This window comes from Bacillus sp. NMCC46 (assembly GCF_002998465.1).
In the GTDB taxonomy this organism is placed as follows: Bacteria; Bacillota; Bacilli; order Bacillales; family Bacillaceae; genus Bacillus.
In genome coordinates this window covers 57,672-287,616 of the sequence record NZ_PVQZ01000004.1, presented here as the reverse complement: position 1 = coordinate 287,616, position 229,945 = coordinate 57,672, and the positions used below count along the sequence as shown (strand labels likewise).

247 protein-coding genes, 1 pseudogene and 1 riboswitch (2 of these 249 only partly in view) are annotated in these 229,945 nt (G+C 42.4%); of the genes and pseudogenes, 180 read left to right on the top strand and 68 right to left on the bottom strand.

Annotation, left to right across the window (positions count from 1 at the left end; all coding sequences use genetic code 11):
• From uxuA to C6Y01_RS13580, 5 genes are all read left to right on the top strand, one after another.
• On the top strand, positions 1–300 hold the final stretch of the coding sequence (gene uxuA, locus C6Y01_RS13600; RefSeq protein ID WP_034660463.1) for a mannonate dehydratase. Its footprint begins 765 nt before the window's first position; the window shows 300 of its 1,065 coding nt (coding positions 766–1,065); the start codon falls outside the window, past its left edge; its stop codon occupies positions 298–300.
• Positions 297–1,730, top strand: a complete 1,434-nt coding sequence (locus tag C6Y01_RS13595; protein ID WP_034660462.1) for a glycoside hydrolase family 1 protein — start codon at positions 297–299, stop codon at positions 1,728–1,730. The genes uxuA and C6Y01_RS13595 overlap by 4 nt, the downstream gene beginning before the upstream one ends.
• 12 nt (positions 1,731–1,742) lie before the next feature.
• The gene (locus C6Y01_RS13590; RefSeq protein ID WP_034660461.1) at positions 1,743–2,066 is read left to right on the top strand and encodes a PTS sugar transporter subunit IIB; all 324 of its coding nucleotides are present in this window, start codon (positions 1,743–1,745) and stop codon (positions 2,064–2,066) included.
• A 19-nt stretch (positions 2,067–2,085) separates the two neighbouring features.
• Positions 2,086–2,415 carry a PTS sugar transporter subunit IIA gene (locus C6Y01_RS13585; protein ID WP_034660460.1) on the top strand — a complete coding sequence of 110 codons (330 nt, stop codon included), beginning with the start codon at positions 2,086–2,088 and terminating at the stop codon, positions 2,413–2,415.
• A 65-nt stretch (positions 2,416–2,480) separates the two neighbouring features.
• Positions 2,481–3,341: a polysaccharide deacetylase family protein gene (locus C6Y01_RS13580; RefSeq protein WP_106036386.1), complete on the top strand. Its 861-nt coding sequence runs from the start codon at positions 2,481–2,483 to the stop codon at positions 3,339–3,341.
• 115 nt (positions 3,342–3,456) lie between these two features.
• Here the strand turns inward: C6Y01_RS13580 and fosM are convergent, their stop codons facing one another.
• From fosM to C6Y01_RS13560, 4 genes are read right to left on the bottom strand one after another with little or no spacing between them, the layout of a single operon-like run.
• Entirely contained in the window at positions 3,457–3,882 is a 426-nt protein-coding gene (gene fosM / locus C6Y01_RS13575) for a FosM family fosfomycin resistance protein (protein ID WP_034660458.1), read from the bottom strand.
• Positions 3,883–3,940: 58 nt separating this feature from the next.
• Positions 3,941–5,032 (bottom strand): bifunctional diaminohydroxyphosphoribosylaminopyrimidine deaminase/5-amino-6-(5-phosphoribosylamino)uracil reductase RibD, encoded by a 1,092-nt coding sequence (ribD, locus tag C6Y01_RS13570; RefSeq protein WP_106036387.1) that lies wholly within the window; start codon positions 5,030–5,032, stop codon positions 3,941–3,943.
• Positions 5,019–5,780, bottom strand: coding sequence for a GTP cyclohydrolase II (locus C6Y01_RS13565; protein WP_106036388.1), 762 nt, complete (start codon positions 5,778–5,780; stop codon positions 5,019–5,021). Before C6Y01_RS13565 ends, ribD begins: the two co-directional genes overlap by 14 nt.
• The gene (locus tag C6Y01_RS13560) at positions 5,758–6,651 is read right to left on the bottom strand and encodes a VOC family protein (protein WP_106036389.1); all 894 of its coding nucleotides are present in this window, start codon (positions 6,649–6,651) and stop codon (positions 5,758–5,760) included. Before C6Y01_RS13560 ends, C6Y01_RS13565 begins: the two co-directional genes overlap by 23 nt.
• A gap of 177 nt (positions 6,652–6,828) precedes the next feature.
• Here C6Y01_RS13560 and C6Y01_RS13555 point away from each other — a divergent pair, with 177 nt between their 5' ends.
• The 15 genes from C6Y01_RS13555 (at position 6,829) to cydC (ending at position 23,254) form a co-directional block, all read left to right on the top strand.
• Entirely contained in the window at positions 6,829–7,161 is a 333-nt protein-coding gene (locus C6Y01_RS13555; RefSeq protein WP_106036390.1) for a winged helix-turn-helix transcriptional regulator, read from the top strand.
• 370 nt (positions 7,162–7,531) lie between these two features.
• The gene (locus tag C6Y01_RS13550) at positions 7,532–7,990 is read left to right on the top strand and encodes an NEAT domain-containing protein (protein ID WP_034660453.1); all 459 of its coding nucleotides are present in this window, start codon (positions 7,532–7,534) and stop codon (positions 7,988–7,990) included.
• A 20-nt stretch (positions 7,991–8,010) separates the two neighbouring features.
• Positions 8,011–8,664: a heme uptake protein IsdC gene (gene isdC / locus C6Y01_RS13545; RefSeq protein WP_106036391.1), complete on the top strand. Its 654-nt coding sequence runs from the start codon at positions 8,011–8,013 to the stop codon at positions 8,662–8,664.
• Positions 8,665–8,682: 18 nt separating this feature from the next.
• A complete protein-coding gene (locus C6Y01_RS13540) occupies positions 8,683–10,446 on the top strand; it encodes an NEAT domain-containing protein (protein ID WP_106038321.1) in 1,764 nt (587 codons plus the stop codon).
• A 75-nt stretch (positions 10,447–10,521) separates the two neighbouring features.
• Positions 10,522–11,409 carry a heme ABC transporter substrate-binding protein IsdE gene (isdE, locus tag C6Y01_RS13535; protein ID WP_034660451.1) on the top strand — a complete coding sequence of 296 codons (888 nt, stop codon included), beginning with the start codon at positions 10,522–10,524 and terminating at the stop codon, positions 11,407–11,409.
• Between the two features lie 33 nt (positions 11,410–11,442).
• Entirely contained in the window at positions 11,443–12,429 is a 987-nt protein-coding gene (locus tag C6Y01_RS13530) for a FecCD family ABC transporter permease (protein ID WP_034660449.1), read from the top strand.
• Positions 12,416–13,186: an ABC transporter ATP-binding protein gene (locus C6Y01_RS13525; protein ID WP_095285624.1), complete on the top strand. Its 771-nt coding sequence runs from the start codon at positions 12,416–12,418 to the stop codon at positions 13,184–13,186. Before C6Y01_RS13530 ends, C6Y01_RS13525 begins: the two co-directional genes overlap by 14 nt.
• Positions 13,187–13,202: 16 nt before the next feature.
• Positions 13,203–13,955: a class B sortase gene (gene srtB, locus C6Y01_RS13520; RefSeq protein WP_066031545.1), complete on the top strand. Its 753-nt coding sequence runs from the start codon at positions 13,203–13,205 to the stop codon at positions 13,953–13,955.
• A gap of 18 nt (positions 13,956–13,973) precedes the next feature.
• The gene (locus C6Y01_RS13515) at positions 13,974–14,912 is read left to right on the top strand and encodes an ABC transporter substrate-binding protein (RefSeq protein WP_034660445.1); all 939 of its coding nucleotides are present in this window, start codon (positions 13,974–13,976) and stop codon (positions 14,910–14,912) included.
• Complete coding sequence (locus C6Y01_RS13510) at positions 14,909–15,922, top strand: FecCD family ABC transporter permease (RefSeq protein WP_106038320.1); 1,014 nt, start codon at positions 14,909–14,911, stop codon at positions 15,920–15,922. Before C6Y01_RS13515 ends, C6Y01_RS13510 begins: the two co-directional genes overlap by 4 nt.
• Before the next feature lies 1 nt (position 15,923).
• Positions 15,924–17,045 (top strand): heme oxygenase, encoded by a 1,122-nt coding sequence (gene isdG / locus C6Y01_RS19305; RefSeq protein WP_106038319.1) that lies wholly within the window; start codon positions 15,924–15,926, stop codon positions 17,043–17,045.
• 331 nt (positions 17,046–17,376) lie between these two features.
• Positions 17,377–18,792: a cytochrome ubiquinol oxidase subunit I gene (locus C6Y01_RS13500; protein ID WP_060597576.1), complete on the top strand. Its 1,416-nt coding sequence runs from the start codon at positions 17,377–17,379 to the stop codon at positions 18,790–18,792.
• Positions 18,779–19,795 carry a cytochrome d ubiquinol oxidase subunit II gene (gene cydB / locus C6Y01_RS13495; protein ID WP_012011719.1) on the top strand — a complete coding sequence of 339 codons (1,017 nt, stop codon included), beginning with the start codon at positions 18,779–18,781 and terminating at the stop codon, positions 19,793–19,795. The genes C6Y01_RS13500 and cydB overlap by 14 nt, the downstream gene beginning before the upstream one ends.
• Positions 19,795–21,531, top strand: a complete 1,737-nt coding sequence (gene cydD, locus C6Y01_RS13490; RefSeq protein WP_106038318.1) for a thiol reductant ABC exporter subunit CydD — start codon at positions 19,795–19,797, stop codon at positions 21,529–21,531. The genes cydB and cydD overlap by 1 nt, the downstream gene beginning before the upstream one ends.
• On the top strand, positions 21,521–23,254 hold the full coding sequence (gene cydC, locus C6Y01_RS13485; protein WP_106038317.1) for a thiol reductant ABC exporter subunit CydC: 1,734 nt from the start codon (positions 21,521–21,523) through the stop codon (positions 23,252–23,254). Before cydD ends, cydC begins: the two co-directional genes overlap by 11 nt.
• 57 nt (positions 23,255–23,311) lie before the next feature.
• Here the strand turns inward: cydC and C6Y01_RS13480 are convergent, their stop codons facing one another.
• Positions 23,312–24,349: a pectate lyase family protein gene (locus C6Y01_RS13480; RefSeq protein ID WP_034660738.1), complete on the bottom strand. Its 1,038-nt coding sequence runs from the start codon at positions 24,347–24,349 to the stop codon at positions 23,312–23,314.
• Positions 24,350–24,832: 483 nt separating this feature from the next.
• Between C6Y01_RS13480 and sigY the strand changes: the two genes are divergently transcribed.
• The 14 genes from sigY to C6Y01_RS13420 all read left to right on the top strand — a co-directional run bounded on the left by sigY (position 24,833) and on the right by C6Y01_RS13420 (position 36,109).
• Positions 24,833–25,366, top strand: a complete 534-nt coding sequence (gene sigY, locus C6Y01_RS13475; RefSeq protein WP_106038316.1) for an RNA polymerase sigma factor SigY — start codon at positions 24,833–24,835, stop codon at positions 25,364–25,366.
• Positions 25,363–25,674 carry a YxlC family protein gene (locus C6Y01_RS13470; RefSeq protein ID WP_034660438.1) on the top strand — a complete coding sequence of 104 codons (312 nt, stop codon included), beginning with the start codon at positions 25,363–25,365 and terminating at the stop codon, positions 25,672–25,674. Before sigY ends, C6Y01_RS13470 begins: the two co-directional genes overlap by 4 nt.
• Positions 25,671–25,883: a hypothetical protein gene (locus C6Y01_RS13465; RefSeq protein ID WP_060597571.1), complete on the top strand. Its 213-nt coding sequence runs from the start codon at positions 25,671–25,673 to the stop codon at positions 25,881–25,883. Before C6Y01_RS13470 ends, C6Y01_RS13465 begins: the two co-directional genes overlap by 4 nt.
• 314 nt (positions 25,884–26,197) lie before the next feature.
• Positions 26,198–27,568, top strand: coding sequence for an NADP-specific glutamate dehydrogenase (gene gdhA, locus C6Y01_RS13460; RefSeq protein ID WP_095285627.1), 1,371 nt, complete (start codon positions 26,198–26,200; stop codon positions 27,566–27,568).
• Between the two features lie 83 nt (positions 27,569–27,651).
• Complete coding sequence (locus C6Y01_RS19120) at positions 27,652–27,765, top strand: hypothetical protein (protein WP_008345567.1); 114 nt, start codon at positions 27,652–27,654, stop codon at positions 27,763–27,765.
• Between the two features lie 123 nt (positions 27,766–27,888).
• Positions 27,889–29,271 (top strand): copper amine oxidase, encoded by a 1,383-nt coding sequence (locus C6Y01_RS13455; RefSeq protein WP_106038315.1) that lies wholly within the window; start codon positions 27,889–27,891, stop codon positions 29,269–29,271.
• A 70-nt stretch (positions 29,272–29,341) separates the two neighbouring features.
• The gene (locus C6Y01_RS19115) at positions 29,342–29,623 is read left to right on the top strand and encodes a hypothetical protein (RefSeq protein ID WP_223249928.1); all 282 of its coding nucleotides are present in this window, start codon (positions 29,342–29,344) and stop codon (positions 29,621–29,623) included.
• Positions 29,583–29,942, top strand: a complete 360-nt coding sequence (locus tag C6Y01_RS19110; RefSeq protein ID WP_223249927.1) for a class F sortase — start codon at positions 29,583–29,585, stop codon at positions 29,940–29,942. Before C6Y01_RS19115 ends, C6Y01_RS19110 begins: the two co-directional genes overlap by 41 nt.
• 237 nt (positions 29,943–30,179) lie before the next feature.
• Positions 30,180–32,123, top strand: a complete 1,944-nt coding sequence (locus C6Y01_RS13445) for a BglG family transcription antiterminator (RefSeq protein ID WP_095285630.1) — start codon at positions 30,180–30,182, stop codon at positions 32,121–32,123.
• A gap of 122 nt (positions 32,124–32,245) precedes the next feature.
• A complete protein-coding gene (locus tag C6Y01_RS13440; protein WP_106038314.1) occupies positions 32,246–32,551 on the top strand; it encodes a PTS sugar transporter subunit IIB in 306 nt (101 codons plus the stop codon).
• A gap of 14 nt (positions 32,552–32,565) precedes the next feature.
• Positions 32,566–33,915, top strand: coding sequence for a PTS cellobiose transporter subunit IIC (gene celB / locus C6Y01_RS13435; RefSeq protein ID WP_060597567.1), 1,350 nt, complete (start codon positions 32,566–32,568; stop codon positions 33,913–33,915).
• A 26-nt stretch (positions 33,916–33,941) separates the two neighbouring features.
• On the top strand, positions 33,942–34,268 hold the full coding sequence (locus tag C6Y01_RS13430; RefSeq protein ID WP_034660431.1) for a PTS lactose/cellobiose transporter subunit IIA: 327 nt from the start codon (positions 33,942–33,944) through the stop codon (positions 34,266–34,268).
• Positions 34,265–35,593 carry a 6-phospho-beta-glucosidase gene (locus C6Y01_RS13425; RefSeq protein ID WP_106038313.1) on the top strand — a complete coding sequence of 443 codons (1,329 nt, stop codon included), beginning with the start codon at positions 34,265–34,267 and terminating at the stop codon, positions 35,591–35,593. The genes C6Y01_RS13430 and C6Y01_RS13425 overlap by 4 nt, the downstream gene beginning before the upstream one ends.
• Before the next feature lie 117 nt (positions 35,594–35,710).
• Complete coding sequence (locus C6Y01_RS13420; RefSeq protein WP_034660737.1) at positions 35,711–36,109, top strand: hypothetical protein; 399 nt, start codon at positions 35,711–35,713, stop codon at positions 36,107–36,109.
• Between the two features lie 314 nt (positions 36,110–36,423).
• Here the strand turns inward: C6Y01_RS13420 and C6Y01_RS13410 are convergent, their stop codons facing one another.
• Positions 36,424–37,515: a branched-chain amino acid aminotransferase gene (locus tag C6Y01_RS13410; protein WP_106038311.1), complete on the bottom strand. Its 1,092-nt coding sequence runs from the start codon at positions 37,513–37,515 to the stop codon at positions 36,424–36,426.
• A 368-nt stretch (positions 37,516–37,883) separates the two neighbouring features.
• On the opposite strand from C6Y01_RS13410, the gene C6Y01_RS13405 reads away from it, so the two are divergent.
• The 5 genes from C6Y01_RS13405 to ywaC all read left to right on the top strand — a co-directional run bounded on the left by C6Y01_RS13405 (position 37,884) and on the right by ywaC (position 44,128).
• Positions 37,884–39,311 carry a right-handed parallel beta-helix repeat-containing protein gene (locus C6Y01_RS13405; RefSeq protein ID WP_106038355.1) on the top strand — a complete coding sequence of 476 codons (1,428 nt, stop codon included), beginning with the start codon at positions 37,884–37,886 and terminating at the stop codon, positions 39,309–39,311.
• A gap of 116 nt (positions 39,312–39,427) precedes the next feature.
• Positions 39,428–39,537: riboswitch (SAM riboswitch) on the top strand.
• 169 nt (positions 39,538–39,706) lie between these two features.
• Positions 39,707–40,825, top strand: coding sequence for a sugar ABC transporter substrate-binding protein (locus C6Y01_RS13400; RefSeq protein ID WP_095285633.1), 1,119 nt, complete (start codon positions 39,707–39,709; stop codon positions 40,823–40,825).
• A 69-nt stretch (positions 40,826–40,894) separates the two neighbouring features.
• Entirely contained in the window at positions 40,895–42,391 is a 1,497-nt protein-coding gene (locus tag C6Y01_RS13395; RefSeq protein WP_095285634.1) for a sugar ABC transporter ATP-binding protein, read from the top strand.
• Complete coding sequence (locus tag C6Y01_RS13390; protein WP_034660426.1) at positions 42,388–43,401, top strand: ABC transporter permease; 1,014 nt, start codon at positions 42,388–42,390, stop codon at positions 43,399–43,401. Before C6Y01_RS13395 ends, C6Y01_RS13390 begins: the two co-directional genes overlap by 4 nt.
• A gap of 94 nt (positions 43,402–43,495) precedes the next feature.
• Entirely contained in the window at positions 43,496–44,128 is a 633-nt protein-coding gene (ywaC, locus tag C6Y01_RS13385; RefSeq protein WP_003215004.1) for a GTP pyrophosphokinase YwaC, read from the top strand.
• Positions 44,129–44,176: 48 nt separating this feature from the next.
• Here the strand turns inward: ywaC and C6Y01_RS18975 are convergent, their stop codons facing one another.
• Together C6Y01_RS18975 and C6Y01_RS13380 are read right to left on the bottom strand one after the other, a co-directional pair.
• Positions 44,177–44,317 carry a hypothetical protein gene (locus C6Y01_RS18975; RefSeq protein ID WP_162839379.1) on the bottom strand — a complete coding sequence of 47 codons (141 nt, stop codon included), beginning with the start codon at positions 44,315–44,317 and terminating at the stop codon, positions 44,177–44,179.
• Positions 44,318–44,336: 19 nt separating this feature from the next.
• Positions 44,337–45,422: a Rap family tetratricopeptide repeat protein gene (locus C6Y01_RS13380; protein WP_106038310.1), complete on the bottom strand. Its 1,086-nt coding sequence runs from the start codon at positions 45,420–45,422 to the stop codon at positions 44,337–44,339.
• 528 nt (positions 45,423–45,950) lie between these two features.
• Here C6Y01_RS13380 and C6Y01_RS13370 point away from each other — a divergent pair.
• The 3 genes from C6Y01_RS13370 (at position 45,951) to C6Y01_RS13360 (ending at position 48,154) form a co-directional block, all read left to right on the top strand.
• On the top strand, positions 45,951–46,715 hold the full coding sequence (locus C6Y01_RS13370; protein WP_034660424.1) for a transporter substrate-binding domain-containing protein: 765 nt from the start codon (positions 45,951–45,953) through the stop codon (positions 46,713–46,715).
• 69 nt (positions 46,716–46,784) lie between these two features.
• Positions 46,785–47,429, top strand: a complete 645-nt coding sequence (locus C6Y01_RS13365) for an amino acid ABC transporter permease (protein WP_003215015.1) — start codon at positions 46,785–46,787, stop codon at positions 47,427–47,429.
• Positions 47,426–48,154 carry an amino acid ABC transporter ATP-binding protein gene (locus tag C6Y01_RS13360; RefSeq protein ID WP_106038309.1) on the top strand — a complete coding sequence of 243 codons (729 nt, stop codon included), beginning with the start codon at positions 47,426–47,428 and terminating at the stop codon, positions 48,152–48,154. Before C6Y01_RS13365 ends, C6Y01_RS13360 begins: the two co-directional genes overlap by 4 nt.
• Positions 48,155–48,268: 114 nt before the next feature.
• On the opposite strand, the gene glxA is transcribed toward C6Y01_RS13360, so the two are convergent.
• Entirely contained in the window at positions 48,269–48,652 is a 384-nt protein-coding gene (gene glxA / locus C6Y01_RS13355) for a glyoxalase GlxA (RefSeq protein WP_106038308.1), read from the bottom strand.
• 118 nt (positions 48,653–48,770) lie between these two features.
• Between glxA and C6Y01_RS13350 the strand changes: the two genes are divergently transcribed.
• Positions 48,771–49,952 (top strand): class I SAM-dependent rRNA methyltransferase, encoded by a 1,182-nt coding sequence (locus C6Y01_RS13350; RefSeq protein WP_034660420.1) that lies wholly within the window; start codon positions 48,771–48,773, stop codon positions 49,950–49,952.
• Between the two features lie 35 nt (positions 49,953–49,987).
• Here the strand turns inward: C6Y01_RS13350 and C6Y01_RS13345 are convergent, their stop codons facing one another.
• Entirely contained in the window at positions 49,988–50,668 is a 681-nt protein-coding gene (locus tag C6Y01_RS13345; RefSeq protein WP_034660418.1) for a CidB/LrgB family autolysis modulator, read from the bottom strand.
• The gene (locus tag C6Y01_RS13340) at positions 50,662–51,045 is read right to left on the bottom strand and encodes a CidA/LrgA family holin-like protein (RefSeq protein WP_080869561.1); all 384 of its coding nucleotides are present in this window, start codon (positions 51,043–51,045) and stop codon (positions 50,662–50,664) included. Before C6Y01_RS13340 ends, C6Y01_RS13345 begins: the two co-directional genes overlap by 7 nt.
• Positions 51,046–51,210: 165 nt before the next feature.
• Here C6Y01_RS13340 and cidR point away from each other — a divergent pair, with 165 nt between their 5' ends.
• The 4 genes from cidR (at position 51,211) to C6Y01_RS13320 (ending at position 54,104) form a co-directional block, all read left to right on the top strand.
• Entirely contained in the window at positions 51,211–52,098 is an 888-nt protein-coding gene (gene cidR / locus C6Y01_RS13335; protein WP_106038307.1) for a cidABC operon transcriptional activator CidR, read from the top strand.
• A 17-nt stretch (positions 52,099–52,115) separates the two neighbouring features.
• Entirely contained in the window at positions 52,116–52,940 is an 825-nt protein-coding gene (thiM, locus tag C6Y01_RS13330; protein ID WP_034660417.1) for a hydroxyethylthiazole kinase, read from the top strand.
• A complete protein-coding gene (gene thiE, locus C6Y01_RS13325) occupies positions 52,927–53,595 on the top strand; it encodes a thiamine phosphate synthase (protein WP_106038306.1) in 669 nt (222 codons plus the stop codon). Before thiM ends, thiE begins: the two co-directional genes overlap by 14 nt.
• A 134-nt stretch (positions 53,596–53,729) precedes the next feature.
• On the top strand, positions 53,730–54,104 hold the full coding sequence (locus tag C6Y01_RS13320; RefSeq protein ID WP_066031559.1) for a nuclear transport factor 2 family protein: 375 nt from the start codon (positions 53,730–53,732) through the stop codon (positions 54,102–54,104).
• Positions 54,105–54,131: 27 nt separating this feature from the next.
• Here the strand turns inward: C6Y01_RS13320 and C6Y01_RS13315 are convergent, their stop codons facing one another.
• The 5 genes from C6Y01_RS13315 to C6Y01_RS13295 form a co-directional block, all read right to left on the bottom strand.
• Positions 54,132–55,673 carry a solute symporter family protein gene (locus tag C6Y01_RS13315; RefSeq protein ID WP_034660414.1) on the bottom strand — a complete coding sequence of 514 codons (1,542 nt, stop codon included), beginning with the start codon at positions 55,671–55,673 and terminating at the stop codon, positions 54,132–54,134.
• Positions 55,670–55,984, bottom strand: coding sequence for a DUF485 domain-containing protein (locus C6Y01_RS13310; protein WP_034660734.1), 315 nt, complete (start codon positions 55,982–55,984; stop codon positions 55,670–55,672). Before C6Y01_RS13310 ends, C6Y01_RS13315 begins: the two co-directional genes overlap by 4 nt.
• A gap of 107 nt (positions 55,985–56,091) precedes the next feature.
• On the bottom strand, positions 56,092–56,763 hold the full coding sequence (locus C6Y01_RS13305) for a glycosyltransferase family protein (RefSeq protein ID WP_034660733.1): 672 nt from the start codon (positions 56,761–56,763) through the stop codon (positions 56,092–56,094).
• On the bottom strand, positions 56,756–57,445 hold the full coding sequence (locus C6Y01_RS13300; RefSeq protein WP_034660413.1) for a class I SAM-dependent methyltransferase: 690 nt from the start codon (positions 57,443–57,445) through the stop codon (positions 56,756–56,758). The genes C6Y01_RS13305 and C6Y01_RS13300 overlap by 8 nt, the downstream gene beginning before the upstream one ends.
• Before the next feature lie 301 nt (positions 57,446–57,746).
• Positions 57,747–57,887, bottom strand: coding sequence for an anti-repressor SinI family protein (locus C6Y01_RS13295; RefSeq protein WP_008345506.1), 141 nt, complete (start codon positions 57,885–57,887; stop codon positions 57,747–57,749).
• A 456-nt stretch (positions 57,888–58,343) separates the two neighbouring features.
• Here C6Y01_RS13295 and C6Y01_RS13290 point away from each other — a divergent pair, with 456 nt between their 5' ends.
• Positions 58,344–58,727 carry a GtrA family protein gene (locus C6Y01_RS13290; RefSeq protein WP_012011676.1) on the top strand — a complete coding sequence of 128 codons (384 nt, stop codon included), beginning with the start codon at positions 58,344–58,346 and terminating at the stop codon, positions 58,725–58,727.
• A gap of 27 nt (positions 58,728–58,754) precedes the next feature.
• Positions 58,755–59,012, top strand: coding sequence for a hypothetical protein (locus C6Y01_RS13285; RefSeq protein ID WP_003215318.1), 258 nt, complete (start codon positions 58,755–58,757; stop codon positions 59,010–59,012).
• Between the two features lie 35 nt (positions 59,013–59,047).
• Here C6Y01_RS13285 and C6Y01_RS13280 read toward each other — a convergent pair whose 3' ends face one another.
• Complete coding sequence (locus tag C6Y01_RS13280; protein ID WP_034660412.1) at positions 59,048–59,893, bottom strand: AraC family transcriptional regulator; 846 nt, start codon at positions 59,891–59,893, stop codon at positions 59,048–59,050.
• Positions 59,894–60,074: 181 nt separating this feature from the next.
• Between C6Y01_RS13280 and C6Y01_RS13275 the strand changes: the two genes are divergently transcribed.
• The 8 genes from C6Y01_RS13275 (at position 60,075) to qoxD (ending at position 69,345) form a co-directional block, all read left to right on the top strand.
• Positions 60,075–61,253, top strand: coding sequence for a galactokinase (locus tag C6Y01_RS13275; protein WP_411266057.1), 1,179 nt, complete (start codon positions 60,075–60,077; stop codon positions 61,251–61,253).
• The gene (gene galE / locus C6Y01_RS13270; protein ID WP_106038304.1) at positions 61,253–62,245 is read left to right on the top strand and encodes a UDP-glucose 4-epimerase GalE; all 993 of its coding nucleotides are present in this window, start codon (positions 61,253–61,255) and stop codon (positions 62,243–62,245) included. Before C6Y01_RS13275 ends, galE begins: the two co-directional genes overlap by 1 nt.
• 35 nt (positions 62,246–62,280) lie before the next feature.
• Positions 62,281–63,801 (top strand): UDP-glucose--hexose-1-phosphate uridylyltransferase, encoded by a 1,521-nt coding sequence (gene galT, locus C6Y01_RS13265; RefSeq protein ID WP_095285641.1) that lies wholly within the window; start codon positions 62,281–62,283, stop codon positions 63,799–63,801.
• Between the two features lie 4 nt (positions 63,802–63,805).
• The gene (locus tag C6Y01_RS13260) at positions 63,806–64,888 is read left to right on the top strand and encodes a M24 family metallopeptidase (protein WP_106038303.1); all 1,083 of its coding nucleotides are present in this window, start codon (positions 63,806–63,808) and stop codon (positions 64,886–64,888) included.
• Between the two features lie 515 nt (positions 64,889–65,403).
• Positions 65,404–66,360: a cytochrome aa3 quinol oxidase subunit II gene (gene qoxA / locus C6Y01_RS13255; RefSeq protein WP_095285740.1), complete on the top strand. Its 957-nt coding sequence runs from the start codon at positions 65,404–65,406 to the stop codon at positions 66,358–66,360.
• 27 nt (positions 66,361–66,387) lie between these two features.
• Positions 66,388–68,346 carry a cytochrome aa3 quinol oxidase subunit I gene (qoxB, locus tag C6Y01_RS13250; RefSeq protein ID WP_034660406.1) on the top strand — a complete coding sequence of 653 codons (1,959 nt, stop codon included), beginning with the start codon at positions 66,388–66,390 and terminating at the stop codon, positions 68,344–68,346.
• Positions 68,346–68,963, top strand: coding sequence for a cytochrome aa3 quinol oxidase subunit III (gene qoxC, locus C6Y01_RS13245; protein WP_007497820.1), 618 nt, complete (start codon positions 68,346–68,348; stop codon positions 68,961–68,963). The genes qoxB and qoxC overlap by 1 nt, the downstream gene beginning before the upstream one ends.
• A gap of 1 nt (position 68,964) precedes the next feature.
• Complete coding sequence (qoxD, locus tag C6Y01_RS13240) at positions 68,965–69,345, top strand: cytochrome aa3 quinol oxidase subunit IV (protein WP_007497818.1); 381 nt, start codon at positions 68,965–68,967, stop codon at positions 69,343–69,345.
• Positions 69,346–69,423: 78 nt separating this feature from the next.
• Here the strand turns inward: qoxD and C6Y01_RS13235 are convergent, their stop codons facing one another.
• Entirely contained in the window at positions 69,424–69,690 is a 267-nt protein-coding gene (locus tag C6Y01_RS13235; protein ID WP_003215279.1) for a spore morphogenesis/germination protein YwcE, read from the bottom strand.
• 475 nt (positions 69,691–70,165) lie between these two features.
• Here C6Y01_RS13235 and C6Y01_RS13230 point away from each other — a divergent pair, with 475 nt between their 5' ends.
• From C6Y01_RS13230 to C6Y01_RS13220, 3 genes are all read left to right on the top strand, one after another.
• Entirely contained in the window at positions 70,166–71,377 is a 1,212-nt protein-coding gene (locus tag C6Y01_RS13230) for an FtsW/RodA/SpoVE family cell cycle protein (RefSeq protein WP_034660405.1), read from the top strand.
• Between the two features lie 110 nt (positions 71,378–71,487).
• A complete protein-coding gene (gene nfsA / locus C6Y01_RS13225) occupies positions 71,488–72,237 on the top strand; it encodes an oxygen-insensitive NADPH nitroreductase (protein ID WP_106038302.1) in 750 nt (249 codons plus the stop codon).
• A 54-nt stretch (positions 72,238–72,291) separates the two neighbouring features.
• Positions 72,292–73,296 (top strand): LLM class flavin-dependent oxidoreductase, encoded by a 1,005-nt coding sequence (locus C6Y01_RS13220; protein WP_034660403.1) that lies wholly within the window; start codon positions 72,292–72,294, stop codon positions 73,294–73,296.
• A gap of 310 nt (positions 73,297–73,606) precedes the next feature.
• Here the strand turns inward: C6Y01_RS13220 and C6Y01_RS13210 are convergent, their stop codons facing one another.
• On the bottom strand, positions 73,607–76,033 hold the full coding sequence (locus C6Y01_RS13210) for a S8 family peptidase (protein ID WP_106038301.1): 2,427 nt from the start codon (positions 76,031–76,033) through the stop codon (positions 73,607–73,609).
• Positions 76,034–76,533: 500 nt separating this feature from the next.
• Between C6Y01_RS13210 and C6Y01_RS13205 the strand changes: the two genes are divergently transcribed.
• The 6 genes from C6Y01_RS13205 (at position 76,534) to C6Y01_RS13180 (ending at position 81,826) form a co-directional block, all read left to right on the top strand.
• Complete coding sequence (locus C6Y01_RS13205) at positions 76,534–76,812, top strand: hypothetical protein (RefSeq protein ID WP_034660401.1); 279 nt, start codon at positions 76,534–76,536, stop codon at positions 76,810–76,812.
• Between the two features lie 52 nt (positions 76,813–76,864).
• Positions 76,865–77,698, top strand: a complete 834-nt coding sequence (locus tag C6Y01_RS13200) for a PRD domain-containing protein (RefSeq protein WP_034660400.1) — start codon at positions 76,865–76,867, stop codon at positions 77,696–77,698.
• 253 nt (positions 77,699–77,951) lie between these two features.
• A complete protein-coding gene (locus C6Y01_RS13195; RefSeq protein WP_106038300.1) occupies positions 77,952–79,340 on the top strand; it encodes a sucrose-specific PTS transporter subunit IIBC in 1,389 nt (462 codons plus the stop codon).
• A 19-nt stretch (positions 79,341–79,359) separates the two neighbouring features.
• Positions 79,360–80,817, top strand: coding sequence for a sucrose-6-phosphate hydrolase (locus C6Y01_RS13190; RefSeq protein ID WP_106038299.1), 1,458 nt, complete (start codon positions 79,360–79,362; stop codon positions 80,815–80,817).
• A 187-nt stretch (positions 80,818–81,004) separates the two neighbouring features.
• Positions 81,005–81,259 carry a hypothetical protein gene (locus tag C6Y01_RS13185; RefSeq protein WP_008359596.1) on the top strand — a complete coding sequence of 85 codons (255 nt, stop codon included), beginning with the start codon at positions 81,005–81,007 and terminating at the stop codon, positions 81,257–81,259.
• 75 nt (positions 81,260–81,334) lie between these two features.
• On the top strand, positions 81,335–81,826 hold the full coding sequence (locus tag C6Y01_RS13180; RefSeq protein ID WP_106038298.1) for a hypothetical protein: 492 nt from the start codon (positions 81,335–81,337) through the stop codon (positions 81,824–81,826).
• A gap of 53 nt (positions 81,827–81,879) precedes the next feature.
• Here C6Y01_RS13180 and C6Y01_RS13175 read toward each other — a convergent pair whose 3' ends face one another.
• Entirely contained in the window at positions 81,880–82,689 is an 810-nt protein-coding gene (locus C6Y01_RS13175; protein WP_034660396.1) for a bifunctional hydroxymethylpyrimidine kinase/phosphomethylpyrimidine kinase, read from the bottom strand.
• Between the two features lie 126 nt (positions 82,690–82,815).
• Positions 82,816–83,121 carry a YflT domain-containing protein gene (locus C6Y01_RS13170; protein ID WP_034660395.1) on the bottom strand — a complete coding sequence of 102 codons (306 nt, stop codon included), beginning with the start codon at positions 83,119–83,121 and terminating at the stop codon, positions 82,816–82,818.
• A 128-nt stretch (positions 83,122–83,249) separates the two neighbouring features.
• On the opposite strand from C6Y01_RS13170, the gene C6Y01_RS13165 reads away from it, so the two are divergent.
• Together C6Y01_RS13165 and C6Y01_RS13160 are read left to right on the top strand one after the other, a co-directional pair.
• On the top strand, positions 83,250–84,077 hold the full coding sequence (locus tag C6Y01_RS13165; RefSeq protein ID WP_106038297.1) for a glycosyltransferase family 2 protein: 828 nt from the start codon (positions 83,250–83,252) through the stop codon (positions 84,075–84,077).
• Positions 84,074–84,754 carry a uracil-DNA glycosylase gene (locus tag C6Y01_RS13160; protein ID WP_034660393.1) on the top strand — a complete coding sequence of 227 codons (681 nt, stop codon included), beginning with the start codon at positions 84,074–84,076 and terminating at the stop codon, positions 84,752–84,754. The genes C6Y01_RS13165 and C6Y01_RS13160 overlap by 4 nt, the downstream gene beginning before the upstream one ends.
• Before the next feature lie 33 nt (positions 84,755–84,787).
• Here the strand turns inward: C6Y01_RS13160 and C6Y01_RS13155 are convergent, their stop codons facing one another.
• Positions 84,788–86,146: an aldehyde dehydrogenase gene (locus tag C6Y01_RS13155; RefSeq protein WP_106038296.1), complete on the bottom strand. Its 1,359-nt coding sequence runs from the start codon at positions 86,144–86,146 to the stop codon at positions 84,788–84,790.
• Between the two features lie 170 nt (positions 86,147–86,316).
• On the opposite strand from C6Y01_RS13155, the gene C6Y01_RS13150 reads away from it, so the two are divergent.
• The 3 genes from C6Y01_RS13150 to C6Y01_RS13140 all read left to right on the top strand — a co-directional run bounded on the left by C6Y01_RS13150 (position 86,317) and on the right by C6Y01_RS13140 (position 88,432).
• Positions 86,317–86,649 carry a YwdI family protein gene (locus C6Y01_RS13150; protein ID WP_034660391.1) on the top strand — a complete coding sequence of 111 codons (333 nt, stop codon included), beginning with the start codon at positions 86,317–86,319 and terminating at the stop codon, positions 86,647–86,649.
• 33 nt (positions 86,650–86,682) lie between these two features.
• The gene (locus C6Y01_RS13145; RefSeq protein WP_034660390.1) at positions 86,683–87,990 is read left to right on the top strand and encodes a purine/pyrimidine permease; all 1,308 of its coding nucleotides are present in this window, start codon (positions 86,683–86,685) and stop codon (positions 87,988–87,990) included.
• A gap of 70 nt (positions 87,991–88,060) precedes the next feature.
• The gene (locus tag C6Y01_RS13140; protein ID WP_003215282.1) at positions 88,061–88,432 is read left to right on the top strand and encodes a DUF423 domain-containing protein; all 372 of its coding nucleotides are present in this window, start codon (positions 88,061–88,063) and stop codon (positions 88,430–88,432) included.
• Positions 88,433–88,473: 41 nt separating this feature from the next.
• On the opposite strand, the gene C6Y01_RS13135 is transcribed toward C6Y01_RS13140, so the two are convergent.
• From C6Y01_RS13135 to C6Y01_RS13125, 3 genes are all read right to left on the bottom strand, one after another.
• Positions 88,474–89,091, bottom strand: a complete 618-nt coding sequence (locus C6Y01_RS13135; protein ID WP_106038295.1) for a cupin domain-containing protein — start codon at positions 89,089–89,091, stop codon at positions 88,474–88,476.
• A gap of 130 nt (positions 89,092–89,221) precedes the next feature.
• Entirely contained in the window at positions 89,222–89,764 is a 543-nt protein-coding gene (gene gerQ, locus C6Y01_RS13130) for a spore coat protein GerQ (protein ID WP_034660388.1), read from the bottom strand.
• Between the two features lie 223 nt (positions 89,765–89,987).
• Positions 89,988–90,653 (bottom strand): YIP1 family protein, encoded by a 666-nt coding sequence (locus tag C6Y01_RS13125; RefSeq protein WP_223249932.1) that lies wholly within the window; start codon positions 90,651–90,653, stop codon positions 89,988–89,990.
• A gap of 184 nt (positions 90,654–90,837) precedes the next feature.
• Here C6Y01_RS13125 and C6Y01_RS13120 point away from each other — a divergent pair, with 184 nt between their 5' ends.
• From C6Y01_RS13120 to C6Y01_RS13065, 12 genes are all read left to right on the top strand, one after another.
• The gene (locus tag C6Y01_RS13120; protein WP_189318704.1) at positions 90,838–91,608 is read left to right on the top strand and encodes a glycosyltransferase family 2 protein; all 771 of its coding nucleotides are present in this window, start codon (positions 90,838–90,840) and stop codon (positions 91,606–91,608) included.
• A gap of 6 nt (positions 91,609–91,614) precedes the next feature.
• The gene (locus tag C6Y01_RS13115) at positions 91,615–93,027 is read left to right on the top strand and encodes a capsular polysaccharide export protein, LipB/KpsS family (protein ID WP_034660386.1); all 1,413 of its coding nucleotides are present in this window, start codon (positions 91,615–91,617) and stop codon (positions 93,025–93,027) included.
• A 21-nt stretch (positions 93,028–93,048) separates the two neighbouring features.
• Positions 93,049–94,227: a DegT/DnrJ/EryC1/StrS family aminotransferase gene (locus C6Y01_RS13110; RefSeq protein WP_034660385.1), complete on the top strand. Its 1,179-nt coding sequence runs from the start codon at positions 93,049–93,051 to the stop codon at positions 94,225–94,227.
• The gene (locus C6Y01_RS13105; protein WP_106038294.1) at positions 94,224–95,099 is read left to right on the top strand and encodes a GNAT family N-acetyltransferase; all 876 of its coding nucleotides are present in this window, start codon (positions 94,224–94,226) and stop codon (positions 95,097–95,099) included. Before C6Y01_RS13110 ends, C6Y01_RS13105 begins: the two co-directional genes overlap by 4 nt.
• A gap of 1 nt (position 95,100) precedes the next feature.
• The gene (locus tag C6Y01_RS13100; RefSeq protein WP_095285657.1) at positions 95,101–96,225 is read left to right on the top strand and encodes an N-acetylneuraminate synthase family protein; all 1,125 of its coding nucleotides are present in this window, start codon (positions 95,101–95,103) and stop codon (positions 96,223–96,225) included.
• Positions 96,215–96,955, top strand: coding sequence for a cytidylyltransferase domain-containing protein (locus C6Y01_RS13095; protein ID WP_106038293.1), 741 nt, complete (start codon positions 96,215–96,217; stop codon positions 96,953–96,955). The genes C6Y01_RS13100 and C6Y01_RS13095 overlap by 11 nt, the downstream gene beginning before the upstream one ends.
• Complete coding sequence (locus C6Y01_RS13090) at positions 96,952–97,980, top strand: PseG/SpsG family protein (RefSeq protein WP_106038292.1); 1,029 nt, start codon at positions 96,952–96,954, stop codon at positions 97,978–97,980. The genes C6Y01_RS13095 and C6Y01_RS13090 overlap by 4 nt, the downstream gene beginning before the upstream one ends.
• A 2-nt stretch (positions 97,981–97,982) precedes the next feature.
• Positions 97,983–98,723, top strand: coding sequence for a sugar phosphate nucleotidyltransferase (locus C6Y01_RS13085; protein ID WP_106038291.1), 741 nt, complete (start codon positions 97,983–97,985; stop codon positions 98,721–98,723).
• Positions 98,720–99,685 carry a dTDP-glucose 4,6-dehydratase gene (gene rfbB, locus C6Y01_RS13080; RefSeq protein WP_106038290.1) on the top strand — a complete coding sequence of 322 codons (966 nt, stop codon included), beginning with the start codon at positions 98,720–98,722 and terminating at the stop codon, positions 99,683–99,685. Before C6Y01_RS13085 ends, rfbB begins: the two co-directional genes overlap by 4 nt.
• Positions 99,686–99,688: 3 nt before the next feature.
• Entirely contained in the window at positions 99,689–100,543 is an 855-nt protein-coding gene (rfbD, locus tag C6Y01_RS13075) for a dTDP-4-dehydrorhamnose reductase (RefSeq protein ID WP_106038289.1), read from the top strand.
• Positions 100,536–100,991, top strand: a complete 456-nt coding sequence (locus tag C6Y01_RS13070) for a dTDP-4-dehydrorhamnose 3,5-epimerase family protein (RefSeq protein ID WP_024423802.1) — start codon at positions 100,536–100,538, stop codon at positions 100,989–100,991. The genes rfbD and C6Y01_RS13070 overlap by 8 nt, the downstream gene beginning before the upstream one ends.
• 103 nt (positions 100,992–101,094) lie before the next feature.
• Positions 101,095–101,886 carry an SDR family oxidoreductase gene (locus C6Y01_RS13065; RefSeq protein ID WP_317615139.1) on the top strand — a complete coding sequence of 264 codons (792 nt, stop codon included), beginning with the start codon at positions 101,095–101,097 and terminating at the stop codon, positions 101,884–101,886.
• Between the two features lie 14 nt (positions 101,887–101,900).
• Here C6Y01_RS13065 and C6Y01_RS13060 read toward each other — a convergent pair whose 3' ends face one another.
• The 6 genes from C6Y01_RS13060 to C6Y01_RS13035 form a co-directional block, all read right to left on the bottom strand.
• Entirely contained in the window at positions 101,901–103,094 is a 1,194-nt protein-coding gene (locus C6Y01_RS13060; protein WP_034660730.1) for an aminotransferase class I/II-fold pyridoxal phosphate-dependent enzyme, read from the bottom strand.
• A gap of 17 nt (positions 103,095–103,111) precedes the next feature.
• Positions 103,112–104,533: an alanine--anticapsin ligase gene (bacD, locus tag C6Y01_RS13055; protein WP_095285661.1), complete on the bottom strand. Its 1,422-nt coding sequence runs from the start codon at positions 104,531–104,533 to the stop codon at positions 103,112–103,114.
• Between the two features lie 15 nt (positions 104,534–104,548).
• Positions 104,549–105,310: an SDR family NAD(P)-dependent oxidoreductase gene (locus tag C6Y01_RS13050; protein WP_034660368.1), complete on the bottom strand. Its 762-nt coding sequence runs from the start codon at positions 105,308–105,310 to the stop codon at positions 104,549–104,551.
• The gene (gene bacB / locus C6Y01_RS13045; protein WP_060597522.1) at positions 105,307–106,014 is read right to left on the bottom strand and encodes a 3-((4R)-4-hydroxycyclohexa-1,5-dien-1-yl)-2-oxopropanoate isomerase; all 708 of its coding nucleotides are present in this window, start codon (positions 106,012–106,014) and stop codon (positions 105,307–105,309) included. Before bacB ends, C6Y01_RS13050 begins: the two co-directional genes overlap by 4 nt.
• Before the next feature lies 1 nt (position 106,015).
• On the bottom strand, positions 106,016–106,618 hold the full coding sequence (locus C6Y01_RS13040; RefSeq protein ID WP_034660365.1) for a type 2 periplasmic-binding domain-containing protein: 603 nt from the start codon (positions 106,616–106,618) through the stop codon (positions 106,016–106,018).
• A gap of 149 nt (positions 106,619–106,767) precedes the next feature.
• On the bottom strand, positions 106,768–108,000 hold the full coding sequence (locus C6Y01_RS13035) for an MFS transporter (protein WP_034660363.1): 1,233 nt from the start codon (positions 107,998–108,000) through the stop codon (positions 106,768–106,770).
• Positions 108,001–108,145: 145 nt separating this feature from the next.
• Between C6Y01_RS13035 and C6Y01_RS13030 the strand changes: the two genes are divergently transcribed.
• The 4 genes from C6Y01_RS13030 (at position 108,146) to C6Y01_RS13010 (ending at position 112,134) form a co-directional block, all read left to right on the top strand.
• The gene (locus C6Y01_RS13030; RefSeq protein WP_041816025.1) at positions 108,146–108,625 is read left to right on the top strand and encodes an Lrp/AsnC family transcriptional regulator; all 480 of its coding nucleotides are present in this window, start codon (positions 108,146–108,148) and stop codon (positions 108,623–108,625) included.
• A gap of 597 nt (positions 108,626–109,222) precedes the next feature.
• Positions 109,223–110,191, top strand: coding sequence for an alpha/beta hydrolase family protein (locus tag C6Y01_RS13020; RefSeq protein ID WP_106038287.1), 969 nt, complete (start codon positions 109,223–109,225; stop codon positions 110,189–110,191).
• A gap of 4 nt (positions 110,192–110,195) precedes the next feature.
• On the top strand, positions 110,196–111,563 hold the full coding sequence (locus tag C6Y01_RS13015; protein ID WP_106038286.1) for a sensor histidine kinase: 1,368 nt from the start codon (positions 110,196–110,198) through the stop codon (positions 111,561–111,563).
• A 13-nt stretch (positions 111,564–111,576) separates the two neighbouring features.
• Positions 111,577–112,134 (top strand): response regulator transcription factor, encoded by a 558-nt coding sequence (locus C6Y01_RS13010; protein WP_106038353.1) that lies wholly within the window; start codon positions 111,577–111,579, stop codon positions 112,132–112,134.
• Between the two features lie 189 nt (positions 112,135–112,323).
• Here the strand turns inward: C6Y01_RS13010 and C6Y01_RS13005 are convergent, their stop codons facing one another.
• Positions 112,324–112,614, bottom strand: coding sequence for a helix-turn-helix domain-containing protein (locus tag C6Y01_RS13005; protein ID WP_106038285.1), 291 nt, complete (start codon positions 112,612–112,614; stop codon positions 112,324–112,326).
• A 143-nt stretch (positions 112,615–112,757) separates the two neighbouring features.
• On the opposite strand from C6Y01_RS13005, the gene C6Y01_RS13000 reads away from it, so the two are divergent.
• From C6Y01_RS13000 to C6Y01_RS12975, 7 genes are all read left to right on the top strand, one after another.
• Positions 112,758–112,898, top strand: coding sequence for a helix-turn-helix transcriptional regulator (locus tag C6Y01_RS13000; protein ID WP_240667843.1), 141 nt, complete (start codon positions 112,758–112,760; stop codon positions 112,896–112,898).
• A 20-nt stretch (positions 112,899–112,918) separates the two neighbouring features.
• Positions 112,919–113,206 carry a hypothetical protein gene (locus tag C6Y01_RS12995; protein ID WP_106038284.1) on the top strand — a complete coding sequence of 96 codons (288 nt, stop codon included), beginning with the start codon at positions 112,919–112,921 and terminating at the stop codon, positions 113,204–113,206.
• A 358-nt stretch (positions 113,207–113,564) separates the two neighbouring features.
• Positions 113,565–113,705, top strand: a complete 141-nt coding sequence (locus C6Y01_RS18970; RefSeq protein ID WP_164847182.1) for a hypothetical protein — start codon at positions 113,565–113,567, stop codon at positions 113,703–113,705.
• 196 nt (positions 113,706–113,901) lie between these two features.
• Positions 113,902–114,210 (top strand): hypothetical protein, encoded by a 309-nt coding sequence (locus C6Y01_RS12990; RefSeq protein ID WP_106038283.1) that lies wholly within the window; start codon positions 113,902–113,904, stop codon positions 114,208–114,210.
• A 407-nt stretch (positions 114,211–114,617) separates the two neighbouring features.
• Positions 114,618–114,860, top strand: coding sequence for a hypothetical protein (locus tag C6Y01_RS12985; RefSeq protein WP_106038282.1), 243 nt, complete (start codon positions 114,618–114,620; stop codon positions 114,858–114,860).
• A 15-nt stretch (positions 114,861–114,875) separates the two neighbouring features.
• Complete coding sequence (locus C6Y01_RS18835) at positions 114,876–115,106, top strand: hypothetical protein (RefSeq protein ID WP_189318703.1); 231 nt, start codon at positions 114,876–114,878, stop codon at positions 115,104–115,106.
• A gap of 481 nt (positions 115,107–115,587) precedes the next feature.
• Entirely contained in the window at positions 115,588–116,253 is a 666-nt protein-coding gene (locus tag C6Y01_RS12975) for a restriction endonuclease (protein ID WP_127687226.1), read from the top strand.
• 88 nt (positions 116,254–116,341) lie between these two features.
• On the opposite strand, the pseudogene C6Y01_RS12970 reads toward C6Y01_RS12975, so the two are convergent.
• Together C6Y01_RS12970 and hemQ are read right to left on the bottom strand one after the other, a co-directional pair.
• A pseudogene (locus tag C6Y01_RS12970) lies at positions 116,342–116,515 on the bottom strand (MFS transporter); the annotation flags it as partial.
• Between the two features lie 69 nt (positions 116,516–116,584).
• Entirely contained in the window at positions 116,585–117,355 is a 771-nt protein-coding gene (gene hemQ, locus C6Y01_RS12965; RefSeq protein WP_106038279.1) for a hydrogen peroxide-dependent heme synthase, read from the bottom strand.
• Positions 117,356–117,595: 240 nt separating this feature from the next.
• On the opposite strand from hemQ, the gene pta reads away from it, so the two are divergent.
• The 8 genes from pta to C6Y01_RS12920 all read left to right on the top strand — a co-directional run bounded on the left by pta (position 117,596) and on the right by C6Y01_RS12920 (position 123,955).
• On the top strand, positions 117,596–118,567 hold the full coding sequence (gene pta / locus C6Y01_RS12960) for a phosphate acetyltransferase (protein WP_034660357.1): 972 nt from the start codon (positions 117,596–117,598) through the stop codon (positions 118,565–118,567).
• 186 nt (positions 118,568–118,753) lie between these two features.
• The gene (locus C6Y01_RS12955) at positions 118,754–119,155 is read left to right on the top strand and encodes a YwqH-like family protein (protein WP_095285664.1); all 402 of its coding nucleotides are present in this window, start codon (positions 118,754–118,756) and stop codon (positions 119,153–119,155) included.
• Between the two features lies 1 nt (position 119,156).
• The gene (locus C6Y01_RS12950; protein ID WP_095285665.1) at positions 119,157–119,435 is read left to right on the top strand and encodes a YwqI/YxiC family protein; all 279 of its coding nucleotides are present in this window, start codon (positions 119,157–119,159) and stop codon (positions 119,433–119,435) included.
• Positions 119,436–119,446: 11 nt separating this feature from the next.
• Positions 119,447–121,234 carry a T7SS effector LXG polymorphic toxin gene (locus tag C6Y01_RS12945; protein ID WP_095285666.1) on the top strand — a complete coding sequence of 596 codons (1,788 nt, stop codon included), beginning with the start codon at positions 119,447–119,449 and terminating at the stop codon, positions 121,232–121,234.
• A gap of 8 nt (positions 121,235–121,242) precedes the next feature.
• Complete coding sequence (locus tag C6Y01_RS12940) at positions 121,243–121,680, top strand: SMI1/KNR4 family protein (protein ID WP_095285667.1); 438 nt, start codon at positions 121,243–121,245, stop codon at positions 121,678–121,680.
• A 544-nt stretch (positions 121,681–122,224) separates the two neighbouring features.
• A complete protein-coding gene (locus C6Y01_RS12930; RefSeq protein ID WP_095285668.1) occupies positions 122,225–122,620 on the top strand; it encodes an SMI1/KNR4 family protein in 396 nt (131 codons plus the stop codon).
• Between the two features lie 236 nt (positions 122,621–122,856).
• Positions 122,857–123,702, top strand: coding sequence for an octanoyl-[GcvH]:protein N-octanoyltransferase (gene lipL, locus C6Y01_RS12925; protein ID WP_034660343.1), 846 nt, complete (start codon positions 122,857–122,859; stop codon positions 123,700–123,702).
• Between the two features lie 19 nt (positions 123,703–123,721).
• Positions 123,722–123,955, top strand: coding sequence for a DUF5970 family protein (locus C6Y01_RS12920; protein WP_034660341.1), 234 nt, complete (start codon positions 123,722–123,724; stop codon positions 123,953–123,955).
• A gap of 34 nt (positions 123,956–123,989) precedes the next feature.
• Here the strand turns inward: C6Y01_RS12920 and C6Y01_RS12915 are convergent, their stop codons facing one another.
• The gene (locus C6Y01_RS12915; protein WP_034660339.1) at positions 123,990–124,790 is read right to left on the bottom strand and encodes an RsfA family transcriptional regulator; all 801 of its coding nucleotides are present in this window, start codon (positions 124,788–124,790) and stop codon (positions 123,990–123,992) included.
• A 238-nt stretch (positions 124,791–125,028) separates the two neighbouring features.
• Here C6Y01_RS12915 and C6Y01_RS12910 point away from each other — a divergent pair, with 238 nt between their 5' ends.
• The 4 genes from C6Y01_RS12910 (at position 125,029) to C6Y01_RS12895 (ending at position 128,290) form a co-directional block, all read left to right on the top strand.
• Complete coding sequence (locus C6Y01_RS12910) at positions 125,029–125,250, top strand: YuzB family protein (protein ID WP_003215259.1); 222 nt, start codon at positions 125,029–125,031, stop codon at positions 125,248–125,250.
• Positions 125,251–125,420: 170 nt separating this feature from the next.
• A complete protein-coding gene (locus tag C6Y01_RS12905; protein ID WP_007497716.1) occupies positions 125,421–126,722 on the top strand; it encodes an HD domain-containing protein in 1,302 nt (433 codons plus the stop codon).
• Positions 126,723–126,752: 30 nt separating this feature from the next.
• Positions 126,753–127,253, top strand: a complete 501-nt coding sequence (locus C6Y01_RS12900; RefSeq protein WP_034660337.1) for a YwgA family protein — start codon at positions 126,753–126,755, stop codon at positions 127,251–127,253.
• Between the two features lie 224 nt (positions 127,254–127,477).
• Complete coding sequence (locus tag C6Y01_RS12895; protein ID WP_034660335.1) at positions 127,478–128,290, top strand: zinc-dependent metalloprotease; 813 nt, start codon at positions 127,478–127,480, stop codon at positions 128,288–128,290.
• A gap of 48 nt (positions 128,291–128,338) precedes the next feature.
• Here C6Y01_RS12895 and C6Y01_RS12890 read toward each other — a convergent pair whose 3' ends face one another.
• On the bottom strand, positions 128,339–128,524 hold the full coding sequence (locus C6Y01_RS12890; protein WP_012011601.1) for a 2-hydroxymuconate tautomerase: 186 nt from the start codon (positions 128,522–128,524) through the stop codon (positions 128,339–128,341).
• Positions 128,525–128,638: 114 nt separating this feature from the next.
• Here C6Y01_RS12890 and C6Y01_RS12885 point away from each other — a divergent pair, with 114 nt between their 5' ends.
• Together C6Y01_RS12885 and C6Y01_RS12880 are read left to right on the top strand one after the other, a co-directional pair.
• Entirely contained in the window at positions 128,639–129,295 is a 657-nt protein-coding gene (locus C6Y01_RS12885) for a site-2 protease family protein (RefSeq protein ID WP_223249931.1), read from the top strand.
• A gap of 12 nt (positions 129,296–129,307) precedes the next feature.
• Positions 129,308–129,826: a YwhD family protein gene (locus C6Y01_RS12880; RefSeq protein ID WP_034660332.1), complete on the top strand. Its 519-nt coding sequence runs from the start codon at positions 129,308–129,310 to the stop codon at positions 129,824–129,826.
• Positions 129,827–129,951: 125 nt separating this feature from the next.
• Here the strand turns inward: C6Y01_RS12880 and C6Y01_RS12875 are convergent, their stop codons facing one another.
• Positions 129,952–132,021: a transglycosylase domain-containing protein gene (locus tag C6Y01_RS12875; RefSeq protein ID WP_034660331.1), complete on the bottom strand. Its 2,070-nt coding sequence runs from the start codon at positions 132,019–132,021 to the stop codon at positions 129,952–129,954.
• Between the two features lie 224 nt (positions 132,022–132,245).
• Between C6Y01_RS12875 and speE the strand changes: the two genes are divergently transcribed.
• The 5 genes from speE to argS all read left to right on the top strand — a co-directional run bounded on the left by speE (position 132,246) and on the right by argS (position 136,652).
• Positions 132,246–133,076 (top strand): spermidine synthase, encoded by an 831-nt coding sequence (speE, locus tag C6Y01_RS12870; RefSeq protein WP_012011597.1) that lies wholly within the window; start codon positions 132,246–132,248, stop codon positions 133,074–133,076.
• A gap of 69 nt (positions 133,077–133,145) precedes the next feature.
• Positions 133,146–134,018 carry an agmatinase gene (gene speB, locus C6Y01_RS12865; RefSeq protein ID WP_088003052.1) on the top strand — a complete coding sequence of 291 codons (873 nt, stop codon included), beginning with the start codon at positions 133,146–133,148 and terminating at the stop codon, positions 134,016–134,018.
• A 69-nt stretch (positions 134,019–134,087) separates the two neighbouring features.
• Complete coding sequence (locus C6Y01_RS12860) at positions 134,088–134,435, top strand: hypothetical protein (protein ID WP_034660328.1); 348 nt, start codon at positions 134,088–134,090, stop codon at positions 134,433–134,435.
• 124 nt (positions 134,436–134,559) lie between these two features.
• Positions 134,560–134,982, top strand: coding sequence for a YwiB family protein (locus C6Y01_RS12855; protein WP_034660326.1), 423 nt, complete (start codon positions 134,560–134,562; stop codon positions 134,980–134,982).
• Entirely contained in the window at positions 134,979–136,652 is a 1,674-nt protein-coding gene (gene argS / locus C6Y01_RS12850; RefSeq protein WP_034660325.1) for an arginine--tRNA ligase, read from the top strand. Before C6Y01_RS12855 ends, argS begins: the two co-directional genes overlap by 4 nt.
• A gap of 293 nt (positions 136,653–136,945) precedes the next feature.
• Here argS and C6Y01_RS12845 read toward each other — a convergent pair whose 3' ends face one another.
• The gene (locus C6Y01_RS12845; protein WP_106038277.1) at positions 136,946–137,917 is read right to left on the bottom strand and encodes a S66 family peptidase; all 972 of its coding nucleotides are present in this window, start codon (positions 137,915–137,917) and stop codon (positions 136,946–136,948) included.
• A gap of 157 nt (positions 137,918–138,074) precedes the next feature.
• Here C6Y01_RS12845 and cls (C6Y01_RS12840) point away from each other — a divergent pair, with 157 nt between their 5' ends.
• The 3 genes from cls (C6Y01_RS12840) (at position 138,075) to C6Y01_RS12830 (ending at position 142,674) form a co-directional block, all read left to right on the top strand.
• Positions 138,075–139,577, top strand: coding sequence for a cardiolipin synthase (cls, locus tag C6Y01_RS12840; RefSeq protein WP_223249923.1), 1,503 nt, complete (start codon positions 138,075–138,077; stop codon positions 139,575–139,577).
• 105 nt (positions 139,578–139,682) lie between these two features.
• Positions 139,683–141,398 carry an ABC transporter ATP-binding protein gene (locus tag C6Y01_RS12835; protein WP_034660728.1) on the top strand — a complete coding sequence of 572 codons (1,716 nt, stop codon included), beginning with the start codon at positions 139,683–139,685 and terminating at the stop codon, positions 141,396–141,398.
• A gap of 277 nt (positions 141,399–141,675) precedes the next feature.
• Entirely contained in the window at positions 141,676–142,674 is a 999-nt protein-coding gene (locus C6Y01_RS12830) for a S66 family peptidase (protein ID WP_106038276.1), read from the top strand.
• Between the two features lie 29 nt (positions 142,675–142,703).
• Here the strand turns inward: C6Y01_RS12830 and C6Y01_RS12825 are convergent, their stop codons facing one another.
• The 3 genes from C6Y01_RS12825 to cls (C6Y01_RS12815) form a co-directional block, all read right to left on the bottom strand.
• Entirely contained in the window at positions 142,704–142,958 is a 255-nt protein-coding gene (locus tag C6Y01_RS12825) for a general stress protein (protein ID WP_095285673.1), read from the bottom strand.
• A gap of 73 nt (positions 142,959–143,031) precedes the next feature.
• Positions 143,032–143,994, bottom strand: a complete 963-nt coding sequence (gene uvsE / locus C6Y01_RS12820; protein ID WP_095285674.1) for a UV DNA damage repair endonuclease UvsE — start codon at positions 143,992–143,994, stop codon at positions 143,032–143,034.
• A 12-nt stretch (positions 143,995–144,006) separates the two neighbouring features.
• Entirely contained in the window at positions 144,007–145,203 is a 1,197-nt protein-coding gene (gene cls, locus C6Y01_RS12815; protein ID WP_034660318.1) for a cardiolipin synthase, read from the bottom strand.
• A gap of 143 nt (positions 145,204–145,346) precedes the next feature.
• On the opposite strand from cls (C6Y01_RS12815), the gene C6Y01_RS12810 reads away from it, so the two are divergent.
• The 8 genes from C6Y01_RS12810 (at position 145,347) to pyrG (ending at position 154,871) form a co-directional block, all read left to right on the top strand.
• Positions 145,347–147,458, top strand: a complete 2,112-nt coding sequence (locus C6Y01_RS12810) for a (Fe-S)-binding protein (RefSeq protein WP_034660316.1) — start codon at positions 145,347–145,349, stop codon at positions 147,456–147,458.
• 102 nt (positions 147,459–147,560) lie between these two features.
• Positions 147,561–148,736 (top strand): acetyl-CoA C-acetyltransferase, encoded by a 1,176-nt coding sequence (locus C6Y01_RS12805; protein WP_034660314.1) that lies wholly within the window; start codon positions 147,561–147,563, stop codon positions 148,734–148,736.
• 19 nt (positions 148,737–148,755) lie between these two features.
• On the top strand, positions 148,756–149,619 hold the full coding sequence (locus C6Y01_RS12800) for a 3-hydroxybutyryl-CoA dehydrogenase (RefSeq protein WP_034660312.1): 864 nt from the start codon (positions 148,756–148,758) through the stop codon (positions 149,617–149,619).
• An 11-nt stretch (positions 149,620–149,630) separates the two neighbouring features.
• Positions 149,631–150,743, top strand: a complete 1,113-nt coding sequence (locus C6Y01_RS12795; protein ID WP_034660311.1) for an acyl-CoA dehydrogenase family protein — start codon at positions 149,631–149,633, stop codon at positions 150,741–150,743.
• A gap of 16 nt (positions 150,744–150,759) precedes the next feature.
• The gene (locus C6Y01_RS12790) at positions 150,760–151,902 is read left to right on the top strand and encodes an acyl-CoA dehydrogenase (RefSeq protein ID WP_034660310.1); all 1,143 of its coding nucleotides are present in this window, start codon (positions 150,760–150,762) and stop codon (positions 151,900–151,902) included.
• Between the two features lie 145 nt (positions 151,903–152,047).
• Positions 152,048–152,245 (top strand): hypothetical protein, encoded by a 198-nt coding sequence (locus tag C6Y01_RS12785; RefSeq protein ID WP_034660309.1) that lies wholly within the window; start codon positions 152,048–152,050, stop codon positions 152,243–152,245.
• Positions 152,246–152,482: 237 nt separating this feature from the next.
• The gene (gene rpoE, locus C6Y01_RS12780) at positions 152,483–153,025 is read left to right on the top strand and encodes a DNA-directed RNA polymerase subunit delta (protein WP_034660308.1); all 543 of its coding nucleotides are present in this window, start codon (positions 152,483–152,485) and stop codon (positions 153,023–153,025) included.
• Between the two features lie 238 nt (positions 153,026–153,263).
• Positions 153,264–154,871, top strand: a complete 1,608-nt coding sequence (pyrG, locus tag C6Y01_RS12775) for a glutamine hydrolyzing CTP synthase (RefSeq protein ID WP_003215143.1) — start codon at positions 153,264–153,266, stop codon at positions 154,869–154,871.
• 40 nt (positions 154,872–154,911) lie between these two features.
• Here the strand turns inward: pyrG and C6Y01_RS12770 are convergent, their stop codons facing one another.
• Entirely contained in the window at positions 154,912–155,442 is a 531-nt protein-coding gene (locus C6Y01_RS12770) for a DUF2529 domain-containing protein (protein ID WP_106038275.1), read from the bottom strand.
• Positions 155,443–155,622: 180 nt separating this feature from the next.
• Between C6Y01_RS12770 and C6Y01_RS12765 the strand changes: the two genes are divergently transcribed.
• From C6Y01_RS12765 to C6Y01_RS12720, 10 genes are all read left to right on the top strand, one after another.
• Positions 155,623–155,997, top strand: a complete 375-nt coding sequence (locus C6Y01_RS12765) for a response regulator (RefSeq protein ID WP_003214681.1) — start codon at positions 155,623–155,625, stop codon at positions 155,995–155,997.
• Between the two features lie 178 nt (positions 155,998–156,175).
• Positions 156,176–157,033: a class II fructose-bisphosphate aldolase gene (locus C6Y01_RS12760; protein WP_034660304.1), complete on the top strand. Its 858-nt coding sequence runs from the start codon at positions 156,176–156,178 to the stop codon at positions 157,031–157,033.
• A gap of 112 nt (positions 157,034–157,145) precedes the next feature.
• Positions 157,146–157,784, top strand: a complete 639-nt coding sequence (gene fsa / locus C6Y01_RS12755; protein ID WP_034660303.1) for a fructose-6-phosphate aldolase — start codon at positions 157,146–157,148, stop codon at positions 157,782–157,784.
• Positions 157,785–158,031: 247 nt separating this feature from the next.
• The gene (locus tag C6Y01_RS12750) at positions 158,032–159,321 is read left to right on the top strand and encodes a UDP-N-acetylglucosamine 1-carboxyvinyltransferase (RefSeq protein ID WP_034660302.1); all 1,290 of its coding nucleotides are present in this window, start codon (positions 158,032–158,034) and stop codon (positions 159,319–159,321) included.
• 32 nt (positions 159,322–159,353) lie between these two features.
• Positions 159,354–160,319 carry a class II fructose-bisphosphatase gene (gene glpX, locus C6Y01_RS12745; protein ID WP_012011567.1) on the top strand — a complete coding sequence of 322 codons (966 nt, stop codon included), beginning with the start codon at positions 159,354–159,356 and terminating at the stop codon, positions 160,317–160,319.
• Positions 160,320–160,656: 337 nt separating this feature from the next.
• Positions 160,657–161,940 (top strand): transcription termination factor Rho, encoded by a 1,284-nt coding sequence (gene rho, locus C6Y01_RS12740; RefSeq protein WP_106038274.1) that lies wholly within the window; start codon positions 160,657–160,659, stop codon positions 161,938–161,940.
• A 130-nt stretch (positions 161,941–162,070) separates the two neighbouring features.
• The gene (gene rpmE / locus C6Y01_RS12735) at positions 162,071–162,271 is read left to right on the top strand and encodes a 50S ribosomal protein L31 (RefSeq protein ID WP_003215407.1); all 201 of its coding nucleotides are present in this window, start codon (positions 162,071–162,073) and stop codon (positions 162,269–162,271) included.
• 87 nt (positions 162,272–162,358) lie between these two features.
• Complete coding sequence (locus C6Y01_RS12730) at positions 162,359–162,961, top strand: thymidine kinase (RefSeq protein WP_003214626.1); 603 nt, start codon at positions 162,359–162,361, stop codon at positions 162,959–162,961.
• 279 nt (positions 162,962–163,240) lie between these two features.
• Positions 163,241–164,941, top strand: a complete 1,701-nt coding sequence (gene malS, locus C6Y01_RS12725) for an oxaloacetate-decarboxylating malate dehydrogenase (protein ID WP_106030613.1) — start codon at positions 163,241–163,243, stop codon at positions 164,939–164,941.
• A gap of 95 nt (positions 164,942–165,036) precedes the next feature.
• Entirely contained in the window at positions 165,037–165,993 is a 957-nt protein-coding gene (locus tag C6Y01_RS12720; RefSeq protein ID WP_034666496.1) for an AEC family transporter, read from the top strand.
• 34 nt (positions 165,994–166,027) lie between these two features.
• Here C6Y01_RS12720 and racA read toward each other — a convergent pair whose 3' ends face one another.
• A complete protein-coding gene (racA, locus tag C6Y01_RS12715; RefSeq protein WP_034660299.1) occupies positions 166,028–166,576 on the bottom strand; it encodes a chromosome-anchoring protein RacA in 549 nt (182 codons plus the stop codon).
• A gap of 210 nt (positions 166,577–166,786) precedes the next feature.
• On the opposite strand from racA, the gene prfA reads away from it, so the two are divergent.
• The 21 genes from prfA (at position 166,787) to C6Y01_RS12610 (ending at position 183,747) form a co-directional block, all read left to right on the top strand.
• Positions 166,787–167,854: a peptide chain release factor 1 gene (gene prfA, locus C6Y01_RS12710; protein ID WP_034660298.1), complete on the top strand. Its 1,068-nt coding sequence runs from the start codon at positions 166,787–166,789 to the stop codon at positions 167,852–167,854.
• The gene (gene prmC, locus C6Y01_RS12705; RefSeq protein WP_106038273.1) at positions 167,844–168,728 is read left to right on the top strand and encodes a peptide chain release factor N(5)-glutamine methyltransferase; all 885 of its coding nucleotides are present in this window, start codon (positions 167,844–167,846) and stop codon (positions 168,726–168,728) included. The genes prfA and prmC overlap by 11 nt, the downstream gene beginning before the upstream one ends.
• 142 nt (positions 168,729–168,870) lie before the next feature.
• Positions 168,871–169,350: a hypothetical protein gene (locus C6Y01_RS12700; RefSeq protein WP_034660296.1), complete on the top strand. Its 480-nt coding sequence runs from the start codon at positions 168,871–168,873 to the stop codon at positions 169,348–169,350.
• A gap of 118 nt (positions 169,351–169,468) precedes the next feature.
• A complete protein-coding gene (gene spoIIR / locus C6Y01_RS12695) occupies positions 169,469–170,125 on the top strand; it encodes a stage II sporulation protein R (RefSeq protein WP_034660295.1) in 657 nt (218 codons plus the stop codon).
• A 63-nt stretch (positions 170,126–170,188) separates the two neighbouring features.
• Complete coding sequence (locus C6Y01_RS12690; protein WP_034660294.1) at positions 170,189–170,632, top strand: GNAT family N-acetyltransferase; 444 nt, start codon at positions 170,189–170,191, stop codon at positions 170,630–170,632.
• 161 nt (positions 170,633–170,793) lie between these two features.
• Positions 170,794–171,846 carry an L-threonylcarbamoyladenylate synthase gene (locus C6Y01_RS12685; protein ID WP_080869558.1) on the top strand — a complete coding sequence of 351 codons (1,053 nt, stop codon included), beginning with the start codon at positions 170,794–170,796 and terminating at the stop codon, positions 171,844–171,846.
• Positions 171,847–171,906: 60 nt separating this feature from the next.
• The gene (locus tag C6Y01_RS12680; RefSeq protein WP_034660292.1) at positions 171,907–172,461 is read left to right on the top strand and encodes a manganese efflux pump MntP; all 555 of its coding nucleotides are present in this window, start codon (positions 171,907–171,909) and stop codon (positions 172,459–172,461) included.
• A gap of 63 nt (positions 172,462–172,524) precedes the next feature.
• The gene (locus tag C6Y01_RS12675; RefSeq protein ID WP_034660291.1) at positions 172,525–172,983 is read left to right on the top strand and encodes a low molecular weight protein arginine phosphatase; all 459 of its coding nucleotides are present in this window, start codon (positions 172,525–172,527) and stop codon (positions 172,981–172,983) included.
• 140 nt (positions 172,984–173,123) lie between these two features.
• Positions 173,124–173,573, top strand: a complete 450-nt coding sequence (gene rpiB / locus C6Y01_RS12670; RefSeq protein WP_003214714.1) for a ribose 5-phosphate isomerase B — start codon at positions 173,124–173,126, stop codon at positions 173,571–173,573.
• Positions 173,574–173,585: 12 nt separating this feature from the next.
• Positions 173,586–174,125 carry a TIGR01440 family protein gene (locus C6Y01_RS12665; protein ID WP_034660290.1) on the top strand — a complete coding sequence of 180 codons (540 nt, stop codon included), beginning with the start codon at positions 173,586–173,588 and terminating at the stop codon, positions 174,123–174,125.
• A gap of 184 nt (positions 174,126–174,309) precedes the next feature.
• Positions 174,310–175,557, top strand: a complete 1,248-nt coding sequence (gene glyA, locus C6Y01_RS12660; RefSeq protein ID WP_034660289.1) for a serine hydroxymethyltransferase — start codon at positions 174,310–174,312, stop codon at positions 175,555–175,557.
• A 147-nt stretch (positions 175,558–175,704) separates the two neighbouring features.
• Positions 175,705–176,334 carry a uracil phosphoribosyltransferase gene (upp, locus tag C6Y01_RS12655; protein ID WP_003214553.1) on the top strand — a complete coding sequence of 210 codons (630 nt, stop codon included), beginning with the start codon at positions 175,705–175,707 and terminating at the stop codon, positions 176,332–176,334.
• 496 nt (positions 176,335–176,830) lie between these two features.
• Positions 176,831–177,214: an ATP synthase subunit I gene (locus C6Y01_RS12650; RefSeq protein WP_024423731.1), complete on the top strand. Its 384-nt coding sequence runs from the start codon at positions 176,831–176,833 to the stop codon at positions 177,212–177,214.
• A 7-nt stretch (positions 177,215–177,221) separates the two neighbouring features.
• On the top strand, positions 177,222–177,956 hold the full coding sequence (gene atpB / locus C6Y01_RS12645; protein ID WP_003215198.1) for a F0F1 ATP synthase subunit A: 735 nt from the start codon (positions 177,222–177,224) through the stop codon (positions 177,954–177,956).
• A gap of 48 nt (positions 177,957–178,004) precedes the next feature.
• Positions 178,005–178,217, top strand: coding sequence for a F0F1 ATP synthase subunit C (gene atpE / locus C6Y01_RS12640; protein WP_003214968.1), 213 nt, complete (start codon positions 178,005–178,007; stop codon positions 178,215–178,217).
• 120 nt (positions 178,218–178,337) lie between these two features.
• Positions 178,338–178,859, top strand: a complete 522-nt coding sequence (gene atpF / locus C6Y01_RS12635; RefSeq protein ID WP_034660288.1) for a F0F1 ATP synthase subunit B — start codon at positions 178,338–178,340, stop codon at positions 178,857–178,859.
• Positions 178,856–179,401: a F0F1 ATP synthase subunit delta gene (locus C6Y01_RS12630; protein ID WP_034660287.1), complete on the top strand. Its 546-nt coding sequence runs from the start codon at positions 178,856–178,858 to the stop codon at positions 179,399–179,401. The genes atpF and C6Y01_RS12630 overlap by 4 nt, the downstream gene beginning before the upstream one ends.
• A gap of 16 nt (positions 179,402–179,417) precedes the next feature.
• Entirely contained in the window at positions 179,418–180,926 is a 1,509-nt protein-coding gene (atpA, locus tag C6Y01_RS12625; protein ID WP_034660286.1) for a F0F1 ATP synthase subunit alpha, read from the top strand.
• 88 nt (positions 180,927–181,014) lie between these two features.
• Positions 181,015–181,881 (top strand): F0F1 ATP synthase subunit gamma, encoded by an 867-nt coding sequence (locus C6Y01_RS12620; RefSeq protein WP_034660284.1) that lies wholly within the window; start codon positions 181,015–181,017, stop codon positions 181,879–181,881.
• A 24-nt stretch (positions 181,882–181,905) separates the two neighbouring features.
• The gene (gene atpD, locus C6Y01_RS12615; RefSeq protein WP_034660283.1) at positions 181,906–183,327 is read left to right on the top strand and encodes a F0F1 ATP synthase subunit beta; all 1,422 of its coding nucleotides are present in this window, start codon (positions 181,906–181,908) and stop codon (positions 183,325–183,327) included.
• Between the two features lie 24 nt (positions 183,328–183,351).
• The gene (locus tag C6Y01_RS12610) at positions 183,352–183,747 is read left to right on the top strand and encodes a F0F1 ATP synthase subunit epsilon (RefSeq protein WP_034660282.1); all 396 of its coding nucleotides are present in this window, start codon (positions 183,352–183,354) and stop codon (positions 183,745–183,747) included.
• A 41-nt stretch (positions 183,748–183,788) separates the two neighbouring features.
• On the opposite strand, the gene C6Y01_RS12605 is transcribed toward C6Y01_RS12610, so the two are convergent.
• Positions 183,789–184,295: a hypothetical protein gene (locus tag C6Y01_RS12605; RefSeq protein ID WP_411266056.1), complete on the bottom strand. Its 507-nt coding sequence runs from the start codon at positions 184,293–184,295 to the stop codon at positions 183,789–183,791.
• A 137-nt stretch (positions 184,296–184,432) separates the two neighbouring features.
• Here C6Y01_RS12605 and C6Y01_RS12600 point away from each other — a divergent pair, with 137 nt between their 5' ends.
• The 6 genes from C6Y01_RS12600 to C6Y01_RS12575 all read left to right on the top strand — a co-directional run bounded on the left by C6Y01_RS12600 (position 184,433) and on the right by C6Y01_RS12575 (position 189,925).
• Entirely contained in the window at positions 184,433–184,663 is a 231-nt protein-coding gene (locus tag C6Y01_RS12600) for a DUF1146 family protein (protein ID WP_034660280.1), read from the top strand.
• 128 nt (positions 184,664–184,791) lie between these two features.
• Positions 184,792–185,526, top strand: a complete 735-nt coding sequence (locus C6Y01_RS12595; RefSeq protein ID WP_034660279.1) for a YwmB family TATA-box binding protein — start codon at positions 184,792–184,794, stop codon at positions 185,524–185,526.
• 32 nt (positions 185,527–185,558) lie between these two features.
• Positions 185,559–186,866: a UDP-N-acetylglucosamine 1-carboxyvinyltransferase gene (gene murA, locus C6Y01_RS12590; protein ID WP_034660278.1), complete on the top strand. Its 1,308-nt coding sequence runs from the start codon at positions 185,559–185,561 to the stop codon at positions 186,864–186,866.
• Positions 186,867–187,120: 254 nt separating this feature from the next.
• The gene (gene spoIID, locus C6Y01_RS12585; RefSeq protein ID WP_034660277.1) at positions 187,121–188,146 is read left to right on the top strand and encodes a stage II sporulation protein D; all 1,026 of its coding nucleotides are present in this window, start codon (positions 187,121–187,123) and stop codon (positions 188,144–188,146) included.
• Between the two features lie 323 nt (positions 188,147–188,469).
• Positions 188,470–189,168 (top strand): VWA domain-containing protein, encoded by a 699-nt coding sequence (locus tag C6Y01_RS12580; RefSeq protein ID WP_080869567.1) that lies wholly within the window; start codon positions 188,470–188,472, stop codon positions 189,166–189,168.
• 82 nt (positions 189,169–189,250) lie between these two features.
• On the top strand, positions 189,251–189,925 hold the full coding sequence (locus C6Y01_RS12575; protein ID WP_034660275.1) for a VWA domain-containing protein: 675 nt from the start codon (positions 189,251–189,253) through the stop codon (positions 189,923–189,925).
• A gap of 52 nt (positions 189,926–189,977) precedes the next feature.
• Here the strand turns inward: C6Y01_RS12575 and C6Y01_RS12570 are convergent, their stop codons facing one another.
• The gene (locus C6Y01_RS12570; RefSeq protein WP_106038271.1) at positions 189,978–192,326 is read right to left on the bottom strand and encodes an FdhF/YdeP family oxidoreductase; all 2,349 of its coding nucleotides are present in this window, start codon (positions 192,324–192,326) and stop codon (positions 189,978–189,980) included.
• A gap of 82 nt (positions 192,327–192,408) precedes the next feature.
• Positions 192,409–193,674 carry an L-lactate MFS transporter gene (locus tag C6Y01_RS12565; RefSeq protein WP_034660272.1) on the bottom strand — a complete coding sequence of 422 codons (1,266 nt, stop codon included), beginning with the start codon at positions 193,672–193,674 and terminating at the stop codon, positions 192,409–192,411.
• 134 nt (positions 193,675–193,808) lie between these two features.
• Between C6Y01_RS12565 and fdhD the strand changes: the two genes are divergently transcribed.
• Both fdhD and moaA read left to right on the top strand, forming a co-directional pair.
• Positions 193,809–194,597 carry a formate dehydrogenase accessory sulfurtransferase FdhD gene (fdhD, locus tag C6Y01_RS12560; RefSeq protein ID WP_034660270.1) on the top strand — a complete coding sequence of 263 codons (789 nt, stop codon included), beginning with the start codon at positions 193,809–193,811 and terminating at the stop codon, positions 194,595–194,597.
• A gap of 10 nt (positions 194,598–194,607) precedes the next feature.
• Positions 194,608–195,615: a GTP 3',8-cyclase MoaA gene (gene moaA / locus C6Y01_RS12555; protein WP_034660268.1), complete on the top strand. Its 1,008-nt coding sequence runs from the start codon at positions 194,608–194,610 to the stop codon at positions 195,613–195,615.
• Between the two features lie 253 nt (positions 195,616–195,868).
• Here moaA and rpsN read toward each other — a convergent pair whose 3' ends face one another.
• The 4 genes from rpsN to C6Y01_RS12535 form a co-directional block, all read right to left on the bottom strand.
• Positions 195,869–196,138 (bottom strand): 30S ribosomal protein S14, encoded by a 270-nt coding sequence (gene rpsN / locus C6Y01_RS12550; protein ID WP_025093900.1) that lies wholly within the window; start codon positions 196,136–196,138, stop codon positions 195,869–195,871.
• 16 nt (positions 196,139–196,154) lie between these two features.
• Positions 196,155–197,351, bottom strand: coding sequence for a GTP-binding protein (locus tag C6Y01_RS12545; RefSeq protein WP_034660726.1), 1,197 nt, complete (start codon positions 197,349–197,351; stop codon positions 196,155–196,157).
• Between the two features lie 82 nt (positions 197,352–197,433).
• Entirely contained in the window at positions 197,434–197,583 is a 150-nt protein-coding gene (gene rpmG, locus C6Y01_RS12540; RefSeq protein ID WP_003214771.1) for a 50S ribosomal protein L33, read from the bottom strand.
• Positions 197,584–197,726: 143 nt separating this feature from the next.
• Positions 197,727–198,149 (bottom strand): DUF5362 family protein, encoded by a 423-nt coding sequence (locus tag C6Y01_RS12535; RefSeq protein ID WP_034660265.1) that lies wholly within the window; start codon positions 198,147–198,149, stop codon positions 197,727–197,729.
• A 527-nt stretch (positions 198,150–198,676) separates the two neighbouring features.
• Here C6Y01_RS12535 and C6Y01_RS12525 point away from each other — a divergent pair.
• Complete coding sequence (locus C6Y01_RS12525; RefSeq protein WP_034660263.1) at positions 198,677–199,081, top strand: hypothetical protein; 405 nt, start codon at positions 198,677–198,679, stop codon at positions 199,079–199,081.
• A gap of 45 nt (positions 199,082–199,126) precedes the next feature.
• Here C6Y01_RS12525 and C6Y01_RS12520 read toward each other — a convergent pair whose 3' ends face one another.
• Complete coding sequence (locus tag C6Y01_RS12520; RefSeq protein ID WP_034660262.1) at positions 199,127–199,636, bottom strand: thiol:disulfide interchange protein; 510 nt, start codon at positions 199,634–199,636, stop codon at positions 199,127–199,129.
• A gap of 97 nt (positions 199,637–199,733) precedes the next feature.
• On the opposite strand from C6Y01_RS12520, the gene C6Y01_RS12515 reads away from it, so the two are divergent.
• The 3 genes from C6Y01_RS12515 to C6Y01_RS12505 are packed head-to-tail and all read left to right on the top strand — an operon-like array spanning position 199,734 to position 202,619.
• Entirely contained in the window at positions 199,734–201,533 is a 1,800-nt protein-coding gene (locus C6Y01_RS12515) for an ABC transporter ATP-binding protein (RefSeq protein WP_034660260.1), read from the top strand.
• A 1-nt stretch (position 201,534) separates the two neighbouring features.
• Complete coding sequence (locus C6Y01_RS12510; RefSeq protein ID WP_034660259.1) at positions 201,535–202,092, top strand: MauE/DoxX family redox-associated membrane protein; 558 nt, start codon at positions 201,535–201,537, stop codon at positions 202,090–202,092.
• On the top strand, positions 202,089–202,619 hold the full coding sequence (locus C6Y01_RS12505; RefSeq protein ID WP_034660257.1) for a TlpA family protein disulfide reductase: 531 nt from the start codon (positions 202,089–202,091) through the stop codon (positions 202,617–202,619). The genes C6Y01_RS12510 and C6Y01_RS12505 overlap by 4 nt, the downstream gene beginning before the upstream one ends.
• Before the next feature lie 32 nt (positions 202,620–202,651).
• Here the strand turns inward: C6Y01_RS12505 and C6Y01_RS12500 are convergent, their stop codons facing one another.
• Positions 202,652–203,161 carry a GNAT family N-acetyltransferase gene (locus tag C6Y01_RS12500; protein ID WP_034660256.1) on the bottom strand — a complete coding sequence of 170 codons (510 nt, stop codon included), beginning with the start codon at positions 203,159–203,161 and terminating at the stop codon, positions 202,652–202,654.
• A gap of 116 nt (positions 203,162–203,277) precedes the next feature.
• Between C6Y01_RS12500 and spoIIQ the strand changes: the two genes are divergently transcribed.
• Positions 203,278–204,174: a stage II sporulation protein SpoIIQ gene (spoIIQ, locus tag C6Y01_RS12495; RefSeq protein ID WP_003214850.1), complete on the top strand. Its 897-nt coding sequence runs from the start codon at positions 203,278–203,280 to the stop codon at positions 204,172–204,174.
• Between the two features lie 81 nt (positions 204,175–204,255).
• Here the strand turns inward: spoIIQ and C6Y01_RS12490 are convergent, their stop codons facing one another.
• From C6Y01_RS12490 to C6Y01_RS12465, 5 genes are all read right to left on the bottom strand, one after another.
• Entirely contained in the window at positions 204,256–204,603 is a 348-nt protein-coding gene (locus C6Y01_RS12490) for a P-II family nitrogen regulator (RefSeq protein ID WP_106038270.1), read from the bottom strand.
• An 18-nt stretch (positions 204,604–204,621) separates the two neighbouring features.
• Positions 204,622–205,830: an ammonium transporter gene (locus tag C6Y01_RS12485; RefSeq protein WP_060597474.1), complete on the bottom strand. Its 1,209-nt coding sequence runs from the start codon at positions 205,828–205,830 to the stop codon at positions 204,622–204,624.
• Positions 205,831–206,023: 193 nt separating this feature from the next.
• The gene (locus tag C6Y01_RS12475) at positions 206,024–206,764 is read right to left on the bottom strand and encodes an amino acid ABC transporter ATP-binding protein (protein ID WP_034660250.1); all 741 of its coding nucleotides are present in this window, start codon (positions 206,762–206,764) and stop codon (positions 206,024–206,026) included.
• 10 nt (positions 206,765–206,774) lie between these two features.
• Positions 206,775–207,452 carry an amino acid ABC transporter permease gene (locus C6Y01_RS12470; RefSeq protein ID WP_078061638.1) on the bottom strand — a complete coding sequence of 226 codons (678 nt, stop codon included), beginning with the start codon at positions 207,450–207,452 and terminating at the stop codon, positions 206,775–206,777.
• A 40-nt stretch (positions 207,453–207,492) separates the two neighbouring features.
• A complete protein-coding gene (locus tag C6Y01_RS12465; protein WP_106038269.1) occupies positions 207,493–208,380 on the bottom strand; it encodes a transporter substrate-binding domain-containing protein in 888 nt (295 codons plus the stop codon).
• A 177-nt stretch (positions 208,381–208,557) separates the two neighbouring features.
• Between C6Y01_RS12465 and C6Y01_RS12460 the strand changes: the two genes are divergently transcribed.
• Positions 208,558–209,946 (top strand): MFS transporter, encoded by a 1,389-nt coding sequence (locus tag C6Y01_RS12460; protein WP_106038268.1) that lies wholly within the window; start codon positions 208,558–208,560, stop codon positions 209,944–209,946.
• Between the two features lie 37 nt (positions 209,947–209,983).
• Here C6Y01_RS12460 and C6Y01_RS12455 read toward each other — a convergent pair whose 3' ends face one another.
• From C6Y01_RS12455 to C6Y01_RS12445, 3 genes are all read right to left on the bottom strand, one after another.
• Complete coding sequence (locus C6Y01_RS12455; RefSeq protein WP_034660243.1) at positions 209,984–210,583, bottom strand: undecaprenyl-diphosphatase; 600 nt, start codon at positions 210,581–210,583, stop codon at positions 209,984–209,986.
• 104 nt (positions 210,584–210,687) lie between these two features.
• Positions 210,688–211,875: an MFS transporter gene (locus C6Y01_RS12450; RefSeq protein ID WP_034660241.1), complete on the bottom strand. Its 1,188-nt coding sequence runs from the start codon at positions 211,873–211,875 to the stop codon at positions 210,688–210,690.
• A 15-nt stretch (positions 211,876–211,890) separates the two neighbouring features.
• Positions 211,891–212,304, bottom strand: coding sequence for a MarR family winged helix-turn-helix transcriptional regulator (locus C6Y01_RS12445; protein ID WP_034660239.1), 414 nt, complete (start codon positions 212,302–212,304; stop codon positions 211,891–211,893).
• Positions 212,305–212,642: 338 nt separating this feature from the next.
• On the opposite strand from C6Y01_RS12445, the gene spoIIID reads away from it, so the two are divergent.
• The 4 genes from spoIIID to C6Y01_RS12425 all read left to right on the top strand — a co-directional run bounded on the left by spoIIID (position 212,643) and on the right by C6Y01_RS12425 (position 215,920).
• The gene (gene spoIIID / locus C6Y01_RS12440; protein WP_008343327.1) at positions 212,643–212,921 is read left to right on the top strand and encodes a sporulation transcriptional regulator SpoIIID; all 279 of its coding nucleotides are present in this window, start codon (positions 212,643–212,645) and stop codon (positions 212,919–212,921) included.
• 184 nt (positions 212,922–213,105) lie between these two features.
• Entirely contained in the window at positions 213,106–214,107 is a 1,002-nt protein-coding gene (mbl, locus tag C6Y01_RS12435) for a cell shape-determining protein Mbl (protein ID WP_012011515.1), read from the top strand.
• Positions 214,108–214,231: 124 nt separating this feature from the next.
• Entirely contained in the window at positions 214,232–215,071 is an 840-nt protein-coding gene (locus C6Y01_RS12430) for a flagellar hook-basal body protein (RefSeq protein ID WP_034660237.1), read from the top strand.
• Positions 215,072–215,101: 30 nt separating this feature from the next.
• Positions 215,102–215,920, top strand: a complete 819-nt coding sequence (locus C6Y01_RS12425; RefSeq protein ID WP_034660236.1) for a flagellar hook-basal body protein — start codon at positions 215,102–215,104, stop codon at positions 215,918–215,920.
• A gap of 14 nt (positions 215,921–215,934) precedes the next feature.
• Here the strand turns inward: C6Y01_RS12425 and C6Y01_RS12420 are convergent, their stop codons facing one another.
• Positions 215,935–216,990 carry a tetratricopeptide repeat protein gene (locus tag C6Y01_RS12420; protein WP_106038267.1) on the bottom strand — a complete coding sequence of 352 codons (1,056 nt, stop codon included), beginning with the start codon at positions 216,988–216,990 and terminating at the stop codon, positions 215,935–215,937.
• A 218-nt stretch (positions 216,991–217,208) separates the two neighbouring features.
• On the opposite strand from C6Y01_RS12420, the gene fabZ reads away from it, so the two are divergent.
• Together fabZ and mscL are read left to right on the top strand one after the other, a co-directional pair.
• Positions 217,209–217,643 (top strand): 3-hydroxyacyl-ACP dehydratase FabZ, encoded by a 435-nt coding sequence (gene fabZ / locus C6Y01_RS12415; RefSeq protein ID WP_012011512.1) that lies wholly within the window; start codon positions 217,209–217,211, stop codon positions 217,641–217,643.
• A 126-nt stretch (positions 217,644–217,769) separates the two neighbouring features.
• Positions 217,770–218,165 (top strand): large conductance mechanosensitive channel protein MscL, encoded by a 396-nt coding sequence (mscL, locus tag C6Y01_RS12410; RefSeq protein ID WP_034660234.1) that lies wholly within the window; start codon positions 217,770–217,772, stop codon positions 218,163–218,165.
• A gap of 27 nt (positions 218,166–218,192) precedes the next feature.
• Here mscL and C6Y01_RS12405 read toward each other — a convergent pair whose 3' ends face one another.
• Positions 218,193–218,603 (bottom strand): YwpF-like family protein, encoded by a 411-nt coding sequence (locus tag C6Y01_RS12405; protein WP_003215215.1) that lies wholly within the window; start codon positions 218,601–218,603, stop codon positions 218,193–218,195.
• Between the two features lie 117 nt (positions 218,604–218,720).
• Here C6Y01_RS12405 and C6Y01_RS12400 point away from each other — a divergent pair, with 117 nt between their 5' ends.
• The 3 genes from C6Y01_RS12400 (at position 218,721) to ytvA (ending at position 221,280) form a co-directional block, all read left to right on the top strand.
• A complete protein-coding gene (locus tag C6Y01_RS12400; RefSeq protein ID WP_034660233.1) occupies positions 218,721–219,077 on the top strand; it encodes a hypothetical protein in 357 nt (118 codons plus the stop codon).
• Between the two features lie 401 nt (positions 219,078–219,478).
• Positions 219,479–220,339 carry a Cof-type HAD-IIB family hydrolase gene (locus C6Y01_RS12395; protein WP_216454710.1) on the top strand — a complete coding sequence of 287 codons (861 nt, stop codon included), beginning with the start codon at positions 219,479–219,481 and terminating at the stop codon, positions 220,337–220,339.
• A 152-nt stretch (positions 220,340–220,491) separates the two neighbouring features.
• Positions 220,492–221,280 carry a YtvA family blue-light photoreceptor gene (ytvA, locus tag C6Y01_RS12390; protein WP_034660232.1) on the top strand — a complete coding sequence of 263 codons (789 nt, stop codon included), beginning with the start codon at positions 220,492–220,494 and terminating at the stop codon, positions 221,278–221,280.
• A 70-nt stretch (positions 221,281–221,350) separates the two neighbouring features.
• Here ytvA and C6Y01_RS12385 read toward each other — a convergent pair whose 3' ends face one another.
• Complete coding sequence (locus C6Y01_RS12385) at positions 221,351–224,128, bottom strand: DEAD/DEAH box helicase (protein ID WP_034660231.1); 2,778 nt, start codon at positions 224,126–224,128, stop codon at positions 221,351–221,353.
• On the bottom strand, positions 224,115–225,722 hold the full coding sequence (locus C6Y01_RS12380; RefSeq protein WP_106038266.1) for an SWIM zinc finger family protein: 1,608 nt from the start codon (positions 225,720–225,722) through the stop codon (positions 224,115–224,117). The genes C6Y01_RS12385 and C6Y01_RS12380 overlap by 14 nt, the downstream gene beginning before the upstream one ends.
• A 186-nt stretch (positions 225,723–225,908) precedes the next feature.
• Here C6Y01_RS12380 and C6Y01_RS18965 point away from each other — a divergent pair, with 186 nt between their 5' ends.
• Both C6Y01_RS18965 and C6Y01_RS12375 read left to right on the top strand, forming a co-directional pair.
• Entirely contained in the window at positions 225,909–226,052 is a 144-nt protein-coding gene (locus C6Y01_RS18965) for a YwzD family small protein (RefSeq protein ID WP_003214884.1), read from the top strand.
• Between the two features lie 116 nt (positions 226,053–226,168).
• Positions 226,169–227,488, top strand: a complete 1,320-nt coding sequence (locus tag C6Y01_RS12375) for a UDP-glucose dehydrogenase family protein (RefSeq protein WP_034660229.1) — start codon at positions 226,169–226,171, stop codon at positions 227,486–227,488.
• Positions 227,489–227,523: 35 nt separating this feature from the next.
• Here the strand turns inward: C6Y01_RS12375 and chrA are convergent, their stop codons facing one another.
• From chrA to budA, 4 genes are all read right to left on the bottom strand, one after another.
• Positions 227,524–228,057 (bottom strand): chromate efflux transporter ChrA, encoded by a 534-nt coding sequence (gene chrA, locus C6Y01_RS12370; RefSeq protein WP_060597737.1) that lies wholly within the window; start codon positions 228,055–228,057, stop codon positions 227,524–227,526.
• Positions 228,057–228,647: a chromate efflux transporter ChrB gene (chrB, locus tag C6Y01_RS12365; RefSeq protein ID WP_189318702.1), complete on the bottom strand. Its 591-nt coding sequence runs from the start codon at positions 228,645–228,647 to the stop codon at positions 228,057–228,059. The genes chrA and chrB overlap by 1 nt, the downstream gene beginning before the upstream one ends.
• Before the next feature lie 7 nt (positions 228,648–228,654).
• Positions 228,655–229,131 (bottom strand): chromate efflux transcriptional regulator ChrS, encoded by a 477-nt coding sequence (chrS, locus tag C6Y01_RS12360; protein WP_106038264.1) that lies wholly within the window; start codon positions 229,129–229,131, stop codon positions 228,655–228,657.
• A 153-nt stretch (positions 229,132–229,284) separates the two neighbouring features.
• On the bottom strand, positions 229,285–229,945 hold the 3' portion of the coding sequence (budA, locus tag C6Y01_RS12355; RefSeq protein ID WP_034660225.1) for an acetolactate decarboxylase. 110 nt of this gene lie beyond the right edge of the window; the window shows 661 of its 771 coding nt (coding positions 111–771); its start codon lies off the right edge, out of view — the gene reads right to left on this strand; the stop codon is at positions 229,285–229,287.

The window sequence follows — 229,945 nt, the reverse complement described above, 5'->3', positions numbered from 1 at the left end:
GCGGAAAAAGGGCGCATCCACTTTGCCCATTTGCGAAATGTCATCGTGTATGAAAATGGTGATTTTGAAGAGTCAGCGCACCTTTCGTCAGCAGGAAGTCTCGATATGGGAGCTATTGTGAAGGCTTTGTTTGAAGAGGGATTTGCTGGCTATGTCCGCCCGGATCATGGGCGTATGATTTTTGGCGAGACAGGCAGACCTGGCTACGGTTTATATGATCGAGCGCTTGGGGCTATGTATTTGCAAGGAATTTGGGAAGGACTTCACGTTCAATCGAGGAAAGGGAAGGTGGCGACATGAACAGAATCGAGATTCCAAGTGATTTTATCCTAGGTGCAGCGGCTTCTGCTTGGCAAACAGAGGGATGGAAGGGAAAGCAGGTGCATCAGGATTCGTACATTGATTCATGGTATAAGGAAGGATATCACGTGTGGCACGAAGGATATGGTCCGGCTGGTGCGACGAACTTTTACGAGCGCTATCCTGAAGATGTGGCCTTAATGAGAGAGATTGGACTGACACATTATAGGACATCGATCAATTGGTCGAGGTTTCTCATAGATTACGAGAAGGGGATTGTGGATGAGACCTATGCCCGTTACATTGATGACTTGATCAATGGATTAATTGCAGCAGGTGTAGAGCCAATGTTTTGCTTAGAGCATTATGAGCTTCCTGCCGTTTTGCTTGAGAAGTATGGCGGATGGTCATCAAAGCATGTCGTCGAGCTGTTTGTTCTCTATGCGGAAAAAGTGTTTGAGCGCTACGGGGACAGGGTCAAACATTGGTTTAGCTTTAATGAACCAATTGTTGTCCAAACACGTGTTTATCTAGATGCCATCCGTTATCCCTTTGAGCAAAATACGAAAAAATGGATGCAGTGGAACTATCATAAAGCGCTGGCAACAGCAAAAGTGGTGAAGCTGTTTCGGGAGATGGGATTGAAGGAATCGACAGGTGCAAAAATCGGGGTGATTCTCAATCCAGAAGTGACGTATGCAAGATCCTCTGCCCCGCATGATCAAGAAGCGGCACGGATGTATGATTTGTTTTTCAATCGAATGTTCTTAGATCCCTCCATCAAAGGGGAGTATCCAGAGGAATTGCTCGATGTGTTGAAAAAGCATGATATTCTTTTTGATTCGACAGAGGAAGAGCTTCAGGTCATCAAGAATCATACGGTCGATGTCGTCGGGCTCAACTTATACTATCCGCATCGTGTCAAGGCACCGAGTAAGGCGTGGAACGAAGGGACGCCATTTCATCCGTCTTATTATTACGATATGTTTGAGCTGCCAGGGAGAAAAATGAATCCATTCAGAGGCTGGGAAATCTACCCAAATATTGTCTATGATATGGGGATGAGAATAAAAGAAGAATACGGAAATATCGAGTGGTTTGTAGCCGAAAACGGGATGGGTGTAGAAAAGGAAGAACGGTTTAAAAATGAAGACGGTATCATTGATGATCAGTATCGCATTTCATTTATCAGCCAGCATTTGAAGCGGGCACTTCAAGCGAAAGCAGAAGGATCAAATTGCACGGGCTATATGCTGTGGGCTTTTACGGATAATGTCTCACCGATGAATGCCTTTAAAAACCGCTACGGATTAGTCGAAATCCAGCTGGAAAATGAACGGAATCGCCAGTTGAAATCATCAGCGTATTGGTACCAGACATTAATCAAAACAAGGGAACTGAAGGTTGAAACAGAAGTCATCTATCGATAGGAGTGATGGAATATGAAACGAATCATTCTCGCTTGTGCCGCAGGAATGTCGACGTCCATTGTAGTGTCCAAAATGAAGGCTGCTGCAGAAGCTAAAGAGCTGGATTATGATATCTACGCCATACCTGAAGGGGCCATTGCGGATGAATTAGAAGAGCATGGAGAAGATGTGCAGGTGATTTTACTTGGACCGCAAGTAAGCTTTATGAAAAAGGCAGCAGAAAAAACAGCGGCACCTTATCAAATACCTGTCGATGTCATCAATGTGAGATTATACGGAACAGCGAACGGGGAAAAAATACTAGAGCATGCTCTGAAACTAGCAAATGAATCTTAAGTAATTGGAGGAGAAGCAGATGACGGTATTAGAGGAAATGCAGGGAGCAGCCTTTCAAATCATTGCTCATGCAGGCGAGGCAAGAAGTCATTATGTCGAAGCGATTCGTCTAGCAAGAGCAGATGATTTTGAAAAAGCACAGCAGTTGATTGAAAAAGGGGAGGAAGCGTTTCGAAGCATCCACAACCTGCACTTGTCGCTGATCCAAAAAGAGGCGGCAGGTGAGCAGCTTCCCTTTTCTTTACTGCTGATACACGCAGAAGATCAAATGCTCACAACAGAGACCATTCATCTGCTCGCCATCGAAATGATCGAAATGTGTAAAAAAATGAACGCCCTGTCAAAATAGATATCAGCTATTAACCAATTTCTGTTATAATCATTCGGTAGATAGAGAGAAAGCAGGATTGGTGAATGAAAAAAACATGTATGTTGATTGCGGTTGGTCTTTTGGTGCTGCTCATTTCGGGCTGTATGGGAACGAAGGAGCAAACGATAGGAAACCAGCAAGTAGTCAAAGAGGAAAAGGGTCCATTACGATTAAAAGAAACAGAAGAGATTCAGCAGACAGAAGCGGAAGTGATTGATACACAAAGCTGGATTGTGCAAAAGGAGCCGGTAGAGCTTCCGATTTTGATGTATCACAGCATCTCCAGCGGTAACTCGCTGCGTGTACCAAAGAGCGAGTTTGCGGCTCATATGAAATGGCTGAAGGACAACGACTATGTCACGCTGTCGCCAGAAGAAGCGTATCGCGTCTTCACAACAAATACGAAGCCAAGTGAAAAGTGTGTCCTCATTACATTCGATGATGGATATACCGATAACTATACAAAGGCATTCCCGATTTTAAAGCAGTATAGAATGAAGGCAACGATTTTCATGATTGCGCAATCCATTGGCCGCCCGAACCACTTAACGGATGAACAGATGGATGAAATGATAGCAAATGGGCTTTCGATTGAGAGTCATACAATTCATCATTTAGAGCTCAATCGTTTATCAAAGGAGCAGCAGAAAGAGGAATTAAAAGGATCAAAGGCATTCTTTGATCAACGATTTTCTCAGCATACGAGAATGGTCAGTTATCCTGTTGGGCGCTATAACGAAGACACGCTAAAGCTGGCGAAGCAAGCCGGTTATCAAATGGCTGTCACCACTGAACCAGGACATGCGAAGAAGGAACAGGGCATGATGTCCTTGCACCGTGTTCGCGTGTCACCGGGACTTTCACCCGAAAGCTTTGGGAGGCTAGTAGAAGGGAATGAACGATAAATGTTTCACATGAAACATTTTACGACAAGTTTCACGGTGATGATTGGTGAATCGACATTTGGGTGGTTCAAAGGCGAAACAGAACTTTCATGAAGATGGAAGTTCTGTTTTTTTATCATTCATCAAAAAATTCCATATGAGCTTTTTCTTGCTTGTAATAATCGATTCGATCTTTCATGGTCCCGGTATGAAACTCAAATTTATGTCCATCAGGGTCCGTAAAGTAGATCGACTGATGATCTTTTTCATCTCTCGGACGGCCTGGCAAGATGTTGACGTTCAAATGTTTTAGCTTGTTGTACATGTGATCTACATCCTCTTCATCAATTGAAAAAGCGATGTGCGTGTAAGAGTGCTGAATGTCTTGACGAGGAATGTCTTTTTCCACATTCAGGGCAAGCCATAGCCCGTTCAAATCAAAGTAAGCTGTCTTTTTTCCTTTTACTAATAAAGTGGCGTCAAATACGTTTGTGTAAAAATCAATAGAGGTTTCTAAATCAGAAACAGAAAATAACAAATGATTGATTCCTTTTATCGACATCACATTCACCTCAAAACATATTTGAAAAAAAGCCTGTAGATGGGGTCTACAAGCTTGTTTATTGATAAACAGGATAGCCCGTTATTTTGATATCTTTCCCTAGTGGTTCTACTGAGAGTTGATCCAATTCGATGGCATCACTCATGAGGCGTATGCCTTCGCCTCCAAAAAAGGAAGGGGACAGCCGACCGCCAATGAGTTTAGGTGCCATATAGATGACCAATTTATCTACAAGCTGCTGTTCTAAAAATGAGGCATTGATCTGGCCGCCGCCTTCAATCATGAGGGAGGAGACATTTCTTTCTCCCAGCATTTGAAGTACTTCTTGCAGGGGCACCCGCGTCTCGCTATCTGTTACAAAGACGCTGACGCCGGCTGCTTCTAAAGCGGCTCGTTTTTCCTCATCGGCTTGCTTTGTTGTAAAGATCCATGTAGGTGCCGTCTGATCAGTGACGATCTTTGCTGTCAGCGGTGTTGAGAGCTTAGAGTCTAAAACAATTCGAATCGGATGATTCCCATTTGGAATCCGTGCAGTTAGTGAAGGGTCGTCATGAATAACCGTTTGAGCACCGACCAAAATCGCATCATTGATACTGCGGATATGATGAGCATCATAACGGGATGTCTCAGATGTAATCCATTTGCTGTCAGACGTAGCAGACGCAATTTTTCCGTCTAAGGTAATACCTGCCTTGAGCGTCACGAAAGGTGTTTTTTTCGTAATAAAATGATTAAACACTTCATTCATGAGAATGGATTCCTGTTCAAGTACGCCTGTAATCACTTGGATGCCAGCATCTTGTAAAATGGCGATGCCGCGGCCAGCGACAAGTGGGTTCGGGTCAAGAGCCGCCACAACAACGGTTTCGACGCCTGCTTTCACAAGTGCCTCCGCACAAGGACCTGTACGGCCATGGTGAGAACAAGGCTCGAGGGTCACATAAATGGTGGCTCCTTTTGCCTTGTCTCCAGCCATTTTAAGTGCATGAATTTCAGCATGCGGTTCACCGGCTTTCATGTGAGCACCGACACCAACAATTTCATTCTCTCGCACAATCACCGCCCCGACGAGCGGGTTTGGAGAGGTCTGACCTTTCATTGCCCGTGCATTTTCAAGGGCTAGATTCATATATCGCTCATGATGTGGCAATCGTACGCACCTCTTGCTCCGCCTTCATGTGACCTGAGCGGTTGATTTTTGTCTGCAAGTATTTTTCGTTAAACTCCGAGACATCACCCCAAAGCGGAATGCGTCCAGAAAGAGATAGACCTGCATGGCTGATGGCATCTGTCTTTTTCGGATTATTGGTAATGAGTCTGACCGGCTTTGTACGAAGTGTTTGAAGAACGGCGATGGCTTCTTCATATTGACGCGTGTCATCTTCAAAGCCGAGTGCTTCGTTCGCTTCTACTGTATCGTAGCCGTTTTCTTGAAGAATATAAGCCATGGCTTTACTGAAAAGTCCAATACCGCGGCCTTCATGATTGGCTAAATAGAACAGTGCACCTGCACCATTGTCTTCAATCATCCGCATGGACTGCTTCAATTGGAACCCGCAGTCGCAGCGCTTGCTTCCGAAAATATCACCAGTGTGGCAAATGGAATGCATGCGGATAAGGGCTTCGTCAGCGTGCTCGAACTCCCCATACACTAGAACGCTTGACTGCTGTTGATCGGCAAGCTGGCGGGACGAGAGGCTTTCAATTAAAGCTTCATCTGACAATGGCTCTTTTCCATCGTCTTTTAACCATGAATACCAGTTGAACATCACGGTTCTGCCGTCTAAATTCACTGGCAATTTAATGGGTCCAGTGATATATATATACCCGTCTTCTTGCTGTACTCGTTTGATTTTATCTTTTAAAATGGCTGTTTTAAGATCTGTGTGTTTGTCCATATTCTGCACCTTCTTTTTTGTCTGTTTCTTCAATCTGTAAACGAACGAGAACGCCAAATGGATCAACAAATTCGTTACTTTTCCCTGTTGTTTTCACTTGAGTGCCTGCTTTTGTCATACGCTCGACGACGGACTGTCTGTCTGCTTCTTGTGGGAATACCAGTGTATAGCTTCTAATTCCTGAAAAACGTGGATCAATGGCTCCTTTTCGTCCCCGTCCCCATGCATTAAAGGCAAGGTGATGGTGGTACACACCAGCGGCGATAAACAGGCTTGCTGGTGGAGCCATTCTGATGTGAAAACCGAGCGTATTGACATAAAAGGAATCAGCTTCTTCTGGGTTAAGATGGAAATGTAAGTGTCCCATCACTGTACCAGCGGGAAGTCCTTCCCAAGTTGTATCAACGGCTTCTTGCAGGAGACCATCTCCATCAAGAGGTGCATTGCCGCCACCTTTCAGTTCTCCATGCTCACCTACCCAAACGTCCTCAGGGCGATCAGCATATATTTCTACGCCAATGCCGTCAGGGTCACTTAAATAAATGGCTTCACTGAAAAAGTGATCGCTTGCTCCAATTAAAGGATAGCCTTTTTTGATCACATGTGCCAGCCATGTGCCCAGGTTTTTTCTGGTAGGTAATAAAACAGCAAAATGATAAAGTCCTGGCTCATGATCAGGCTTCTCCATGAGCTGTGCATCCTCTTTTAACAAAAGAATGGGTTCCTTTGCATTGCTTCCAAGAGTGATGGTGGAATCCGTCTGTTCTACTATTGTAAATCCTAAAATGTCTGTATAAAAAGGTAAAGAACGCTCAAAGCTGGACACATGTAACTCTGTTACACCCAATCTTAGCTCCTCAATTGTCTTCAAGCTCGGTCAGCTCCTTCATGATATATGCATCGGCATGTTCAAATGTTTTTGAAAATCTATAAAAATGAATACCTTGTTACTTAAAGTAACTAAACTATATAATAGTTAGTGACTTATTTCAAGTAATTAATTGTGCTATAATGAAAAAAAAGAGAGAAAAGCGGGAGGGAGTAAGGTATGGCTCAAGTAGATGGCTGTCCAATCACAGATGCCATGGAGATTCTAGGCAAGAAGTGGGTCATTCTCATCATCAATCAGCTTCTGACAGGCCCTAAGCGTTTCTGTCAGCTTGAAAATGAAATGGACATCAGCGGACGATTATTATCAGAAAGGCTGAAGGATTTAGAGGCTGAAGGACTCGTTGAGAAAAACGTATACCCTGACATTCCAGTACGGATTGAATACGAATTAACAGCGCAAGGGAAGAAAATTGAGCCGATTATTCGTGAAATGTATGCTTGGTCTTTAGAACGTAATAACAGCAAAAAAGGGGAACAAGTCTCTTCCTAAACGATTTCGATCAGTCTGTCTGATCGAAATTTTTTTGTGCGATTTTCCAGAAATCTAAGTCAATAGTATGAAAAATGATGTTGACAATAAATTCATTCATCATATAATATCAAGGAGAAGAGGGGTCTTTTCCCTGTAATGGAATGGAGGTTATGCCATGGTATCATGAATGGGACAGATTACCTAAAACACGTTTCAAACCATCATTTAGAAACAGACATCTTTGGCTTTTAGGAAGCAAAGATTTATTTTTTCAACTCAATTGATAATGATTATCATAATCATCTATAAGTGTGATCCAGCGCTTATGAAGGTTATTTTTTTTATTATCTATTGAGAATAATTATCAATATCATTTAGGAGGGTTCACATGAAAGTCATTCGTTCAACATCACACGTATTATTGTTCTTTAGTTTTGTTCTATTATTTGCTCTAGCTCCGGTTAGCTCAGCCTCAGCAGCAGGCTTAGCAGATGGTCAATATTCAGCACAATATGTGGTATGGAAGGCAGATAGCGATTCGACTTCAACAGCGAATACGTATTTTGAAAAACCAGCCAAGCTTGTCGTGAAGAATGGAAAAATCAAAGCACAAGTCACGTTAACGAATAGCTCTTGGATCACAAGCTTTAAAACACTTGATCAAGGTGTCTACAAAGATGCGAAGGTGATCAGTACAAATACAGCTGCAAATAAGAGAACGGTTGAATTCAACATGAACAGCCTGACAGAAGTCGTACCAGCAAAAGTGAGCGTGACTGTACCGGTCATCGGATATACAGGCAATTACGACATCCGTCTCAAGTTTGATGCAGCATCTGTTCAATAGAAAGGGAGGAAATTCGCTTGATGAAAAAAATGATGAGGCTATCAGTCTTCATGACCGCTTTATTATTGGCACTTATGCTGCCTTTTTCAAACGCACAGGCTGCCACGTTAAAGGATGGTACATACTCCGTCAACTATACTGTGCTGAAGGCTGAAGGAAATGCGGTTTCCATGGCAAATGATTACTGGCTGAAGCCAGCAAAAGTGATTGCAAAAAAAGGGAAGCTGACTGTACAAATGACCATTAAAAATAGCAGCTGGGTGACGGAATTTAAAGTGCCGGGAAATGGCGGCTATGTCGATACAACGGTTCTCTCAACTAATAAAAAAGCCAACACAAGGCTTGTTCAGTTCCAAGCTCAGAGCTTGTCTAAGCCAATCAAGTCAAAAATTCATGTCACTGTTAAATCTGCTGATTATGATCATGATTATACCATTCAGCTGAAATTCGATGAGAGCAGCATGAAATCGCTTTCGTCTAACAGCACAAACAAATCAGCGGGTGCAGCAGAAGATCAGCAGCCATCAAAAGAATCAACGAAAACATCTGATTCATCCACGACAAAACAAGAAGAGAATCCTCAAACTGGTGATACAAACCAGACAGGGTGGCTCCTTGTGCTTGCTCTATGCTCAGGCGGGTTTTTAGCAAGAAAGTGGATCATCAAGCATTAAGGAAGGAAGTGTCACCATTTGAAACGTCTTTTTCATCTAAAGGCAGCTATTCTGCTCGTTTTATTCAGTTTATTGACTGCGTTTCAGATTCCTCAAGGAACGGCTCAAGCGGCATCATTTGTTGATGGTGAATACACGGCCGGATTCACCATTTTAAAGAATGGCAGCACAGAGGCGTCCATGATGGATACCTATACAGAAAAGCCAGCTAAGCTGATTGTGGAAAATGGCAAGACAACAGCCTATGTCACGCTGAAGCAAAGCAAAGAGATTACAGATTTCAAGGTTGAACAAAATGGTGCTCTTGTCACCACTGAAACCGTCAGTGAGGATGAAACAGCCAATACACGTGTGATCAAATTTGATGTAGCCGACTTATCAGCCAAATTAAACGGCTGGGTGAAAATTTACTGGGATTTAGGCGGCTTTATTTATGACGAAGCGTATGACGTACAGCTTGCATTCGATCAAAGCAGCCTAACACTCGTTACACCTGCAAAGCCAGACGATAACGAAACAAAACCGGATGACCAAAATGGCACAAAGCCAGACGATAATGAAACAAAGCCGGATGATCAAAATGGGACAAAACCAGATGATCATCAGGCAACACCTGGCAATAACAATGGATCAAAACCAGATGATTCTGCGCAAAATCACTTAAAAGATGGCGAGTACCGCATCAATTACAGTGTACTAAAAGGGGATGAGAACGAGGCATCTCGGATGAACCAATACTTCTCACATCCTGCATCCTTAACCATCAAAAATGGAAAACAAACCATTTCCTTTACGGTGAAGGATCATACGTCTGTCGCTTCCTTGAAAACAGAGAAAAACGGATCTTATCAAGAAGTGAAGACTGTCAGCACAGATAAAGCAAAGAACACAAGAGTGGTGTCATTTGATGTCGCTGATCTGAAAAAAGCGGTCAAAGGAAAAGTACACATCGTGGTAGCAGCTGCTAACTATGACCAAACCTACGATATTCGTTTTCAATTCGATGCAAAGAGTATCGCTCCACTTAAGAACGGGCAGGTAGAGGAAGAAACACCGGCTGCACTAGAAACACCAAAACCAAACACACCATCACCAGAAACAAATAACGGCGGAGCTGCTCAAGAGACGGCTAAGCTTAAAGATGGTGTATACAAGCTGCCTTTCTCAATGAAGAAAGCAGACAAGGATGAGCCTTCTCGTATGAACGATTACGTCGTGAGCCCTGCGACATTGGTCGTGAAAAATGGCCGCCATTTCGTTTCATATACAGTGAAGAACAGCTCAGCCATCACATCCTTCCAAGTAGGGACAGGCGGGAAATATGAAGAGACTCTTGTCGCAAAAACAGATCAAAAAGCAGACACACGAGTGATTCAATATGAAGCCAAAAGTTTAAGCACAGCTCAAGCAGCACGCGTAAAAATTGATATTCCGGCTGCGAATTATCATGAGCAGTACGATGTCAAACTTGTCTATGACACAAAAGGAATCACTCTTGGTGAAGGAAGCGGCATTGCTACGGTAATCGGAAACGATGAGAGTATCGGCTTTGTCAAAAATCCAAATGATCGCGATTCTCAAACAAATCAGCTTGAAAATCTAGCGCCAGAGGAAACAGGCGCAGAGCAGATGACATTTACTCCATCAGATGACCAAACCAAGTCTGAGACTGGACAGTTGAATCCGAAAACAGGAGATACCTCTCTTCTTTGGGTGTATATTCTTTTATTCGGCGGGTCGTTATTCGTACTCGTAAGAAAGTATCAAACAAGAACAAGGTAGATGGATTAGTTTAAGTGAGATGCGCAATTTCTCTCGGCGCATCCACTCTCTTTTTTCGAAAGGAGGCTTCTGTTTTTGAAGCATCGAATGTTATGTACCCTGATCGCTGCTCTTAGTGTGTGCGTGATCTTATCGGGCTGCTCACAGTCAGCCGAAAGTTCAGCGAAAGGCAAAAAAAGCGCAGAATCAAGTGCGCGCATTGTGGCAACGACTGTAGCTGCTGTGGAGATTATGGATGCTTTAGAGGTGGATCTTGTCGGGGTGCCAACAAGTCAAAAATCCTTGCCAGCTCGTTATAAAGGACTGCCGGAAGTCGGTAATCCAATGAGCCCGGACATGGAAATCATCCAATCACTTCAACCAACAGATGTCCTGTCTGTCACAACCCTTCAATATGATTTAGAGACACCCTTTCAGCAAGCAGGTGTTCCTGCCACATACTTAAATCTCGAGAGCCTTGGCAGCATGGAGAAGGCGATCACGAAGCTCGGAGCTCAGTATGACAGAAAGAAACAAGCCGAGCGCATCGTGTCTGACTTTGAACAAAAAAAGAAAGACATACAAGAGAAGACGAAGGGAAAGCGCAAGCCGTCCGTTCTGATTTTGCTTGGTGTACCGGGCAGTTATTTGGTGGCAACAGAGAATTCATATATTGGTGATCTTGTACGTATCGCAGGCGGAAAGAACATTGTCAAAGGTGAGAAAATGGAGTATTTGGCATCTAATACGGAGTATTTACAAAAAGCCAATCCAGATATCATACTCCGGGCCGCACATGGGATGCCAGATGAAGTTGTCCGCATGTTTGATCAAGAATTTAAAACAAATGACATCTGGAAGCATTTTCATGCGGTCAAGCAAGACCGGGTGTATGACCTCGAAGAAAGCTTATTCGGGACAACGGGCAATTTAAAGGCAGCAGAAGCATTAGATGAACTAACGCGTATGCTCTACCCGTCATAAGCGGCGAATCTTAATGATAAAAGGACGTTCAAGATGAAAAAAACAGGGATTTTATTTCTGATAGTTAGTCTCTTACTGGTGTGCGTGTTTATTTATTCCGCCATTACTGGGAGTATTCATGTCACCCCGATTGAATTATTGGAAGGGCTCATCACCGGTCAACATGCACAGGTAGACATCATTAAAGATTTGAGAATTCCCCGCATGCTCATCGCAATGTTTACAGGGGCCGCCTTATCTGTCTCCGGTGTACTGCTGCAGTCGGTCATGAGAAATCCATTAGCTGATGCCGGCGTCATTGGAATTTCATCAGGAGCCAGCTTCTTTTCTTTAATGGCGATTACAGCGCTTCCTCAATTTTATTTCTACTCTCCTTTATTTTCGGTGTTTGGCGGAGCCATTGCATGTTTCCTCGTGTACGTTCTGTCTTGGAAGGGCGGTTTAAGCCCAATCCGTATGATTTTGGTTGGGATCGCCATCAATGCCATGTTTACTGGAATGGCTGAAGCATTTGTGACCATTTGCAGCTATTTCAATATCACGATCAATCAGTCAGGACAGTCAAATCTCACGATGAAAACGTGGGGAGATGTCCGTTTAATCGGAGTCTATGGCGTCGCCGGTCTTGTCGTAGCACTTTTCTTCAGCAGATGGTGTAACCTCTTGGCTCTTCAGGACAAGACAGCGAAAAATTTAGGGTTGCGTGTGACCAGAATGCGCCTTTTGATTTCCATCACAGCGGTATTACTCGCGGCGGTGACAGCTGCGGTAGCGGGCGTGATTGCCTTTGTCGGTTTGCTCATTCCGCACATTTCAAGAAGGCTTGTTGGCTCGGATCATCGGGTACTCATTCCATTTTCTGCGTTAAGCGGGGCTTTGCTGATTTTGACGGCTGATACGCTCGGCAGGACGCTTGTCGCGCCAAATGAGATTCCTGCTTCTACGATCATGGCCGTGATTGGCGGGCCGTTTCTGATCTTTTTATTAAGAAGGGGGGACCGTCTCCATGGACATTCGTGAGGTGTCATTCTCATATGACCAGCAGAAGGACATCGTTCAATCGGTCACAACACAGATTGAAAAGGGGAAAATCACAACCATTATCGGTCCAAATGGCTCGGGGAAATCCACACTGCTTTCCTTGATGGCGAATAATCATTGTCCAAACAAAGGGCAAATTCACTTAGACGGACAAGCGCTGAATGCATTTAAGCCAAAGGAGCTGGCAAAAAAGCTGGCTGTCGTCCATCAGCAAAATGAAGCGCCGCTTGATTTAACGATCGAACGGGTCGTGGCATTCGGTAGAACGCCGTACCAGACGATGCGCGGGGGTGACAAGGAAGAGGATGAGAGAGCGATAGAGTGGGCACTGTCCAGTACAAAACTAACGGAAAAACGAAAGGTGCCGCTCGCCTCACTGTCAGGTGGTGAGCGTCAGCGTGTATGGATTGCGATGGCACTTGCGCAAAAAACACCGATCCTTTTCTTAGATGAACCGACAACCTATTTGGATATCTACTATCAATTTGACATTCTTGAGCTGATCCGTGAGCTCAATGACGTGCATGGACTCACGATTGTCATGGTGCTGCACGACATGAATCAGGCTGTCCGCTACAGTGACGTCATCATTGCGATGAAGGATGGACGAATTATCAGTGAAGGACAGCCAAACGATGTGTTAACAGAAGAGAATGTGCGGCACATTTATGATGTGTCCGTCACGATTAGACAGGATGCAGAAACAGGAATGTACATCGTGCCTGTTGGCATATAAAAGCAGGTGAGACAGTGTGAAAAGAGGAAAACGGGTCTGGCAGCGTATGCTGACGATCGTCTGTTTAGGAGTATTCATTTATAGCGGTACAGCCATTGGCTTAGAACTGTTCGGCTATTATCAAAATCGTCAGGTGCTTGCAAAGGCTCAGACGATGTATGGTCAAGAGCAAGGAATGACTGAAAGCCGGGAACCGGGAACCACCCGTACGTCATTTGATGAGCTGCGGAAGGTGAACAACGACATTGTCGGCTGGATCAATATGAAGGACACGATGATTCAGTACCCAATCGTTCAATCTCGTGATAATGCATTCTACTTAACCCGTAATTACTTAAAAAACGACACCCGGGCAGGCAGTATCTTTATGGATTATCGCAATGACGTCTTGCACGAGAGCCCGAATACTGTGGTGTACGGGCATCGGATGAGAGACGGATCCATGTTCGCTGGACTCACAAACTATTTAAAAAAGGATTTTTTCCATGAGCACCGGACATTTCAGTACGATACGCTGTATCAAAGCTATGAGGCGGAGATTTTTGCCGTGTATGAAACAACGGTGGATTTCGATTATATTCAAACCGATTTTCAAGATCTTGGCGAATATGCGCACTACTTGCAAGCTGTGCGGAAAAAATCAATCTATCAAACGAAGACAGACGTGTCCACAGATGACCTCATCCTCACTCTATCGACCTGTGATCATGTGCTTGCACCTAAAAATGGGCGTCTCGTCGTACAGGCAAAGCTAAAGAAAGTTTACTAGAAAAGGAGAGACAGACGGTTGAAATTTTCACATGTGATCTTAGCTGGACTCGTCTTGATGCTTCTCCTCGGCGGATGCAGTCAGGCAGCACCTGTAGAGAAAGGAAGCGGGCAAGGTGCGCTGAAGATAAAGGATTTTACTGGCAGAACGCTGTCATTTGAAGAATCCCCTCAGCGTATCGTCGCATTATCGACTGGAGACATGAGCATCCTGTATGCATTAGGCGGTGAGGTAGTTGGCCGTCCGGCCGCCGAATTACCAGACAGCTTACAACAGGCAAAGTCCGTCCAAACAATTGGCACAACGCATCAATTTGATGTAGAGCTCATCACAAGCTTAAAGCCCGATGTTGTGCTTGGGAATGAACAATTAAACAGCAAGGACATCTCTACAATAGAAGGAATTGGTTCACAGCTTCTTTTGACAAGTGCCAATTCAGTGAAGGATATTCAGCGTCAAATAACGTTATTCGGGGATTTGCTCGGAAAGCAGCAAAAGGCCAAAGCCCTCAATGAGCAAATCGATCAGAGGAAAAAGCAGGTCAAGCAGCCTCAGAAAAAAGTGAAGACACTCGTTGTATACGGGGCACCTGGCACATATATGGCGGCACTTCCTCAATCCTTAAGCGGAGATTTACTGCACATCGCAGGAGGGACGAACATCGCTGAAAATGAACCGGCACTCGAGAAATTCCCTCAATACGCTCAAATCAATGCAGAAAAGGTCATCGAAGCCGATCCTGATCTTATTCTGCTTATGACTCACAGCAATCCTGAAGATGTGAAAGCGGGCTTTATGAGTGAAATGAAACAGAATGCCGCTTGGCACGATGTGTCAGCTGTGAAAAATGGACACGTCGAGATTCTGCCGAGTGATCTATTTGGGACGAACCCAGGCGCGGAAGTGATGAGAGCGATTGATGAGCTAGAGAAAAGATTGAAGCGATTGTCATCATGAAAATGAATGCAGAGTTAGATTTTCAAAAAAGACAGTCGAGACGAAAATGGCTGATACCCGTACTATTCATCTCGTTAGTTGTAGGCGCATGCTTAGGGCTTGCATTAGGTTCCGTTCAATTATCGCTGCAAGACCTACTCGCCGCTTTGACGGGATCAGGCCAGCCTGTCCATGAGAAAATTGTGATGGATTTACGTCTGCCGCGTGTTTTGATCGGTTTTATTGTCGGAGCCTGTCTCGCAGCATCAGGGGCGATTTTACAAGGAGTCGTCCGAAATCCACTCGCTGACCCTGGCATCATCGGTGTGACTGCTGGCGGCGGATTGGCTGCTGTGCTCAGCATGATTGTGTTTCCGCAATTCACGTATTTGCTGCCAGCTGCTGCTTTCCTTGGCGCTTTATTAGCGGCACTCGTGGTGTATATGCTGTCATTTGATCAAGGTGTTTCACCGCTGAAATTGATTTTGGCGGGAGTGGCAGTCAATGCCCTCCTTGGGGCGGTGATGAATGGGTTTATGGTGCTTTATAGTGAGCGTGTGCAGGCTGTTCTGCCTTTTTTATCCGGAGGATTAAATGGACGGAGCTGGCATCATCTAAGCTTCGTGTCGCCATATGCACTCGCTGGGTTGTGCCTTTGTTTTTTTGCCATCAAGCCGGCAAATCTCCTTTTGCTTGGTGATGAATCGGCGCAGTTACTCGGCCTTAGAGTAGAGCGCACCCGGTTTTTCTTAATTGCGCTGGCGGCGCTTTTAGCTGGTGCAGCTGTAAGTGTGAGCGGCTTAATTGGATTTGTCGGCCTGGTCGTTCCTCATTTTATCCGTCTTTTAATTGGAGATGACTTCCGGTACCTGCTGCCGATCTCAATGCTGGGCGGAGGCGTACTTGTGGTTTTTGCAGATACAGCGGCACGGGTATGGTTTACACCGGTTGAACTGCCTGTCGGTATCCTGCTTGCCTGCATCGGTGCACCTTTCTTCCTCTATTTATTAAAAAAGAAAGGGAGGGGTTAAGTTGGAAGTGATATCTATGGATGACGTGAGTCTCAGTCAAGGAGGCTTTCGGCTGTCGTCTATTTCAGCAGCTGTTCCTAAAGGAAGTGTGACAGGAATTATTGGACCAAATGGATCAGGGAAGTCGACTTTTATTAAAGCAGCCGCACGTCTTACATCGATCGAAAGCGGCATGATATACATTCACGATATACCGCAAAAAGAGATGACAGCTCAGGAGATTGCAAAGGAAATCGCCGTTCTCATGCAGACGAGAACAGCCATCCCTTCTATGACCGTGCGGGAGCTGGTCGCACTTGGACGCAGTCCGCATCGTTCGATCTGGAAAAAGAGCTCGAAGACAGATCAAGAAGCGATTGAGTGGGCGCTTGATGTGACCAATAGCCGAATCAATGAAAACAGAATGCTGCATACATTGTCAGGCGGAGAAAGACAAAAGGCGTATATTGCGATGGCGCTCGCTCAGAAGACAGAGACCTTAATTCTGGATGAGCCGACGACTTACCTAGATATTGCACATCAGCTTGATTTACTAGAGCTGCTCAAACAGCTGAATAAGACGCATGGAATCACCATTTTAATGGTTCTTCACGACCTGCAGCAGGCAGCAAAATATTGTGACCGCCTCATTGCGATGAAGGGTGGTCAGGTTTATCAAATAGGGACACCAAACGAAGTATTAACAGAAAGCTTTTTCAAAGAGGTCTTTGGGATTCAGGCTGAGGTTCACTTAGACGGTGAGCATCCGCTCATTATCCCAATCGCTTCAATCCAACAACAAAAGGGAGATGAACAGAAAATGATCATTGTCAACAACCAGGTAAGAGTAGAAAAAGGCAGTGCTGACCACCTCGTCAAGCGTTTTAACAAGCAGGGACAAGTAGAATTCATGGAAGGATTTTTAGGCATGGAAGTATGGGTCACACAGCAGACAACCGATTACGATGAAGTGACCATTCATACCCGCTGGAATCGAAAAGAAGACTTTGTGAACTGGACAAAATCTCAGGCATTTGGTGATGCGCACGCTCATGGGAAAGCGAAACCTGAAGGACTATTAAAAAACAAAATTACGTACTACGAAGTGCAAGTCACTAGACCAGCTTTACAGAAAAAAGCCTAAAAAAGAAACATAGCGCTGCGGTTCATGTGTAGCGCTATTTTTTTGCGTTTTTTTACTTTCTGTCACATATCTTTGACAAAGTATTCAAACAACTGACACAATACCATCCAATTTTTAGGTAAAATTTACTTTATTTTTGAAGCGCATGGGTGTAAAGTACAGGTATAAATAACTAACCGAATGAAAAGCAAGAGTAAAATTTCACCGAGTAAACCAATTCAAACAGGCTATTATTTGTGAATCATTGAACAAATAGTGAATATTTTGTGAAGTGATGAGCATAGATGTTTCGAATCATTCGGCATGTGAAAGTAAGGGAGGATGTAAGGCTGTGAGTGAGCTGTTTTTAGCAAGATTTCAATTTGCTTCAACGACATTATTTCATTTTATTTTTGTACCTATGTCAATAGGTTTGGTGTTTATCGTCGCCTTGATGCAGACCCTTTATGTCGTCAAGAAAAAAGAGATTTATAAAAAAATGGCGAAGTTTTGGGGTCATCTATTCTTACTCAATTTTGCAGTAGGTGTGGTGACAGGGATTTTGCAGGAATTCCAGTTTGGGATGAACTGGTCAGATTATTCAAGGTTTGTCGGTGATGTGTTTGGTGCACCGCTTGCCATTGAAGCGCTGTTGGCCTTTTTCCTTGAATCTACATTTATTGGACTTTGGATATTCGGCTGGGATCGTCTGCCGAAGAAGATTCATTTATTGTGTATTTGGCTTGTTTCTCTTGGTACGATCTTTTCGGCGTTTTGGATTCTACTCGCCAACTCATTTATGCAAGAGCCAGTTGGATTTGTCATTAAAAATGGCCGCGCAGAAATGAATGATTTTGGCGCTCTTGTAACGAATCCGCAGCTTTGGGTTGAATTCCCGCACGTTCTGTTTGGTGCGCTGGCTACAGGTGCATTCTTTATTGCAGGAGTTAGTGCCTATAAAATGATCAAAAAACAAGAAATCGCCTTTTTCAAAAAATCATTCCAGATTGCCATGGTCCTCGCTTTAATTTCTGGCTTAGGTGTGGCGTTCTCTGGACATGATCAAGCGAAGCACTTAATGAAATCACAGCCGATGAAGATGGCAGCAAGTGAAGCCCTTTGGAAGGATAGTGGAGATCCAGCGGCTTGGACACTATTTGCCAATATTGACACAGATAAAAAAGAAAACTCTGCGGAGATCAATATTCCGTTTGCTTTAAGTTACTTGGCTTATCAGAAGTTCAGTGGAGATGTGCCAGGCATGCTGACACTTCAAAAAGAATATGAAGCAAAGTTTGGCCCTGGAGACTACATTCCGCCAGTGAAAACAACCTTCTGGAGCTTTAGAATCATGGTTGGTGCCGGAATGCTGATGATTTTTGCCAGTATGATTGGCTTGTACTTGAGCTTTAGAAAGAAACTCGAAACGAACAAATGGTTTTTACGCTTCATGGTAGGGATGATTGCGTTCCCGTTTATTGCGAACTCAGCTGGCTGGATCATGACTGAAATTGGGCGTCAGCCGTGGACTGTCTTTGGTATGATGACGACGGCTCAATCGATTTCGCCAAACGTATCGTATGGCATGCTGTTATTCTCAGTCATTAGCTTTACGACGATTTATCTGATCCTTGCCATCTTGCTTGCCTACCTATTCATTCGAGAAATTAAAAAAGGTGCACATTCGGAAGAGGATACAGATCAAAAGGATGAAACGGACCTGTCTACAGATCCATTTGATGGAGGCGCATATCATGGCATATCTTAACGAGATTTGGTTTATTCTTGTCGCAGTATTGTTTGTTGGATTTTTCTTCTTAGAGGGATTTGATTTTGGTGTTGGGATGTCCATGCAGCTGCTTGGAAAGGATGCGCACGAGCGCCGCATTTTAATTAATACGATTGGCCCTTTCTGGGATGCGAATGAGGTCTGGCTGATTACAGCTGGGGGCGCTATTTTCGCTGCATTCCCTCACTGGTATGCCACGATGTTCAGTGGATACTATATACCATTTGCGGTTCTCCTCTTAGCGCTCATTGGGCGCGGAGTCGCCTTTGAATTCCGAGGGAAGGTTGAGAAAGCCTCTTGGATCAAAGCATGGGACTGGGTCATCTTCTTTGGCAGTCTGCTGCCGCCGTTTTTACTCGGTGTGCTATTCACAAGTATTTTACGCGGGATGCCAATTGATCAAGACATGAATATGTATGCTGGTTTTACGGATTTTGTGAACCTTTATTCAGTGATTGGCGGGTTAGCTGTGACGGTTCTTTGCCTTCTGCACGGATTGATTTTCGTCACACTACGTACAGAGGGTGATTTAAGAGATCGTGCAAGAAAGCTTGGCAAGCGTGTCCTGCTTATTGCGCTGCCAGTTCTTGTCCTATTTGTCGGTGTATCTATCATGGAAACAGACATTTATACGGTACGCCCGATCATCACCATTCCGTTAACTGTCCTGATTGTGGTTTGTTACGTCGCGGCTCTATTCTTTATGAAAAAAGAACGTGATGGCTGGACATTCTTATTCACAGGTGCAGGCATCATGGTGACAGTGACGATGCTTTTCACTGCATTGTTCCCGCGCGTCATGATTAGCTCAATCAACCATACGTTTGATCTTACCATTCAAAACGCTGCATCCGGATCATATTCATTGACGGTGATGACGATTGTTGCCATTTCTTTGCTGCCCTTTGTGCTTGGGTATCAAATTTGGAGCTATTACGTCTTCCGTAAACGTGTAAGCGGTAAGGAGCCAATGACCTACTAATGGATAAACGTTTGCTTCAATTAAAAGGAATGAGGGGGCTTCTCGCCCTCTTAGGTATTGTGTCACTCATCCAAGGAGCAAGTATTATTTTCCAAGCACAGTGGCTGGCACATGCCATTACTACGCTGTTTGACGGGAAAAGCCTTTCGCAGGCAGCGCCTTATGTCCTGCTGTTTCTTGCTGCCTTTCTGGTGCGGCACGGTCTCACCTTGATTCGGGAGAAGGTCATGTTTACCTACTCTTCCCGAATTGGAGCAGACGTCAGAAAACAGCTGTTAGACCAACTCTTTCGTTTAGGTCCAGCTTTCACAAAGAAAAAAGGTACAGGAAAGCTTGTCACATTAGCGATGGAGGGGATTGCTCAATATCGTCAGTATTTACAGCTATTTTTACCGAAAATGGTGAACATGGCAGTGATACCGGCAATGGTCCTCATCTATGTTTGGACGTTAGACGAAACATCTGCTGTCATTTTAATCGTGACGCTGCCGATTTTAATTATTTTTATGATTTTGCTAGGCCTTGTCGCTCAGCGTAAAGCGGCCAAACAATGGAGATCGTATGAGAAATTATCCAATCATTTTACTGATTCTCTCCGCGGCCTTGAAACGCTTCGTTACTTAGGCATTAGCAAAAAACATTCCCGCAATATCGGGGAAGTGTCAAAGCGATATCGAAAGGCGACCATGAGTACGCTGAAGGTTGCATTTCTTTCATCATTTGCGCTTGATTTCTTTTCCATGCTGTCGATTGCAACTGTCGCTGTCTTTCTTGGCTTGCGATTAATTGAAGGAGAGCTTCTGTTATTGCCGGCTCTGACCGCGCTCATGCTGGCACCGGAATATTTCCTGCCAGTACGTGAAGTGGGAAATGATTATCATGCGACGCTAAATGGAAAAGAAGCGAATGAGGCGATGCAGGTCATTTTAGAAGAAAAGGGCTTCCGCGCGCAGGAGACACAATCAGTGCAACTAGATGAGTGGAATGAACAGTCTGCGCTCACCCTGCAAGATGTTAGTGTCCAGCATGACGAACATGCCCCTTATTCGATTCAGGATGTAGACCTCACTGTCAAAGGGAAGAAAAAAATCGGAATCATTGGTGCCAGTGGTTCAGGGAAATCGACGTTAACCGATGTGCTCGGCGGCTTTGTTGAACCGACCTCAGGTCAAATCACGTTAAACGGCAAGCCGCTTGTTCATTTACAGATGAAGGAATGGCAAAAGGAAGTCGTCTATATGCCGCAGCACCCTTATTTATTTCACATGACATTGAGAGAAAACATTCGTTTTTATGAACCGCATGCCACAGATGAAGAAGTGGAAAGAGCTGTCTGTGAAGCTGGCTTATCTCAGCTCGTAGCGCAGCTGCCAAATGGTCTCGATGAGGTCATTGGAGAACAGGGAAGAGGACTAAGCGGCGGACAGGCGCAAAGAATTGCGCTTGCGCGAACGGTGCTGGGCCAGCGGTCAATTATGCTGTTAGATGAACCAACGGCGCATCTCGATATTGAGACAGAGCATGAATTGAAGAAAACAATGCTTCCGCTGTTTGAAGATAAACTTGTGTTCTTAGCGACACATAGGCTTCATTGGATGCCAGACATGGATGAGATCATTGTCATGGATCAAGGAACGATTGCAGAAATGGGTACACATGAATCATTGATGCAAAGAAAAGGCGTGTATTATCAATTGGTACAGGAGCAGATGGGGGCGGTCACACATGGTCAGTAAGGGCTGGTTTATACCTTATATCAAGGAGAATCAAAAGCTGTTTGCGCTGGTTTTATTTCTAGGGGCAATTGCAGTATTCTCTGCTTCTATGCTGATGTTTACGTCAGGATTTCTCATTTCAAAAGCTGCCACAAGACCTGAGAATATACTCATGGTCTACGTCCCAATTGTAGCTGTACGGACCTTTGGTATTTCACGCTCAGCTGCCCGCTATGCAGAAAGACTGGCGAGCCACCAGCTCATTTTGACAATGATTGAAAAAATGCGTGTGCGTCTGTATGACATGGCTGAACGAAGTGCGAAACAGACAAAGCTGGGTACAGGTGAAATGCTTGGGCTTCTGTCAGATGATGTCGAGAGACTGCAGGACGCCTATTTAAAAACCATCTTTCCATCCATCGGGGCGCTGCTTTTATATGCCGCATCCATTGGAGCACTTGGTCTATTCTCGTGGCCTTTTGCTGGACTGATGCTGCTTTATATGGCACTTCTCGTATTTGTTTTCCCATACGTCACAGTGCTAGTGAACCGGGCGAGACAAATTCAAATGAAAAAAGGCAGAAATGAACTGTACAGCCATTTAACAGATGCAGTCATGGGCGTTAGTGACTGGCTGTTTAGCGGCAGGCAGAAAGATTTTGTTGATGAATATGAACAGAAAGAAGCGCAGCTGTTAGCGCTTGAAGCAGCCAAGCACCGGTTTATCCGTCTGCGCCAGTTTTTTGCCCAGCTTATGATTGGAGGAGCTGTCGTGTTTGTCGTGTATTGGAGCGGTTCGGTCGTTCAGTCAGGCTCGATGTCACACACACTAATTGCAGCCTTCGTGCTTGTGCTGTTTCCGTTAACAGAAGCCTTTCTTCCACTCTCAGATGCAGCAGGTGATATTCCAGTCTATCAGCATGCTGTCAGCAGATTAAATCATTATGAAAAGCTTTCGTATGAAGGAGAATCTGAGCGCAAGACAGTGGATCATTCAGCTATTTCTCAAGGTGAAGCTGTCTGTTTTGATCAAGTGTCCTTTCGGTATGATTCGCACCAATACGTGCTAAAGCACCTCTCATTTTCACTGAAGCAAGGGGAATCACTTGCTCTCTTAGGAAAAAGTGGTGCAGGAAAATCGACTATTTTGAAATTGTTAGAAGGAGCTGTCGTGCCAAATCAAGGAGCTGTCAGTATCCAGGGAAAACCGGTAGAAAGCATTCGAGAAACCGTATCCACCTATGTGTCAGTGCTCAATCAACAGCCGTATTTATTCGATACCTCTGTTTTAAACAATATTCGCTTAGGCTCTCCAGATGCGACAGAAGAGCAAGTAAAAGAAGCAGCGAGACAAGTGCAGCTGCACGATACCATCGAATCCTTGCCAGAAGGTTATCACACCGGTGTGCAGGAGACAGGGGTTCGTTTCTCAGGTGGAGAAAGACAACGGATGGCATTAGCCCGGATTTTGCTGCAAAACACCCCGATTGTTGTATTAGATGAGCCCACCGTCGGACTTGATCCGCGCACAGAGCGTGAGCTGCTTGAAACCATCTTTCGTGTGTTAAAAGGAAAAACGGTCATTTGGATTACCCATCATCTCACTGGCTGTGAGGCATGTGACCGCATTATGTTTATTGAAGATGGACAAATTGAGATGCAGGGGGAGCATCAGGATTTACTGAGAGAAAACCTGCGCTATCAAAAATTGTATGAGATGGATCGTCCATTTTCTAAAATATAAATAAACGAAATAACAAGAACGTTCGGACAGAGATCTCTGCCCGAACGTTTTGTGGTTTTAAGGGTTTACCTTTCCAACACCAGCATTTGATACCACTTCTGATTTGACATTGTTTACGTTAAGCAAAGAGTAGTTATAAGGAGGGTTGTACGTACCTGTTGAAGACGTTGGCAGACTGCCTGTGCTGTTAATAAATGAGTTGTTGATGACATGCCATGTACCGACTTGACGGCTGTCCCAGCTGCCGATCGCATTATTTGTATTTTCAAATACGTTGTGCTCAATTCTCATCTTCGCGCCCATACGAGAGTTGATCGCTGTGGTATGAATGCCTTTATAGTAGTTGTTATACACATGACCTTCCCCGTAGCGCATAGACGGTACACGAGAATTCAGGTTTTCAAAACGGTTGTTATGGAACGTAATTTTTCGGTTGTAGTTGTCGTTATCAGAGCTGCCCATGAGCATCGTTTTCCAGCTGTCATGTACATAGTTCCATGAGAAGGTAATATAGTCGGAGTCTTTTTTCACATCAAATAATCCATCATAATCATCTTTCCCAGAGTTTAATGTGTTGTACAGCTCATTATGATCGACCCATACGTTTTTAGAAGCGCCTTCGATTCCGATGGCATCCTTGTCACCGATGTTACTGTGATGGATTTTCAGGTTGCGGATAATGACGTTATTGGAACGCCATACTTTGATACCAATTCCATTAAATTCACCTTTCGTGCCTTTGCCGACGATCGAGACATTGTTTGTATCTTTCACATCGATTTTATTGGCAGATGTATTAGAAGGGGCAATCGTCCCGTCGACAACAATTTTTAATTTTTCGTTTGTTCCTTTACTTTTGAGGGCAGCCAATAGTTCATTTCCAGTTTTGACTGTGACGGTTTTACCGCCTTCACCGCCTGTTGTACCGCCATTTAATGTGGAGAATCCTTGTTGATTAAAATTGGCCATAATAGAAGGGCTTTCTGGATACTTGGCTGCCGCTTTTGCCTCCCCATTAGGTGCAAATAATGAAGTCACGAGACCAACCGCTAACACACCAGCTAACATTGGAACTTTTTTCTTCAAAGTCAACATCTCCATTCTATTTTGTTTTAATGTGAACGTTTCCAAAAATAAGCTGCAATTCAACTGCTCCCCCTTTCTTCGCCAGTATCGCCTTTTTCGGAATGTAGGAAGAGCATAGCACGCAAAAAGGTATCATCGGCTAAGAATTGGCGCTGTGTATTCCATGATTTTCTAGGAAACTAAGGCCATGATTATTTTATTTTCATCTAAATGAGACAAGGATCATTGACGATAGGTATTGGGATGACCTAGTGATTATGAGGGAGAGGCTCTTCGCTTGATAGAAAATCAAGATGATTACGAACGCACCATTTTGTTAGGGACGAAAGAATGTCATAATCATTACATAAGAAAAAATTGGATATAAAATGAATCAAATACTGGATCAACAGGGAGAAAAGGAGCCAAGTGAAAAAAATTAAGTCTATTTTGAACGATGTCGTCATCCGTGTCGTCACATGAATAAGAGAAGAAAAGGAAGGAGGGGTGTGTTTGGAGCAGACAGAAGAGACATTATTGATTCAGCGGGCAAAACAGGGAGATGATGCTGCATTTACAGCCCTTTATCGTCATCATTATTCCTTTCTTTACCGTTATATAATGAAGCTCACCCTTCAACAAGAGCTGGCAGAAGAAATCATACAAGAAACGATGCTGAAAGCGTACATGAAACTTTCTTCATTTAGAGGAGATTCCTTATTTTCAACATGGCTCATTTCCATTGCATCTAGACAATTTTTAGATCACCAGAAGAAAAGAAAACGTGAACAATTAAGAGAAGGGAAGGCGAATCAAGAGACCATACGCCGCTTCAAATGGGACATTCAGCAAAAGGGCCGCACATGGCATGAGATGTGGGATGCTCTAAACGAATTGAAGGCACAGGAGAGAGCACCGATTATTTTGCACTATTATTATGGCTTTACTTATCCAGAGATTGCTTCAATGCTCGGTATGAGAGAAGGCACTGTGAAGTCGAGGGTTCATCATGGATTAAAGAAAATTCGAAAGGAGTGGTCTCAATGAAGGAAGATCAGTTCACCGAACGTTTAAAGGAAGAGTTACAGCAGCTAGATGAACAAATTGAAGTGAAAGAGCCAAGTGAGCAGGCTGTCATGATGATGCTGAAGCAGGCAAAGGAACAAGAGAAAAGGCGTTTTAAACAAGAAGTACTGGCGTACGTTCTCATCAGTCTGACCATTCTGGCACTATTTGTCGCTGCCATCACCCATTTGCCTATCATCTTCATTCTTCTTCAAGTAGTGAGTGTGCCGCTCTGCGTCGTTGTCGGCATCAAGGAATATCAACACATTAAAGGAGGGTCTTCCTTATGAGTCAGACGGAGATGATCATCTTATTGTGCGCATTGCCGTTATTGTTTGCGCAGGGGCTTCTTTTATTTATGGATGCAAAGAAAAGAGGGCGCTATAAGTGGTTTTGGGGCATTGTCGGTTTAATTAATTTCCCATCGTCTTCTATTTTATATTGGCTTTGTGTCGTGTACCCTGATCGAAAGAAAGATGAGAAGATCCGAAAAGATTGAGCGGACGGCCTATAAAACTTTAGGCCTTTTTTTCGGGTTGAAGATCAACTAGAAATCATTCATGATTCATCTATTTGTTAAAGAGTGCGGGATATATAACGTCTAAATCATCATTTCTAGCACAATAGTCATTCTGCAAGAGATACTTTCTAAAAACGATTGCTGCGGCTGCTTGATCCATCTCAAATCGGCATCATTTTCATCTGTTATCAGTATTGATCAGATTTTACAAATGGTGTTAAATTAATCTCAATATGCGTTAGAAAATCTAACAGGATAAATGTGTGAAGATATACAAAGGAGGCAGATGAGACATGTTGACCTTAGATCGAGCAGCACAAACAGCACAAAGCTACATCGACCGTGTGTTAGAGGAGGTGGAAAAACGAAATCCTGGTGAGGAGGAATTTCAGCAAGCCGTAAAAGAAATTCTAGAATCACTCGTTCCTGTTTTTGCAAAACACCCAGAGTATGAAAAACAGGGCATTTTAGAACGACTCATTGAGCCTGAGCGGCTTGTGGTATTTCGTGTACCTTGGGTAGATGATGAGGGGAAAGTACAAGTCAATCGGGGGTTCAGGGTTCAATTCAATAGTGCCATCGGTCCTTATAAAGGAGGCATCCGTTTCCACCCATCTGTCAATGCAAGCATTATTAAGTTTTTAGGATTTGAACAAATCTTTAAAAACGCACTGACTGGTATGCCGATCGGCGGGGGAAAAGGTGGATCAGATTTTGACCCTAAAGGGAAATCTGATGGAGAAATCATGCGTTTCGTCCAAAGCTTTATGAGTGAACTCAGCCGATATATTGGACCTGATCAAGATGTACCAGCAGGTGATATTGGCGTAGGGGCACGCGAAATTGGCTATATGTTCGGACAGTACAAGAAAATGCGCGGTGCTTATGAGGCGGGTGTGCTCACAGGGAAAAGTCCTGGATTTGGAGGCAGCTTAGCGAGAAAAGAAGCGACAGGCTATGGACTGGTGTACTTTATGGAAGAAATGTTAAAAGCGCATGGACTGCAATTTGAAGGGCATTCAGTTGTTGTGTCTGGATCAGGGAATGTGTCTATTTATGCGATGGAAAAGGTCATGGAGCTAGGCGGTAAGGTCGTTGCTTGCAGTGATTCAAGCGGAGCGATTTATGATCCTCAAGGCATTTCACTTGAGACCGTGAAGCAGCTAAAGGAAGTGAGCAATCAACGGATTGGGGCATACATAGACATTCACCCGCATGCCGAATTGATTGAAGATTGTGAACAAATTTGGTCTGTTCCTTGTGATATTGCGCTTCCATGTGCAACGCAAAATGAAATATCTGAGATGCAAGCGCAGCAGCTCGTGGAAAATGGTGTCATTGCGGTAGGAGAAGGAGCTAATATGCCCTCTACTCTTCAGGCAGTCAAAGTGTTTGAACAGAATGATATTCTATTTGCGCCGGCAAAAGCGGCGAATGCTGGCGGGGTAGGTGTCTCAGCACTGGAAATGGCACAAAATAGTGCAAGAATGTCTTGGACATTTGAAGAAGTAGATGATCAGCTGAAACAAATGATGCAGACGATTTATCGTCGGTGTACAGAGACAGCAGACGAATATGGACACTCTGGAAACTTAATCGTAGGAGCAAATATTGCAGGATTTCGCAAAGTGGCAGATGCGATGATCGCACAAGGCGTGATTTAACTCCTGCTCTCCCGCACCTGTTTATTTCATGACAAGATGGGGAATCGTCCTTGTAAGAATGACAATAAGGAGGCGCGGGAGAAATGAAAAAATGGCTGAAACAAATTGTCAAATGGGCACCAGTGATTTATCCAGTGGTGAGGAAAATATATAAAGAGCGAAAAGCATCTAAAAGTCGTAACGTATCAGCCGGATAATCCGGCTTTTTTTATGCAAGCATTACCGATTGTGTCCTGAACGAAAAAATAATAGATTTGAATGATCCAAGTCATGCCTCACTCCGTTAAGTACATAACAAACGGAAAGAGGAGGAAAAACAGATGAACATGAAAAAAGCGATTTTAACCATTCCACTTAGCGCAGCATTACTATTTCCGGCAGCTCATAGCGCAAGTGCACACGAAGGACATATGCATGGAGAGGCAAAGAAGACATCTTCGTCACAAGAGGTGTCAAACAAAGCAACCGATCTTCGAGCAGCACTAGACCAGTTATTTTCGGAGCATGCCTACTTAGCAGTCATCACAATGCAAAAGGGAATTGACGGTAGCAAAGATTTTAAACAAGCAGCGGCAGCGCTAAATGACAACACAAATGACTTATCGGAAGCCATCGCTTCTGTGTACGGAAAAAAAGCAGGGAAACAATTCAAAGACATTTGGTCAAGTCATATCGGCTACTTTGTTGATTATGTACAAGCAACGGCAAAGAAAGATGAAGCAGGTAAAAAGAAAGCAGTTAAGCAGCTTGACCAATATCGCATGAAACAAGCTGATATGCTCGATCAAGCAACAGACGGCAGATTGAAAGCTAGCGAACTAGAAGAAGGCTTAAAAATGCACGTCAATGAACTGTTAAAAGCGTTTGATAGCTACACTGAAAAGGATTTTGATACGACCTATGAAACGGTTAGAAAATCCATTCATCATATGTTTGAAGTCGGTAAAGGCGTATCGTGGGCGATCACAGATCAATTTCCTGGGAAATTTGATCACAAATCAGTCGACACACCAGCAGCAGACCTTCGTGAAGATTTAAACTACTTGTTCTCAGAGCATTTGGCGCTTGCGGTCGTTGCTATGCAAAAAGGAAATGATGGCAGCAAGGACTTTGATCAAGCAGCGGCAGCTTTGAACGAAAACACAAATGATTTATCAGATGCGATTGCCTCTTTTTATGGCAAGGATGCAGGAAAACAATTCAAAGACATTTGGTCAAGCCATATCGGTTACTTAGTTGATTATGTCAAAGCGGATGCATCAGGAGACAAAGAAGCGAAAGAAAAAGCGGGGAAAAACTTAGATGCGTATCGAATGAAGCAAGCGAAATTTTTAGATCAAGCGACAAATGGACGTTTGAAGGCAGCAGATTTAGAGGCTGGCTTGAAAATGCATATTGATGAGCTGATCAAAACATATACGTCATACCATAATGGCGAATATGATCAGCTTTATCCAACAGTGAGAGAGGCGTACGGTCATATGTTCATGGTCGGTCAAGATGTCACAGCAGCAATTGTTGATCAGCATCCTGAAATGTTCAAATCCAAGATGCCTAATGAAATGCCTAAAACAGGTATGGGAGGTACAGCCGGTCCTTTAGGTATGTCATATGAAGCATTTGCGGGAATGATCGCAAGTTTGATCCTAGCCGGCGGTGCAGCGGGTGCGTTCTTCCTTACTCGCCGTAAGACATCAAATTAAGCTCGTATAAAAAGGAAAGGGGAACGTGCACAATCGTGCCGTTCCTTTCTTTAAAAGGAGGCAGACTGACTTGATAAGGTGGTTGTTTGGTCTTCTGATGCTTCTCATCATCACGGGCTGCGCATCACAATCTATGGATGATTCGTCATCCTCTAAAACAACCTCATCTCCTGAAAAAATGACAACAAACCAAGCCGCAAAACAGTCTCATTCACAAGACATGTTAAAAGACGAACCGTCTGGTATTGTCCCGGCTGAAATTGCGATTCCGGCGATTAGTGGAGAAAACAACTTTATCAAAGGATGGCAGTATGGGCGTCCCAAAAAATACGGACAACACAGCTTGGTTTAAAGATGGTCCAAAGCCAGTAGATAAAGGAAATGCCGTCATGAATGGCCATGTTGATAATAAATGGGGACCTTCTGTTTTTTATCGATTAAAGGAGCTAAAAAAGGGAAACAAGGTAATCGTGACGTCCTCGTCAGGAAAAAAGCGAACTTTTGAAGTGATCAAAGTGCAAAGCTATCCGCGTGAAGAAAAGCCGAATGCGTTTTTCGGGTACGCTTTTACACGGAATCTCAATTTCATTACGTGTACAGGGACATTTGATCATGCAGCAGGGACTCATGAAAAGAGACTGGTTGTCTTTACCCAGCTGATCCCTTCATAAAAAAGGCGATGACACGGAGGTGTAGCGCCTTTTTTGATGGTTTCTGCCAGAGTCCTACAAAAAGATTCATAGGTCATTAGATATGGTTTGTTGTATAAATAGGGGCGTTTGTCATATAAATGAGTTGGCAATTTTTATTTCTTTTCAGTAGAATATGAGTAATGAAGAGAACTGCAAGCGTATACACCCTGTCCAGACAAGGCAGATTCTCCACCCTTACATAAGGAGGCCGATCTGATGCTGAGTAAAAGACTGGCGCACATCTTAAGTCAGCTCATGGCAGCGGAGACCCCGCTCACAAGCGCTGCGCTTTCTGTCAGCTTACAAGTGACAAGCCGCACCATTCGTACAGACATCAAGGAACTGAACGACCGTCTCGCTCCTTATCAAGCGGCTGTATCAGCTGTTCGAGGAGCTGGCTATGAGCTGTTGATCAACGATGAGAATGCCTTTCGCCGTTTTATGAAAGAGGAGGTCGAACAGGAAGAGCCACTGGCTGTTCTGCCGGAGGAGCGCGTTCGGTTTATTTTAAAGAAGCTGCTTCTCGCAGAGTCTTATGTGAAACTGGAAGACTTACAGGGCCAGCTGTTTATTAGTAAATCGACGATGAGTAACGATATGAAATGGGTCAAACGCAAGCTTGAGCCCTTTGATCTGAAGCTGGATGCGAAGCCGAATAAAGGCTGCCGAATCAAAGGATCGGAGATGAAAATTCGTTATTGTATGTCAGAATATTTATTCAATGAACGCCGTTCCTGCCAAACGATGCTGAACACAGCAGTCACCATTTTGCCAAAACATGAATTGGAATTGATTCAGAAAACAATGATTGATTATATCAATGAAGAAAGAATGAATCTATCAGACATTTGCATGAATAATTTAATCGTTCATGTTGCGATTGCCTGCAAACGGATTAGACACGGAAACTATGTATCTGTTTTGCCAGAGGAAATCAATGAGATACCACAGGCAAAGGAATATAAGGTCGCTAAAAAAATGGTGGAATGCCTTGAAGGACTGCTGGACGTCTCTTTTCCACAAGAGGAGATCGTCTATATCGCCATTCATTTATTAGGAACAGCCAAAATGGTACAGTCCTTTTCATCGAGTGGTCAAAAACAAATTGTGGATGATGACACGAGCCGTCTTGTTCAGCTTATGCTCCAAGCCATTGATCAAAAACTGCAGCTTGATTTAGCCGGCGATGCGGAATTAATGATTGGACTGAGTCTGCACTTAAAGCCAGCCATGACCCGGTGTAAATATGGAATGAACTTAAGAAATCCGATGCTTGATGAAATAAAGGCGGGGTATCCACTTGCTTTTGAAGCAGGTATTATCGCCAGCAGGGTCCTAGAAGAAGAGGAGGGGCTGAGTATTCATGAGAATGAAATCGGATATATGGCGCTTCATTTTGGTGCGGCTTTAGAGCGGAGGAAAATGGAGATTCCGCCGAAGCGATGTCTCATTGTCTGTGCATCTGGTGCAGGGAGTGCAAGGCTGCTTCAGGATCGTTTGCGGTCACAATTTGGGTCAAAACTGACCATTTTAGGAACAGCAGAGCTTTATTCGTTTCCGCATGTGTCTTTACATGCCCTGGATTTGATTATTACAACGGTCCCGATTCAGATGGATTTACCGATTCCAGTCATACAAGTAAACACCATTTTAGGAGGCGGCGACTTTTTAAAAATTGAAGAAGCCCTGACGAGTGAAACAAGGGTGACATTGGCCTCTCAATATATGAAAAAGGAATTGGTCTTTACAAAATGCGCCTTTCAAACAAAGGAAGAGGTCATCACCTTTCTCACGGAAAAAATCATCGATATGGGTTTAGCACCAGCAGAGCTTACACCTTCTGTGATGGAAAGAGAAGAGGCTGCTCCTACATCCTTCGGGCATTATACAGCCATTCCGCACCCTATGACGCCGCTGACAGAAGAGACGTTTTGGGCGATATGTACATTAGAAAAACCGATCATATGGGGAGAGAAAAAAGTTCAATTTGTCTGCTTGCTTTGTGTCGAAAAAGAGAATGCCAAAGATTTAAAAGGGATGTACCGTCTGCTGGGCGAGCTTGTGCATAATGTGAAATTCATTCAGCATCTCATCGCCTGTGATACATTTGAAGACATGCTGGATACCATGTATAAAAAGGTCCCTTCGTACAAGAACTAACAGTGTGATCTTAACTTTTTCCGCTTCCTAAAGGAAAAAGTATAGGTGTTTATGAAAGCGGTTTCATAATATGATGAATGTGTAAAGAAAAGCTTCACACTTTCAAAAGGGGGCGTTTACACATGAACATCTTATTGGTTTGTGCAGCAGGTATGTCAACAAGCTTACTAGTAACAAAAATGGAGAAAAGCGCACAAGAACAAGGAAAAGACTATCGTATTTGGGCAGTATCTGGAGATTCAGCAAAAAGTCATATTGATCAAGCCGATGTGCTTTTATTAGGACCACAGGTTCGATATTTATTACCACAAATGAAAAAGCTCGGAGAAGAAAAAGGAATTCCAGTCGACGTCATTAATCCCGTGCATTATGGCGTATGTAATGGGGCTGAGGTTTTAAAATCTGCTGAACAGTTAGTGAACGGATAAAGGAGGCGGAAGGGATGAATGGATTCAACCGATTTCTAGAAGAGAAGGTCATGCCGTTTGCAGGGAAGATTGCCGCTCAAAGACATTTACAAGCATTGCGTGACGGAATTGTTTTAACCATGCCTCTCATTATTGTCGGTTCACTGTTTCTCATTTTAGCCAACCTTCCGATCCCAGGATACAGCGATTTTATGGCAAGTATCTTCGGAGCTGAATGGGCCACGAAACTATCCTATCCTGTTAATGCAACCTTTGACATTATGGCACTTGTTGCCACCTTCGGGATTGCCTACAGGCTTGCTGAAAAGTATGCAGTGGATGCCCTATCATCTGGTGCGATCGCTGTTGCAGCTTTCCTTTTGGCGACACCATATCAAGTTCCTTTCACACCTGAAGGCTCAACAGAAGCCATCCTAGTAGGTGGGGGAATTCCAGTCACATTGATGGGCAGTAAAGGGTTATTCGTTGCCATGATTATTGCCATGCTTTCAACTGAAATTTACCGATTCATTGTCCAGCGGAATATCGTCATTAGGATGCCTGATGGTGTACCGCCAGCAGTGAGTAAATCGTTTATCGCACTTATTCCAGGTTTTGTGGTCATCACGCTGATCTGGGTCGTTAGACTTGTGATTGAGATGACACCATTTGAGAGTATTCATAATATCATCACGGTCTTAATTGGCACACCGCTTTCCATTCTTGGTGGAAGCTTAGGCGGAAGTATTGTCGCCATTGGTGTGCAAATGCTCCTCTGGGCATGTGGTATTCACGGAGCAACCATTGTCGGCGGCGTCATGGGCCCAATTTGGCTCGGTGCGATGGATGAGAACCGTCTCGCATTCCAAGCAGGAGAAGTGCTGCCAAATATCTTCACAGCGCAGTTCTTTGAAATCTTCATCAATGTCGGCGGAAGCGGTGCAACGCTTGCTTTAGTGCTGACGATGATCTTACGTGCCAGAAGTAAACAAATGAAACAGCTTGGCCGACTTGCCATTGGGCCAGCCATCTTTAACATCAACGAACCGATCATTTTTGGAATGCCGATTGTCATGAACCCAATGCTTCTCATTCCGTTTATCCTTACGCCAATCATGATGATCATCACCACATATATCGGAATGAGCACAGGACTTGTAGCAAAACCAGCGGGGATTGCTGTTCCATGGACGATGCCGCCCATCATTTCAGGCTATCTCGCCACAGGAGGCAAAATCTCTGGTGCTGTCATGCAGCTGATTAACCTGGCGTTGTCATTCGCTTTATACTACCCATTCTTTAGAATGTGGGATAAGCAGAAATTAAAAGAAGAAAGTGAGCTAGAAACAAAAGCATCAACTGATGAAAATGTCGTCAGCATGTAATAGAGGAAACAAGGGGGATGCGGCCGATGGAAATGGAACAAATTGTGTTTCAACTCATCTTACATGGCGGGAATGGCAGAAGCTCTGCGATGGAGGCCATTACAAGTGCAAAGCAAGGAAACTTTGATGAGGCGAAGCAAAAATTGCAGGAAGCACAAGACGCGTTAAATGAGGCGCATCACGCACAGACAGAGCTGATCCAAGGAGAAATTAGAGGAGAAAAGACCGACATCAGTCTCTTAATGATCCATGCACAGGATCATCTCATGAACGCAATGACCGTCAAGGAACTCGCGGCGGAAATCATCGAGCTCCATGAAAAAATGAAGCAACTCGGAGGTGTCAATTCATGAAAGATGGAATCAAAATTGTCACAATAGGCGGAGGATCGAGCTATACGCCTGAGCTTGTCGAAGGGTTTATCAAACGATATCATGAATTGCCTGTAAAGGAATTATGGCTAGTGGATATTGAAGCGGGTCAGGAAAAGTTAAACATCGTGGGCGCTCTCGCGAAACGCATGGTTGAAAAAGCCGGTCTGCCGATTGAGGTACACCTGACGCTTGACCGCCGGGAAGCCCTGAAGGACGCAGATTTCGTGACGACACAATTTCGTGTAGGACTGCTGGAAGCACGGGCAAAAGATGAGAGAATCCCGCTTAAATACGGCGTCATCGGTCAGGAAACGAACGGACCAGGCGGTTTATTTAAAGGTCTTCGGACCATCCCGGTCATTCTAGACATCGTGAAGGATATGGAAGAACTTTGTCCAGATGCATGGCTTGTGAACTTTACAAATCCGGCAGGCATGGTCACAGAAGCTGTGCTGCGCTACACAAATCTAAAAAAAGTAGTCGGTCTATGCAATGTACCAATTGGGATCAAAATGGGGATTGCCAAGGCGCTTGATGTAGATGTTGAGCGAATCGAGGTACAGTTTGCGGGCCTCAATCACATGGTCTATGGATTAAACGTGTATTTAGACGGGGTCAGCATCATGGATCAAGTGCTCGATGAATTGGGAAATCCGAATAGTCAGTGGTCTATGAAGAACATTGAAGCGAAAAACTGGGAACCTTCTTTTGTAAAAGGCTTAGGGGTGATCCCATGTCCGTATCATCGCTATTACTATAAAACGAAAGATATGCTGGAAGAAGAGCAAAAAGCAGCCCAAGAAAAAGGAACAAGAGCAGAGGTTGTACAGCAGGTCGAGCAAGAATTATTTGAGCTCTATAAAAATCCTGATTTATCGATTAAACCACCGCAGCTCGAAAAAAGAGGCGGGGCGTATTACAGTGATGCGGCATGTAACTTAATCAGCTCCATCTATAATGATAAGCATGACATCCAACCTGTCAATACAGTGAACAGAGGGGCGATTGCCAGCATTCCGGCTGAATCAGCGGTTGAAGTGAACTGTATCATTACGAAGGACGGACCAAAACCAATTGCGACGGGTGATCTGCCTGTAGCTGTGAGAGGGCTCGTTCAACAAATCAAATCATTCGAGCGTGTGGCAGCAGAAGCGGCTGTAACAGGAGATTACGAGACGGCTCTTGTGGCGATGACGATTAATCCGCTTGTCCCATCTGATGAAATTGCAAAGCAAATTTTAGATGAAATGCTCGAAGCGCATCGTGAATATTTACCGCAATTCTTCAAATCAGTCAAAGCGTAAAACAAAATGGCCCCTTTATGGGGTCGTTTTTTATCATTGCCCCATATGGGAATTCAAGAAAGAAGTGTATGATAGAAAAAACAGCATGTATGGCTTCAAAGAAAGGACGGTTTGAATATGGTTGCAATTGGTTTAATGCTTTACGGCTTTATCGTTCAACCACTGATGAGTTACGGCACAGTGGTCTTGTTTTTGTATGGCATCATTGCTTCATTTATTGGTCTTATTCGTCATAGACAGTATGTGTGGATTTATGTTCTCCGCCTGCTCGTTTGTTTTACCATTCCAGTGACCAACCTGTTGATGTATTTCGCAACGATTGGTGGAGATGAAAGAGACTTTGATTTCCAGCCCATGCCGCTTGTTTATTATCTTGTCTTTATCCTAGAAATCATCATCGTCTTTTTACCAGAGATCTTTTTACTGATCGAAAGAAAGCGGAGCATAAAAAGGAAACAGTGGATATATGCAGGGGCGATTGTGGGTGTATCGGTCTTGTTTTGGTGCACGATTTGATGGGCGGCTGACTGGACATCTGAGTCTATTTCGCCTTTTTGTTGCGTAACCTCCTTCGTCTAACCTTCACAAAAGTAATAGAAAGAACAAAGATAGAAATTCCGAGAAACTTAAATAGAACACGGGTGTGAAACGGTGAATCGTCGAAACCTGTAGCTATGATCATCGATCCGATACAAATACCAAAGAACGCTAGTAGATAAGTAAAAAACATACCATCACTCCTTATACGTATGATTACCATTATAAGGTATATTGGAGGGGTAAATAAACAAAAAAAGAACCCTTCATGACTGAAAGGTTCTTTTACATGCTTATGTCTGCTTAACGACCGAGTCGACTTCTACTGTCCAGCCGAAGATATCTGGCTGTGTTCCTTTTTGAATACCAGTAATGGCTTCGTACAATTTCTTCGATACTTCACCTGTTTGACCATCTTGAATTACATATGGCTGATCGTGATAAATTAATTCCCCGACAGGAGAGATGACGGCCGCCGTTCCAGTTCCAAAAATTTCTTCAAGCTCACCTGATTGATGTGCTTCAATTAACTCATCAATCGAAATTTTACGCTCTGTCACTGGAATACCCCAATGTTTTAACAGCTCAAGTACAGAGTTACGGGTGATGCCTTCTAAAATGCTGCCGTTCAATTCAGGCGTCACGATTTCTCCATTGATTTTAAAGAAGATATTCATACTCCCGACTTCTTCAATGTACTTTTTCTCGACTCCATCAAGCCAAAGAACCTGTGAAAAGCCTTTGGTTTCAGCGACTTGCTGTGCCTTGAGGCTTGAGGCGTAGTTTCCAGCTGTTTTGGCATTTCCTGTCCCGCCCTTAACGGCACGGACAAATTCGTTTTCAACTGCAATTTTGACCGGGTGGATGCCTTCTTTATAGTAAGATCCCACTGGAGATAAGATAATCAGCAGCTTATACGTGCTTGACGGCGCAACGCCTAAATACGGCTCAGTGGAAATAATGAATGGACGGATATACAAGGAAGTGCCCTCTGCATCAGGTACCCAATCCTTATCAATGCGAATGAGTTCATTTAAGCCCTCTAAAACCGTTTCTGTATCAATTTGCGGGATACACAGGCGGTCATTGGATCTGTTTAAGCGTTCCATGTTCTTTTCCGGACGGAATAAGAGAATTTTCTGATCCTCAGAAACATAAGCTTTTAAGCCTTCAAAAACAGATTGCCCATAATGGTAGACCATCGAAGCTGGGTCCATTGGAATGGCCTGATAAGGTATAATTCTGGGATCGTACCAGCCTTGATCAATGGAATAATCCATCACAAACATGTGATCTGTGAAGATTTTTCCGAATTCAAGTTGATCAGATTGAGGTTTTGGTTTTTTTGTTGAACTAAGTTCAACGCGGATGGGTTGTTTTGGCATCGTAAATCTCCTTGCTGTTTGATTATTTGAAAATTCTAATAATATGAAATAATTATGATTCTATTCTATACCTTCACAAAATATTAGCAATAGGTTTTCTGGAATTCAGATAAGAAAAATCTGTTAAAGCGCTTTCCTTTTCTCTGCCGTCAGTCTGCCTCAAGTCACCCCTTTTTAATAAAGAAATAAAATCCAAATGCATTATTAACTGATTAATCTGACAATTTAAAAACGGATGATTTTCCTGTAAGATATTCTTTCAACCATACACCTTTTGACTAGTACATTGCAAGGGGCATTCTCATATTTTAATCCTCTTTTTTTTAACCGATAAAGGAAGAAGAGAAGTGAAAGGAGCAAACAACAAGATGAAACGAGCGATACTAGGCATTTTACTTATTTTATTCATGACCGTGATCAGCTTCGGCTGTCAAGCGATGACAGAGGAGGCTGGCGCCAAGCAGGGAACTACCTATTACGTGGCGCCAAACGGAAACGACAAAAACCCGGGAACGAAGCAAAAACCTTTTCGCACGCTGAAAAAAGCGGCAAGTATGGCGAAAGCCGGGGCAGCCATTTACATGAGAGGCGGCACATACAAAGAGAAATTGATTGTCCGCCATTCAGGTACAAAGAAAGCACCCGTTATCTTTCAAGCTTACGGAAAAGAAAAACCTGTCATTAGCGGGGCTTCTCTTAAGGGAAATCAAGCAGATGGCGGTCTTGTCACGATCGATCAAAAAAGCTACATCACCCTCAAAGGTCTGACGGTGGGACATCTCAAGACGAATAAGGAAGATGTGACACCAGTCGGTATTTTCATCAAAGGAAGCGGCAAAGGCGTCAAACTGCTCAACAACCGAGTGTATGACATTCAGACGAAACACAAAAATGGGAATGCGCACGGTATTGCGGTCTATGGAACAAAAGCTCCTGCGGCCATTGAAGACATTGAAATCAAAGGAAACACTGTTGAAAAATTAAAGCTTGGCTTCAGTGAAGCGCTTGTGCTAAATGGGAACGTCAAAAAATTCCGTGTGACACATAACACGGTTCGCCACACAGATAATATAGGCATTGATTTAATTGGTTTTGAGAACGTAGCACCTTCTAAAAAGTACGATCAAGTCAGAAATGGTGTCGTATCTAAAAACAAAGTATATGAGATTACGAGTGCAGGGAATCCAGCCTATGGCAAAGACATCTCCGCTGGCGGAATTTATGTTGATGGCGGAAAGGACATTGTGATTGATCATAACATCACACATCACAATGACCTGGGGATTGAAGTCACAAGTGAACATAAAGGAAAAATGGCAGATCGCATTCGCATCGAACACAATCAAGTGTATTTGAACCGTTATACAGGTATTTCAATTGGCGGCTATGATAAAAAGCGAGGCGGAACAACAAATACGACGATCTCACATAATATTTTGTACAAAAATGACACAGCCGGCTTAGAAGGCGGTCAATTGTTGATGCAATATCAAGCCGTGAACAATCGAATCACGAATAATATTATGACAGCGAGTGCGTCGCATTACTTAGTCGTGAATCTTTATGGAGTGAATCAAAAGAATACCTTCCAGAAGAACGTGTATGACGACCGAAAAGGTGCGAAGGCATCACAGTGGGTATGGCGCGGGAAATGGATGGAAGGCTACAAAACGTATCTCTTGAAAAGCGGCCAAGATAAAGGATCAGCACACCTCAATCCACAATTTGTGAATGAGAAAAAATATGACTTTCGCCTGAAGAAATCATCACCTGCTAAGAAAATCATCGGAAGTTAAGCATGTATGAACCACAAATGTATTGTTTTAAATTTTCAAAAAAATCATTGACATTGTTGTCACATCACATTAAAGTAAAGAAGACATTTTAACTAAAACAAAATTTCATAACGGATCTCTTATCAAGAGAGGCAGAGGGACTGGCCCTATGACGCCCGGCAACCGTTTCTACTATAGAAATTGGTGCTAATTCCTGCAAAGCTGTTACAGCTTTGACAGATAAGAGAGGAAGACTTCCCGATACATGTTTCATGCAACGGTGATCAAGCCTCTCTTTCCAGGAGAGGCTTTTTTTCGTCTCTTTTTCAAATGAAAGAAAAGTTTACTGGCGTTTTCCCACTGTTTTACCTAGTTTTCCGATGAGAAAAATAAAAATAACTTGAGGAGGAACAGCAATGAAGCGTAAGCATTTTACATCATGTCTTATATTATTAATGGTATTGACGATCCTATTAACGGGCTGCGGCACTGGATCAAGTGCAGGCTCAAAGGCAAATGCGAACGAAAAGGTCTCCTTTGACAATGTACCGAAGCGATTTGCAAAGGGACAGGGAGCAAAAATTAAAGTCATCCGTAAAATCGGAGGAGATGATCATACAGCGCAGTTTTTAGCTGGGACGAAGGCAGAAGGTGAAGCGCTTGGCTTTACGGTAGATGTCTACACCGCAAACGGGGATACAGCGAAATTCCATGATGCGATCTCTCAGGCGCTGGAAGAAAATTATGATGGCTTTATCATCTCTCATGGGGACGACGAGGCGACCGTCGCTGACGTGAAAAAGATCACAGCGAAGGGCATTCCAGTCGTAGCGTTTGATTCGAATCCTAAGCTGAAGGACATCAAAGGGGTCACAGTGACGTCTCAAGATGACGAACAATTAGCGAAAAAATCACTAGACGCACTCGTGTCTGATTTTAAAGGAAAAGCAAATATTGCATACCTCTGGGTAGATGGGTTCCCGCCAATGGTGAGACGAAACAAGGTCTATCAAGAAACGCTCAACCAACATTCAGGGATCAAGGAACTTGACCGCTTTGGCATTGCTTCCTCTGATACGTCTGTTCAAACGCAAAATGCAGTGGCAGCGATGCTGAATAAATATCCAAAGGGTAAACTTGACGCTATTTTTGCCACGTGGGATGCCTTTGCCATTGGCGCAGCAAGAGCGCTAAAGGAAGCAGGAAGAACAGAAGTGAAGATTTACGGGATTGATGTGTCAAATGCTGATCTTCAAGAAATGACAGCGAAAGAAAGTCCATGGAAGTACACAGCAGCGGTTGATCCGAAGCTCATCGGCGCTGTTGACGTGAGAATTCTTGCGAAGAAAATAGCGGGCGAGAAAACACCATCTTCCTATGACCTTGAGGCCTCTCTCATCTCGCAAAATCAGCTTCAACAAGCAGGAAAAGCCATCAATATGGTCAATCTTGCAGACGAAGTGAAGGGGTTCGGCTCATCGACTGCTTTTGAAGAAGATTGGATGAAGACCTTGAAGAAACATTATACAAAATAAACACCGTGCACTCTCTTCCATAGAGGGTGTTTCGTTTTTCAGATGATGATCATGAGAAGGAGGACACCTATGACTTCGCCGCTTGTTTGTATGAAACATATTTCGATTGAATTCCCAGGAGTAAAAGCGTTAGATCAAGTGAATTTTACATTAAAAAAAGGGACGGTTCATGCGCTGATTGGAGCGAATGGTGCTGGAAAGTCCACGTTAATGAAAGTTCTTTCTGGCGCTCATTCGCACTATGAAGGAAGCATCCATATCAATGGTCAGGCGGCATCCATTCAAACCCCAAAGAATGCGGCCTCATATGGTGTGCAGACGGTCCATCAAGAAGTGGATACGGCGCTAGTTCCCTACTTAAGTGTTGGTGAGAATATGATGATGCATCAGATTGAGAAAAAAACATTTGTCGGCTGGAAAGAGCTGCACCGTAAGGCAGCTCAACTATTAAAAGAAATGGACATCGACATCTCCACAAAACGCCTTGTGAGTGATCTGACCCTTGCAGAAAAACAGATGGTGCTCATTGCCAAGGCCGTTTCGATTAAATGCAGCATTTTAATCTTAGATGAACCAACGGCTCCTCTTAGTCATACAGAAACAAGCAAGTTATTCTCAATGATTGATCGGCTGAAACAGAATGGAACGGGCATTGTGTTTATCTCCCATCGCATGCCTGAAATTTTCACCATCTGTGATGAACTGACAGTGATGCGAAATGGAACCGATGTCGCAGCTCACCTCGTTCAAGATACAAATCCGCAGCAGATCATTGAAGAAATGCTAGGTGCGCCATTAGAGGAGCAATTCCCGCTCCGTACACCTTTGAAGGATGCACCCATTGTGCTTGAAGTGAAGCAGCTAAACGACCAGCATAAATTACGCAACATTCATCTTCATGTGAAAAAGGGAGAAATTCTCGGAATTGCTGGCCTTGTCGGTGCTGGAAAAACGGAATTGTGTAAAGCCCTTTTCGGCGCCTCAGAAAAAAAGACGGGAACTGTGCAGCTTCATGGTCAAACCGTTCGCATCACATCGCCTTATCAAGCCGTGAGAGCTGGAATGGCCCTTGTGCCGGAAGAGCGGAGGAAGGAAGGAGTTCTAACAGAAGAGAGCGTGGGGTGGAACTTAACGGCTGCAAGTCTTCGTTCATTCTCACGGGTGTTCAGCTTCTTACATCGTTCGAAGGAAAAGCGGGAAGCAGACGTAATCGTCAAACGGCTTGGTGTCAAAACGCCTTCTCTTGAAGCAAAGGTGAAGCATCTATCCGGTGGAAATCAACAGAAGATTGCCATTGGAAAATGGCTGCTGGCTGAGGCGGATGTCTATCTCTTTGATGAACCAACAAAAGGCGTTGACGTTGGAGCGAAAAAAGATATTTTCACCCTGATTGCAGAGCTTGCCGCCCGCGGGAAATCTGTGATTTATGCGTCAAGTGAGCTGTCGGAGATTGCAGGTATCGCAGACCGAGTCTACGTGCTGTATGATGGCAGCATTGCCCGGGAAATGACTGCGCCAACGACTGAGGAAGAGCTTTTATATCATTCAACAGGAGGACAATCATGAGTGAACGACAAATTCCAGCCCCTGTGCAGCAAATGAAAAAACAGCGGCCATCCTTTCATCTATTTGATTTCTTTTATCGATATGGCACGATCTTAACCATTGTCGTATTGATTGTGGTATTTGCGGCAGCGAATCCAGCGTTTTTGCAATCAGGGAATATCATCAATATTTTACGGTCTATCTCCATTGTGACCATTATTGCGGTGGGCCTTACCATCTCATTGGCAGTAAACGGCTTTGATTTATCAGTCGGATCAGTCGCAACGTTATCGAATGCAATTGTGATTTCTATGTTCGTGTGGTTTTCGCAAAACCCGCTGATTGCGATCCTCTCTGCGCTAGCGGCTGCCCTTATTGTTGGTTTACTCAATGCCTTGATGATTGTCAAAATGAAAATTCCAGATATGCTCATGACATTAGCTATGATGTTTATCATTCAAGGACTGGCTCAAACGTATACGAAAGGGGCGACCATTTCTGAAAACATGGTGCTGCCTGACGGTACATTCTCAACGGGCACAATCCCCGCCTTTTTCAGCAAAATCGGCCAGGTGCCATATATCATTCTCTTAATGGCAGCCATTGTGCTATTTGCACATGTTTTCATGACCTACACAAAGCACGGCCGATTTATGTACATTATTGGAGGGAATAAGGAAGCGGCTCGATTGTCCGGTATTCATGTAAACAAATATAAAATCGCGGCATATCTGCTCTCGGCTTTATTTGCAGCAATCGGTGGTATTGTGCTGGCATCAAGGGTGATGACAGCGGAAATAAATGCTGGCGCACCTTATTTAATGGATGGCGTAGCGGCAGCTTTTATCGGTTTTTCCGTCATGGGAGCAGGAAAGCCAAATGCATTTGGTACGTTTATTGGGGCTGTGCTCATCGGTATTTTGCAAAATGGACTTGTGATGATGTCTGTCCCTTATTACGCGATGGATATTGTGAAAGGCTCTGTACTCGCGCTTGCGCTGGCGTTAACGTATTACAAACAGCGAGGCTGACGACGTATTTTTTAAAACCTTTTGAGTCCTTTCTCCGTCTAGTAAACGGAAAGCGGTGCAGCCGCCGTTTCCCAAAAGGAGATGACAAAAAGAAATGAATATGTCAGCAACTCATGTAGAAGATTTGAAAAACGTCATGGAAGACTGGAAAAATGAATTATTAGTATATAAATTTGCATTAGATGAAATGGATACAAAGTTTTCAATTATCAGCCAGGAATATAATTTAATCCATGGACACAATCCAATAGAGCATACAAAATCACGAATCAAATCCTTTGAAAGCATTGTAAATAAATTAGCAAGAAAAGGATGCGACATCACAACACAATGTGCCAAGGAGTATATCCATGATATCGCAGGTGTCCGTATCATCTGCTCCTTTATTCAAGATATCTATAATATTATGGATGTATTGAGGCAAAGAGAGGATCTAAAAATCCTTGAAGTGAAGGATTACATTCAACATCCAAAACCAAATGGCTACAGAAGTCTTCATTTAATTGTGGAAATCCCTGTGTACTTAACGAATCGTGTGGAGCATGTGAAGGTTGAGATTCAGGTGCGGACCATAGCGATGGATTTTTGGGCGAGCCTTGAACATAAAATCTATTATAAACTGCAAAACGATGTCCCTCATCAGCTGACCGATGAATTGAAGGAAGCGGCAGATATCGCCCATTACTTAGATGAAAAAATGCAAAATATTAAACGAGAAATTGATTAGCGCATAGAAAAGAGCAGCTGTTATATTCACAGCTGCTCTTTTTCATTTTTAAGGATTGGTGCCGCGGTCTCTCTTTTGAATGATATCTTGAGATTGTGCAGATTGGCTGTCTTTTTGGATAGAAGCGCCAATGGAAACACCTGTTATCAAGAGTGTCAAAATCGCAGTTGTGATAAACCATTTTTTCATCATACATCACTCCATATTCTTAACAAGTTGTTAAGGACAACGCCTTGTTCCAGAAATAAGTGGATTCTTCATGAAGTCCAAGATCCGTTAAGTAAGCAGCTGCATCTTGACAGATGGCTTCAAGATCGACAAGGAAATTCATAGATTCTAATTGATCACAATAAGATTTGATTTGCTCCATCATGTTGTCTGGCTGAAGCATAAGTGTTTCTAAAATGGATAATTTAAGTGAAATGTTTCGTTGTTTTAAATTTTCTGCTTTTTGTAGTGAAAGCTGTACATAATAGTGGAACAAACCAGGCTTTTTCAGCTTGAATAGTGCTTTTGTATAGGCATACATGGCAAGTAAGTAGCCGCCTGGAGAAGACGTTTCAAATGTCTCGATCAATAAAGCTTTTTCTAGGAGCGGCACAGCTTCACTGTATTCATTTCTAAGACTTTTAATAAAAGCTGCATTGCAATACGCGTGACCAAGTAAATCTGGGTCTTCCATTTGTTCTAGTGAATGAATCACTTCTTCAAATAATGACTCTGCCTCATCATATTTCGATTGATCAGCATAATTCAAAGCGAGCATCATTTGACAGCTGATTGATTTTTTCACATAACATGGATCTGCGTCATAAATAGATGAAGCCATCTTTAAGTGGTGTATGGAGAGAAGCGTGGACCTTATATTATAGTAAAGACACCCTGTTTTATAATGAAATTCTGCTTTTTCAATGTCATCGTGCACGAGATCTAATTTATCCTCGGCCAATTTTAAAAGGTGAAATGCCGTATCCTGATTGCCTCTGCGCATTTCATACATCCCTTTAAAGAAATAGAAATAGTAACTGAGCATGTCATCTGTACGGATCGCATTTTCATCAACAAAAAGACTATGATCCAACGAAGCTGTATCTTCGATGAGATCCTTAAAACGGTACTCTAGCAATTGATAGTAAAGTAAGACGTCTTGATTCTCTTCCATTCGATCAAACGCTTGAAGAATCTCTTCTTTTAGCTGGATCGCACCTTGTATTTCTCTTTTTTTCATCATGACATACCAGTCATTTAACATATTCGCTACATCAACGGACGACAAAACACCTGTTTCGGCCAATTTATATCCTCCTTTCTTCATCTATCCATCTAGTTCGATTTCCATTCATCTGAATTCACTTTCCATATTCAGTATCTTCTTATATTTTAAGCGCTCTCTTGCAATTTGTAAAACATGTTTTTTGATGTAAATTCAACCAGTTGTGAAAGAAATAGGGATCATCCATCTTTTTGTATGCGGTTACATATTTTTAGGTAAAAAGAGGGTTTTGGAAAAAATATATTACGATATCAATAGAGAGAAGAAGGTAATTCAAGAGTCTGTTTTCGTATGTTAGAAAAAACGGAGATTTTCAAGGTGATGTCTCGTTTTTTCGTAAGATTATCTCACATCATGATTGTGAATCACTCTTCTTTTAGAATAAAATGAGTTATTCGCAAAAAAGTAAAATTTAAAGAGACTATTGATCTAGTATTGTATGGATCTTTGGTATTGATAAAAAATATCACACGCTATAGATTTAGCGTGGTATAGTATTATTGGTATTGCGAATATTTAGACAAAACTGGCAATAGGGGGACGTGTTTTATGAAAAAATCGATGTTACTGATCATGGGACTCATTGTTGTGCTCGTCATGGCAGCCTGTGGATCAAAATCGGACAGCGGTTCGGGAGAAGGCAAAGGCACATATAAAATAGGGATAGATACAACATATCCGCCGTTTGAATTTGAAAAGGGCGGTAAATATGAAGGAATAGACGTTGATCTGATTAACGCAATCGCGAAAGACCAAGACTTCAAAGTGAAACTTGAAGCTATGGACTTCTCAGGCATTATTCCAGCAATGCAGGCAGGCCAGCTTGATGTAGGAATGGGCGGGATGAGTATTACAGATGAACGTAAGAAGAAGGTAGATTTCTCAGATCCATACTTCGACGCTGGACTGACAGTTGTTGTGAAAAAGGACAGCAGCATCAAATCAATTGATGATTTAAAGGGGAAAAAGCTAGCTGTTAAAAATGGGACGACAGGTGCAAAATTTGCATCAGATAACGCAGATAAATATGGGTATGAAGTGGTTCAATTTAATGACAGCCCATCGATGTTCCAGGAAGTTTCAAACGGAAATGCAGATGCCTTAATTGAGGATTATCCTGTCATTACGTATGCAATCGCACAACAAGATTTAAAATTGAAAACAGTTGGAGACCGCTTGAATGGAGACCAGTATGGTATCTCTGTGATGAAGGGGAAAAACCAAGACCTATTGAAAAAGATCAATAAAGGTCTAGAGAACCTAAAGAAAAACGGTGAATATGACAAAATTATTGATAAATATTTGAAGTCATAACACAAGCGAGGCGCGCTCCGAGCGCGCTTTCTTTATGATGTGCCGTATGTGAATTAGGGAGGGAGAAACATGGACACGATTATTAATGCATTTCCATATTTAATGGATGGTTTGCAAACCACTTTATATATCTTTGTTGTTGCCATCATTTTAGGATTTATCATCGGTTTGATTGTGGCATTATTCCGTCTGTCACCTTTTAAAATCTTAAACTTCATCGCACTTGTCTTTGTCAATGCCATTCGAGGCACACCATTTATCGTTCAGCTATTCTTCATTTACTTTGGTTTGAATACACTTGAATTCATATCGCTTGATCGAGTGCCGGCAGGGATTATTACAGTAGCGATTAATGCAGGGGCTTATTTCTCAGAAATTATTCGTGCAGGAATTCAGTCCATTGATAAAGGACAAACAGAAGCTGCACGTTCCTTAGGTTTTACAGGTGGACAAAACATGCGCTTTATCGTCCTTCCGCAAGCATTCCGCCGCATGCTTCCAGCGATTACAAACCAAGCCATCATCAGCTTGAAGGACACGTCTCTCTTATCGATTATCGGAATCGCCGATATTATGCAGCGGGGACAAGTACAAGCATCGGCAACTTTTGATCCTTTGAATGTCTGGCTCATTGTCGGTATCATTTATTTCGTGATCATTTATTTACTTTCTCTACTGGCTAGCTACGCAGAAAGGAGGTTTGATATCAAATGAGTATGATTACGGTGAAAAATTTAAAGAAATCCTTTGGCGATCACGAAGTGTTAAAGGACATTAATGCAGTCATCGAGGAAAAGGAAGTAGTGTGTGTGATTGGTCCTTCTGGATCAGGCAAAAGCACGTTTCTAAGATGTCTCAATAAATTAGAAGATATTACGGCTGGCGAAGTCGTTGTCCACGGACATACGATTACAGATCCAAAGGTGAATATCAATAAAGTACGACAAGAAGTGGGGATGGTGTTTCAGCACTTTAATTTATTTCCTCATAAAACCGTTTTAGAAAACATCACGATCGCACCGATGAAGGTAAAAGGCGCCGACAAGAAGGCGGCAGTCGATAAAGCAATAGACCTGCTTGAAAAGGTCGGCTTAAAAGACAAAGCCAAAAGCTACCCTAACCAATTATCTGGTGGACAAAAACAGCGTGTCGCCATTGCAAGAGCCTTGGCAATGGACCCGAAAGTGTTATTATTCGATGAACCGACCTCTGCTCTTGACCCTGAAGTCGTCGGGGATGTATTAGCAGTTATGAAACAATTAGCCGTCGAAGGCATGACAATGATTGTGGTCACACATGAAATGGGCTTTGCGAGAGAGGTAGGAGACCGCGTGATCTTTATGGATGGCGGATATATTGTCGAAGAAGACAAACCGGAGGCTCTCTTTGGAAACCCGCAGCATGAGCGGACAAAATCATTTCTTAGTAAGGTGTTATAAAAAAAGAGTAAGGGCATATGGATGGATGCTCTTACTCTTTTTCTTTTATGGAGCCTAAGAAATATCGTAGTTTATATGATGATAAAGGTAACCGGTCCCATTTCCTAGGAAATATTAGCGCTGGAAGAATTCGATCCATTCTTGGTCTGGGCCTCTGAAAAAGAAGTAGCAGTATCCATTTGGTAACGTCGTAATTTCTTCATCAATTAATTCAATATGCAGCTTTTGAATACGATTGAATTCAGCATGAATATTGTCTGTTGTAAAGGCAAGATGGTGAACCTTTCCTTCGGATGGCAGGTCGCTGCTGTACCCTTGGATGAGCTCAATTTCCGTTTCTGTCTCATCTTTAAAGCCGAGAAATGCAAGTTCAATGACTCCGTTTGTATGAGTGATGCGATCCTTTAATTTCATGCCCACGACCTTTTCATAAAAATCAATGGACTGATCAATATTTGTGACCATAATACCTGTATGATCTAATCGTAATGTCGTCAAAAAAAGAGCCTCCTCTATGGTGTGTTGATATTTTTCTCCTCATCTTATCATAATAGAAGTAACGTATACATTCATATGATAGGATAGAGAGAGTCAATTTAGGATAAGGATGACACAAATGAAAAAAATCTCATTAAAACAAACATTTGCAGAACAAGTGAAAAAGGGATATCCGCTCATTTCCAAAGATGCTGTATCTCATGTAAGCGGTGTGAAAGAAGGCGAGCTGATTGAATGGGTGGATGAGCGAGGCGCCTTTTTAGGAAAAGGATATTATGGTGTACAAAATAAAGGAATCGGCTGGGTACTCACATTTGATGCCAACGAAAAAATAGACCAAGCCTTTTTTGTCTCCAAGCTTGAGCAGGCAGCGAAAAGCAGAACGCATTTATTTCGTGATGCGCAGACGACTGCTTTCCGTGTGTTCAACGGAGAGGGAGATGGCATTGGCGGCTTCACGATTGATCATTATGACGGTTTCTATCTCATCCAATGGTATAGCGAAGGAGTTTATACATTCAAGGCGGAAGTATTGGCTGCACTTGAGCACGTATATCCAGACTATAAAGGCATTTATGAAAAGAAACGATTTGATACGTCTGGACAGTATATAGAAGATGATGATTTTGTGAAGGGAGAGAAAGGTGAATTTCCTCTCATCGTGAAAGAAAATGGCATGAACGTAGCGGTTTACTTAAATGATGGTGCGATGACAGGCATTTTTCTTGATCAACGTCATGTGAGAAAAGCGATTCGAGATCGTTATGCAAAAGGAAAGACCGTGCTTAATACATTTTCTTACACAGGCGCATTCTCAGTGGCAGCAGCGCTTGGCGGAGCGAGCCGGACGACAAGTGTAGATGTCGCAAACCGCAGTTTGAAAAAAACAGCTGAACAGTTTGAAATCAACGATATAGATGTGGACGGGCAGGATATGAAAGTCATGGACGTCTTTAAATATTTTCCGTTTGCAGCGAAAAAAGGATGGACTTATGATCTTGTCATCTTAGACCCGCCATCCTTTGCACGCACGAAAAAGCACACATTCAGTGCGGCGAAGGATTATAAGAAGCTATTAAAAGAAGCCATCCAAATCACAGCTGAGAACGGCGTCATTGTGGCATCAACGAATAGCAGTGCATTTGGTATGAAGAAATTCAAAGGATTTATTGCGCAGGCCTTTAAAGAAACAGGGCAAACCTATCGTATCCTTGAAGAATATACACTTCCTGAGGATTTCCGTACAACGAAGAATTATCCTGAAGGAAATTATTTAAAGGTTGTCTTTATACAAGCATAAGAAAAAGCCATTTTCCGATAAAGGAAATGGCTTTTTTATAAGGCAAACGACATGAGGAGAGGCGCTGCACATAATGTAATAATAGCTGAAAGAATCATCGACACACTTGAGATCGTCCCTGAGACGGAGCTCATTTCAAATGCCTTCGATGTTCCTGCCCCGTGTGCACCTGTTCCAAGCAGGACGCCCATGGCAATGTCATTATCAATACGGAAATAACGAATGACCATTGGACCGATGATTGACCCAAACAGTGCGGTTAAAATGACGAATACAGCCGTAACGGACGGCATGCCGCCAATCATTTCTGACACACTCATCGCCACTGGTGTTGTGACCGACCTTGGGACAAGACTTTCAATAAGTCCTGTATCCAAATGAAACAACTTGGCGATAAATGCTGTTGATAGGATCGCAATGACAGAACCGCAAGCCACATTCAAAATAATTTCCACTGCATGCTTCTTCAGAATGTGAAAATACTTATATAAAGGAATGGCAAAAGCAACAGTCGCAGGCTGAAGCATATTCGTGAGCCATTTACCGCCTTGATTGTATGCATCGTAAGGAATGTTGACGATTAACAGCAAGACGACAAGGACAAGCGGCGTTACAAGTAATGGGGAGACATAGACCTTCGGATGCCGTTTATACACCGCTTTTGATCCGAGATATAAAAGAACCGTTAAGATCAGAAATAGTGCGCCAACTAACATAGCTTTTTTCGCTCCTTTCTTTTTGCAATCATTTGCGTCATGATACCAGTCGAGAGCATGACGACAAAGGTACTAAGTAAGACGACAAGTACAATACTTGTGCCAGATTGAGAAAGCAATGTTCCATAATCAATGACACCAACTGCTGACGGGATAAAGAATAGCAGCAGTTCTCCAAGCAGCCATACGGCGCCAAGTTCAATCCATTTTAATTGAATAATTTTAAAATGAAGTAATAAGAAAATGACCAGAATGCCTAAAATCGTGCCCGGAATTCTTAAATGCAAAAAGGCCGCGAGCACATTCATCAATTTCGCAAAAACAAACAAAGCCATAATCTGAAGGACAGCAATCAGCGGCGTTTTGAGCAATCTCACTTTCTGTTCACTCCTTTTTCTATATAAATTGTTCACTGTTTCACAAAAACATGACAACGTTCCAATTGATTAGCTTACTTTAAAGTGTACAGCACGTTCAGTTATAGGTAAAATACATATATCGAATAGTTAGTATTCCTTTTGTCTATAGGAAGGGTGAGTCATGTGGACATTAGACATTTAACATATTTCTTAGAAGTGGCGAGGTTAAAAAGCTTCACAAAAGCATCACAATCTCTTTATGTGTCGCAGCCTACCATTTCCAAGATGGTCAAAAATCTCGAGGATGAGCTGGGGGTGCAGTTGTTTTATCGAAATGGCCGGCAGGTTGAAATGACAGATGCTGGACAAACGATGTATACACAGGCGAGTGAAATCACACAATCATTTCAGAATTTAACGAGCGAGCTAAATGATTTAATGAATGTCAAAAAAGGACATATTCGCATCGGGCTGCCGCCGATGATTGGATCGAGTTTTTTCCCGAATGTCATGGGAGAATTCCGCCAGCAGTATCCAGATGTCACATTTCAATTGGTGGAGCACGGCTCTATTAAAGTAGAGGAAGGGGTCGAAGATGGTTCGTTAGATATTGGTGTCATTGTTCTGCCTGCAAATGATAAAATTTTTCATACGTACACCATTATTAAAGAAGACATGAAGCTCGTGACGCATCCATCACATCCGATGGCAGGTCGTGATAAGGTCTATTTAGCTGATTTAAAGGAAGAGTCTTTTATTTTCTTTCGAGAAGATTTTGTTCTGCATAGCCGGATATTGAATGAATGTATGAATGCGGGCTTCCGGCCCAATGTCATTTATGAAACGTCTCAATGGGATTTCATTAGTGAGATGGTAGCCGAGAACTTGGGAATTGGTCTTCTGCCTGAGCGGATCTGCCGTGATCTTGATCCTGAAAAGGTGAAAGTCATTTCCTTAAACACGTCGATCCCGTGGCATTTAGGAGTCATTTGGCGAAAGGATCGCTATTTGTCGTTTGCGGCAAGAGAATGGTTAAAGCATACTAAATCCTATGTGTGGGGAGCAGAGTAAAAGGGAGGACGATACGGATGAAAACAAGCTGTGTGTCTCATTTATTGGAGAGGGTTCGAGCGGAAAATCCACTCGTTCATAATATCACCAATCAAGTCGTGACGAATTTTACAGCGAATGGTCTGCTTGCTTTAGGCGCTTCGCCAGTCATGGCAAATGCCAAAGAAGAAGTGGCTGAAATGGCGCAGTTGGCGGATGCACTTGTGCTCAATATCGGCACATTGACAAAGGACACGGTGGAAGCCATGGTTCTGGCTGGACAAGCTGCCAATGAAAATGGTGTACCTGTTCTATTAGATCCTGTCGGCGTCGGTGCGACAACGTTTCGAACGAAAGCGGCAAAACAGCTGTTAGAGCAAGTGAACATGACCGTTGTCAGAGGAAATGCTGCAGAAATGGCTCATTTACTTGGAGTGGATGGCTGGGAGTCAAAAGGCGTTGATGCGAAAGCAGCGAACGGAGATGTATCGGCACTAGCCAAACAAGCGGCAAGGACACTTCAGACTGTTGTGGTGATCACAGGAAAAGTCGATGTGGTGTCAGATGGAGAGGACGTGTTGTCTATTCATAATGGACATGAATGGCTCACCAAGGTGACGGGAACCGGCTGTTTACTGACGTCTGTCATCGGGGCATTTTGTGCAGTGGGTGAACGGCCTATTCATGCGTCAGCAGCTGCATTACTGTTTTATGGTGTCGCAGCTGAAAGGGCAGCTCATTACACTCAGGATAAAGGGCCAGGGACGTTTCAAATGGAATTGTTAAATGCACTCACACACACAACTGGCGATGATGTGGTGACTATGGGGAGAATAGGGGGAATTTCACATGACAAAGGCTGATCAACAGCAAATCAAACAGCAATTATCGGTTTATTTTATTATGGGAACAGCGAATACAAGCAGGCAGCCGCTTGATGTCGTAAAGGAAGCCATTCAAGGCGGGTTCACCATGTTCCAATTCCGTGAAAAGGGTGATGGAGCTTTGCAAGGAGAAGAGAAGAAACAATTGGCTCGTCAACTTCAAGTGCTTTGTCAAGAAGCAAATGTTCCTTTTATTGTGAATGATGATGTACAGCTAGCGATGGATCTTGATGCAGACGGCGTTCATGTTGGACAGGAAGACACAAATGCAGAAGACGTCAGACAAAAAATCGGGAATAAAATATTAGGTGTGTCTACGCATAACCTTGATGAAGTGAAACAAGCCATGAAGGACGGCGCAGATTATGTCGGCATGGGCCCAGTTTATCCAACAGAAACGAAAAAGGATACACGCAGTGTCCAAGGTGTGTCTTTGATCACTGAAGTACGTCGTCATGGTCTCCCTATTCCGATTGTGGGCATCGGGGGTATCACATACGACAATGCTGCACCAGTCATCCAAGCAGGGGCAGATGGTATTAGCATCATTAGCGCCATTAGCCAGAGCACTGATCCAAAAAAAGCAGCAGAAGAATTGAAAGCACTTGTTGCATCAGAAAAAGCATCTCTTTAACCTGTAGGAGACATGGATTGACTCAATTCATGTCTTTTCTGATTTCAGGGAAAATAGACAGGTGAGAAACAATTGTGTACAATTAAATTGTTCGATTATTTTCGAAATGACAGGTAAATAAAGGAGAATGAACAATGGAAGTGCTCGATACGTATTTTCGCCGCTACGATGAAGCAGGAAAAGGACAGGAGCAACTGAATGAATTGCTGGCATTGTTTTCTGACGATGTGATGATTGTCTTAAATGGTGCCGAGAAGCCTGGCATCCAAGCGTTTACACAGTTTTTAAACACATTTTTCCACGTGCATGAAGACATCAAGCATATGTGGGATGGATGGAAAAAAAGAGAAGACGGAAAATATGAAACGAACTGGGCCGTTTGCGGGAAACTTTCGGATGGCCGTGTCTATACAGCTGAAGGAATTGACATTGCAGAACTGGACGACAAAGGAAAGATCGTTTATTTAGAAAACGTACCGAAAAATCCAGAGTTATTTCAGCGCTATTAAAAAGCCGGCAGAGCAGCCGGCTTTTCCTTATGAATCAGTATCCATATGCATGCCTGTATGTGCCTTTACTTGAATTTCCGTAAAGGTATCTTCATCTGCTTTTTCAGAGGAGAATATCGTGCCTAAGTAAGCGGCAAGGAATCCGAGTGGGATCGAGATAATTCCAGGGTTCGACAGCGGGATGAGCGGATCTCCTGTAAAGATGGCTGCTCCCGATGGGTCCCAGACGCTTGGACTGAGCGAGACGATGATCAGTGCGCTCAGCAGTCCTACTAAGCTCCCTGCAATGGCACCCGTAGAATTAAATCGTTTCCAAAAGACAGTGAAGATAATCAATGGTAAATTTGCACTTGCTGCCACGGCGAAGGCAAGTGACACAAGAAAAGCGACGTTTAAGGATTGGGCAAATAAAGCAAGAATGATGGAAAGAATGGCCACGCCGATGGAAGCAAAGCGTGCCGCCTTCACCTGTTCCCGTTCACTCGCTTTCCCTTTGCGGATGATCTGACTATAAAAGTCATGCGCAAAGGCAGACGCGGCGGATAAGACGAGACCAGTTACCACTGCCAAAATGGTCGCAAAGGCAATAGCGGAAACAAAGGCAAATAACAAATCTCCTCCAAGGGCTTGGGCGAGCAGAGGAGCGGCCATATTTCCTGCTGCATCTGCTGCTGTGATCGCTTCTGTTCCAACAAAGGCAGCAGCACCGAAGCCAAGGAAAACCGTCATTAAATAAAAAATACCGATGATCCACGTAGCGGATAGAACAGATTTACGCGCAGAAATGGCATCCTTTACCGTATAAAACCGAATCAAAATGTGCGGCAAACCTGCTGTCCCAAGCACTAAAGCAAGGTTCAAAGACAGGGTCTCTAAAGGCACATCATATTTATTTCCCGGGTGAAGAAATGCCCCACCAAGCGGGGTCGCTGTTTTCATCTCCTCAAACATCTTCAGCAGACTAAAATCAAACTTTGCAAATACAAGCAGTGAAATAATCAGGGTCCCAAGCATGAGAAGCACAGCCTTTGTGATCTGTACCCAGCTGGTAGCGATCATGCCGCCAAACACTACATAAATGGTCATCAAGACACCTACGACCAGCACAGCAATCCAGTAATCAATGCCAAGAAGCAGTTTGATTAATGCACCTGCCCCAACAAGCTGTGCAATCATATAAAAAGTAGAGACTGTGATTGTGTTAAACGCGGCAACCCCTCGAATGGCAGGACGCTTAAATCGTGCAGCAATCATATCGGCCATCGTATATTTCCCTAGATTTCGAAGCGGTTCGGCCACAACGTAAAGAACGACAAGATACGCCACTAGAAAGCCAATGCTATAGAAAAATCCGTCAAATCCATTTAACGCGATCATTCCAGCGATCCCTAAAAATGATGCGGCAGACATATAGTCCCCGGCGATGGCAAGGCCGTTCTGAAACCCAGTCAAACCTCCGCCTGCCGTGTAAAAATCGCTCGCATTGCTCGTTTTTTTCGCAGCAAAATATGTGATGACCAATGTGAGCCCTACGATCGCTATGAATAAAATAAAAGCGGTCATGCTCATTCGTCATCACCTCTTGATTCAGTTTTTAAAGCGCTTACATATTTGTCAAACTGTGCTGCTTTTCTCGCATAAAGTCCACATAATACCCAAGTCATGACAAATTGTGTGAGGGCGAATAACCAAGCCCATGAGATCGCGCCAATTGCCGGCGTGTTCAAAAAGGTGAAGTAGGATGTAGCAACCGGAAGTGAAAAGTAAAAGAGAAAAAAGAAAATCGTCATCGGTACGATAAATCTGCGTTTTTCCTCGAGAAGTTTTCGAAAATCCTCTGAAGCGGCAACCTTCTTATAATGAACTTTTTTGTCTGCCATTGTTTCCTCCTTTGTACGAATTAGGGACAAGGTACTCCAATGCATATGAGACGATCTGGTTGTTTATGACAGTATATCATAAAAAAGGCACCCGAAAAGGGTGCTTTCTACCGATAATTCGCAAGAAATGTTTGTCTCGCTTTTTCATATGTTTCTGCATCAAAATGATCTCCGCATTTGTGGATACACCAAGGCTCTTCTTGCCTCGCAATTCCAACCTCATAGCCCTGCTGGACGAATTCAAAGGACTGCGAAACATCATAAAAATGAAAGCCATCAAAGAGATCCTCACGCCACTTCACATCATACTGCGTCGCCATGAAAAGACCATCAATCGCCGAAGCGTTGATATAATCTTGTGTTTCCGCCTGTTGTTGACGACCTCTTTCAAACGAAAGCAGCTGATAGGTGTCGTGACGATATTCAATGACTTTCCCCCTGCAATGAGAACTCTCCCACCAAATCCCATTGTCAGGCACGCTTTCTGCACCTATGACCCCAACCATCCCAAGTGATGGATGCTGTAAAAAAAGCGGGATCAACTCAAGCAGCATATGCTGTTTGACAATCAAGGTATCTTGATGAAGATAAATTTTAAACTGAGCTGGATGGGTGATCGCTTCATTATAAGCAGAGGTCATACTGGATGCATGTCTAATCGGCAAAACCTCTACATGATATCCATGGGGAGCAGGAAGTGAAGCGAGCTGCCGAAAGCAAGCCTGAAACATCGATTCATCATTTACACATAAAACAAACAGGATGGTGGGGTTACTCATGAAACTGAACCGCCTCAACCACATACTGATAGGCGGTAGCGGCCTCGTGAAAATCTGAACGAATGCCATGCTTCATGAGTAATTCATGTAAATCACTCATCACGCTTGCATAGGAAGGATGCTTTACGCGAATGGTTTCGAGTTCGCGAATACGAAAGCCTGCTGAATGAAAGAGTGCATGAATTTCGTGAAGGGTGAAGAAACGTAAATGTGTTTGATCCATTAATCCTGCATCTGTATAAGTGAATCTGCCGGCTAGTAATTCTAAAACTGTTGATATGTGACCGATATTCGGAATGGATGACAGGATGACTCCTTCTTTTTTAAGGAAGGGTTTGACCTTCTTTAAAACGGCCCACGGATCCAATAAATGTTCAAGGACATCTCCGAAAATGATGCAGTCAAAGTGTTCATGTTCGTAAGGGAGAGTCATCTGTTCAATATTTCCGCATAGAACATGATCTAGCTCTTGCTCAGCCTCTTTTGCTGCATCCTCAAACGATTCAATTCCATAAATGGTCCGGCCCTTTTGTTTCAGGACTTTTCCAAGTTTGCCTGTGCCGCATCCGATATCCAATAAAGACGTCCATTCCTCACGAATACGGCTGACAATGACCGGGTTCACGCCATGATAATACTGATCCTTTTTTTGGTGATAATAGGAAAGGGAATCTGAACTCACGCTCTACCCACCTTTCTGCTTTCTCATTGTTTTCATGCTTAATATATGGGTGGGGAGCTTGGTTTTATAACGTGAGAATGACAATTTTCATGAATAGCGGCTATAAAGGGATCATATAAAGAACGGGAAACGGACTGTCCTCCTAATATAGAAAGACAGAACCCCATGAGTGGAAGGGATTGGTATGAAGGGGTGTTCAATTACTGTAGCGTATCGTCATGAAAGGATTTTCAAAAGGTCAATTGACAAGTCAGAACTTTTAGCCAAAGCAGTCTGAAAGACAAAGGATAACGGCGTTGATTTACGGTTTGTTTATCATCTTCTGATCACCGTTGGATGTTAAAAAAGCTTGTATTTCTTCGATGCCTAGTCCAATTTTTTTCGCTTCCTGAATCAAATAAACCCACTCTTCGTCAACTCTTCTTTTCACTTGCGTATCCATAATATCCTCCAGTTCAATAAGACATATTCATCTGCAACCAATGACTTGAACAAACCGTCTAGTAACTGTACGTGTGGATGAAAACAGCGCAAAATAGATTTTGTCGAAAAATGATGACATTTAACCTATTTTGTAAAATCTATCACCTACCACGTTCCTAATAAAATGACTAAAAAACCCATAAATATTGATTTCTTACTTCTAATAATAAACAATTGTAAAGTCAGTTAAAAGATTATAAATTAAAATAATGAAAAAGACCTAAATCATTTGGCTTATATAAACCAATTAGGTTGACATTTGCCATCAAGTAGAACAAATTTCATCTGTGCAGGACGTACATATTGTTCGTTTGGGAAGTTCTTCTCAAGATGGTATTCTAAAAGAAACAGAAACCACCAAGAAGGAATGAAGAAAGACATGTATAGCCTTTTTCAAAAGTATCAAGAAGTTGTCATGTATCTTGTGATGGGTGTGTGTACAACCATTGTCAACATAGTCAGCTTCTACTTATTCGTTGAGATGTTTTCCATGGATTATAAAACAGCTACAGTTGTTTCATGGGTATTTGCTGTTCTCTTTGCTTATATCACCAATAAGAAGTATGTCTTCAAGCAAAAGGCTCGTGATACGAAAAGCCTTATGCGTGAGCTTTCTTCATTTTTTAGTGTTCGTCTCATGTCTCTAGGTGTAGATCTGGGGCTGATGATTTTATTTGTGAGCCAAATGGCGCTCAATGAAACTGTCGCAAAAATTCTTGTCAACTTTGTGATTGTGGTCGTGAATTATGTCGCCAGTAAATGGTTCGTCTTCAAGAAAACAAAAGAAGATGCGATTTAACACATGAAAAAAGATAGGTGATGTGAAATGAGCAGCAGGCCAGACGAATTATATGATGTCATATATCAGCAAACAGAAAAGCAGCATGAACAAGTGCTGAGGCTAGTCAAAGAAATGACCGCACATCCAGAAGCGTTTTCGGAACAAGAAAAGGAAAAGATCAACCGAATGGACATTGCGCTTCAAACGGCAACGGACATTTTAGAAAACTTAATGACACCTGACACGCAAATGACCATTGTTTTAAGACAAGGGAGAATTCATGTTGACCTGACGAAAGCGTAAAAGAAGCAGCCAATTGAGAAAGCGGCTGCTTTTTATTATGCATCGCTTGTTTCCCGCAGTTGCTTTGGAGACATGCCGATTTTCTTTCGAAAGACTTTATTCAAGTAATTCGCATTTCGGTAGCCGCACTGTATGGCGATTTCTTCAATCGAGTATTTTGTTGTTTTCAGTAACGTTTCCGCCTTTTCTAACCGGATATTGGTTAGATAGTGAATAGGTGTGAAGCCAGTGGCCTTTTTGAATTCCCTCGTAAAATGACTTTTGGATAAACGTGCCGCAGCTGCCATATCGTCCGGGCCAATTTCCTCGTGAAAATGATGGCTGGCAAACAAGGCAGCTTGAACGATGGGCTCGGGCCATTTCTCCATTTGTCCCTCAAGCTTTGGCAAATATGAATATAGTTCCATGACAAATTGATAAGCAAGGCTAGACCCCTCAAATGGATTGGTAATCCGTCTTTCACTGGCTTCATCATAAATGTTCTTGAGCAGGCGGATCGGTCTGGAATTTGGATGAAAACGCATGACCTGCTTTCCTTGGTCAATAAATTGGTCAAAGCAAAGATCGCAGGCTTCCCCGTAAAGCGTTAAATAAAGGAATTCCCAATGCTCACTGTCCTCTGGAAAATAATATTGATAGGCACTTGGGCTTTTCACGAGAAAGGCCTGACCCGGCAACACTTTGAAACGTTTCTCTCCGATTTCAATCATGCCATGTCCAGACAGTGTGAGCTGAAAGATGCACTTGCCTTGATCTTTCCGCTCCACGCCATTCCAGCTATATAACGAAGATGATTGTACTTCCCAGCCAACAGACCATATTTGCGCCGGCAATGTCACATCAGAATGGTGAAAACGAAATGCAAATGCTTCCTTCTTCAAATTGGAAATCCTCCTTCGCAGCAAAAAACAACCTTTTTCTATTTAGAATCATGTTACACCTCATATCACATCGTACCATTCACAGCAAAAAAAGGGTATTTTTTAACGGTTTTTTTACCATTGAACTGATGCTGCTGGGACAACTAAAATAAAAGTATCAGAAGAGAAAAGGGGAATGGATATGATCGAGACGTTACGCGCGGCATTTCACCAGCAATTTGGAGATGGAGAAGAACTTCGCTATTTTTTTGCCCCAGGAAGAGTGAACTTGATTGGTGAACATACAGATTACAATGGAGGCCATGTGTTTCCATGCGCACTTACTCTCGGAACGTATGCTGCTTGTGCGAAGCGTTCAGATGGCCGCGTGAGAATGTATTCCTTGAACTTTGATAGCGATGGTGTGAAAGAATTCAACCTTTATGAAATCGCTTACGTGGAATCGGACGGCTGGGCGAATTATCCGAAGGGTGTGTTCAATCAGTTTATAGAAGCAGGGATGAAGATAGAAGAAGGCTTTGACATTGTGTACAGCGGCAATATTCCAAATGGCGCAGGTCTGTCTTCCTCTGCCTCCATTGAGCTTGTCACCGCTGTTCTCATCAACGAATGGCATTCATTCAGCGTTTCAAATGCCCGTCTTGCCCTCCTCTCACAGCGTGCAGAAAATGAATTTATTGGCGTCAATTGCGGGATCATGGATCAGTTTTCGATTTCCCTTGGAAAAGAAGATCACGCCATTTTGCTCAATTGTGACACCCTTGCCTTTGAATACAGTCCTTTTCGGCAAGAGGGACTGGCGCTTGTCATCGCCAATACAAACAAAAAGCGGACACTGGCTGATTCCAAATACAATGAGCGCCGGGCAGAGTGTCAATTAGCTTTAAATGATCTTCGGAAAAAAATCGACATCACCCACTTATGTGAGCTCACTGCGGATGAATTTGCAGCACATGCCCACTTGATTGAAGATGACATATGCCGCAAACGGGCAAGACATGTCGTGACGGAAAACGAGCGGACGATGAAAGCAGTAAATTTTCTGAAAGATGATAAAATGGAAGAACTAGGTGGGCTCATGAAGGCTTCTCATCTTTCTTTAAAGAATGATTATGAAGTAACAGGACTTGAACTAGATGCACTGGCTGAAGCAGCTTGGGGGCACCCGGGGACGATTGGCTCCCGTATGACAGGTGCAGGCTTTGGCGGATGCACGATCAGCATTGTGAAAGAAGAGCTGCTGAGTTCATTTATAGAAGAAACTGGTGCGATATATCAAGAGAAAACAGGCATTCAAGCCTCTTTTTACACAGCTGGAATTGGAGGCGGCGCAAGAGAACTCACAAAGGGGGAAGGTTGATGACATTTTTAGTTTGTGGAGGAGCAGGGTACATAGGCAGTCATGCGGTGGCGGCTCTTCTAGCGAAAGGCGAACGAGTAGTGGTAGTGGATAATTTGCAGACAGGCCACAAAGAAGCTGTTTTGGAAGGAGCTGTCTTAGAAGAGGGAGATTTACGGGATCACGTCTTTTTAAGACAGGTTTTCAAAACGCATCAAATAGAAGCGGTCATGCACTTTGCGGCAGATTCACTTGTCGGGGAGAGTGTGACAGACCCGCTTAAGTACTATGACAACAACGTCGGCGGAGCAACCGCTTTACTACAAATAATGAATGAATTTGATGTGAAACACATCGTCTTTTCTTCAACTGCTGCTGCATACGGTGAACCGAAGCGCGTGCCGATTGTTGAAACGGATGAAACGAACCCAACGAATCCTTATGGAGAAACAAAATTAGCGATTGAAAAAATGCTGAAGTGGTCTGAGCAAGCGTATGGAATAGAATACGTGGTGCTTCGGTACTTTAATGTAGCTGGTGCCCATACAGAAGGACTTGTCGGAGAGGATCATCAGCCTGAGACACATCTCATTCCAATTATTCTGCAAGTTGCTTTAGGAAAACGGGATCAGATCATGATTTATGGTGATGATTATGAGACAGAGGACGGCACGTGTATTAGAGATTACATTCATGTGATGGACTTAGTAGAGGCACACATCTTAGCCGTTGATCGGCTGCGTGCTGGAAAAGGCAGTGCTATCTACAACTTAGGGAATGGAACTGGTTTCTCCGTGAAGCAGGTCGTAGAAGCTGTCAGAAAAGTCACGGGGCATGCCATCCCGGCACAAGTGGCAAAAAGACGCGCGGGAGATCCAGCAAAGCTGATTGCTTCTTCTGAAAAAGCGCTGCAAGAATTGGGATGGACACCTCAATATGCTGACCTTCACACGATCATTCAGAGCGCGTGGGATTGGTTTCAGAAGCATCCAGATGGCTACCGAAGTGAATAAAGCGTAACAGGCAGGCAAGAGAGGGGACAGAGGGAATGGTGATTGATATTTTTGAAAAATTGGAACAGCTGATTCAATACGGGATCAATAAAGAGCTGATGACATCACTAGATATCGATTATACGAGAAATCGGCTGCTTGAGGTGCTCGGGCTCGATGACGCTGAAGCAAGAACAGTCTCAGGAGAAGGAGACCTTGAAGACATTTTAATGCCGATGCTGGATTGGGCAGTAGAAACAGGCCTTATTCCTGAGGGGACGGATACGTATCGTGATTTACTAGATGCGAAAATCATGGGCTGCTTGGTGGCACCTCCAAGTGTCATCTATGCGAAGTTTGAAGAAAAACGCCAGCATGAGGGACCAGAGGCAGCTACAAGCTGGTTCTATGCGATGCAGCAGCATGCCCACTATATTCATACAGGCAGGATCGCCAAAAATGTACAGTGGTTTACACCAACAGACGATGGTGTGCTGGAGATCACCATTAATCTATCAAAACCGGAAAAGGACCCCAAAGCCATCGCTGAAGCCAAGAAGCTCAGTCAAAAGCAATATCCTCTTTGTCTCCTTTGTAAAGAAAACGTTGGCTTCGAGGGGCGGATCAACCATCCAGCGAGACAGAATCACCGGATTATTCCTGTGACACTCTCAGGTGAATCGTGGTTTCTGCAATTTTCACCTTATGTGTATTACAACGAGCACTGCATAGTGTTCAAAGGTAAACATGAGCCAATGAGCATCACCAAAAAAACCTTTGAACGACTGCTTTCCTTCATATCTATATACCCGCACTATTTCATCGGGTCGAACGCCGACCTTCCGATTGTCGGAGGCAGTATATTAAGTCATGACCATTTTCAGGGCGGTGCACATGAATTTCCGATGGCGAAAGCAGAGATGGAAGAAGTCTTTTCTCTCAAAGCCTTTCCGGATGTGCGAGCTGGCATTGTGAAATGGCCGATGTCTGTGATCCGCCTTCGAAGCAGCGAGCGGCAGCCGCTCGCGGACGCAGCAGACTTTATCTTACATGAGTGGAAATTGTATTCAGATGAAGAGGTGGGGCTGATCGCTCATACAGGAGAGACTCCGCACAATACCATTACACCTATTGCGCGGCGCCACGGGGATGACTATGAATTAGATTTAGTGCTGCGTAATAACCGTACAGACAAGCGGCACCCAGACGGCATTTTCCATCCGCACGAAGAAGTCCACCATATTAAAAAAGAGAATATCGGATTAATTGAAGTCATGGGCCTTGCTGTCCTTCCTGGCAGATTAGCAGAGGAATTAAGCCAATTAAAAGAGGCATTGCTATCCGAAAGTCCTCTTGAAGAAATCAAAGCCCGTCCTGCTATCATGAAACACGAAACATGGGCAAAGCGGCTGCTTGAAGAGAACACCTTTACAGAGGACAATACCGAAACCATTTTACAACAAGAAATTGGCTCTATTTTTTCTCGAATTCTCTCGCAGGCGGGTGTGTTTAAAAGAACTGAGCAAGGGAAAACAGCTTTTAACCGTTTCATTCAAACACTTCATACAGGCAGGTGATTAGATGATTGAACAAGTAAGAGAGCTAATGGAAGAAAAGCAGCTTGATGGTGTCTTGATTCAAAAGCGAAATAACTTCTCCTGGCTGACAGGCGGAAGAAGGAATCACATTGTGTTAAATACGCCAGAGGGCGTGTGCCAGCTGCTCGTCTTAAAAGACGACCTCGTCCTCATTGTGAATCAAATGGAAGAAAAGCGGATCATTGAAGAGGAAATGGCGTATGTCGATCATCCCTTTCAAGTGGTCACAATGGATTGGTATGAGGATGAGACCCCCTACATTCAAGAATTCACAAAAGGTAAACGAATTGGGGCGGACATTCAAATGGATGGATTCGAATGGATCGAGCCGGATTTGTCACATGTTCGATCGATCCTTACTGTCTCGCAGCTCAGTCAATATGAAATCCTTTGTCATGAAACAGCGGTCATTGTAGAAAGTGTCTGTCAAGAAATCGTGCCAGGGCAGACCGAACACGAAATTGCTTCGCTTGTTGCTCAAAGAGCCATTGCACAAGGGATGACGATAGAAGTCCTGCTTGTGGCAACGGATGACCGGATCCATCAATACCGTCACCCGATTCCAACAGAGAAAGCACTTCAAAAGCACGCGCTTGTTGTCCTCTGTGCAGAACGGCACGGGCTCGTAGCGAATGTCACAAGGTCTGTTTACTTTGGTCAGCTTCCAAAGGAGCTTGAAGAGAACAAAGAGCGGCTTGCACGAATTGATACAGTCATGAATGCCGCCACACGTCCTGGTAAAACATTGGGAGATGTACTGAAAGCAGGTATTGCTCAGTATGAAAAAGAGGGCTTCCCTGATAGCTGGAAAAAGCTTCATCAAGGGGGAAAGACGGGATTTGTATCTAGGGAAATCATTGCCGTTCCCTCATCGAAGGAAAAAATTCAGCTGCATCAAGTGTTTACGTGGAATCCTTCGTTGCCTGGACTGAAATCAGAGGATACGATAGTAGTAGAAAAAGAGGGCAACCGCTTTTTAACCTATACAGGCAAGTGGACGTACATGGACATTGAACATGAAGGGGAGATCTATAGACGACCTGACATCTTAGTGAGAGATGAATAAATGCAGAGTGCCGGCGCTGAGCCGGTTTTTTGCTGGAAGTCTTTAGCGAGATTCCACTAATTCAGCATCATTACCAATTCTTACAGCGTATCGCAGAGAATCGATACTTTCTTTTCTTGTGAACTTGCGTTAAAATGAGTAAGGTTTTTGTTAAATGTGGGGATACCTATTTCAAAATTGTTTACCTAGATAAAATTTCATTAAGTTAAATTGAAATTCGACCAAACTTTTTTATTGTGGTAAACCTAAATTTGACAAAGTTCTTGATTGTTTGTCCTTTGCCTTCAACTCTCAACTTTTCAAAATCCTAGAAATTTATTGTGTGTGCAATAATATAAATTTATGTCGAATTTATGACATTTTAATAGAAATCTGTTGAAAAATAAATGAACTTTTGAAAAAAGGGAAGCTAACTCTAACAGATTTTGATAGCATTACAAAGGGAAGAAAAGTTTTCGAAGGCAGATGGCTTTTCACAATTATTCAGCAATTTATACATTATCTAAGGAAGGATGGTGATCTTCTTGTTCAGAGCCATTAAACCTATGCTTTTATTAGCGATGCTCGTGAGTGTTTTTTTATTAGGAGGTTGCAGCAATATCGCTGTTTTAGATCCTAAAGGACCTGTCGCAGCACAACAAAAAGACTTAATCCTTTTATCCATTGGATTCATGCTCTTTATCGTTGGTGCGGTATTTGTACTGTTTACCATCATTTTGGTTAAATACCGTGAGCGTAAGGACGTTGGAAACGCCTCTTATAACCCAGAACTACACGGGAATACGCTTCTAGAAGTTATCTGGACAGTGATCCCAATATTAATCGTTGCTGCCCTTTCGGTTCCAACTGTAAAAACAATTTACTCTTTGGAAGAGGCACCTCAAGCAACAAGCCATAAAGATCCACTTGTCGTTTATGCTACAGCTGTTGATTGGAAATGGATCTTTAGCTATCCAGAGGAAAATATTGAGACAGTGAACTACTTAAACATTCCAAAAGATCAGCCGGTTTTATTCAAAATCACTTCCGCTGATACAATGGCATCACTATGGATTCCTCAGCTAGGCGGGGAGAAGTATGCGATGGCTGGAATGGAGATGGAACAATATCTTCAAGCTGATCAAGTTGGCACATATGAAGGAAGAAACGCCAACTTCACAGGCGAGGGCTTTGCTCAGCAAAAATTCAAAGTCAATGCGATGACGCAGTCTGACTATGATAAATGGGTAAGCAAAACGAAGAAAGAAGCACCAAAGTTAACGAAGAAAACGTATGACTACTTGATGCTTCCGGATGCTGCAGATGTGCAGACATTCTCATCAACACATTTATCCTTTGCGAAGCATGGAGAGGATTCTGAATACGCACTCCAAGCACGCAAACGTTTAGGTTACCAATCAGTTTCTCCGCATTCCAAAACAGATCCTTTCGAGAATGTGAAGAACTATAAAAGAAAACTAGATAATGAATAAACTGACTAAGGAAAGGAGGAGGCCGTTATGCATTTGAAATGGGATGAGTTTTTTGTAACTGGAGACCCATTAATTCTTGGTGCGCAAATTTCTATCGCTCTTACTTCCATTGCTATCGTGTTTGTTTTAACCTACTTTAAAAAGTGGAAATGGCTCTGGAAAGAATGGCTAACATCAGTTGATCATAAAAAGCTTGGGATCATGTATATCCTTGCTGCTGTGATTATGTTCTTCCGCGGTGGGGTAGACGGACTGATGATGCGCGCACAGCTGGCGCTTCCTAATAATACGTTTTTAGATTCCAACCACTATAATGAAATTTTCACAACGCATGGTACGATCATGATTCTATTCATGGCGATGCCATTTTTAATTGGTTTAATCAACGTCGTTGTGCCTCTTCAAATTGGTGCACGTGACGTTGCATTCCCTTATTTGAACAACCTTAGCTTCTGGACATTCATGGTTGGAGCGATGCTGTTCAACATTTCCTTCGTCATTGGAGGATCACCAAGTGCAGGCTGGACGAGTTACATGCCGCTCGCCGGAAATGATTTCTCACCAGGTCCTGGACAGAACTATTACTTGCTCGGGCTCCAAATTGCAGGTATTGGTACACTTATGACTGGTATTAACTTCATGGTGACCATCTTAAAAATGCGTACAAAAGGTATGACGCTTATGCGTATGCCAATGTTTACATGGACAACATTGATTACGTCTGTCATCATCGTATTCGCATTCCCTGTATTAACAGTTGCTTTAGCACTTATGACATTTGATCGTTTATTCGGTTCCGCATTCTTTACACTCGAAGCAGGCGGTATGCCAATGCTTTGGGCGAACCTTTTCTGGATTTGGGGACATCCTGAGGTATATATCGTCATCCTGCCGGCTTTCGGTATTTTCTCAGAAATCTTTGCGACGTTCTCAAGAAAACAGCTGTTTGGTTACAAAGCGATGGTTGTATCGATTGTGGCAATCTCTGTTCTTAGTTTCCTTGTGTGGGTTCACCACTTCTTTACAATGGGGAACAGTGCAGCGGTTAACTCATTCTTCTCGATTACAACAATGGCGATTTCTGTACCAACAGGTGTGAAAATCTTTAACTGGCTCTTTACGATGTATCGAGGCCGTATCAGCTTTACTTCACCAATGCTTTGGGCACTTGGTTTCATCCCGAACTTCGTTATCGGTGGTGTCACTGGGGTTATGCTTGCGATGGCAGCTGCGGATTACCAGTACCATAACACGTACTTCCTTGTATCCCACTTCCACTATGTATTAATCGCAGGTACTGTTTTTGCTTGTTTTGCTGGCCTTGTTTTCTGGTATCCAAAAATGTTTGGTTACAAGTTAAACGAAAGAATCGGCAAATGGTTCTTCTGGGTATTCATGATCGGATTTAACATCTGTTTCTTCCCGCAGTACTTCTTAGGACTGCAAGGAATGCCAAGACGTATTTATACGTATGGACCAGAAGATGGCTGGACTGCACTAAACTTTATTTCAACAATTGGTGCATTTATGATGGGTATCGGCTTCATCATCCTTTGCTACAACATCTACTACAGCTGGAGACACGCGAAACGTGAAGTGTCTGGAGACAGCTGGGGAGATGGACGTACTCTTGACTGGGCGACATCTTCTGCAATTCCGCCGCATTATAACTTTGCAGCACTTCCAGAAGTGACAACACCAGATGCATTCCATCATTGGAAGCAAAACAACGTAGACGTTCATCCTGAAAAAGAATTCAAGAAAATTCACATGCCGCACAATTCAGGCAGACCACTCATCATGTCTGCATTCTTCGGACTTGGTGCATTCGGTCTTGTATTTGAATGGTATTGGATTGGCGTTATTGGCTTAATCGGTGTATTCGCAACAATGATTTTACGCTCATTTGAATATGACGATGGCTACTATATTCCTGTTGAAGAAGTGATTGAAACAGAGAAAAAGAATAAGGAGGCGCAGAAGTAATGGGACATAATGATAGCAGCTATGCAAATGCACCGCTTGAATATCAGTCTGAAACAGGACGTTTAAACATCCTTGGTTTCTGGATATTCCTTGGCGCGGAAATCGTGTTATTCTCAACACTTTTTGCGACCTACTTTGTTCTTCATGGCAGAACAGCTGGCGGCGTTTTACCAGCTGAACTGTTTGATATGAAGCTTGTATTGATCATGACATTCCTGTTATTGGTTAGTTCATTTACATGCGGGATTGCTGTTCATGAAATGCGCCGTGGAAGTACAAAAGGGGTTGTCATTTGGACGATTCTGACACTGCTTCTAGGTGCAGGCTTCGTTGGCTTTGAGATTTTCGAGTTCTTCCATTATGTACATGAGGGTGCGAGCATCCATACAAGTGCGTATTGGTCTGCATTCTTTGTACTCTTAGGAACTCACGGACTACACGTATCCATCGGTATCTTCTGGATTACCGGGGTCTTGTTCCAAATTAAAAAACGTGGATTAACTCCACAAACAGCAGCGAAGATTTTTATCTCAAGTCTATACTGGCATTTTCTTGATGTTGTATGGATTTTCATCTTCACAGCTGTTTACTTGATCGGATTAGGGGGGCTTTTGTGATATGGCTGGAAAAACACATTCCTCAGCAGAGCACGAACACTTCCCTTGGAAACACGTAGTTGGCTTCATCCTATCCATTGTGCTAACAATCTTAGCATTCTGGATTGCCATTGGAGCTGAAATTGGCAGTTCTGCAAAACTATGGATTATCTTTGGTTTTGCCTTCATTCAAGCGTTCTTGCAGCTATTCATGTTTATGCACATGACAGAAAGCGAGAACGGAACTGTTCAAGTCGGAAATACATTGTTTGGTCTGTTTTGTGCAATTATCTTCGTTATCGGATCTGTTTGGATCTTTGCGGCTCACTACAGCCACGGAGAGAACAGCAAAGACGGTTATTCACCTTCTGCGCCAAAGCAGTCTGAGCATTCAGAGAAATAATAAAAAAACCACTCATCCCTCAAAGGTGAGTGGTTTTTATCATGATGGTGATTACGCCTCCAATAGGTGGTGCGTGATTTATCTGGTGCTGCTGAATCTTTTGCGAATGAATGGAAGTCCATAAATGAGAAACGCTGCAATGTGTGCCAAAATGACGTTAATGGCAAAGAATGCGATCATGAAGGTATGTCCTGCTGGAGATAAACTGCTCGTCATGTAAAGACCGAAGAAAATCCACATAATCATAATGGGTGGAATAGAAGCTAGTGCAATTTTTCTGTTTTCAAGCCATAAAAACAGGGGTGTAGCCGTTGCAATACATAGGTACGCAAAGAACATATCCATCGTATCCAACTCCTTTGTAAGTTGATATCCAAATCAAATAAGAGGTCAGGATGCAATTGTGTCTGTTTTTAGGAGATATTGTGAACATTTTGTTACAAGTATTATACCACAATTGACTTTGAAGTAAACTCAATAATTGGAAAATGGGCCTTATTCCGTAGAAAGTGGTTTTTCCTTTTCTCTCCGTACAGCTTATGCTGGCATGATAATTGCTTGTCATATCGCCACATAGGTCATTGAATTTTCCCCTTAAAATCTGTAAAATAATCTTTTTAAAGGACTCATGATCGGTTGAATGGAAAAAGTATAGAGGAATTTTTTCCTATTGTTAGAATGAAAAGTATTTCATTTTTTGAAAAATGATTGGAACCTTTCGGATGTATCTTCCGTCATATTTAAGGTGAGTTGCTTTTGTGAAAATTTCAATCTAATATAAATAAGGGCTTTTATGTTTTGTAATAAGGGTGGTTAGTTCATGAACAAGCAGAATACATCTCCGTACTATCAAGGGGATTTAATTTTTATATTTTTAGCCTTCTTTGCCATCAGTGTCATTGCGATTTATGCTGCGGGTCAATTTGGGCAGTATGGATCTAATGCATGGACCAGACAGATCATTTACTACATGGTTGGAGTTATATGTATTGTAGCCATAAATTACTTTGACTTGGAGCAATTAGAAAAGCTAAGCCTCTATATTTTTATAGGCGGCATTATGCTGTTAATTTTTCTGAAAATCGCTCCTGCACAAATCGGAGGTCATGATTTTGCTCCAATTAAAAATGGTGCAAAAAGCTGGTTTGTGATACCGGGGATCGGAACACTTCAGCCCTCAGAGTTCATGAAAATTGGTTTGATTATGATGCTCGCATCTGTTATTGGCAAGTCAAGCCCTAGAGGAAAACGGACATTAGAAGATGATATCTTCCTTCTATTAAAAATTGCCGGGGTGGCAGCTGTTCCAGTTGGACTGATTTTCTTACAGGATGCAGGTACGGCAGCTGTCTGTATGTTTATTGTCGTTGTGATGGTGTTTTTATCAGGAGTCAATTGGAAACTGATCTCTCTCATCGGTTCCGTAGTTGTGCTTTTAGTTGCCGCTGTGTTAACTGTGATCATTCTCTTCCCTGATGTTGCGAAAACAATTGGCATTCAGCAGTATCAGATTAACCGGATTACCGCTTGGCTGCCTGATAGTTCTACGTCAGCCAATCAAGCGCAGACTCAGGATGCGTCTGGGTCTGATAAATATCAAGTAGACCAGGCCATAATGGCCATCGGTGCTGGACAGATTTTTGGGAATGGGGTTAAAAACTTAAAAGTCTATGTCCCAGAAGCACAAACAGATATGATTTTCTCCATTATAGGAGAAGCCTTTGGCTTTGTCGGATGTGCGTTTGTTGTGATCATGTTCTTCTTCTTGATCTACCGGCTTGTCGTGCTGATCGACCGTATCCATCCATATAGCCGGTTTGCGTCATTCTTCTGTGTAGGATATACAGCACTGATTGTGATCCATACGTTCCAGAACATTGGGATGAATATAGGCGTGATGCCTGTAACAGGGATTCCGCTCCTATTTATCAGCTTCGGAGGAAGCTCTGTCTTATCTGTCCTTATTGGATTCGGGATTGCTTATAACGCAAGTGTTCAATTAACGAAATACCAAAGTTATTTATTTAAATAAAACGGGTAAGGGCAGTCTAAGTATAGACTGTCTTTTTTCATGCGAGTTTTAATTTTTGAAAAGCCATATGTCTTTGTCATATGATAGTACAAGTGAAGGAGGTCTTCGAATTGAACAAAACGATAGAAACGATATTAAATCATCGGTCCATCCGTTCGTTTACAGACGAGCGTTTGTCCGAAGAAGAGGTGCTGACACTCATTAAAAGTGCACAGGCTGCTTCGACATCAAGCTATGTACAGGCGTACAGTATTATTGGTGTGACAGATCAAGAGAAGAAGGCCAAGCTTGCTGAACTGGCTGGGAATCAGCCATACGTTGAGAAGAATGGGCATTTCTTTGTCTTCTGTGCAGACTTGAAACGCCATGATGATATTGCAAAAAAAGCAGGGGAAAATCATCAAGAGGCGCTTGAGAATACGGAAGCCTTTCTCATTAGCGTCATTGATACGGCGCTCGCTGCGCAAAATATGAGTGTAGCCGCAGAATCAATGGGACTTGGGATCTGCTATATTGGCGGTCTGCGTAATCAACTGAAAGAAGTGTCTGAATTACTTGAAACGCCATCTTATGTGCTGCCGTTATTTGGTCTGGCTGTCGGACATCCAGCGAGTCAATCGTCACAAAAGGAACGGCTGCCAGTTGAACTCATTTATCATGAAAATGCTTATCAGCTAGATGAAGCGCATGTGGATCGTTATTTAAAAGAATACGATGATCGTATTTCATCATATTATGAAGAACGAACAAACGGAGAGAGAAAAGATACTTGGTCTAAGCAGATGCTTCGCGGCTTTAGTCAGCCAAAGCGTGCCTTCCTTGGAGAATTTGTTAAAGAGAAGGGCTTTAATCGAAAATAAATAAGACATCCCCCCTTTCGATTGAGAGAGGGGGATTTCTGTAAGAGGTGCAGCATGATGAAATTAAGTATACTGGATCAATCTCCTTTGATCGGAGATGCAACACCTGCTGAAGCATTGAAGCAAACGGTTGAATTGGCAAAGCAGGCAGAGAAGTGGGGCTATCACCGTTTTTGGGTATCAGAGCATCACTTTTCAAACCGGCTTGCAGGGTCGAGTCCAGAGGTGCTTCTCGGTCATTTATCAGCCGTTACGTCACATATACGTATTGGCTCAGGCGGTGTGATGCTGCCTCACTATAGTGCCTATAAAGTAGCAGAGAACTTCAGGGTTCTCGAAGCACTGGCTCCTGGGAGAATTGATCTTGGGATTGGACGTGCTCCTGGTGGTATGCCCATTTCCTCCATTGCCCTTCATCATGGTGAACGAAAACGACTAGGTGATCAATATCCTGAGCAGGTAGAAGAATTGAAGGTCTATTTACACGACCTAGCGGATGAATTTTACCCGCTGCCCCATTTAACCGCTTCTCCGAAGGTAGAGACTGCACCAGAGGTATGGATGCTTGGTTCCTCTGGAGGGAGTGCAAGACTTGCGGCGAAAGCAGGTGCAGGCTATACGTTTGCTCTATTTATCAATGGCGAAGGCGGAGAAGATTCTGTGGAGCAATACATCAACCGGTTCGAACCTTCAGCATTCGGTGATGAGCCGCGCGTCAGTCTTGCGGTCTTCGTTTTATGTGCTGAAACAGAGGAACAGGCAGAAAAACTGGCAGTCAGCTTAGATTTATCCTTACTCGCCAATGAACAGGGGCAAAACCTCGGGGGCTTTCCTTCATATGAAAAGGCACAAGCTTATTCCTACAGTCCATATGAACAAAAACGAGTGGCTGCCAATCGTCAAAGGATGGTGGTTGGAACGCCATCTTCTGTGAAAAAGCAGCTGACGGCACTAGCGAAAGCGTATCGTACAAATGAAGTAATCGCTGTGACGATCACTCACCACATGCAAGACCGGCTCACATCGTATCGTTTATTAAAAGAAGTCTTTGATGCATAACGTATGTATGTCTGTTTACCGTCCACGCAGCCAATAGAGGGGGAAAAGGAGCATCATGATGAAAATAAACGCCAAACTAAGCGGGTAAATGAAGGACACATAGACCGTCAGCTCGCATGCTTGATGAAAAGGACGAGGATGTTTCGCGTGTAAAAGGGTGAAAATACACCAAAGTGATCGTTAGAAAAAAAGCAGTCAAAAAAGAAACGATCCATAGCAATATCAACATCAGTCTCTCTTTCCTCTATATATAATCGAAAAGCCTTGATGAGCTAATCCGCTCATACAAGGCTTTTCTTGTGATTCACGTTTATTCAGGATAAATATCGAAGGGTTCCTTCGTTTGAACAGTGTCTGATTTCCCTTTCAAACTTGCATACGCAAGCATTGTATACTCACCAGGTTCCAGCTTTTGACCTTGATTGATCGTGCCATTCCATTTTACGCGGTGTTCTCCTTTATCAACATGTTGATAAACACCTGCTTCACCTAAATACTCTCCATCTGTCGAGTAGACGAGAAATGCAAGGTTCTCAGCGCCGCCAGGCAGATAGCTGCTAATAACATAGCTTCCAGCACGGTTATCCGGCTCGACGGAAACCGAAGTGACGCGCGGATAATCAGGCTCTTTTACAATCAATAAAGTAGGAATCTCTGTGACCTTTCTGCCATTTTCACGAAGGGTAATGCTGCCTTGGTACGTTCCTTTTTTGGTTTTACCGTATTTCACTTGTACCGCGGAAGTAAAGGACCCAGTGGAATTCCCTTTGACAGTGATTTTTTTCGTTCCGTTTGTGCTGATGCCGCTGCCATTAAATTTGTAATCAATGGTATACGTTTTCGGTGCTTTTGAAAGGTTTTCTACCTTGAATTTCTTCGTTTTGATTTGAACGCCTTTTTCTTTCAAGAAAGTGCCGTAAGAATAGCTGGCATCAGAAACGATAGATGACGCTTGGAGTGATTCGATGATTCGAACACTGCCTGTCCCTTGTGTGTTATGAGGGAATGGGCTGCCATTTGCGTCAAATAGTTTTTCTGCTGTATTCATCATCAGTGCTTTGATCTGTTCAGTTGTGTACGATGGTTTTGCTTGCTTGATGATCGCTGCGACCCCTGCCACATGCGGTGAAGCCATGCTTGTTCCTTGCTTTGAGCCATATCCGTAAGGCTGAGAAGGGTTATGCGTTGGAATCGTACTCACAATGCTGACGCCAGGTGCTGATAAATCAGGCTTAATCATCCACGTATCCACAACTGGTCCGCGAGATGAGAAGTCAGCGACTTGCTCACTAAGTTCTTTGACAAATTGAATGGAGAAAGTCGTTGTATTATTACCAGTCTCAATAGTTTTAACAAGTGCTGTTCCTTCAGCTTTTGAAAGCTTAATCGTAGGAAGAGCGAGACCCGGTACATCGACTGGAATTTCTCCATCGGTGTTGTTATACATCACAACGCCGATTGCACCAGCAGCTTTTGCATTGTCTACTTTATCAACAAAGGCAATGGCTCCTCGTTCGATCACGGCAACCTTTCCTTTCACATCGATGTCTTCAAATGCTTTTTCGTCACCGATACCTGCATGGACGAGTGTGACTTGTTTTTGGTCAAGTGCTTTTAAATCACTCTCTTGGTAGTAGCCCATCACTTTTGCAGTAGAATAGTTCGGGAATTTCACATTGTAAAGGCTGTACGGAAGCTGTGTTGCTCCGACAGAAATGGCATCTCTTGACGTGCCGGGAGAACCGACTGTCCAGCTGTTCGGTCCGCTGTTTCCATTCGATGTGACAGCGACAACGCCTTCAGACATGGCCCAGTCGAGTGCGATGCTTGTGGCATAATCAGGGTTATTCACACTGTTTCCGAGAGAGAGGTTCATGACATCTGCTCCATCAGTAACAGCGCGGTCGATGCCTGCAAGAACGTTCTCAGTTGTCCCAGACCCGCCTGGTCCAAGTACACGGTACGCAAGAAGTGCGGCATCCTTTGCGACACCTTTAATTTGTCCATTGGCAGCAATTGTCCCTGCGACGTGTGTGCCGTGGTCTGTCGATTCGCCTCTAGGGTCTCCTTTAGGCGTCTCTTGCGGAGAATAATCGTTATCAACAAAATCATAGCCTTTGTATAAACCAAAGTTTCCTTTTAAATCAGGGTGGGTATAGTCTACTCCAGTATCAATGACAGCGACTTTTACCCCTTTTCCAGAGTAGCCGGCATCCCAAGCTTTTGGTGCACCGATAAATGGAGCGCTTTTATCCATAAGAGGGGAGACATCTTCATTTGGAAGCTGAATACTTTCCTTTTTCACTTCATCTGTTTGATATGTAACATCCGGATAAACGGCTTTTACTCCGTCCACTGCGAGCAGCTTCGGAATTTCGTTTGCAGGAAGTTTCATAGAGAAACCAGAGAAGACTTTTTCATATTCTTGACGAACACTCGCTTTATCAATTTCTTTGAGTGCTGCATTTTTTACTTTTGTTCGAGATTTTTTGAGGGAGGCCTTTGTTTGAGCTTTGCCTTCTTGCTTTGCTTCAACCAAGGATTTTTCCTTTAATTCAACAATGACAGTGGTGTGTTTTCTAGAGTTGACATTGATTTCACCGAAGATTTCTGCTTTTTCTAGTTCCACCTGTTTGTTCGATGGAGCGGCAGCAGCCTGTTGACCTGTAAAGAATGTGGATAAAATAAAAATAGTGGAGAACAATAGAACAGAAGAACGAGAGATGACCTTTTTCATTAATTTTCCCCTTTCTAGCTGTGTTTTTAGGGAGATAGCCTTTCTTTTTGTGGATAAATAGGAAAGATTCACTGCCCGTTATTAAGTATTCAATACGATGAAAACAATTCCTTTACTAAAATGGTCTTATTTTACATAGTTATAAAGAACTATTTTGTTTATAAAGTCTCACTTATGCACAAACTCCTGTTGATAACTCATTTATTTAGATATATATATGGAAAATAAAAAAATCTCATACACAAAATCTAGTAATGGGGTGTTGATATGTGGATAAACCCTGTTGATAAGGTGTGCTTATCTTTTGGATATAGTGTGTATAAAATTTTTATTCAAACACCCTCATACATGATCATCTTCTCCACTTTTCAACAAAACTTCTGAAAACTAGTTTGTTTTTTCACCCAGATTGTGACAAACCTCTCTTTTTTCTCGGGATATGATAGGAGCAGTTGTTTTGCTAGAACTGCTAGATTCTAAGAAAAGCGGAGGGATGTTCAGTGAAGAAATTCAAAAACTGGTTGAGTGTATGGTTTGGTTTCATGATGAATGTGCTTGTGAATCCTGGTGTGATGATGAAGCAGCAACGGTTTCAGGCGGCTGCGGTGGATAATCGTTTCTTTCAAGTTGTGAACGAGAGAGAGCTAGAGAAGCTGGCAGAAGAAAAGAACAAGAAGCGCAGGTCAGAGAAACCGTTTAAGCAAAGTCTGATGATGCTTGATGAGAAGACGACGAGAGAGGCGCGTGCTGGCCCGCTCTTACCTTTACATGGGAGATGAAACAGGGTAAAATCCCACATAAGAAACGTTATCTGGTGGGAGAGGATACCCCTTGAAGATATATAAAATATTGAATAACAATGCAGTGGTTGTAAAGGAAGGTGATCAGGAGAAAATTGTGATGGGGCCTGGAATTGCTTTTCAGAAGGGGAAAAATGACGTCGTTCCCGTTCAAAAAATAGAGAAAATCTTTGTTGTGCGTGAAGAAAATGAGAAATTCAAACAAATTCTTGCGACATTGCCCGAAGCGCATATTGAGGTGGCAGAGCATATCATCAGTTATGCAGAGGGTAAACTGATGATGCCGCTTAGTGATCATATCCATATATCACTGACTGACCATTTATCCTTTGCTATAGAGCGCATTCAAAAGGGCATTGTGCTATATAATAAATTGCTTGGTGAGATCAAAGTCTTATATAAGCAGGAATATGATATTGGAAAGTATGCCATTCGTTATGTAAAGGATCGGCTTGGGGTTGAACTGCCGGACGATGAGGCAGGGTATGTGGCACTCCATATTCATACGGCCAAAATGAATACGGAGTCTATGAAAAAGACCGTGAAATATACAACGATGATCAAAGAAATGATCGAGCATATAGAAAGCTATTTTCAGCATTCAATTGATGAGGATAGTATTTCCTATCAGCGGCTTGTGACACATTTGAGGTATGCATTAGGCAGGTTGGAATCAAATGAGGCATTTCAAATCATGGACGATGACATGCTGAGTTTTATCCAAACAAAGTATGATTTGGCTTACCAGTGTGCACGTGGACTCGCTGATTTGTTAAAAAATGAATATGAACTTCATCTCCCTGAATCGGAGATCGGCTACATCACGCTGCATGTCCAGCGTCTGCAGGATGCCGAATTGGTTTAGTGGTTGTGCCTGCATGCAGGCTTTTTTTATGCACACTACTCTTATTAGTGTATATGGGTCAATTGATTCGAAAAAAGAGGTTGACGCACGTCTCACTCTTATACTATGATGAAAGCGTAATCAAAATTTGATATCGTGGGATTGTGACTGCCAGGCAGGCAAGACCTAAAATTTGCGTAACGAGGGGACGTGTATGTCCTTTTATCGTTGGTGAATTTTAGGTCTTTTTTGCTTTAAAAAAGGAGGAGACAACATGGATTATCAAAAAGCAGCCAAAGAATTAACAAAACGATTAGGCGGCAAAGAAAATGTCATCAGTGCCACGCATTGTGCAACAAGACTCAGATTGGTGATAAAAGATGAGGAACTGATTGACAAAGAAGCCATTGAGGAACTTGAAGGGGTGAAGGGGGCTTTCTCAAGCTCGGGACAATTCCAAATCATTTTTGGAACGGGGGCAGTCAACAAAGTATATGAACCATTTGCTCGTGAGACTGGTCTTGAGACAGGAGACGAGAAACAAAAGCCTGTCAGCCATGATGAAGCAGTGAAACAAAAAATGAATCCACTTGCACGTTTTGCAAAGACGTTATCAAATATTTTTGTACCGATCATTCCAGCAATTGTTGCAAGCGGTTTATTAATGGGCCTATTAGGCATGATGAAAGCCTTCAAATGGGCTGACCCAAGCTCTGCGATCTTCCAAATGCTTGATATGTTCTCAAGTGCAGCCTTTATCATTTTGCCGATTTTAATTGGGGTCAGTGCGGCGAAAGAGTTTGGTGGAAATTCGTATTTAGGAGCCGTTATTGGGGGGATTATGATTCACCCGAACCTGCTCAACCCGTGGGGGCTGATGGATGCGAAACCAGAGTATATGCATTTATTCAATTTTGATATTGCTCTTCTTGGTTACCAAGGAACAGTCATTCCAGTATTATTGACTGTGTACATCATGTGCATTGTAGAAAAGAATTTAAGAAAAGTGGTTCCGAACAGTATTGATTTACTTGTGACCCCGTTTGTGACGGTGATTGTGACTGGATTTGTGACGTTTATTGCAGTTGGACCGCTTGGAAGAATGCTCGGTACTGGAATTTCGAATGCATTGACATTTATTTATGATCATGCAGGCTTCTTAGCAGGACTCATTTTCGGAGGTGCCTACTCTCTCATTGTTCTTACAGGGGTTCATCATAGCTTCCATGCGATTGAAGCAGGACTGCTGAATGATATTGGGCGTAACTATTTGCTGCCAATTTGGGCCATGTCCAACGTAGCTCAAGGCGGGGCGGGATTGGCTGTCTTTTTCTTAGCGAAACGCGCGAAAACAAAAGAAATCGCACTTCCTGCAGCTTTCTCAGCTTTCCTAGGTATTACCGAGCCTGTCATATTCGGTGTCAACCTCCGCTATCGTAAGCCGTTTATTGCCGCGATGATCGGAGGCGCATTAGGCGGGGCATTTGTTGTCTTCACGAAGGTTGCAGCCAACGCCTATGGTTTAACGGGTATTCCGATGATTGCGATTGCCGCGCCATACGGTGTGCAGAATGTGGTGAATTATGTGATTGGTATGTTAATCGCTGTTGCTGTTTCATTTACTCTCACCATCATCTTTAAAGTAAAAGAAGTAGAAAAATAATCAAGGAGTGGTCACAGTCATGACAACAACTGACGCAGCACTTCGTCAAAAGGTAGCAGACCGTATTCGAAACTATGAGCATTTGGTGAAAAAAGATGTGTACCGTCAGCATTTTCATTTAATGCCGCCAGTTGGTCTTTTAAATGACCCGAATGGGTTGATTCAGTGGAAAGGGGTTTACCACGTTTTTTATCAGTGGCAGCCATTCAAAACGGGACACGGCGCAAAATTTTGGGGCCATTACACATCGACAGATCTAGTGAATTGGCAGCACGAGGAAGCCGCCCTTGCCCCAAGTGATTGGTTTGATCAAAACGGCTGTTATTCTGGCAGCGCAGTCATTGACGATGGACAGATGTATGTGATGTACACTGGAAACGTTCGCGATGAACAAGGAAACCGTGAGACATATCAATGTTTAGCTGTTTCAGAAGATGGCATTCATTTTCAGAAAAAAGGTGTCGTGGCGACGCTGCCAGAAGGATTCACCGCCCATTTTCGTGATCCGAAAGTATGGAAGCGAAATGGCCAGTGGTACATGGTTCTTGGTGCACAAAGCCTGGACCTGAAAGGGAATCTCGTCTTGTTTACCTCTGATACTTTAGACAATTGGACGTTTCAAGGCATGATTGCTGGCAGTGGAAAAAATGGATTAGAGGATTTCGGTTATATGTGGGAATGTCCAGATCTATTTGAATTAGATGGCCGGGATGTATTGATTGTGTCGCCGCAAGGGCTCAAGCCGGATGGCTTAAAATATCATAATACACATCAATCAGGCTATTTTGTTGGGAGATTGGATGATCATACCTATCAATATACGCACGGAGCGTTTGAGGAGCTGGACCGCGGCTTTGACTTCTATGCGCAGCAAACCTTTCTAGACGAATCAGGCAGACGTCTTTTAATCGGATGGATGGGGGTGCCTGATCAAGGAGAAGAGCATCATCCAACGATTTCGTATCAATGGATACACTGCCTCACGATCCCGAGAGAGCTGCGTTTAGATGATAACGGACATCTGATTCAAAAACCAGTCACTGAACTCCAGGCGATGAGAACAAATGAACAAGAGAATGTTTTTCATATCAAACGCTCCGTCCAATCGATTCCTGTAGATGATATTACAAGCGCAGAGGTATTCATTGATCAAATTGACACACAAAAAGGGTTTGAATGCTGTATTCGAGCGGCAGCCCGTATTATTTATGATAAAGATGAAGGGAAACTGACATTAGAGCGAGATCGATTTGAAGATCGATCAAAAGAAGTTCGTGAAGTAGCAATAGAGGAATTACACGATCTTCACATCTTTATCGATGCATCGTCGATTGAGATTTTTGTAAACGGAGGCCGAGAAGTATTTACTGCACGTTACTTTCCTTCCCCGGGAAATAAATCAATCTCGATCAGTGGCAGAAATGAAACAAAGCTGAAACTGAAAACATGGCATTTACAAAGAAAAGCAGATCAATGATCTGCTTTTTCTAGTGAAATCCGCCCGTATCTTAGAACCTATAACATGTATATACAAGGGTGGTCTGAAGCGGTTTGATGACGTTTTACATATATGATAACAAGTGGAATTATGGTATCATTTTAAAATATATACAGCTGAGGCTGACGTTTATCCAAATGCGGTAGGACAAAAAGGGGTTGTTTACTTGAATTCAAAACAGCAGCCGACGACTAGAAAACGCTTGGAGACAATGGCAGATCATGTTGAAGATAAACGTGAAGAATATAAAGAATTGCTCATTCAAGTCCAATCTATTCTCGGTGAACCTTCTCTAGAGCAGGAAGAATTAAAAGAGAAGCTGTCAGATACGTATAAACAAATGAAAGAATATGCCTTATTTGTTGAATCCATTGAAGCCTTTATTCGAAAAATGGCGAAAGAATCTGATCAGCAAAAGTAGGTATTCCTGTATGGATAAAAGAGTGTACCCAGACGCGGGTATGCTTTTTTTCATGAAATGAAAGGGTGACGTCAATTGAAGATAGAAACGTATATTTATTTGGAGGACAAGAAGAAGTTTGTACCCATTGATGATATTGAAAAGATCAAAACATTCGTTGCTACGAAAGGAGATTTTATGGAACAGGGGTTTACAAACCTTGAAGAAACAATTACGTTCGATCATGGGAAAAAGGGGAAAATAGAGGATTTCGAAAATCCAGATTCTATTGAAGAGTTGTGGCATTATTATAAAAATGTATTAGTAGATTACATGGAAGAAGGGTACGGAAAAATTTATTATCCAAGTTTACCCCTAGAAATACAGTTGGAGAGAAAATCCGATCGAGAAATTATGTTATCACTTGAAAATCAGATATTGGTGGCCGACTTTAAAGAGTTTGTATATCAACTCATTGAATCAGGTCGTCAATTTATCGAGTTTTTAAAAGTGATTACGGGAAGACCTGATGATAGTGATTTACGTGATGAATTTGAGAGAATAGAGAAGGTATACAAGAGCTTGTAAGTACAAACAAAACCCGATTCGCCCATTAACAAGGCGAATCGGGTTTTTCTGTTCTATTTGTCAACACGATGAGCAGAATGCTTTGTTGGTCCGATGTATTCATTTAGCTGGAAAGAGCCTTTGATGGCAGCTGTGATGAATTCTTTTGCTGCATAAATGGCTTCTTTCACGTCTGAGCCGTTTGCCAGTTCAGCTGTGACTGCTGCTGAGAATGTGCAGCCTGCGCCGTGTGTGTATTCTGTGTCGATCTTATCTGTTTCAAGGCGTTCGAAGGTTTGTCCATCATAAAGCAAATCGATCGCTTTATCTTGGCTTAGCTTACCGCCTCCCGTGATGACCACATACTTGGCACCAAGTTCGTGAATGCGTTTTGCCGCTTCTTCCATTTGTTCAATCGTTTTGATCTCACCGATTCCGCTTAATTGACCTGCTTCGAAAAGGTTAGGCGTGATGACGGTTGCCAGTGGTGTGAGTTTTTCGCGCAGTGCTTCAGCGTGCTCTGGGTAAAGGACTTCGTTCGCACCCTTACAAACCATAACAGGATCAATGACGACATTTTTTAGGTCGTATGTTTTGATAGTGTCAGCTGCAAGTTCGATCACGTCGACTGTTGGGAGCATACCCGTTTTCAGTGCATCTACCCCAATGCCTTCTACAATGGTAGAGAGCTGCGCACGAATCGTCGCCGTATCAATTGGAAACACCTGATGATCCCAATGGTTATGAGGGTCCATTGCAACGACAACGGTTAAAGCTGTCATCCCGTAGACGTTTTTTTCTTGAAACGTTTTTAAATCTGCTTGGATACCTGCACCGCCGCTTGAATCCGACCCTGCGATGGTGAGTGCTTTATTCATAGACATAGTTGCTGAACCTCCAATGTGATGTGTAACAGTTACTGTTCTATCCCTTATTATAATCAGCTTTTCCGTTTATCACAATGAAACGACATAAAAAAGCGTTCCACCCTAGGAAGAACGCCTTTCCCCTTACCTTTTACAAATCACCAATTTTCCTTTTTTCAGTTCGTCTAAAAGTGTTAAGGCTAATTCCTGATCCGCGCCAACCGACATCATTTTGGCCATGAGCTCGTCATCCCGGGTGCGGATGACATTGGCGATTTGATCTAAAATCCCTTGATCGACCGCTGTCATGCTTTTGGCATTCGTATGCTCTGTGACGGTATCAGAGCGTTCTGGATCGTACGCAAAAACGAAAATATCATCCTTTGCTGAATGTATTTGTTCAATGGTCTGTTTGGCTTCTTTGCTATTTTCTACTGTGAAGTATTCCATCGTGATCACTCCTTTTCATCAAAAATTCCCATTTTCCCGTCACATCAAACCGCCTTTTATATCATGAGAAGAACGTCATTTTATGTTTTAATGGAAAAAGACGAATTTATTAAAGGAGTAAGCTGAATATGAAGATTTCCTTATTAATTGTGACACATAACCGGCTCAGCGCACTGTGTGAGCTGCTTGAATCCATTACGAGACAAACTGTACAGCCTTTTGAAATTGTGGTTGTGAATGATGCAGGAGAGCGAGTCGACATCATCCAGGAACTCTACTCTGAACTTCCGATCCGCTTGATCCATTTAGATGAGAATGTCCAGCATGTGAATGCTAGAAACGTGGGGGTGCGGGAGCTGACAGGCGATGTCATCATGCTGAGTGACGACGATGATTATTTTACACCTTGTCATATTGAACGTATGAGTAAGGCGCTGGAGGACGCCGATTTTGTCTTTTCTGATGCAGAAATTGTGTCATTTGAAGAAAAAGGCGCGACCCGTTTCCCGGTGTCGAGACGTTTATTTGCTTATACAGCAGCTATTGAGGATATGCGTGTTTTTTCTACCTATGTTCCTTCCGGCAGTATGTACAAACGCTGTATACACGATGAGATTGGCTACTTTGATCCAGCGATGCATCATTATTGGGACTGGGACTTCTTTTTGCGTGTATCACAGGATGCCCGTGTCAAACGAGTGCCAGCTGCCAGCGTGATCTATGCGTTTTTTGACGGCGGTGGGAATCAGTCTAGTGATCTTGGTGAAACAAGGAAGAACTACTTAGATGATCTAAGTGAAAAGCATGAGCTGGGTGACCTGCCGACAGCTAACTTTGCTGTCTTATTAGAAGAACCAGCGATGAAAAAACGAGAATCAGAGAGTGATATTGTGTGGGACGGAAAACCGATGATCTCCAGACTAACGCAGCAGATAGAAGGAGGAGAACCCCAATGAAGCCATTTTTAAATGATAGCTGGTGGGCTGTGATGAAAAGTGAATTTGAACAGCCGTATTATCAGGAATTACGTGAATGGATGAAGGAAGAATATCGCACGCAGACCGTTTTTCCGAAACCGGATGACGTTTATCGTGCGCTTCATTTGACGTCTTATGAAGAGGTCAAAGTGGTGATTTTGGGACAAGACCCTTATCATGGCCCAGGTCAGGCACATGGATTAAGCTTTTCTGTTCAGCCTGGCGTGAAGCATCCGCCCTCATTGAGAAATATTTTTCAGGAGCTAAAGGATGATCTTGGCTGTCCTGTTCCAAATCATGGCTCACTTGTGAGCTGGGCAGAGCAGGGTGTGCTGCTCTTAAACACTGTGCTGACCGTGAGAAAGGGCGAGGCGAACTCGCATAAAGGCAAGGGCTGGGAACGTGTGACAGACCGTGTCATTGATGTGCTGAATGAACGTGATCAGCCCGTCGTTTTTGTGTTATGGGGAAGACATGCTCAAAATAAGAAAGAACGCATTGATCAAAACAAGCATTACATCATTGAGTCACCTCATCCAAGTCCTTTTTCTGCAAGAAACGGCTTTTTTGGCAGTCGTCCGTTTTCAAAGGTAAACGCGTATTTAAAGCAAATGGGGATCGAAGAAATCAACTGGTGTATCCAAGGTATTGAGTGAAAAGAGGACGAGGGGAGAGCCCCTTCGTCTTGTTTATTTTAAAAATTTACGAACCAAGTCGAGTCCGTTTTTCGCATTTGGATAACGGAAGGAAAAATCGAAGCGATTGGTTTGGCGCAGGACGCTTTTTTCATGTGTAAAAGTAAAGAAGCTTTCTTTCCCGTGATATCGTCCCATGCCGCTTTCGCCCACGCCTCCGAATGGCAGGTAAGGAGTAGCGACATGCATGAGCGTGTCATTGATACATCCTCCGCCAAATGAGAGATGGTCTAGGATATAGGCTTCTGTTTCTTTACTTGTTGTAAATAAGTAAAGAGCAAGCGGCTTCGGCCTTGTTTTGATCATATGCGCTGCCTCATGCAGAGAATCAAAGGTCATGACAGGCAGAATCGGTCCGAAAATTTCCTCCTGCATGACGGGATCTTCCCATGTGATGTGGTCTAAAATGGTCGGAGCGATTTTGAGCTCGTGTTCATTGCGCTGTCCACCCGTGACAATCGTTCCATTTGAGAGGAATTGTGAGAGTCTGTCAAAATGACGCTGGCTGACATTTTTCCCAAAGTGCGGATGTGTTTCAGGGTGTTCACCATAAAAGTCCCGGATACAAGCTGTCATTTCCCGCAAAAGGTCCTCTTTAATGGACTCATGAACGAGCAAATAGTCTGGCGCAATGCATGTTTGCCCTGCATTGGTGAATTTGCCGAAAGTGATTCGCTTCGCCGCTAGTTTGATGTCTGCATCAGGCATGACGATGCAAGGGCTTTTTCCGCCAAGCTCAAGTGTGACAGGTGTCAAATGCTTTGCGGCGGCTTCCATGACGATTTTGCCGACTGCCACACTTCCTGTAAAGAAGATATAATCAAAGGGCAGTTTCAGCAGCTCTGTACTGACATCTACACCGCCTTCTACGGCAGCTGCATGGTCTTCTTGAAATACACGTTCCACCATTGCGCTGATTATTTGTGAGACTTGCGGCGTCAGCTCAGACGGTTTTAAGATGACGGCATTACCCGCAGCAATAGCTCCGACTAATGGAGAAAGAGCCAATTGGAAAGGATAGTTCCAAGGAGCAATGATGAGCACACTGCCGTAAGGTTCTTTGATGATCATGCTTTTCGATCCGATATGAGTCAGAGGTGTTCGCGCGCGTGTTGGCTTTGCCCATTTGTGAAGGTGCTTGATGGTATGATTGATTTCTTCATATACCATCCCAATCTCTGTTGTATAGGCTTCTTGTTCGGATTTATGTAAATCATGGGCTAAGGCTTGTAAAATATCCTTTTCATGCTGTTTGATTTCTGCTTTTAAGTCTTTAAGGAGGCGGATGCGTTCTTGAACCGGCGGCTTTTGAAAGACTTTTTGTTTCTGAAAAAGAGAAGTGAGTTTGTCCATTATTCAATCCTTTCATAGACGATTTTGTTCCTTTTATTATGTGTGAAGGGCTATGACGGGTCAAATAAGAGAGGCGGGAGCGCACTGCTTTGAAAAAATGAACCCATTTGGTTTGTTCATTTGGTAAAATAATGTTGAAAAGAGACTTTTTTAGATTGGAGGGTCTACCCTTGAATATTCATATATCAAGCCTGCTTCAAAAAATGGAGGAAGCGGTTCAAAAGGCGAAACAAAGTGGAAATGATGAAGAGGTGAAACGTCATGTGGCAGCGATTTCTTCACTATGTGAGGTCATTCTCGATGCACCATCACAGGTGCAAATGCCGCAGTCGCCGGTTATCTCGCCACCTTCTTCGATACAGACACCGTCCGCGCCGCCAGTATCCTCAGATCAAGCCATGCTTGAGAAACTGATGGGTGCGAGTGGTGCGAAGAAATTTCAGCATCAAGAAGAGGGGCAAAAAGAGAAGGATGGGAACGGCGACTCTATTTTTGATTTTTAATGGTCTTGTCACGACAAAGGGAAGGTGATCGGTTTGAAACTATTTTTGGGCGCCATTCAGTGGATGGCATTTTTTATCGCAGCTTCTATTGCCGTACCTATTGCGATTGCACAAGCGTTTGAATTGAACCAAGTGCAGTCAGCGGAGCTGATTCAAAGTACATTCTTTTCACTTGGTCTTGTGGCGATGGTGCAGTGTTTATGCGGCCATATGCTGCCGATCAATGAAAGTCCAGCAGGGCTTTGGTGGGGTGTGTATACCCTTTATGCAGGCATGACAGGAACAATTTTTGCGACGTATCCTGAAACCCTGCAAGCCTTACAGGGGGCTTTAATTTTTAGTGCCGCTTTCTTTTTTATTTTTAGTTTATTTAAAATCATTAATTGGCTCGCGTCTTTATTTACGCCAGTCGTCACAGGCATTTACTTGCTGCTGCTAGTTGTGCAGTTAAGTCAGCCGATCATGAAAGGGCTGATGGGCATCGGCTATCGAGGAAATCAGGTGGACGGGCTTGTCTTTTGCTTATCGATCTTGATTATTATCCTTACCTTCATGATCAGCCGCTCAAAATGGCATTACTTAAGGCAGTTTTCTGTGTTATTTGCCCTTGCAGGAGGCTGGCTGTTATTCGCTCTACTCGGGTTGGCAAAGCCGGTTCGAATTCCAGAAAAAATCATCGAGTTTCCGAAGCTGTTCCCATTCGGCATGCCAGTCTTTGACAGTGGATTGCTTGTCACGTCCTTTTTCATTACGATCTTACTCATTGTGAACATGCTGGCAAGTATTCGAATTGTGGAAAGTTCAGTGAAGGCATTTGGTGAACTGCGTGAGCGGAAGAGAGCTCGGCCGGCTGGTTTTGTCGCAGCATTTGGTCACTTACTGAGCGGATTGATCGGTGCCATTGCGCCTGTACCTATTTCCGGAGCAGCAGGATTTATCCAGACAACGAAAATTCCATCGAGAAAGCCATTTTTCATAGGAAGTCTGCTCATTGTACTCATTAGTTTGTTCCCGCTGCTCATGAGCTTTTTCTCCGCACTGCCATCACCTGTGGGGCTTGCTGTAAACTTTGTGGTGTTCTCCTCGATGATTGGGATTGCGATGTCAGAGTTTGATCAGTATGAGAAAGAAGAAATTCCGCGGATTCGCTTTGTCCTAGGGATTGCCGTTTTAGCAGGTGTAGGGGCGATGTTTGTACCGCAGGGAGCCTTGAAAGGCATGCATCCTGTGCTCATTTCATTATTAAGCAATGGTCTTGTTCTAGGTACACTCATTGCGATCGCGGTCGATCAAGTCCTGTTACGAAAGAAAAAGAAATCCGACAATCTCGTGTCAACGTAAAGGGAAAGTTGATTGTCGTCTGTCACCCGCGCTATGATAAACATAATTGACGAGATAAGGAGAATGACGAATGAAACTATTTTTCATTTTAGGTGCGATTAATGCCATGCTAGCTGTTGGACTCGGAGCCTTCGGTGCGCACGGTCTGGAAGGGAAAATCCCTGAAAAGTATATAGAGATATGGAACAAAGGAGTTCAATATCAGATGTTCCATGCGATTGGATTATTTATTGTCGCCTTTCTTGCAGATAAGCTGTCAGGTGTTTCTCTAGTTCCAACCGCTGGCTGGGTGATGCTTGCAGGCATCCTTTTCTTCTCAGGAAGCCTTTACGTGCTGGCATTGACACAGGTGAAGATTCTAGGTGCCATTACCCCAATTGGCGGAGTGGCGTTTATCGCTTCTTGGATCATGCTTGTCATTGCAGCAGCAAAAAATTTATAAGCCAAAAAACCGATGCTCTGAGAGGGGCACCGGTTTTTTTCTTAATTCCAGTAAGGGGCATAGTTTGGCGGGGCTTGATAATAAGGGATGTAGTGAGACGGAGGGACAGGATGCGTTTGTGCCTCCTCTTCTCTGTGGCAAAATGGTCCGATAAACACACTCGGCTTCACAGGCTGCGTCGCCTGTTTCCACTGTGTTTCGTTCATGCAATACGTATGTGCCATGATGTGAGCAGGGGTGAGGGTGAGAAGGTCTGAGCCTAGGATCACTTCTGGCGTAGATGCGTTAAAAATGGCTAACAAATGAGTTCTGTCTTGAAGGGCAACTTCGTAGTGCCACCAGCCTTGAGGTACGTTTGCCACCTGTCCAGGGGTGATGGTATAGGTGTGCAGTTTTTTTGTAAAAGGATTCAGCATCGAGACAGCAGCAGAACCGGCTATACAATAAACAAGCTCTGCGGCATTTTGATGATAATGAGGCTCTACGACTTTGCTTTTACTCAAATATATATCCAGCAGGGATACTTGATCCAACGAGTTTAATTGTTTTTTTCCTAAAACATTAATCAGGTTATGCTGATCGTATTTCACAAGTGGGCTTTGATTCAGATCGTATGAATATTTAACATTCGGTGATGTATAATCCAGCTCAACAGTCATTGATGTCACCTCTAGGCGTTTGATAAAAACTACTAGGCATCTTATGACCAGCGCCCTAGAGGTGTGTCAAAAACCTAGTCAAAAAAAAGCAAGGGCGCCTGCTCCTTGCTTTTGCTATATGTGGCGTTATCTATCTCGGAGAATACGTGGACATGGAGTATGGATAGTCGTATTGAATTTCCCCATCAAATGTAATGTAATCAAGGTAGATCGTTAATAGTAAGTATCGTGTTCCTGTCTTGTTATCACTAATGATAATGTGGTCACGTCCTGCAGCTTCAATGACGCCTCTAAAAATCTTCGAGTTCCATTCCTTACTTGCCTCAAATGTCATATAAATCGTGGCTACCTTGCCGCGGTTCAATCGTAAAATATTTTCAATATAGGACTGCTCAATAGGCAGCTGTCCGGTGACATTCTGCTGATAAATCGGTCCAGAAGGAATTTGATATGGCTGCCCGCCGCCCTGCGTTCCTTGGCCTCCTTGTGAAGTGCCGGTAGATGGCATTGGCGAAAACCCCTGCTGCATTTGTCCTTGCATTTGACCCTGCGTTTGGGGAGGGACTGAATAACCCATCTGCTGCGCAGGATACGGATTTGCTCCATATTGCTGCTGGCGAAAATCTTGACCTTCGAAACCCGAACCTTGCCCAAATTGATTTTTCAATTTCATAACGTTCCTCCTCTTTCCTCATGGTGTTCTAAACAGAAGGCGCTTAAGCACCTGTTGTTTCCATAGCATTCTTTCTCTCTTTCACACTATGAGACAGGAGGGCAGAATATGTACATTGAACGAAAAAAAGGAACTGCGGTGCAGTTCCTTAGGCGTGGGCAAACCCTCGCGTTCTTTGTCAGGTCTGCGTTTCGTTGCTCACGAATATGATGCTCAACCTTCCTTACATCATCCAATTTACAGCGTGCTGGACATCAAATAAAAGTGTGATGATGACAAAACATACCGCAAGCGGTGTGATCACAATGAAAAAGGCTTGCCATAATCTGAGCTTCATCACAGCGGCAATGCCTAAAACAGTCATTCCAAATATCCACGTCTTTGCATAAGCATCAATCAGTGTCAAAAGATCGAGATAATACCAAACTTCATAATGCTGATCTAAATAAGGTGAGATTTTGACAAACGTATACGGACCAAGCATTCCAATAGTGAAAATCCAACTGAGTGAAAATAAAGCGGAAGGGAAAAAGATCGTCAGCGTGCAGGCTTTGAGCACATCTCGATACGCCGGTTGACTGCCGAAAAAAAGACGCCCTAACCACTTTAGGATGAGTACACCGAAAAATAGAACCAGATTGCCTGCAAGAATACCATATCCCGCTCCTTGTAACAGAATAAAAGGGAACGGAATATGATTGCCCATATACTCGCTAAAATAACCTTCGTAGACCCAGCCTGTACCAGCGATACTTGCAAGGAGCATCATCAGCCAAATTGGAATAGAGGAACGTTGATATGAGCGAATAATCGTTTTTGTTGCGACGAAAATTTTAAAAAATCGAAAAAAACCTTTTGCTTCCTCTTCTTGGGAGTGATCATTCTTCATAGCTTCCAATGTTCTTTACTCCTTTAATACACATAAATGATTACTTATATTACCAAAAAGTTTGCAATTTTCAAAGGTAGATCGATAAAAAAATACAATTTTATAAAAAATAGGTCATTCTACAGTCTCTTTGAGAGGAGACACATATGATAAACATAGTTTGAAAGAGACCGAGGTGAAAACTTTGACAAAAGTAACTGTCATTATGACGAGCTACAACAAGGCGGCTTACGTCGGCAAATCGATTGAAGCGGTCCTGCAGCAGACGCTGTCAGACTTTGAACTATTTATCATGGATGATGGTTCAAACGAAAAAACCCTTGCTGCGATTGAGCCCTTTCGCAAAGATCCCCGTGTTCATTTTATCCAAAGCGGTGTCAAATCGCTGGAGGAGAGAACAGTGAAAACCCGATATGCCGTCCTGATTAATCAAGCATTAGAACTGGCAAAGGGCGAGTATATTTCCTATGCCACAGATGACAATGTCTATGCCCCGGACCGTTTAGAGAAGCTCACTCATTATCTAGATGCACGACCAGGTGAGGATATTGTCTATTCTGGATCGAAAGTAATCTATTTAAATAGCAAAAAAGAGCCAGTAAAGGAAACGATTCGACCTGCGCAAACGGTGCAATGGAATGCACCCTGTGCCATTGATCATTGCTCAGTCGTTCATCGTGCATCTATTTTATCAAAGATTCAAGCTGAATTTGGGTCTTACTGGGACGAGAGTCCGCATTTTTATCGAATAGGAGATGCCCGGTTCTTTTTTCGATTAAATCATTTTTATCCGTTCTATCCCTTTGATGAAGTTTTAGATACAAATTACATCACAGAACAGTCGATTCACTATCAGCTGGCAGAAGAAGAGAAAAGTGCCTTTATTCAAGCACTTCCTGAGCAGTCTACCTGCTGGGAGCTCCGCCACATATTAAAACAAAGACATGGGAGGTGACCTGAAGTGTCGCACTATATTCATCATTATTGGCAGGTGTACTTTGAGTATGTGAATCTCATGAAGGATTTGTCCTATAAACAAATTCCTCTTGGGTTGATCAGCAATTTCTATCAATATATCAGTCCTGAAGTGAGGGAACGCATGGAGGAGGAAGCATTCGGTCAAGAATTGACAACCGATTGTCCATTGCCGGAAGAGATTCAGCCATTTTTTGATCAACATAAGCAGCAGATCAAGCGAATTGCTTATCGTCCGGCGAATGGAAAGGTATTGCTTCACTTTGAACATCTGCGTTTTACTGAACAAAATTACACGCGGTTCCATACGAGTCAAACGGTGGTGCTCGCTCGCTGGAAGAAGGCAGATTATTTCGGTTTACCCGTCATCAGCAAGCCGGAATTAGCCGGAGAGGTTAATAAAGAAGCCCATGCTGAATATATTGAAAAAGCAAATGCTCTCCTTAAACCTTACGCAAAGCACCCCGTCTTTGGCAATGTCTTTTTTAGAGAAAAGCTTCGGAAGGACATTGTGCAATTTATTGATGTGATTGACCAGACAGAAGTTCTATTTCAGATGGAGCCAATTGCAGCCGTCATTGTGGGGACGACGGAGGATGCTTACAGCCGCGTACTGGCACTGCAAACAGTGAAACGCCAGCTCACGAGCATCTGTCTTCAGCACGGCGCACTTATGGGAGACGAAGCCTTTTTGCCGATTTTCACGACGTGTCATGGGGTGTTTGGAAAGTATGAAAAGGACTGGTATGTAGACAAAGGCTGTCAGCCGGAACAGGTGGAGATCACAGGTCATCCGAGGTTTGATTTGGTGAAGGATCGAACGCCGCTTCAACAGGAACTCATCTTTCGTAAATTGAACTTCAATCCTGCCAAAAAGACCGTGCTTGTGGCAACGCAGCCGTTCTCAGAAGCCTTCTATGGTGATGTTCTTAAAACGATTGCAAAACGGAAAGACATTCAGTTGATCATGAAGCCGCATCCGTGGGAAATTGCCCGAAACCGATTAAATGAGTATGTGTCCATTGAACGAGCTGGAAATCATGTGAGATTGATTAAAAAAGATATCGACTTATATGACCTGCTGCCATATATGGATATGGTCATTACGCTCACATCAACCGTCGGTCTTGAAGCAATGCTCTTTGAAAAGAGTGTGCTGATCGGGAAAATGACAGAAGGCAGAAGATACCCTTATTACGAGTCGCTTGGCAGCTATCATATGGAAAACCCTGTTGAACTGGCTGAGAAAGCCATTCGTATTTTGTCGGATGATCAAGAGATGAAGCTGGCAAAGCAGCAAGGAGCTCAATTCATTAAACAACATTATCCGCATGCGCGATCGACCGATGTTCTGCTTTCTCTGCTTAAAACAAAAACAGGTGTGGATTTTCAGAGATAAAGATAGGGGTGTGCAAGCGATATGGAAAAAAAGAGAGCGCAATTTCTTCCTTATGCCCTGCCGTTGATTGAGCAGGAAGAAATTGACGAAGTCATTGGAACATTAAAATCCGGCTGGCTGTCAACCGGACCAAAAGTAAGACAGTTTGAAGAAGAGTTTCGGCAGCTGACCGGTGCAAAACATGCGATCGCTGTCAATTCATGTACGGCTGCTTTATTTTTAGCCTTAAAGGCTAGAGGGGTTGGGAATGGGGATGAGGTGATTACAACGCCTCTGACATTCTGCGCAACAGCCAATACGATCATTCATACAGGGGCAGCACCTGTATTTGTCGATATTGACCCAGCGACTCTCAATCTCGATGCAGAGAAACTAGAAGCGGCGATTACACCACATACAAAAGCGATTGTCCCTGTTCATTTTGCTGGTCAATCGTGCGATATGGACCGGATTTTAGCCATTGCCAAAAAGTACGATCTATTTGTGCTCGAGGATGCCGCTCATGCTCTGTATACAACGTACCATGGCCAGCCCATTGGAGCGATTGGTGATGCGACTGCCTTTAGTTTTTATGCGACGAAAAACATAGCGACTGGAGAAGGCGGCATGCTGACGACAAATGATGATGCACTTGCCGCACGAATCAGAAGACTAGCACTCCATGGGATGAGCAAGGGAGCGTGGAATCGTTATGGAGAAAAAGGAACGTGGTACTACGAGGTCGAGGAACCTGGCTATAAAATGAACATGTTTGATGTGCAGGCATCATTAGGGCTTGTCCAGCTAAGTCGTCTGGATGATATGCAGGCACGGAGAGAACAAATTGCGAAAACATACAATCAGGCATTTCAAAAAGAAGCAGGGCTGATCCTGCCGCCTGTCCATCATGAGGGAAGACATGCATGGCATTTGTATGTACTGCAAGTGGATCCAAAAGAAGCATTCATCACACGCGATGAGCTGATTGATCAGCTGCAAAAGGAGTATAAAATCGGCACGAGTGTTCACTTTATCCCTGTTCATTTGCATCCATACTATCAACAAACCTACCACTATTCACCAGAGGATTTCCCTGAGTCACTCGCTTACTACAAGCGGACACTCTCACTGCCTCTTTATCCAAGTATGACCGATGAAGATGTGCAGGATGTCATCACTGCGGTGTTGTCTATTTTAAAAGATCAGAAGGCATCTTCATGAAGGCCGTTCATGCAATAGACGATCAGGTGCTGTCCGCTTGGCTGGAGAAATACGGCCAACAAGCTGAACAAATGAAAGGCTTCAAGCAGTTTGGTCTTGTCAGTGGCGCCCAGCTCAAAGCGGTGCTGTTATTCGACTGGTCAAAATGGGAAAGCGGCATATTTGATCTGCATATTTTTCATGTGAAGTTTGCGGAAGCTGAGTCATCATCTGCTTTTCAAGAATTGATGGAGCGCTTCATCAATTGGATGAGAACAGAAAAATGCGATTTTTTCTTTTTACGTCTTGAAGCGGCTGATCTTGAAAAAAACCGCATCGTCCAAAGGCTGTTACATGTGTACTATGTGGGCGGTCTCACTCGGCTTGAGGCGCCGCCGGTTCACATGGAGGTGCCATTAACAGGTGAAGATGTGGTGATAAGTCTGCCGGATGAAAAGGAATACGATGAGGCGGTTTCACTTGGTCATCAGGCTTTTGTGAAAAGCCGGTATGCACTCGATCCATTTTTAGACCAGAATGTCGTCCAGCATTTCTATCAAGAATGGATGAGAAACAATTTGCTCGGACGTGCAGATATCAATCTCGTGGCAAAGGTGAACGATGAAGTCGTGGGCTTGATACAAGGGATGACCAAGGGCGATGAGATGGCGCTTGAGCTGTTTGCGATTAGACCGGATGTACAAGGAAAAGGGATTGGGAAAAACCTGTTTATCGAGATGATGAAGGTCTCTTATGAGAGAGGGCATCGTTTTATTTCTGCCGGAACACAGCTGCATAACACAACCGCCATTCAGCTTTACGAAAAGATGGGCTTTAGAACAACAAATGCCTTCTTGTATTACCATGTATGGCCGAAAAAAGGAGAGAGATAAGATGGCGCATTTCTATATTGGAGATCGCAAAGTGGGGGATGGTGCGCCTGTTTTTATCATTGCAGAGGCAGGCATTAACCATGATGGAAAGCTGGATCAGGCGCTTGCTTTAATTGATGTGGCAAAAGAAGCAGGTGCCGATGCAGTGAAGTTTCAAATGTTTCAAGCTGATCGGATGTATCAAAAGGAACCGGGTTTATACGAAACAGCCAAGGGAGAAGAGGTATCCATTTTTTCTTTAGTCGAACAAATGGAGCTGCCGCCAGAATGGCTGCCAGCTTTATTGACGCGCTGCGAGGAAAAAGGGCTGATGTTTTTAAGCACAGTGTGTGACGAAGAATCTGCGGATCTATTGAATCAAACCGATCCGCCGGCTTTCAAACTGGCATCCTATGAAATCAATCATTTGCCTCTTTTGCGTCACACGGCTTCTTTTCAAAAGCCCATCATTTTCTCAACAGCCGGAGCCACTATTGCAGATGTTCATGAAGCATATGAGGCGATTACAAGCGAGCAAAACCATCAAGTCGCCATTATGCATTGCGTAGCAAAGTATCCAGCACCTAGAGCTTATACGAATCTTCGTGTGCTTCAAACCTTAGCCTCGGCTTTTCCTGAGGCAGTCATTGGCTTTTCTGATCATAGTGAGCATCCAACTGAAGCCCCTGTTGCCGCTGTGAAGCTTGGGGCAGCCATGATTGAAAAGCATTTCACGGTAGATAAGACGCTGCCTGGGGCCGATCATTCCTTTGCGCTCGATCCAGAGGAATTAAAGGAAATGGTTCAGCATATTCGAGCGGCGGAAAAGGAACGAAATCAATCAGAAGCAGACACTCATTCTGTGTCAGAGGAGCTCCTTGGCAGTTCTTATAAAACGACAGCAGCCATTGAAGGGCAGATTCGTAAATTTGCGTATCGAGGGATTTTTACAACAAAAGGTATTGCAAAGGGCGAGACTTTGACAGCACAAAACATAGCCGTATTACGTCCAGGACAAAAAAGCCAAGGTCTGCATCCGCGGTACATGGAGATTTTACTTGGCGCCAAGGCTGTGAGAGACATCCCAGCCCATACAGGCGTATCGTGGAAAGATGTGCTCATGCAGGAGTCCGAGCATGATCAATGATGTGCTCTTTGTCATACAAGCTAGAATGGGCTCAACAAGGCTGCCAAAAAAGGTGATGAAACCGATCGGCGGTATGGCACTGATCGATTTCATTGTTGAACGGGTAAAGCAATCAGATCATTACAATCACAAAACCCAGAACCTCATGATTGCCACAACAGTCGAGGCAGAGGATGATCTGTTGGCTCAATATTGTTTATCAAAGGGCTATAAGGTATTTCGCGGTAGTGAGATAGATGTACTGCAGCGATTTGCGCAGATTGTCCGTCATTTTGAACCGCAAACCATTGTCCGTTTAACGGGAGATAATCCATTTATAGATCCAGCGCTTTTGTCGAAAATGGTTGAAGAACATAGACAGAAGAAGGCTGATTACACGTATACGACTGGAACGCCACTCGGTATTTCCGGGGAAATGATCGACGCATCAATTTTACGTGAAATCGACAATTTTCCCCTTACGCAGCCGGAGCGTGAGCATGTCACTCTGTATATCCGAAAGCATCCTGAGCGATTTCAACTGCAATTATTCACACCGCCCAAAGAACTCGCATATCCTGCTTATCGATTCACGATTGATACAGAAGAAGATTGTGTATTTGCCACCCGTTTACTTGAGAAAGCTGGTGGATTTATTGCTGTGCCTACGGCTGAGCTTATCTCCATTTGTGAACAAGATCCTGATATTGTTCGGTTGAATCAATTTGTGAGACAGAAGGATGCTGAATGAATAAAAAAATCATGATTGTTGTGTACGGTGGTTTTTTAAGAGGGATGGGGCATGTCGCCAGAATGAGACGGCTGGCAAAAGAATTGTTTCAAGAAGGAAACGACTTATATTTCTATACAAATGAACAGATTTGTGTAGAAATGCTCTCGCATCCAGCTTGGCAAGTTCATTTAGTGCAGGAACCAAACGTATTCCTTCAAATGGAGCAGGACATAAAAGAGCTGAATCCTGATCTTCTGCTGATTGATGTGCTTGATTGTGACCTCCAGTTTCTTCGATCGATCAAAGCGTCCTCCGGCTCTGCAAGGCTGGTCTTATTTGAAGAAGAAAGAGCAGAAGCCTGCCAGCTTGCTGATGCTGTCGTGAACGGCATTTATGGTGGTCTGGACGAAAAGCGTCTGCAAGTAAATGGAACGGACTATTTTTATGGAACACCTTATTTATTGTTAGATCACGAGATCAGCAGATTAAAAGACACATATGAGGTTCGAAAAGAATGCAAAAAGGTGGTTATCAGCCTTGGAGGCAGTGATCCAGGCGGATTGTTATCAAAGGCTGTATCAGCACTCTTCGAAGCTGGCCATTTACACATTCTAGCGGTTACAGGAAAAGCCTCTCGCATCGAAGAACAAATCGAGGCTGCGCATATTCAATTCATTCGCCATACGGATCAATTACCTGCCCGTCTTGCAGAAGCCGATCTGGCGATTGTTGCTGGCGGGATGACGTTATATGAGGCAGTTTGTATCGGGGTGCCCAGCATTGTCCTTTCGCAAGTAGACCACCAAGCAGTGACAGCCACTCGTTTTGCGCAAAAGGGAGCCTGCCACCATCTTGGATTAGGTGACCTTGTGGATGAAAAGGATATATGGCGTGCTGCTCGAAGACTATCCGCCAGTTACTTTCTCCGCAGGAGCATTCATCTCAATGGACGGTCACTCATTGATGGAAAAGGAACCGAACGAGTGAAAAACATTCTTATACACCTCATGAATCATCACCAAAAAGAACATAAGGATGTGTAGATGTGAAGGGAGTTATTTTAGCAGGAGGAAAGGGATCACGACTGGCACCTTTAACGAAGATTTTCAATAAACATTTATTGCCGGTTGGTCCATATCCAATGATTTATTGGTCTTTGTTCAAACTGAAAGAAGCAGGGATTTTAGATGTGATGGTCATATCACAAGAAGAACAAATCCCGCTGTTTCAAAAGCTACTTGAAGGCGTTCAGGAACTCGGGATGAACATTGTCTATCAGGTACAGCCTGAAGCTTCTGGAATTTCGGACGGTTTATCCTATGCAAAGCCCTTTGTAGAAGAGGAGAAATTTGTGCTGATGCTAGGTGATAATGTATTTGAGGATTCGCTAAGCCCTTTTGTTGAAGCCTTTCAGCAGCAAGAAAGCGGAGCGAAGGTTCTGTTGAAAGAAGTGGCAGATCCAAAGCGGTTTGGCATTGCAGAAATTGATGCCGCTCACCACCGGATTTTATCAATTGAGGAAAAACCGGAGCATCCGCGTTCATCTTACTGCGTCACAGGCATCTATTTTTATGATCAAGAAGTCTTTCAATATATAGAGAAAATCTCGCCGTCAGATCGAGGCGAATTAGAGATTACAGATGTAAACAATCTCTATATCTCAAATAGCCAGCTGACCTATGATATGTTAAAAGGGTGGTGGATTGATGCAGGAACACATGAATCTCTCCACCAAGCATCTACGAAAATGTTTGAAACGATGAAGAAAAAAGAGGGATACGAATGACGAAGTCTTATTTAATTACAGGCGGAGCGGGATTTATTGGACTAAATTTTGTGAAGCTGCTGCTTCAGGAAACCGATGTCCGGCTCACTGTTTTTGACAAGTTAACATATGCCAGTCATCCAGAGGAGATGGATGAATTATTAAAGCTGTCTCATTTTCGTTTTATTCAAGGGGATATCACCCTTCAGCATGAGTTGGATCAAGCATTTGATGAAGTCTATGATGCCATCATTCATTTTGCAGCGGAATCCCATGTTGATCGCAGTATTGAATCGGCTGAGCCCTTTATTCAAACCAATGTGCTCGGCACCTATCGTATGCTGGAGGCAGTCTTAAAAGGAAAGGCGAAAAAATTCATTCATATTTCAACAGACGAAGTATATGGAGATTTGGAGCTGGATGATCCTGCTTTCACAGAACTAACACCACTTTCACCGAATAATCCTTATTCAGCAAGCAAGGCGAGTTCAGATCTGCTTGTGAAATCTTATATCCACACTCACCAATTACCCGCGATGATCACACGATGCAGCAACAACTACGGACCGTATCAGCATGAAGAAAAATTAATACCGACTATTATTAGAAAAGCGATCAATGGTGAAAAGATCCCGATTTATGGAGACGGCCAGCAGATTCGCGATTGGCTGTATGTAGAGGATCATGCGAGAGCTGTAAAGCGGGTCCTTGAAAACGGAACAGCTGGGCAGGTGTACAATATTGGCGGCGGCAACGAGAAAACGAATCTCGATTTGACCAAGACCATTCTGACGCAGCTCGGGATCAGTCATGACCGTATTGCGTTTGTTCAAGATCGAAAAGGGCATGACAGACGGTATGCCATTGATGCCAGTAAGCTGAAACGGGAGCTCGGCTGGACGCAGGAGACGTCATTTGAAGCAGGTATTGAAAAAACGATCAATTGGTATTGTGCCAAATTTGATCAGGGCGAAGAAGGGTGACGGATGAAAGTTTTAATCACCGGTGCAGGCGGGCAACTAGGGAAAGAATTGAGCAGACAGCTCAAGGAAAAAGATATCACCGTCATTGCCTTAACGAGGAGTATGCTCAATATCGCAGACCAGCAAGCAGTCAGACACGCAATGAGACACTTTCAGCCTGATATTGTTGTCAGTGCAGCAGCATATACATCTGTTGATCAATGTGAAACAGAAACGGAAAAGGCGTATCTTGTCAATGGCATTGGCGCCTATTATACAGCGCTGGAGGCAAAGAACGTGGGGGCTGATGTGTTACATGTCAGTACAGATTATGTATTTGACGGGCAAGCAGACAGCCCTTACCAAGTCGATGCACAAGCAGATCCTCAAACCATTTATGGAAAAAGTAAAAAGCTTGGTGAGGAATTGATTCATCTCGTGTCAGACGAAGTGAAAATCATCCGTACATCGTGGCTATACGGACATGAGGGACATAACTTTGTGAATACCATTCTTAGGCTCGCAGAAACAAAGGATCATTTGCGCATCGTGAACGATCAAGTAGGATCACCTACTTATACAAAGGATGTCGCAGAGGCAATCATTCATTTGTTTGATCAGAAGGCAGGGATTTACCATGTCAGTAACCGAGACAGCTGTTCCTGGTTTGACTTTGCGTCAGAAATTGTCGCAAAAAGCGGCCTGTCTACGACCATTGAGCCAATTTCCACGGAAGAGTACGGCTTCCAAACGCCTCGTCCAGCCTATTCTGTGTTAGACCTTCAAGCGATTGAAGCCACAGGCTGGCAACCAAGACATTGGAAGGATTCACTTCACGAATATTTGCAGAAAGAAGGGAGATGGCATCAGCATGATTGATGGTGTACAAACGAAAAAACTCATGAAACATTGTGATGATCGCGGCTTTTTTGCAGAGCTCATTCGAGATGATGAGCCGATGCTGAAACGCTTTGGGCAGGCATCGTGGTCGAAAAGCTTTCCAGGAGTGATCAAAGCCTTTCATTATCATGAAAAGCAAGACGATGTTTGGTTTTTCCCAGCAGGTCATGCCCAGGTCGTTTTATACGATTTGCGTGAGGATTCTCCTACAAAGGGTCAAACCGACGTGTATTATATGGGGGAAGACAATCCAATGCTGCTCCTCATCCCAAAGGGTGTCGCACATGGCTACCGGGTACTAGGCGAGACGCCGCTGCAAATTGTGTATTTCACGACAGAGTCTTATGACCCGAAAAACCCAGATGAAAAGAGAATCGCATGGAATGACGAGACGATCGGATTTAATTGGGAAACGACATTTAAATAAAGAACAGAGGCCTTTCGCAGGAGAAAGGTCTTTTTTTGTTGAAATACATTCTATATGTGTCATTTTATGTATGTTTACTAAGTTGAGTAGAAAAGGGATGTGGATGAGTTTGTCTAAAAGAATTGCATTTGTCACAGGGGCAAGTACAGGGATTGGAAAGGCAATCGCCATAAAGCTTGCCGCCCAGGACCATGTAAAAGTCATCATCAATTCTAGAAATCAATCCTCACTAGAAGATGCGCAGCAGCACATTGGGCGTATGGCAGAAACAAAAGAGCCGGTGTCTCTTTTCTGTGGAGATATGTCCCATGAAGGAGTGCGGGCTGAGGCCTTTGCGGCAATAGAAAACGAGTTTGGCAGACTGGATGTGTTGATTAATAACATTCCAGGAGGGAAGCCAGATACTTTTGATTCATGTGAAAGTGAGCAGATGCTGGCAGCATTTTCTCAGAAAGCCATTGCGTACATTGATACGATGAAACGTGCGGCAGCGATGATGAAAAGACATGAATACGGCCGGATCATTCAAATTGTCGGGAACCTCTGGAAGGAACCTGGTGACCAAATGTTTACGAACAGTATGATGAATGCAGCGATTATCAATGCTAGTAAAAATGCAGCCACACAGCTTGCGCCCTCAGGAATCACAGTGAATTGTTTAAACCCAGGATTTATTGCTACAGATCGGTATGAACAATTTATCGGAAACATGATGCGTCAACAGTCATTATCACGCGAAGGAGCTGTAAAAGCTGTTGCGTCAGGAATCCCGATGCAAAGAGTAGGTTCAGCGAGTGAAATGGCTTCATTAGCCGCTTTTATCGCATCAGAGGAAGCCTCCTATGTCACCGGACAGCAAATATCTGTCGATGGTGGTTCGATGAAAAGTATATAAATATGAAAAACCCGCTATATGCGGGTTTTTTGATGAAAGCGAATCGGCAGTATATGGAGCCGATTGATAAAAAGGGCAAGCTGTTCAATTGGCGCCACCATTGAGATGCGGACATGACGTCTTCCATGTGCTCCAAATACACCCCCAGGCGTCACGACGACATCTGCATGCTCGAGTAAATAGTCGGCAAAAGCATGAGAATCCTCGAAATCATCAGGGATCGAAGCCCATAAATAAAAGGCGCCGGCTGGACGTTCAATGGTCCATCCAAGCTGCTTCTCCGCTTGACGGATGAAGAAATTCATTCGTTCAAGGTAGACTTCTTTCAAGGATTGAATATGACAGTCATCACTTTGTAAGGCAATGGTGGCGGCTTGTTGAAATCCGCCATACATACTGACAAACACATGATCTTGGAAGGCGTTTATGGCATGAATGATGTCCTCATTCCCTACAGCAAAAGCGACTCTCCATCCTGCCATATTGAATGTTTTGGATAAAGAATATAATTCCACGCCTACTTTTTTTCCAAGAGGTGCCTTTAGAAAGCTTACTGGTTTTTGCTCATAATGAAATGAACCATAGGCAAAATCATGAATCACATGCAGACCGTGAGCTGAGGCAAATTCCGCAGCCTCTTCAAAAAATGCTTCACTTGCCACAGCACCTGTAGGGTTATTCGGATAATTTAAGAAAAGAACCTTTGCCTTTTTTAACACGTCTGGATCAATTGACGGGAAATTCGGCAAATAGCCATTTTCCTCTTCCAGTCGGATGCAGTATGGCTTTGCGTCCGCCATCAAGATGCCTGAATGATATTCTGGGTATCCAGGATCGGGGACAAGGGCAATGTCCCCTGGATCAAGCAGGCACTGACTCATCACATAAAGGCCTGTTTTTCCCCCATTGAAAAGGGCAATCTCCTTCTGCGGGTCAACCTCAATGCCGAATTCCTTTCTGTAGAAATCTGCAATGGCTTGCTTGAAAAAGTCAAAGCCTCTAAAAGGAGCATATTGCTGAAATTGCAAAGTGCCTGCTGCCTCTTGAAGGGCGCTCACAATATGGGCAGGAGTAGGAAGATCGGGATTTCCCTGACCAAGGTTCACAATGTTCGCTCCGTTTTGTGTTTTATGTGCAATTTTCTCAAATACGGTTCCAAATTTTTGTTCTGGCAGCCGTTCAATCATGTTAGATGGTAAGATCTTCACCACGTTACCCTCTCTTTCTATCCCTTCACTAGTTCATCCATTAACTGAATGGCTGCCTGCTTCTGAATGTTACGGATGGATGCGGCAACATCCTGAGAAGACGAGCCTTTTAATTCAAGAGACACGATGCCATTAAATGCTTCAAATAAAGATAGGTCCACAAAGGTCCCTTTAGGTGGGACGGATTCACTGATGATGACAGTATCTCCAACCAAAGTGTCCTGCTGAATATGCACATGATCAATGGTGATGTGTGTGACCTCAGGCGGAATGTGTCCGCTCTCTTTGAAATGCTGAGGGTATAAATGACAGTCTGCTAAATAATGCGTATGTCCAGAAAGCAGTTCTTTTGGCAAATCAGCCTTTTTTCCATCGACTAATACATCAATCAGCAGCTTGGCCATATCTACCCCAAAGACCTTTTTGATATTCGGAATCATATTCCAGCCAGCAAATCTAGCTGCTGATTCGATTAATCCGGTTTCTCGATTTTTCATGAGCTTGATTTCTGTATGAGTGGCACAGTTTTCAAGACCTAGCCCTTCATTTGCCTTCTTTGCTGCCTCAATGATGAGTTGCTGGGCTTCATTGTCTAGGATCGACGGAGTAATATGAGCCGTTTCTGTAAAACCGATTTGAGGGGTCTTATCATGAATGACAAAAGGGATATATTCACCCTCAACGACTAACCCTTCAACACTGACATAATCAGCGTAGCCGTCCTCTTGATACCAATCCTCGTAAGCACCCTCTAAGTATGTTTCAGCGACAAACGGAGCTTCATACGTCACAGCGTTTGGAACGGGAATGGTTTGCAAATAGGATTGTACGTTTAAAAAGAGATCATCACTGCCGGCTCGGTCATGAAAAAGGGTCACGCCAATGGAGCTTGCTAAATATGTAGGCTTTAAAATAAGCGGTGTCCCGATATGTTCAATGGCTTGCTGGAAATCAGCTAAAGTAGTGACAGGCTGAGTTTTTACTGCTTTGACCCCAGCCGCGTTGAATGCAGCCCTCATTTGACTTTTATCACGCGCTAATTCAGCTGCCTTTACCCCAGCGCCGCGCAGTCCAAGACGCTCAGCGGCTTTTGCCATTGGTGCAATGAATAATTCATTATTGGTGGTGATCGCATCCGCTTTGAAAAAGGAAGCCACACGAACTAGGTCGTCCACCACCTCTTCCTCGGATTTCAGATAATCGTCATGTGCCCAGTAAATAGAATCTGGGTGTTCAAAAGAAGGGTTTGTGTCAAAATAATCTCGATCTTTGATGACGGCAATGGAGTATTTTTCGATTAGCTCAGCGTGTCCCTTTGTAATAGCAAAGGGTCTCGGGATATAAGAAACGATATGATACGATGCAGCCACGCTTTCGTAAAACATATGGGGCGGGCATCCTCCCAGATCAGCAATGACAAGTACGGTTTTTTTACTCAATGAAAGCACTCCTTTTTATCTAGCGGTGTAACCGCCATCTGCTGTGACAACACTTCCAGTCATATAACTGGATAGATCAGAGGCGAGAAACAGCATGACGCCCGCAATTTCTTCGGGTTTTCCGAGACGAAGTAATGGGTTCACCTTTGCTTTTTCTTTTTTGACAACCTCAAGACTTTCTGAATGATTGTCTAAAAATGATTTTTCATTTAATGGCGTATCAATAATGCCCGGGGCGATACAGTTCACCCTGATTTGATGGGCGGCATAGTCGACCGCCATGGATTTGGTTAGCTGGATGACACCGCCCTTTGTTGCGTTATAGGCAGGGATGTCAGGCCAGCCGACAAGACCCCCGACAGATCCTGTATTGATAATACTTCCGCTTTTCTTTTCAAGCATATGCGGCAATGCATGCTTACTCATAAGAAATACACCCGTCAGGTTGACCTGTACAATGTGGTTCCAATCCTCCAGCGTCATCTCGTGAACGGGGGAGACAATTTCGATGCCTGCATTGTTAATCAAAACATCAATTGTTCCAAAACGGTTCAGCACGAACTGAACGGTTTTTTGACAGTCAGACTCATTCGTAATATCTGTTTTGAAAAACGCAAGATGCTCGTGCGGCAATGATTCGACGAGTTGTTTGCCGCTCTGTTCATTGATATCAGCCACTGCTACTTTTGCTCCATGCTCAAGGAAAAGCTTGACTGCGGCAAGCCCAATCCCTGATGCACCTCCTGTAATCAGGACGACTTTTCCGTCGAGGTTCATTTCTTCACCTTAGACGCTTTTGGCTTCAACCGATTATAGCGGGGAGGGAAGAAGAGATTAATAGACTTTGATGCTTCCGGCTTTGGATTTATCGCACCATGATCTTCCTTTGGATCACAGAAATAAGTGGTGCCAAATTCCATTTTCTCTGTAAAGCCTTCAATGGTCATATCATAACCTCCGCTGATGCAAATGCCGATTTGTTCATTGCGGTGTTTATGAAAAGGCATTTCACCGCCATTTCCAGGAATGTTGGCAATCATGAGCTCCATCCAATCCTCAACAAAAAAGGTGACTTCCATGCCAGGGAGTAAATCCCGTGTTTTGAAAATATCTAAGAAATAAGTAGGAGGGGCCGTATATTCCTCACCATCTTTTAATCTCTTAATATCAATGGCGATCGCTTCCTCATCTGTCAGGTTAGATGCGCCGTGAGGGACAAAAGGTGGTGCGATATAGGCTGATTCTAAAGGGGTGAGCAATTGGGTCGATGGGCCGACCGTCATTTGAAGCTCGCCTTTTAATACGATGCCGATTTGTGCTTCGGGATGCTCGTGAGGTTCTATGATCGTGTGAGGAGGGACGTATGAAATTAACACTTCCGTATCACCTCTGACCGTGGAATATTGTGTGACACCATTCTCCCATTCTACTTTTTTGGCTTGAGGAAAATATCGTTCTTGCGTCTTTTGTTCAGTTTGCATATTATATCTCTCCTTTTCCGAATATGGACCAGCTCATTGGGATGCTTTTAAACGTTCGAATGAAGGTGAGGCCGTATGTGGCTCTGGCTACCTCATTAGTTAAAGCGAAATCAAATTCGCCGTCTCTTACTTTTTGTGCGGCAGTACTTGTAGAATTGACCAGCTCAAATTCAGCATTTTGGTGAATGAAATATTGAATCAAATTGACAGGTGCAGGGTGAGAGACAATTTTTAAATGGTGGAGCATTTGTTCTTGAAATGGGAAATCTGGTCTGACAGCCAAACCATACATGGGTGTGTCACATCTGAAAATTTGTAAAAGCTGCAGGTCAGGTCTCATGTAGAAGTGTTTGATTCCTTCGTATGCGTGTGGAACGAGAGTGTATTGGAGTGCGTTAGAGAGAGTATGTTCAATGCAAGTTTCGAACGTGTCGTAAAGGGATAGTTTCGTATGAGTGCCGAGTGTAGTGGTGGAATGAGAGATGAAATGTTTTGCTGCATATTCACTGCTTGTCCCCTCAGGGCCTAGTGTATTGACTGTAAACATCTTAGGTGAAACGATGGGCTCTTCTTTGAAATGAAAAACATCATTCTTTAAGATCATGTTTACCATCCAATCTTTTTCAAATTTTTACTAGATTATAAAAAATAAAATTGGCAATTGTCAACAAAATTTATAAAAAATGTATTTTATGATGATATTAAAAATTGATCTAAAAAACTGCACATACCTAGATGTGCAGTGAATTGAGCTTACGTTTCAAATGTGTTTTTATGTTTCTGCTGTAAGGTTCGTTCACGTTTATAGCTGGCGAAGCTAATGAGAAAACCAACAAGCGTAATGAGTGCACATACAAGCCCTACCGTATGATAGCCGAAATGGACATAGACAGGTCCCATAAGAGCGGAACCAAGCATAACGGCAAGGTTGGACGCAAGACTGTAAAAAGCCATCACTTTGCCTCGGTGGGTTTGGGAGCAGTCACTTAGAACAGTGCTCAAAAGCGTGACGGATAAACTTTGCATGGCACCCCAAATAAATAGGGCAAAAATCAGCAATGTCCATGAGAAAGGAGCATAAGGAAGTAAGGCGAGAACGAGCGTAATGCCGCCCAGCACTAAGAAAAGAGAACGAGTTTTGCCAAACCAGTCAGCTAATTTTCCTGTAAATACACTCATGGAAAAACCGACGCCGTAAGCCATGATCAGAAGTCCTGCCGTCGATTGTCCTCCAGAAAACAAACTTTGCAGATAAGCTCCTAAGAACGAGTACATGCCATAAAATCCAAGCATATTACAAAATGTCACGGTCAAATAGGCGGGGACACGATCAATTTTCAAAGCTCCCCATAAAGAGCCAGTTTTCTCCCTAGCTTGAGGTGTTCCTGTATTCGCTGTGGCGGTTTGTTTGCGTGATTCAAGGATGACGAGCAGCAGGACAACGAGACTCATGATGGCGAAGATCCAAAATGTCCAGCGCCAGTTCAAACTCTGACCGATAAAGGCGCCAATTGGTACACCAAGGACAAGAGAAAGAGACCAGCTCGACACAATGAGTCCCATCACCTTGCCTCGATATTCGTAAGGAACCCGGTCGCCTACAAGAGCATAGGCTGTTGGCACAAATACACCGGTCGCCAGCCCAGAAATGGCACGGCCAGCAAAAAACACTGCCAAATTCGGGGCAGCCGCACACATCACGGTTCCAATCAAAAAGAAAGAAAGCCCGATGATCAAACACAGTTCCCTTGAATACCGGTCCCCTAAAGGAACGAGCAGCGGGGCTCCAACCAGCACAGCTAACCCATAAATGCTGATGGAAAGGGCGAGAATATCAAGAGAGTGCTGAAAGGAGTTTGATAAATCAGGCAGCAGTGGTGAAATCACCAGTTCTTCCGATCCCGCCGCAAAGACGCCAAGTGTGAGCGCGATGGCAAGTGTGATGGGAAACGTTTTAGAAGCCTTGCTGTCTAAAGATTCTTTCATCAGGTGATCCCTCCATACTTGCTTTTTCATTCAATTCCGTTAAAATAAATTCTACCATTATTTAGTTTTATTTTACATTTCGAATCATAAGTATTATCATAAAATACTTTTCAAATGGAACGACTTTCGGATAGGAGAGGTACGAATGAAAATCACCGATGTTGATGTGCATATTTTAAATGAATTGAAAGAAGATGCCCGCTTGTCTATGAGGGAATTGTCCAAACGAGTCAATTTATCCGCACCTGCGGTAGCAGAAAGAGTGCGTAAATTAGAGGATGCAGGGATTATCGAAGGGTATTCGGTTCAGGTCAATTATAAAAAATTAGGGCTTATGATTGACTGCCTGCTGGAAGTCACAGTGCTAAACGGGGAGTATCAACGTTTTGTGGCTTTTATGAATCAGCACCCACGCGCTTTTTTTGCTTATCGAGTGGCAGGACAGTCATGCTTTTTCATTAAGCTGTCAGTCGCTTCTCTTGAAGAAATTGAAGCCTTTATTCAGGCAGTGTCTGGGTTTACAAAAACCGTATCTCATATCGTCTTATCCGAGCACTCCTTTTCCCATCCAGTTCAGGAACGTGTGAAACAAATAGAAGAGCCAGAAATGACCGTGATGAAATAAAAAAGGACCTGACAACGAATGCGAGGATTTGTCTGCACGCTAAAAGGACCTAACTCAGGTCCTTTTTGTTCGTCTATCTGACTGATAGCTCATGATCGTGATGATGAGCCCAATGAAGGTTACAGCTGCAGCAAATAACGGTACAATCTGCAAGACTGTCAAGCGCTGCACCGCCGGCATTTCCGATATTAAAGGCAGAATGGCTGAGGGCATATATAGAAAATAAAATTCTGTATTACAAGATATCTTAAACAGACTAAATGTATTTATAAAAATGTGAATTGTTAATAAGGTATTATTGCTGATGTGAGTTTGTTGATTGTGGATTTATATTAATCTTTAAAATCTCTCAACCTATTGATATATATGCATCGATAAGGTTTTTTATGATTTCCCTTATATTTTTTGTCTTTTTATTTTTATTGTTTATCTTTATATTAATTGTTTCTTTAATATATCTTGTTTATTACACATCATTGGGTTACTAATTAGCTTTCATTCATCAATTTATTTATTTAATTTGTTTACAAAAAAATAACCTTTTTATGCTAAAATATTCGTAAAGTAATAATTTGAGATTAAAGGAGTTTAATTCTTTTGAAGCTTTTAAAAGTAATAGATTACGCAGCATTAATGGATATGCACAGAACAAGAAGCAAAGAAAGTCACTATAATAATTTACCTTTTGACGTAGGTAATAGGGATCATTTTTTTAGTGCTCAGCCAATTGATTTAGAATTTCACATCGATAACCATACAACAAACTTAAAAAGTGGGATATTTTCTTTTAATTCAAGCATCAGATCTGATGTAGATAAGAATGACAAGGTTTCTGGGGAAGTGTTTTTGCGTAAAGAGTCTAAGCACAAGCCCAATGTAATCTTCGTACATGGATGGCGCATGGATTCATACGACAGAATTAAGAAGATTTATCACGATAAAATCGTTAAAAATTATGATTGGAATATGTATTACTACACGCTGCCTTATCATTTCGATAGGGAACCACAAAATTCAACATATTCTGGTGAACACATGATTAGCGCCAATATAAGTCGAACAGTGCAATCCTCCCAGCAAGCTATTGTTGAACTTAGAGGGCTGATTAAATGGATCAAGGAAAACGAAGGTGGAGAAATAATAGTAATTGGCATTAGTTTAGGAGGGTGGCTAACAAACTTATTAGCAACAGTCGAGAAAGACGTGAATATTGTTGTATCAGCTTTTTATGCGAATAATATTGCGCATTCCATCTGGAACACTCTTCCTGGGAAGTATATACGAAGAGATCTGGAGGAACATGGAACAACGTATGAAGAACTCGACAAAGCTTGGGATATTATGAACCCTAGTAAAGCAAAACTTCTCGTAGACAAAGAAAATGTACTCTTAATATCAGGAAAATATGACATGTATATCGACATAAACGATGCTGATACTCTGTGGAATAGCTGGAATCAACCTAAAAGGCACGTATACAGTTGTGGGCATGCTGGAATTGTTCTATCTAGAAATAGAATAGCAGCTGACACAATTCAATTTATTGAAAGTAGGCTAAAGAAATAAAATGATGTTCATTCTAACTGCATTGTTGTGGGCCATGAGTTTAGTTTTGTTTCTTACTTATCCTGAAAATGAAAAAACAAGATGGGGCAGTTTTATTGGTTTTTTTGGGGGATTTGGTGGTTTAAGTGTAATTTTATCTTATTACTTGGATGGTTCATCTAGCCAGCTACAGCTGATCCACTACATTACATCATCGATTGGACACTATGGAACAGCATATGCAATCATGATTTTCGGCCTTGTGTTTTCAGAAATAATCACAAGTAAAAAGCAAAGTTTCATTTGGAAAATAATTTTGTTCATACCCGTAATCATTATGCAAATTTACTTTACGGAATTCCCTCTATGGCAAACACATCATGTAGTTCTTTCATTATGGGTCGTACCATACGTCTTTATTTCTTTAGGATTGATGGTTTATGCAGCATATACAGAAAAGAGTATAACAAGCAAAAGACAAAAAATTTATACTTGTCTAGTTGTTGTACCAACACTCTTATTCGCGGTATTCACCAATATAATTTTAGAAGCCTTTGGAATATTCGGTGTATGGATGCTAAACCCTTGGGTAATAGCTATTGCTTTTGTACTATTTGTTTATTTTATAATTAAATATGGCTTCCTGGGAGTACAAATAAAGTTTGAAAAACAAAGAAGGGACTTAACTATGAAGGCAGTAACATCTGGTACTGCCTTATTAAATCATTCAATAAAAAATGAAGTAGCAAAAATAGATCTTCTTGCAAATGACCTCAAAGAGTCAAAATTTGGGGAAAATCAGGAATCAGTTGATATGATTCTTAAATCAGCCAATCACTTGTTTGAGTTGTCGAGCCGTATTCAAAGTAAACTTGATATTATGGAATTAAAGGAAACAGAATTTAATATTATAGATCTTGTTAATTCAAGTGTTGAACTACTTCAGCCACAGATCAGCACTGTACAATTAAAGAAATTATTTGAAGTGGATGCGAATATCTATGCAGATCCTATTCACTTGCAAGAAACGTTATTAAATTTAATGAAAAACGCGATGGAAGCAATGGAGGATAATAAGCAGATAAAGATCAGAGTCTACCAGGTGCGTCGTAAATTACATATTGATGTCGCTGATAATGGAAAGGGTGTTAATAAAGAAATGCAGGCCAAAATGTTAGACCCGTTTTTCTCTACAAAAAAGAAGGTTGGAAATTTTGGTCTTGGCTTAACATATTGTTATAACGTCATGACAAAACACAACGGCAGCATAAAAGTAAATAGCCAACTAGGAGAGGGAACAACTATAACCTTAACTATTCCTAGAAACAGAGTTATCAACTTAAAATCAAGTTCAAGTTCGAAAAAAGAAATTGTTGGTGAAAGCTATGGATAATAGGATCAAGGTAATGATTGTTGAGGATGATCCAGTGTGGATGAAGGGTATTAGCGACTTAATTTCGAAAGAAAAAGATATGGTTGTTGTAAAAAAAGCTCTCACAAAAAGTGAAGCCTTGCAGCTGGAGAATCATGAAGTTGATATTATACTTATGGATTTAACTTTATCTGAAGATGAGGAATTAGGCGGTTTAGATTTATCAAAAGAGTTGGTTGAAAGAGGTTTCCAGAAGATCATCATGCTTACTTCCTGGGAAGAGCCTGCAATCATTCTAGAATCATTTGATCAAGGGGCCATGAATTACATTAACAAGTCATCGTACAAAGATATCCCAAAATTTATTAGAGAAGCTTTTATAGATAAGGTTACATTAAATGCTGATGTTTCAAGCCTGTTAATTAATGAACTGCGTATAGAGAGAAAAGCTAGCATATTAACTCCGGCCGAAAGAGAGGTTTATAAATTAAAAGAAAAAGGGTTAACAAGAGGGCAGATCGCAGAACATTTGTTTAAATCGGTCGAAACAATAAAAAAACAGTTGAAGACGATAAAGAAGAAACTTAAATAAAAGGGGGGGTATAAAATTAACCCTCCCTTTTTGTTTTATCATCTTGTAAAGTAATATTCGTAATCGAATTTAAAAATCCCCTCAATAAGTCACGTTCCTTATCACTTAATTCGTTGAAGGATTGTATGAGGGGGGCAATATTATTCATAAGTGAAAGAACATTAGTTGAAAAAATTGATTGGATAAACTCTATTTCGCCACCTGACATTTGATTAAGTACATGAATAAGCTTCCATTTTTCTGGGCACTATCATCAACTTCAGGGAAGAGAGATTTAGGCAGAACTCCATACAATGGAATATTTAAAGCTTTGCCAATTTTAATCAGTGTCTCGATGTTTGGTGAGGAAGTCCCCCTTTCAATTTTACTTATAGAGGATTGGGAGACTCCTGAAAGGCTAGAGAGTTCAGTAGATGATATCTTTAACGCTTGCCTGCGTTTGAGAATATTTCTTCCTATTTCATTTCGTAATTCGTTCATAAGATCCACACACACCAATGCTTGTTTTTATTTAATGATAGCAGAAAAAGGTAAGATATTTTAATTTCAACTTTAAGGAGGTGAAAACAATAAAGAACATCGTTAAAGAAAAGAGAAAAGAAAAAGGGTGGACCCAGTTTCAGTTGGCAGCAGTATCCGGGGTTTCGCAAGCAACCATCTCTAAGATTGAGAATGGAGACTATAATAAATCCTCTCTTGCTGTGATGATGAAAATTACGCAAACATTAGGAATAAAGACAGAGGATTTAACAGAAAATTTATAAACGGTGGTGCAACATCAAATATGAGACAGGCGCAAAAAATGTCAGAAGAAAAAATGGTAAGATTTGAATTTGTTAATCTTGCTAATACAGTGACGATTAAGACCTTTAATAAAGAGATTTATGTTCTAAAATCAAGTTTATTTGTTCAAAATGTCCATAATAATCAAATCTTAAGATTTCATGAAATTTATTATGATATAAGAACAGTAAGAACAATTGAAGGCAAAGTTCTTGCTAAACGCAAGAATAGAAATAGTGAACTGGTTAAGGTTGGCAGGTCAAGATCAGTTAGTTATAGAGCAAGTTAAACTGTAATGATTATTAAAATGTTCCTTGAAAAAAAAATTATGCGTGGTGCTTGGTCGAAGATCACCAACCAAGTTAACTATACGACTAATCTAGTTAGTGGGGAGAAGCTTAAAATCCACTTGTGATACAATTCGTGACTGAGGTTTTCTATTTATGATAGGAAATCCAAGGTTGTTGGTACATGCCAAAAACCAACATTATAAAAAGAGATAATACGAATAAATATGGAAGTTACATTTCTTGTACCATATCATGTATTTTAAGTTGGTTTCCATATTTAATTGTAGCATCTAGAGTCTTTTATTACGGCATTCATTCTTAGAAAAAAATGACGATACTATAAAAGGGGATTTTACAATGAAAAAGAAAATTATTGCTGGCATTGCAGTAGCGACTATTGCTGTAACCGGTTTCGGTGGAGTTTATATATACAATAAACAAGCTGAAGCAAAAGAATCTAATCATTTTAATGAAGCTATTGCTGCTGTACGTAACTAAACAAAAATTTGAATGAAAAGAATTTATTGGCTGATAAAGGGAAAACAGAGTTAGTCAGCGACAAAACGGCAAAAAAATCTTTACTTGCTGATATAGAGCAAGCAGAGAAAAAATTAATTTCTCAAAAGAATTAAATAAAGTATCAAGCAAAAAGGGTGTTCTTAAATCAAGTGAAACAAAGAAACAAATTAGTTCCTTGGAAAAAGCACTTGCAGCTATCAATGATAAGAATTTTGTAAAGAAAGAAACTAAATTCTTAAAGAGCCTATCAGAACAGCAAAAAGTTCTCGGAAAATCAAATAAAGCATTAAAAGCTGGAGTGAAATCTCAAAAGGATATTGATCTTGCTAAAAAGGAGATCAGCAAAATTAAAAATCCAGAATTAAAGAAAGAAATGCAAAAGAAACTAGTGAAACTTGAAAAAAATTATGTCAAAACAAAAACTAAAGTTGAACAGAAAAACATTGTGACTAGCAATGAGAAAAGTAAATCAAGGCGTTACTAGTAAAACCGAAGAACAAACTCCTAGCAGCAATAAGAAAGTCCAAAATGGATACAGTTCAAATAAATCTAATAATAATTCCAATGTTTCTAGATCACTTAAACCAAACTATTCCAACAAGAAAAATAACAATATTAGTTCTGGTTCAACTACCCCAAAGAAGTCTTATGTAAAAAAAGAGACTCCAAAAAAAATCGCCTAATAATTCTACCTCTAACGGTAAAAGAACTGGTGGTGGCAATATTAAAAATAATGGTGGTAACGGTGAATCTGGGAAAACGTATAACGAGTACACTTACGGTGAAGGTGAACTTGACGTGACATGGGATGAACTAAATAAATAGCAAGAAAAAAGAGTATTTCTTAAAAAGGAATACTCTTTTTTTATTAAAAAGGGTGAGGATACGTATATGAAATTATTATTAAGGCGTTTATTGATTGTTTTAAGTTTAATTGTTATTGCTTCTTTAATGCTTACCACAAATGATAATCCAACCACTAATTATACAGCCAAGGGGATAGAAACATTTGGGGTTAATAATGAGGGCTATTTAGAAATGGATGGGAAAGTATTGTACATGTTAGTCAATGGAAAAAGGGAGAAGGCTTCGTTTGAAAAATTGATTAATCATGGTGAAAAAATCAAGAATTAGTTTTTGAAGAACAGATTGAAAGTAAAGCATTTGAACTGTCATTTTTATTCAATCTTTTCAAGAAAAATACTGCGTATGCAGCTGCACCAAAAATTGTATATAAAGGGGCTATTAGATGATGAAGAGAAGAAAACATTGAAACGTGCTGAAGGAATCGGTACGGTGGCAACGCGCGATTCTATCATTGAGCTACTAATCAAACGTGGTTACATTGAACGTAAAGATAACAAGTTAATTTCAACGTAGCTGGGTAGAACATTAATTCAAATGATGCCGGATGATTATCTTCTTACTAATGTGCATGCAACAGCATATCTAGAGTCATTGCTGTCGGAAGTTGAAGCATGCAAAATGACGAAAGAAGACTTTTACATGGAATTGAGGCCTTTTATCAATAAAACTTGTTCTGACATTAAGAACAACATTAAGACAATAAATGTTGAACGAGAAGTAATAGCAACTTGTAAACAGTGCGGAAAACTTATTCTTGAAAATTCTAAGGCTTATAGTTTTTGTTTAAAAACAACTTGGAGAAATTGGGGGATAAAAAAGTCACGCCAAAGGAAACGGCCAAATTACTCAATGAAACTAAAGTCAAGCAAGGGTAAAGCTTGGAGCCAATCGATGGTCTATAGCTTTGAAAATAAAAGAGTGGAATTTGCTTAGCAAAGATAGCCTCCTATTTAGGAGGTTTTTTCTTTCTTTACAATAGGAGGAGTCAATTTTGGTGAGGACAAATATCTTATTGAAACTACCTAACACCTGGAATGTCTTGTTTATTGTATTTGCCGTAATCGTAATGATAGGTGTTTGTTATCTTGTTGCAAGCTTTCTTTCAAAAAACAAAAACAAGAGCAAATTCGTAAAGTCTAGCATTAAGGATATTGACTATATGGATGGTTTTCAGTTTGAGCAATACCTCGCATATATGTTTAGGGCTAATGATTATAAGGTTCAGGTGACACCTGAAAGGAAGGATTTTGGGGCTGATCTCATCATAAAAAAATCAGGCACAAAGATCGTAGTGCAAGCAAAGCGTCAAAAAGCTAAGGTCGGTATAAAAGCGATTCAAGAAATAGTGGCCGCCAAAAATCACTATAAGGCTGAAGAGTCCTGGGTGATCACGAACAACTTTTATACAAAAGATGCGCGAGAACTGGCTGAAAGCAATGATGTTAAGCTTTTGGATAGATACAAACTCATTGAACTAATGACAGCACTCAATTTATCAGTAAGCATGACAGCTGGTGAATTCAAACAGAAAGTAAAGGCAAAGCCGATCAAGTGTGTTTGTGGAGCTCAAATGGTCCGTAAAAAAAATAGACATTCTGGCCGTTCGTTTTATGGTTGCACAACGTATCCCAAATGCTCACATACAAAGCCAATCCTGTGAATTTTCTTTCTGACTTCATGAGTATCAATGTCTGTTGCTATTCAAATGAAAACCCCATCTTTACGAGAAGGGGGGATTAACCCATGTGGCCGCCAACTGCGACACCAAGTGCGTATCCGGTAATCAGCTGACCTGAAGCAGAAATAGATACATGGAGATCATTTGCGACGTTTGGCAAAAGTCCCATAATGACAAATTCAGTCATGCCAATCGAAAACGCACCGAGCGTTAAAGCAAAAATAGCGATGGGGAAGTTTTTCATGATGTGATCACCTTTCTAAAAAAAAATACATAAAAAGGCTTCGGAAAGATCCGAAGCCTTAAGAGTTTATCATACATGAAAATAAGACGCCAGCTGCTCGTTTGCTAATCGGTTTCCGACAAAGAAGGAACCAAATTCGCCGTAGCGTGCACTGACTTCATCAAAGCGCATTTCATAAACCAATTTTTTAAATTGAAGCACATCGTCAGCGAAAAGAGTGACGCCCCACTCATAATCATCAAAACCGACGGAGCCTGTAATGATCTGCTTTACTTTCCCAGCATAACTGCGGCCAATTAAGCCGTGGCTTCTCATGAGTGATTTACGCTCATCCATGGAGAGCATGTACCAGTTGTCATTGCCAGAACGTCTTTTATCCATTGGATAGAAGCACACGTATTGAGAAGAAGGGAGCTCTGGGTATAGACGCGCACGTACATGCGGGTTCTCGTAAGGATCTCCGCCATCTCCGCCTCCAGCTAAGTAGTTGCTGAGTTCCACAACTGAAACGTACGAATAAGCTGGGATTGTAAACTCTGCTAGTCGTGTTTTATTGAATTCAAGTTCAATTTCACCCAGTTCTTCCATGGTTGGACGCAAAATCATGAGCATAATATCTGCTTTTTGGCCGACAATACTATAGATTGTTTGGCTTCCAGCCATATCGTGCTCAGCTGTTTTCCATTTTTCTAATAGACCTGTGAACTCATGAAGAATCGCTTGGCGCTCATCACTTGTCAGCAGCTTCCAAGCTGTCCAGTCAAAGGTTCTAAAATCATGCAGTGCATACCAGCCGTCTAGTGTTTGAGCTGCTTCATTGGTTGTATGTTGTTCGCTCATTTATTTCACTCCTATTTACAGTTTTCCATCTGTTCCAACTATAACATAGTTTGTCCAAATGAAGATGTGATCAAAACTTGAACGACGAAAACAGCTATTATGGAAATTGATTAAATTAGTTTGAAAAATAAGAATTTAATTTGTAAGCGCTATAATGTAAGTTGGTAGTTTGAATTTATGTAGAAGAAGAGTATGCTTAAAAGAGAACGCTTTTTTTGTAAAATCAAGGAGGGTATATAAGTGGCAGATATTTTTTCAACAGTTCAGGAAAAGGTTGCAGGTAAAGGAGTAAAGATAGTTTTTCCTGAGGGAATGGACGAACGCATTCTAACAGCCGTTCAAAAACTAGCAGATGGCAAAGTATTGCAGCCAATTGTTGTAGGTAAAAAACAAGAAGTTGAAGCAAAAGCAAAAGAATTAGGTCTTACACTTGATGGTGTTGACGTGTATGATCCTCATACATATGAAGGTTTTGAAGAGCTTGTACAAGCTTTCGTAGAAAGACGTAAAGGCAAAGCAACAGAAGAGCAGGCAAGAAAAGCATTACTAGATGAAAACTACTTCGGTACAATGCTTGTGTACAAAGGTCTTGCAGACGGACTTGTGAGCGGTGCAGCACACTCAACTGCTGACACAGTGCGCCCAGCACTTCAAATCATTAAAACAAAAGAAGGCGTAAAGAAAACATCTGGCGTCTTCATCATGGCTCGCGGCGAAGAGCAATATGTGTTTGCTGATTGTGCGATCAACATTGCACCAGACAGCCAAGATCTAGCTGAAATTGCGATCGAAAGTGCAAACACAGCCAAAATGTTTGACATCGAACCACGTGTGGCAATGCTTAGCTTCTCTACAAAAGGCTCAGCAAAATCAGACGAAACAGAAAAAGTATCTGAAGCAGTTCGTATTGCAAAAGAAAAGGCACCTGAGCTTGTACTTGATGGAGAATTCCAATTCGATGCAGCTTTCGTTCCTTCAGTAGCAGCGAAAAAAGCGCCAGATTCCGTCATCAAAGGTGATGCGAGCGTATTTGTTTTCCCTAGCCTCGAAGCTGGAAACATCGGCTACAAAATTGCACAGCGCTTAGGTAACTTTGAAGCTGTAGGTCCAATCTTACAAGGCTTAAACCAGCCAGTAAACGATCTTTCAAGAGGCTGTAATGCCGAAGACGTTTACAACCTTGCGCTTATCACAGCAGCTCAAGCACGATAATAGTAACGATCAAAAAAGCTAGTTTCGTTTTCACACGAAGCTAGCTTTTTTTTCGCGTGTGAAATAGGTATAAAAACCCAATACCTATGATTCATTTTTTAGTGAATTCGTTTTCAATCATATGCCTCTTGTGCTAGGAAATGGTAACATAACGGAGGACTATTTGAGGAATAGAGGTGTTTGACGGTGTCTGGAGCTATCATCGGTTATACAACAACCTTGTATTCGTTAAAGGCAGACATATCCATAAAAAAAGAACAAATCATAGAACTGAGCATATGTCGAAAAGAAGTGAAAGAGGCAAAAATGGCCTTGTCAGATGCGAGCAAGAACATCACGCGTCCAGACCTTACTTCACATACATGGTTTGGCCACTTGGCAGATACGTTTGATAGCCTTAGGGAAGAGATGAAATCGGTTAGTCAAGAGATAAAGGATGCACAGCTCACCAATCTATTGAATCGAATTGATGAAAAAATCAATGACTTGACAGCAGATATCCATTCATTAGAACGTGATATTCATACAGTTGAAAGAAAGATAGAAAAAGAGAAGCAAAAACAACTGGAAGAAAAACGAGGAAAATAAAATGAGCAAAGAAATTAAAATAGATGCCAGTGAGGCGAAAAAAGCATTAAAAAATGTAAAACAAGCAGGCGCTCATGTCCATTCAACACTTCCAAAAACTATCAAAGGGAAAAATGAGCTCTCCACCACAGAACAGATAGAAAAGATCAACCAGCAATTGAATGAACTAAGTACATCCTATATAGAGATACTTCAGAAACAGCTTGTACAAACAGAACAAGCCGTTAGCACCATGATTGAAACGGACAAATCGCTTGCTTCTAGTCATAAAAGAAAATAAAGGAGAACGGAATGAAAACCCTTGACGCCTTTGCGCTAATCAATGGAATTGACCAAACACTGAATTCGTTAAAGCAGCAATCACAAAACATCAGCTCACTAGAAAAACAAATCGACCACATCATCTCACTTGATGATGCACTAAAGGGAGAGGCAGGGCAAGCCATTCGAGCATTTTATACAGAATGCCATATTCCTTTCTTGCAATTCTTTCAGGTTGTCATTGAGGAATACAGTTCTGCGCTCAAAAAAACAAAGCAGGCACTTCATGCCCTTGAATCAAATCAACACGGTTTTATTTCACAAACATTTATTGAACACGAACTTGATTCAGGTTTAAAAAAAGCGGAGCGAGCGATTTCTGACATCGTATCAGATGTAAGCCAGGCGATCGGCAGGGTCAGTCATATCGTTCACTTGCCTCATGTAGACGAGTCTGCGTTTCAACAGAGCTCTCAAAAAGCGTGGCTTGAGACATCCAGAACCATTGGACTGCTCCATGCCTTTGACAGAGAACAAACAAGTGCTATGAATGAAACAACAAGTGCATTGCAAACAATGAAACAATACATAAACACCTTAAGCACCATGTTCACCGGCCCAAAAATCGAGATCACCAGCTATCAAAAGGGATCTATTTTCAAAGACACAAAAGAAGAAAAAGTAAGAAGCACGATCAGTGGATTGAATGACAAAATAGACAACCCGAAAGACAATCCGATGATGATCATGCTGAAGAAATTGGGTGAGAAAGAACAGGCAAATGTGAGGACGGTGGTTCATAGAGACACCCTCCGAAACGTCAACAAGCAAGTCAAAGCAAACGATCCATGGCTTACGACATTACAAAAAGAAGTTGTGAGCGGGAAAAGTAAGATTCTTAGAGACATCAGGGTTGTAAATGGTAAACTATATAACGTAAAAGGCATCAAAAAGCTAAAAGAATTCGACATCGCTGATGAAGTAATCACAGATCCGTCGGACATTGATTTTATAGGCGGGAGATACACCGTTTATGCCAATAAACAAATCATTCGAACGTATATCGCAAACGACGAAGTAAGAATAGAAGAAGTCGACAACATCCCAGAAAGCCGCAGCCACGGAAATGCCAAACGCATACTAGACGGTGAAGTCGTCTCAACCGCCGAAAACATCATTTTAGAATACAGCGGCATCTATGACGGATACCGAGCGGTTATTGGTAAAGACCCAGAAACTAGCGAAAATATTAGTAGCACAGATCAAGCCCTATCCGCAGCCTCTATCATCCCATTTATGAAAATCATTAAAGGCGGGAAATATGTCTTTAAGATTGATCAAGGGAAGAATGTGGTAAAGAGGGTTGAGAAGACTGCTAAAGGTGCGGGTGAACTTAATAAGGATTTAGCAAAAGCTTATCTTAGGGATATAGAGGCTAAAACTGGACGTAAGGTTAATAAAGATCAAATTCATCTTATTAAAGAAGCCTTAAGAAACAAAAACTATGAAAAATTGACACCAAAAGAGACTGCTAAGCATAGAAGCAAATTTACATCGAGCTTGAAAGATAAATTAATTGCAGAGTGGGAAGAAAAAACCAAACAAAAGTGGCCAAGATATACAGAAGAAGTACTTGATAAGAATGGAGAGGTTGCTCGGAGGGTTGGTCAACCGTATGATGCTCATCATATCATAGAGAACAACTTTGGTGGCGCCCATGAGTGGTGGAATATTCATCCGGCTAAATATCCTAACGAACATCAATCAGGGATACATGGAAAGGGAGCTCCATCAGGTAAACTATTTCCAAGGAGGTAAAATAGCATATGGCTAATTTTAAATTTATTAATGAACTAGAAAATAAAACTTATAAGGTATCTGAAGATGACATTTTAAAAGCTGAACAAAGAATGGACATAAGTTTTCCAAATGATTTAAGACAATTATATTTAGAAATTGGCTATGGTTTTATTAAAGGTCAAAGTGCTAACTCAATAAATAGAATTATGGGGCCAGGGACAGTAGCAGATATTAGATTAAGAGAAGGTGTTTTTGAATTTGATCCAGATTTAGATGGACTTTTTGATGATGAAAATAAACTTATTTTTTTTGAAGTAAACGAAGGTATTTATATTTCATTAGATTTAAAATTAGTTAATAATCCAGTATATTATTTTGATACTCAAATAGCTGAATCGTTAGAGGATTTTTTCAAAAAGTTTCTCAATAATAATGAATATTATCTAGATTTAATTGAGGATTAGACTTAATCGGAATAAATAGTGAAAATCAATTGACCTTGAATGGCTATGACTTGCTTTTCAAGGTTTTTTACTTTATTTTAATCAACTACTTTACGCGAATAATATCATTTTGCATGGCAATAAATAAAGAACTGTTGTCATAGATAGAACTGCTGTCTATTGTTCTAGAAAAAGGTAAAATAGGTCTGATATCTAGAGGAATAAGGAAATATCAAGTTTTGTAGTAGGTAGTAAAACAGGGAAAGGAATGCATATGGAACATAAACAACACAAAAACAAAAAAACATTTAACTGGCTATTAAGTATCAGGTTTTCTTCTTGTCATTGGGACAGCTTTGATGAGAGGAGTTTCATTCTCAGATGCCGAATATCGAGGTTTCCCCATTGATTGGCTAGTTCTACACTCACATCATGCCTTTGAATTTCTGTGGTTAGGTTTTATACTCGATGTGGCTATTTTCTATTTCATATTAAAGTTGCTCCTTCGGATGTATAAAAGTGTCATGAAAAAATTAGCTGCTTAAAATATAGGAGGCTTTCAAAAATGATCAATCTATTTCAAATCCAAAATCTGAACATGAAAGAGCCAGCAAGTGAGATACATATCAAAGAGGCAGAAGCTGAACTAAATTTGATTTTCCCCTATGTCTATAAGACCTTACTAAAACAATCAAATGGATGTTCCATTGGAGGCGACCTGCTTCTATACGGAACTGAGGACATAGTGGAACGCAATGCAACGTGGGAAGTTCATCATTATGCCAGCTGCTATGTAGCCATTGGTGACGATGGCGGCGGGCAAGTATTTCTTATGCGGCAGGAAGAAGAGGAGAAAACAGTGTGGATTGTCGATGCTGGTGTGATAGACCCTCAGCATGCGGAATTGGTGGCTGAAGACTTGTTGAGTTGGGTCAGTGAGGGCTGTTACATAGAAGTTTAGTCTATTAAGGAGATGATCGATTTGCCGTGGAACACATTGATCGCTGCATGCCTCGTGGTTGGGATTCCTGTCGTTTTGATTGCAGCTGTTTATTTCATCGCAAAAAGGAAGAACAAGAAAACCAAAGCATCCAGTTGAAAAACTCTGTGACGTTCCTTGTCATAGAGCTTTTTTCTCTCTCATTCTCCCCCCATGTTATAATAAACACAGTTTATGAACGAGAGGATATGCAGGACATGAAAAATGAACCTATTGAGTTACTGACACAGCCGAAATGGCGAATCATAGATCAATCGAGCCTCGGTCTTTATGTGGACCCGAAGCAATCCTTTGCGATGGATGATACGCTTTGTGCGTCGGTTGGTAAGGGTCTCTCACCAGCGACAGCGCGTTCTTGGGTACATCACAATACGATTGTGCTTGGGATTCAGGATACAAGACTTCCATTTCTGCAAGATGGCGTGAAACTGCTTGAGGAAGAGGGCTATCGCGTCATTGTACGCAATTCAGGCGGCCTTGCTGTGGTGCTGGATGAAGGTGTCTTGAATGTGTCATTAATCTTTGCAGAACAAAAGAAGGGCATTGATATTGACCGCGGGTATGATGCGATGGTGGAATTGGTCCGCCGGATGCTGTCTAAGTATGAGGTGGACATTGAAGCTTATGAGATTGTCGGCTCTTATTGTCCGGGCAGTTATGATCTAAGCATCAATGGAAAGAAATTTGCAGGCATTTCTCAGCGTAGATTACGCGGTGGAGTCGCTGTGCAAATTTATTTGTGTGCAGATGGAAGCGGGCGGGAACGTGCCGACTTGATCCGCCGTTTTTATGACGCCGCCTTAAAAGACAAACGAGAAGAAGTGAAGGCCGTATTTCCTGATATACAGCCAGATACGATGGCGTCTTTATCAGAATTAACTGGAGAACCAATTGATTGCGCGCTTCTTATGCGTCTTTTACTAGAAGAGCTTCAAAAGCTCAGTGATCAGCTGACAGCGTCAGGACTGAACGCAGAAGAACAACTGGAATTTGAGAAAAACATGACGCGGATGATTGAGCGGAATGAAAAGGTGTTTTCGTAAAAAGAAAGGAAGGGTTCTGGTGAAATCCAAAAACGGCGGTTACCTCTATTTACTATGGCTTCCTGTCATCATGGGAGCCGGCTACGGCATTTCGCTTTTGGTGCCGTTTCTTCAGCCTGTACTGACACTTGGCATCGCAGGTCTTTATCTTTTTATATTTGGTGATTTTCAGGTGAGACAAGTCAGGTATATTTTTATGTTCGTCTTTTTGATTAATGTCCTTTTTAGTGTGATGCTATTTTTGGGCATTTAAAAAAGTGCTTCCCGCAGATGGGGAGCACTTTTTGTTATTCTGCCATTTTTTCGAGGTTGCCGTTCCGGTCCATTTTAAAGGTTGGAGCGGCAGTGTCGTCCTCTTCAAACAAAACTAGTTTTCTTGCACGGTTCATGATTTTGACAAGTGTTTCATAATCTTCTTGAATGGTGAGCTGATCCTTTTCAAGCTTTTTCACTTCCGCTTCTAGCTGTGTGACTTTATGTGAAAGTTCGTTGTTTTCTCGTTTTAACCGGCTGTTTTCCATGCGTAAGGCAGACGATTGCTGGCCATCACCTTCATAGCGGCGCAAGAAATCAATGACATCTTCGATGGTTAAATCCTGTTGCTGCCTAAAAGGATTGGCTTCTGGCTTTTTCTCTACGACATGAGAAGCTTGTGACAATAAATGTGATAAACTAGCTAACTCTTCATTGTAGCTTTGATCCACAAACTGAAGCTGCTCGGCTGTTTCAGATGCTGGTGCAAACGTTTCTTCCTGCGCTGGTTCCAGCTCCTGTGAGAATTCCTCTTGCGTGACCGTTTCTTCTACTTGCGGCTGATAGAGTAATCGTTTCTTTGCAGGCTGGCCATTGCCGAGTGCGCGCATCCGTTGTTTTCGCTGCTTTTTGGCAAGGGCTAACGCTTTTTCATATTGATGCCTCACAACAGCATTCCATCTAAAACCGCATGCCGCTGAGGTACGGTTCAGCTTGTCTCCTACTTCTTCAAACGCATTCAGCTGTGTGCTGCCCTCTCTGACGTGACGTAAGACGGTTTCTGCCAAAAGGAGATCATCTTCCTCTGACCAAGCATCTTGTCTTTGTTTTGACATGTTTAAACCCCCATATGATTTGATGGTATTAGATTAGCCAAGTTCAAGAAAGTTTATACAAGTTTGCTAAAAGGATAGTGGAAAATACTAGCTTTTATGTAAGCGCGTATCGGCGGTTACAATGCGTCTTGCAAGTCCAGCCGCTTCGATGTACAATGTTGGGTGGTATATTATGACTCTTGGTTGTCCAACTGTTTCATATAGAATGAAGTTCATCATTGAAAGGAAGCGTAAGACCATGGCTAATGAGTTTCGCGTATGTGACGATTGTGATGCGACGAACCTAAAGACGTTGCTGCCTCGACTCAAATCGGTTGACCCTGATGCAAAAATTGAGATTGGCTGTCAATCCTATTGTGGTCCAGGACGAAAAAAGGCTTTTGCGTTTGTAAACAATCGCCCATTATCCGCACCAACAGAAGATGAGTTACTCGAAAAGGTTCAAAAAAAAGTCAAATAAATGTCACTGAATGTGTTCAGTCGACCTAAAAAGAGGTCCGTCCCTGTCAGGTCGGGCTTTTTACGTCCGTGCAATCTTTGAGAACACATTCACCAGCAAATTCAAGGATGTTTTCGGGGAAAGTTACCCGATATAATAGAAACACGTCTTAAAAAAAGAGGGACGAAACGATGGCGTATCCAAAAGGGAAATTATCTGAGGAAAAGGTATTTAAAGATCCTGTGCACCGTTATGTTCACGTACGGGACGCATTAATATGGGATTTAATAGGAACAAGAGAATTTCAGCGCCTGCGACGAATTAAACAGCTAGGAACCACTTACTTGACGTTTCATGGTGCAGAACACAGCCGTTTCAATCATTCACTCGGTGTATACGAGATTGTGAGACGGATTGTGGATGATGTATTCAAAGGTCGGCCGGAATGGGATGAGGGAGAACGCGAGCTGGTACTGAGTGCAGCCTTGCTTCATGACCTCGGACATGGTCCATTTTCTCATTCCTTTGAAAAGGTCTTCCACTTAGACCATGAATCGTTTACAAGAGATATTATTTTAGGGCAAACCGAAGTCAATGAAGTGCTTCGCCGGGTTAGTGATGATTTCCCGAAGCATGTGGCAGAAGTGATTGCCAAAACGTATCAAAACAAGCAGGTGGTCAGTTTGATCTCAAGTCAAATTGATGCCGACCGTATGGACTATTTGCAGCGTGATGCCTACTATACAGGCGTCAGCTACGGCCATTTTGATATGGAACGTATTTTGCGCGTGATGCGTCCGAGAGAAGATCAGATTGTGATGAAGCAGAGCGGGATGCATGCGGTCGAGGATTATATTATGAGCCGCTATCAAATGTACTGGCAAGTTTATTTCCACCCAGTGACACGCAGTGCGGAAGTCATTTTAACGAAAATTCTCCATCGTGCAAAAGAGCTGCATGAAACGGGCTATATTTTCACACATGCCCCTGTTCATTTTTATTCGATCTTTGAGGGGAATGTCACCACAGAGGACTATATTAAGCTGGATGAATCCATTGTCTTATTTTATTTTCAGGCGTGGGAAGACGAAGAAGATCACGTGCTGGCTGATTTGTGCCGCCGTTTTATGAACCGCCGATTGTTCCAATATACAGAGTTTAATCCGAATGAAGAAATGACGAAATATTTCAAGCTGACCGCCTTGTTCAAGGAGGCAGGCATTGATCCTGACTATTATTTAGTCGTCGACTCTTCCTCTGACTTGCCCTACGACTTCTACAGACCAGGGGAGGAAGAAGAGAGACTGCCGATCCACCTTTTGACGCAAAGTGGTCATATTAAAGAGCTGTCGAGACAGTCAGATATTGTTGACGCCATTTCCGGTAAACGAAGAACCGATCATAAACTTTATTTCCCGATGGACTTAATTGTAGATATGTCGGAAAAAGCTGAAGAAAAGAAGGCGATCATGAAGCTGCTTGGATTGGGATAAGGAAGTACTGAAAAAGGAGATGTCGGGAATTTGTTGAAAGAGCATGCAAAGTTGATGAAGGTATTCTCTGAATCAGGGGAAATCGTTGGACGGAAGAAGCTGCAAAAGATGATTTACATAGCAAAAAAGCTAGATTTGCCTTTTTATGAGAAATACGATTTTCATTTTTATGGCCCCTATTCAGAGGAGTTGACACTCAGAATTGAAGAGCTGTGCAACCTTGGATTCTTGGACGAAATGAAGGAAAAAAAGGGCGGATACTATCAATATCGCTATTCGCTGACGGACAATGGGAAAGAGTTTCTCGATCAGTGTGAAGTGGACATGCCTGACCTCAAAGTACTGACGCAGCAGATGAACGAGCAGTCGTCTCGTTTCCTAGAGCTCGTCTCCACAATTTTATACTTTGATGACCTGCCAGAAGATGAGGTAAAGGAAAAGGTCTTCACTATTAAAAGCAAGCAGCGCTATACGGACGAAGAATTTGAGGATGCTCTTGCTTATATTGAACAATTGAAGGAATTGAACTAGTTTCGCAAAAGCCCAGCATTTAGGGCTTTTTTTGTTTTGTAAGACCCAGACCAAAAGCGCTATTTTCCGATGAAATGTGTGCTGAAATATCCGAAAAATTAGTGAATATGACGTATTTCGACTTTTTTTCTGTGTATCCAATTCCCTGTTTTTGACTGAATAGAAGGAAAATGGTGAATTTTCAGTGAATATATAACCTTGTGAAAATCAAAGGAGGGATAGGAATGAAAAAGCGTTCAGTCTTTTTGTCATTTTTATTGGTAGGTAGTTTGTTACCGGGAGTAAGTTCAGCTTCAGCACCAGTCGCGAGTGCTGGTCATGGGCATGATCATGGTCATGCGCCGTTCGAAACACATATTAGTGAGGGGTTGCCAAAGGCAAACGATTTTAAAGATTTGACGAAAGCACCTCCAATTGAACGAGATGTGAAAACAAAGGTATTAGATGAGTCTGGTAAGCAGGTAGGCTCTAGAACCTTTAAGGCGAATACAGGAGATTCTATTTCAACAAAGGCAAGTACAGGCAGTCAGAAAGTAACGGTCTATGCTGTAGCAGATGCGCAGTATCGTGCGAAATATAGTGACTGGCAGACGCGGATTGTCAGCATCATTGAGCAAGCGGACGTGACCTTTAACCGTGATCATGATGTGGACTTTGTCGTACAAGCCGTAGGATCTTGGACGTCTTCAGGATCAAATGCAGAGCAAATTTTATCTAACCTTTCGCGCAGCTTTGATGGCAGAGGATACGATTTTGTCACTGGATTTACAGCAAATCCAAACTTTGATGCGGGCGGAATCGCTTATGTATACAATAGTGCACCGAGCGGAAGTGCATTCGCTGTTAACCTTGATCAAGGAACAGCGAACACCGCAAAAGCGGCTACGCATGAATACGGTCATAACTTTGGCTTACCGCATGACCCTCAAGGCAGCGGCATTGTCTGCTTAATGAACTATGATTATTCCTACACAGTCGATTTCTTTGATGCGGCTCATAAAAATCAAGTGAACCGTAACAAAGCGTGGTACAGATAAAATAAGAGACAAAAGGACAAACACCTATGTGCTTGTCCTTTTTTATGCTTACAGGTCGCTGATGCGTTTTCCTGCTACGGCATAGTGTTCTTTTTTCATTTCTTCAATAATGACAGAGACTTTTTCTGCACCTGCGCCTGTTGTTTCAACAACAGCATCAGTGACTTTCTCCACAAGAGCTCTTTTCTGCTCGTCTGTTCTTCCTTCTAGCATTTGAACGGTGACAATCGGCAATGCGAAAACCTCCTTTTTCCTTTTCGTGCTACGCTTCCCTTTAGTTTAAGGGACTTCTTATAGTATACTGAATGGAGTAAATCATTGTATAGAAAGAAAGAGGGATTCATGCCTTTGGACCAATTTCTTGTGTATCCATTAGAACTTATTCCATATGTCGCTATTACGCTTGTTGTTGCATTTACGATGCACGAGCTGGCGCATGCATATGTTGCGTATCGTTTCGGAGACCCGACAGCTAAGAACCAAGGGAGACTCACGTTAAATCCACTGAAGCATCTCGATATATTCGGGACGATTTTAATCTTTGTCGCCGGGTTTGGATGGGCGAGACCTGTACCGGTGAATCGTTATCATTTTAAAAAACCGCGCTTAGCAGGAATCTGTGTCTCGATTGCTGGCCCTTTAAGTAACTTGGTGTTGGCGTTTCTAGGCTTTTTCGTGTACGTGCTTCTTCAGAAATTTGGCGGGGAGACGCTCATGCGCTTTGAGCCGGGGGTCGATTATTTCTTCCGAATCTTTATTAACTTAAACGTCATTTTGTTCCTATTTAACTTATTGCCAATTCCACCGCTGGATGGGTATCGTATTATTGAGGACGTCGTCAGCCCTCGTATCCGGGCGAAAATGACGCAATTCGAACAATATGGGATCATTATTTTTCTGATATTCGTGATTACGCCGCTAGGACAATTTATTTTTGGTCCATTGATCGGAATGCGGGATCAAATCATTCAATGGTTTGGACTTATTTTGAAGCCGCTGCTTTAGGAGGTTTAATGAATGGAAGGTAAAAAGAAGAAACCAATTGGTTTTAATATCATTAAAAAAACAGATGCAACCGACGGACACGGAGGCTTTGGAGCGGGTGCGCTCAGCCTAGATAACATTTCGCCAGTGATCATTGACGTAGAGGAAAAGGAAGCGGTCATTGATATTGGTGCAATGCATGCGAGAAGTGCCGTGGAAAAAGGGATTAAATTCTTGAAAAGCAAAGAAGAGGTACCGAACGGAAAGCCGTATTGGCTCGTATGGGTAACCATTGACCGCAGAGAAGATGGCCCTTATTATGCGGGTGTGACGGCTTGTGAAATGACCGTCGACCGTTCAATCCGCCGCGGGTATAAGTCGCTTCCAGAGCATGTGAATTTAATGGATAAATCGATGAAGCGAAAAATCGTCGTCAGTCATATGGATGACGTATCGAAAAAGGTGCTGGCTGATTTCTTGAAGAGTCATAATAAAGCACTATGGGAAGCATCCACAGATGAATTAAAAGAAGGATTGTCTGTCTCTGAATAATTGTGAAATTTTTGTGAAGAATGGCGGATCGCTACCAATTCCAGCTGTTTTTTGAGTAAACTGGTGTTAAAGCTAGGACATGGAGAATCCCGAGATGCAGATCTCGGGGTTTTTCATGTCCTTTTTTAACGTTTCAGCCACTTTTCCCACCATTTCTTTGGTTTTTGATCTTGAACCGGATCTTGTTCAGAGGCTTTGTCCTCAGCACCGTAGCAGACACCTGTCGGCTCCGTTCCTTCTATAAAATAGGTGAATACCTTTGATTCACATCCTGGGCCTGCGAGATCGCCGGTTTTTGGATTGATATACACACCTTTTACACCGTCTGGCGGCATGAAGGAGGAGGCTGGCTGCTTCGAGAGGGCTGATTCCATAAAGGATGCCCATATCTTTTTTGCATAGGCTGTTTCTTCGACCGAGTCAATGGTGCGCCCTTTATCATAGCCCGTCCACACACCCGCGACGAGCTGGGGAGAGAAGCCGATCATCCAGCTGTCGGCTCCTGTCGTTCCCGATTTTCCTCCGTATGTTCGCGTTAGATCCTTCATAATGGTGCGGCCAGTGACACTCGTATAGCCGTTTAACTGATCATTGAACATTCCTGACATCATATCGGTGGTAATAAATGCTGCTTTTTCATCTAGGACTTGCTCTCGTTTTTGTTTTTCTTCATAAAGCACGTTGCCTTTTGCGTCCGTTACTTTCGTAATAAAGGTTGGTTTGACGCGTTTTCCGCCGTTGACCAGCATGGCGTAAGCATTGGTCATTTCAATTGGTTTGACAGGGGACGTGCCAAGGGCAAGTGATGGCACTTGATCTAGTTTTTCGTTGATTCCAAATGTTTTGCCAGCACGTACAAGCTGCTCCATTCCTAAAAATAGATGGGTTTTCACGGCATAAATATTATCAGACAGCGCCAAGGCTTGAAGCATGGTAATGCCGTCATTGGCGTAATAGCCATGATAATTGCTTGGTGAATAAGCAGCACCGCTTCCTTGATCATCGAGCTCAAAAACCGTTTCTTCACTGCGCATGACGGTTGCTGGTGTAAACCCATTCTGCAAGGCAATGTAATAGAGGAGAGGTTTCATTGTTGAACCGGGCTGTCTTTTCGCTTGTGTCACCCGATTGAATGGACTTTTCTCATAATCTCTTCCCCCGATGAGGGCGAGTACATGACCTGTTTGGGGATGGATAGCGGTAAAGCCGATTTGGATGTCTGATTTCGAATACATCGTGTTTTTTAACGTCTTCTCTGCGATTTTCTGTAACTCTGGATTTAAAGTCGTTTGGATATGAAGTCCATAGGTTTCAATCTGTTCCTCAGTTAACCCCAAGCTTTGTTTCAACTCACGAATCACATCATCATAAAAATACGGGGCTTGCTTTGCTTGCAGCTGCTTCTGCTGCAAAGGGCGATAGGACAGTTTTTCTTTCGAAGCTTCAGCGGCTGCCTTTTTCGTAATCATGCCGTCATCTTGCATTTGCCTCAGAATCATATTCTTTCTTGCACCGGCTTTCTCTTCATTCACATAAGGCGAATAGAGAGAAGGGCCCTTTGGGATACCGGCAAGTAAGGCAGATTCGGCGAGGGTCAAATTCTTCGCTTTTTTCCCGAAATACAGACGGGACGCCGCTTCCACGCCATACGCTCCGTGACCATAATAAATGGTGTTCAAGTATCCTTCTAAAATCTCATCTTTTGTATAGTTTTGCTCTAAGCGGATCGTGTAAAAGGCTTCATTCCACTTCCGCTTCCACGTTTTATCATGATCTAAATACAGGTTTCGTGCATATTGCTGGGTGATCGTGCTGGCTCCTTGTACCTTAGCCATGGCACGAATATCAGCCACTGCAGCACCCGCCATCCGTTTCACATCAAAACCATGATGCTCATAAAAGGTTTTATCCTCTACAGCTACAGCTGCCTGCCTGATATGAGGGGACATGTCCTTTAATGGCACCCAATATCTCTTTTCTCCAAAGTTGGATTCTCCAAGCTTTGAACCATCGGCTGCATAAATGGTCGTGGATTGGGGAACTTGAACGGAAGGGGCACCTTGCCATTTGGCAAGTAAAAGAATCGTCAAAAAGACAGTGCCTGCAAATAGAAAAGCGAGCAAGCCGATAAAAAAACAGGCTCGAATCGTTTTCACGGTCATGCGGATTTTTTTATTACTCATGATTGTGTCCATGCAAAGCCCCCATTTTGACGGTTTTTTATCAGTATGGAACAAAGAAAACCGTTTTAAACAAATGATTGCAAGAGCGTGCATTAAAATTGAAGAGAACTCATGCGGTTCTTTACAATTTGATATGAATCCACTATACTTTTTTCTTGGACAATCGATATAGTCATAGCCGATAAAGGCGCTAACAATAGATGTTTGTTTATTATTGGATGAGAGGAAGATGGACAATGAGCGAACTTTGGTATACAGAGAAGCAAACGAAGAATTTTGGTATTACATTGAAGGTGAACAAAACCCTTCACACAGAACAAACAGATTTTCAGCATTTAGAAATGGTGGAAACAGAAGAGTTTGGCAATATGCTGTTTTTAGACGGTATGGTGATGACATCTGAGAAAGATGAGTTTGTATACCACGAAATGGTGGCACATGTTCCTCTTTTCACTCATCCAAACCCGGAAAATGTTCTTGTCGTAGGCGGAGGAGACGGCGGTGTCATTCGTGAAATCCTCAAACACCCAAGTGTGAAGAAAGCGACACTTGTTGATATTGATGGAAAAGTCATCGAATACTCGAAGAAATTCCTTCCTTCTATTGCTGGAAAACTAGACGATCCTCGTGTGGATGTCAAAGTCGGAGACGGCTTTATGCACATTGCCGAAGCTGACAACGAATATGATGTCATCATGGTGGACTCAACTGAACCAGTTGGTCCAGCTGTGAATCTGTTCTCTAAAGGATTTTACGCAGGAATCTCAAAAGCACTTAAAGAAGACGGTATTTTCGTGGCACAAACGGACAACCCTTGGTTCACACCTGAGCTGATTACAAATGTACAGCGTGATGTGAAAGAAATTTTCCCAATCACGAAGCTTTACACAGCGAATATTCCAACGTATCCAAGTGGTCTTTGGACATTTACCATCGGTTCAAAAAAATATGATCCACTTGCTGTAGAAGACAGCCGTTTCTTTGATATTGAGACTAAATATTACACAAAAGAATTGCACAAAGCGGCATTCGTTCTGCCGAAATTTGTGAGTGACTTAATCAAATAAATCAAGCGAAGTGGAAATGCGCAAATGACAGTTTGCGCATTTTTTGAAGCGTAAAAGGAGGAATCTTGTTTGAGATTCGACGAGGCTTATTCAGGAAAAGTGTTTATTGGAAGTCATCCGACATGGGAAGATGCAAAAGTCATTTTATACGGTATGCCGATGGATTGGACCGTCAGTTATAGACCGGGCTCACGTTTTGGCCCAAACCGTATTCGTGAAGTTTCGATTGGATTAGAGGAATACAGCCCTTATTTAGATCGTGAACTGCACGAGGTACCATTCTTTGATGCCGGTGACATTCCGCTTCCTTTTGGAAATGCACAGAAAAGCTTAGACTTAATTGAAGAGTATGTCGACAGTATTTTAGAAAAAGGGAAGTTTCCATTAGGAATGGGCGGTGAGCATCTTGTGTCTTGGCCGGTTTTCCGTGCGATGCATAAGAAATACCCTGATTTGGCGATTATTCATATGGACGCACATACGGATCTTCGTGAGGAATATGAGGGTGAGCCTCTGTCTCATTCAACACCGATTCGTAAAGTAGCAGGACTTATTGGACCTGAGAATGTGTTCTCTTTCGGGATTCGTTCTGGGATGAAGGAAGAATTTGAATGGGCAAAAGAAGCGGGCATGCACATTTCTAAATTTGAAGTGCTGGAGCCATTGAAGCAAGTATTGCCAAAGCTGAAGGGGCGTCCAGTTTATGTGACGATCGACATTGATGTATTAGACCCGGCTCATGCACCTGGTACAGGCACGGTGGATGCTGGCGGTATTACATCAAAAGAGCTGCTTGCATCTATTCATGCGATTGCAGGTTCTGATGTCCAAGTAGTCGGTGCAGACCTTGTTGAGGTAGCACCTGTATATGATCATTCTGACCAAACAGCGAATACAGCGAGCAAGCTTTTACGCGAAATGCTGCTTGGATTTGTGAAATAACACCTTGATAGAGGAGCTTGTCATCTCATGTGGACAAGCTCTTTTTTTACATGGAAAAGGAGGCAGTTCATGTTTTCTTCTATATTGATGGTGCTTCTCGCTTTATGTGTGTTAGCGGCAGGCATTCTCACGCTGAAACGAGAGCTCAAAGCTGAGCCGCCCGTTTTTGCTTCGAAAAAGGAAGCAAAGGAAGAGATGATGGGGCTGTTTCAGGATCGAGGCTTTTTCTATCTGACGGCCATTGCGTTATTCATGCAGGTGGTATGTAAGCAGACGCAAATCGTGCCATTTGATTTTTTTCAGGTATTTTTGGCAAGTTCAGGCGTACAAGCTCTTTTTTATTTAATCAACAGAAAAGACTTGGGCGTAAAGGCTGGATTGGTGGTATTAGTGAGTGTCCTGTTTCTTTTTTTCTAAAGGGATGGCGGAAGATCAAAAACGAAGTTTAATCGCAGTGAAGAAGAGAAATGATGGGATGATAGGCGATCATGAATATGGTATACTATTTTAGTTAAACGGGTCTTAGCAAAGGAAGTGCAAAATGACACAAAACCAAATTTCAATTCATGTCAAGTCAGTGATGAAACCAGAGACGGAGCCGGCTGAAACGATCGAATTCCGCACGACTGGAACGTATCAAGAGAAGGATGACAAAACGTATCTCACTTACCATGAAGAACATGAAATGGGTCAAGTAAAAACCGTTGTGAAAATGAGTGAAAAAGAAATTTTTGTCATGAGATCAGGTGCCATTCAAATGAAGCAGCGCTTTCTCATCGGAGAAACGACCGTCACACATTACACGATGCCCTTCGGTACACTACAGCTTGATGTACACACACATGGCATTGATCTAGATGTGGACAAGGGACTGCTGCACATTACGTACGATATGCTGACAGGGGAAGATCAAAAGCATTTACATACATTATCGATTTCGTATAAGGAGGATTTACGTTCATGAATATCGCAGAACAGGTCAAAGATGCGTTAAAAGAAGAAATCATTGCGGCAGTCGTCAAAGCAGGACTTGCTGATGAAAGCCAGGTACCAGATGTCCTTTTAGAAGTGCCGAAAGACAAAACTCACGGTGATTACTCCACCAACATGGCGATGCAGCTTGCCCGCATTGCGAAAAAAGCACCTCGCCAAATCGCAGAGGACATTGTCAAAGCGTTTGATAAAGGGAAAGCTTCTATTGAAAAAGTGGATATCGCAGGTCCAGGATTCATTAACTTTTATATGAACAATCAGTATTTAACAAAGCTCATCCCAGCTGTCCTTGAAGCAAAAGAGGCATATGGCGAAACGAATACAGGCGGCGGTCAAAAGGTGCAAGTCGAATTCGTCTCAGCCAACCCAACAGGTGACCTTCACCTTGGACATGCCCGCGGAGCAGCTGTAGGTGATTCCCTTTGCAACATCCTTGATAAAGCAGGGTTCGATGTGAGCCGTGAATACTATATCAACGATGCAGGGAATCAAATCAATAATCTCGCTTTATCTGTAGAAGTACGTTACTTTGAGGCACTCGGTCTTGAAAAAGAGATGCCTGAAGACGGCTACAGAGGAGAAGACATCAAAGGCATCGGGCAAAAGCTTGCGTATGAATTTGGTGACCGTTTCGTGCATGAGCCAGAAGAAGAGCGGATGAAGTTCTTCCGTGAATACGGATTAAAATACGAATTAGAGAAATTGCGTGTAGACCTTGAGAATTTCCGTGTTCCATTTGATGTATGGTATTCAGAAACCTCTTTATATGAAAACGGAAAAATCGAACCAGCGCTGGAAACACTTCGTGAAAAAGGCTATGTCTTTGAAGAAGACGGTGCAACATGGCTGCGTTCAACTGATTTTGGTGATGACAAGGACCGTGTGCTGATTAAAAAAGACGGCAGCTTCACTTACCTGCTTCCAGACATCGCATACCATAAAGACAAACTAGACAGAGGCTTTGACCAGCTCATTAACATTTGGGGAGCGGACCATCACGGCTATATCCCCCGAATGAAAGCGGCGATTCAAGCACTTGGATATCCAGCTGGCAAGCTCGAAGTAGAAATCATTCAACTCGTTCACCTTTACAAAAACGGTGAAAAGATGAAAATGAGTAAGCGTACAGGAAAAGCTGTCACCATGCGTGACCTGATTGAAGAAGTAGGCCTAGATGCCACTCGTTATTTCTTTGCGATGAGAAGTGCGGCGACACACATGGACTTTGACCTAGACTTAGCGATTTCTACGTCTAACGAAAACCCTGTGTACTACGCACAATATGCGCATGCGAGAATTTGCAGCATGCTGCGTCAAGGTGAAGAAAAAGGCTACAAGCCGAGCCTTGAAAAAGCAGATTTCTCTCACATTCAATCGGAAAAAGAATACGATCTTCTCAAAATCATTGGCAGCTTCCCAGAAGTTGTAGCAGAAGCAGCTGAAAAGCGCATTCCGCACCGCGTGACGAACTATATTTATGACCTTGCATCAGCCCTTCACAGCTTCTACAATGCCGAGAAGGTTATTGATGTAGAAAACGAAACAAAAACAACAGCACGTCTTTCACTCATGAAAGCAACACAAATCACGCTTGCTAATGCATTAAAACTAATTGGCGTATCTGCACCGGAAAAGATGTAATACAAAAAAGCCCCGCTCTACTATAGGAGTGGGGCTTTTTTATAAGAAAACACCCGCTATCTTCTAAGGACAGCAGGTGTTGAACATTACCCAAGCGTATTAATAATGTTAGAAATAGAATCGAATAATTGACTAAGTACATCAGAAAACATGTTTTTGCCTCCTCTCTTTTCTTTTTACATCTACTTAACGAAGGGGATGGAGGGTTGGATCACTTTTTTCTGAAAAAATTTTATAAAAGATCGTGGCATAGAAAAAAGCACCGTTTATTTGGGTGCTTTTTTGGCTCTGTTTTATGATAGAATGCGCAGCTGCACGGCTCCATCTTTACACGCTAGCTTCACGTTTCCGCCAATAGGTAAGGTGAAGACCGGCTGCGTATGTCCGATATCGACATCGTAGATCACTGGGATGTGTTTGAGCATTGGATGTTTATCTAAAATGAACCTCAAATGTTCCTCTGTCATCTCGGATTTTTTCTGAAAGCGTCCGATGATCAACCCTTTGATTGATTCTGCATGCTGCATGAGGGAGGTGAGATCTCTGGCGAACATTTCAGGGAAGACCAACTCATCATCCTCTACAAATAAGATAGCATCCTTGATTTGAGGCATAAACGATGTCCCTTGCAGTAAGTTCAGTGTACAAAGGTTCCCCCCATACAAGGTGCCTTCAGCTGTTCCTTCCTGATAGATTCCCCATTTCGTCGGATGAAACTGCCTGTTCGCTTGATCAAGATACCACGCATCATCACTCCATTTTGTCGAAGGGATCACATCAAATGGCTCACCGCCGCTCATCAAGCAGGCCTGAAACATAGCGGACTGCTCCTCTTGCCCCTGCTCCATTTGGAAGCTGGAGAAATGGGGTCCAGAGTATGTCACCATATCACATTTTGCGGTAATGGCGCTTGCGAGTGCGGTGATATCACTGTAGCCGCAAAGAACTTTAGGATGCTGACGAATTAAGTCGTAATCAATGTAAGGCAAGAGTTCATTGCAATTGAAGCCTCCGATGGCTGTCAAAATACCGTCGACTTCATCATCTGTGAACGCCTCATGCAGATCAGACAAGCGGTGTTCAATGGATAACGAGGAATGAAGATCACATTCAAACGCGTGTTTTCCAAAAGAGACAGTGAAACCTAAGGTCTCTAAACGTTTTTTTGATTGAGAGATTCCATCTTCTGATAAAATGCTGGCACTTCGGCTTGGAGCAATGACACGAATATGATCGCCCTTTTTTAAAGGAGAGGGTGTATGCATAAACAAATCTTCCTTTCCATCACATATTTCTCCATTATATCGGATCAAATGGTCCAAGTCTGTAAAAGCTAGGAGAAAGGCATAGGCCGTGCGTTTCATACAAGCTGTGCAAAGGGTATGGAAGAGAAAAAGACAGAAACGAATGAGGGCGGAGAATGTGAAAAAGAGGAGACTGGAATTTTTATTTTTATATTTTATGATATTCGGGGCATATGTGGTATATTGGTGGCCTGTGCCAGCGTGGAGCATTCAGCTGTACGCGGCAGTTTATATCGCCATTATTTTATTTAGTATCATCTCACTCATGCTAGAAAACCGTACATCACAGCACACGTTGTTATGGATGTATGTGCTGATCTTTTTCCCGATCATTGGCTATATGTTTTATTTGTTCTCAGGACAGCTCTATGTGAAAGGTCATTTATTCAAATCAAAGAGAATGTACAACCGTGAAAAGTTACGCAGAATATCTGAGCTTGAGAGCAAGCCGGATGAATCGCGTCTAACCGAAAATCAGCGGACTTTTTTTCATTACACAGAAAAAGCAACAGGCATGCATGTGAACACAAATAGTGATATGGACATTTTAAAGAATGGGGAGGAGACTTTTCCCCGTATATTTGAAGAATTAAAAAAGGCAAAATCGTTCATCCATATAGAATACTACATGTTCAAATCAGATTTCCTCGGGCACCGGATGATGGAGATTCTGATAGAAAAAGCGAAAGAAGGGGTAGAGGTTCGCTTCATCTATGATGCGGCTGGCAGCATTCGCTTCTCCCGAAAAGATATTAAACGCTTGAAGCAGGAAGGAGTAAAGGTCGCTCCTTTTCTGCCTTTAAAATATGGTTTTTTTAATCAAAAATTCAATTTCCGAAATCACCGCAAAATCGTGATCATTGATGGGAAGACAGGGTTTGTCGGCGGGTTAAATGTCGGAAAAGAATATGTCGGACGTGATGAAAATATCGGTTTTTGGCGTGATACGCATACCATGTTAAAGGGTGAGGCTGTTCAAACCCTTCACTCTGTTTTTATGCTCGACTGGGAGTATGTATCAGATGAAGTATTAATTGATGATCCGAAGTATCATACGCCGCACTCTGTGACGGGAGAGGATGTCATTCAGGTTGTACCGACTGGACCCGATATGAAAGAAAGTATGAGTGATTTATATGATGCACTCATCTCAAATGCGAAACAATTTGTCTGGATTGCGACACCTTATTTTGTCCCAAATGAATCCCTTCGTACAGCATTAAAAATTGCTGCGACAAGAGGAGTGGATGTCCGGGTGATGGTTCCGGAGATCAATGACGGCTTTCTCACACAATACGCCACACGATCCTATTTTTCTGAGCTCCTAAAAGAGGGCATCAAAGTGTATCACTATCAAAAGGGCTTCATGCATCAAAAAGTGATGATCGCAGATGGAGAACTTGCCTCTGTCGGTACCGCAAATGTGGATATGAGAAGCTTTCAGCTCAACTTTGAGGTCAATGTCTTTACAGCCGCGAAAAAGCCCATTGAGCAGCTGATGGCCCATTATGAAGAAGATATGAAAGAATGTGAGCAAATGGGGCCTGTTCATTTTTATAAAAGAGGCTTAAAAGAGCGATTAAAGGAATCATTTGCTCGGTTGTTTTCTGGTGTGCTATGAGGCTTTCCAGTCGAAGAAATCATTTCCTAATCTAGTATTTTGAAGAGGATTCCTCTATAATTGAAAATGGTTATCAATTATAGAGGAAATGAGGTTCTTTTACATATGCTAAAACGCTTTTTCGCCTATTACAGGCCCTATCGAGGTCTGTTCTTTTTAGATTTCTTTTGCGCTGTTGCCGTTGGATTGATGGAACTGGGATTCCCGCTTATCGTGAACTACTTCATTGATACTTTGTTGCCAACAGGGAACTGGACAGTCATTGTCTGGACGGCACTTGCACTGTTTGTCATTTATGCCCTCAGCTCAGTTATGCAATTTATTGTGTCGTATTGGGGGCATATGCTTGGCATTAATATTGAAACAGATATGAGGAAGAAGCTGTTTGATCACTTCCAGCGCCTATCCTTTAAATTCTTTGACAACAACAAAACAGGTAAGCTCATGTCACGGATGACAAACGACCTCATGTACATTGGAGAAGTGGCGCATCATGGTCCTGAAGATTTGTTTATAGCGATTATGACGATTCTCGGTGCCTTTGCAGTCATGCTGATGATTAACTGGCAGCTGGCCATTTTAACCTTTCTCATCATGCCTGTCATCATTTGGCTCGCCCTTCATTTTAATAAGAAGATGACGAAGGCGATTACACAGCTCAATAATGACATTGGAGACTTTCATGCAAGGGTTGAAAACAATATCGGGGGCATTCGACTTGTTCAAGCCTTTGCCAATGAACATTTCGAGAAAAAGCGTTTTGCTGAAAACAACAACCGTTTTCGGAAAGCGAAGCTTCTTTCTTATAAAATTATGTCGGTCAATGGATCGATCAGTTACATTCTCACACGTCTTGTGACACTGTTTGTCCTTCTCGCAGGTACATGGTTTGTCCTGCAAGGTCAATTAACGGCAGGTGGCTTTATCGCGTTTGTTCTGATCACAAATGTTTTATTTAGACCGATTGATAAAATCAACACGGTCATTGAAATGTATCCAAAAGGCATTGCGGGCTTTAAAAGCTATGTCGATTTACTAGAAACAGAGCCGGATGTGAAGGATACAGAGGGAGCACGTGATGTATACGGACTGAAAGGTGAAATTGAATATCGAAACGTGACATTTGGCTACGATGAACACAGCCATGTGCTAAAGGATATCGATTTAAAGATCAAACAAGGAGAAACGGTTGCGTTTGTCGGGCCTTCAGGAGCGGGGAAATCGACCATTTGCAGTCTGCTGCCTCGTTTTTATGATGTGGATGAAGGGGAGATCACGATTGATGGTGTAAGCACAAAGTCTATGACATTGTCTTCTTTAAGGCAGCAGATCGGTATTGTGCAGCAGGATGTCTTTTTATTCTCGGGCACCATTCGTGAAAACATTGCGTACGGCAACCTAGAAGCCAGTGATGCAGAGATTTGGGAGGCTGTAAGAAGTGCGCATTTAGAGGAACTCGTTCAGCGTTTCCCAGAAGGGTTAAATACCGTGATAGGTGAGCGCGGCGTCAAACTGTCAGGTGGTCAAAAGCAGCGTCTGTCGATTGCGCGGATGTTCCTGAAAAACCCGTCCATTCTCATTCTAGATGAAGCCACATCAGCACTTGATACAGAAACAGAAAAAGCCATACAGGATGCACTGAGCGAACTAGCTGTCGGACGGACAACGCTCGTCATTGCCCACCGCCTTGCGACAATTAAACACGCCGACCGTATCATCGTCGTGACAGAGGAAGGCATTCAAGAACAAGGCCGCCACCAAGACTTAATCCAAATGGGCGGCGTATACAGCAGACTGCACGAAGCGCAGTTTGGTCATTAAGAAGAAAGAGAAAGCCCTTTTGATAAAGGGCTTTCAGCGTGTAGACAAACCCTCGCATTCGTTGTCAATCCTGCGCTCTGGTGCTCACGAATGTTCAATTAAGCTCCGCTCCAGTGCTCGTCCTTCCTAGACTGCAAAGGTTTTCTATCACGCTGAAAAAAGATAAAGGACTAAAATAAAGATCATTATAGCCCTTTGTCAAAAATCTGAAAGCCCTTTTGATAAAGGGCTTTTTTTGTTAGGATAGAAAAAACTCGTGTAGGAAGGATCTGATGGAATGAAGGGGCTTCGGCGATTACAAAAGGGAGATAAGATCGGTATTTTTTCACCTTCAAGTCCTGCATCAGCGACCTCGCCTCTTAGGTATCAGCGGGCGAAGAAGTGGCTTGAGCAAAAAGGATTCATTGTGGTACCAGGATCATTAACAGGGAAAGAGGATCACTACCGTTCAGGTACAATTCAAGAACGAGCCGATGAGTTGAATGAGCTAATGGCTCGAGAGGACTTGGCGTGCGTCATGTCAATGATTGGCGGGACAAATTCAAATAGTTTGCTGCCTTATCTTGATTTTGCGCTGCTGAAGCAACATCCGAAAATCATGATCGGTTATTCAGATGCGACAGCAATTCTTTTAGCCGCTTACGAAAAAACGGGACTGCCTGTATTCTACGGACCGGCGCTTGTCCCATCCTTTGGGGAGTTTGAACCGTTCGCCGCTTATACATATCAGTCGTTCGAAGACATCCTGATGCAGCCTCAAACCATTCCTTATCAGGTCAAAAAACCACCTTTTTGGACGGATGAACGAATCAATTGGGAAGAAAAGACGCGTGATAAAAAGCAGCGTCCAAACGATTGGCTGTGCGTCATAGAGGGACAGGCAGAAGGTAGATTGATCGGCGGGAATCTGAATGCCATGTACGGCATATGGGGAAGTGAGTTCATGCCAGCCATTCAAAACGGAGACGTCCTCCTTATTGAAGATTGCATGAAAACCGCTTCGGTTGTAGAAAAAAACTTCTCTTTATTGAAAGTAAATGGAGTGTTTGAGCGGGTATCAGGTATTCTTTTGGGAAAACATGAGCTGTTTGATGATGAGGGAACGGGAAAAGAACCTTACGAGATTTTACTTGAGGTGCTTGGGGAGACAAAGAGACCGCTCATCGCAGATTTTGACTGTGCCCATACACACCCGATGCTTACGATGCCAATCGGGGCACAAGTGAAAATGGATGCAGCTTCAAAACAAGTTTGGTTGACAAAAGAGTGGATATAACAAAAGAGCGGCCTGAGGGCTGCTCTTTTTTATGAAACCTGCTCTTTTTCAAATGGCTGCAAGAGATCTTGCGCTTTTTTTCCCTCTACGACAATTAAGTAGTCAGACTCTAAATGAGTGAGCCTGAAGGTTTCAAGCTCTACGATGTTCTTGATGTTGCACATTGTTTTTTTAGAATACACATATAGACGATGTTGAGCCTGGTGGCATTTTTGATAAAGAGAAATAAGCTTATGTAAATTCAATGCTTTCGCAGCGATTTGGATTGAATAGATTTGAGACATCTTCATATCCTCCTGTTAATTACTTTCTCACAATAGCTTTGTTACCCCTGTTTGCACAGGGATAAACCTTTCTCTATGATTTCCACTCAAAGGTTCCTCCGCCCGTTCGCTTATTGCCTCTTATCGCAGACAGCTCTTCGACAAGTCGGAGTAGTGCCTGATCCTTTAACTTCGCCTCAATCATAAAATCTACATCACGCCCATACGGTTTTAATGCATGAAAAAGCGGTAAGACAAAGGACATATCTACACCATCTGCATGACTGCGTATGGCTTTTTCTGATTTAGGTGAGGATAAATGGATTTTAGGCGGAATGCCAGTGCTCGTCCAAGTGTCGAACATTCTTGGCAGGATGTCTTCAAGCGCGGCATCGTCATCTTTATTGGCAACGTGATGATGGTAATCAAAAACAAATGGAATACCGTGCTTTTCACATACACCAAGGGTTTCTAACGACGTATACGTTTTGTCATCATTCTCAAGCGTCATTCTCGCCTTGATATGCGCCGGAAGCTTTTGGATATTGTCATCAAAACGTTGAAGCGCCGATTCTTTATCACCGTACGCACCGCCCACATGAATGTTCATATAGCCTTCCTTTTCGAGCTTCATCGCTTCAAGCATTTGATAATGGTACGCCATATCGATCACGGCATTTTCTGTGATTGAAGGCTTTGGGCTAGTAAACAAGGTAAATTGATTAGGGTGAAAGCTCACACGTAGCCCATGCCGTTTCACCAACTCGCCAATTTCAAGAAACTCCTTTTGAAAAGGTGTCACAAAGTCCCAGCGCACATCGGGATGGGTCGCGAGCGGGACGATCGAACTTGAAAAACGGTAAAGCGGGATATCATGGGCAATGGCGAAATAGAGCGTTCTTAATGTATTCACGAGATTGGCTTTCGTTATTCGCAATAAAGCCTCTTCTCTCTCTTCCTTTGAGAGCTTACTGTATCTTGCAAAGGTCAGCGACTTGGCAGGAGAAGCTTCCCACAAGGTGACGGCATTGGATACATAACCAAATCGATAACGCATAGGTCATCTCCTTTATAAAAAGTACGAGAACATGGCGCCAACCCATTCCAGCGGACGTGACAAAAGCGGACGCTGGGTTAATTTCTCCTCTGTCATAAGCTCAGACACTTCCATGTGCTCTCGAATTTTTTCCTCTACGTGTGCAGTAAAGCCGGCATCATCAATGGCGACGTCTACTTCCTCATTTAGAAACAAGCTGCGTTTATCAAAATTTGCCGTGCTAATCATACAGCGTCTCTGGTCAATTAGAATGGCTTTCGCATGATAAAATCCTTTATAAAAACGATACACAAGGCAGCCAGAGGCAATGAGGTCCTTCAAATAATGAAATCCAGCCTCTTTGACAAGTGGATGATCCGCTTTCATTGGGATGATGATTTCAACCGTGACACCTCGCTCTCGTGCATCAAGCAGTGCACTCAGAAGAGGGGCAGATGGAATAAAGTAAGGCGTACAGATGATGATCTGCTTTCTCGCCTGCTGAATATCTTTGAGAAACAAAGCTTCTAAAGAAAAACCAGCAGTCGCGCGTGTTGTGCATTGTAGTGTTCCCGGTTCCAAAGCAGGAAAAACCTCATATTGCAGCTGATGAATGCCAGATGACCGGTATAAATCATTCAAAAACACATGCTGGAGATCTGCGACAACTTGCCCTGTCATGCGCAAATGATAATCTTTCCAAATGCCAAACTGGCCATTTTTTCCAACATATTCATCGCCAATATTAAACCCACCAATATAGCCAATCTTTCCATCAATCACCGTAATTTTACGATGATTTCTCATGTTTAACCGATAAATCAAAAAAGGGAAACGAGGCTTATTTAAAAAGTAAAATTGGATGCCGCTTTTTTCTAGCATATCAATGGACTTTTGATCAAACGGATAGGACCCTAGTCGATCGGTCAGCAAAAAGACTGAAACCCCTTGTTCCGCTTTGGCTTTCAGTGCTTGTAAGACCCTTTGGCCAATCTTGTCGTTCTTTACAATAAAGAACATCATATGAATAGAAGAAGAGGCCTGTTGAATATCCGCGAGCAGCTGATCAAAAAATGGTTCGCCATCATGATAAAAAGCTGCATCACCGCTTGTTTTATCAAAAGACCGTTCAAAAGCGCGGGTAGAAAAATATTTCTTTCCCATATAAAGGTCTACCATCACGAGAAAAACGATGGCAATGAGTACGAGTAGGATGATCAATGCGATCATGAAGCTTCCTCCTTTTTTGCATATTTCAATAGTGTACCCAAACGTGTAAAAAATATTGACTGAATGCTCATTCATTATTTATGATAGAGGTACAACATAGAAACGGAACAAAGTGGTTTTTGGGGAATGAAAGGGGGAGCAAGATGAATAGCCTTTTAATAATGAACTTGATCGCATTTGCGGCGGTGACCGCTTACGCTGTGTATTTGTTTATTTATCTCATTCGAACACGAGCGGCGTATATTCGTCTTGGTAAAAAAGAAGAATTTCAACAAGACATGAAGAGACGCTTAGAGCGTGTTTGGGTCAATGTGTTTGGGCAAAAGAAGCTGTTAAAGGACAAGAAGAGCGGCATCATTCATGTGCTGTTTTTCTACGGGTTTATTCTTGTACAGTTCGGAGCCCTTGATTTTATTATGAAGGGACTCGTTCCGGGCAGCGGACTCCCTTTAGGTCCGCTTTACGGTGTCTTTACCTTTTTCCAAGAGGTGGTCACACTTCTCATTTTAGTAGCTGTTGTTTGGGCATTCCATAGAAGGTATGTGGAGAAGCTTGTCCGTTTAAAACGAGGCTTTAAATCAGGTCTAGTGCTTTTATTTATTGGCGGCTTGATGCTGACAGTCTTACTGGGGAACGGGATGAACATCATTTGGCATGGACACTCTCTATCACCAACTGAGCCAATCGCCTCCAGTATTGCTTTCTTGCTGGGCGGAATTTCACCTCTTGCAGCAACGGTCGTTTTTTATGTCGCATGGTGGGTGCATCTCCTTATTTTGCTGACATTCTTAGTATATGTCCCGCAGTCAAAGCACGCTCACCTCATTGCAGGACCGGTGAATGTATTTGCCAGCAGATTAGACCCGCCAGGCAAGCTGCAAAAAATTGATTTTGAAGATGAGACACAAGAGACCTTCGGTGTGGGAAAAATTGAAGACTTCCGTCAGTCACAGCTGATCGACCTTTACGCCTGTGTGGAATGCGGGCGCTGCACAAATATGTGCCCGGCAACAGGAACAGGGAAGATGCTGTCTCCAATGGATTTAATTTTAAGGTTAAGAGATCATTTAACAAATAAAGGGGCCGCCATTACATCGAAGACACCATGGGTCCCGCAGCTTGCCTTCAGGCAGACAACAGGAAATCAGCTGGCGCTGCAGGCGAGAGGAGCAGGTGCAGAGGAATCGGCGGCCAGCTCAATGTATCATCCTTCTCTCATTGGTGAGGTCATTACAGAAGAAGAAATTTGGGCATGTACGACGTGCCGAAACTGTGAAGACCAATGCCCTGTCATGAATGAACACGTCGACAAGATTATTGATATGCGCAGATATCTTGTGCTGACCGAAGGGAAAATGGATGCAGATGCACAGCGTGCCATGACAAGCATTGAGCGCCAAGGGAACCCGTGGGGATTGAACCGGAAAGAAAGAGAAAATTGGCGTGAACTGAGAGAAGATGTGCATGTGCCGACAGTAAAAGAGCTGAAAAAAGCAGATCAAACCTTCGATTATTTATTCTGGGTTGGTTCAATGGGGGCATATGACAATCGAAGCCAAAAAATTGCGCTTGCCTTTGCAAAGCTCCTCAACGAAGCAGGGGTCTCCTTTGCCATCCTAGGCAATAAAGAGAAAAACTCAGGCGATACACCAAGAAGACTTGGAAACGAATTTTTATTCCAAGAGCTTGCTGCAAAAAATATTGAAGAATTCCAGAAAAACGGGGTCACAAAGATCGTCACGATTGATCCGCACGCCTACAATTTATTTAAAAATGAGTATCCAGACTTCGGACTTGAGGCAGAAGTGTACCATCATACAGAATTACTGGCAGAGCTAGTGAAAGAAGGGAAAATAACGCCTGTACATGAAGTGAACGAAGTGATTACCTTCCACGACTCTTGCTACCTAGGCAGATATAACGAAGTGTATGATCCGCCGAGAGACATTTTAAAAGCCATCCCTGGTGTGACGCTGAGAGAAATGAAGCGTCATCGTGAAACCGGTATGTGCTGCGGTGCAGGCGGGGGCTTAATGTGGATGGAAGAAGAGACAGGTACCCGGATTAACACTGCCCGAACGGAGCAGGCGTTACAGGTGCAGCCGTCCATCATCAGCTCAGGATGCCCTTATTGCCTCACCATGCTGGGAGATGGCACGAAGGCGAAGGAAGTAGAGGAGCAGGTAGGCACATTTGATGTCGCAGAACTTCTTGAAAAATCAGTGTTTGGTGAGGCTGGAAAGCAGGTTTCGTAAACAAAACAGGCCGATGAATAGGATATTCATCGGCTTATACATGGCGCTGTACATCAGCTGCCTAGATAATATGTAAGCGGTAACAAACGGGAGGGGACATACATGAGTAAGACGGTCATTGTATCTGGAGCAAGAACACCATTTGGAAAACTAGGCGGTGCTTTCAGTGGGTTGACTGCCGCAGAACTAGGCGGAATAGCGATCAAAGCTGCGCTGGAAAGAGTACGGGATTCACATTTTGTGGATGAGGTCATCATGGGAAGTGTTTTGCAGGGAGGACAAGGTCAGATTCCTTCAAGGCAAGCAGCAAGAAATGCTGATCTTCCATGGTCCGTTCCGACGCAAACTATCAATAAAGTCTGTGCATCAGGAATGCGCAGTGTGAGCACAGCAGATCAAATCATTCGAGCTGGAGATGCTGAGGTCATCGTAGCAGGCGGTATGGAGTCCATGTCACACGCACCTTATTTGCTAAAAAAAGCGCGATGGGGCTACAAAATGGGAGATGGTGCGGTACAAGATGCGATGATTTTAGATGGATTAACCTGTTCATTTACAGGCGTTCATATGGGTGAGTATGGGAGCATGGCTGCAAAGGAGCTTGGTATCACGCGGGAAGAGCAAGACCTTTGGGCACTAAGAAGTCATGAACGGGCCATCGAAGCGCAGAAAAACGGCTTTTTTCAACAGGAAATCACCCCAGTCACCGTCAAGACGAAAACGGGAGAGCGGCTGATCACAGAAGATGAATCCCCGCGGCGTGATACGTCATATGAACGACTGTCAAAGCTCATGCCTGTTTTTGATCAAACGGGTACCATTACCGCTGGAAATGCACCAGGTGTCAATGATGGAGCAAGTACGCTTCTTTTAATGAAAGACACATATGCGGAGCAGCATGACGTAAAGCCAATGGCAGTCGTGCTTGGGCATACGCAGGTAGCCGTAGAGGCAAAGGATTTTCCGAAAACACCAGCCTTTGCCATCGAGAAAATTTTACAGAAAACAGGCAAGCGTCTAGAAGATATCGATCTATTTGAAATCAATGAAGCCTTCTCAGCAGTTGCGCTGGCATGTGAAAAAATAACCGGGCTGGACCGGCGGAAAATGAATATCAACGGTGGTGCAGTTGCGCTTGGTCATCCCATTGGGGCAAGCGGAACACGTATCATCTTGACCTTGATTCATGCATTGAAACAAAGAGGCGGAGGCATTGGCATCGCGGCGATTTGCAGTGGAGGCGGTCAAGGAGATGCCATCATGATAAAGGTAGATTAAAAGGGAGGCGTTCATCGTCATGAGTACAGAAGAGACCGTCATGGTCGTTGGAGCAGGTCAAATGGGATCAGGCATTGCCCAAGTTTTTGCTCAGTCAGGCTACACAGTCCTGCTGCATGATGCATCTGAAAAGCAGATTCATCGAGCCATTTCCTCCATGACCAAACAACTGACGAAACGAGCAGAAAAAGGAAAGCTGGCCCATCAGGCAGTCCGAGATATTACGCAGCGGCTTGCCGTTTCCACAGATTTAAAGGACGTGCAGCAGGCTCATTTAGTGATTGAAGCTGTATCTGAACAAATGAGTGTGAAGAAACAAATCTTTGAAACACTTGATCAATTTGCAGAGGCGAAGACGATATTTGCAACAAACACATCTTCCTTGTCAATCACAGAATTAGCAGCTGTTACGGGGAGACCGGAGCAAGTGATTGGCATGCATTTTATGAATCCGGTGCCTGTCATGAAACTGGTTGAGGTCATTCGAGCGCTGCAAACAAGTGACGACACGTATCAAATCGTTTATGAAACAGCAAAGACATTAAATAAAACCCCAATTGAAGTGGAAGACTTCCCAGGGTTTGTATCAAATCGCATATTGATGCCAATGATCAATGAAGCCATTTACACCCTTTATGAAGGCGTGGCAGATGCAGAGAGCATTGACGGGGTCATGACGCTTGGAATGAATCACCCAATGGGGCCGCTTCGTCTCGCTGATTTCATCGGACTAGATACATGTTTATTTATTATGAATACCCTTCATGAAGGACTTGGGGATAGCAAATACCGACCTTGTCCTCTTTTGAAAAAATACGTAAATGCAGGCTGGCTGGGCAAAAAGACAATGAGAGGTTTTTACACATACCACGACCACTCATAGGGGGAGTCAAGATGGATGTTTTGCTTACGGATCAACAGCGTCTCTGGAGAGAACAGGCAGCAGAATTTGCAAGACAGCGTGTATTCCCTGAAGTGGAAGCCATGGAACAAGGTCAGTTCCCAAGAACACTTTTAGCTGAAATGGGACGCCAAGGCTTTCTAGGAATTCCAATACCAGCTTCGTATCAAGGCTTAGGAGCAGATTTTACAACATATATCATTGCGATTCATGAATTATCCAAAGTGAGTGCGACTATCGGTGTCATTGTGTCCGTTCATACATCTGTTGTGACGATGCCTATTTTGGTTTTTGGAACGAATGAGCAAAAAAAATCCTATGTTCCGCTGCTTGCATCCGGGCAGAAACTGGGGGCATTTTGCCTGACTGAACCCAAGGCTGGCTCAGATGCCTCCAGTATTCAGTTAAGAGCGGAGCGGGCAGATGACCACTATGTGTTAAATGGTACGAAAATGTTTATTACAAGCGGCGGGGAAGCAGAACTGTATCTTGTCTTTGCAGTGACAGACCCTGCCTCTGCGAAAAAAAATATATCGGCGTTCATTGTCGAAAAAGATACACCAGGATTTACGATCGGAAAAGATGAGAAAAAGATGGGACTGCACGGGTCAAAAACAGTAACGCTTCATTTTGATGGTGTGCGGATTCCAAAGCAGCAGCTGCTCGGTGCAGAAGGAGAGGGCTTTCACATAGCCATGTCTAGTTTAAATGCGGGGAGAATCGGTATCTCGGCTCAAAGCCTCGGCATTGCAGAAGCCGCTTTAACTGAAGCAGTGACGTATTTAAAGCAGCACCCAGCAGGTCTAGAAACGACCATTCGGCTGGGTGATTTGGCGGCGAAGCTTGAAGCAGCCAAGCTGCTCGTTTATCAAGCGGCTTCTTATAAAGAGGCGAATCGTCCGGTCACAAAGGAAGCATCAATGGCAAAGCTATTTGCGTCTAAAACGGCGGTTGAGATCAGTACAGAAGCGATCCAATTGCTCGGCATGGACGGTTATACGAATCGCTATCAAGCAGAACGTTACTTTCGTGATGCGAAAGTTTGTGAAATCTACGAAGGAACAAGTGAAATTCAAAGGCTGGTCATTTGTAAACAGCTAATATGAAACGAGGTGGCTCATGATGCAGTTTCAATTAAGTGATGAACATGAAATGATCCGAAAAATGGTGAGAGATTTTGCGAAAAATGAAGTAGAGCCAACAGCAGCAGAGCGGGACGAGACAGAAACGTATGATCCAGCTATTTTTCGCCAGATGGCGGAGCTCGGTTTAACGGGTATCCCTTGGCCGGAAGAGGTAGGCGGGATCGGCAGTGACTATTTAGCATACGTCATCGCAGTTGAGGAGCTTTCAAGAGTGTGCGCCTCTACAGGCGTCACCCTCTCCGCTCACACATCTCTCGCCTCGTGGCCCATCTATACTTTCGGAACAGATGAACAAAAGGAGACCTATTTAAAGCCGCTTGCAGAAGGACAGAAGGTAGGGGCATATGCACTCACTGAGAGCGGTTCAGGTTCAGATGCCGGTGGAATGAAGACAACGGCAGTAAAGGCAGGCAGTGAATACGTCCTGAACGGTGCGAAAATCTTTATTACAAATGGCGGCATTGCGGATTATTATATTGTGTTTGCCGTGACAGACCAAGAAGCTGCATCTCGAAATACAACCGCCTTTATTGTAGAAAAAGAGACCCCCGGGTTCTCGGTTGGCAAAAAGGAAAGCAAACTGGGCATCCGCTCATCGCCAACGACTGAAATTCGATTTGAAGATTGCCGGATTCATGAAAGGAACCGGCTCGGACAAGAAGGAGAAGGATTCAAAATAGCCATGATGACGCTCGATGGCGGTAGAAACGGTATTGCTGCTCAGGCTGTTGGGATTGCACAAGGCGCTCTTGATGCGGCGGTCCATTATGCGAAGGAGCGCAAGCAATTTGGCAAACCAATCATACAGCAGCAAGGGATCGCTTTTAAGCTGGCAGATATGGCAACTGCAATTGAAGCCTCCAGGCTGCTTACTTATCAGGCAGCATGGCTTGAAACGAAAGGGTTTCCGTATGGAAAGGAATCAGCTATGTCAAAGCTCTTTGCTGGAGATACAGCCATGAAAGTAACAACAGAAGCCGTTCAAATCTTCGGCGGCTACGGTTATACAAAGGATTACCCAGTCGAACGATACATGCGAGATGCGAAAATCACTCAAATTTATGAAGGCACACAAGAAATCCAGCGCCTAGTCATCTCGCGCAAACTGCTAGATATGTAGAAACCAAGCAAAGACCACCTGACGTGAGGTGGTCTGTTTTGGTGCGATAATCAGTTCTTAAATGTGAAATCATTTCCAATATTGTCCCATGCCACCTTATCAATATGATAAAATGTGCAAAAGTATCAATATGGAGGTTATCATAATGAACACAACATTTATGGGTATTTTAGGATTAGTCACGATGATCATATGGATTATGGTCTCCACAGAGCTTTCAAAGTCTCCAAAAAAGAAGGAAGAAAAAGAAAACAGCCGCAGAAAACTATTTGTCCTCATGCCTGCGGGAATGGTATGTACGATTGCTATCGTTATCTTATTCATTCAGAGAATCCAGTTTTAAAATAGAGATGAACAAACTAAAAGACAAAAAGCATACCGTACACAAAAGCCAGACCAATTTCACGCAGATGGTGCGCCCCATGAGAAAAAATCAAAAATTAACATGATTAAAGGTGGCATAAACTCCTCTAATTTGTTTATAATGAGAGGTATGGTTTGTCGTAAAAATAAGGGATAAACACTTATTATTTCACTGATAAATGGATACATACATGTAATAGAAAGGGAGTGTCTGACCTTGAGTTTGAAAGAATACTCACAGGAGCAGCTCAAGCACATGTCTTTAGTTGAACTTGCATATGAAATTTTCAGAGACAGCAAAACACCGATTACGTTTTCCGAGTTAATAGATGAAATGGTCCGTTTACAAGGGATACAAAAATCTGATCTTGATGATCGACTTGCTCAATTTTATACAGACTTAAATATAGATGGCCGCTTTATTTCGTTAGGTGATCAGAGATGGGGACTTCGCAGCTGGTATCCAGTTGATCAAATCGAAGAAGAAGTTCAGCCAGCTGTGAAAACAAAAGCGAAAAAGAAAAAAACAAAAGCAGCTGTCGTTGAAGAAGACTTCGATGAAATTGAAGAGGAAGAAGAAATCGAAGAGCTTGAAGAAGATCTTGATCTTGTTGAAGACGACGATGATCTCGACCTAGACGATGATGAGGAAATTGACGAAGATATAGAAGACTTCGACGAAGACGATGACGACGAAGATGATGACGGCTTAACAGAAATTGACGAAGACGATTTAGACGATAATAAGGAAGAAAAATAACCCTCACAAACCGGTCCTCAAAACAGGACAAAACCGTCTTGACTTTCGAGAGCGAACTATGTAGTATGTATTTTGGGCTCTCTAAAAAGAGTACGTAAAGATACGTTCATTTACGCTCCCTTTCATTTATTTGAAAGGGAGCTTTCTTATTTTTCAAGAGATTTAGGGATACACTCTAAAAAGGATGAAGCTGTGCATGTCTAGTCATGCAAGGGTAAAAAAGAGAGGAGCATACGAAATGACAAAGTATATTTTTGTAACAGGAGGAGTTGTTTCCTCACTTGGAAAAGGGATCACGGCTGCATCGTTAGGCCGCCTTCTGAAAAATAGAGGGATGGATGTCACCATTCAAAAATTCGATCCATATATCAACGTAGACCCAGGGACGATGAGTCCATATCAGCACGGTGAGGTCTTCGTCACAGATGACGGTGCTGAAACAGACCTTGACTTAGGTCACTACGAGCGCTTCATTGATATTAACTTAAATAAGTACAGCAACGTCACAACGGGTAAAATCTACTCTACTGTTCTGAAGAAAGAGCGCCGAGGCGACTATTTAGGCGGAACCGTACAGGTTATTCCCCATATTACAAATGAAATCAAAGACCGCGTGTACCGTGCCGGAAAAGAAACAGGTGCAGATGTGGTCATTACAGAAATCGGCGGAACAGTAGGAGACATCGAATCCCTTCCTTTCCTTGAAGCGATTCGTCAAATGAAGAGTGACATTGGCCGTGAAAACGTGATGTACATTCATTGTACCCTTGTTCCTTACATCCGAGCAGCAGGTGAACTGAAAACAAAACCAACACAGCATAGTGTAAAAGAACTCCGCAGCCTTGGTATCCAGCCAAACGTTATTGTGGTCAGAACTGAAATGCCAATGACCCAAGACATGAAGGACAAAATTGCGTTATTCTGTGATATTGATACAAAAGCTGTTATCGAATGTCAGGATGCAGACACGCTGTACTCTATTCCGCTTGATTTACAAAAACAAGGACTAGACAAGCTTGTATGTGAACATATGAAACTTGACTGCCAAGATGCAGACATGACGGAGTGGACAGCGCTAGTCGATAAAGTACAAAATCTCTCAAAACAAGTCACAATTGGTCTAGTAGGAAAATATGTTGAACTGCAAGATGCATACATTTCTGTCGTTGAATCACTTCGCCATGCTGGTTATGCATTTGATGCAGACGTTCAAATCAAATGGATCAATGCAGAAGAAGTGACAGCAGAAAATATGGCTGATTTCGCGCAAGATGTAGACGGCATCATCGTTCCTGGAGGCTTCGGAGACCGCGGAGTGGAAGGGAAAATCATTGCTACACAATATGCCCGTGAAAACAAAGTGCCATTCTTCGGAATCTGCTTAGGAATGCAAGTTGCGTCGATCGAATATGCGAGAAACGTACTAGGCCTTGAGGGGGCTCATTCAGCGGAAATTGATCCTGAAACAGCATTCCCAATCATTGACCTTCTCCCAGAACAGAAGGATGTAGATGATCTAGGCGGAACACTTCGTCTTGGTCTGTATCCATGTAAATTAAATGAAGACTCAAAAGCATTTGCTGCATACAATGACGAAGTGGTCTACGAACGCCACCGTCATCGCTATGAGTTTAATAATGAATTCAGACAGCAAATGGAAGCCGCAGGCTTTGTCTTCTCTGGTACAAGCCCAGACGGACGTCTTGTTGAAATTATCGAGCTGAAGGATCATCCTTGGTTCCTTGCTTCTCAGTTCCACCCAGAATTCGTCTCAAGACCGACAAGACCACAGCCATTATTTAGAGATTTCGTTGGTGCTTCACTGCAAGCATCTGAATCAAAATAAATCAAAAACTGCCGAGAATATGATCTTCTCGGCAGTTTTTTTATTCATATTCCTCAACGATTTCTTTCACAGTAAACGATAGAGCGTGGTAGACGTATAAGCATGTCATTAAAGCAGGATAACCGAACCTTGTTCCGTCATCAGCGGGCACAAGCGGTTTCTTGAGCTGAAAATCAATGTGGACATCACAATGCTCTTCAATCATGGACGGCTCCTTTTGTGCTGGACCGACACCAACAATGGGCGTACCTTGAGCGTGCAGCTCTTTTACAAGAGATTGAATCTCCTCGTCTTCTGGGTCTGAATAAAATAGCAGCACCCTGTCACTTGGATGAAGCAAGCTGAGCTCCGTTTGATCAAGCGGCAGTACTTTCGCACCTGGAAATGGCTCCTTGCTTTCAGTTGCCTCTAGGGCTACAGCAGCCAGTTCATTCTTTCCGTGAAAATAAACAGCATGTCCACTGACAACGGCTTGTGCAAGAAGGCGTGCACCATCCTCGATCGCTTCAACCTGCTTTTCTCCAATACGTGAAAAAATACCTGATAACTGGGTCGTGAAAATTTTTAACAAGACTGATTTCCTCCTTCGGTCAGATCATTTTATAATAGAATATAAAGAGAATATTAGGAAAAATGCTCAGAAAATGTCGTAAAGTAAACTATTATAAATAAAGGAAATGTGAAAATCAAACAGAATTATTTAACAACAGCTCTTTTTATGGCGAAAAATGAAAGCAATGGGGTGTAACAGATGAATGAGAAAATTTTAATTGTCGATGATCAATACGGTATTAGAATATTATTGAATGAAGTGTTTCATAAAGAAGGCTATCAAACCTTCCAAGCAGCCAATGGACTTCAGGCGTTAGATATTGTGAAAAATCATAGACCAAACCTTGTCCTGCTTGATATGAAGATTCCCGGAATGGATGGTATTGAAATTTTAAAACGCATGAAATTAATTGATGAAGACATCCGTGTCATCATTATGACAGCCTATGGCGAATTAGACATGATCCAAGAATCAAAAGAACTCGGTGCATTGACTCACTTTGCGAAACCATTTGATATTGATGAAATCCGAGATGCTGTCAAAGAATACTTGCCGCTCGAAACAAATGGTTAGATGGAAATGATTGAATCGAGTCATTCTGTTGCCGATTTGTCGAATAATTGGTATCCTAGATAAGAAGAAGAAAGCGATCTGACTTTGAAAGTTTACATATGGCGAGAAATTCTGGTCATGCTAGGGTGGAGAGCTTTTTTTAGTAAGCAAATTAGCTACATAGGGAGGATTTTTCATCATGCCTTTAGTTTCAATGACAGAAATGTTGAAAGACGCAAAGGAAAAAGGTTACGCTGTTGGACAGTTTAACTTAAATAATTTAGAATTCACGCAAGCGATTTTACAAGCTGCTGAAGAAGAGAAATCTCCAGTTATCTTAGGAGTATCTGAAGGAGCAGGACGCTACATGGGCGGCTTCAAAACAGTTGTCGCAATGGTTAAAGCGTTAATCGAAGAATATAATGTAACAGTTCCTGTTGCGATTCATTTAGATCACGGTTCAAGCTTTGAATCTTGTGCAAAAGCAATCCATGCAGGATTTACTTCTGTCATGATCGACGCTTCTCACCACCCATTCGATGAGAACGTAGCAACAACTGCGAAAGTAGTTGAGCTTGCACATTTCCACGGTGTATCTGTAGAAGCTGAGCTTGGAACTGTTGGCGGACAAGAAGACGACGTCATCGCTGAGGGCGTTATTTATGCTGATCCAAAAGAATGCCAAGAGCTTGTAGAACGCACTGGCATTGACTGCCTTGCACCTGCACTAGGTTCAGTTCATGGTCCATACAAAGGTGAACCAAACCTTGGTTTCGCTGAAATGGAAGAAATTGGTAAAATGACAGGCCTTCCACTTGTTCTTCATGGCGGAACAGGTATCCCAACTGCTGACATCAAGCGTTCAATTTCACTTGGTACAGCAAAAATCAATGTAAACACTGAAAACCAAATTGCTTCTGCGAAAGCAGTACGCGAAACACTTGCTGCAAAAACAGAAGAGTATGATCCACGTAAATATCTTGGACCAGCTCGTGACGCAATTAAAGCGACTGTTATCGGCAAAATGCGCGAATTTGGTTCTTCTAACCAAGCATAATTTGATGAGAACCGAAAGCCGCCTGAGTCACAGGCGGTTTTCTCCATATCTTGAGAAAGCGCAATCAAAATTTACATTTCAGACAATTTATTGATAGGAGAGTGGCACGGTTATGTTATTTTTCGTAGATACAGCAAATATCGCAGACATCAAAGAGGCGCACGAGCTTGGCATTTTAGCAGGCGTCACAACAAACCCTAGTTTAGTAGCGAAAGAAAAGGACGTATCATTCCACGACCGTCTTCGCGAAATCACTGACGTCGTATCAGGTTCTGTCAGTGCAGAAGTGATTTCCCTTAAAGCAGAGGAAATGATTGAAGAAGGAAAAGAGCTTGCTGCCATCGCACCAAATATCACGGTCAAAGTACCGATGACAACAGATGGCCTTAAAGCTGTCAAAGCGTTAACAGACCTTGGTATTAAAACAAACGTCACTTTGATTTTTAGTGCAAACCAGGCATTGCTTGCAGCTAGAGCTGGTGCAACGTATGTCTCTCCATTCCTCGGCCGCTTAGATGACATTGGCCAAAATGGTCTCGATCTCATCAGCGAAGTGAAAACCATTTTTGATGTTCACGGATTAGATACACAAATCATTGCTGCATCCATTCGTCACCCGCAGCACGTGACAGAAGCTGCGCTTAGAGGTGCTCATATCGGCACAATGCCGCTGAAAGTCATCAAGCAGCTGACAAAACACCCGTTAACGGATGCAGGCATTGAGCAATTTTTAGCAGACTGGAATAAATAAGTGATTGTGGCAGGCGGGATTGTCTCCCGTTTGCCGCAGTTTTCCTTAAAAACGCTAAGAAATGTTTTGTGCAAAGAAGAGAACATCACAGCCTCGCAAAGCTTCGATTATTTTTCTTCCGACAAATTTCGTTTAACCTGTATTCTTTCTCTTGATATTGGCTAAATTTTGGACAAGACCTTTTAAAGCGCGACATCCACAAACAGTATAACTCCAACAGTGATCTTCTTTAAGAAGGGAGACAAATATGGAAAAGTTAAACATTGCCGGCGGTGACCCTTTGCGCGGGACCGTACATATTAGTGGTGCGAAAAATAGTGCAGTGGCACTGATTCCTGCCACGATTCTCGCTGATTCTCCAGTAACCATTGAGGGCCTTCCGCATATTTCAGATATTGACACATTACGAGATCTGTTAGAAGAGATTGGCGGAAAGGTTACGTTTGAAAAAGGTGAAATGATCGTCAATCCTTCTTCCATGATCAGTATGCCGCTTCCTAATGGAAAGGTGAAGAAACTGCGTGCATCCTATTATTTAATGGGAGCCATGCTCGGCAGGTTCAAGCAGGCTGTCATCGGACTGCCAGGAGGATGTCACTTAGGACCTAGGCCGATCGATCAGCATATCAAAGGCTTTGAAGCACTTGGTGCCGAGGTGACAAACGAGCAGGGTGCGATTTATTTGCGCGCTGAAAAATTAGTCGGAGCTCGTATTTACCTTGATGTTGTCAGTGTAGGTGCGACCATCAATATCATGCTGGCAGCCGTACTGGCTGAAGGAAAAACGGTGATTGAAAATGCCGCAAAAGAACCCGAAATTATTGATGTAGCGACACTGCTTGCAAGCATGGGAGCCAAAATCAAAGGTGCGGGTACTGATGTGATTCGAATCGAAGGTGTAGAATCTCTTCATGGCTGTAAGCATTCCATCATCCCTGACCGCATAGAAGCAGGCACATTTTTAATTGCTGGTGCTGCGATGGGAGATGAAGTTGTTCTTGATAATGTGATCCCAACTCATTTAGAATCAATTACGGCGAAACTTAGAGAAATGGGGTTCACCATTGAAACGAGCAACGATCAGATGCTGATCGTTGGCAGAAACGAAGGACTCAAGCCTGTCGATATCAAAACCCTTGTGTATCCGGGCTTTCCGACTGACCTTCAGCAGCCGATGACGGCGCTCTTAACAAAGGCGAAAGGCACGAGTGTGGTCACAGATACGATCTACTCAGCCCGCTTTAAACACATTGACGAATTGCGTCGAATGGGTGCAAACATGAAGGTCGAAGGTAGATCTGCCATTATAACTGGGCAAACGCAGCTTCAAGGAGCAAAGGTCAAAGCAAGTGACCTTCGTGCAGGTGCTTGTCTCGTCGTTGCAGGGTTAATGGCAGACGGTGTGACCGAAATCACAGGGCTTGAACATATAGACAGAGGATATAGTTTGCTTGAGAAGAAGCTTGAAGGCTTGGGTGCAACCATCTGGCGTGAAAAGCTGAATGACCAAGAAATAGAAGAACTTCAAAATTCGTAAGGCTTTGACTGTGAGAGGAGATTTGGACAAAAATGGAAAGAAGTTTATCGATGGAACTAGTACGGGTGACAGAAGCAGCCGCATTAAAATCTGCCCGTTGGATGGGAAGAGGATTAAAAGACGAAGCAGATGATGCTGCAACAAGTGCAATGCGTGATGTATTTGATACCATTCCGATGAAAGGAACAGTGGTCATTGGCGAGGGAGAAATGGACGAAGCACCAATGCTTTATATTGGGGAAAAGCTTGGGAACGGATACGGACCCCGCGTGGATGTTGCTGTTGATCCGTTAGAAGGAACAAATATTGTGGCAAGCGGCGGCTGGAATGCCTTAGCTGTTATTGCGGTTGCAGATCATGGCAACCTGCTGAATGCACCTGATATGTACATGGATAAGATCGCAGTAGGTCCAGAAGCGGTAGGCTGCATCGACATCGAAGCGCCTGTCATTGATAATCTTCGCGCTGTGGCAAAAGCAAAAAACAAAGATATTGAAGATGTCGTTGCAACGATTTTAAACAGAGATCGACATGAGAAAATTATTGCTGAACTGAGAGAAGCAGGAGCAAGAATTAAACTGATCGATGATGGTGACGTTGCAGGAGCTATTAATACAGCATTTGATCACACAGGTGTTGATATTCTATTTGGTTCAGGCGGAGCGCCAGAAGGTGTCCTTTCTGCTGTTGCGTTAAAGGCACTTGGTGGTGAAATCCACGGAAAGCTTCTTCCTCAAAGTGAAGAAGAACTAAGACGCTGTGAGAAAATGGGGCTGGATGTTGGCAAAGTCCTAAGAATGGAAGACCTTGTAAAAGGTGATGATGCCATTTTTGCAGCGACTGGTGTAACAGACGGCGAGCTATTAAAAGGTGTTCAATTCAAAGGCTCTGTTGGAACAACACATAGTGTTGTTATGCGTGCGAAATCGGGTACAGTTCGTTTCGTAGACGGCAGACACAGCTTAAAGAAAAAACCGAATCTTGTCATTCGTCCGTAATCTGAAAGCGGGTATTCATTACCCGCTTTTCATATAGGTGTCAAATGTATATCATTTTCTTTTTAAAGTTGAATATTCTCTGCAAATGAGGTAAAACTAAAGAGTGCTGCGAAATTTTCTGCGAATTTACTTCTTTTAAGCTTCAACAAGTTTAAAACTGCCGCATCATGACGATATACTCATTATCCTTCTCTATGTTGACAAAGCTCAATTTCACATTGTTCCTATCTTTTAAGATAAAACGAGTGGGAGCGTTACCATGAGAGCGAGGTCATTCCAACAAAAACGGAATTAAAAGCTAATCAAATACATTGACTAGAAAAGTGTGGTGTCCATATTGAAAGATGTTTCGATTTCATCTTTGGAAAATATGAAATTAAAAGAGCTGTATGAGTTAGCAAAAAAATACAAAATCTCTTATTACAGCAAACTAACAAAAAAAGAATTAATTTTTGCCATCTTAAAGGCGAACGCTGAGCAAGAGGATCTCTTATTTATGGAAGGGGTTCTTGAAATTATTCAGTCTGAGGGATTTGGTTTCTTAAGACCAATTAACTACTCTCCAAGTTCTGAAGACATTTATATTTCAGCTTCACAAATCAGACGCTTTGATTTACGAAACGGAGATAAGGTGTCTGGAAAGGTACGACCTCCAAAAGAGAATGAACGCTACTATGGCCTCCTTCATGTAGAAGCGGTAAATGGGGACGACCCAGAATCAGCTAAGGAACGTGTTCACTTTCCTGCACTCACGCCGCTATTCCCTGATCGTCAAATGATTCTTGAAACACAGCCTAATCACCTGTCTACTAGAATTATGGATATGATGGCGCCAGTTGGATTTGGGCAGCGTGGTTTAATTGTTGCACCGCCTAAGGCTGGGAAAACCATTTTGCTCAAAGAAATTGCCAACAGCATTTCTGAAAATCACCCAGAGTCAGAGCTGATTGTCCTTTTGATTGACGAACGCCCGGAGGAAGTAACAGATATCGAACGTTCTGTTGCAGGGGATGTTGTTAGTTCAACCTTTGACGAAGTACCGGAAAACCACATTAAAGTAGCAGAGCTTGTATTAGAGCGTGCCATGCGTCTTGTTGAACATAAGAAAGATGTCATCATCTTAATGGACAGCATCACAAGGCTTGCTCGTGCATACAACCTTGTCATCCCGCCAAGCGGCCGAACGCTTTCCGGCGGTATTGATCCAGCGGCTTTCCACCGTCCAAAACGCTTCTTTGGTGCTGCGCGTAACATTGAAGAAGGAGGAAGCTTGACGATTTTAGCCACTGCGCTTGTGGATACGGGATCACGTATGGATGATGTGATTTATGAGGAGTTTAAGGGAACGGGGAACATGGAGCTTCATTTGGACCGATCTCTTGCAGAAAGAAGAATTTTCCCAGCGATCGACATTCGTCGTTCTGGTACGAGAAAAGAAGAACTGCTTGTACCAAAAGAGCATCTTGACCGTCTATGGGCGATGAGAAAAGCAATGTCAGATACACCTGACTTTGCTGAGAAGTTCATGCGCAAAATGAGAAAAACAAAGACAAACCAAGAATTTTTCGATATTTTAACGCAAGAATGGAAACAAGCGAACATGTCTGCATCAAGAAGATAGCTTGTTGAAAAAATAAATTTGCAATCATAGACTCACACTGTTATAATTTCATCATGTGCGTTTCAGAATTTATTCTGAGATATTAACTCTGTTTCCGAATTGGATTCAGGGCGGAAGGAGATGACAGTAGATGAAAACAGGAATTCATCCTAACTACAAAAAAGCTACAGTCAAATGCGCTTGTGGAAATGAGTTTGAAACTGGATCAGTAAAAGAAGAGGTACGCATCGAGATTTGCTCTGAGTGCCATCCTTTCTATACAGGCCGTCAAAAATTCGCTTCTGCTGATGGACGTGTTGACCGCTTTAACAAAAAATACGGTCTTAAGTAATAATAGATACAATAAACAGGCAGGAATCCGTTCTTGCCTGTTTTTTTACGTGGATTGATGGAACTTTAAAACGGGGGAGAAGACCTTATGTATGTGATGAAACAAAGCGGTTGGCTTGAAGTCATCTGCGGAAGTATGTTTTCTGGAAAGTCGGAAGAATTGATTCGGAGAGCCAAAAGAGCCACCTTTGCCAAACAAGAAGTAAAAATATTCAAACCAGCGATTGATAACCGATATAGTACAAGCTCAGTTGTCTCACATAACGGTTCATCAGTCGATGGGATTGCAGTAGCCTCACCAAAAGACATAATAACGCACATATCAGAAAGAACCGATGTCATTGGCATTGATGAGGTGCAATTTTTTGATGAGACAATCATTGACATTGTCACTCAATTGGCTGATAAAGGTTACCGAGTCATTGTTGCAGGCCTTGATCAAGATTTCAGAGGAGAGCCATTTGGTGTTGTTCCGCATTTAATGGCATGTGCAGAGCTTGTAACAAAACTTCAAGCAGTTTGTTCGGTATGCGGCTCCCCAGCGAGTAGAACACAACGCTTGATCGACGGTAAACCCGCATCCTATGATGATCCCATTATTTTAGTAGGTGCGCAGGAATCATACGAAGCACGATGCAGACATCACCATGAAGTACCAAGACTTGACGTTGGTACAACACTTGACAATTAAAAAAATAGCAAATGCCGCTGTGTTTCGTTTTTCGAGATTTTGGCTGAACACCCATCATTTGTACTTAAATAAATTAAATAACGCTACGAAAAAATTATCTAATTTTCAACGCTTGCGTTTTAGCATAAGCAGGCATAAAATGACTAACTGTAGTGTAAAGCATTTTAACGAAAAGTTCGATTTCTTGTCATAATTTTTTTGATTAAGGATTTTTCTCCTTAATCGTTCTTTAAATTAATAGTTCACTTTATTTATATTTTAGAAAGAGGGTAGTTTTTGATGAACAACGTGAAGAAAACAAAAGAAGGGTACCTCGAAACCACTTTGACAGGTAAAGATGTATTATCGATTCCAACGTTGAACAAAGGCGTTGCTTTCTCTGAAGAAGAAAGACAAGAGCTTGGTCTAGAAGGCTTACTTCCTCCAACTGTTCTCACTTTAGAACAACAAGCGGAGAGAGCGTACAAGCAATTTCTGGCACAGCCAGATCGTCTTCGTCAAAACGTATACTTAAGTGATTTGCAAAACCGTAACGAAGTATTGTTCTATAAGCTTCTAACAGACAAGCTTCGTGAAATGCTTCCTGTTGTGTACACACCAACTGTTGGTGAAGCGATTCAAGAATACAGCCATGAATACAGAAGACCTCATGGTGTCTATCTTTCAATCGACAACATTGACGGCATTGAGAAAGCATTTGAAAACTTACATGCAACAGCAGGAGATATTGACCTTATCGTTGCAACTGACTCTGAGAGCATTCTTGGAATTGGTGACTGGGGTGTTGGTGGTATCAACATCGCAATCGGTAAATTAGCTGTTTACACGGCTGCAGCAGGTATTGATCCAAGCCGCGTGATTCCAGTCGTATTAGATGTTGGCACAAACAATGAAAAATTATTGAATGATCCATTATACATCGGAAACCATCACAAACGTGTACAAGGTGAAAAATACGAAGAATTCATTGATGCTTATGTAAAAGCAGCGCTTAAATTCTTCCCGAAAGCCTTACTTCACTGGGAAGACCTTGGAAACAAAAATGCGCGTAACATCATGAAAAAATACAATGATAACATCTTAACGTTCAATGATGATATTCAAGGTACTGGTGCCATTACTTTAGCGGGTGTTCTTGCAGCTGTCAAGAAAACTGGTACTCAATTGAAAGATCACCGTGTTGTCATTTTCGGAGCTGGATCAGCTGGTATCGGAATCGCAGATCAAGTTCGTGACGCAATGGTCCTTGAAGGTCTAACGGAAGAAGAAGCAAACAATGCATTCTGGACATTAGACTACAGAGGTTTGCTAACAGATCAATTTGAAGATGAAGTGCTTGATTTCCAAAAACCATACCTTCGTTCTTCTGCTGAAGTAGAAGGCTGGGCACGCGATGAAAAAGGACAAATCTCATTTGCTGAAACTGTTCGCCAAGCGAAGCCAACAATCCTTATCGGTACATCAGGTCAAGGCGGTGCATTCACTGAACAAATCATTAAAGAAATGGCAGCTCATACAGAGCGTCCAGTGATCATGCCAATGTCTAATCCAACACCACTTGCTGAAGCAGTGCCAGAGGATCTATTCAAATGGACAGACGGCCGTGCACTGATTGCGACAGGAAGCCCGTTCGAAAACGTTGAGTATAACGGAATCGAATATGAAATCGGACAATCAAACAATGCGTTCGTTTTCCCTGGACTTGGTCTTGGTTCGATCGTAACAGAATCAAAAATCATCACAAAAGCCATGTTCGTCGCTTCTGCGAATGCAATTGCTGAAATGGTTGATCATGAGAAACCAGGTGCTGGTCTACTGCCAAGCATTGATAAATTGCAAGAAGTGTCAATCCATGTGGCTGTTGAAGTAGCGAAAGCAGCTATTGAAGATGGTGTCGCAAGAAAAACGCCTGACAACATCGAACAAGCTGTGAAAGATGCAATGTGGATTCCTGAATATAAAAAAATTGTAAGAGCATAATAAAAAGTGTAACGCGGCATTGTTTCGAGTAATCTAAGCAATGCCGCAATAAATAAAATAAGAGACATGTAAAAGATTCAAGGAGGAATAGTAAGATGGACTTTTTAAATATTTTGATCCTCCTAGCACCGATTTTTTTCGTTATCGCGCTGGGTTGGTTCGCAGGGAACTTCGGCAGCTATGACGCTAAATCTGCAAAAGGTGTAAGTACACTTGTTACAAAGTATGCTTTGCCAGCGCACTTTATCGCCAGCATTCTGTCAACACCAAAAGATAAATTCTATAGTCAAATTCCATTTTTCATTGCATTGATTTTCGGAATCGTTGGTTTTTATATCATTATCCTTTTAGTTACGAAATTTGCTTTTAAATATGATTTAACAGATTCATCTGTTTTCTCGTTAAACTCAGCACAACCGACCTTTGCATTTATGGGGATTCCGGTCTTGGGCAGTTTATTTGGGGCTCAAGAAGTTGCAATTCCGATTGCTATTACCGGAATAGTTGTAAATGCATTGCTTGATCCAATTGCCATTATTGTGTCAACTGTCGGTGAAAAAACAAAAGGAAAAGCCAAAGACGGCGAAAGTTTCCTAAAAATGACAACAAAAGCGATTTTGCACGGTTTATCAGAGCCGCTTGCACTTGCACCGCTAGCAAGTATCATTCTTGTACTTTTAGGATTTAAACTTCCTGAAATCGGACATGAAATGTTAGAGGAAATCGGAAGTGTGACATCAGGGGTTGCACTATTCGCAGTCGGTGTCACTGTAGGTATTCGAAAAATTAAACTGAGCTTACCAGCATTTAGTATTGCACTATTAAAAGTAGCTGTACAACCGCTTCTTATGTATCTTATCGCCATTCTTATGGGCCTTTCGGCGGATGAAATTACAAAAGCTGTATTGCTTGTTGCCTTCCCAGGTTCAGCTGTTGCAGCGATGATCGCCACACGATTTGAGAAACAAGAGGCAGAAACTGCATCCGCATTTGTGATCAGTGCCATCATGTCACTCATTACATTACCGATCATTATTGCGCTTACCGTATAATATAGTAGAAGGCTGCCTCTTGAGGCAGCCTTTCTTAGCGAAATGAATGAAACAGAGGGAAGAGCACACGCTTTTTTTTGATGTCAGGGTGCGTGATTTCCTTTTTTTCTTCTATTTGAGAGGGTTGTTTTAATCTTTCGGTAAGAAGCTCAAGTTTAGTGGTCAGATCTTCAATTTCTCTCCGGTGCTGGAGCAGCTGGTATGATACACCTTCATCCGCTTTTTTAGCCAGTTTCCGTTCGAGTTCTTGCAGTCGTTTTTCTACATCAGTGCTGCGCAATTGCTGCTGAATGAGCTGATTCACTTGCTTTTCTAATGCTTCAATCCGCTTTGTGGAGGCATCTGATTCTACAGCAGGTGATAACTGTTGAACGGTTTCTGTGTGGATTGGCAGTCGAATGTCTTGAAGAATCACACCCTCACTCATTTGGTGTTTGACTTCTTTGAGCAGCTGTACAATATCTTCATGAAATTCATAATGTCCAAGTTCATTCCGGGCGACAGGGATGTTGAGCTGTTTGACCCAACGCTGAATCGTTTTTGAAGAAACGCCAATTTCTTTTGCAACCTCATTTGTATTCAAACCAAATGCCCTCCCTTTTTTCAATTATAAGTACCATTCTCTTCAAGGAGGAACTGTTCCTTCACGTTAGACAAAACAAGTAACCAATCGCCAAAGATCGTGTTTTCTAGCGAAAAATTGCAGAAAATCAATTGTTTTGGAAATTTTTTTGACTGTCATACCCCGCTATACTATAATTAGACTGTTACGCACAAAACAGAGGTGAAGACCATGTTAGACCGTTTAAAATCAATTGAAGAACGCTATGAAAAGCTAAATGAATATTTAAGTGACCCTGAAGTGGTGAATGACCCTAAGAAGCTTCGTGAATATTCGAAGGAACAATCTGATATTCAAGAAACTGTTGAGGTATATAGACAATATCGTGCGGCATACGACCAGTTGAGCGAAGCGAAAGCAATGCTGGAAGAGAAGCTGGATGCCGAGATGCGCGACATGGTCAAAGAAGAAATTTCAGAGCTCACAGAGGAAACGGAACGTTTAGAAGACGAGCTGAAAATCTTGCTGATCCCGAAAGATCCAAATGACAACAAAAACGTTATTGTGGAGGTTCGTGGTGCAGCGGGAGGAGAAGAGGCCGCGCTTTTTGCTGGAAATCTTTACCGTATGTACAGCCGTTATGCTGAAATGCAAGGCTGGAAAACGGAAGTGATGGAAGCGAGCGTGACTGGAACTGGCGGTTATAAAGAGATTATCTTTATGATCAGCGGGAAAGGCGCATACTCCAAACTAAAGTTTGAAAACGGCGCACACCGCGTGCAGCGTGTTCCGGAAACGGAATCAGGCGGACGGATTCATACATCAACAGCGACAGTTGCTGTCTTGCCTGAGGCTGAAGAAGTTGAAATTGATATCCATGAAAAAGACATCCGTGTAGATACTTTCACATCAAGCGGACCTGGCGGACAAAGTGTCAATACGACCATGTCTGCTGTTCGATTAACTCACCTTCCAACAGGTGTGGTTGTATCCTGTCAGGATGAGAAGTCGCAAATCAAAAACAAAGAAAAAGCCATGAAAGTGTTACGTGCGAGAATTTATGATAAATTCCAGCGTGAAGCACAGGCTGAATATGATCAAACGCGTAAATCTGCTGTTGGAACAGGGGATCGTTCAGAGCGTATCCGTACGTACAATTTCCCGCAAAACCGTGTAACGGACCACCGCATCGGATTGACGATTCAAAAGCTTGATCAAATTTTAGAAGGAAAACTTGACGAGGTCATAGATGCATTAATTATGGAAGACCAAGCAAGAAAGCTTCAAAATGCAAAATAATCAGCGAACCATCTTTGAAGCCCTTAAATGGGCTTCTTCTTTGTTAACGGAAGCCGGTAGAGACCAAAACGCAGCAGAGCTCCTTTTGATGCATGTAATGGGCCTAAGCAGAAGTGAACTTCTTGCACGTTTTCATGATCTGCTGCCAGAGGAGCAAGATCGGTTGTTCAGCGAGTTTGTCACGCAGCATAAGAAAGGCGTGCCTGTTCAGCATCTAACGGGTATTGAATTCTTTTACGGCCGTCCCTTCGAGGTGAACAAACATGTTCTCATTCCTCGTCCTGAAACGGAAGAGGTCGTTTTGGCGGCGCTGAATCTGGTGAGTGACGTCTTCCCGCACGATCAGCCGCTCAAAGCAGTGGACGTTGGCACAGGAAGCGGGGCAATTGCGATTACGCTGGCTCTTGAAAAAGAAACATTATCTGTCACAGCAACGGATATTTCACATGAAGCACTTGCCGTAGCAAAGCGGAATCAACAAGCGCTTGGTGCAGACGTCCATTTTTTACAAGGTGACTTACTCGAACCTATCATGGATCAAGGCATCAAAGTGGATCTGTTTATTTCCAATCCACCTTATATTGCAGCAGAAGAAATGGACAGTTTGTCAGAGGTGGTTACAAAGCATGAGCCAGTGAATGCGCTGACAGATGGACGTGATGGTCTGTGGTTTTACAAGCGTCTCATTCGTGATCTTCACTGTGTACTTCATGAGCAGGCGGTCGTTGTCTTTGAAATTGGACATACGCAAGGGCAAGATGTAAAAGCACATCTCTTGCAGTCATTTCCCGCGGCAGATGTCCGCATCGTCAAGGACATAAACGGGAAAGACCGAGCTGTTTGCGCACACATTCAAAACAGAAAGTCCGGCTGAAAAAAGTCGGACTATTTTATTATGTAAAGATGAAACTTATGGTAAAAGAGAAACGTATATATAGAAGAATGAACATTCTGATCATGATTTTTTTACATAAATTTGTTTTGAAGGAGCGAATGGTGTGAACAGAAGGTATGCGATGGTGTTGGTCATCGTCAGTGTACTATTGATTGTGAGTGCTTGTGGTAAACCGAGCTTTAAAAAAGAAGCAGCAGCATTTGGAGAAAGCTATAAAAAAGCACAATACACAGTGAATCGAACAGATGACCTAACTGACATGAAGGAGAAGCTGAAGTTTTATTTAACTGAGCATGAATATCAAGAATATACACAAGACAGCATGTTCCCGAGCGTGTTAGAAGCAGCAAAGGATCAAGATTGTCAAATTAAGCTGAAGAAAATTACGTTTACGCCTTCAGATGAAAGCGATGACAGAATTGAATTTGACTATGAAATGATGATTCAATTTATTGATCAAAAAGGAAAGGTTAAAAAAGAAATCAAGAAAAAAGGAGCAATGACTGTCATCAAAACAGAATCAGGGTTGAAAATCAGCCGAGATTGGGATGGGAGACTGTACCCTTCCGATTACCAATCCTCACTCCAAAGCCGTTCTTAATGAGACGGCTTTTTTGATTTGACTTATAATCTATTAAAAAAATCATTTTGTCTGTTTATGAGATGGGTTTCCTGGACACAATGTTTGTAGCGAAGAGAAAAAGTGGGGGGAACACATCATGTTTAAAAGTAAAATGATGATTTGTCTTTATATGTTTCTATTATTATGCGGTGCTTTTGCAAACCTTGGAAGGGAGGAGACAGCGGCTGCTTCTGCAAATCAGCCTGTTGTAATACCAGACGAAGCGATCCGTTTACGCATTTTAGCAAATAGTGATCGTTCAGCGGATCAGGATGTGAAAAGAAGCATTCGTGACGAGGTCAATGCCAATATGACAGAGTGGGTTAAAGACCTCACATCCATTGAAGAAGCAAGACGTGTAATTCGGACCAAGCTGCCAGAAATCAATCGTATTGCCAAAGCGAAATTGAAGGAACAGCACATTGATCAATCCGTCTCAGTCAGCTTTCAAAAAGCCTCATTTCCAACAAAGCTATATGGGAATTTCGTCTATCCTGCAGGGGAATATGAAGCCATTTTAATTACACTTGGAGAAGGGGATGGAGCCAATTGGTGGTGTGTGTTATTCCCGCCGCTCTGCTTTATCGATTTTTCAAATGGAGAAGCCATCGCATCGCCAGAGGGGGATGAGGATAACCAAGTGACAGCGCAGCAAACAGATGAGTCTGTTAATGAAGTGGTGAAAGAAGAGAAAGAAGAGACCGGTGAAGTGAAATTCTTTTTATTCGAATGGGTCTCTAGTCTTTTCTCCTAAAAAAGGTATAAATCTGTTTTTGCCTCATAGAGTTGAAGTAAGAGATCAAAAAGAGGTGAAAGCATGTATTATCAATTAAGAATAGCCACAGAAGAAGATGCCCCAGCGATCAATGCTTTTCTTGAAAAGGGACAAGCGAAAGGCGGCGTCACGCTTGCAGAGCGTACGACATTTGTTGTCATGGAAGATGCGGACGGTCAGCTGGCGGGGTGTTTAGGTCTTGAACAGCTTAGTGAACAAGAGGGCTTGCTGCGGTCCCTTGTCATATCAGATAAACTAGGTCAGGGACACATCGTGTCTTTGTTCCAAAGTGTTCAAACGCTCGGAGGAAAAATAGGTGTGGATACTTTTTATGTCGTCGCAAACCACTCCTCCTCACATGACTTTTTGGCATTGATGGGCTTCACGCCATTAGAGGACATTCCAGAAAGCATGTGGGTATCTGCACATGCAAAAGAGATATTGGCGAAAGAACAAGCTGTGGTTCTTCATAAAAAAGGAAGTTAATCACAACATACTGGACTTATACACATACTTATCCACTGTTAAACAAGCGTTATCCACAAATTGTGGACAACGCTTGTTTTATTGATCATCATCTTTTATACTTTCAAAAGGATAATTGAGATATATCAACAGTTTTATCTTTTTTAAAAGGAGTTTGTATGATGTTAAATACAAAAAGGTGGTCTGTGGATTTAGAAAAGAGTTTATCCACATACTATCCACAAATTGAACAGGCAGCTGTGTTATTGCAGCAAAACGAAGTGGTCGCTTTTCCGACTGAGACTGTTTACGGACTAGGGGCAAATGCGAAAGAGACAGAAGCTGTCATGAAAATATATGAAGCGAAAGGGCGTCCAAGTGATAATCCATTGATTGTCCACATTGCGGAGGTTCAGCAGCTTCACGAATTTGCGCAAATAGAAAGTGAAAAAGCAAAGGCGCTGATGGAAGCCTTTTGGCCGGGCGCTTTAACCATTGTTCTTCCATGTAAGCCGGGTGCTTTATCAAAGCAGGTCACAGCAGGTTTATCCACGGTCGGTGTGAGAATGCCTGACCATCCGATTGCGCTTGAGCTCATCCGAGCAGCTGGTCTGCCGATTGCCGCACCAAGTGCCAACCGTTCAGGGAAACCTTCACCGACACAAGCTGACCATGTAGCGAGTGATCTCGATGGAAGAATCGCTGGAATTGTAGATGGCGGTTCAACTGGAATTGGCGTTGAGTCAACGGTTGTATCCTGTGTCGACGAGATTCCAGTGATCTTAAGGCCTGGCGGGATTACAAAAGAAGCTTTAGAAGAGGTAGTTGGAACGGTCAGTATCGACCCGGGGCTGACAAAAAAGGACGAAGCGCCTGTATCGCCAGGAATGAAATACACACACTATGCACCTGAAGCTCAAATGTATCTTTTTTCTGGAAGTGATGAAGAGATGCAGCATCACATTCAAACATACCAGGCAGAAGGTCTAAAAGTGGGCGTGCTGACAACAGAAGAAAAGAAATCGTTGTTTGCGGCAGATGTTGTTTTCAGCTGTGGATGGAGAGGGAAACCTGAAACGATTGCGGCAAACTTATATCGTGTACTGAGACAATTTGATGAGACAGATGTAGATGTCATTATTTCAGAAGCCTTTTCAGAGCAGGGAGTGGGTTCAGCGATCATGAACCGTCTGCAAAAAGCGGCAGGAGGGCGTACCCTCTCTTCATTCAAATAGTTCTAACCCTTCTTGGACAAACATAGGTTAAAGGAGAATGCGTGTCCAAGGGGGATTTACATGTACGAACTAGCTGGCGAATTGCTGACGCTCAGCATCATGGCTTTTGCACTGGGAATGGATGCTTTTTCGGTTGGACTTGGCATGGGGATGGTTCAGCTGAGGTTCCGCCAGATCATTTATATTGGACTTGTCATTGGGATATTTCATATGTTTATGCCGCTTTTTGGTATGCTGACAGGTCAGCTCCTATCAGGCTGGCTCGGTCTCCTTGCCACCTATATCGGTGGGGCGCTGCTTTTGGTGCTCGGGCTGCAAATGATCGTTGCGTCTATTCGCAAAGAGGATAAACCATTTATCGCACCTGTTGGGGCTGGTCTCGTTCTTTTTGCAACAAGTGTCAGCTTAGACAGTTTTTCCGTTGGTTTAAGTCTCGGAATTTACGGTTCTCACGTGTGGATGACCATTTTATTGTTTGGTTTTTTTAGTATGATCCTCACATGGCTTGGATTATTACTCGGTAAACAGGTTCGATCATGGGTTGGATCATATAGCGGGGCGCTTGGCGGAATCATTTTACTAGCCTTTGGTATCAAATTATTATTTCCGCTCTAGTCAGTCTCCTTACATAACATGTAGAATGAAATGCTATATAATAGAAGAAAAGGAGGGCGAAAGATGAAAATCTTATTTGTTTGTACGGGAAATACATGCAGAAGTCCGATGGCTCAAGCCCTTTTTGCTTCAATTGCACATGATAAAGGTTTAGAGGTCACTGTTAAATCAGCGGGCATTTTTGCCTCAGATGCTGGGAAGGCTTCTCCTCAAGCGGTCGAAGCATTATTTGAGAAAAGCATTCCACTGAATCACTCTTCATCAAAACTGACAGAGGATCTTCTGCGAGAAGCAGATTACGTCTTCACCATGACCATGCAGCATAAACAGTTGATTGTGGAGCAATATGCGCATGCAAAAGACAAGATCTTCACTCTAAAGGAATTTGCGACAGGAACAGAAGGCGATGTATCCGATCCGTTTGGAGGAAGTCTGTCTGTTTATCAGGAAACACGTGATGAACTTGAAGCATTGCTCTATCAACTGGCTGAGAGATTGAAAAAAGATCAGACATCCTCATAATGGACAACCTGTAAAACCGTTGCGTCAACGGTTTTTCTGCTTTTGTTTGCAAATGACTAGGCAGAGGTTAAAATATAACTATAAATAAAGAATAAATGTAAGGCATGACAGATCAACTCACCCTTAGGAGGAATTGCCCGATGAAAGTAGCCATTGCATCCGATCACGGCGGAACGAATATTCGTGAAGAAATCAAACAACTGATGGATGAATTGAAGATTGAATACATTGATATGGGTTGTGAATGTGGATCAGGTTCTGTAGACTACCCAGATTATGCTTTTCCTGTAGCTAACATGGTGGCAAACGGAGAAGTCGACCGCGGCATTTTAATTTGCGGGACAGGCATTGGTATGAGCATCTCAGCAAACAAAGTGAAAGGAATTCGCTGTGCGCTGGCGCATGATACATTTAGTGCGAAAGCGACTAGAGAACATAATGATACAAACGTCCTTGCGATGGGAGAGCGAGTCATTGGACCTGGATTAGCACGTGAGATTGCGCACATTTGGCTGACAACAGAATTTACGGCAGGACGACATGCTGTGCGGATTGGTAAGATCGCTGATTACGAAGAAAAGCACCTATAAGGAGCGCTTAACATGAACATTGGTCAAGATTGGCTTGAAATGTTAAAAGAGTTTCATCAAATGGTCGAACTGCGTGCTGGGCAAATCTTAGTGATCGGCTGCAGTACATCAGAAGTGGCTGGTGAGCATATTGGGACAGCAGGAAGTGAGCAAATAGCTGCGTCTATCTATCAAGAATTGGATCAGCTAAGACGAGAGACTGGCATTGAGCTCGCTTTCCAGTGCTGTGAGCATCTGAATCGTGCTCTTGTTGTGGAAGAAGAAGTGGCTTTCCGGCTTAACCTAGAGATTGTAGCGGCAGTACCTGTCCGAAAGGCGGGTGGTTCGATGGCGGCTCATGCGTATCAGCACATGGAACATCCTGTGTTAGTTGAATCCATCAAGGCGCATGCTGGAATCGATATCGGTGATACATTAATTGGGATGCATCTAAAGAGAGTCGCTGTACCTGTTCGCCTCAGTCGTCATCAATTAGGACATGCACATGTGACGTTTGCGAAAACGCGTCCGAAGCTGATTGGCGGAGAACGAGCGGTTTATACAAGATCATAGCTTAGACATATTTCTAATATAATGTTGAATGATGAAGACGCTTCACCACTTGAATATTCGGTTTTTCGCAAAAAAAGAAGGCGATTTTCCAAAAAAACTTTTACATTTCACTCAAAAACCGTGTACAATGAGATGGTGAAAACATCGAATGGAAATAGGAAATAGATTGGAGAGGATTTCGCTGATGAAACATTTACCTGAGCAAGACGCACAAGTATTCAAGGCAATTCAACTAGAGCGGAAACGCCAGCAGGACAAAATTGAATTAATTGCATCAGAAAACTTTGTAAGCGAAGCAGTCATGGAAGCACAGGGCTCTGTATTAACAAACAAATATGCAGAGGGCTACCCTGGTAAACGCTACTATGGCGGCTGTGAACATGTAGACGTTGTAGAAGATATCGCACGTGACCGCGCAAAAGAAATTTTTGGCGCTGAGTATGTGAACGTACAGCCTCACTCAGGTGCTCAAGCGAATATGGCCGTATACTTTACCATTCTTGAGCATGGCGATACAGTGCTAGGTATGAACTTATCACATGGCGGGCATTTAACGCACGGAAGCCCTGTCAACTTTAGTGGTGTACAGTACAACTTTGTAGAATATGGTGTCGATAAAGAAACGCAGCATATCGACTACCAAGATGTACTTGAAAAAGCACGTGAACATAAGCCAAAGCTAATTGTAGCGGGTGCAAGTGCATACCCACGTCAAATTGATTTCAAAAAGTTCCGTGAGATTGCGGATGAAGTCGGTGCTTACTTTATGGTCGACATGGCTCACATTGCGGGTCTTGTTGCAGTAGGTCTTCATCCAAATCCAGTTCCTTATGCAGATTTTGTGACAACGACAACTCACAAAACATTGCGTGGACCTCGCGGCGGAATGATCCTATGCCGTGAAGAGTTTGGTAAAAAGATCGACAAATCGATCTTCCCTGGTATTCAAGGTGGACCACTGATGCATGTCATCTCTGCAAAAGCTGTTTCTTTCGGTGAAGTATTGAACGGAGATTTCAAAACTTATGCACAAAACGTTATTGATAATGCAAAGCAGCTAGCTGAAACCCTGTTATCTGAAAATATTCAGCTTGTATCTGGTGGAACGGATAACCATCTTGTTCTCATCGACTTGCGTTCTCTTGGCATCACAGGAAAAATTGCAGAAAATGTTCTTGATGAAATCGGTATTACAGTGAACAAAAATGCGATTCCTTATGATCCAGAAAAACCTTTTGTCACAAGTGGTGTACGTGTTGGTACAGCAGCAGTGACAAGCCGCGGTTTCGATCAAGAGGCGATGAAAGAAGTCGGTTCCATTATTGCGCTTGCTCTAAAACATCATGAAGATGAAGCGAAATTAGAAGAAGCGAAAAAGCGTGTATCTGATCTAACTGCCCGCTTCCCTCTATATAACGAATTAGATTATTAAAAAGCAGACCCATTTGCCTATTATTGGCATGTGGGTTTTTTTTGTAGGATTTGCGAATCATATTGAAAGATGACGTCTTTTTATGTAGAATTGTAGGAAGTGTGCAAAGTTCACCGGAAGATGACAGAAAAGGAGTTGTAGCAAGCAATGGCAAAGGTTTATGTATTTGATCACCCGCTTATTCAGCACAAACTTACATATATTCGTGACGTTCATACAGGAACAAAAGAATTTAGAGAGCTAGTGGATGAAGTCGCAACATTAATGGCATTTGAAATCACAAGAGACTTACCGCTTGAAGAGGTGGATGTAGAAACACCTGTACAAGTAGCGAAATCAAACGTGATCTCTGGGAAGAAACTCGGTGTTGTGCCAATTTTAAGAGCAGGTCTTGGAATGGTGGACGGGATTTTGAAACTCATTCCAGCTGCTAAAGTGGGACATGTCGGTTTATACCGTGATCCGAAAACATTAAAGCCTGTTGAATATTATGTGAAGCTTCCATCTGATGTGGAAGAGCGTGAATTTATCGTAGTAGATCCAATGCTTGCAACTGGCGGTTCAGCAGTCGAAGCATTGAACAGCTTGAAAAAACGCGGGGCGAAAAACATTCGCTTCATGTGTCTGATTGCTGCCCCTGAAGGTGTAGAAGAAATGCAAAAGCATCATCCTGACGTTGATATCTACATTGCAGCATTAGATGAGAAATTGAACGAAAAAGGCTACATTATCCCAGGCCTTGGTGATGCTGGTGACCGTATGTATGGAACGAAATAACATGTTTTAATAAAAGCCCACATGCAAACGTGCATGTGGGCTTTTTGAAATATATGACAAACGGTTGATATCGTTCTTAGAAAAATCAATGTATACTGAACATTAGCTGTTTTTTTGAATGAATGTCACGTGTCTCCTAAAGTTTGATGAAATTGTGAACATTTTGTGTGCTCTATCACTATAGAAAAGTTTTTTAACTTTCAACGGATTGACACATCATAGACGCTATTGTATGCTAAACGAGGGTATTATGGTAAGGTTTTCATAGCCTATAGCACTCTACTAATCCTCATTGTGAACCCTTTAATTATCAGGGTTTGTATCAGCGAATGAAGCAGCATCCCATAGATCTTTAGATTTCAAGTCTGATTGTGCAATTAGACAGATGGGTGATTGATTTTTTTCGAACAGGACTGCTTATCATAAGCGTCTTCTACGCAGTTTTCATCACCATTTATCACCTTTTTTACAATATTTTTCATCGGGAGTCAGATGAATGAACGATCCAAACGCGATTTTCCGCAGACAGAGTAAATATATGTTCTATCTATTGGCAATTTTTGTGTTTGGCTATGCCATGCCTGGTTTTAAACCACTGTTTCTTGGTTTCATTATCGGCACAATTTTTGCTTTCTTTAATTTATTCCTACTTATACGGAGAATGCACGCTTTTGATCGAGCGGTTAAAAAAGGAAAATCCATTCGTTCAATGGGAAGTACAGCCAGGTGGGCCAACGCAATTCTCGCAGTAGCGATTGCTTGGCGTTACCCTAATGAAGTTCATCTGGCAGGTGTTGTTATAGGATTAATGACAATATATCCTGTCATTATGATAGATTCCTTCATTCAACTTAAACGTTCTACTATGGAAGAGAGGTGAATACTCTTTGGGTCACAGTTCAAAAACTACAGAATTTTTAGGGTTAACGTTCAACTTATCCAATGTTCTCATGATTACGATTGCTAGTATCATCGTTCTTCTCATAGCGGTGCTGACTACTCGTGTTCTGTCTATTCGTCCGACAAAGGCGCAGAACTTCATGGAATGGATTGTTGATTTTGTTCGAAATATCATAGGTAGTTCGATGGACATGAAAACAGGAGCCCCATTTCTAGCGCTTGGCGTTACATTACTCATGTACATATTTGTTTCAAACATGCTTGGACTGCCATTCTCGATTACGGTCGATCACAACTTGTGGTGGAAATCACCAACAGCAGACCCTGCAATCACAATGACACTAGCGATTATGGTCATGGGATTGACACATTACTACGGTGTCAAGGCAAAAGGAGTCAAGGAATATACGAAAGACTACTTTAGACCAATTCCGCTTTTAGTACCATTGAAACTTATTGAAGAATTTGCAAACACGCTAACACTTGGTTTGCGTCTTTATGGAAACATTTTTGCTGGAGAGATTCTTCTTGGTTTGCTTGCAGGACTTGCGACCAATTTCTACACGCAAAACATTGCACTTGGTATCGTTGGTACATTAGGTGCCATCGTGCCGATGATTGTATGGCAGGCATTCAGTTTGTTTGTCGGAACAATCCAAGCATTTATCTTCACCATGCTGACAATGGTGTACATTTCCCATAAAGTCAGCGATGAACACTAAAAAATTGAGAGTCCAAAAAGGACGTTATTTTAAAGGAGGAGCTTTTTAATGAATTTAATAGCAGCAGCAATTGCAATCGGTTTGGGAGCACTAGGAGCAGGTATTGGTAACGGTCTAATCGTATCTAAAACAGTTGAAGGAATCGCTCGTCAGCCAGAAGCTGGTAGAGAACTAAGAACACTTATGTTCATCGGGGTCGCTTTAGTTGAGGCACTTCCAATTATCGCTGTCGTTATCGCATTCTTGGCATTCTTTGGTTAATATGTGAGAAGCGTTCTAATATGAATTTTAATGGCGAAGATCAGATTAGTTCGAAACTTCGCCATTCCTTTATGTTTTGTTTCTTAACATATTATTTAAAGAAGGGAGTTGCCGTACTAAATGTCTCAGTTACCAGTGGTTTTAGGAGCAGGTGGCTTAAGTTTCAACGCCGGGGATATGTTATTCCAGCTTATCGCTATGCTCATCCTGCTTGCACTTTTAAAGAAATTTGCGCTTAAACCTTTATTAGGTATTATGAAGCAGCGTGAAGATTATATAGGAAATGAAATTTCAAGTGCTGAACAAAAGCACGTTCAAGCTGAAAAGCTTCTTGAAGAACAACGTGTCTTATTGAAAGAAGCACGCGAAGAATCACATACACTCATCGAAAATGCGAAAAAGATTGGTGAGAAACAAAAAGAAGAGATCATTCAAGCAGCACGTCAAGAGTCAGAGCGCTTGAAAGAGTCTGCTAGAACTGAAATCGTGAAAGAAAAAGAACAAGCTGTGGCTGCACTGCGCGAGCAGGTTGCATCACTATCTGTACTCATTGCATCTAAAGTGATTGAAAGAGAACTTGATGAGCAAGCACAAGAGAAATTGATTCAAGAGTATCTTAAAGAGGCAGGCGAAAGCCGATGAGCGTGACTATTGTCTCTAAGCGTTACGCTTCTGCTCTTTTTGACATCGTTCTTGCTTCTTCGGCAGTAGACGAAACTGAAAAAGAGCTGAATGAGATCAAAAAAGTTCTAAAGGCTGACCAAGAATTGAATGACTTTCTTGTTCATCCAAAGATTACGGCAGATAAAAAGAAACATTTGATTGCAGAAGCTTTCAAAGGTGTTTCGACACATGTATTGCACACAATGTATTTATTGATTGACCGCGGACGCACGAATATTTTCTCTGAAATGACGTCTGAGTTTGTGAAACTTGCAAACCGCACGAAACAAATAGACGATGCGGTCGTGTATTCAGTGAAACCGCTGAGCGGCGCTGAAATTCAATCTTTATCTGAAGTATTTGCCAAAAAAGCCGGAGTCACATCACTGCGTGTTGAAAATGTGATTGACAAGGATCTAATAGGCGGAGTGAAAATCCGTATCGGAAACCGCATTTATGACGGCAGTGTCAGCGGAAAGCTTTCCCGCATTGAACGTCAGCTTGCAGGCGAAAATCGTTAGAAGGGGTGAAACCTTAGTGAGTATCAAAGCTGAAGAGATTAGCGCGCTGATAAAGCAGCAAATCCAAAACTATCAATCTGAAATTGAAGTAAAAGATGTCGGTACAGTCATTCAAGTAGGGGACGGTATCGCGCGTGTACATGGCCTTGACAACATTATGGCAGGAGAGCTGGTTGAGTTCTCTAATGGTGTAATGGGTATGGCTCAAAACCTTGAGGAGTCTAACGTAGGTATCGTGATTTTAGGACCTTACAAAGATATCCGTGAAGGTGACGATGTAAAACGTACAGGTCGTATCATGGAGGTTCCAGTAGGTGAAGAATTAATCGGACGTATTGTGAACCCACTTGGTCAGCCTGTTGATGGACTAGGTCCAATCTTAACGAGCAAAACTCGTCCAATCGAAAGTGAAGCACCAGGCGTTATGGATCGTAAATCTGTACATGAGCCGCTTCAAACAGGGATTAAAGCAATTGATGCCTTGATTCCAATCGGACGCGGACAGCGTGAATTGATCATTGGTGACCGTCAAACAGGTAAAACATCTGTTGCAATTGATACGATCCTAAACCAAAAAGATCAAGACATGATCTGTATTTATGTAGCGATCGGACAAAAAGAATCAACGGTTCGTGGTGTTGTTGAAACACTTCGTAAGCATGGTGCGCTTGATTACACAATCGTAGTCACAGCTTCTGCATCACAGCCAGCCCCGCTTCTTTACCTTGCTCCTTATGCAGGTGTAACGATGGGTGAGGAATTCATGTATAACGGCAAGCACGTACTTGTTGTATATGATGACCTTTCTAAACAAGCGGCAGCTTACCGTGAGCTTTCATTATTGCTTCGCCGTCCTCCAGGTCGTGAGGCATTCCCTGGTGATGTTTTCTATCTTCACTCTCGTTTATTAGAGCGTGCAGCGAAGCTTAGTGACGAAAAGGGTGGCGGTTCTATCACAGCATTGCCTTTCGTAGAAACGCAAGCTGGCGATATCTCTGCATATATCCCAACAAACGTTATTTCAATCACAGATGGACAGATTTTCTTACAATCTGATCTCTTCTTCTCAGGCGTACGTCCAGCAGTAAACGCAGGATTGTCTGTATCTCGTGTAGGTGGTTCTGCACAAATCAAAGCGATGAAAAAGGTAGCAGGTACACTTCGTCTGGATCTTGCTTCTTATCGTGAGCTTGAAGCATTCGCTCAGTTTGGATCTGATCTAGACCAAGCGACTCAAGCAAAATTAAACCGTGGTGCTAGAACAGTTGAAGTCTTAAAACAAGACTTGAACAAACCGCTTAAAGTTGAAAAACAAGTAGCGATTCTTTATGCACTTACAAGAGGATACTTAGACGATGTCGCGATTGCTGATGTCAAACGTTTTGAAGCTGAGTTATTCATGTACATTGAAGAAAACCATAAAGACTTGTTTGACACCATCTCTCAAACAGGAAACATGCCTGCTGATGAAGAGTGGAATACAGCAATCGAAGGCTTTAAACGTACGTTTGCACCAAGCAACTAATTAGTAATCTTTCCGAGAGAAAAAGATTCTCTTTTTCTCTCTTTTCACGTAAATGAACACGGATTCCTGAAAAAAGGTGGTGAAATCTTTGGCCTCATTACGCGATATAAAGTCAAGGATCACGTCAACGAAAAAATCGAGTCAGATCACAAAAGCGATGCAAATGGTATCAGCTGCGAAACTGAATCGTGCTGAAAACAATGCGAAGTCTTTTGTTCCTTACATGGAGAAAATCCAGGAAGTGGTTGCTGCAATCGCAACTGGAACAAGTGCTAAGCACCCAATGCTTCTTTCAAGACCTGTCAAGAAAACAGGGTATCTCGTCATTACATCTGATCGGGGGCTTGCAGGACCTTTTAACAGCTCGATTTTGCGTGCCGCTTACCAAACCATTCAATCTCGTCATCAATCCGCTGATGAATATGCGGTGATTGTGATTGGTAAAATCGGACGCGACTTCTTCAAAAAGCGCGGTATTCCAGTTATTTCTGAAGTAACAGGGCTTGGAGACGAAGTAGCGTTTGCTGATATTAAAGAATTAGCAAGCAGTACAGTTCAAATGTTCTCTGATGAAGCGTTTGACGAACTTTACATGTTCTACAACCACTTTGTCAGTGCCATTTCACAAGAAGTAACAGAGAAGAAATTATTGCCGCTAACGGACCTTTCGGCCGCAGCGACACCAAATAAACGTTCCGCATCTTATGAGTTTGAGCCTTCTGAAGAAGAAATTCTTGAAGTTCTCCTTCCTCAATATGCAGAGAGTTTGATTTTCGGTGCGCTTCTTGACAGCAAAGCAAGTGAACATGCTGCAAGGATGACAGCAATGAAGAGTGCAACAGACAACGCAAAAGAATTGATCGACAACCTGACACTCTCTTATAACCGTGCTCGTCAAGCAGCGATTACACAAGAGATTACAGAAATTGTCGGCGGAGCAGCTGCCTTAGAATAGAAATAATTGTCAGGAGGGAATGCAATGAAAACAGGACGCATCAGTCAGATCATGGGACCAGTCGTAGACGTTCATTTTGAAGACGGTCACTTGCCTGAGATTTATAATGCGATCAGAGTTTCGCATAAAGCGGAAAGCGAAAGTGAAGTTACTATCGACTTAACTTTAGAAGTAGCACTACATTTAGGTGATAATACAGTCAGAACCATCGCAATGGCATCAACAGACGGTGTGAAGCGCGGTATGGAAGCTGTAGACCTTGGAAAACCAATTTCAGTACCAGTTGGTAACGTAACACTTGGACGTGTATTCAACGTACTGGGAGATAACATTGACTTAGATGAGCCACTTGGTGTGGAAGCTCAAAGAGATCCAATCCACAGACAAGCGCCTTCTTTTGATCAACTTTCTACAGAAGTTGAAATTCTTGAAACGGGTATTAAAGTTGTTGACCTTCTTGCTCCTTACATCAAGGGTGGAAAGATCGGTCTATTCGGTGGAGCCGGTGTAGGTAAAACCGTTCTGATTCAAGAATTGATCAACAACATCGCACAAGAACACGGCGGTATTTCTGTATTCGCTGGTGTTGGAGAGCGTACACGTGAAGGAAACGACCTTTACTACGAAATGAAAGATTCTGGCGTTATCGAAAAAACAGCCATGGTCTTCGGCCAAATGAACGAGCCGCCAGGTGCGCGTATGCGTGTTGCCCTAACTGGTTTGACAATGGCAGAGCATTTCCGTGATGAACTAGGTCAAGACGTATTGTTCTTCATCGATAACATCTATCGTTTTACCCAAGCAGGTTCTGAAGTATCAGCCCTTCTTGGACGTATGCCTTCAGCGGTAGGTTATCAGCCGACACTTGCAACAGAAATGGGTCAGCTGCAAGAGCGTATCACGTCTACAAACGTAGGATCGGTTACATCGATTCAAGCGATCTATGTACCTGCGGATGACTATACGGATCCAGCTCCAGCAACAACGTTCGCTCACCTTGATGCAACGACAAACCTTGAGCGTAAGCTGACTGAAATGGGTATTTACCCAGCGGTTGATCCTCTTGCTTCAACATCTCGTGCACTTGCACCTGAGATCGTTGGCGAAGAGCATTATGCCATTGCGCGTGAAGTGCAGCAAACATTGCAGCGTTATAAAGAACTACAAGATATCATTGCCATTTTAGGTATGGATGAATTATCTGAGGACGATAAGCTTGTGGTACACAGAGCGCGTCGTGTTCAATTCTTCCTATCTCAAAACTTCCACGTAGCAGAGCAGTTCACTGGCCAAAAAGGTTCTTACGTGCCATTGAAAGAAACTGTTAAAGGCTTCAAGGAAATCTTATCTGGTAAATACGATCACCTTCCAGAAGATGCATTCCGCTTAGTTGGACGCATTGAAGAAGTGGTTGAAAAAGCCAAAGAGATGGGTGTAGAGGCCTAATCTGGTCCTTAGGAGGGTAAAAGCATGAAGACCGTTCAAGTCAATATCGTTACTCCCGACGGCCCAGTGTATGAAGCGGATGTGGAAATGGTCAGTGTCAGAGCAGAAAGCGGTGAGCTTGGTATTTTAGCTGGCCACGTTCCAATGGTTGCTCCGCTAAAAATCGGTGCAGTTCGCTTAAAACATAGTGGATCAACTGAATTGGTTGCAGTAAGTGGCGGATTTGTTGAAGTTCGCCCTGAACAAGTAACCATTCTTGCTCAGGCCGCTGAAACATCAGATAAAGTTGATGTCGATCGTGCTAAATCAGCGAAACAGCGTGCTGAAGAGCATTTGAACCACCCGAATGAAAGTGATGTACGCCGGGCGGAACTCGCATTAAAACGGGCGTTAAACCGTTTAAATGTAGCAGGGAAATAAAATAGAAAATCCTTCTTATCATTGTGATAAGAAGGATTTTTTTAGAATGACATGAGAGATTGGTACATCGACACATACGGGTGAGAATCCTGTTTTTCAAGATATAAGTGCTCGCAAAACTGCGTACTATGCCACGTTTTATTGTGCCGGCGCAAACCAAGCGTATATTGATGCGGAGAGTCCATATAAGGCCGCACGACCCAGTCAGCATCTGAATGATGACGGAGGACAACCTCTCCCATATACACACTCATCATCGCTTCTAATGCATCTATTGGCATTTTCCACTCAGCAAACAGCTGCTTGGTAAATGCATCAAAGTATAGTGATTCTAACTGATACAGGCTTTCCTCAGAATAATCCAAAGAAATGTTATGAAAATGACACAATTGCGCTAATTCTTCTAGCTGTGTCTGTCTATAATCAAAGTAGAAAGCAATGGCCTCCCATTCATGATCAAATGAGGGAACCAGTTCTCCGTACAAATCAACAAAGTCAGGAAAAGAATCTCTCAATGTGTTCAGCTCCTTCCACACGCAGTATATCATCTCCCTGGCACCAGGATAAGAGGGGATTCACTCTAAATATAGCTCTTTTTTCCAAATGATTCATCTTTCCGATTTTCGAGGATATAATGAAAGGGAGTTTTCCTTTACAGAAATAAATAAAAGGAGGATTCAACTGTATGGAAGACGTAGGACAACAAGCCATCGTGAGTATTGTGATCCACCTGTTTTTTATTGCGGTTACATGGTGGGCATTGCTTGCCGTAAATATTGATCCACTGATTAAAAAAGGGAAAATCGTTCAGGCAAGATTGCTGATGATGCTCATTACCATTGCCATCGCATCTGCAGTCAGCAATTTCTTCCTTGATTACTTAAATTTCTCTAGACAAATTCCTTATATGTTCTAACATAAAAGGTTTGGTCACTGCCTTATGCGGGAACGTAAAAAGAAGCGTCAAAAGTATGGTCTTTGATGACTTTTCCACGTATGCATAGACCTCCTTGCGGCAACACTTGTAGCAAGGGGGAATGACAAGTGAGAAAGTATGTAAAAGGTTGGCCATTATTTGCGTTTATTCTTTTTTTTGTTCTGATGATTCAAGGTGTTCGTGCGGAAGAATCTTCTCCGCTCGCCCAAATAGCAGAAGGTCTGAAAAACCAGCAAATTGAAGTAGATGGATGGACCCTTCACGCCAAAACAAATGTAGACATTTCATCCGAACAATTTTCAAAAAAAGTGCAACGTTTGAAAGACGAACTACGACAGTATGAGTGGACCGAAAAAGAAGAGAAACATGTCACCAAAGTCACAGGAATTTACAAAGATGAAAAAAATGATACTTTATCGAAAATTTTACTCGTGAAGACCGACACAAAATCCAATCAAAAGTCGTATTTATTATATGAGCAAAAAGGTGCTCGCCCACTGAATACCTGGGAGCATACATATGATCAGTTCGTACGTCATGCAAAAAGCATATTACAAGAGAAATTTGTAATTTTTACTTGTCTCGATGGTCATGTAAATGGTATGATGGATGTTGTTTTGCAAAAAAAAGCTGAAACGTTAGCAAATGAATTTCAAGCAAAACCAGTTGAGTATCTCGTTGAGTCTAATTTTGTGTCGCTTTCCGCTTACACAGATAAGTGGGAACAGTTCATTATGACTTCAAATGATAAAATGAATGTTCAAATTGCCATCAGAAGTTCGGAAATGAACGAAAATCATACGATTACGGTTGGCACACCAATCGTAACGACTGAATATTAATATAGAGAATTTGGGACGCGGAGGGGAAGACCTTGGAAAAAATCATCGTCCGCGGCGGTCAAAAGTTAAACGGCACAGTTAAAGTAGAAGGCGCAAAAAATGCCGTTTTACCAGTTATCGCTGCATCTTTGTTAGCAAGTACAGAAAAAAGCGTAATTTGTGATGTACCTACGCTCTCCGATGTATATACAATCAATGAAGTGTTACGTCATTTAGGAGCAGAAGTACATTTTGAAAATAACGAAGTATCAGTGGATGCATCTCATGCACTAGAAACTGAGGCTCCGTTTGAGTATGTCCGTAAAATGCGAGCGTCTGTGCTCGTCATGGGACCACTTTTAGCAAGAACAGGTCATGCAAGAGTTGCATTACCTGGAGGCTGTGCGATTGGTTCAAGACCAATTGACCAGCATTTAAAAGGCTTTGAAGCAATGGGAGCTAAAATTCAAGTAGGAAATGGTTTCATCGAGGCTGAAGTAAAAGGCCGTTTAAAAGGTGCGAAAATCTATTTGGATTTCCCAAGTGTCGGTGCAACTGAAAACATCATCATGGCAGCAGCATTAGCTGAAGGAACAACGATTTTAGAAAACGTAGCAAAAGAACCTGAAATTGTTGATTTGGCAAACTACATCAATGCCATGGGCGGTAAGGTTCGCGGAGCTGGTACTGGTACAATCAAAATCGAAGGTGTGGAAACACTTCACGGTGCAAAACACAACATCATCCCTGACAGAATTGAAGCAGGTACTTTCATGGTGGCAGCAGCTATTACAGAAGGAAATGTTCTTGTAAAGGGCGCAGTGCCAGAGCACATGACATCACTTGTAGCAAAAATGGAAGAAATGGGTATTCAGATCATTGAAGAAGAAGAAGGTTTAAGAGTCATTGGACCATCTGAGCTCAAGCCAATCGATCTAAAAACAATGCCACATCCTGGTTTCCCAACGGATATGCAATCTCAGATGATGGCGCTATTGCTTCGTGCGAACGGAACAAGCATGATTACAGAAACGGTGTTTGAAAACCGCTTTATGCATGCTGAAGAATTCCGCCGCATGAATGGCGATATTAAAATTGAGGGTCGCTCTGTGATTATCAACGGGCCGGTTCAACTTCAAGGTGCTGAAGTATCAGCGACTGATTTAAGAGCAGGAGCAGCACTTGTACTTGCTGGATTAGTAGCAGAAGGTCATACACGTGTCACTGAGTTGAAGCATATCGATCGTGGTTATGTGAACTTCCACCAGAAGCTTGCAGCAATCGGTGCAGATATTGAAAGAGTAAACGATGAAACAGCAGATGTGACACAAGAACAAGTTGTATCAGATCTGAACGCGTAATCATAAAGAAATCAGTGTGTCCATGGGGCATGCTGATTTTTTTTAGAATCATAGAATGCTTTATTTTTAAAGCTTATCATTAGTGTATCCAACCATCTTAAATTTTATTCATAAAGACGAACAGTAAAATCAGTTGATAAACAGCCTCATATCTTCATCAAAAGACTTGTCCACTGAATGAAAGAAGCTGTCATATTAGCTTGTCCCCGCCCATAGGATAAAAGAGATTCAATGACAAATGGGGGCAGCCAAATATGAAACCAATGATATGGACAATCGCAGGAATATGCATCATTATTTTAATGATTCCAACTTTACTTGTGTTGCCGACGTTTCAAGGGAAACCGGAGGTAAGCCAGCATGTATCAGCGGAGCCATCAGTTAAAAAAGAAGTGAAGGGTACAGTCAAATTGAAGCAATCACCCGTCGCTATCCCCGTCTATCGTTCAGCTCATCAGCAGGTAGAAAACATCCCCTTAGAAGAGTATGTGATCGGTGTCGTAGCGTCTGAAATGCCAGCTGATTTTGAAATGGAAGCACTCAAGGCACAGGCACTCGCTGCAAGAACGTATATCGTCAGACAAATGATCATCGATAAGACTGTCAAATCACCAAAGGGCTCTCTTGTAGATGACACCCAAATGTTCCAAGTTTATAAAAACAAGCAGGAACTCAAGAAAATTTGGGGGAAAGCGTACAATTGGAAGTTAAAAAAAGTCACAGAAGCTGTCGCCAGCACACAAGGAAAAGTGCTGACTTATGATGAGAAACCAATTGATGCCTCATTCTTTTCAACAAGTAACGGAAAAACGGAAAATGCCGAAGCTTATTGGAAAAACGAAATCCCATATTTGAAAAGTGTCTCAAGTAAATGGGACGAAAAATCGCCAAAATTTCAAAATAAGAAAACCATCACAGTTAGTGAATTTCAGCAAAAATTAGGTGTGACGCTCACTCAGCAGGCTCAGGTAGGACAGATAGTAGAACGGACGCCAGGAAATCAAGTAGCGAAAGCCGTAATAAACGGTAAAACATTGACAGGCAGAGACATTCGAGAGTCACTAGGACTTCATTCAGCGGACTTTACATGGGAACGACAGGGCCAGCAAATTATCATTACGACAAAAGGGTATGGCCATGGGGTTGGAATGAGTCAGTATGGTGCGCACTATATGGCACAGTCAGGCAAAAAAGTAGAGGCTATCGTGAAACATTATTATAAAGGGATTCAAATTGAATCAGCTGAACGTTTTCTCAACACGTATATGGCTAAAAAATAAAGCAAAGTTGCCTCAGAAATGGGGCATCTTTTTTTGTGTTCCAAGAGGTTTGAACAGAATGTGTCAATTTGCGACTTAAGACGCACCTCAGGAAATCTTAAACATTTACGTCCCGACAAGAACCGATGGCCGATACAAAGCCCCTCGAAAGAAGGAGAAAACAAAAGAAAAAATGATATGTTAGGTGAATATATCTAGACAACTGACAGATTTTTAGTGATTTTGATGAAAGAGAAAAAGGGACCGAGTCCTATACCATTCCAAGACAGAATATTTTACGATTAAGATGTTTCAATTAAATACATAAGGAGGAAGGAAAAATGATGTTGAAAAAAGTATTTACACTCGTAACCTTAGCTGTATTGACATTATCTATGTCAATCTCTTCACCAGTATTTGCAAAAGCATCTACAGTCAAAAAACATAACAAAGATGTAAGAGTTACTATCTTACTTGATGCAAGTGGAAGCATGGCAAGAAAAGTAGAGGGAGAACGCAAATTTGACCTCGCAAAACAAGAGGTATTTAAATTTGCTCAGTCACTTCCAAAAGACGCTAAAATTCGTATGAGCTTGTTTGGCTCTGAAGGTAACAACAAAAATTCAGGTAAAGCTCAATCATGTGAAGTCATTAGAGGCGTTTATGGCGTACAGCCTTACGAAAAAGAAAGCTTTGAAAACTCTTTAAACGGACTTGGACCAAATGGCTGGACACCGATTGCTCGTGCTCTTGAAAATGCAAAGCAAACGGATGAACAGCTTAATGGTGGAACAAAACATATTGTGTACCTAATCACTGATGGTGAAGAAACTTGTGGCGGAGATCCAGTAAAAGTAGCAAAAGAATTGCATAACTCAAAAGGATCGACTGTTGTTAATGTGATCGGATTAGACTTTAACGATGGCTATGAAGGTCAATTGAAGCAAGTAGCCAAAGCGGGTAAAGGCCAATACTACCAAGCAAGCACTGGTAAAGAAATGGGTTCTATCTTGTCGGCAGAATCATTAAAACTACACGAATAACTTGCTGAACAAAAGGGAAACGATTGATGTATGCTATCGTTTCTCTTTTTCTGTACAAATGTAAAAAGGGAGGTTTTTATGAATGAAACGAAATATTGTATTAACCATTTTGGCTAGTCTTGTCCTGCTTCTTTCTTCACCAGCTCATGCTGTGACAAAACAGGAGCCTGCTCATGTGGTGATATTACTTGATTTAAGCGGCAGCATGGCACAATCAGTTGAAGGCGAAAAGAAAATCGATATCGCCAAACGTTCTATTCAAAGCTTCGCAAGTATTTTATCAGAAGATACACAAGTCCTGCTACGTGTGTTTGGTCATGAAGGAACCAATAAAAATGCAGGAAAAGCAGTTTCTTGTGGAAGCTCTGAAGCCGTTTACGGATTTGGATCATATGAGCCATCAACATTTCAGCAAGCACTGAATGTGTATAAGCCGACCGGCTGGACACCACTTGCAAAAGCATTAACAGATACGAAACAAGATTTTGAAGATCACCAGGCTGAAGGAAAAAATATTGTCTATGTCGTCAGTGATGGTAAAGAAACTTGTGGAGGAAGCCCTTCACAAGCAGCAAAGGAATTACATGAAGACGGAATTGACACCATCGTCAATATCATCGGCTTTGACGTGAATGAAAAAGAAGCAAAAAGTCTAAAGTCTGTTGCCAAAGCGGGTGGTGGACAATATCAACCGGCTGCGAATGCCGAAGAATTGAATCACATTCTACAAAATGAAGCGAGCGCTTTTGGTCAGTAGGATGTGAATGGGAGCTGGGGATTGTTTTCCCCAGCTGTTTTTTAGTTGAAGATCAATTCAAAGTGGTTTCTAATTCATCAATTCGTTTCTCCACGTAGTGCTGATCTTTTCTTGCATGAAAAGTTTCGGCTTTTTCTAATATTGCCGCCGTATTATACTCGGGAATCTGTGAGTAGCTCTCATACACACCCTTTGGAATTAAAACGTTCCCTTCAGGCCAATAAACAGCGATATTGCCACGTTTCAAATCCCCGAATTGAGCCACTCCTTGATAGGACCCATATTGATTAAACAAGACAACTGGATCACCTTCTTGGACATAAAGTTCTTTTGCATCTTCGTTATTCATCAAGATAGAATGACGCTTCCCACCATTAAAGGCATCCTTTTCACTATAGATCATGGAGTTGAATTGCTTTCCTCTTCTTGTCGTGATATTAAAATGTCCCTCGGTTTTTCGGTATTGAGGCAGCTGGGCAGGAAGAAGATGTCCTTTGCCGTCTGGTGTTGGACACTCCCCGTCTTCACATAGCCATGCGCCACCCCATTGAAAAACGTCTCCTTTATGACGCAAATGCTGGATGCCGTCATAGTTTCGATTTGCGACCGCAATCTCACGGCGAATGTCTTCAGCTGTTTCGAAATGAATCAGCTCAGCATCTTCTGGCCGGACTCTTTTTGCAAGATCAATATAAATGTCCCATTCTGCTCTGGCTTCCTCAATACGAGGTCCTTCAATTTCTGGACTGAAATATACCATGCGTTCCGTACTAGTTGATGTACCGCCGCCTGGCTGTTCATATCTTGTCATAGCAGGCAGAACAATTACCGTCTCTTCTGCCTCTACAAGTGTAGAGGTATTCAAAATGATATCTTGATGGACACGGAGTTCAAGCTCAGATAAAGCTTTTTCGATCGCATCTGGATTTGGCATCGTTTCTAAAAAGTTTCCGCCGCTCGTAAACAGCATTTTGAGTTTTTGCAGATGTTCTTTTGGGAGAGCCATTTTCTCAAAGGATTGCCCAATGGTGTCACCATGCCATTTCGGAATGTCAAACCCCCAAATTTTTTCGATTCTTTCAATATTCTCTTCATCAAAATCACTGCCCGGCAAAACGAATGGATCAGCACCCATTTCACCAGAACCTTGAACGCCGCTATGCCCCCGAATTGGCATGACACCACAATGTTTCCTGCCAATAAATCCACGTAACATAGCAAGGTTGGCGACCTGTGATATATTATCAGTTGCAAAGCGGTGCTGGGTAAGACCCATACTCCAAATAAAAACGCCTGAATTGGCATTGGCAAGGAGGTTCGCAAATTCCTTCATTCTTTCTTTTGATAAGCCTGATGATGCTTCTAGGTCCCCCCACTTCAACTGTGCGACATGCTGCTTTAAATCCTGTATGCCGGTAGTATGGGCTTGAATAAATTCATGATCAAGAGCGGAATGGGGAGCATGCTGCTCCATGTCAAACCAATGTTTGATGACGCCGTTCATAAACGCAATATCGCCGCCTATATTGACTTGATAGAAATCATCCGCGATTTTTGTGCCGAATAGAGCACTTTCTGGAATAGAGGGAACCCAGTACTTTTCCATGGCAGGCTCTTTGTACGGATTGATGACAATAATTTTGGTTCCTTTCTTTTTCGCCGCATACATATATTTAGTGGAAACGGGCTGATTGTTTGCTGCGACAGATCCCCAAAAAATTAAGACATCCGTTCCGATCCAATCGTTGTAATTACAGCTGGAGGCTCCTATACCAAGGGATCGTTTAAGAGCGGTTTTGCTCGGTGAATGACATATGCGAGACGCATTATCAATATGATTTGTCCCGATAAAGCGAGCTGCCTTCGCAGCGGTATAATAGACTTCATTTGTAATTCCTCTAGCCGTTAAATAGAAAGCGAGCTGCCGTTTATCAATTGATTTGATTTTAGCTGCGATTTGATCTAATGCATCATCCCAGGAAATACGCGTAAAGGCATTGTCACCTTTTTTTCGAATCAGTGGATAAGGAATACGGCCAAGTTTGCGAAGAGAGGTGCTGTCCATTTGTTTGAGCTGTTGAATATCTTCGAACCATTTTGGATCAATAGCTGGCATTGTATTAAGACGAAGTACATTTAGTCTTGTGGTGCATATATGAGGTCCTGCGAGCGTTTGGTCATATAACCCTGAAACACCCAGGGCACAGCCATCACACACGCCCTGCGTTAAAATACGATATGCATAGGGGAGATTATCCTTGTTTTCCCATGCCACTTTCATCGTATCTCGAATGTGTTTCGGTTTTACTTTTCCAAGCCCCATAGGCGCAAAAGAGGCCCATAGCTTTGGTGAGGGTTTTTTATTAAGCTTAATAGGCCCCTTATGTTTTGTTCTCCCCATGATATCATCACCCTCCTATTACTTTATAAAGCGTTTTCATATCTAAAAATTACCTTTAGATTGTGATTCTGTCAAATTCAAATTAAGGTCGGGCTGAGACAGAAGAAGTAGCAGTAAGGTTTGTTTCTCTAAGCTGTTGAATATCTTTCCGTATGAGAAGAGATATGATAAAAGCAATGAAAAATAAGCCAGAGAACACCATCAGACTTTGCGTGTAGTTACCTGTTATATCTCGAATAAAGGATGAAAATAAAGGTCCAGCTAAACCAGCAGCGGCCCAGGCAGTCAGAATATAACCGTGTATGGCACCAAGTTGTTTCGTGCCAAATAAATCCCCAATATAGGCTGGAATTGAAGCAAACCCTCCTCCATAGCACGTATAAATGATCGCCATCACGATTGAAAAGACGAACGGTTCTTTTAAATAGGGGAGTAAAGGAAAGGCAATGAGCTGGATACTAAAGAAGATTGTATACGTATTCGGCCTTCCGATATAATCTGAGAAGGATGCCCAGCCAATCCGCCCTAAACCATTAAAAGCACCTAAAATACCAACAAGGGTAGCTGCAGCACCTGCAGTGAATCCAACACTTTCTTGAGCAAGAGGCGATGCAACTGAAATAATGGCAATTCCGCATGTGATATTAATAAAGAGCATGAGCCACAAATAATAAAAACGTCTTGTTTTGATCGCTTCATTTGCTGTAAGCTGTGATAAATCCTGAGGGATTTTTCTTTGATTTGTTTTTAACACGTCAAACTGTTTGACGTCTTCAGATGTTGGTGGTGATAAATAAAGAGATGAGATCACCATGATCATAAAATAGGAAATTCCAAGAATGTAAAAGGTATTTGCGATGTCCACTTTTTCAATGAGATATTGGATAATTGGGCTGCAAATAAGAGAAGCAAATCCAAAACCCATAATAGCTAAGCCGGTTGCAAGTCCTCTTCGGTCCGGAAACCATTTCACTAAAGTTGATACAGGTGCAATGTAACCTACCCCTAATCCTATCCCAGCGAGTACACCATAAAATAAATAGAGGAGAGGGAGTGAGGACATGTGGACAGCGAACCCTGATCCTGTCATTCCGAAACCGAAGAAAATGGCTGAGAAAAGCCCCGATGCTCTTGGACCATACCTTTCAACGAAATGCCCCATGAAAGCAGCAGATAATCCTAAAAATAAAATAGCAATACTGAAGGTCAAGCTTATTTCTGTCAATGACCACTGAAAAGCTTGATGTAAAGGATTCGTAAAAACACTCCAAGCATAAACAGACCCAATAGATAAATGAATTCCTACAGCACTTGTTGCAATGAGCCAGCGATTTTTCGATTTGTTCATTTTGTTCCCCCCATATAAAGCAATCAAAAAGTTTGATAAGATAGGAATATGTTACAATTTTATGACTTTTTAAAATAATATCATAATTTGATTGGATCATATAACTAAATTTGTGCTGAAAGGAAGATCATACAATGAATCCTTCTGTTAAAAAGAAACGAGTCATACACCAATACAGTGAAGGCCAATTTACTTGCAAAACAGATGAAGTTGTAGAGGAATTCCCTTTAACTGTGATCGTGAATGGAGAGGAATTTGTGACACTTGTTTGTTCACCAGATCATTTGAAAGAATTGGTTATCGGTTTTTTAGCTTCAGAAGGAGTCATTCGATTTGAAAATGAGATTAAAAGGTTTACAATAGATGAAAGTATGGGCTTTGCATATGTTGATTTAGTTCACCCAAACGGATTTCAGTCATCAGATTTTACAAAGCGAGTGATTGGTTCTTGTTGTGGGAAAGGGAGACACTTTTATTTTCTCCAAGATGTGAAAACGGCAAAAACAGCCATTGATCGAATCAACATTTCTGCTGAAACCTGTATGCATCTAATGAAGTGTTTACAAGAAGAAAGCCAATTATTTCAACATACTGGTGGTGTGCATAATGCTGGACTGTGTGACACAGAGAAGCTATTCATCACTAGAACTGATATAGGAAGACATAATGCTTTAGATAAAATCTATGGATACTGTTTACTTCATCGAATTCCACTTAGAGATAAAATCCTTGTGTTTAGCGGCCGGATATCGTCAGAAGTTTTATTGAAGGCAGCAAAACTAGGAGTGTCGATCGTCATCTCAAAATCAGCACCTACTGAGCTGGCGCTTAATATGGCAGAAGAATTAAATATCACGACAGTTGGATTCGTCAGAGGAAAATCTTTTAATATCTACACTCACCATCAGCGTATTACAGAATAGGAGGCAAAGTATGGACAGTATATTGGATAAGAGACATCGACCATTGCGCGATTTAAGAATATCAGTAACAGATCGCTGTAACTTTAGATGTACGTACTGTATGCCTGCTGAAATTTTTGGACCAGATTATCCTTTTTTGAATAAAGAAGAACTGCTTAGTTTCGAAGAAATTGAACAGCTTGCTACCCTTTTTGCAAAGGACTTAGGTGTGGTGAAAATACGCATCACGGGTGGTGAACCTTTAATGCGAAAAGATTTGCCTATCTTAATAGAAAAGCTCTCAAAAATTCCAGGAATCGAAGACATTGCTATGACAACCAATGGAACGCTTTTACCTTTATATGCTGATAAGTTAAAGAAAGCCGGTCTTCAGAGAGTCACCATTAGTTTGGATTCATTAAATCCTGACCGTTTTATGCAAATGAACGGAAGGAATATTTCTATCCAAAAAGTGTTTGATGGGATTGAGGCTGCAAAAAAAGCTGGACTTGCTATTAAGATCAATATGGTTGTTCAAAAAGGTGTGAATGATCAGGATGTTTTACCAATGGCAGCTTACTTTAAAAAAGAAGGACATGTTCTCAGATTTATCGAGTTTATGGATGTTGGAAATACGAACAAATGGAATCTAGAGCATGTCATGACAAAGAAAGAGATCATTGGTCTAATTGATTCAACATTTCCTATCAAACCAGAACCTCCTCAATATCCAGGTGAAGTAGCCAACCGATTCTTTTATAAAGATGGTTCAGGAGAGATAGGCATTATTTCTTCTGTTTCAGATGCTTTTTGTGGAACATGTAACAGAGCGAGGCTTTCTGCTCGCGGTGAATTGTTTACATGTCTTTTTGCATCGTCGGGTTTTGATCTGAAACGGGTGATTCGCTCGGCTAAAGATAATGAAGATATAAAGAATATATTGAAGGAACTATGGTCGAATAGACATGATCAATATTCAGCCGAGAGAGAACAGAAGAAAGATCAGAAAAAAGTTGAAATGTCATACATCGGTGGGTAGTGACAACAAAGTATCATGATCATGTATTTTTGAAAAGAAGAGAAAAAGTCATAATCATTGTTGACAATCTTTTTTTGAAATAGGTCTATTCATCTTATGAATCCAGTCATTATAAAAAACCAGCAGAAACTCTGCTGATTTTTAAAATGTTATTTTGTAGCTCAAAAAGGTTTAGAAATGCCTGGAAAATAGAATTTTAAACATTTTTTGCTACTTTACTTTTATGAGAGCTGTGATAAGATCAACTCAATCTTTACCAGCTCGATTTTTTTACTCCTGGGATGTGGCCCTTATAGGCAAGCTCACGAAAAGCAATTCTAGACATTTTAAATTTTCGTAAGTAACCTCTAGGGCGGCCGGTTAATTCACAGCGGTTTTTTAAGCGGGTAGGGGAAGAGTCTCTAGGTAATTTCCGTAAAGCTTCATAGTCACCTTTTTCTTTTAACTCTTTTCTTAATTCTGCATATTTCAATACAAGCTGCTGCCGCTTTTTTTCTTTAGCAATCTTAGATTTCTTTGCCACTTAAAACCCTCCTTTTTTAATGTTGGATTTTCCATTGAAAGGGGTCTTCAAATGTAGTCCAATCTTGATCAAATTCTTCAGGTGTGAGTAAGCATTGATCTAGTGTGCGAATGATATCTGCTTTAGGCAAATCTACGCCGATAAACACAAGTTTTGTATGCCGATCACCAAATTCTGCGTCCCACTCGTCAAGAAGCTCTGGTTCTTGCTTTAATATCCGTGCCTTATCTTGCTCAGGCAAGGCAGCAATCCAGTATGCAATTGGTTCAATCGCAACAGATTTTCCGGCCTGTGAAATTAAAATGGTTAAATCATGATGTGTGGCAAGCCATGTAAATCCTTTAGCGCGAACTATTTGCTCCGGCATCTGATCTAACCAATTATTTAACCTGCCGGTATGAAAGGGGAGTCTTCTTTCATAAACAAAGGATGAGATTTGGTATTCTTCTGTTTCCGGCGTATGCTGAGAATGCCCGGCGTTGATTTCTTTGATCCAGCCAGCAGAAGCACTGGATTTTTCAAAGTCGAATAAACCAGTATTTAAAATGTCACTTGGCTTTACTTGCCCTTTTGAGGTTCTGATGATAGATGCTTCTGGTTGAAGTGTGGTCAGCACGCGCTCAAGTCGATCTAATTCTGAGTTTGATACTAGATCACACTTATTTATAATCAGCACGTCACAAAATTCAATTTGATCAATAAGTAAATCGGAAATTTCTCGTTCGTCATCATCGGAAACGGCTTGTTTACGGTCTAATAAACTTTCTCCTGACTGGAAGTCGGTCCAGAAACGGTTCGCATCTACAACAGTGACCATCGTGTCTAACCGGCAAAAGCGTGTCAAATCTATTCCCATTTCTTCATCAATATAAGAGAAAGTTTGCGCGACTGGAATTGGTTCACTAATACCTGTTGACTCAATGACAATATAATCAATATGACCAGTTTTACACAGGCGTTCTACTTCGATTAACAAATCTTCTCTTAATGTGCAGCAAATACAACCATTAGACAATTCAACTAGTTTCTCATCTGATCGAGAGAGCTCACCGCCTTGTTTGACTAGTTCTGCATCAATATTAATTTCGCTCATGTCATTGACAATTACAGCTACTTTTAACCCTTTACGATTTTGTAGGACATGATTTAATATTGTTGTTTTTCCTGCTCCTAAAAAACCGCTTAATACTGTAACAGGTATTCGCTTATTCATTTCTTTCTGTCCTTTTGACAATACTCATTTTGATTTCCGCCTCACTTAAAAAGTAATGATTACGATTTAATGCCTAAAAAATTCATTTTGTTTCTCTATGAAGGGTATATTTCTTTAGCCGAGGAGAATATTTTTTTAACTCCAGTCGGTCCGGGTTCGTTCTTTTATTCTTTGTTGTGATATAGTTTCTGTCACCCGTTTCAGTACAGGCTAAGGTAATTTTTACGCGCATCAGTAATAGGATCCTCCTTTAATTCGTAATGATTACGATTTGTATTTTAAAATGATCAAGGCGGAATGTCAAGCTTAGTAGGATGAATAATGCCAAATGATCAAACAAAAGGGGTATCGAATGTTCATTGATACCCCTCTCCATTAATAAAAGTCACCAAGCTCTTGTTCGTATTCACCTTCGTATTGCTGGACGTCACTAGGAATTTCTTGAAGAAAGGCTAGGCCACCTAATATCAGCATCAAGATAATGGCGATGAATGAGAGAATGACTGTGACAATACTTGATATGGCAAATAGCGTCTGCATTTTCATCATCTTAGCATATTGTTCTAATAACTCTTCATAAGAAGTATCAGGAGCTTGAATTAATTGTTCAGCTGCGTTTACAGATTTTTGTACATGGATTCCCATCATAATGAGGAAGACGCCAAGGGCAGCAGGAAGAACAAGCCAAAAACCAATAAGAATAGCTAGGCCGCCTGAAATATAGAGAAATATACTACCAACTTTTCCCCACTTTGTGATCGAATGAAGAGATTGAATGATTTTCTCAGTTTGTTGCAATGGTGTTCACTCCTTTATGTATTCACTCTTTATCATACTTGAGCAAGTAGTACTTTAGGAAGAGTGAATGTAGAGCAATTAAAAAATATTTCTATCTTCACTTTACTATTTATGGATAAATAAATTATCTTCAAATAAGAAAAAAGTAACATTTACTATAAATTTTAACGACAGTTTATGTCATAAATAAGATTAGTAGTTAAAAATAATTAGTAAATTTATCAAAATATGTTGTTAGTTGTCTTTTAATTGGTTATTATTGTGTTGTATTACCATAAAAATTGGAAGGTGGAATTCATATGTTAGATCGTTTCTTAAACAAAATGACCAATGTTCAACCTGCAGCTTCAAGATGTATTTTACAAAAATTAGTCACTTCATGTAAATCAGCGCCAACTTGTTTCCTTCAAGGTGTTGGAACTTTCCGTTACTACGTGGATCGTGATACAGGTGAGATATGTACTAGCCAAGAACGCGTTAGATGTGGCTGCTAAATTCAAGGATTTTATTTAATAGGATGTGAACGCATGAGCATATCTTCAATTTCATTTTTAACAAATGCTGTGCAGACGTCAAACAGTCGTCAAGCGGGTCAAACATCAAATTCTTTTTTAAACCAAGCTGCGAAAATTGTTCAAGGCGACCATTCTCCAGAAGAGAGAAAGGCATTATTTCAACAACTGACTCTAGTTCAGCAAGGAAAAGATTTAGAGCTTCATGTGTCTAAATTAAAGGAACTAGAGAAAGAGGTTCAAAAAGAATCGTCTTCTTCGTCTGTTACTGTGAATCAGCATGGTGACCAAGTAGACATTTCAAATGAGGCTCGCAGTGAGTTTGAACAAGCTGAGGAACAAGCGACAGCTTCAAGTGGAGCGAGTGAAATCGCAGCAAGGGAAAAGGATCAGGATGTTCAGGCAGATCCACACCAATAAAAAAACGAGGCGTGTGTTTGTTGTCTTCACATGCCTCATTTATGTTTATTTTGCAGAAATCCTTGAATAAAGACCATCCGGAAAAGGGGCTGCATATGAGATTGTTTCATCTTCTTCTACCAAGATGTAATATGGAAACTCTTCAATATGAAAGGCGCCTATCATTTGTTCGTCCACTGAGATAATTTGCATGTTGGTTTGGTTATCACGATATAATTCTTGATCCTCTTCTTGCCCATTCTTTAGCAAAATACTAAAAGAAATGTCTAATTGACGCTGCCTTTTCGTTTCTAGGAATTGTTCCAGTGATGGGATGCAGTGCGGACATGCTGTGTCAGTGAATATAAGCAGCTGTTGCTTGTGATTGGTTTGCAGCAAATCATTCATTTGAATAGGTGATGGTTTTTCAATTAGCGGATGAACAAGTTTTTGTCCGACATGCTGGATCGGTAAGATGATTAATTCCATCTGGTGTTTTAAATAGATGATGATTCCGATCGTCAATAAAAGACTGCAAAGAATAAGAGTGAGCTGTAAAAGTAAGATTGAATTCATCGTTATCGTCCTCTCAGAATGAAGTTACGCAGAGCTATCATAATATAAATATCAAAAATATGTCAATTATACTAAATGGTGTAAGGTGGAGCGTTTGATGAGTACAGTGAACCATTGTTTATATGCAATCTCCTATACTTGGAAAAGAAGTCGATCATATCTGCTGTTAACTCTATTGATCCAAGTGATCGTTGGTTTTATGCCTTTGGCTAGTGTCTGGATTATTCAAACATTGATTAATGAAATTATTTTATTCATGACTTCTTCAGGAGACATTCAAAAGGTCTTAAGGTTATTTGGGTTGCAAATGGTCATTGTGGTTTTAGGATATGGGCTTCAATTCATTCTTCAACTTAGTCAGCAAAAAGCGACAAATATGATTGGTTTGCATTTGAAGGGTGAATTGCTTCAAAAGGCAATCAGGCTGCCATATATTACATTTGAACATCCGTCTTTTTATAATGAAAGTCAACGTGTGATGAACAGTCATCAGCATGTTCTGAGTATGGTTAGAAGTATTTTTACAATCATGAGCGCATTGATTACTGTTGTATCACTTCTCATTTATATGATCGGTATCCATTGGGGTTTGGCGGTCATTCTGATCTTATTTACCCTGCCTGTCTTGTGGATTGAGCTCTTCTTTGGAGGCGCGCGGTATCAATTAAACCGCATGTTAACTGCTAACGACCGAAGAGAAATGTATGTGTCCGACCTTGTTGCACAGCGAGATTCATTGAAGGAAATCCGTTTATATGGAATAGGACATTATCTTCTTCAAAAATGGAAAGGTCATTATGTAAAAAGTGCAGATGAAAAATATAAATTACTAAAACGGCAGGTTCGCTGGGAGATGGCGGGCGGATTGCTTATGACATTTGCCTATGTGTGCTGCGGTCTTTTTATTGTCTTTCTTATCTTTCAAAAGAAATTAGCAGCAGGTACGTTTGTCGCTGTGCTGCAAGCTGTGCAAAATATTCAAAGTGGTTTTCAGGACTTAACGAGGGAATGTTCTAGTTTATATGAAACGAGTCTCTATATTGATGAAATGAGAACTTTTCAAAAGAGAGAAGAAGAAATTGATGAACAGAAAGAGAAAGGGGCATCGCTTCGGAGGATTGAGTGTATTCGGTCCATTACGCTAGAAAACCTCTCTTTTACCTATCCGAATATGAAAACGCCTGCTATTGAGCATATACATTTTCATATCAATAAAGGTGAACGCATTGCATTGGTGGGGGATAACGGATCAGGTAAGACGACCTTGATTAAATGTTTGACCGGTTTATATGATCCAGACAAGCCGAATATGCAAAAGGTCAATGGTGAGTCTATTTCGACCATTTATAAAAAATCATATCATGCGAGAATGGCTGTCCTTTTTCAAGATTTTATGAAGTACGAATTCACTGTGAAAGAAAACATTGGATTTGGCCGTATCGACGAAATAGATGAGGAAGAGCGCATGGTGTCAGCTGCGCGGCAAGCAGGCATAGAGAAAAGAATTCATCAAATGGAAGAAACATACGATGCGCAGCTTGGCCGGTTTTTTGAAGAAGGTCATGAACTGTCTGGCGGACAATGGCAAAAGCTTGCGATGGCGAGAACCTTCTTTAGAGAAAGTGATTTTATCATTTTAGATGAACCGACTTCTGCTCTTGATCCGCTATCGGAGATTTCACTCATTCGAAAGCTATTCGATCATACGCAGGATCAAGGGGTCTTGTTTATCACACACCGTATGGGAGCGGCCCGCTTAGCAGACCGCATTATCGTGATGAAAGATGGTGCTTTCGTTGAAGAGGGGAACCATGAAGAGCTGATGGCGCTAGGTGGAGAGTACAAAAGGCTTTATGAGGCACAATCTCAACTATTTCAACAAAAGGAGATGGCGTAAGGTGAGTGTCTTTTATTTTATAGGTGTCTATTTCTTAGGAATCATCTTTGCAGGTGCATGGCTTGATAAAGTGAGAAAACAAACGGCGCATATGCAACAGATGAATGCTTATCGGCTGCTGCCTTCTGCGCTCACGGCGCCAATGTTTTATTTGTTTTTGACTATTGAATTGGCTTGTACTGGTCTATTGTTCGTATGGAACATGTCTCTTGTACCTGCGATTGGTCTTACAGCACTTTTATGTACCTATACTGGAGCGGTCACTTTCAATTTATTGAGAGGACATCGTAACATTTCATGCGGCTGTGGAGGTTTACTTGAAAATGACCGTCTTCACTGGGGAATTGTGATTCGTAATGTGTCGATGCTGGCTCTTGTGATTGGCTTGTTTTATGTGCATTCCTATGTAGAAACAATTCCATGGCAATTTCACATTATTTGTTTTCTGATTGCAGTGGCTGTCTGTTTCATTATAGCGGTGGGAAAAGACATCATGATGTTCAAAAGAAAGTGGATGAATCAATTTGAATCATTTATAGAAGGAGACCAAGTGAAATGACAGATATTCTACTGATTATTGTGTTATTCATTGTCATTGCTCAGCTGGCTGTGGTGTTTTTGCTTGCCCGCTTTATCGGAAAATTTATGAATAAAATCAAAACCCTTGATGGGATTGAATTAAAGGAAGCGGATGTTGGTGATGCGGCGCCGTTATTTCGAAGCTATACACATTTAGGGGATAAGGTCATTTTAAAGGAATATTTGCAGAGCGGAAGAGCCGTGATGCTGTTATTTGTGAACTCTACTTGTATGACATGCAAAAGCATTTTGTCTGATATGAAGCAGCACATCTCTAGCCCCGATACTCAATTCATTTTGATCAATGGAGATGAACAAGGAGATGATGCGTCGCTTCTTCAATTGCTGCCTGATCAAGCTGTGTATGTGCGCTCTTCGCAAATCATGGAGCTGTATGGGGTAACTGTTGTTCCGCAAGCGATTCTGATGGATGAACATGGCATCATCCTGCAAAGAAAATCTCTTCAAAATGCGAAACAGTTTGAACAGCTGTTACATGCTTCATAAAAAAGCGTCTCTTTGTTGGAGAGACGCTCGTTTTATAATTCTATTCCTAGAATATCTAAATCGTACCTGCTGCCGTCCATTTCTGCGATACGTGGCAGGTGACCCCATGTCTCAAAGCCGTGCTTTTTAAATAATCGAATGCTGGCTTCGTTGTGCCCGAAAATAAAGGCAAGTAACGTTCGAATGCCTAATGAAGGTGCCAACTCAATAGCCTCTTGTAAGAAAAGTGACCCTAAGCCTTTCCCTCGATCGTCTTGGTTTAAGTAAATACTCATTTCAACGGTCCCGTTGTATGCAGGTCTTCCGTAAAACGTTTCAAAGCTGAGCCAGCCGTAGATATGTCCATCCTCATCTGTTTTCACATAGAGAGGTCTTTTCTCTGAATGATTCAAAAACCATTGCCGGCGGTCTTCAACTGAAACTGGTTCTGTGTCGGCGGTTACTTCTCTTGAAGCAATGGTTGAATTGTAAATATCAACGATCGCTTTGAGATCATCTTCTGTTGCTATGCGGTTGAAAGTTTTCACAATAAAGTCCCCCATCTTTTTTTCATGCATCATACATATTATTGGTGCGATTGCGCAAAATAAAAAGAAAAATGATTTCGTGTGTATATATTTTTTGAAAAGTGTTCAGAATGTTGCTGAGGTGATGAAAAATGAGAGAGGAAGAAAAGAAACGTACTTCCAAAATCACAAAAGTTCAGCAATTTTTCCGTAAGCGCTGGGTATTCCCTGCTATTTACTTGGTCAGCGCAGCGGTCGTGTTAACAGCTGTTCTTTGGTACCAAGCTGTATCAAAAGATGTGAAAGACCAACTATCTGATGGAAATCAAACAGGGCAAGAACAGCGTGATGATGCCGTTGAAGTTGGAAAGCCAATTGAAAATGTTGCAATGCCGGTCCAGAATTCTGATAATGTTTCTGTCGTGAAAAAGTTCTATGAAGCAGATGCTGATCAAAAAGAAAAAGAAGCAGCACTTGTAAACTATAATAACACCTATACCTTGAGCAAAGGTATTGATCTTGCAGATAAAGATGGCAAAGTGTTTGATGTCACAGCTGCTCTTAGTGGAACAGTGGTTCAAGCGAAAAAAGATCCAGTTCTCGGTCACGTCGTTGAAATTGAACATGAAGATGGATTATCGACTGTTTATCAATCGTTGTCACAAGTGAGTGTCAAAGAAGGCGATGAAGTGAAGCAGAATGATGTCATCGGTGCTTCTGGTAAAAATCTTTATGGTGCTGAAAGCGGCAACCATGTGCATTTTGAAATTCGTATGGAAGGTTTAGCGCTTAATCCACTTAGCTTCATTGACAAGCCTGTTTCGACTATTGAAAAGGCCGCGCAAGAAGTGACGGAAGAAGCAAAAGAACCTGCTCAGCCAAAAGCTGATGAAAAAACGAAGGAACCTGCTGCTGAAGATAAGGCCAAAGAGCCTGCTGGAGAAAAATCTGAAGAAAAGTCTGATGAGAAGGGAAAATCCTCTGATCAAGAAAAGTCTTCTGATTCCTCTAAAGACAGCAGTCAATCTGAAGAAACAAAACAATCTTAAAGCCTTGCAACCTCTGTGTATGAATTATGCAGAGGTTTTTTTCTGTCTTAAAAAAATCCCCCGCACTTGGCGGAGGATGGTTTATAGGGCGGTAGGCCCTTCTTCACCTGTCCGAATGTTGATTGTATTTTCTATCTCATATATAAAAATTTTCCCATCCCCTGGTTCGCCTGTACGAAGTACCTTTTGAGCTGTTTCAACGACCAGTTCGACAGGTACTTTGCTTAGTACGATTTCAATCTTTAATCGTTCGTACACATTGCTTTCCTTTTTGACGCCGCGGTATAGCTCTGTATGTCCCTTTTGTAGGCCGCAGCCGTGCACATTCGAAAAGGTAATTGAGGTGACACCAATCTTTCCAAGCTCCACCTTTAATGTTTCAAAATTGGCTGGACGTGTGACAATCTCCACTTTATACATTTTGCTCATCGAGACACCCCTTTTTCTTTAATCTTGATAGGCTTTTTCACCGTGCATGGTTAAATCAAGGCCCACTGATTCTTCTTCTTCGGTTGCACGAATCTTGAAGAAGAGATTGACCACTTTGATGATCACGTATGTCACCACGGCTACAAAGGCGTAGGTGGCAACAATAGCGACTACTTGCTTCCAAAGTAAGCTGGCATCTCCGTAAAATAAGCCATTGGCTCCGCCGTCATTGACAGAGGTTGTTGCGAAAAGTCCAGTTGCAATACCTCCCCAAGTCCCGCCAATTCCGTGAAGCCCGAATGCATCCAGTGCATCATCATAGCCAAATTTGGCTTTGAGTGAGAAGACTCCCCAGAAACACACGATCCCGCCGATGATTCCGATGATAATAGAAGCAAATGGGGTGACAAAACCTGCGGCAGGTGTAATCGCGACAAGACCTGCGATGGCTCCAGAAATCGCGCCGAGCATAGTAGGCTTTTTGTTGATCATCCACTCTACTAACAGCCAGCCGATGATTCCTGCAGCAGCAGCTGTATTGGTGTTAATAAAGGCATACATCGCGACACTGTCTAATGTAAGGGCACTTCCAACGTTAAAGCCAAACCATCCAAACCAAATGACAGCTCCGCCAAGAAGGGTGTAGATCAAATTATGAGGAGAAGAGTTTGCTGCTTCTTTACGCTTCCCGAGCACAATCGCCACGACTAGACCCGCAACACCAGATGAAATGTGAACCACGTTTCCTCCAGCGAAGTCAAGTGCACCCATTTCGCCAATCCAACCGCCGCCCCATACCCAGTGTGCGACTGGCGCGTATACAAATGTGACCCAAAGGAGTGTAAACACGACGACCGCTGAGTAGCGAATTCGTTCAGCAAAGGCACCTGAGATGATGGCTGTTGTTAAGACGGCAAAGGTCATTTGGAACATCATGAACAATGAATGTGGAATGGTCTCACTGTAGGAACCAGGTTCAAAGCCAACGCCTTTTAGTCCAATCCAGTCTAAGCCTCCGATCCATGCATTGCCTGGCGCAAAAGCCAAGGAATAGCCAAACATGATCCATACGATGGAGACGATTGCTAGTGAAGTTAAGCTGTGCATGGTTGTACTTAAGACGTTTTTACTTCTCACGAGTCCTCCGTAGAATAAGGCTAAACCCGGTGTCATTAACCACACGAGTAGTGCGCAGAAGAACATAAATACTGTATCACCCATTTGCATGCTGCATTCCCCCTGAATCATTCAGAATTAATTGATTTCTTAATTCTTCATTATAGAGAGAAAAGTCATATATAACATAACCGTGTAAGTTAATCTTACATGGTTTTTGGTTATATTCAATATAAATGGATGAAAAGTTCGTAAAAAAAGAGAAAAAACGTGCATTGAGCACGAAAAATAAAGGGCGTTTGACCTATAAAATGGAGCTGAGAAACAGCTTGGTTCGTTCCTCTTGAGGAGAATCGAACAATTCTGATGGAGTGCCTTCTTCGACGATGCGGCCTTCGTGCATATAGACGACACGATCGGCGACTTCTTTCGCAAAGCCCATTTCATGTGTGACAATGACCATCGTCATGCCTTCTTTTGCGAGACTTTTCATTGTTTGCAGTACCTCGCCTACAAGCTCTGGATCGAGGGCCGACGTAGGTTCGTCAAATAACATGACATCTGGCTTCATGGCGAGAGCTCTTGCAATGGCCACACGCTGCTTTTGACCACCTGATAATTTAGAAGGATATACGTTGGCCTTATCCGCAAGTCCGACCTTTTCCAACAGGACGTTGGCTTCTGATACAGCTTGAGCCTTTTTTGTTTTTCTCACCATGACAGGCGCTTCGATGATGTTTTCAAGCACAGTTTTATGCGGGAAGAGATTAAAATGCTGAAACACCATGCCTATTTTTTGCCTCATCTCGTTTAATTGATCTCGTTTTGGATGTACTGGATTCCCATCAATGATGATCTGGCCATCATTTTTTATTTCTAAAAAGTTCATACAGCGGAGCAGGGTGCTTTTTCCAGAGCCACTGGCACCAATTAAGACGACTACATCATTTTCATAAACGGTGAGATCGATATCCTTTAAAACATGCAGCTCTCCGAAGTATTTATTGAGTTTTTCAACACGAATGAGTTCCTTTGATTCTGTCATGCTTCTCCTCCTAATGGTCACTGACCGATAGTTTCTTCTCAAAGGTTTGGACAGCGAATGTTAACAGCAGGACAAGAACTAAGTAATAGACGGCTACAACAAGTAAATAGGTCATATTGTCAAAGCTGTTGGAGCCTTGGGTCGTGGCGACGTTAAATAGTTCATTGACGCTGATAAAGGCGGCGAGTGATGAATCTTTTAAGCCGATAATGAACTGGTTGCCAAGAGGGGGGAGTGCGCGCCGCATTGCTTGCGGGAGAATGATGCGTCTCATTGTTAGGAAACGTCCCATGCCAAGAGAGCGTCCTGCCTCTTTTTGCCCCTGATCGATCGATTGGATGGCGCCTCTGAATATTTCTGCTATATATGCTCCATTATGAAAGGCGAGCGCAATGGAAGCAGCCCAGAAGTCGGGGATATTTAATTCGGTCAGTCCAAAATATAGGATGAAAATTTGAACAATCAGTGGTGTTCCGCGTACAAGGAAGATATAGGCGTTGGCGATATAACCGAAGACAGCCACGCGTGATATTTTCAATAAAGCAAAGAAGAGTCCGATGAACATGCCGATGAAGATGCTGATCACAGTGAGCTGTAAGGTGAGCAGCATCCCTTCTAAAAAAATACCTCTAGAATCAATCAGCGTCTGAAAAAAATGTGATAGAGTAGGCAAAACAATCATCTCCATTTGAAGAAAGTGCGCCTAAGAAAGGCGCACAATCGTGGTTTTAATTTTGTTTGACCGTGATGTCTTCGTCAAAGTATTTCTCGCTAATTTGTCTTAATGTTCCGTCTTTTTTTAGTGCGTCAATCGCATCGTTGATCTCTTCTATGAGCTGTTTATTTTCTTTTGAGACAGCGATTGCCTGCTCGCTTTGTCCGAGTCTTTCCTGCGCTTCGATTTTTAATTTTTTCTTCATGGCTTCCGCACCTGTGGCGAAATCCGTCACGACTGCATCGTGTTTTCCGTTGGCCAGTGCTTCTAAAGCGACTACATCACTGTCGTAATATTTTGGTTCCTGCCCGCTATGTTCCTTTGCAATATCAGCGTAGGACGAGCCTTTTGATACAGCGATTTCTTTGTCTTTTAAGTCATCAGCATGTTGAATGTCTGCTCCAGGTCTTGTGAAAATTTGCGGACCAGAGTAGTAATAGGGCTTAGATAAAAGGACGTGTTTTTTTCGTTCCTCATTGATGGTATGACTTGCAACTGCCGCATCAAATTTTCCTGCTTTCACACCTTCGACGATGCCTGCGAATTTATATTTTTTCTGTATAGGCTCGAGGCCTAGTTTGTCACTAATCGCATTGCCTACATCGATATCAAAGCCTGACATCTGATTTCCATCCATGTAACTGAACGGGTGAAATTCACCTGATGCTGCAAATATAAATTTTCCATCCTCCAAAATTGGCGACCCTTTCGCTGTAGAATTACGTTTATCTCCGTTCCCATTTGTTTCATTTGAACCACACGAAGACAGAAGTAATACTGCAACCGAGAAAAGGGCTGGGATCCAAAACCGTCTTTTTTTAATAATAAGCTTCTCCTCCTTTTCAGCCGTTCTCCATATAAGGAGAAAGTAGGCTTTTAAATATGTGTAGCATCTTACCATTTGTTCCTCATATTCTCAATTTTATATGTGTTTTTCCAACACTCGCCCTTTTTAAAATGTATGTCTTGCTTTTCCGAGAGAGAACTTGAATTGATTAGGGTAAAAAAGGGAAATGAATCTCATAATAACGGAAGGATTGGCAAAAAACATGCCAGATCACAAAAAGGGGGTCGGTGTATGAACAAGTGGAGAGACAGCCGAAAGGTTTTTTTAACTGCTATTGCCTTTGGAACGATGTTAAATCCACTGAATTCCTCGATGATTTCTTTGGCCTTGCATCAAATTCAGCATGAATTCGGTTTGTCATTTACGACTGTATCTTGGCTTATTTCGTCTTTTTATTTAGCCAGTGCGGTGACGCAGCCGGTGAGCGGCCGGATTGGGGATCATGTGATGAGCCGGAGAACATTATTTTTATTCGGGCTAGGTCTTGTGGCGGTCTCAGCCATCTGTGCGCCGTTTGCCCCAACGTTTGCAGTGCTGATTGTGATCCGGCTGCTGCAGGCGATTGGGAGCAGTGCCATTTATCCTTCTGGTGTCGGACTCATTCGGGATCATATTAAGGAAAAGCAGGCTTCGGCGTTAGCGGTATTGTCCATTTTTGCTTCGGCGATGACGGCACTTGGACCGACTCTTGGCGGCTTTTTGATGACAATCGGCGGCTGGCCGGCTATCTTTTTAGTGAACCTGCCTTTTATTTTGATCAGCTTCTTTCTTGGACTAACTTTGTTTCCAAAGGAGCAGAAAAAGAGAAAGCTTCGTATAGGTGAAACGGTACGGAAGCTCGATTTGCCAGGGATGCTTCTTTTTACAGTTTGTATTGTCCTTCTGCTTTCGTTTTTATTATCACTAGGTGATGGGATTCAATATGTACAGGGGATTCTTTGTCTCGTGAGTGCAGGCGCTTTTATCTGGTGGGAGTATCAGGTGGATGAACCGTTTATTCAAATTCGAATGTTCAGACAGGAGCAGCGGCTGTCACTTGTATATGTGCAATTTATCATTTTAAATATATTTTTCTATTGTCTTTTCTTTGGTTTGCCGAGCTATTTCCAGGATGAATTAGGCTGGCGTGTGGAAATGACGGGTCTTTTTATGCTGTGCATGTCTGGGGTGAGCATCATTGTGTCGCCGCTGACAGGAAAGTGGGTGGACCGCGGGGATGAACGCCATCCGGTATTAGCCAGTGCGGTATTGATGCTGGCTGGAGCATCTGCGATGACCTTCTTTTTTATTCCGGCACCATTATGGGGAAAAGGGGTGGTTCTAGCGCTGCTTGGACTGAGTTACGGGATTGGGAATGTTGCGCTGCAAGCGGCGATGCTCAAGGCAAGTCCTCAGCATATGATTGGCACGTCCTCCGGGCTTTTTCAAACATGCCGTTACCTTGGTTCCATTCTGTCGTCTGCTGTCCTCGGTATGCTGTTTGGGGATGAAATTGCTGGTCCTCATTTTGAGCAGTTAGGCTGGACGTTGATCATGATTTCCCTTACCGGCATCGGTGTCAGTCTTTATTTTTCGAACAAGGTCAGAGGAGGACAGCCAATAAAAAAAGCGGCGCGATAAGTGGAAGAAGATTCTTCATCACGTTATCGCAAGCCGCTTAAGAGTTAGACAGGTCAGAGCCCTGATCCTTTTGCTTCCTTCTGAATATTTTCCCTACAATTGTCTCATAGAAAGTGACAATGCGGTCAATTGGAGAGTCAAAGAACTTCCATAATTTATTCATGATAAAGACAACCACGATCGATACGACTAAGCTGCCTAAGACATCTAATGGATAATGGTGACCGACCCAAATGCGGGAGAATCCTGTGAGTAATCCAAAGACGAGCAAGATGTTGCCAAGCTTTTTATTACGAGATCTAATGGCAAGTGAAAGAGCCAGTGCACCTGTTGTATGGTCACTTGGGAAGGAAGCGTCTGCTGAGTGCGGAATGAGTGTGTCGACTTTATGCGCCACAAACGGCCGCTCTTCATAATGAAACAGTGTAATCGCAAAATTGACGATGAGTGCCGCGATGCCCGTTACACCGGAAAAGAAGACATGCTTCTTAAATTTGTGATTACCTAAAAACCAGCAAATCAATAAGACAAGGGCATACACAAGAATGGCCTTTTTCGTAATGAAAATCATGGCTTGATCTAAAAACTCAGAATGATGAGCCATCCCGTGTATGACTTTAAACAATTCGTAATTCAAAACATCACCTATACCTTCGCTTAATGCCAACTATTTTTCAAATAATCGTCTATTTGAAATATCCTATATTTTAGCATGTTTCCGATGAAGTTTAAAATAGTATCCTATTCTGATAGGGAGACCTTCTGTGCTTTTGCTTCTTGTGGCTTTCGTTCGCTCCAATAAAAAACAATCATACTTAGCAAGACAACAATACCTGCAATGAGATATACATTTGAAAAGTCTGTGAAGCTGACAAGAAGACCAAATACAAATGAGCCAGCAGCAATACCCGTATCATATAGGGTAAAGAAAGTAGCCGTCGCGTAGCCTGTACGGTGAGCTGGTGAGTGCTGAATGGCAAGTGTTTGTAAACATGGCACTAGAGATCCATATCCAAGACCAATGACAGCACCTGATAGAAGAAGCATTGTCGCTGAATGTGTAGCTGTCAGCATCCATAAACCAATCGCAAAAAGAGCAATGGAAGGATAGATCACAATGTGAGGTCCTACTCGGTCAAAAAGTCTGCCTGTAAATGGACGTGATCCAAGCATCGCTGCCGCAAACACAATAAAGAAATAACTGCTTGCACCCATCAAGTGAAGGGAATTGGCATAGACTGAAATAAATGAAATGATCGGCGAATAACAGAAGGAAATAATGATGCCGACTGCCGCTGTTTTTAATGCGCCTTTTTCAAACAGGTGAGAAAAAGTAAATCGGAAGACGACGCTTCCCCCGTTTTCAGGCTCCGGCTGTCTAATCAGCATCGTAAAAGCAGCCCCGATGGTAACGATAATGGAAAAGAGAAGGAATAAAGAATGGAATCCTACTTTTCCTACTTGATTCAGTGCGATAAATGGACCGATGACAACAGCAAGGTTCATCGACATGACAAAGTAGCCGAGTCCTTCCCCGCGTTTATGTTTCGGGATCATATCCGCCGCAATGGCACTGGCTACTGTCGTCAAAATGCTAAAAAAGATTCCCTGCATGAAACGCAGCATGAGAAGCGTATGGAATTGATCAATCGGAATGTATAAATAAGTGAGTAAGGCAAATGCCGTTGATGAGAAAATCGCCATCCGTTTTTTGCCGAATTTCTCAATAATGGCTCCAGAAAACGGTCTTGTCACAATAGCAGACAATAAGAAGACCGTCACAAGGAGGCCGCCCTGTGATTCTGTTCCATTTAGTTCATCCATTGTGTAAATGGGCAGCAATGTCAAAAGGGCATAAAAAGAGGTGAACGTAAATAAATTCACCAGGACAATCATGATAAAGTCTCTCGTCCAAATGCGTTCGTTCATGATGTATGTCACTTCCTATTCAGTTGATAATTTGTGTAAAAGTGTATGGAGGAGTTGTTTTTCTTCGTAGGTGAAATCTGATAGACATTCTTCTTCAAATTGTTCCATCGTGCGTTTGATTTCTTCAAATCGGGCCTTAGCATCATCTGTCATCACGATCAGATTTTCACGTTTATCTTTTCCTTGTACACGTTTCACCCAGCCATTTGCTTCTAGACGGGTGACGGTTCGGGTAATGGTTGGGGCTTCGACGTTCAAATATGTCCAAATGTCTTTTTGGGTTTTCGGGCCGAATGTATCCAAACAAAAAAGTACAGTCCATTGGGACATGTACAAGTCATAAGCAGCAAGCGCTTCGTTCGCCTTTTTAGACATCAGTCGTGCGCCTTGATGTATTTGATGTAAACACTCTCTATTTAACGTATCCATATGCTCACCTTTATTAAATATTTAGCTAGGTAAATAAAATCACCTTTTCTATTTTACGTGCTTGACCCATCCTTGTAAAGTAAAAATTTTCGCCACTCGAAATGATTGCATTTTCTGATAAATCCCTTGTCCCATCTTCATTTTTAGCATATTCCCTATGCAATGCTAATACACTGTTACAAACCTGACAAAGAGAGTGTTTGAGGTGAGGGATCGTGTTTGGCATTTACTACCTAATGGATGAGAAATTAAGACGAACAAGCGCTGCTGAAAATGGATAATATTTATACGGATCTCATTTCACACTTCTCACATCCATTTTAGGGAGGTCGAGTGGTGTGCACGATTACATCAAAGAGCGAACAATCAAGATAGGAAAGTATATCGTGGAGACAAAGAAAACCGTTCGTGTAATTGCGAAAGAATTTGGAGTCTCTAAAAGTACTGTACACAAGGATCTAACAGAAAGACTGCCAGAAATTAATCCAGATCTGGCTAATGAAGTGAAGGAGATACTGGATTATCATAAATCAATCCGCCACTTGCGAGGAGGAGAAGCCACTAAATTAAAGTATAAAAAAGAAGAAATTTTAGAAGGCGAGCCTGTGAAACAGTAAGCTTAGTTCTTTGTTCATAAACATGACATATATATCTTCCTCTTATCGGTAGTTTCTAACCACAAATTTTGTAAAGACTTTTGTAAAGAAATATCTTTTTTTCTGCAAATTATGATAGAATATATAATTAGGGCAGAATGTGGTATTTGCTATGGAAACAGATTTTCAAGGAGGATATATATAGATGTTTGCTAGGGATATTGGAATTGATCTTGGTACTGCCAATGTACTGATTCATGTCAAAGGAAAAGGAATTGTGTTAAATGAACCATCTGTTGTAGCTCTTGACAAAAACAGCGGGAAAGTTTTGGCTGTTGGAGAAGAGGCTAGACGTATGGTTGGACGTACGCCTGGGAATATTGTTGCGATTCGTCCATTAAAAGATGGCGTAATCGCTGATTTTGAAGTAACTGAAGCGATGCTCAAGCATTTTATTAACTCATTAAATGTGAAAGGGCTGTTCTCTAAGCCGCGTATGCTCATCTGCTGCCCGACAAACATTACATCTGTTGAGCAGAAGGCGATCAAAGAAGCTGCTGAAAAAAGCGGTGGTAAGCATGTATTTCTTGAAGAAGAGCCAAAAGTAGCAGCTATCGGTGCTGGTATGGATATTTTTCAGCCGAGTGGAAACATGGTCGTAGATATTGGAGGCGGAACGACAGATATCGCTGTCATCTCAATGGGTGACATTGTAACCGCCTCTTCTATTAAAATGGCTGGAGACAAATTTGATCTGGAAATTCTCAACTACATTAAAAAAGAGTACAAGCTGTTGATCGGTGAGCGCACGGCTGAGGATATTAAGATCCAAGTTGCAACGGTATTCCCAGACGCACGTCACGAAGAGATTTCAATTCGTGGACGAGACATGGTGACAGGATTACCAAGAACGATTACCGTCACAAGCAAAGAAGTAGAAGAAGCATTGCGTGAATCTGTATCTGCGATTGTTCAGGCTGCGAAGCAAGTTCTTGAGAGAACACCGCCTGAATTATCAGCTGATATTATTGATCGCGGCGTCATTATTACAGGTGGCGGAGCTCTTCTAAACGGGCTTGATCAATTGCTTGCAGAAGAGCTGAAAGTACCAGTTTTCGTTGCCGAGAATCCAATGGATTGTGTAGCTGTTGGTACTGGCGTCATGCTTGATAATATGGACAAGCTGCCAAAGCGTAAACTCAGCTAATGATGTCCCTCATTCTTTTTCGAAAGAATGGGGGATTTTTATTAAAGAACCCTGCAAATATGCCGATATATTTCATAGAAGATTGTGTTTAGGTCATGTGAAAGAATTTTAATGAGGTGAGCACGTGTTAAAAGGACTATACACCGCAACATCTGCCATGATCGCTCAAGAGCGGCGGACAGAAATGCTTTCAAATAATATCGCAAATGCGAATACGCCAGGTTATAAAGCGGATGAGGGGACCATGCGGGCATTTCCGGAAATGCTGCTAAGCCGAATGGAATCAGGACGTTTCCAAACATCCTCAGGCAAAGGTTTTAGTGTTCCGCAGCAAACGCCGATTGGCGGCATTAATACGGGGACATATATGCAGGAACTGATCCCTCAATTTACACAGGGAACTTTAAAAACAACAGATCAAACAACGGATGTCGCACTAGTCGAAAATAATGTGCCGATCAACCCGGAGACCAATCAGAAATCAGCGCTCTTTTATGCGGTTAATACACCAGAAGGCGTTCGTTATACGAAAAGCAGCTCCATTACATTGAATGCACAAAATCAGTTGACCATTGGTGGCCGTGCCCTTCTTTCCGTGACAGGTCAGCCGATTACGGTTCAGAGTGAGAATTTCAAAGTGAATGCAGATGGAACTGTGAGTGAAAATGGACAAAATCTCGGACAAATCGATGTACGTGTTGCGATGGATACAAGGAACTTAGCGAGAGAAGGAAATGATTTATACCGTACAGCTGATAACCAGCCACTGCCAAGTGCAGTCAATAATGGTCAAATGTCATATACGTTAAGTCAAGGTGTATCGGAGCTGTCGAACGTGGATGTGACGAAATCATATACAGAAATGACAACTGCCTATCGAGCATTTGAAACAAACCAAAAAGTGGTTCAGGCGTATGATAAAAGCTTAGAAAAAGCAGTAAATGAAATTGGCAGAGTGTACTAATCAAGGAATGAAAAAGAAAGGAGGATTCTCATGCTTAGAACGATGATCAATGCAGCTGTATCGATGAACGAAGTGCAAAAGCAGCTTGATATGATCAGCAATAACATTGCGAACAGTGAAACAACAGGGTACCGCGCGAAAAATACCCGCTTCTCAGAGCTGATCAGACAACAGTTCAATCAGGTAGATGAAAAAAATGAGCAGGTGGCAAACAGTCGTCTGACACCTGATGGGCTAAGGCTTGGAACGGGTACTATGGTCAATGCGTCCATTAACTCGATGCAAGGTTCTATTAAAGAAACAGGACGTGATCTTGATGTTGCATTTGGAGCGCCATCTCAGTATATGCAGGTCAACGCCGGCGGTAATATCCGTTATACAAGAGATGGTTCTCTTTACTTACAGCCAGGCAATAATCGTAACCAAGTGCAGCTTGTCACTAGCGAAGGCTATCCGATTCTTGATGAAAACGGAAATGAAATCGTCTTAAATGCGAATTTCCGTGATATTTCAATTGATAAAAATGGACGTCTTACGGCTATTTCAAGAGATAATCAACCGAATCAGCAGGTGAATCTAGGTGTTGTACAAGTCAATAACTCTTCAGCACTCGTCTCTGAAGGAGATAATTTGTTCTCAGTTGACGGTACTTATCAAGGCGCATTAACGGCACTAAATGGAGCAAACCGCCAAGCGATTCAGCTTCAGCAAGGTGCACTTGAAACGTCGAATGTGGACATGTCTAAAGAATTAACAGATCTCATGACAACACAGCGCTCCTATCAGATGAACTCAAGAACGATTACAATGGGTGATCAGATGCTGGGATTAGTGAATACAATTCGATAATGAGCAGGCTGACATCAGCCTCTCATGATAAAAAAGGCGGCTCGCTCAAAGTCGCCCTTTTTTTTATAAAAATCTGAGACATCGGCAAGCAGATCCTCAAGATCAATCCAAGCTTCTTTTCGTTCAAGACATGTGACGAGCCTTGCGATCTGCTCATCTGCCTTTGGCGTTTGGCTGTAGAGAAGAAATAAGATTTGGAACTTGATTCTTAAAATATCAAACTGAGAAGCAACGGCCTCTTTTAATCCTTTTTGAATATACTTCATTCCTTCATCGGTTAAATTTTCTTTATAACAGGAACGCACCGTTTCGTAGAGGCACGATACATAGGAGTGTGCTGCCTTCCGGTATGCTGGGAGACGAAGTGCTTTTTTAAAGTATTCCAGCGCTTTCTTGTGACGATTTTGTCTCGACTGAATAAAGCCAGCGTCATAATAAACGATACCGAGCAATTCTTGATCATCAATGATGTTCACGTATTCGATGATCTCAATAAAAATAGCTTCTGCTTCCTCATATTTTTTTTGATCGCTATAATTAAGGCCGAGCACAATTTTACAACGATAGAGGCTATGATCATCCCCATGCTTTGCAAAGATATCCATGGCTTTTTGAACATGACGAATTGATAACAACGAATAGCGGTTGTTATAATAAACACCACTTGTTCGGAAATGGAACTCTGCTTCCTCCAGCTCATCGTTAAGGAATGACAGGCGTTCTTCCGCCTTTTCGAGATAGTAGATCGCATCATTTTGATCGCTGTTTAAAGCTTCGTAGAGCCCTAGAAAGAAGTAAAAGTAATAGGCCAGTTCTTCGTTCATATCATCTTTGTGCTGCATTAGTTCATGTTTGATTTTTTCTAGGTCCTCTGTCTGATTCATCCAGAGCTGATGGCGAAAAAGCATCAGCTGATAATGTAAATAGAGTTCCTGTTTTTTTGATATTTTACGTTTATGCTTTAATAGAGTTGTTTTGATTTCTTCAGCTTTCGAAAAATGTCGATGCTTCAGCATTGTATACCACGAATGGAGAAGTTTTTTAATGGATTTATCACTCATAAAATTCATTTTTACCCTCTTATTCAATCAATGATGTAATATATATTACCATATTTGTGAAAAAACAATGAGTGTAGTGTGGATTATATTTGATGACAATAGGTAATGATATATTCTATTTTTTACCATATATGCAGAGCGGACGTTGAAAAATACGAGCATTCATAATATACTTCTATAGGAATCAAATGAAGATCATCGATATAGAAAAAAGGAGAGATCAAGATATGCTTGATGCTCAGCAAATTCAAGACATTATTCCACACCGTTATCCATTCTTATTGGTCGACCGTATTTTAGAGGTTGAGGGAGAGAAAAGAGCGGTTGGGATTAAAAATGTCACAGTGAACGAAGAATTTTTTAATGGTCATTTCCCAGGATACCCAGTCATGCCGGGTGTGCTTATTGTAGAAGCACTTGCACAGGTGTTCGGGGTGATTATGTTAGGTAAAGAAGAAAACAAAGGGAAAATTGGTTTGTTTGCAGGAATTGACGGCTGCCGTTTCAAAAGACAGGTGAAGCCTGGCGATCAGCTTCGTTTAGAGGTAGAAGTGACGCGTCTCCGAGGTCCGGTTGCAAAAGGAAAAGCAGTAGCTACAGTAGATGGCGAAGTTGCATGTGAAGCAGAACTAACATTTTCTATCGGCCCTAAAGTATCATGATTTGCCTGGCGGTTCATCAAGGATGAATCGCTTTTTATATGGAAACGACCAGCCTGAACGGATCAGGACTTGCATTTTTGACAAAAAAACGTCATATTAGACAAAAAAAGATGAAGGTGATAAAAGATGCTGAAAGAATTTAGAGAATTTGCAGTCAAGGGAAATGTCATTGACTTGGCTGTAGGTGTCATCATTGGGGGAGCATTTGGCAAAATTGTCACTTCTCTTGTGAATGATTTGATCATGCCGCTCGTCGGTATTATTATTGGGGGACATGATTTTAGCAGTCTATCTATTAAGATCGGATCTGCTCAAATTTTATATGGGAGCTTCATTCAAACAGTGATTGATTTCTTGATTATCTCGTTTTCCATTTTTATCTTTATTCGTTATTTGAATAAATTAAAACGGAAAAAGGTAGAGGAAGAAGAGGTTGTAGAAACGCCGGATCAAACGGAAGTTTTACTAACTGAAATTAGAGATCTATTGAAAAATCAAAGCCAATCGAAAGATGTGCAATAGAAAAAGAGCGGCTAATCCCGCTCTTTTTTATGTGTTTTGTTTAAATGCATCCAGCAGTTTTTCTCCGGAAAGCCCCTCTTTGACGAGGTCTTTTAGTACTTCTTCGGTTTCTGTTCTGTAACGGTTTGTAATCATTTTACCATCGAGCAGCACAGAAATGTTTTCTTCTAAAGCAACAATGTTTTTGACTTGGACAGATAGATGAACAGGGCGGTTGTTTTCTTTTGTGATCGTCACAAGAATCTTCACTTCAGTGTGCTGCTGAAAAAGCACCTCAAACACCTGTCTATGTTTCTTTGGAATGAGTGCCTCGATCATCCAGTGATTTTCACCATCTTCTTTATTAATGATTAAACCGTCACGAAGGGGAATGCTGGACATTTTATCTTGCTTTGGATCAAGTTCGATTTTTAAATCAATCAGCCTAAAGGTTTTCATATTTATCACCTCACAAGCGTTCATTATTCGTAAGTATTATTATAGCATACAACATCTGTATAAATGAAACCGCTGCCTGCTTAGAACGAGCTGTATATGAGTGAAAGGAGATGTTTTATGGAGTCCTATCAATTGCGAAACATACATATTGGCGAGGAGAAGGCAAAGAGCACAATGCGCGTTTATTCGTGGGGAGACATTCTTTCATTTTGTGATGTGTACATGGAAGAAGGCGAGTCACTCACGTTTCAATACGTCACCGAGGATCAAATGGACTGCTTTGAATTTCAATTGTCGATTCATGACGGGCAGCTTTGTTTTTATTGGTTTGCGTGGGACGGTTCTGATTATATTCACATGCCTTCTAGTAATTGGATTCATTCAGACGTTTTTTATCAATTTATGAAAAATAAGTTTTTCATCAAACAAAACAAGATGATGTTTTATACTCAAGCAGTAAAAAACAGAAATTAAAGAGGAAATAGAGAATTTGAGAGATCATTTTGTCATTTTCATGTTTTGTCACATACGACCTTTCTCAGTAGACTAAGGGCAGTTGAAAGGAAAGGAGGTACGGTCTGAAACAAAAGGTAACGTCTAGCATCTGACAGCCCCCCTCTAGCTAAAGCTGATAGACGCTGCCTTGTGCATAAGAACACTGCGTAATAGAACCATAGCTTCTTTGTATAGGTCATGTGTCCCCTGTAAATCCCCTTGTGTGTATCCGGTCATGTAGCGTGGCCGGGTACCCTTTTATTCACTGATAAACCGATCACCTCTTGCAAATAGTGGATACTCATTTCATAATGATGATGGATTTTATCAGCGGTATGATAGCCGAAAATGGAGACAAAAAGGAGAGAACGATGACAAACATTCAATTGATCGCAACGGATTTAGACGGAACTTTATTGAACAGTGAACACAAAGTGAGTCGGGAAAATGAGCAGGCATTAAAGGAAGCAGCGGCGAATGGAATGGAAGTTGTCGTTTCAACAGGAAGAGCGTATTTTGATGTGAGGTCTATTTTTGATCAGCTTGGTATGAATACATGGGTGATTAGTGCCAATGGAGCTGTGATTCATGATCCGGCTGGACAAGTGTACCATTCAGCTGTTTTACACGAAGAAAAGGCCAAACATATATTGTCATGGCTTGAAGAACGTGACTATTATTATGAAGTTTTTACAAATGAAGCCATTTTCACACCGAATCGCGGCAGAGAGCTTCTTGCGATTGAAATGGACCGCTTAAAAAGTGCTAATCCAAAAACGGATCGAAATATTTTAAAACAAGCGGCAGAAGTTCAATACAGTCAGTCAGGTTTTTCTTATATTGATACATATAAAGAATTGTTCCGTGAGGATCGAAAGCTTTCATTCTACAATATCTTAGGTTTCTCTTTCTTTGAAGACAGATTGAAGGCAGGATGGGATATGTTTGGTGATGATTCAGATGTCACAATGGTTAGTTCAGCCGATCATAACTTTGAAATTGGTTCAAAGGAAGCATCTAAAGGGCAGGCATTAACAAGGCTGGCAGAACGACTTGGTATTCCTTTAAGCCAGACAGCGGCTGTAGGAGACAGTTTAAATGACGAATCGATGCTTCTAGCAGCTGGTGTTGGGGTTGCGATGGGCAATGCGAGACAGGATATGAAGGAAATCGCTGATCATGTCACGTTAACAAATGATGAACATGGTGTGGCGCATATGATTCGACACCTTTTGAAATAGATGAATCGGATGACGTTGTATAAATCACATAGGATAAAGCGCATTCTACAAAAGAGGAATTCAGAACTACTTCTATTTACACCTGATGTGGAACATCATATAATTTAATTATGAACATAACCCGCTTGTAAGAAATTAAGGAGAGTAAACGAATGGCGCTGGAATCTTATAAGTCCGAAAATCTGCATTTAATCAAGGAAGCCTTAGATTATACTCAGGTTGGCCTGACGGTGACGGACCCGTCTTTACCTGATAATCCTTTAATATATGTGAACAAGGGCTTTTTAGATATGACAGGCTATCAAGAACCCGAGGTATTGGGGAAGAATTGTCGTTTCCTTCAAGGAAATGAAACCGAGCAAATCGCTCTCAATCAAATTAGAACAGCTATTGAGAACAAAGAGGCTGTCACTGTTCAGCTGAAAAATTATAAAAAATCTGGACAGATGTTTTGGAATGAGTTAAGTGTGGCTCCTCTTTGGATTGACGAAAATGAAGGAAAACGTCTTTATTTCGTTGGTCTGCAAAAAGATGTCACGAAAGAGAAGGAACAGCAGGAGCTTCTTGAGCAATCGATTGATGAAGTGCTGAATATTTCTGTTCCAATTGTTCCTGTGAAAGATGGTATTTCTGTGTTACCGATCATTGGTACGTTAACAGCGCCAAGATTTCATAAAATTATCTCAACAGTCTCCACCTATATCTCTCAATCCAAGGACGATTATTTTATTGTCGATCTGTCTGGTTTATTAGAAGTGGATTCATTTGTGGCAGATGCAATTTTTAAGCTGAACGATTTAATTTTAATGACTGGTACTGAACTCATTGTGACAGGAATTAAACCGAATCTTGCGATGAAAATGGGAGAAATGAGAGAGGACTTCCGTGAATTGAATACGTATATGAACGTGAAATCTGCATTGAAAAAGCTGCACATTTAACCTATGTTCATATGAAATGAAAAAAGAGGACTTTTCATCATGTTTGAGAAAAGTCCTCTTTTTGCTGGGATTAAGATGATTGAGCGGCCGCACTTAATGTGAATAAATCTTCTAGTTCGTTCGTCGATAGCTCAGTAATCCAACTTTCACTTTGGATAATTTGATCATTTAACGTTTGTTTTGTTTCGAGCATTTGATCGATTTTTTCCTCAATCGTGCCCGTTGTGATCATCTTATGGACGTGAACAAATCGTTTTTGTCCGATCCGATAAGCACGGTCTGTCGCTTGGTTTTCCACAGCAGGATTCCACCATCTGTCGTAGTGAATGACATGGTTTGCGGCAGTTAGGTTAAGTCCTGTTCCTCCTGCTTTTAAAGAGAGAATTAAGATGTTGAATTCTTTCTTCTGGAAGCGATCCACCATTTTATCCCGCTCCTGTTTTGACAGGCTGCCATTTAAAAATTGAACTGGTTCTCCAAACATCTTTTCCGCCAGCTGCTTGATCATGTTCCCCATTCCAATATACTGCGTAAAGATGAGGCAGCTTTCTCCTTGCTCATGTATTGCTTTTAACAGCTCTGCGAGTTTATCCATTTTTAATGAACGTTTCAGCAGTTTCACATCTGTTCCACTCTCTTTTAAATAGAGAGCCGGGTGATCGCAAATCTGTTTGAGTCTGCCAAGCATACTTAAAATAATGGCTTTCCGCTGCATTCCTGTTAACGAAGCCATGTGTTCGAATGTATCCTTCACGAGCTGTTCATATAAAGAAGCCTGCTCAGCGGATAGCGGAATGAATTCTTTTTCTTCGAGTTTCTCAGGCAGGTTCAGGGCGACCTCTTCATCTTGCTTTGTTCTTCTTAATAGGAAGGGCTTTATCAGCTGCTGCAGCTGTTCAATTCTTTTTTCATCGCGGTCTTTTTCAATCGGCAGGACGAACTTCTTATGAAAGCTCGTCAGGCTGCCGAGATATCCTTTGTTGACGAAGTCGAAAATGGACCAAAGCTCTGTCAAACGGTTTTCCATAGGTGTCCCGCTAAGGGCAATATGATGCTGCCCTTTGAGCTGTCTGATCGCTCTCGATTGTTTCGTATGGGCGTTTTTGATGTTTTGGGCTTCGTCTAAACAAATCGTATCCCACTTTGCTGACGTTAATTCATCACGATCAGAATGTGAGAGTCCATAAGACGTCAGGACAATATCTGTTGACTCGTATGCCTTTGTAAAGTGTTCCCCTTGAGGGCGCGATGGCCCGTAATGCAGAGCGACATTCAAATGTGGTGCGAAGGTTTCAAGCTCTCGCTGCCAGTTTCCTAAAACAGAGGTCGGCGCAATGATGAGAGATGGAGCGGCATTTTGCTTCTGCTCTTTCAGATATGTGAAATACGCAATCATTTGAATCGTTTTTCCAAGGCCCATATCATCTGCTAAACAAGCCCCGAATCCATGAGATCTTAAAAATAACAGCCAGTTGACACCATGCTGCTGATACGGCCTTAGTGTGCCTTTGAAGGACTCACTCATTTCGTAGGAAGGCAGCTCATGCGTATCATTTAACTGATGGACAAGCCCTCTTAATTGAGACGAAAGTTCAAATTGAATATGTGCAAATGCTGAGCTGTCTAGCAGTTCTGGTATCGATTCAGAGGATGCTTCTTGATCTGCCAGTTCGCGTGACAAAATATCAGACATGTGCAGCCCTTCATTTTCGGCGCGCTCCATCCATTTTTTCATTTGCTGGATGAAGGTTGGATCGATTTTGATCCATTGCCCTCGAATGTTGACAAGGCGCCGTTTACTTTGGACAAGCTCGTTGAACTCATCTTCTGTCAGCTCGATGCCGTTTGTAGCAAAGCGCCAATTAAAGTCCATCAAGGCATCCATTCCGACATGCGACTCGCCTCGCGGGGTAGAGGAAATCCTTGCTTTTAGCATCATGGTGCTTTCTTTGACGATTTGCCACCACGATGGGAGCAGGATCTCAATGCCCATATTCACAAGTGTTTCACTTGCTTCAGACAGGAAGAGCCATGCTTCGTCTTCTGACATGAGCGTGGTGCCAGATGTGAAAGAGAGCCAAGGTACAATTTGACTGAATCGCTCCAGCTCTCTTGAGATTTTATCTTGATACGGATGCCAAGACCTTTTCAATGAACGGATACCCTCAAAAAAGTGAAGGTCGCTGTTTTTCTTATCACGCAAAAACAATTCGATTTTCCAATCATCTCCGTCGAAATCCGGTTCATTTAAGCGCAAGCCGACAGTGAAAGGCGTCTCGTCATCAATCCAGCCAATCGTCTCCAAGAAATCCTGCTCATCTAAAAAATGTCCTTGGAAGGATGAGAGCGCAGGCGATTGTGCTGTCATGCGGTTCCATTTGTGCTGCAAGGCATCATCATATTGAATGTAATCCTGTACGGCAAAGGAGAACCAATCAGCCGTATAGCCATCTAATAGTCCTTCTTTGTCTTTAAACCGAAGCACACCTTCTGTCCACGCCTCGTAATCGGGAATGAAATCTTCGTCCTCGATGAATTCGTAAATGGTGGAGGCTGTCTTCATCAGTGGTTCCGTTTCATCCGTTAATGTCACATGACTAAAGGTATTAAATGAATTTTTTCCTAGCAATTCAACGGTCATCCAAGGGCTTAACAGGAAGGCAGGTGTGCCAATAAAGCTCACATCTTCTAAAAATGTTCCGTAAAAAGACGATTCGTGCCATTGGAAAAGCTGCCTCTTCATTTCATTAAGTGGAACAGGGTGTCCGTCCTCTGCTTGCGCTGAAATGGTGAAAGAGAAATCTTCTGTTTGTTCTGCATGAATGACAATTTGTTTATGGCGTGTCATCAATTAATTTTCCTTTCTTCATTTCCTCTTGGAACGCACGCAGCCGTTTCGTTGAATCCTGCAGCTGCTTTACATATCTTTCCCAAATCGCGGTTTTTTTCGTTTTATGATAAAGGGTGCGCAGTTTTTTTAGCATTTTCACAGATTCTCGATAAGCACTTCGATTCTTTTGATCGAGAAGCAGTGAGATTTCACGGTGGTACGATGGAATGAGCGCTTCAGGCTCCTCTTTTGCAATTTGTTTGATCAGATCCTTCTCCAGTTCACTGATGGAGAAACCAACAAGGCTGTGAATCTCAATCCATTCTGCATAACGCTGCTGTGCATATAATAGCTGACTATATTCAGTAAACGCATAGGGCATGCAGATTTGGAGGTAGCGTTCATATAAATGATGATCCTTCGTCTGCTTAAAGTATGCGTCTAAATAAAAGAAGAAATCACTGACGGCTCCTCGCAGTTCTCTATAGGAAAGGTCGAGCTGGCAATATTCCTCTAAAATATAGGTGATCTCATGATACCAGAGCTTGAGCCGCTTCCAGTCCTTGCGGTTTGTGAGATCCTTCAGCCAATTGAGCACATTTGGCAGCATATCTGCATTGAGCAGCTGTAATTGCTGAAAGAGGCTTTCGTCTTCTTTCTGTAAATAATCCATGTGCATCAGCCCGATGGTACGTTCAACCGTTTGTTCTTGCTGCTGAGCGTTCTTCAGTAATTCTGTTTCTTTTTTAACCCATTTCCCTCTATTTAATATGGTGCCCCAAATCTCCATAAAGACCGCTACTCGTTCATGCTGGAAAGGTCCGTTTATTTGAAGAAGTGCCCGAACGGCAGTTGGTGTGTTTTCAAGAAACGGATCGAGGGAAAAGGAAAGGGCGTATGTCTTCAAGTGATCCACTGAATCGAAAATGGTGTTCATGAGCTGTTCTACATATGGATTCATGGAATAAAAATCCTTCTCGGCATCAAGCCGGCCGAGGTCGATCAATTGATGAATCCTTAACCACACATCGATTGAGGTATGAATCGCATACAAACTCTTGAATTCAGGTGAATGAGGTGCGTGTTTTTTTAGGATTGATAAATAGCCGTAATACAAATGCTGCGGTGTTTGCTGGTGCTTTGGTGTCCGTTTCAGCCAGAGGGTAAATTCCTCTTGGAAAAAATTCAGCCAGCTTTGGAGTGATTGTTCGTCTGGGCGCTTCATTTGGAAGTGCTGGCGAATCAATTCTTTGCTGCGTTGTAATTCATCCTTTTCTGACCAATTTTCTGTAAATCCGGTCACACTCTCTACTTGAGCGTATAGCGAAAAGAAGACAGCGAGAATGTGTTTACAAAGTCCATCTGCCGGACATGAGCAGCTGCTTCTCACAGGAAACAGCACATGAAGGTGGACTCTTGCTGCCACGACATCATGTACATAAGCTGACCATTCCGTATCAGATTCTTGCTTGAGACGATATACACTGTCCTGTCTATAAGTAATCAATGCTTTTTTGATGAGTTGTTTGTTTTCATCTGTTGCAGGAAGAAGTTCTTTGATCTGTTCGGCTGTTTGTTTGATTTCTTCTTCGTTGATGTTGTGCTGAAGCATTTGATCCGCTCCTAACCAAGTAAAAGATTCCAATTCTTTTATTATAGCTCAATGGTGATTTATAAAAAAGTTTTTCATGAAAATGGTCATAAATTTCAAAAGCTGTCGAATGATGTATTAGAGTATTGCATAAACCAACCATACAGCATATAATAATGAAATTAGTGGAATCGAAAGGATACAGACATGGACAATAAGGGTTTAAATCAAGAAGAGTTTTTAAAAATTTTGATGTACGCTCATGATATTGGTGAGAATTCAAATGATGTCACCACAAAAGAAATGCTTGAAAATCTGATTGCTCATATTCGAAATGGTCTTGTTTCATAAAAGTGACCCCCTGCTAGTGATGGCAGGGGGTTTTTGTATGCTTTTATGAATGGAACGAAAGCTCTCGGCATACGATGTCATTACAAGCATAAGGCGTATGGGGAGCTGATGGTGTCATGAATATTGCAATTGCAGGCTGTGGATATGTGGGGCTGGTCACAGGTGTGTGTTTAGCGGAGGCAGGGCACAATGTGGCGTGTATTGATATTGACCGGAAAAAGGTCATGCAGCTGAAACAAGGACATCCACCAATGTATGAGCCAGGATTAAAAGAACTGCTGAAACGCAATCTTGAGCAAGGACGAATTCAATTTTACATAAATGGAGCGGCAGCCTACCCGCGGGCTGATGTGTTAATGATTGCGGTCGGCACCCCGCAGCAGGCAGACGGCCAAGCTGATTTACAGTATGTGTTTCAGGCTGCAAAGGAGATGGGCACAAAAGCGAAATCAGGTGCGATTCTTGTGGTGAAAAGTACGGTGCCTGTCGGAACGGGTGATCAAATCGAACAGATGATACATCAAGAATTAGGACGGAATGAGCCGTTATCTATTGCATCTAACCCAGAATTTTTACGGGAAGGCTCTGCCATTTCAGATACTTTGAGGGCAGATCGGCTTGTCATAGGGGCTGAAACAAAAGCCGTATTAGACCAGCTAGAGGAGATGTATGCTGATTTCCACCTGCCAGTGGTCAAAACAGACCGAAAAAGTGCCGAAATGATCAAGTATGCATCAAATGCTTTTCTTGCGACTAAAATCAGCTTTATGAATGAGATTGCTTCCATTTGTGAAAAAACAGGTGCTGATGTTGAATGGGTTGCGCGGGGAATGGGGCTCGATCAGCGGATCGGTTCTTCGTTTCTCAAGGCGGGAATTGGCTACGGAGGTTCTTGTTTTCCAAAAGATACAAATGCACTTGTCCAAATCGCAGGACATGTGTCCCACGATTTTGAACTGCTAAAGGCTGTGATTAAAGTAAACAATGAGCAGCGAGCCGGTTTTATCCAAAGTATTCAGGAGAGACTGGGGGCAAATCTTGAAGGGAAGCGAATTGCACTTCTTGGCCTTGCCTTTAAACCGAATACAGACGATATGAGGGAGGCGCCGTCGGTTCCGATTGCTCATGCACTCCATCAATTAGGTGCGGAGCTTGTAGCTTATGATCCTGTTGCCGCACGCCATGCCCCTCGTGAACTGCCGGATCAAGTCTTGTTTGCTCAAACGATTGAAGAAGCGATAAAGGATGTCCATGCAGTTTGTATATTAACAGAGTGGACGGAGATTCAGACGTTTCCGCTCACGTCCTACAAGGAATGGATGAGACAGCCGCTTATTTTTGATGGGCGAAACTGTCACACGCTTGAAGCGGCAGAACAAGCAGGGGTCGAGTATCATTCGATTGGGCGCAGACCAATTTCTCCAATTTATATGTAAAAGAAAACCGATAACAGGTCATGTTATCGGTTTTTTTAATGCGGCAGAATGAATCCGCCATATAAAAAGGCAGCCACAATGAGAAAGGCGGGGTGCATTTTGAATTTGGTCATAAAGAAAAAGGAGATCGCGGCAATGGCGAATGATTGCGTCCAGCCGATGGCTTTCACTGCATCTCCGCCGATTTCCCATGTTAATAAAAGCATCATCATCGCAATGACGGGCTGTACGGATAAGGTCATGCCTTTTACGACAGGGGATTGGCGAAAGCGGTCAATCAGCTTGAGCAATAAAATCAATCCAATGGCTGATGGCAGTACAGTTGCAAGCAATGCCACGATAAAGCCCGGCCAGCCCATGACGTCATAGCCGACATATGCCGCGATCTTCGTAGCAATTGGTCCTGGCAGTGCATTGGCTAATGCAAGCATATTGGAGAACCCTTCGTTCGTCATCCAATGAAAATGATTGACGATTTCTTCATAATTGAGCGGGATGGATGCAGGTCCTCCGCCATATCCTAATAGATTGGACAAGAAGAATGCCCAGAATAAAAAGAGAATCAGCATCATGAAGACACTCCTTTCTCTTTATTTGTTTGATTCCAGCGTTGTTTCAGTTTGAAATGAAAGGCGCCATAGCATAAAAAGATGATGACAATGATTCCTGGATGAATGGACAGCATCTGCAGTCCGATAAAGGCAAGAAGGAATAGAGCGATACCGAAGATCATTCCGAAGCCTTTCATCGTTTTTTGTCCAAACTCGTATGCCATGATCCCGAGCAGGACGGCAATAACTGGTGTCACGGCGCCAATCATATTTTGAATGATTTGTGAGGAGCTTAAGACGCTGACAAGTGTGACGAGTGCCACCATGGCGAGACATGTCGGTAAAATATGAGCAGCTGTTGCGACAATTGCGCCGGATACGCCCTTCAATCGATAGCCGAGATATGCCGACATTTTGGTCGCGATCGGACCTGGTAATGCATTGGCGATGGCGAGTGTTTCTCCAAACTCGTCATCATTGATCCATTGATATTTCACCACCGCTTCATGGCGAATGAGCGGTATGACGGAAGGGCCTCCGCCAAAACCGAGAATACCGGTTCGCACCATAGCGATGATGAGTTCAATATATGATTGCAAGTGCTTCAACTCCTGTCTACAATTTCATGCCCATTCGGCTTTTGTATCGTTTAATGAGCATTTGGCAGTCCACACTCACGACGCCTCCTAGCGGGTATAGCTTTTTTGTCAGGAATGCCTCCATTTCCTGTTCATTTTGAAAAATGCCATGCATATGCAGCTTGCTTGGCCCTGTCATGTGATAAAGGCTTGTGACAGCTGTTTCTTGCTCAAGCTGAAGGGCTACTGCTTCTAAAAATTTCGGTTCCACTTCTACATTAAAGAAGACAGAGACGTGAATGCCGATCTTAGCAGGGTTAATCACAGTGGTGAATCGTTCAATGACGCCTGTTTCAATCAGCTGCTGAATGCGGGCTTGCACAGCTACACGTGAAAGACCGACTTGTTTCCCGAGATCTGTATAGGACATACGCCCGTCCTCGTGTAATAGAGATAAAATTTGTTTATCCCTTTCATCTAATGTTAGGTTCGGAATGCTATAGTCGTTTGACACCGTATAACCACCTTTCTTCTGTTGGTATTTTATCATATTTCATTACGAATAGAATGAATGAATTTCAATTTACTAGCGAAATGAAATATCATGGAGTGATAAATAATCTTTTTGCATAAAAAGACACCCCGGAATCAACGGGGTGTCTTCATTTTATTGATCTGGGCTGCTTTCCGCACTGGCAATTTGTTGTGCAAGGTCAGCTCGATCAATGTCTGCTTGGAAGAATTCCTGCGTATTTGGCAAGTGTAAATTCATATGACGTTTTTGAGAAATGCGGATGGTCACTTGATCAACGGTGTAATCAAATACGTGTCCGCCGACACTCCGATCGTCATCAATGAAATGAAGATGATATCCACTCACCGCAATACCATGTGCGTATTGCGGTGTACGGAAACCAGCGATCGTTCCTTGAATATCCTCGAAATCGAAGATGGGCTGTGACTTGACTGCTTCCACCATCGGAACGTAAGGTTTTTTCTGTTTTTCGACCGTACGTGTTTGAACCTTTTTGAATGATCCATCAATGCGGATCGCATAAAAAACATTCTTACTAGGTAAAATGCGGTCAATTTCTTCTTCTAGCTCTTTGGACGTCATGGCTGCATCAATTCGATGAACGATATCTGTTTCAAAGAATGCTAGAGAGCAGAATGGTGAATAGTCTTGATCGGTAACCGGTGTCGCTGTTCCATCCGAGCGCAGTCGATAAAATGCGCCGTCAAAGCCGATCAGCTCTCCATCTAATTGATTGAATGTACCAATGCCGAAATCACCGTGCTTGGGAATATGTGCAAGGGAGAAATCTCCA

What these genes read in the sequence shown, in the direction of transcription:
- C6Y01_RS13595 (WP_034660462.1), top strand. Translation starts at nt 297, where the DNA reads ATGAACAGAATCGAGATTCCAAGTGATTTTATCCTAGGTGCAGCGGCT.
- C6Y01_RS13590 (WP_034660461.1), top strand. Translation starts at nt 1,743, where the DNA reads ATGAAACGAATCATTCTCGCTTGTGCCGCAGGAATGTCGACGTCCATT.
- C6Y01_RS13585 (WP_034660460.1), top strand. Translation starts at nt 2,086, where the DNA reads ATGACGGTATTAGAGGAAATGCAGGGAGCAGCCTTTCAAATCATTGCT.
- C6Y01_RS13580 (WP_106036386.1), top strand. Translation starts at nt 2,481, where the DNA reads ATGAAAAAAACATGTATGTTGATTGCGGTTGGTCTTTTGGTGCTGCTC.
- fosM (WP_034660458.1), bottom strand. Translation starts at nt 3,882, where the DNA reads ATGTCGATAAAAGGAATCAATCATTTGTTATTTTCTGTTTCTGATTTA.
- C6Y01_RS13565 (WP_106036388.1), bottom strand. Translation starts at nt 5,780, where the DNA reads ATGGACAAACACACAGATCTTAAAACAGCCATTTTAAAAGATAAAATC.
- C6Y01_RS13555 (WP_106036390.1), top strand. Translation starts at nt 6,829, where the DNA reads ATGGCTCAAGTAGATGGCTGTCCAATCACAGATGCCATGGAGATTCTA.
- C6Y01_RS13550 (WP_034660453.1), top strand. Translation starts at nt 7,532, where the DNA reads ATGAAAGTCATTCGTTCAACATCACACGTATTATTGTTCTTTAGTTTT.
- isdC (WP_106036391.1), top strand. Translation starts at nt 8,011, where the DNA reads ATGAAAAAAATGATGAGGCTATCAGTCTTCATGACCGCTTTATTATTG.
- C6Y01_RS13530 (WP_034660449.1), top strand. Translation starts at nt 11,443, where the DNA reads ATGAAAAAAACAGGGATTTTATTTCTGATAGTTAGTCTCTTACTGGTG.
- C6Y01_RS13525 (WP_095285624.1), top strand. Translation starts at nt 12,416, where the DNA reads ATGGACATTCGTGAGGTGTCATTCTCATATGACCAGCAGAAGGACATC.
- C6Y01_RS13510 (WP_106038320.1), top strand. Translation starts at nt 14,909, where the DNA reads ATGAAAATGAATGCAGAGTTAGATTTTCAAAAAAGACAGTCGAGACGA.
- cydB (WP_012011719.1), top strand. Translation starts at nt 18,779, where the DNA reads ATGGCATATCTTAACGAGATTTGGTTTATTCTTGTCGCAGTATTGTTT.
- cydD (WP_106038318.1), top strand. Translation starts at nt 19,795, where the DNA reads ATGGATAAACGTTTGCTTCAATTAAAAGGAATGAGGGGGCTTCTCGCC.
- cydC (WP_106038317.1), top strand. Translation starts at nt 21,521, where the DNA reads ATGGTCAGTAAGGGCTGGTTTATACCTTATATCAAGGAGAATCAAAAG.
- C6Y01_RS13480 (WP_034660738.1), bottom strand. Translation starts at nt 24,349, where the DNA reads ATGTTGACTTTGAAGAAAAAAGTTCCAATGTTAGCTGGTGTGTTAGCG.
- C6Y01_RS13470 (WP_034660438.1), top strand. Translation starts at nt 25,363, where the DNA reads ATGAAGGAAGATCAGTTCACCGAACGTTTAAAGGAAGAGTTACAGCAG.
- C6Y01_RS13465 (WP_060597571.1), top strand. Translation starts at nt 25,671, where the DNA reads ATGAGTCAGACGGAGATGATCATCTTATTGTGCGCATTGCCGTTATTG.
- gdhA (WP_095285627.1), top strand. Translation starts at nt 26,198, where the DNA reads ATGTTGACCTTAGATCGAGCAGCACAAACAGCACAAAGCTACATCGAC.
- C6Y01_RS19120 (WP_008345567.1), top strand. Translation starts at nt 27,652, where the DNA reads ATGAAAAAATGGCTGAAACAAATTGTCAAATGGGCACCAGTGATTTAT.
- C6Y01_RS13455 (WP_106038315.1), top strand. Translation starts at nt 27,889, where the DNA reads ATGAACATGAAAAAAGCGATTTTAACCATTCCACTTAGCGCAGCATTA.
- C6Y01_RS19110 (WP_223249927.1), top strand. Translation starts at nt 29,583, where the DNA reads ATGGGCGTCCCAAAAAATACGGACAACACAGCTTGGTTTAAAGATGGT.
- C6Y01_RS13445 (WP_095285630.1), top strand. Translation starts at nt 30,180, where the DNA reads ATGCTGAGTAAAAGACTGGCGCACATCTTAAGTCAGCTCATGGCAGCG.
- C6Y01_RS13440 (WP_106038314.1), top strand. Translation starts at nt 32,246, where the DNA reads ATGAACATCTTATTGGTTTGTGCAGCAGGTATGTCAACAAGCTTACTA.
- celB (WP_060597567.1), top strand. Translation starts at nt 32,566, where the DNA reads ATGAATGGATTCAACCGATTTCTAGAAGAGAAGGTCATGCCGTTTGCA.
- C6Y01_RS13430 (WP_034660431.1), top strand. Translation starts at nt 33,942, where the DNA reads ATGGAAATGGAACAAATTGTGTTTCAACTCATCTTACATGGCGGGAAT.
- C6Y01_RS13425 (WP_106038313.1), top strand. Translation starts at nt 34,265, where the DNA reads ATGAAAGATGGAATCAAAATTGTCACAATAGGCGGAGGATCGAGCTAT.
- C6Y01_RS13420 (WP_034660737.1), top strand. Translation starts at nt 35,711, where the DNA reads ATGGTTGCAATTGGTTTAATGCTTTACGGCTTTATCGTTCAACCACTG.
- C6Y01_RS13410 (WP_106038311.1), bottom strand. Translation starts at nt 37,515, where the DNA reads ATGCCAAAACAACCCATCCGCGTTGAACTTAGTTCAACAAAAAAACCA.
- C6Y01_RS13405 (WP_106038355.1), top strand. Translation starts at nt 37,884, where the DNA reads ATGAAACGAGCGATACTAGGCATTTTACTTATTTTATTCATGACCGTG.
- C6Y01_RS13400 (WP_095285633.1), top strand. Translation starts at nt 39,707, where the DNA reads ATGAAGCGTAAGCATTTTACATCATGTCTTATATTATTAATGGTATTG.
- C6Y01_RS13395 (WP_095285634.1), top strand. Translation starts at nt 40,895, where the DNA reads ATGACTTCGCCGCTTGTTTGTATGAAACATATTTCGATTGAATTCCCA.
- C6Y01_RS13390 (WP_034660426.1), top strand. Translation starts at nt 42,388, where the DNA reads ATGAGTGAACGACAAATTCCAGCCCCTGTGCAGCAAATGAAAAAACAG.
- ywaC (WP_003215004.1), top strand. Translation starts at nt 43,496, where the DNA reads ATGAATATGTCAGCAACTCATGTAGAAGATTTGAAAAACGTCATGGAA.
- C6Y01_RS18975 (WP_162839379.1), bottom strand. Translation starts at nt 44,317, where the DNA reads ATGAAAAAATGGTTTATCACAACTGCGATTTTGACACTCTTGATAACA.
- C6Y01_RS13370 (WP_034660424.1), top strand. Translation starts at nt 45,951, where the DNA reads ATGAAAAAATCGATGTTACTGATCATGGGACTCATTGTTGTGCTCGTC.
- C6Y01_RS13365 (WP_003215015.1), top strand. Translation starts at nt 46,785, where the DNA reads ATGGACACGATTATTAATGCATTTCCATATTTAATGGATGGTTTGCAA.
- C6Y01_RS13360 (WP_106038309.1), top strand. Translation starts at nt 47,426, where the DNA reads ATGAGTATGATTACGGTGAAAAATTTAAAGAAATCCTTTGGCGATCAC.
- C6Y01_RS13350 (WP_034660420.1), top strand. Translation starts at nt 48,771, where the DNA reads ATGAAAAAAATCTCATTAAAACAAACATTTGCAGAACAAGTGAAAAAG.
- C6Y01_RS13345 (WP_034660418.1), bottom strand. Translation starts at nt 50,668, where the DNA reads ATGTTAGTTGGCGCACTATTTCTGATCTTAACGGTTCTTTTATATCTC.
- thiM (WP_034660417.1), top strand. Translation starts at nt 52,116, where the DNA reads ATGAAAACAAGCTGTGTGTCTCATTTATTGGAGAGGGTTCGAGCGGAA.
- thiE (WP_106038306.1), top strand. Translation starts at nt 52,927, where the DNA reads ATGACAAAGGCTGATCAACAGCAAATCAAACAGCAATTATCGGTTTAT.
- C6Y01_RS13320 (WP_066031559.1), top strand. Translation starts at nt 53,730, where the DNA reads ATGGAAGTGCTCGATACGTATTTTCGCCGCTACGATGAAGCAGGAAAA.
- C6Y01_RS13315 (WP_034660414.1), bottom strand. Translation starts at nt 55,673, where the DNA reads ATGAGCATGACCGCTTTTATTTTATTCATAGCGATCGTAGGGCTCACA.
- C6Y01_RS13310 (WP_034660734.1), bottom strand. Translation starts at nt 55,984, where the DNA reads ATGGCAGACAAAAAAGTTCATTATAAGAAGGTTGCCGCTTCAGAGGAT.
- C6Y01_RS13305 (WP_034660733.1), bottom strand. Translation starts at nt 56,763, where the DNA reads ATGAGTAACCCCACCATCCTGTTTGTTTTATGTGTAAATGATGAATCG.
- C6Y01_RS13295 (WP_008345506.1), bottom strand. Translation starts at nt 57,887, where the DNA reads ATGGATACGCAAGTGAAAAGAAGAGTTGACGAAGAGTGGGTTTATTTG.
- C6Y01_RS13290 (WP_012011676.1), top strand. Translation starts at nt 58,344, where the DNA reads ATGTATCTTGTGATGGGTGTGTGTACAACCATTGTCAACATAGTCAGC.
- C6Y01_RS13285 (WP_003215318.1), top strand. Translation starts at nt 58,755, where the DNA reads ATGAGCAGCAGGCCAGACGAATTATATGATGTCATATATCAGCAAACA.
- C6Y01_RS13275 (WP_411266057.1), top strand. Translation starts at nt 60,075, where the DNA reads ATGATCGAGACGTTACGCGCGGCATTTCACCAGCAATTTGGAGATGGA.
- galE (WP_106038304.1), top strand. Translation starts at nt 61,253, where the DNA reads ATGACATTTTTAGTTTGTGGAGGAGCAGGGTACATAGGCAGTCATGCG.
- galT (WP_095285641.1), top strand. Translation starts at nt 62,281, where the DNA reads ATGGTGATTGATATTTTTGAAAAATTGGAACAGCTGATTCAATACGGG.
- C6Y01_RS13260 (WP_106038303.1), top strand. Translation starts at nt 63,806, where the DNA reads ATGATTGAACAAGTAAGAGAGCTAATGGAAGAAAAGCAGCTTGATGGT.
- qoxB (WP_034660406.1), top strand. Translation starts at nt 66,388, where the DNA reads ATGCATTTGAAATGGGATGAGTTTTTTGTAACTGGAGACCCATTAATT.
- qoxC (WP_007497820.1), top strand. Translation starts at nt 68,346, where the DNA reads ATGGGACATAATGATAGCAGCTATGCAAATGCACCGCTTGAATATCAG.
- qoxD (WP_007497818.1), top strand. Translation starts at nt 68,965, where the DNA reads ATGGCTGGAAAAACACATTCCTCAGCAGAGCACGAACACTTCCCTTGG.
- C6Y01_RS13235 (WP_003215279.1), bottom strand. Translation starts at nt 69,690, where the DNA reads ATGGATATGTTCTTTGCGTACCTATGTATTGCAACGGCTACACCCCTG.
- C6Y01_RS13230 (WP_034660405.1), top strand. Translation starts at nt 70,166, where the DNA reads ATGAACAAGCAGAATACATCTCCGTACTATCAAGGGGATTTAATTTTT.
- C6Y01_RS13220 (WP_034660403.1), top strand. Translation starts at nt 72,292, where the DNA reads ATGATGAAATTAAGTATACTGGATCAATCTCCTTTGATCGGAGATGCA.
- C6Y01_RS13210 (WP_106038301.1), bottom strand. Translation starts at nt 76,033, where the DNA reads ATGAAAAAGGTCATCTCTCGTTCTTCTGTTCTATTGTTCTCCACTATT.
- C6Y01_RS13195 (WP_106038300.1), top strand. Translation starts at nt 77,952, where the DNA reads ATGGATTATCAAAAAGCAGCCAAAGAATTAACAAAACGATTAGGCGGC.
- C6Y01_RS13190 (WP_106038299.1), top strand. Translation starts at nt 79,360, where the DNA reads ATGACAACAACTGACGCAGCACTTCGTCAAAAGGTAGCAGACCGTATT.
- C6Y01_RS13175 (WP_034660396.1), bottom strand. Translation starts at nt 82,689, where the DNA reads ATGTCTATGAATAAAGCACTCACCATCGCAGGGTCGGATTCAAGCGGC.
- C6Y01_RS13170 (WP_034660395.1), bottom strand. Translation starts at nt 83,121, where the DNA reads ATGGAATACTTCACAGTAGAAAATAGCAAAGAAGCCAAACAGACCATT.
- C6Y01_RS13165 (WP_106038297.1), top strand. Translation starts at nt 83,250, where the DNA reads ATGAAGATTTCCTTATTAATTGTGACACATAACCGGCTCAGCGCACTG.
- C6Y01_RS13160 (WP_034660393.1), top strand. Translation starts at nt 84,074, where the DNA reads ATGAAGCCATTTTTAAATGATAGCTGGTGGGCTGTGATGAAAAGTGAA.
- C6Y01_RS13155 (WP_106038296.1), bottom strand. Translation starts at nt 86,146, where the DNA reads ATGGACAAACTCACTTCTCTTTTTCAGAAACAAAAAGTCTTTCAAAAG.
- C6Y01_RS13140 (WP_003215282.1), top strand. Translation starts at nt 88,061, where the DNA reads ATGAAACTATTTTTCATTTTAGGTGCGATTAATGCCATGCTAGCTGTT.
- C6Y01_RS13135 (WP_106038295.1), bottom strand. Translation starts at nt 89,091, where the DNA reads ATGACTGTTGAGCTGGATTATACATCACCGAATGTTAAATATTCATAC.
- gerQ (WP_034660388.1), bottom strand. Translation starts at nt 89,764, where the DNA reads ATGAAATTGAAAAATCAATTTGGGCAAGGTTCGGGTTTCGAAGGTCAA.
- C6Y01_RS13125 (WP_223249932.1), bottom strand. Translation starts at nt 90,653, where the DNA reads ATGAAGAATGATCACTCCCAAGAAGAGGAAGCAAAAGGTTTTTTTCGA.
- C6Y01_RS13110 (WP_034660385.1), top strand. Translation starts at nt 93,049, where the DNA reads ATGGAAAAAAAGAGAGCGCAATTTCTTCCTTATGCCCTGCCGTTGATT.
- C6Y01_RS13105 (WP_106038294.1), top strand. Translation starts at nt 94,224, where the DNA reads ATGAAGGCCGTTCATGCAATAGACGATCAGGTGCTGTCCGCTTGGCTG.
- C6Y01_RS13100 (WP_095285657.1), top strand. Translation starts at nt 95,101, where the DNA reads ATGGCGCATTTCTATATTGGAGATCGCAAAGTGGGGGATGGTGCGCCT.
- C6Y01_RS13095 (WP_106038293.1), top strand. Translation starts at nt 96,215, where the DNA reads ATGATCAATGATGTGCTCTTTGTCATACAAGCTAGAATGGGCTCAACA.
- C6Y01_RS13090 (WP_106038292.1), top strand. Translation starts at nt 96,952, where the DNA reads ATGAATAAAAAAATCATGATTGTTGTGTACGGTGGTTTTTTAAGAGGG.
- rfbB (WP_106038290.1), top strand. Translation starts at nt 98,720, where the DNA reads ATGACGAAGTCTTATTTAATTACAGGCGGAGCGGGATTTATTGGACTA.
- rfbD (WP_106038289.1), top strand. Translation starts at nt 99,689, where the DNA reads ATGAAAGTTTTAATCACCGGTGCAGGCGGGCAACTAGGGAAAGAATTG.
- C6Y01_RS13070 (WP_024423802.1), top strand. Translation starts at nt 100,536, where the DNA reads ATGATTGATGGTGTACAAACGAAAAAACTCATGAAACATTGTGATGAT.
- C6Y01_RS13065 (WP_317615139.1), top strand. Translation starts at nt 101,095, where the DNA reads ATGAGTTTGTCTAAAAGAATTGCATTTGTCACAGGGGCAAGTACAGGG.
- C6Y01_RS13050 (WP_034660368.1), bottom strand. Translation starts at nt 105,310, where the DNA reads ATGAACCTCGACGGAAAAGTCGTCCTGATTACAGGAGGTGCATCAGGG.
- bacB (WP_060597522.1), bottom strand. Translation starts at nt 106,014, where the DNA reads ATGCAAACTGAACAAAAGACGCAAGAACGATATTTTCCTCAAGCCAAA.
- C6Y01_RS13040 (WP_034660365.1), bottom strand. Translation starts at nt 106,618, where the DNA reads ATGATCTTAAAGAATGATGTTTTTCATTTCAAAGAAGAGCCCATCGTT.
- C6Y01_RS13035 (WP_034660363.1), bottom strand. Translation starts at nt 108,000, where the DNA reads ATGAAAGAATCTTTAGACAGCAAGGCTTCTAAAACGTTTCCCATCACA.
- C6Y01_RS13030 (WP_041816025.1), top strand. Translation starts at nt 108,146, where the DNA reads ATGAAAATCACCGATGTTGATGTGCATATTTTAAATGAATTGAAAGAA.
- C6Y01_RS13015 (WP_106038286.1), top strand. Translation starts at nt 110,196, where the DNA reads ATGTTCATTCTAACTGCATTGTTGTGGGCCATGAGTTTAGTTTTGTTT.
- C6Y01_RS13010 (WP_106038353.1), top strand. Translation starts at nt 111,577, where the DNA reads ATGATTGTTGAGGATGATCCAGTGTGGATGAAGGGTATTAGCGACTTA.
- C6Y01_RS13005 (WP_106038285.1), bottom strand. Translation starts at nt 112,614, where the DNA reads ATGAACGAATTACGAAATGAAATAGGAAGAAATATTCTCAAACGCAGG.
- C6Y01_RS12995 (WP_106038284.1), top strand. Translation starts at nt 112,919, where the DNA reads ATGAGACAGGCGCAAAAAATGTCAGAAGAAAAAATGGTAAGATTTGAA.
- C6Y01_RS18970 (WP_164847182.1), top strand. Translation starts at nt 113,565, where the DNA reads ATGAAAAAGAAAATTATTGCTGGCATTGCAGTAGCGACTATTGCTGTA.
- C6Y01_RS12985 (WP_106038282.1), top strand. Translation starts at nt 114,618, where the DNA reads ATGAAATTATTATTAAGGCGTTTATTGATTGTTTTAAGTTTAATTGTT.
- hemQ (WP_106038279.1), bottom strand. Translation starts at nt 117,355, where the DNA reads ATGAGCGAACAACATACAACCAATGAAGCAGCTCAAACACTAGACGGC.
- C6Y01_RS12950 (WP_095285665.1), top strand. Translation starts at nt 119,157, where the DNA reads ATGAGCAAAGAAATTAAAATAGATGCCAGTGAGGCGAAAAAAGCATTA.
- C6Y01_RS12945 (WP_095285666.1), top strand. Translation starts at nt 119,447, where the DNA reads ATGAAAACCCTTGACGCCTTTGCGCTAATCAATGGAATTGACCAAACA.
- C6Y01_RS12940 (WP_095285667.1), top strand. Translation starts at nt 121,243, where the DNA reads ATGGCTAATTTTAAATTTATTAATGAACTAGAAAATAAAACTTATAAG.
- C6Y01_RS12930 (WP_095285668.1), top strand. Translation starts at nt 122,225, where the DNA reads ATGATCAATCTATTTCAAATCCAAAATCTGAACATGAAAGAGCCAGCA.
- lipL (WP_034660343.1), top strand. Translation starts at nt 122,857, where the DNA reads ATGAAAAATGAACCTATTGAGTTACTGACACAGCCGAAATGGCGAATC.
- C6Y01_RS12915 (WP_034660339.1), bottom strand. Translation starts at nt 124,790, where the DNA reads ATGTCAAAACAAAGACAAGATGCTTGGTCAGAGGAAGATGATCTCCTT.
- C6Y01_RS12910 (WP_003215259.1), top strand. Translation starts at nt 125,029, where the DNA reads ATGGCTAATGAGTTTCGCGTATGTGACGATTGTGATGCGACGAACCTA.
- C6Y01_RS12905 (WP_007497716.1), top strand. Translation starts at nt 125,421, where the DNA reads ATGGCGTATCCAAAAGGGAAATTATCTGAGGAAAAGGTATTTAAAGAT.
- C6Y01_RS12895 (WP_034660335.1), top strand. Translation starts at nt 127,478, where the DNA reads ATGAAAAAGCGTTCAGTCTTTTTGTCATTTTTATTGGTAGGTAGTTTG.
- C6Y01_RS12880 (WP_034660332.1), top strand. Translation starts at nt 129,308, where the DNA reads ATGGAAGGTAAAAAGAAGAAACCAATTGGTTTTAATATCATTAAAAAA.
- C6Y01_RS12875 (WP_034660331.1), bottom strand. Translation starts at nt 132,021, where the DNA reads ATGGACACAATCATGAGTAATAAAAAAATCCGCATGACCGTGAAAACG.
- speE (WP_012011597.1), top strand. Translation starts at nt 132,246, where the DNA reads ATGAGCGAACTTTGGTATACAGAGAAGCAAACGAAGAATTTTGGTATT.
- C6Y01_RS12860 (WP_034660328.1), top strand. Translation starts at nt 134,088, where the DNA reads ATGTTTTCTTCTATATTGATGGTGCTTCTCGCTTTATGTGTGTTAGCG.
- C6Y01_RS12855 (WP_034660326.1), top strand. Translation starts at nt 134,560, where the DNA reads ATGACACAAAACCAAATTTCAATTCATGTCAAGTCAGTGATGAAACCA.
- argS (WP_034660325.1), top strand. Translation starts at nt 134,979, where the DNA reads ATGAATATCGCAGAACAGGTCAAAGATGCGTTAAAAGAAGAAATCATT.
- C6Y01_RS12845 (WP_106038277.1), bottom strand. Translation starts at nt 137,917, where the DNA reads ATGCATACACCCTCTCCTTTAAAAAAGGGCGATCATATTCGTGTCATT.
- C6Y01_RS12835 (WP_034660728.1), top strand. Translation starts at nt 139,683, where the DNA reads ATGCTAAAACGCTTTTTCGCCTATTACAGGCCCTATCGAGGTCTGTTC.
- C6Y01_RS12830 (WP_106038276.1), top strand. Translation starts at nt 141,676, where the DNA reads ATGAAGGGGCTTCGGCGATTACAAAAGGGAGATAAGATCGGTATTTTT.
- C6Y01_RS12825 (WP_095285673.1), bottom strand. Translation starts at nt 142,958, where the DNA reads ATGTCTCAAATCTATTCAATCCAAATCGCTGCGAAAGCATTGAATTTA.
- uvsE (WP_095285674.1), bottom strand. Translation starts at nt 143,994, where the DNA reads ATGCGTTATCGATTTGGTTATGTATCCAATGCCGTCACCTTGTGGGAA.
- cls (WP_034660318.1), bottom strand. Translation starts at nt 145,203, where the DNA reads ATGATCGCATTGATCATCCTACTCGTACTCATTGCCATCGTTTTTCTC.
- C6Y01_RS12810 (WP_034660316.1), top strand. Translation starts at nt 145,347, where the DNA reads ATGAATAGCCTTTTAATAATGAACTTGATCGCATTTGCGGCGGTGACC.
- C6Y01_RS12805 (WP_034660314.1), top strand. Translation starts at nt 147,561, where the DNA reads ATGAGTAAGACGGTCATTGTATCTGGAGCAAGAACACCATTTGGAAAA.
- C6Y01_RS12800 (WP_034660312.1), top strand. Translation starts at nt 148,756, where the DNA reads ATGAGTACAGAAGAGACCGTCATGGTCGTTGGAGCAGGTCAAATGGGA.
- C6Y01_RS12795 (WP_034660311.1), top strand. Translation starts at nt 149,631, where the DNA reads ATGGATGTTTTGCTTACGGATCAACAGCGTCTCTGGAGAGAACAGGCA.
- C6Y01_RS12790 (WP_034660310.1), top strand. Translation starts at nt 150,760, where the DNA reads ATGCAGTTTCAATTAAGTGATGAACATGAAATGATCCGAAAAATGGTG.
- C6Y01_RS12785 (WP_034660309.1), top strand. Translation starts at nt 152,048, where the DNA reads ATGAACACAACATTTATGGGTATTTTAGGATTAGTCACGATGATCATA.
- pyrG (WP_003215143.1), top strand. Translation starts at nt 153,264, where the DNA reads ATGACAAAGTATATTTTTGTAACAGGAGGAGTTGTTTCCTCACTTGGA.
- C6Y01_RS12765 (WP_003214681.1), top strand. Translation starts at nt 155,623, where the DNA reads ATGAATGAGAAAATTTTAATTGTCGATGATCAATACGGTATTAGAATA.
- C6Y01_RS12760 (WP_034660304.1), top strand. Translation starts at nt 156,176, where the DNA reads ATGCCTTTAGTTTCAATGACAGAAATGTTGAAAGACGCAAAGGAAAAA.
- fsa (WP_034660303.1), top strand. Translation starts at nt 157,146, where the DNA reads ATGTTATTTTTCGTAGATACAGCAAATATCGCAGACATCAAAGAGGCG.
- C6Y01_RS12750 (WP_034660302.1), top strand. Translation starts at nt 158,032, where the DNA reads ATGGAAAAGTTAAACATTGCCGGCGGTGACCCTTTGCGCGGGACCGTA.
- glpX (WP_012011567.1), top strand. Translation starts at nt 159,354, where the DNA reads ATGGAAAGAAGTTTATCGATGGAACTAGTACGGGTGACAGAAGCAGCC.
- rpmE (WP_003215407.1), top strand. Translation starts at nt 162,071, where the DNA reads ATGAAAACAGGAATTCATCCTAACTACAAAAAAGCTACAGTCAAATGC.
- C6Y01_RS12730 (WP_003214626.1), top strand. Translation starts at nt 162,359, where the DNA reads ATGTATGTGATGAAACAAAGCGGTTGGCTTGAAGTCATCTGCGGAAGT.
- malS (WP_106030613.1), top strand. Translation starts at nt 163,241, where the DNA reads ATGAACAACGTGAAGAAAACAAAAGAAGGGTACCTCGAAACCACTTTG.
- C6Y01_RS12720 (WP_034666496.1), top strand. Translation starts at nt 165,037, where the DNA reads ATGGACTTTTTAAATATTTTGATCCTCCTAGCACCGATTTTTTTCGTT.
- prfA (WP_034660298.1), top strand. Translation starts at nt 166,787, where the DNA reads ATGTTAGACCGTTTAAAATCAATTGAAGAACGCTATGAAAAGCTAAAT.
- prmC (WP_106038273.1), top strand. Translation starts at nt 167,844, where the DNA reads ATGCAAAATAATCAGCGAACCATCTTTGAAGCCCTTAAATGGGCTTCT.
- C6Y01_RS12700 (WP_034660296.1), top strand. Translation starts at nt 168,871, where the DNA reads ATGGTGTTGGTCATCGTCAGTGTACTATTGATTGTGAGTGCTTGTGGT.
- spoIIR (WP_034660295.1), top strand. Translation starts at nt 169,469, where the DNA reads ATGTTTAAAAGTAAAATGATGATTTGTCTTTATATGTTTCTATTATTA.
- C6Y01_RS12690 (WP_034660294.1), top strand. Translation starts at nt 170,189, where the DNA reads ATGTATTATCAATTAAGAATAGCCACAGAAGAAGATGCCCCAGCGATC.
- C6Y01_RS12685 (WP_080869558.1), top strand. Translation starts at nt 170,794, where the DNA reads ATGTTAAATACAAAAAGGTGGTCTGTGGATTTAGAAAAGAGTTTATCC.
- C6Y01_RS12680 (WP_034660292.1), top strand. Translation starts at nt 171,907, where the DNA reads ATGTACGAACTAGCTGGCGAATTGCTGACGCTCAGCATCATGGCTTTT.
- C6Y01_RS12675 (WP_034660291.1), top strand. Translation starts at nt 172,525, where the DNA reads ATGAAAATCTTATTTGTTTGTACGGGAAATACATGCAGAAGTCCGATG.
- rpiB (WP_003214714.1), top strand. Translation starts at nt 173,124, where the DNA reads ATGAAAGTAGCCATTGCATCCGATCACGGCGGAACGAATATTCGTGAA.
- C6Y01_RS12665 (WP_034660290.1), top strand. Translation starts at nt 173,586, where the DNA reads ATGAACATTGGTCAAGATTGGCTTGAAATGTTAAAAGAGTTTCATCAA.
- glyA (WP_034660289.1), top strand. Translation starts at nt 174,310, where the DNA reads ATGAAACATTTACCTGAGCAAGACGCACAAGTATTCAAGGCAATTCAA.
- upp (WP_003214553.1), top strand. Translation starts at nt 175,705, where the DNA reads ATGGCAAAGGTTTATGTATTTGATCACCCGCTTATTCAGCACAAACTT.
- C6Y01_RS12650 (WP_024423731.1), top strand. Translation starts at nt 176,831, where the DNA reads ATGAACGATCCAAACGCGATTTTCCGCAGACAGAGTAAATATATGTTC.
- atpE (WP_003214968.1), top strand. Translation starts at nt 178,005, where the DNA reads ATGAATTTAATAGCAGCAGCAATTGCAATCGGTTTGGGAGCACTAGGA.
- atpF (WP_034660288.1), top strand. Translation starts at nt 178,338, where the DNA reads ATGTCTCAGTTACCAGTGGTTTTAGGAGCAGGTGGCTTAAGTTTCAAC.
- C6Y01_RS12630 (WP_034660287.1), top strand. Translation starts at nt 178,856, where the DNA reads ATGAGCGTGACTATTGTCTCTAAGCGTTACGCTTCTGCTCTTTTTGAC.
- atpD (WP_034660283.1), top strand. Translation starts at nt 181,906, where the DNA reads ATGAAAACAGGACGCATCAGTCAGATCATGGGACCAGTCGTAGACGTT.
- C6Y01_RS12610 (WP_034660282.1), top strand. Translation starts at nt 183,352, where the DNA reads ATGAAGACCGTTCAAGTCAATATCGTTACTCCCGACGGCCCAGTGTAT.
- C6Y01_RS12605 (WP_411266056.1), bottom strand. Translation starts at nt 184,295, where the DNA reads ATGATATACTGCGTGTGGAAGGAGCTGAACACATTGAGAGATTCTTTT.
- C6Y01_RS12600 (WP_034660280.1), top strand. Translation starts at nt 184,433, where the DNA reads ATGGAAGACGTAGGACAACAAGCCATCGTGAGTATTGTGATCCACCTG.
- spoIID (WP_034660277.1), top strand. Translation starts at nt 187,121, where the DNA reads ATGAAACCAATGATATGGACAATCGCAGGAATATGCATCATTATTTTA.
- C6Y01_RS12580 (WP_080869567.1), top strand. Translation starts at nt 188,470, where the DNA reads ATGTTGAAAAAAGTATTTACACTCGTAACCTTAGCTGTATTGACATTA.
- C6Y01_RS12575 (WP_034660275.1), top strand. Translation starts at nt 189,251, where the DNA reads ATGAAACGAAATATTGTATTAACCATTTTGGCTAGTCTTGTCCTGCTT.
- C6Y01_RS12570 (WP_106038271.1), bottom strand. Translation starts at nt 192,326, where the DNA reads ATGGGGAGAACAAAACATAAGGGGCCTATTAAGCTTAATAAAAAACCC.
- C6Y01_RS12565 (WP_034660272.1), bottom strand. Translation starts at nt 193,674, where the DNA reads ATGAACAAATCGAAAAATCGCTGGCTCATTGCAACAAGTGCTGTAGGA.
- fdhD (WP_034660270.1), top strand. Translation starts at nt 193,809, where the DNA reads ATGAATCCTTCTGTTAAAAAGAAACGAGTCATACACCAATACAGTGAA.
- moaA (WP_034660268.1), top strand. Translation starts at nt 194,608, where the DNA reads ATGGACAGTATATTGGATAAGAGACATCGACCATTGCGCGATTTAAGA.
- C6Y01_RS12545 (WP_034660726.1), bottom strand. Translation starts at nt 197,351, where the DNA reads ATGAATAAGCGAATACCTGTTACAGTATTAAGCGGTTTTTTAGGAGCA.
- rpmG (WP_003214771.1), bottom strand. Translation starts at nt 197,583, where the DNA reads ATGCGCGTAAAAATTACCTTAGCCTGTACTGAAACGGGTGACAGAAAC.
- C6Y01_RS12525 (WP_034660263.1), top strand. Translation starts at nt 198,677, where the DNA reads ATGAGCATATCTTCAATTTCATTTTTAACAAATGCTGTGCAGACGTCA.
- C6Y01_RS12520 (WP_034660262.1), bottom strand. Translation starts at nt 199,636, where the DNA reads ATGAATTCAATCTTACTTTTACAGCTCACTCTTATTCTTTGCAGTCTT.
- C6Y01_RS12515 (WP_034660260.1), top strand. Translation starts at nt 199,734, where the DNA reads ATGAGTACAGTGAACCATTGTTTATATGCAATCTCCTATACTTGGAAA.
- C6Y01_RS12505 (WP_034660257.1), top strand. Translation starts at nt 202,089, where the DNA reads ATGACAGATATTCTACTGATTATTGTGTTATTCATTGTCATTGCTCAG.
- C6Y01_RS12500 (WP_034660256.1), bottom strand. Translation starts at nt 203,161, where the DNA reads ATGGGGGACTTTATTGTGAAAACTTTCAACCGCATAGCAACAGAAGAT.
- spoIIQ (WP_003214850.1), top strand. Translation starts at nt 203,278, where the DNA reads ATGAGAGAGGAAGAAAAGAAACGTACTTCCAAAATCACAAAAGTTCAG.
- C6Y01_RS12490 (WP_106038270.1), bottom strand. Translation starts at nt 204,603, where the DNA reads ATGAGCAAAATGTATAAAGTGGAGATTGTCACACGTCCAGCCAATTTT.
- C6Y01_RS12485 (WP_060597474.1), bottom strand. Translation starts at nt 205,830, where the DNA reads ATGCAAATGGGTGATACAGTATTTATGTTCTTCTGCGCACTACTCGTG.
- C6Y01_RS12475 (WP_034660250.1), bottom strand. Translation starts at nt 206,764, where the DNA reads ATGACAGAATCAAAGGAACTCATTCGTGTTGAAAAACTCAATAAATAC.
- C6Y01_RS12470 (WP_078061638.1), bottom strand. Translation starts at nt 207,452, where the DNA reads ATGGAGATGATTGTTTTGCCTACTCTATCACATTTTTTTCAGACGCTG.
- C6Y01_RS12465 (WP_106038269.1), bottom strand. Translation starts at nt 208,380, where the DNA reads ATGGTAAGATGCTACACATATTTAAAAGCCTACTTTCTCCTTATATGG.
- C6Y01_RS12460 (WP_106038268.1), top strand. Translation starts at nt 208,558, where the DNA reads ATGAACAAGTGGAGAGACAGCCGAAAGGTTTTTTTAACTGCTATTGCC.
- C6Y01_RS12450 (WP_034660241.1), bottom strand. Translation starts at nt 211,875, where the DNA reads ATGAACGAACGCATTTGGACGAGAGACTTTATCATGATTGTCCTGGTG.
- C6Y01_RS12445 (WP_034660239.1), bottom strand. Translation starts at nt 212,304, where the DNA reads ATGGATACGTTAAATAGAGAGTGTTTACATCAAATACATCAAGGCGCA.
- mbl (WP_012011515.1), top strand. Translation starts at nt 213,106, where the DNA reads ATGTTTGCTAGGGATATTGGAATTGATCTTGGTACTGCCAATGTACTG.
- C6Y01_RS12425 (WP_034660236.1), top strand. Translation starts at nt 215,102, where the DNA reads ATGCTTAGAACGATGATCAATGCAGCTGTATCGATGAACGAAGTGCAA.
- C6Y01_RS12420 (WP_106038267.1), bottom strand. Translation starts at nt 216,990, where the DNA reads ATGAATTTTATGAGTGATAAATCCATTAAAAAACTTCTCCATTCGTGG.
- fabZ (WP_012011512.1), top strand. Translation starts at nt 217,209, where the DNA reads ATGCTTGATGCTCAGCAAATTCAAGACATTATTCCACACCGTTATCCA.
- mscL (WP_034660234.1), top strand. Translation starts at nt 217,770, where the DNA reads ATGCTGAAAGAATTTAGAGAATTTGCAGTCAAGGGAAATGTCATTGAC.
- C6Y01_RS12405 (WP_003215215.1), bottom strand. Translation starts at nt 218,603, where the DNA reads ATGAAAACCTTTAGGCTGATTGATTTAAAAATCGAACTTGATCCAAAG.
- C6Y01_RS12400 (WP_034660233.1), top strand. Translation starts at nt 218,721, where the DNA reads ATGGAGTCCTATCAATTGCGAAACATACATATTGGCGAGGAGAAGGCA.
- ytvA (WP_034660232.1), top strand. Translation starts at nt 220,492, where the DNA reads ATGGCGCTGGAATCTTATAAGTCCGAAAATCTGCATTTAATCAAGGAA.
- C6Y01_RS12385 (WP_034660231.1), bottom strand. Translation starts at nt 224,128, where the DNA reads ATGACACGCCATAAACAAATTGTCATTCATGCAGAACAAACAGAAGAT.
- C6Y01_RS12380 (WP_106038266.1), bottom strand. Translation starts at nt 225,722, where the DNA reads ATGCTTCAGCACAACATCAACGAAGAAGAAATCAAACAAACAGCCGAA.
- C6Y01_RS18965 (WP_003214884.1), top strand. Translation starts at nt 225,909, where the DNA reads ATGGACAATAAGGGTTTAAATCAAGAAGAGTTTTTAAAAATTTTGATG.
- C6Y01_RS12375 (WP_034660229.1), top strand. Translation starts at nt 226,169, where the DNA reads ATGAATATTGCAATTGCAGGCTGTGGATATGTGGGGCTGGTCACAGGT.
- chrA (WP_060597737.1), bottom strand. Translation starts at nt 228,057, where the DNA reads ATGCTGATTCTCTTTTTATTCTGGGCATTCTTCTTGTCCAATCTATTA.